The 230,686-nt window shown below is 43.2% G+C and carries 207 protein-coding genes, 1 tRNA gene, 1 rRNA gene and 12 pseudogenes (2 of these 221 cut by a window edge); 114 read left to right on the top strand and 107 right to left on the bottom strand.

Translation table 11 applies throughout. From position 1 onward, the window contains the following. A protein-coding gene (locus A4V03_RS04975; RefSeq protein ID WP_065538166.1) for a single-stranded DNA-binding protein crosses the window boundary here: on the top strand, nt 1-185 show its 3' end. It extends 196 nt beyond the left edge of the window; the window shows 185 of its 381 coding nt (coding positions 197-381); the start codon falls outside the window, past its left edge; it ends in the stop codon at nt 183-185. Between the two features lie 94 nt (nt 186-279). Here A4V03_RS04975 and A4V03_RS20640 read toward each other — a convergent pair whose 3' ends face one another. Next, nucleotides 280-447, bottom strand: coding sequence for a hypothetical protein (locus A4V03_RS20640; RefSeq protein ID WP_157447989.1), 168 nt, complete (start codon nt 445-447; stop codon nt 280-282). A gap of 145 nt (nt 448-592) precedes the next feature. Here A4V03_RS20640 and A4V03_RS04980 point away from each other — a divergent pair, with 145 nt between their 5' ends. The 8 genes and pseudogenes from A4V03_RS04980 to A4V03_RS21280 all read left to right on the top strand — a co-directional run. Further along, nucleotides 593-835, top strand: a complete 243-nt coding sequence (locus tag A4V03_RS04980) for a DUF6926 domain-containing protein (protein ID WP_004319494.1) — start codon at nt 593-595, stop codon at nt 833-835. A gap of 10 nt (nt 836-845) precedes the next feature. After that, complete coding sequence (locus tag A4V03_RS04985; RefSeq protein WP_004319491.1) at nt 846-1,148, top strand: hypothetical protein; 303 nt, start codon at nt 846-848, stop codon at nt 1,146-1,148. Continuing rightward, nucleotides 1,126-1,392 carry a DUF7688 family protein gene (locus A4V03_RS04990; RefSeq protein ID WP_227225014.1) on the top strand — a complete coding sequence of 89 codons (267 nt, stop codon included), beginning with the start codon at nt 1,126-1,128 and terminating at the stop codon, nt 1,390-1,392. The genes A4V03_RS04985 and A4V03_RS04990 overlap by 23 nt, the downstream gene beginning before the upstream one ends. A 303-nt stretch (nt 1,393-1,695) precedes the next feature. Beyond that, on the top strand, nt 1,696-2,157 hold the full coding sequence (locus A4V03_RS04995; protein ID WP_081354200.1) for an SLOG family protein: 462 nt from the start codon (nt 1,696-1,698) through the stop codon (nt 2,155-2,157). 445 nt (nt 2,158-2,602) lie between these two features. Continuing rightward, nucleotides 2,603-5,719 (top strand): N-6 DNA methylase, encoded by a 3,117-nt coding sequence (locus A4V03_RS05000; protein WP_084081197.1) that lies wholly within the window; start codon nt 2,603-2,605, stop codon nt 5,717-5,719. 56 nt (nt 5,720-5,775) lie between these two features. Further along, nucleotides 5,776-6,987: a tyrosine-type recombinase/integrase gene (locus tag A4V03_RS05005; protein WP_008640397.1), complete on the top strand. Its 1,212-nt coding sequence runs from the start codon at nt 5,776-5,778 to the stop codon at nt 6,985-6,987. Then, complete coding sequence (locus A4V03_RS05010; RefSeq protein ID WP_008640396.1) at nt 6,984-7,940, top strand: tyrosine-type recombinase/integrase; 957 nt, start codon at nt 6,984-6,986, stop codon at nt 7,938-7,940. Before A4V03_RS05005 ends, A4V03_RS05010 begins: the two co-directional genes overlap by 4 nt. Next, nucleotides 7,924-8,139, top strand: a pseudogene (locus tag A4V03_RS21280) (tyrosine-type recombinase/integrase); the annotation flags it as partial. The gene A4V03_RS05010 and the pseudogene A4V03_RS21280, both read left to right, overlap by 17 nt. Nucleotides 8,140-8,153: 14 nt before the next feature. Here the strand turns inward: A4V03_RS21280 and A4V03_RS05020 are convergent. Further along, nucleotides 8,154-9,131 (bottom strand): IS982 family transposase, encoded by a 978-nt coding sequence (locus A4V03_RS05020; RefSeq protein WP_065538169.1) that lies wholly within the window; start codon nt 9,129-9,131, stop codon nt 8,154-8,156. 34 nt (nt 9,132-9,165) lie between these two features. Here A4V03_RS05020 and A4V03_RS05025 point away from each other — a divergent pair. The 8 genes and pseudogenes from A4V03_RS05025 to A4V03_RS05055 form a co-directional block, all read left to right on the top strand. Beyond that, nucleotides 9,166-9,972 (top strand): annotated as a pseudogene (locus A4V03_RS05025) (tyrosine-type recombinase/integrase); the annotation flags it as partial. A 391-nt stretch (nt 9,973-10,363) separates the two neighbouring features. After that, complete coding sequence (locus A4V03_RS05030) at nt 10,364-12,403, top strand: phosphotransferase (RefSeq protein WP_065538039.1); 2,040 nt, start codon at nt 10,364-10,366, stop codon at nt 12,401-12,403. Beyond that, nucleotides 12,384-12,677: a hypothetical protein gene (locus tag A4V03_RS05035; RefSeq protein WP_008640392.1), complete on the top strand. Its 294-nt coding sequence runs from the start codon at nt 12,384-12,386 to the stop codon at nt 12,675-12,677. Before A4V03_RS05030 ends, A4V03_RS05035 begins: the two co-directional genes overlap by 20 nt. A 266-nt stretch (nt 12,678-12,943) precedes the next feature. Beyond that, nucleotides 12,944-13,954 (top strand): annotated as a pseudogene (locus A4V03_RS05040) (DNA methylase); the annotation flags it as partial. A gap of 487 nt (nt 13,955-14,441) precedes the next feature. Then, a complete protein-coding gene (locus A4V03_RS21440; protein ID WP_255202460.1) occupies nt 14,442-14,567 on the top strand; it encodes a hypothetical protein in 126 nt (41 codons plus the stop codon). 45 nt (nt 14,568-14,612) lie between these two features. Then, on the top strand, nt 14,613-16,298 hold the full coding sequence (ltrA, locus tag A4V03_RS05045) for a group II intron reverse transcriptase/maturase (RefSeq protein ID WP_065540272.1): 1,686 nt from the start codon (nt 14,613-14,615) through the stop codon (nt 16,296-16,298). Between the two features lie 103 nt (nt 16,299-16,401). Next, nucleotides 16,402-17,367 (top strand): annotated as a pseudogene (locus A4V03_RS05050) (DNA methylase); the annotation flags it as partial. A gap of 760 nt (nt 17,368-18,127) precedes the next feature. Continuing rightward, nucleotides 18,128-19,849, top strand: coding sequence for a ParB/RepB/Spo0J family partition protein (locus tag A4V03_RS05055; RefSeq protein WP_065538171.1), 1,722 nt, complete (start codon nt 18,128-18,130; stop codon nt 19,847-19,849). Between the two features lie 126 nt (nt 19,850-19,975). Here A4V03_RS05055 and A4V03_RS20645 read toward each other — a convergent pair whose 3' ends face one another. Together A4V03_RS20645 and A4V03_RS05065 are read right to left on the bottom strand one after the other, a co-directional pair. After that, a complete protein-coding gene (locus tag A4V03_RS20645; protein WP_034523143.1) occupies nt 19,976-20,320 on the bottom strand; it encodes a hypothetical protein in 345 nt (114 codons plus the stop codon). Nucleotides 20,321-20,505: 185 nt separating this feature from the next. Continuing rightward, complete coding sequence (locus A4V03_RS05065) at nt 20,506-20,763, bottom strand: hypothetical protein (RefSeq protein ID WP_065538172.1); 258 nt, start codon at nt 20,761-20,763, stop codon at nt 20,506-20,508. Between the two features lie 16 nt (nt 20,764-20,779). Here A4V03_RS05065 and A4V03_RS05070 point away from each other — a divergent pair, with 16 nt between their 5' ends. The 3 genes from A4V03_RS05070 to A4V03_RS05080 are packed head-to-tail and all read left to right on the top strand — an operon-like array spanning nt 20,780 to nt 21,622. Beyond that, nucleotides 20,780-21,064, top strand: coding sequence for a hypothetical protein (locus tag A4V03_RS05070; RefSeq protein ID WP_004319482.1), 285 nt, complete (start codon nt 20,780-20,782; stop codon nt 21,062-21,064). A gap of 13 nt (nt 21,065-21,077) precedes the next feature. Next, the gene (locus A4V03_RS05075; protein WP_005836232.1) at nt 21,078-21,320 is read left to right on the top strand and encodes a hypothetical protein; all 243 of its coding nucleotides are present in this window, start codon (nt 21,078-21,080) and stop codon (nt 21,318-21,320) included. Beyond that, complete coding sequence (locus A4V03_RS05080; protein ID WP_005836231.1) at nt 21,317-21,622, top strand: hypothetical protein; 306 nt, start codon at nt 21,317-21,319, stop codon at nt 21,620-21,622. Before A4V03_RS05075 ends, A4V03_RS05080 begins: the two co-directional genes overlap by 4 nt. Nucleotides 21,623-21,716: 94 nt before the next feature. Here A4V03_RS05080 and A4V03_RS05085 read toward each other — a convergent pair whose 3' ends face one another. Then, the gene (locus A4V03_RS05085; protein ID WP_065538173.1) at nt 21,717-22,304 is read right to left on the bottom strand and encodes a recombinase family protein; all 588 of its coding nucleotides are present in this window, start codon (nt 22,302-22,304) and stop codon (nt 21,717-21,719) included. Between the two features lie 367 nt (nt 22,305-22,671). Here A4V03_RS05085 and A4V03_RS05090 point away from each other — a divergent pair, with 367 nt between their 5' ends. The 8 genes from A4V03_RS05090 to A4V03_RS21285 all read left to right on the top strand — a co-directional run bounded on the left by A4V03_RS05090 (nt 22,672) and on the right by A4V03_RS21285 (nt 29,278). Further along, nucleotides 22,672-23,787, top strand: coding sequence for a hypothetical protein (locus tag A4V03_RS05090; RefSeq protein ID WP_065538174.1), 1,116 nt, complete (start codon nt 22,672-22,674; stop codon nt 23,785-23,787). A gap of 16 nt (nt 23,788-23,803) precedes the next feature. After that, on the top strand, nt 23,804-24,250 hold the full coding sequence (locus A4V03_RS05095; protein ID WP_005836226.1) for a hypothetical protein: 447 nt from the start codon (nt 23,804-23,806) through the stop codon (nt 24,248-24,250). Then, a complete protein-coding gene (locus A4V03_RS05100) occupies nt 24,251-24,601 on the top strand; it encodes a hypothetical protein (RefSeq protein WP_004319471.1) in 351 nt (116 codons plus the stop codon). A gap of 13 nt (nt 24,602-24,614) precedes the next feature. Further along, a complete protein-coding gene (locus tag A4V03_RS05105; protein WP_005836224.1) occupies nt 24,615-25,130 on the top strand; it encodes a hypothetical protein in 516 nt (171 codons plus the stop codon). A gap of 55 nt (nt 25,131-25,185) precedes the next feature. Further along, nucleotides 25,186-26,010 carry a hypothetical protein gene (locus tag A4V03_RS05110; protein WP_065538175.1) on the top strand — a complete coding sequence of 275 codons (825 nt, stop codon included), beginning with the start codon at nt 25,186-25,188 and terminating at the stop codon, nt 26,008-26,010. Between the two features lie 225 nt (nt 26,011-26,235). Continuing rightward, nucleotides 26,236-27,696, top strand: coding sequence for a MobV family relaxase (gene mobV / locus A4V03_RS05115; RefSeq protein ID WP_065538176.1), 1,461 nt, complete (start codon nt 26,236-26,238; stop codon nt 27,694-27,696). A gap of 149 nt (nt 27,697-27,845) precedes the next feature. Further along, nucleotides 27,846-28,784, top strand: coding sequence for a hypothetical protein (locus tag A4V03_RS05120; RefSeq protein ID WP_236588658.1), 939 nt, complete (start codon nt 27,846-27,848; stop codon nt 28,782-28,784). A 17-nt stretch (nt 28,785-28,801) separates the two neighbouring features. Then, nucleotides 28,802-29,278: an OmpA family protein gene (locus A4V03_RS21285; RefSeq protein ID WP_236588657.1), complete on the top strand. Its 477-nt coding sequence runs from the start codon at nt 28,802-28,804 to the stop codon at nt 29,276-29,278. A gap of 82 nt (nt 29,279-29,360) precedes the next feature. Here the strand turns inward: A4V03_RS21285 and A4V03_RS05125 are convergent, their stop codons facing one another. Together A4V03_RS05125 and A4V03_RS05130 are read right to left on the bottom strand one after the other, a co-directional pair. Next, complete coding sequence (locus A4V03_RS05125; protein WP_065538177.1) at nt 29,361-30,380, bottom strand: nucleotidyl transferase AbiEii/AbiGii toxin family protein; 1,020 nt, start codon at nt 30,378-30,380, stop codon at nt 29,361-29,363. Further along, nucleotides 30,358-31,002, bottom strand: coding sequence for a DUF6088 family protein (locus A4V03_RS05130; protein WP_084081115.1), 645 nt, complete (start codon nt 31,000-31,002; stop codon nt 30,358-30,360). Before A4V03_RS05130 ends, A4V03_RS05125 begins: the two co-directional genes overlap by 23 nt. Nucleotides 31,003-31,364: 362 nt before the next feature. On the opposite strand from A4V03_RS05130, the gene A4V03_RS05135 reads away from it, so the two are divergent. From A4V03_RS05135 to A4V03_RS05160, 6 genes are all read left to right on the top strand, one after another. After that, nucleotides 31,365-31,889: a hypothetical protein gene (locus tag A4V03_RS05135; RefSeq protein WP_065538178.1), complete on the top strand. Its 525-nt coding sequence runs from the start codon at nt 31,365-31,367 to the stop codon at nt 31,887-31,889. Between the two features lie 34 nt (nt 31,890-31,923). Continuing rightward, complete coding sequence (locus A4V03_RS05140) at nt 31,924-32,274, top strand: hypothetical protein (protein ID WP_065538179.1); 351 nt, start codon at nt 31,924-31,926, stop codon at nt 32,272-32,274. 23 nt (nt 32,275-32,297) lie between these two features. Continuing rightward, nucleotides 32,298-33,275 carry an IS982 family transposase gene (locus A4V03_RS05145; protein ID WP_065538169.1) on the top strand — a complete coding sequence of 326 codons (978 nt, stop codon included), beginning with the start codon at nt 32,298-32,300 and terminating at the stop codon, nt 33,273-33,275. A 153-nt stretch (nt 33,276-33,428) separates the two neighbouring features. Beyond that, nucleotides 33,429-33,540 (top strand): 5S ribosomal RNA (gene rrf / locus A4V03_RS05150). Between the two features lie 651 nt (nt 33,541-34,191). Continuing rightward, nucleotides 34,192-34,569, top strand: coding sequence for a hypothetical protein (locus A4V03_RS05155; RefSeq protein WP_084081116.1), 378 nt, complete (start codon nt 34,192-34,194; stop codon nt 34,567-34,569). A 23-nt stretch (nt 34,570-34,592) separates the two neighbouring features. Then, on the top strand, nt 34,593-35,054 hold the full coding sequence (locus A4V03_RS05160; RefSeq protein ID WP_065538180.1) for a hypothetical protein: 462 nt from the start codon (nt 34,593-34,595) through the stop codon (nt 35,052-35,054). A 48-nt stretch (nt 35,055-35,102) separates the two neighbouring features. Here A4V03_RS05160 and A4V03_RS05165 read toward each other — a convergent pair whose 3' ends face one another. The 17 genes from A4V03_RS05165 to A4V03_RS05245 are packed head-to-tail and all read right to left on the bottom strand — an operon-like array spanning nt 35,103 to nt 53,813. Then, nucleotides 35,103-36,878, bottom strand: a complete 1,776-nt coding sequence (locus A4V03_RS05165; RefSeq protein ID WP_065538181.1) for an ArdC family protein — start codon at nt 36,876-36,878, stop codon at nt 35,103-35,105. 2 nt (nt 36,879-36,880) lie between these two features. Then, a complete protein-coding gene (locus A4V03_RS05170) occupies nt 36,881-37,498 on the bottom strand; it encodes a hypothetical protein (protein ID WP_065538182.1) in 618 nt (205 codons plus the stop codon). Nucleotides 37,499-37,544: 46 nt separating this feature from the next. Further along, nucleotides 37,545-39,056, bottom strand: coding sequence for a glucosaminidase domain-containing protein (locus A4V03_RS05175; RefSeq protein WP_065538183.1), 1,512 nt, complete (start codon nt 39,054-39,056; stop codon nt 37,545-37,547). Nucleotides 39,057-39,093: 37 nt separating this feature from the next. Next, nucleotides 39,094-41,715 carry a MutS N-terminal domain-containing protein gene (locus A4V03_RS05180; RefSeq protein ID WP_065540296.1) on the bottom strand — a complete coding sequence of 874 codons (2,622 nt, stop codon included), beginning with the start codon at nt 41,713-41,715 and terminating at the stop codon, nt 39,094-39,096. A gap of 20 nt (nt 41,716-41,735) precedes the next feature. Beyond that, on the bottom strand, nt 41,736-43,523 hold the full coding sequence (locus A4V03_RS05185; protein ID WP_065538184.1) for a hypothetical protein: 1,788 nt from the start codon (nt 43,521-43,523) through the stop codon (nt 41,736-41,738). Beyond that, on the bottom strand, nt 43,520-43,816 hold the full coding sequence (locus A4V03_RS05190) for a hypothetical protein (protein WP_065538185.1): 297 nt from the start codon (nt 43,814-43,816) through the stop codon (nt 43,520-43,522). Before A4V03_RS05190 ends, A4V03_RS05185 begins: the two co-directional genes overlap by 4 nt. Before the next feature lie 11 nt (nt 43,817-43,827). Beyond that, complete coding sequence (locus A4V03_RS05195; RefSeq protein ID WP_065538186.1) at nt 43,828-44,655, bottom strand: M23 family metallopeptidase; 828 nt, start codon at nt 44,653-44,655, stop codon at nt 43,828-43,830. A 24-nt stretch (nt 44,656-44,679) separates the two neighbouring features. After that, nucleotides 44,680-45,930, bottom strand: coding sequence for a DNA (cytosine-5-)-methyltransferase (dcm, locus tag A4V03_RS05200; protein ID WP_065538187.1), 1,251 nt, complete (start codon nt 45,928-45,930; stop codon nt 44,680-44,682). Beyond that, nucleotides 45,927-46,862: a radical SAM protein gene (locus A4V03_RS05205; RefSeq protein WP_065538188.1), complete on the bottom strand. Its 936-nt coding sequence runs from the start codon at nt 46,860-46,862 to the stop codon at nt 45,927-45,929. The genes dcm and A4V03_RS05205 overlap by 4 nt, the downstream gene beginning before the upstream one ends. A 58-nt stretch (nt 46,863-46,920) precedes the next feature. After that, nucleotides 46,921-47,562 (bottom strand): hypothetical protein, encoded by a 642-nt coding sequence (locus tag A4V03_RS05210; protein ID WP_065538189.1) that lies wholly within the window; start codon nt 47,560-47,562, stop codon nt 46,921-46,923. Between the two features lie 35 nt (nt 47,563-47,597). Next, nucleotides 47,598-48,284: a hypothetical protein gene (locus A4V03_RS05215; RefSeq protein ID WP_065538190.1), complete on the bottom strand. Its 687-nt coding sequence runs from the start codon at nt 48,282-48,284 to the stop codon at nt 47,598-47,600. Nucleotides 48,285-48,300: 16 nt separating this feature from the next. Then, the gene (locus A4V03_RS05220) at nt 48,301-48,993 is read right to left on the bottom strand and encodes a hypothetical protein (RefSeq protein ID WP_065540298.1); all 693 of its coding nucleotides are present in this window, start codon (nt 48,991-48,993) and stop codon (nt 48,301-48,303) included. After that, nucleotides 48,974-49,459, bottom strand: coding sequence for a PH domain-containing protein (locus A4V03_RS05225; RefSeq protein ID WP_065540297.1), 486 nt, complete (start codon nt 49,457-49,459; stop codon nt 48,974-48,976). The genes A4V03_RS05220 and A4V03_RS05225 overlap by 20 nt, the downstream gene beginning before the upstream one ends. 14 nt (nt 49,460-49,473) lie before the next feature. Further along, nucleotides 49,474-51,159 (bottom strand): toprim domain-containing protein, encoded by a 1,686-nt coding sequence (locus A4V03_RS05230; RefSeq protein WP_065538191.1) that lies wholly within the window; start codon nt 51,157-51,159, stop codon nt 49,474-49,476. A gap of 41 nt (nt 51,160-51,200) precedes the next feature. After that, nucleotides 51,201-52,775, bottom strand: a complete 1,575-nt coding sequence (locus tag A4V03_RS05235; protein ID WP_065538192.1) for a hypothetical protein — start codon at nt 52,773-52,775, stop codon at nt 51,201-51,203. A gap of 30 nt (nt 52,776-52,805) precedes the next feature. After that, nucleotides 52,806-53,036: a hypothetical protein gene (locus tag A4V03_RS05240; RefSeq protein ID WP_065538193.1), complete on the bottom strand. Its 231-nt coding sequence runs from the start codon at nt 53,034-53,036 to the stop codon at nt 52,806-52,808. 21 nt (nt 53,037-53,057) lie between these two features. Next, nucleotides 53,058-53,813 (bottom strand): DUF4099 domain-containing protein, encoded by a 756-nt coding sequence (locus A4V03_RS05245; RefSeq protein WP_065538194.1) that lies wholly within the window; start codon nt 53,811-53,813, stop codon nt 53,058-53,060. A gap of 280 nt (nt 53,814-54,093) precedes the next feature. Here A4V03_RS05245 and A4V03_RS05250 point away from each other — a divergent pair, with 280 nt between their 5' ends. Then, a complete protein-coding gene (locus A4V03_RS05250) occupies nt 54,094-54,735 on the top strand; it encodes a M23 family metallopeptidase (RefSeq protein WP_065538195.1) in 642 nt (213 codons plus the stop codon). A gap of 95 nt (nt 54,736-54,830) precedes the next feature. On the opposite strand, the gene A4V03_RS05255 is transcribed toward A4V03_RS05250, so the two are convergent. Together A4V03_RS05255 and A4V03_RS05260 are read right to left on the bottom strand one after the other, a co-directional pair. Beyond that, complete coding sequence (locus A4V03_RS05255; protein ID WP_065538196.1) at nt 54,831-55,463, bottom strand: HNH endonuclease family protein; 633 nt, start codon at nt 55,461-55,463, stop codon at nt 54,831-54,833. After that, nucleotides 55,450-56,769, bottom strand: coding sequence for an AAA family ATPase (locus A4V03_RS05260; RefSeq protein ID WP_065538197.1), 1,320 nt, complete (start codon nt 56,767-56,769; stop codon nt 55,450-55,452). The genes A4V03_RS05255 and A4V03_RS05260 overlap by 14 nt, the downstream gene beginning before the upstream one ends. A 259-nt stretch (nt 56,770-57,028) precedes the next feature. Between A4V03_RS05260 and A4V03_RS05265 the strand changes: the two genes are divergently transcribed. Further along, a complete protein-coding gene (locus A4V03_RS05265; RefSeq protein ID WP_065538198.1) occupies nt 57,029-57,217 on the top strand; it encodes a hypothetical protein in 189 nt (62 codons plus the stop codon). A gap of 160 nt (nt 57,218-57,377) precedes the next feature. Here the strand turns inward: A4V03_RS05265 and istB (A4V03_RS05270) are convergent, their stop codons facing one another. From istB (A4V03_RS05270) to A4V03_RS05385, 24 genes are all read right to left on the bottom strand, one after another. Continuing rightward, nucleotides 57,378-58,151 carry an IS21-like element helper ATPase IstB gene (istB, locus tag A4V03_RS05270; protein ID WP_065538199.1) on the bottom strand — a complete coding sequence of 258 codons (774 nt, stop codon included), beginning with the start codon at nt 58,149-58,151 and terminating at the stop codon, nt 57,378-57,380. After that, a complete protein-coding gene (gene istA, locus A4V03_RS05275; RefSeq protein ID WP_065538200.1) occupies nt 58,141-59,706 on the bottom strand; it encodes an IS21 family transposase in 1,566 nt (521 codons plus the stop codon). Before istA (A4V03_RS05275) ends, istB (A4V03_RS05270) begins: the two co-directional genes overlap by 11 nt. A gap of 148 nt (nt 59,707-59,854) precedes the next feature. Next, nucleotides 59,855-60,016 carry an immunity 17 family protein gene (locus A4V03_RS21445; protein WP_317045373.1) on the bottom strand — a complete coding sequence of 54 codons (162 nt, stop codon included), beginning with the start codon at nt 60,014-60,016 and terminating at the stop codon, nt 59,855-59,857. Between the two features lie 212 nt (nt 60,017-60,228). Next, entirely contained in the window at nt 60,229-61,587 is a 1,359-nt protein-coding gene (locus tag A4V03_RS05285; protein ID WP_008667781.1) for a transposase, read from the bottom strand. A 359-nt stretch (nt 61,588-61,946) separates the two neighbouring features. Beyond that, a complete protein-coding gene (locus A4V03_RS05290) occupies nt 61,947-62,441 on the bottom strand; it encodes an SMI1/KNR4 family protein (RefSeq protein ID WP_028728885.1) in 495 nt (164 codons plus the stop codon). A 32-nt stretch (nt 62,442-62,473) separates the two neighbouring features. Further along, nucleotides 62,474-63,424, bottom strand: a complete 951-nt coding sequence (locus A4V03_RS05295) for a hypothetical protein (RefSeq protein WP_032532248.1) — start codon at nt 63,422-63,424, stop codon at nt 62,474-62,476. 64 nt (nt 63,425-63,488) lie between these two features. Continuing rightward, nucleotides 63,489-63,794, bottom strand: a complete 306-nt coding sequence (locus A4V03_RS05300; RefSeq protein ID WP_236588656.1) for a hypothetical protein — start codon at nt 63,792-63,794, stop codon at nt 63,489-63,491. A 42-nt stretch (nt 63,795-63,836) separates the two neighbouring features. Further along, the gene (locus A4V03_RS05305; RefSeq protein WP_007558978.1) at nt 63,837-64,349 is read right to left on the bottom strand and encodes an ankyrin repeat domain-containing protein; all 513 of its coding nucleotides are present in this window, start codon (nt 64,347-64,349) and stop codon (nt 63,837-63,839) included. Nucleotides 64,350-64,407: 58 nt separating this feature from the next. Next, nucleotides 64,408-65,028, bottom strand: coding sequence for a hypothetical protein (locus tag A4V03_RS05310; RefSeq protein ID WP_065538201.1), 621 nt, complete (start codon nt 65,026-65,028; stop codon nt 64,408-64,410). A 73-nt stretch (nt 65,029-65,101) separates the two neighbouring features. Continuing rightward, nucleotides 65,102-65,719: a DUF6630 family protein gene (locus A4V03_RS05315; RefSeq protein ID WP_065538202.1), complete on the bottom strand. Its 618-nt coding sequence runs from the start codon at nt 65,717-65,719 to the stop codon at nt 65,102-65,104. A gap of 79 nt (nt 65,720-65,798) precedes the next feature. Further along, nucleotides 65,799-67,559 (bottom strand): IS66 family transposase, encoded by a 1,761-nt coding sequence (gene tnpC, locus A4V03_RS05320; RefSeq protein WP_065538203.1) that lies wholly within the window; start codon nt 67,557-67,559, stop codon nt 65,799-65,801. A gap of 87 nt (nt 67,560-67,646) precedes the next feature. Continuing rightward, the gene (gene tnpB, locus A4V03_RS05325; protein ID WP_065538204.1) at nt 67,647-67,991 is read right to left on the bottom strand and encodes an IS66 family insertion sequence element accessory protein TnpB; all 345 of its coding nucleotides are present in this window, start codon (nt 67,989-67,991) and stop codon (nt 67,647-67,649) included. Between the two features lies 1 nt (nt 67,992). Beyond that, entirely contained in the window at nt 67,993-68,361 is a 369-nt protein-coding gene (locus A4V03_RS05330) for a hypothetical protein (protein WP_065538205.1), read from the bottom strand. Nucleotides 68,362-68,536: 175 nt separating this feature from the next. Continuing rightward, nucleotides 68,537-69,256 (bottom strand): leucine-rich repeat domain-containing protein, encoded by a 720-nt coding sequence (locus A4V03_RS05335; RefSeq protein WP_065538206.1) that lies wholly within the window; start codon nt 69,254-69,256, stop codon nt 68,537-68,539. Between the two features lie 78 nt (nt 69,257-69,334). After that, nucleotides 69,335-69,661, bottom strand: a complete 327-nt coding sequence (locus A4V03_RS05340; RefSeq protein ID WP_065540300.1) for a hypothetical protein — start codon at nt 69,659-69,661, stop codon at nt 69,335-69,337. Between the two features lie 78 nt (nt 69,662-69,739). Then, on the bottom strand, nt 69,740-70,270 hold the full coding sequence (locus A4V03_RS05345; RefSeq protein ID WP_004295476.1) for an SMI1/KNR4 family protein: 531 nt from the start codon (nt 70,268-70,270) through the stop codon (nt 69,740-69,742). Between the two features lie 90 nt (nt 70,271-70,360). Next, nucleotides 70,361-70,789, bottom strand: a complete 429-nt coding sequence (locus A4V03_RS05350) for a hypothetical protein (protein WP_065538207.1) — start codon at nt 70,787-70,789, stop codon at nt 70,361-70,363. 91 nt (nt 70,790-70,880) lie between these two features. After that, nucleotides 70,881-71,285 (bottom strand): SMI1/KNR4 family protein, encoded by a 405-nt coding sequence (locus tag A4V03_RS05355; RefSeq protein ID WP_065538208.1) that lies wholly within the window; start codon nt 71,283-71,285, stop codon nt 70,881-70,883. 62 nt (nt 71,286-71,347) lie between these two features. Beyond that, the gene (locus tag A4V03_RS05360; RefSeq protein ID WP_141243568.1) at nt 71,348-71,872 is read right to left on the bottom strand and encodes a hypothetical protein; all 525 of its coding nucleotides are present in this window, start codon (nt 71,870-71,872) and stop codon (nt 71,348-71,350) included. A gap of 64 nt (nt 71,873-71,936) precedes the next feature. Beyond that, a complete protein-coding gene (locus tag A4V03_RS05365; RefSeq protein ID WP_065538210.1) occupies nt 71,937-72,239 on the bottom strand; it encodes a DUF6966 domain-containing protein in 303 nt (100 codons plus the stop codon). A gap of 79 nt (nt 72,240-72,318) precedes the next feature. Further along, a complete protein-coding gene (locus A4V03_RS05370; protein WP_065538211.1) occupies nt 72,319-72,723 on the bottom strand; it encodes a hypothetical protein in 405 nt (134 codons plus the stop codon). Between the two features lie 81 nt (nt 72,724-72,804). Continuing rightward, nucleotides 72,805-73,935, bottom strand: coding sequence for a tyrosine-type recombinase/integrase (locus A4V03_RS05375; protein ID WP_201442223.1), 1,131 nt, complete (start codon nt 73,933-73,935; stop codon nt 72,805-72,807). Nucleotides 73,936-74,191: 256 nt separating this feature from the next. Continuing rightward, complete coding sequence (locus tag A4V03_RS05380) at nt 74,192-74,725, bottom strand: hypothetical protein (protein WP_005842515.1); 534 nt, start codon at nt 74,723-74,725, stop codon at nt 74,192-74,194. Between the two features lie 4 nt (nt 74,726-74,729). After that, nucleotides 74,730-75,425, bottom strand: a complete 696-nt coding sequence (locus A4V03_RS05385; protein WP_005842513.1) for a DUF3800 domain-containing protein — start codon at nt 75,423-75,425, stop codon at nt 74,730-74,732. Between the two features lie 186 nt (nt 75,426-75,611). Here A4V03_RS05385 and A4V03_RS05390 point away from each other — a divergent pair, with 186 nt between their 5' ends. From A4V03_RS05390 to A4V03_RS05440, 11 genes and pseudogenes are all read left to right on the top strand, one after another. Next, entirely contained in the window at nt 75,612-77,132 is a 1,521-nt protein-coding gene (locus tag A4V03_RS05390; protein ID WP_065538212.1) for a DUF4099 domain-containing protein, read from the top strand. Between the two features lie 286 nt (nt 77,133-77,418). After that, nucleotides 77,419-78,648, top strand: coding sequence for a site-specific integrase (locus A4V03_RS05395; protein ID WP_065538213.1), 1,230 nt, complete (start codon nt 77,419-77,421; stop codon nt 78,646-78,648). Further along, a complete protein-coding gene (locus A4V03_RS05400; protein ID WP_065538214.1) occupies nt 78,641-79,648 on the top strand; it encodes a tyrosine-type recombinase/integrase in 1,008 nt (335 codons plus the stop codon). The genes A4V03_RS05395 and A4V03_RS05400 overlap by 8 nt, the downstream gene beginning before the upstream one ends. A 4-nt stretch (nt 79,649-79,652) precedes the next feature. Next, nucleotides 79,653-80,678 (top strand): site-specific integrase, encoded by a 1,026-nt coding sequence (locus A4V03_RS05405; RefSeq protein WP_065538215.1) that lies wholly within the window; start codon nt 79,653-79,655, stop codon nt 80,676-80,678. A gap of 104 nt (nt 80,679-80,782) precedes the next feature. Continuing rightward, nucleotides 80,783-82,864, top strand: a pseudogene (locus tag A4V03_RS05410) (type IA DNA topoisomerase); the annotation flags it as partial. Continuing rightward, on the top strand, nt 82,861-83,337 hold the full coding sequence (locus tag A4V03_RS05415) for a hypothetical protein (protein WP_065538216.1): 477 nt from the start codon (nt 82,861-82,863) through the stop codon (nt 83,335-83,337). The pseudogene A4V03_RS05410 and the gene A4V03_RS05415, both read left to right, overlap by 4 nt. Before the next feature lie 232 nt (nt 83,338-83,569). Next, nucleotides 83,570-84,619, top strand: a complete 1,050-nt coding sequence (locus A4V03_RS05420) for a type II toxin-antitoxin system RnlA family toxin (protein WP_004327332.1) — start codon at nt 83,570-83,572, stop codon at nt 84,617-84,619. Between the two features lie 4 nt (nt 84,620-84,623). Then, nucleotides 84,624-85,010 carry a type II toxin-antitoxin system RnlB family antitoxin gene (locus A4V03_RS05425; protein WP_004327330.1) on the top strand — a complete coding sequence of 129 codons (387 nt, stop codon included), beginning with the start codon at nt 84,624-84,626 and terminating at the stop codon, nt 85,008-85,010. Nucleotides 85,011-85,251: 241 nt separating this feature from the next. After that, a complete protein-coding gene (locus A4V03_RS05430; RefSeq protein ID WP_158213962.1) occupies nt 85,252-85,590 on the top strand; it encodes a HipA N-terminal domain-containing protein in 339 nt (112 codons plus the stop codon). A gap of 425 nt (nt 85,591-86,015) precedes the next feature. Further along, the gene (locus tag A4V03_RS05435) at nt 86,016-86,624 is read left to right on the top strand and encodes a master DNA invertase Mpi family serine-type recombinase (protein ID WP_065538218.1); all 609 of its coding nucleotides are present in this window, start codon (nt 86,016-86,018) and stop codon (nt 86,622-86,624) included. Between the two features lie 107 nt (nt 86,625-86,731). Then, nucleotides 86,732-87,550, top strand: coding sequence for a TaqI-like C-terminal specificity domain-containing protein (locus tag A4V03_RS05440; RefSeq protein WP_236588654.1), 819 nt, complete (start codon nt 86,732-86,734; stop codon nt 87,548-87,550). 1 nt (nt 87,551) lies between these two features. Here A4V03_RS05440 and A4V03_RS05445 read toward each other — a convergent pair whose 3' ends face one another. Beyond that, the gene (locus tag A4V03_RS05445) at nt 87,552-91,364 is read right to left on the bottom strand and encodes a type IIG restriction enzyme/methyltransferase (protein WP_065538220.1); all 3,813 of its coding nucleotides are present in this window, start codon (nt 91,362-91,364) and stop codon (nt 87,552-87,554) included. 165 nt (nt 91,365-91,529) lie between these two features. Here A4V03_RS05445 and A4V03_RS05450 point away from each other — a divergent pair, with 165 nt between their 5' ends. After that, a complete protein-coding gene (locus A4V03_RS05450; protein ID WP_065538221.1) occupies nt 91,530-92,732 on the top strand; it encodes an IS110 family RNA-guided transposase in 1,203 nt (400 codons plus the stop codon). A 389-nt stretch (nt 92,733-93,121) separates the two neighbouring features. On the opposite strand, the gene A4V03_RS05455 is transcribed toward A4V03_RS05450, so the two are convergent. The 4 genes from A4V03_RS05455 to A4V03_RS05470 all read right to left on the bottom strand — a co-directional run bounded on the left by A4V03_RS05455 (nt 93,122) and on the right by A4V03_RS05470 (nt 95,450). After that, nucleotides 93,122-93,517: a hypothetical protein gene (locus tag A4V03_RS05455; RefSeq protein ID WP_065538222.1), complete on the bottom strand. Its 396-nt coding sequence runs from the start codon at nt 93,515-93,517 to the stop codon at nt 93,122-93,124. A 33-nt stretch (nt 93,518-93,550) separates the two neighbouring features. After that, nucleotides 93,551-94,507 carry a relaxase/mobilization nuclease domain-containing protein gene (locus tag A4V03_RS05460; protein WP_065538223.1) on the bottom strand — a complete coding sequence of 319 codons (957 nt, stop codon included), beginning with the start codon at nt 94,505-94,507 and terminating at the stop codon, nt 93,551-93,553. Further along, on the bottom strand, nt 94,497-94,805 hold the full coding sequence (locus tag A4V03_RS05465; protein WP_065538224.1) for a MobC family plasmid mobilization relaxosome protein: 309 nt from the start codon (nt 94,803-94,805) through the stop codon (nt 94,497-94,499). Before A4V03_RS05465 ends, A4V03_RS05460 begins: the two co-directional genes overlap by 11 nt. A 159-nt stretch (nt 94,806-94,964) precedes the next feature. After that, a complete protein-coding gene (locus tag A4V03_RS05470; RefSeq protein WP_065538225.1) occupies nt 94,965-95,450 on the bottom strand; it encodes a toprim domain-containing protein in 486 nt (161 codons plus the stop codon). A gap of 132 nt (nt 95,451-95,582) precedes the next feature. Between A4V03_RS05470 and istA (A4V03_RS05475) the strand changes: the two genes are divergently transcribed. Next, nucleotides 95,583-97,148 carry an IS21 family transposase gene (gene istA, locus A4V03_RS05475; RefSeq protein WP_065538200.1) on the top strand — a complete coding sequence of 522 codons (1,566 nt, stop codon included), beginning with the start codon at nt 95,583-95,585 and terminating at the stop codon, nt 97,146-97,148. Beyond that, entirely contained in the window at nt 97,138-97,911 is a 774-nt protein-coding gene (gene istB / locus A4V03_RS05480) for an IS21-like element helper ATPase IstB (protein ID WP_065538226.1), read from the top strand. The genes istA (A4V03_RS05475) and istB (A4V03_RS05480) overlap by 11 nt, the downstream gene beginning before the upstream one ends. Nucleotides 97,912-98,172: 261 nt before the next feature. On the opposite strand, the gene A4V03_RS05485 is transcribed toward istB (A4V03_RS05480), so the two are convergent. From A4V03_RS05485 to A4V03_RS05495, 4 genes and pseudogenes are all read right to left on the bottom strand, one after another. Then, the gene (locus A4V03_RS05485; protein ID WP_065538227.1) at nt 98,173-99,828 is read right to left on the bottom strand and encodes an IS1182 family transposase; all 1,656 of its coding nucleotides are present in this window, start codon (nt 99,826-99,828) and stop codon (nt 98,173-98,175) included. Nucleotides 99,829-100,475: 647 nt separating this feature from the next. Further along, entirely contained in the window at nt 100,476-101,684 is a 1,209-nt protein-coding gene (locus tag A4V03_RS05490; RefSeq protein ID WP_065540302.1) for an L-serine ammonia-lyase, read from the bottom strand. A 19-nt stretch (nt 101,685-101,703) separates the two neighbouring features. After that, nucleotides 101,704-101,814, bottom strand: a pseudogene (locus A4V03_RS20650) (CorA family divalent cation transporter); the annotation flags it as partial. Nucleotides 101,815-101,839: 25 nt separating this feature from the next. Further along, nucleotides 101,840-104,341, bottom strand: coding sequence for an endonuclease MutS2 (locus A4V03_RS05495; protein ID WP_065538228.1), 2,502 nt, complete (start codon nt 104,339-104,341; stop codon nt 101,840-101,842). A 133-nt stretch (nt 104,342-104,474) separates the two neighbouring features. Here A4V03_RS05495 and A4V03_RS05500 point away from each other — a divergent pair. Next, nucleotides 104,475-104,559: transfer RNA gene (locus tag A4V03_RS05500), tRNA-Ser, on the top strand. Between the two features lie 200 nt (nt 104,560-104,759). Here A4V03_RS05500 and A4V03_RS05505 read toward each other — a convergent pair. The 8 genes from A4V03_RS05505 to A4V03_RS05545 form a co-directional block, all read right to left on the bottom strand. Then, nucleotides 104,760-105,899, bottom strand: coding sequence for a DNA alkylation repair protein (locus tag A4V03_RS05505; RefSeq protein WP_065538229.1), 1,140 nt, complete (start codon nt 105,897-105,899; stop codon nt 104,760-104,762). A gap of 414 nt (nt 105,900-106,313) precedes the next feature. Next, nucleotides 106,314-107,717 carry a GumC domain-containing protein gene (locus A4V03_RS05515; RefSeq protein WP_065538230.1) on the bottom strand — a complete coding sequence of 468 codons (1,404 nt, stop codon included), beginning with the start codon at nt 107,715-107,717 and terminating at the stop codon, nt 106,314-106,316. Between the two features lie 210 nt (nt 107,718-107,927). Beyond that, on the bottom strand, nt 107,928-108,884 hold the full coding sequence (locus tag A4V03_RS05520) for a toprim domain-containing protein (protein ID WP_065538231.1): 957 nt from the start codon (nt 108,882-108,884) through the stop codon (nt 107,928-107,930). Between the two features lie 212 nt (nt 108,885-109,096). Continuing rightward, nucleotides 109,097-110,173, bottom strand: a complete 1,077-nt coding sequence (locus tag A4V03_RS05525) for an AAA family ATPase (RefSeq protein ID WP_065540303.1) — start codon at nt 110,171-110,173, stop codon at nt 109,097-109,099. Between the two features lie 14 nt (nt 110,174-110,187). Next, the gene (locus A4V03_RS05530; protein WP_071807639.1) at nt 110,188-110,496 is read right to left on the bottom strand and encodes a DUF3853 family protein; all 309 of its coding nucleotides are present in this window, start codon (nt 110,494-110,496) and stop codon (nt 110,188-110,190) included. A 223-nt stretch (nt 110,497-110,719) separates the two neighbouring features. After that, nucleotides 110,720-111,745 (bottom strand): hypothetical protein, encoded by a 1,026-nt coding sequence (locus A4V03_RS05535; RefSeq protein ID WP_065538232.1) that lies wholly within the window; start codon nt 111,743-111,745, stop codon nt 110,720-110,722. Nucleotides 111,746-111,756: 11 nt separating this feature from the next. Beyond that, the gene (locus tag A4V03_RS05540) at nt 111,757-113,046 is read right to left on the bottom strand and encodes a PDDEXK nuclease domain-containing protein (RefSeq protein WP_065538233.1); all 1,290 of its coding nucleotides are present in this window, start codon (nt 113,044-113,046) and stop codon (nt 111,757-111,759) included. A gap of 65 nt (nt 113,047-113,111) precedes the next feature. Then, the gene (locus A4V03_RS05545) at nt 113,112-114,395 is read right to left on the bottom strand and encodes a site-specific integrase (protein WP_065540305.1); all 1,284 of its coding nucleotides are present in this window, start codon (nt 114,393-114,395) and stop codon (nt 113,112-113,114) included. 443 nt (nt 114,396-114,838) lie between these two features. On the opposite strand from A4V03_RS05545, the gene A4V03_RS05550 reads away from it, so the two are divergent. The 5 genes from A4V03_RS05550 to A4V03_RS05580 all read left to right on the top strand — a co-directional run bounded on the left by A4V03_RS05550 (nt 114,839) and on the right by A4V03_RS05580 (nt 118,349). Continuing rightward, entirely contained in the window at nt 114,839-116,074 is a 1,236-nt protein-coding gene (locus A4V03_RS05550; protein WP_065538234.1) for a site-specific integrase, read from the top strand. Between the two features lie 84 nt (nt 116,075-116,158). Then, a complete protein-coding gene (locus A4V03_RS05555) occupies nt 116,159-116,689 on the top strand; it encodes an ORF6N domain-containing protein (RefSeq protein ID WP_065538235.1) in 531 nt (176 codons plus the stop codon). Nucleotides 116,690-117,324: 635 nt separating this feature from the next. Next, nucleotides 117,325-117,858 (top strand): antirestriction protein ArdA, encoded by a 534-nt coding sequence (locus tag A4V03_RS05570; protein ID WP_065538236.1) that lies wholly within the window; start codon nt 117,325-117,327, stop codon nt 117,856-117,858. 55 nt (nt 117,859-117,913) lie between these two features. Further along, nucleotides 117,914-118,126 carry a hypothetical protein gene (locus A4V03_RS05575; RefSeq protein WP_065538237.1) on the top strand — a complete coding sequence of 71 codons (213 nt, stop codon included), beginning with the start codon at nt 117,914-117,916 and terminating at the stop codon, nt 118,124-118,126. Between the two features lie 19 nt (nt 118,127-118,145). Next, entirely contained in the window at nt 118,146-118,349 is a 204-nt protein-coding gene (locus tag A4V03_RS05580; RefSeq protein WP_065538238.1) for a DUF3873 domain-containing protein, read from the top strand. 182 nt (nt 118,350-118,531) lie between these two features. Here the strand turns inward: A4V03_RS05580 and istB (A4V03_RS05585) are convergent, their stop codons facing one another. After that, complete coding sequence (gene istB / locus A4V03_RS05585) at nt 118,532-119,305, bottom strand: IS21-like element helper ATPase IstB (RefSeq protein WP_065538199.1); 774 nt, start codon at nt 119,303-119,305, stop codon at nt 118,532-118,534. After that, a complete protein-coding gene (istA, locus tag A4V03_RS05590) occupies nt 119,295-120,860 on the bottom strand; it encodes an IS21 family transposase (protein WP_065538200.1) in 1,566 nt (521 codons plus the stop codon). The genes istB (A4V03_RS05585) and istA (A4V03_RS05590) overlap by 11 nt, the downstream gene beginning before the upstream one ends. A 126-nt stretch (nt 120,861-120,986) precedes the next feature. Between istA (A4V03_RS05590) and A4V03_RS05595 the strand changes: the two are divergent. The 3 genes and pseudogenes from A4V03_RS05595 to A4V03_RS05605 form a co-directional block, all read left to right on the top strand. Then, nucleotides 120,987-121,703: pseudogene (locus tag A4V03_RS05595) on the top strand (YWFCY domain-containing protein); the annotation flags it as partial. Between the two features lie 630 nt (nt 121,704-122,333). Beyond that, entirely contained in the window at nt 122,334-123,998 is a 1,665-nt protein-coding gene (gene ltrA / locus A4V03_RS05600; protein WP_065540306.1) for a group II intron reverse transcriptase/maturase, read from the top strand. A gap of 104 nt (nt 123,999-124,102) precedes the next feature. Continuing rightward, nucleotides 124,103-125,407 (top strand): annotated as a pseudogene (locus A4V03_RS05605) (TraM recognition domain-containing protein); the annotation flags it as partial. A 45-nt stretch (nt 125,408-125,452) separates the two neighbouring features. Here the strand turns inward: A4V03_RS05605 and A4V03_RS05610 are convergent. Beyond that, nucleotides 125,453-126,469: a nucleotidyl transferase AbiEii/AbiGii toxin family protein gene (locus A4V03_RS05610; protein ID WP_065538240.1), complete on the bottom strand. Its 1,017-nt coding sequence runs from the start codon at nt 126,467-126,469 to the stop codon at nt 125,453-125,455. 9 nt (nt 126,470-126,478) lie between these two features. Then, entirely contained in the window at nt 126,479-127,180 is a 702-nt protein-coding gene (locus A4V03_RS05615; protein ID WP_011202384.1) for a DUF6088 family protein, read from the bottom strand. Nucleotides 127,181-127,725: 545 nt separating this feature from the next. On the opposite strand from A4V03_RS05615, the gene A4V03_RS05620 reads away from it, so the two are divergent. The 3 genes from A4V03_RS05620 to tnpC (A4V03_RS05630) all read left to right on the top strand — a co-directional run bounded on the left by A4V03_RS05620 (nt 127,726) and on the right by tnpC (A4V03_RS05630) (nt 130,288). Continuing rightward, the gene (locus A4V03_RS05620) at nt 127,726-128,094 is read left to right on the top strand and encodes a hypothetical protein (RefSeq protein ID WP_065538241.1); all 369 of its coding nucleotides are present in this window, start codon (nt 127,726-127,728) and stop codon (nt 128,092-128,094) included. 1 nt (nt 128,095) lies between these two features. Then, the gene (gene tnpB / locus A4V03_RS05625) at nt 128,096-128,440 is read left to right on the top strand and encodes an IS66 family insertion sequence element accessory protein TnpB (protein ID WP_065538242.1); all 345 of its coding nucleotides are present in this window, start codon (nt 128,096-128,098) and stop codon (nt 128,438-128,440) included. 87 nt (nt 128,441-128,527) lie between these two features. Then, complete coding sequence (gene tnpC / locus A4V03_RS05630) at nt 128,528-130,288, top strand: IS66 family transposase (RefSeq protein WP_065538243.1); 1,761 nt, start codon at nt 128,528-128,530, stop codon at nt 130,286-130,288. Between the two features lie 341 nt (nt 130,289-130,629). On the opposite strand, the gene A4V03_RS05640 is transcribed toward tnpC (A4V03_RS05630), so the two are convergent. From A4V03_RS05640 to A4V03_RS05650, 3 genes are all read right to left on the bottom strand, one after another. After that, nucleotides 130,630-130,830, bottom strand: a complete 201-nt coding sequence (locus tag A4V03_RS05640; protein WP_007478170.1) for a hypothetical protein — start codon at nt 130,828-130,830, stop codon at nt 130,630-130,632. 34 nt (nt 130,831-130,864) lie between these two features. Continuing rightward, nucleotides 130,865-131,275 (bottom strand): hypothetical protein, encoded by a 411-nt coding sequence (locus tag A4V03_RS05645; RefSeq protein ID WP_004309979.1) that lies wholly within the window; start codon nt 131,273-131,275, stop codon nt 130,865-130,867. 155 nt (nt 131,276-131,430) lie between these two features. After that, nucleotides 131,431-132,057 carry a Crp/Fnr family transcriptional regulator gene (locus A4V03_RS05650; RefSeq protein ID WP_004309980.1) on the bottom strand — a complete coding sequence of 209 codons (627 nt, stop codon included), beginning with the start codon at nt 132,055-132,057 and terminating at the stop codon, nt 131,431-131,433. Nucleotides 132,058-132,607: 550 nt separating this feature from the next. Between A4V03_RS05650 and istA (A4V03_RS05665) the strand changes: the two genes are divergently transcribed. Together istA (A4V03_RS05665) and istB (A4V03_RS05670) are read left to right on the top strand one after the other, a co-directional pair. Continuing rightward, the gene (gene istA / locus A4V03_RS05665; RefSeq protein ID WP_065538200.1) at nt 132,608-134,173 is read left to right on the top strand and encodes an IS21 family transposase; all 1,566 of its coding nucleotides are present in this window, start codon (nt 132,608-132,610) and stop codon (nt 134,171-134,173) included. Further along, on the top strand, nt 134,163-134,936 hold the full coding sequence (gene istB / locus A4V03_RS05670; RefSeq protein WP_065538199.1) for an IS21-like element helper ATPase IstB: 774 nt from the start codon (nt 134,163-134,165) through the stop codon (nt 134,934-134,936). Before istA (A4V03_RS05665) ends, istB (A4V03_RS05670) begins: the two co-directional genes overlap by 11 nt. A gap of 189 nt (nt 134,937-135,125) precedes the next feature. Here istB (A4V03_RS05670) and tnpB (A4V03_RS05675) read toward each other — a convergent pair whose 3' ends face one another. The 5 genes from tnpB (A4V03_RS05675) to A4V03_RS05695 all read right to left on the bottom strand — a co-directional run bounded on the left by tnpB (A4V03_RS05675) (nt 135,126) and on the right by A4V03_RS05695 (nt 138,890). After that, a complete protein-coding gene (tnpB, locus tag A4V03_RS05675; protein WP_236588653.1) occupies nt 135,126-135,533 on the bottom strand; it encodes an IS66 family insertion sequence element accessory protein TnpB in 408 nt (135 codons plus the stop codon). Then, nucleotides 135,481-135,858, bottom strand: coding sequence for a hypothetical protein (locus A4V03_RS05680; RefSeq protein ID WP_236588652.1), 378 nt, complete (start codon nt 135,856-135,858; stop codon nt 135,481-135,483). Before A4V03_RS05680 ends, tnpB (A4V03_RS05675) begins: the two co-directional genes overlap by 53 nt. Before the next feature lie 309 nt (nt 135,859-136,167). Next, nucleotides 136,168-137,415: an HNH endonuclease gene (locus A4V03_RS05685; RefSeq protein WP_065538245.1), complete on the bottom strand. Its 1,248-nt coding sequence runs from the start codon at nt 137,413-137,415 to the stop codon at nt 136,168-136,170. Nucleotides 137,416-137,485: 70 nt separating this feature from the next. Then, a complete protein-coding gene (locus A4V03_RS05690; protein ID WP_065538246.1) occupies nt 137,486-137,875 on the bottom strand; it encodes a hypothetical protein in 390 nt (129 codons plus the stop codon). A 223-nt stretch (nt 137,876-138,098) separates the two neighbouring features. Beyond that, nucleotides 138,099-138,890: a DUF6261 family protein gene (locus A4V03_RS05695; RefSeq protein WP_065540307.1), complete on the bottom strand. Its 792-nt coding sequence runs from the start codon at nt 138,888-138,890 to the stop codon at nt 138,099-138,101. Between the two features lie 884 nt (nt 138,891-139,774). Between A4V03_RS05695 and rlmF the strand changes: the two genes are divergently transcribed. Together rlmF and A4V03_RS20975 are read left to right on the top strand one after the other, a co-directional pair. Continuing rightward, nucleotides 139,775-140,710 carry a 23S rRNA (adenine(1618)-N(6))-methyltransferase RlmF gene (rlmF, locus tag A4V03_RS05705; protein ID WP_065538248.1) on the top strand — a complete coding sequence of 312 codons (936 nt, stop codon included), beginning with the start codon at nt 139,775-139,777 and terminating at the stop codon, nt 140,708-140,710. A 241-nt stretch (nt 140,711-140,951) separates the two neighbouring features. Continuing rightward, complete coding sequence (locus A4V03_RS20975; RefSeq protein ID WP_167371337.1) at nt 140,952-141,098, top strand: DUF488 family protein; 147 nt, start codon at nt 140,952-140,954, stop codon at nt 141,096-141,098. A gap of 327 nt (nt 141,099-141,425) precedes the next feature. Here the strand turns inward: A4V03_RS20975 and A4V03_RS05710 are convergent, their stop codons facing one another. Next, on the bottom strand, nt 141,426-142,628 hold the full coding sequence (locus tag A4V03_RS05710) for an IS110 family RNA-guided transposase (RefSeq protein WP_065538249.1): 1,203 nt from the start codon (nt 142,626-142,628) through the stop codon (nt 141,426-141,428). A gap of 162 nt (nt 142,629-142,790) precedes the next feature. Between A4V03_RS05710 and A4V03_RS05715 the strand changes: the two genes are divergently transcribed. The 6 genes from A4V03_RS05715 to A4V03_RS05740 all read left to right on the top strand — a co-directional run bounded on the left by A4V03_RS05715 (nt 142,791) and on the right by A4V03_RS05740 (nt 150,005). Beyond that, nucleotides 142,791-144,023 carry a Cof-type HAD-IIB family hydrolase gene (locus tag A4V03_RS05715; protein WP_065538250.1) on the top strand — a complete coding sequence of 411 codons (1,233 nt, stop codon included), beginning with the start codon at nt 142,791-142,793 and terminating at the stop codon, nt 144,021-144,023. Further along, a complete protein-coding gene (locus A4V03_RS05720; protein WP_065538251.1) occupies nt 144,020-145,135 on the top strand; it encodes an isochorismate synthase in 1,116 nt (371 codons plus the stop codon). Before A4V03_RS05715 ends, A4V03_RS05720 begins: the two co-directional genes overlap by 4 nt. 19 nt (nt 145,136-145,154) lie before the next feature. After that, a complete protein-coding gene (gene menD, locus A4V03_RS05725) occupies nt 145,155-146,822 on the top strand; it encodes a 2-succinyl-5-enolpyruvyl-6-hydroxy-3-cyclohexene-1-carboxylic-acid synthase (protein WP_065538252.1) in 1,668 nt (555 codons plus the stop codon). A 3-nt stretch (nt 146,823-146,825) separates the two neighbouring features. Then, entirely contained in the window at nt 146,826-147,650 is an 825-nt protein-coding gene (menB, locus tag A4V03_RS05730; protein ID WP_024986206.1) for a 1,4-dihydroxy-2-naphthoyl-CoA synthase, read from the top strand. Between the two features lie 186 nt (nt 147,651-147,836). Beyond that, complete coding sequence (locus tag A4V03_RS05735) at nt 147,837-148,862, top strand: o-succinylbenzoate synthase (RefSeq protein ID WP_065538253.1); 1,026 nt, start codon at nt 147,837-147,839, stop codon at nt 148,860-148,862. A gap of 21 nt (nt 148,863-148,883) precedes the next feature. Next, nucleotides 148,884-150,005, top strand: coding sequence for an AMP-binding protein (locus A4V03_RS05740; protein ID WP_065538254.1), 1,122 nt, complete (start codon nt 148,884-148,886; stop codon nt 150,003-150,005). 145 nt (nt 150,006-150,150) lie between these two features. Here the strand turns inward: A4V03_RS05740 and uxuA are convergent, their stop codons facing one another. Continuing rightward, nucleotides 150,151-151,338, bottom strand: coding sequence for a mannonate dehydratase (gene uxuA, locus A4V03_RS05745; protein ID WP_089280747.1), 1,188 nt, complete (start codon nt 151,336-151,338; stop codon nt 150,151-150,153). Between the two features lie 29 nt (nt 151,339-151,367). Further along, the gene (locus tag A4V03_RS05750) at nt 151,368-152,183 is read right to left on the bottom strand and encodes an SDR family oxidoreductase (RefSeq protein ID WP_065538255.1); all 816 of its coding nucleotides are present in this window, start codon (nt 152,181-152,183) and stop codon (nt 151,368-151,370) included. 120 nt (nt 152,184-152,303) lie between these two features. Here A4V03_RS05750 and A4V03_RS05755 point away from each other — a divergent pair, with 120 nt between their 5' ends. From A4V03_RS05755 to A4V03_RS05800, 10 genes and pseudogenes are all read left to right on the top strand, one after another. Further along, nucleotides 152,304-153,185 carry an AraC family transcriptional regulator gene (locus A4V03_RS05755; protein ID WP_065538256.1) on the top strand — a complete coding sequence of 294 codons (882 nt, stop codon included), beginning with the start codon at nt 152,304-152,306 and terminating at the stop codon, nt 153,183-153,185. Between the two features lie 71 nt (nt 153,186-153,256). After that, complete coding sequence (locus A4V03_RS05760; RefSeq protein WP_065538257.1) at nt 153,257-155,206, top strand: glycoside hydrolase family 97 protein; 1,950 nt, start codon at nt 153,257-153,259, stop codon at nt 155,204-155,206. Between the two features lie 83 nt (nt 155,207-155,289). Next, entirely contained in the window at nt 155,290-156,900 is a 1,611-nt protein-coding gene (locus tag A4V03_RS05765) for a hypothetical protein (RefSeq protein ID WP_065540309.1), read from the top strand. Nucleotides 156,901-157,196: 296 nt separating this feature from the next. Beyond that, nucleotides 157,197-158,051, top strand: a pseudogene (locus A4V03_RS05770) (alpha/beta fold hydrolase); the annotation flags it as partial. Nucleotides 158,052-158,091: 40 nt separating this feature from the next. After that, nucleotides 158,092-158,451, top strand: coding sequence for a DUF4979 domain-containing protein (locus A4V03_RS05775; RefSeq protein ID WP_065538258.1), 360 nt, complete (start codon nt 158,092-158,094; stop codon nt 158,449-158,451). Nucleotides 158,452-158,456: 5 nt separating this feature from the next. Continuing rightward, entirely contained in the window at nt 158,457-159,302 is an 846-nt protein-coding gene (locus A4V03_RS05780) for a hypothetical protein (RefSeq protein ID WP_065538259.1), read from the top strand. A 506-nt stretch (nt 159,303-159,808) separates the two neighbouring features. Beyond that, nucleotides 159,809-161,263, top strand: a pseudogene (locus tag A4V03_RS05785) (glycoside hydrolase family 43 protein); the annotation flags it as partial. 107 nt (nt 161,264-161,370) lie between these two features. After that, nucleotides 161,371-162,276, top strand: a complete 906-nt coding sequence (locus A4V03_RS05790; RefSeq protein ID WP_065538260.1) for an IS982 family transposase — start codon at nt 161,371-161,373, stop codon at nt 162,274-162,276. Nucleotides 162,277-162,295: 19 nt separating this feature from the next. Beyond that, nucleotides 162,296-162,496 (top strand): annotated as a pseudogene (locus A4V03_RS05795) (beta-xylosidase family glycoside hydrolase); the annotation flags it as partial. A gap of 88 nt (nt 162,497-162,584) precedes the next feature. Then, the gene (locus tag A4V03_RS05800) at nt 162,585-163,805 is read left to right on the top strand and encodes a glycoside hydrolase family 88 protein (RefSeq protein WP_065538262.1); all 1,221 of its coding nucleotides are present in this window, start codon (nt 162,585-162,587) and stop codon (nt 163,803-163,805) included. 242 nt (nt 163,806-164,047) lie between these two features. Here A4V03_RS05800 and A4V03_RS05805 read toward each other — a convergent pair whose 3' ends face one another. The 3 genes from A4V03_RS05805 to A4V03_RS05815 form a co-directional block, all read right to left on the bottom strand. Next, nucleotides 164,048-164,521 (bottom strand): copper resistance protein NlpE N-terminal domain-containing protein, encoded by a 474-nt coding sequence (locus A4V03_RS05805; RefSeq protein WP_065538263.1) that lies wholly within the window; start codon nt 164,519-164,521, stop codon nt 164,048-164,050. Between the two features lie 57 nt (nt 164,522-164,578). Further along, nucleotides 164,579-165,871, bottom strand: coding sequence for a hemolysin family protein (locus A4V03_RS05810; RefSeq protein WP_065538264.1), 1,293 nt, complete (start codon nt 165,869-165,871; stop codon nt 164,579-164,581). Between the two features lie 773 nt (nt 165,872-166,644). Continuing rightward, on the bottom strand, nt 166,645-167,430 hold the full coding sequence (locus A4V03_RS05815) for a M48 family metallopeptidase (protein WP_065538265.1): 786 nt from the start codon (nt 167,428-167,430) through the stop codon (nt 166,645-166,647). Between the two features lie 342 nt (nt 167,431-167,772). On the opposite strand from A4V03_RS05815, the gene A4V03_RS05820 reads away from it, so the two are divergent. Together A4V03_RS05820 and A4V03_RS05825 are read left to right on the top strand one after the other, a co-directional pair. Then, nucleotides 167,773-168,207, top strand: a complete 435-nt coding sequence (locus A4V03_RS05820; RefSeq protein WP_065538266.1) for a putative signal transducing protein — start codon at nt 167,773-167,775, stop codon at nt 168,205-168,207. A 26-nt stretch (nt 168,208-168,233) separates the two neighbouring features. Beyond that, nucleotides 168,234-169,052 carry an alpha/beta hydrolase gene (locus tag A4V03_RS05825; protein WP_065538267.1) on the top strand — a complete coding sequence of 273 codons (819 nt, stop codon included), beginning with the start codon at nt 168,234-168,236 and terminating at the stop codon, nt 169,050-169,052. Nucleotides 169,053-169,442: 390 nt separating this feature from the next. Here the strand turns inward: A4V03_RS05825 and A4V03_RS05830 are convergent, their stop codons facing one another. Then, on the bottom strand, nt 169,443-170,891 hold the full coding sequence (locus A4V03_RS05830) for a S41 family peptidase (protein WP_065538268.1): 1,449 nt from the start codon (nt 170,889-170,891) through the stop codon (nt 169,443-169,445). 181 nt (nt 170,892-171,072) lie between these two features. Between A4V03_RS05830 and mnmA the strand changes: the two genes are divergently transcribed. The 3 genes from mnmA (at nt 171,073) to A4V03_RS05845 (ending at nt 172,814) form a co-directional block, all read left to right on the top strand. After that, nucleotides 171,073-172,140, top strand: a complete 1,068-nt coding sequence (gene mnmA / locus A4V03_RS05835; protein ID WP_065538269.1) for a tRNA 2-thiouridine(34) synthase MnmA — start codon at nt 171,073-171,075, stop codon at nt 172,138-172,140. An 88-nt stretch (nt 172,141-172,228) separates the two neighbouring features. Then, nucleotides 172,229-172,483 carry a hypothetical protein gene (locus A4V03_RS05840; protein ID WP_004316007.1) on the top strand — a complete coding sequence of 85 codons (255 nt, stop codon included), beginning with the start codon at nt 172,229-172,231 and terminating at the stop codon, nt 172,481-172,483. Then, nucleotides 172,473-172,814: a type II toxin-antitoxin system RelE/ParE family toxin gene (locus A4V03_RS05845; protein WP_008643242.1), complete on the top strand. Its 342-nt coding sequence runs from the start codon at nt 172,473-172,475 to the stop codon at nt 172,812-172,814. Before A4V03_RS05840 ends, A4V03_RS05845 begins: the two co-directional genes overlap by 11 nt. 70 nt (nt 172,815-172,884) lie before the next feature. Here the strand turns inward: A4V03_RS05845 and A4V03_RS05850 are convergent, their stop codons facing one another. From A4V03_RS05850 to A4V03_RS05880, 7 genes and pseudogenes are all read right to left on the bottom strand, one after another. Further along, on the bottom strand, nt 172,885-173,544 hold the full coding sequence (locus tag A4V03_RS05850; protein ID WP_065538270.1) for a LuxR C-terminal-related transcriptional regulator: 660 nt from the start codon (nt 173,542-173,544) through the stop codon (nt 172,885-172,887). An 88-nt stretch (nt 173,545-173,632) separates the two neighbouring features. Continuing rightward, complete coding sequence (locus A4V03_RS05855) at nt 173,633-174,223, bottom strand: DUF4251 domain-containing protein (protein WP_065538271.1); 591 nt, start codon at nt 174,221-174,223, stop codon at nt 173,633-173,635. A gap of 67 nt (nt 174,224-174,290) precedes the next feature. Continuing rightward, a pseudogene (locus tag A4V03_RS05860) lies at nt 174,291-174,488 on the bottom strand (Na+/H+ antiporter NhaC family protein); the annotation flags it as partial. Nucleotides 174,489-174,560: 72 nt separating this feature from the next. Then, nucleotides 174,561-174,995: a hypothetical protein gene (locus A4V03_RS05865; RefSeq protein WP_065538273.1), complete on the bottom strand. Its 435-nt coding sequence runs from the start codon at nt 174,993-174,995 to the stop codon at nt 174,561-174,563. Between the two features lie 45 nt (nt 174,996-175,040). Then, nucleotides 175,041-176,216 carry an MFS transporter gene (locus A4V03_RS05870; protein WP_065538274.1) on the bottom strand — a complete coding sequence of 392 codons (1,176 nt, stop codon included), beginning with the start codon at nt 176,214-176,216 and terminating at the stop codon, nt 175,041-175,043. Between the two features lie 26 nt (nt 176,217-176,242). Continuing rightward, nucleotides 176,243-178,687, bottom strand: a complete 2,445-nt coding sequence (gene pbpC, locus A4V03_RS05875) for a penicillin-binding protein 1C (protein ID WP_065538275.1) — start codon at nt 178,685-178,687, stop codon at nt 176,243-176,245. 140 nt (nt 178,688-178,827) lie between these two features. Continuing rightward, nucleotides 178,828-184,458, bottom strand: coding sequence for an alpha-2-macroglobulin family protein (locus A4V03_RS05880; protein WP_065538276.1), 5,631 nt, complete (start codon nt 184,456-184,458; stop codon nt 178,828-178,830). 99 nt (nt 184,459-184,557) lie between these two features. Here A4V03_RS05880 and A4V03_RS05885 point away from each other — a divergent pair, with 99 nt between their 5' ends. Continuing rightward, on the top strand, nt 184,558-184,959 hold the full coding sequence (locus A4V03_RS05885; RefSeq protein WP_065538277.1) for an FKBP-type peptidyl-prolyl cis-trans isomerase: 402 nt from the start codon (nt 184,558-184,560) through the stop codon (nt 184,957-184,959). A 135-nt stretch (nt 184,960-185,094) separates the two neighbouring features. Here the strand turns inward: A4V03_RS05885 and A4V03_RS05890 are convergent, their stop codons facing one another. From A4V03_RS05890 to A4V03_RS05905, 4 genes are all read right to left on the bottom strand, one after another. Beyond that, nucleotides 185,095-185,433, bottom strand: a complete 339-nt coding sequence (locus tag A4V03_RS05890; RefSeq protein WP_004315993.1) for a HepT-like ribonuclease domain-containing protein — start codon at nt 185,431-185,433, stop codon at nt 185,095-185,097. Further along, the gene (locus A4V03_RS05895) at nt 185,426-185,725 is read right to left on the bottom strand and encodes a nucleotidyltransferase family protein (RefSeq protein WP_065538278.1); all 300 of its coding nucleotides are present in this window, start codon (nt 185,723-185,725) and stop codon (nt 185,426-185,428) included. The genes A4V03_RS05890 and A4V03_RS05895 overlap by 8 nt, the downstream gene beginning before the upstream one ends. 306 nt (nt 185,726-186,031) lie before the next feature. Beyond that, nucleotides 186,032-187,042: a GGGtGRT protein gene (locus tag A4V03_RS05900; RefSeq protein ID WP_004315991.1), complete on the bottom strand. Its 1,011-nt coding sequence runs from the start codon at nt 187,040-187,042 to the stop codon at nt 186,032-186,034. A 19-nt stretch (nt 187,043-187,061) separates the two neighbouring features. After that, nucleotides 187,062-187,763 (bottom strand): iron-sulfur cluster assembly scaffold protein, encoded by a 702-nt coding sequence (locus A4V03_RS05905; protein WP_007759112.1) that lies wholly within the window; start codon nt 187,761-187,763, stop codon nt 187,062-187,064. A gap of 936 nt (nt 187,764-188,699) precedes the next feature. Here A4V03_RS05905 and A4V03_RS05910 point away from each other — a divergent pair. The 5 genes from A4V03_RS05910 to metH all read left to right on the top strand — a co-directional run bounded on the left by A4V03_RS05910 (nt 188,700) and on the right by metH (nt 193,857). Continuing rightward, a complete protein-coding gene (locus A4V03_RS05910; RefSeq protein WP_065538279.1) occupies nt 188,700-189,200 on the top strand; it encodes a DMP19 family protein in 501 nt (166 codons plus the stop codon). 82 nt (nt 189,201-189,282) lie between these two features. Beyond that, on the top strand, nt 189,283-190,056 hold the full coding sequence (locus A4V03_RS05915) for a hypothetical protein (RefSeq protein WP_065540311.1): 774 nt from the start codon (nt 189,283-189,285) through the stop codon (nt 190,054-190,056). A gap of 32 nt (nt 190,057-190,088) precedes the next feature. After that, the gene (locus tag A4V03_RS05920) at nt 190,089-190,634 is read left to right on the top strand and encodes a Yip1 family protein (RefSeq protein WP_065540312.1); all 546 of its coding nucleotides are present in this window, start codon (nt 190,089-190,091) and stop codon (nt 190,632-190,634) included. Between the two features lie 9 nt (nt 190,635-190,643). Further along, nucleotides 190,644-191,096, top strand: a complete 453-nt coding sequence (gene smpB, locus A4V03_RS05925; protein ID WP_065538280.1) for an SsrA-binding protein — start codon at nt 190,644-190,646, stop codon at nt 191,094-191,096. 13 nt (nt 191,097-191,109) lie between these two features. Beyond that, nucleotides 191,110-193,857 carry a methionine synthase gene (gene metH / locus A4V03_RS05930; protein WP_065538281.1) on the top strand — a complete coding sequence of 916 codons (2,748 nt, stop codon included), beginning with the start codon at nt 191,110-191,112 and terminating at the stop codon, nt 193,855-193,857. Between the two features lie 124 nt (nt 193,858-193,981). Here metH and A4V03_RS05935 read toward each other — a convergent pair whose 3' ends face one another. Together A4V03_RS05935 and udk are read right to left on the bottom strand one after the other, a co-directional pair. Continuing rightward, nucleotides 193,982-195,373: an MltF family protein gene (locus tag A4V03_RS05935; RefSeq protein ID WP_065540313.1), complete on the bottom strand. Its 1,392-nt coding sequence runs from the start codon at nt 195,371-195,373 to the stop codon at nt 193,982-193,984. A 44-nt stretch (nt 195,374-195,417) separates the two neighbouring features. After that, entirely contained in the window at nt 195,418-196,029 is a 612-nt protein-coding gene (gene udk / locus A4V03_RS05940; protein WP_065538282.1) for a uridine kinase, read from the bottom strand. 108 nt (nt 196,030-196,137) lie between these two features. Between udk and A4V03_RS05945 the strand changes: the two genes are divergently transcribed. Further along, complete coding sequence (locus A4V03_RS05945; protein WP_065538283.1) at nt 196,138-196,437, top strand: Dabb family protein; 300 nt, start codon at nt 196,138-196,140, stop codon at nt 196,435-196,437. Between the two features lie 13 nt (nt 196,438-196,450). Beyond that, entirely contained in the window at nt 196,451-198,532 is a 2,082-nt protein-coding gene (locus A4V03_RS05950) for a protein-disulfide reductase DsbD family protein (RefSeq protein WP_065540314.1), read from the top strand. A gap of 121 nt (nt 198,533-198,653) precedes the next feature. Here A4V03_RS05950 and tnpC (A4V03_RS05955) read toward each other — a convergent pair whose 3' ends face one another. The 3 genes from tnpC (A4V03_RS05955) to A4V03_RS20665 all read right to left on the bottom strand — a co-directional run bounded on the left by tnpC (A4V03_RS05955) (nt 198,654) and on the right by A4V03_RS20665 (nt 201,246). Continuing rightward, nucleotides 198,654-200,255 (bottom strand): IS66 family transposase, encoded by a 1,602-nt coding sequence (gene tnpC / locus A4V03_RS05955; protein WP_084081121.1) that lies wholly within the window; start codon nt 200,253-200,255, stop codon nt 198,654-198,656. 78 nt (nt 200,256-200,333) lie between these two features. Further along, entirely contained in the window at nt 200,334-200,690 is a 357-nt protein-coding gene (tnpB, locus tag A4V03_RS05960) for an IS66 family insertion sequence element accessory protein TnpB (RefSeq protein ID WP_065538284.1), read from the bottom strand. Further along, the gene (locus A4V03_RS20665) at nt 200,677-201,246 is read right to left on the bottom strand and encodes a hypothetical protein (RefSeq protein WP_065538285.1); all 570 of its coding nucleotides are present in this window, start codon (nt 201,244-201,246) and stop codon (nt 200,677-200,679) included. Before A4V03_RS20665 ends, tnpB (A4V03_RS05960) begins: the two co-directional genes overlap by 14 nt. 167 nt (nt 201,247-201,413) lie before the next feature. Here A4V03_RS20665 and A4V03_RS05965 point away from each other — a divergent pair, with 167 nt between their 5' ends. The 9 genes from A4V03_RS05965 (at nt 201,414) to A4V03_RS06005 (ending at nt 214,385) form a co-directional block, all read left to right on the top strand. Then, on the top strand, nt 201,414-202,016 hold the full coding sequence (locus A4V03_RS05965; RefSeq protein WP_065538286.1) for an RNA polymerase sigma-70 factor: 603 nt from the start codon (nt 201,414-201,416) through the stop codon (nt 202,014-202,016). An 86-nt stretch (nt 202,017-202,102) separates the two neighbouring features. Then, complete coding sequence (locus A4V03_RS05970) at nt 202,103-203,092, top strand: FecR family protein (protein ID WP_065538287.1); 990 nt, start codon at nt 202,103-202,105, stop codon at nt 203,090-203,092. Between the two features lie 206 nt (nt 203,093-203,298). After that, a complete protein-coding gene (locus A4V03_RS05975; protein ID WP_065538288.1) occupies nt 203,299-206,742 on the top strand; it encodes a TonB-dependent receptor in 3,444 nt (1,147 codons plus the stop codon). Between the two features lie 23 nt (nt 206,743-206,765). After that, on the top strand, nt 206,766-208,157 hold the full coding sequence (locus tag A4V03_RS05980; protein WP_065538289.1) for a RagB/SusD family nutrient uptake outer membrane protein: 1,392 nt from the start codon (nt 206,766-206,768) through the stop codon (nt 208,155-208,157). Nucleotides 208,158-208,184: 27 nt separating this feature from the next. Continuing rightward, complete coding sequence (locus A4V03_RS05985; protein WP_065538290.1) at nt 208,185-210,149, top strand: outer membrane protein assembly factor BamB family protein; 1,965 nt, start codon at nt 208,185-208,187, stop codon at nt 210,147-210,149. 6 nt (nt 210,150-210,155) lie between these two features. After that, nucleotides 210,156-211,037, top strand: a complete 882-nt coding sequence (locus A4V03_RS05990; RefSeq protein WP_065538291.1) for a sugar phosphate isomerase/epimerase family protein — start codon at nt 210,156-210,158, stop codon at nt 211,035-211,037. Nucleotide 211,038: 1 nt separating this feature from the next. Then, nucleotides 211,039-212,097, top strand: coding sequence for an MBL fold metallo-hydrolase (locus tag A4V03_RS05995; protein WP_065538292.1), 1,059 nt, complete (start codon nt 211,039-211,041; stop codon nt 212,095-212,097). A gap of 20 nt (nt 212,098-212,117) precedes the next feature. Next, nucleotides 212,118-213,017, top strand: coding sequence for a glycerophosphodiester phosphodiesterase family protein (locus tag A4V03_RS06000; protein WP_065538293.1), 900 nt, complete (start codon nt 212,118-212,120; stop codon nt 213,015-213,017). A 12-nt stretch (nt 213,018-213,029) separates the two neighbouring features. Next, nucleotides 213,030-214,385 carry an MFS transporter gene (locus A4V03_RS06005; protein WP_065538294.1) on the top strand — a complete coding sequence of 452 codons (1,356 nt, stop codon included), beginning with the start codon at nt 213,030-213,032 and terminating at the stop codon, nt 214,383-214,385. 131 nt (nt 214,386-214,516) lie between these two features. On the opposite strand, the gene A4V03_RS06010 is transcribed toward A4V03_RS06005, so the two are convergent. Further along, on the bottom strand, nt 214,517-216,082 hold the full coding sequence (locus A4V03_RS06010; RefSeq protein ID WP_065538295.1) for an ATP-binding protein: 1,566 nt from the start codon (nt 216,080-216,082) through the stop codon (nt 214,517-214,519). A gap of 154 nt (nt 216,083-216,236) precedes the next feature. On the opposite strand from A4V03_RS06010, the gene A4V03_RS06015 reads away from it, so the two are divergent. The 7 genes from A4V03_RS06015 (at nt 216,237) to A4V03_RS06045 (ending at nt 224,436) form a co-directional block, all read left to right on the top strand. After that, nucleotides 216,237-216,890, top strand: a complete 654-nt coding sequence (locus A4V03_RS06015; protein WP_065538296.1) for a DUF2490 domain-containing protein — start codon at nt 216,237-216,239, stop codon at nt 216,888-216,890. A gap of 323 nt (nt 216,891-217,213) precedes the next feature. Next, a complete protein-coding gene (locus A4V03_RS06020) occupies nt 217,214-219,115 on the top strand; it encodes a fimbrillin family protein (protein WP_065538297.1) in 1,902 nt (633 codons plus the stop codon). Between the two features lie 312 nt (nt 219,116-219,427). Further along, the gene (gene hisG / locus A4V03_RS06025) at nt 219,428-220,279 is read left to right on the top strand and encodes an ATP phosphoribosyltransferase (protein WP_065538298.1); all 852 of its coding nucleotides are present in this window, start codon (nt 219,428-219,430) and stop codon (nt 220,277-220,279) included. 92 nt (nt 220,280-220,371) lie between these two features. After that, nucleotides 220,372-221,661, top strand: a complete 1,290-nt coding sequence (gene hisD / locus A4V03_RS06030) for a histidinol dehydrogenase (RefSeq protein ID WP_065538299.1) — start codon at nt 220,372-220,374, stop codon at nt 221,659-221,661. After that, nucleotides 221,621-222,718 carry a histidinol-phosphate transaminase gene (gene hisC, locus A4V03_RS06035; protein ID WP_065540316.1) on the top strand — a complete coding sequence of 366 codons (1,098 nt, stop codon included), beginning with the start codon at nt 221,621-221,623 and terminating at the stop codon, nt 222,716-222,718. The genes hisD and hisC overlap by 41 nt, the downstream gene beginning before the upstream one ends. Nucleotides 222,719-222,721: 3 nt before the next feature. Next, nucleotides 222,722-223,846: a bifunctional histidinol-phosphatase/imidazoleglycerol-phosphate dehydratase HisB gene (gene hisB / locus A4V03_RS06040; RefSeq protein WP_065538300.1), complete on the top strand. Its 1,125-nt coding sequence runs from the start codon at nt 222,722-222,724 to the stop codon at nt 223,844-223,846. Nucleotides 223,847-223,872: 26 nt separating this feature from the next. Continuing rightward, a complete protein-coding gene (locus tag A4V03_RS06045; protein WP_065538301.1) occupies nt 223,873-224,436 on the top strand; it encodes a dual specificity protein phosphatase family protein in 564 nt (187 codons plus the stop codon). Nucleotides 224,437-224,616: 180 nt separating this feature from the next. Here A4V03_RS06045 and A4V03_RS06050 read toward each other — a convergent pair whose 3' ends face one another. Beyond that, nucleotides 224,617-226,542 carry an NAD(+) synthase gene (locus A4V03_RS06050; RefSeq protein WP_065538302.1) on the bottom strand — a complete coding sequence of 642 codons (1,926 nt, stop codon included), beginning with the start codon at nt 226,540-226,542 and terminating at the stop codon, nt 224,617-224,619. A 229-nt stretch (nt 226,543-226,771) separates the two neighbouring features. On the opposite strand from A4V03_RS06050, the gene A4V03_RS06055 reads away from it, so the two are divergent. The 3 genes from A4V03_RS06055 to A4V03_RS06065 all read left to right on the top strand — a co-directional run bounded on the left by A4V03_RS06055 (nt 226,772) and on the right by A4V03_RS06065 (nt 228,512). After that, nucleotides 226,772-227,200, top strand: coding sequence for a Fur family transcriptional regulator (locus tag A4V03_RS06055; RefSeq protein WP_065540317.1), 429 nt, complete (start codon nt 226,772-226,774; stop codon nt 227,198-227,200). A gap of 22 nt (nt 227,201-227,222) precedes the next feature. Then, a complete protein-coding gene (locus A4V03_RS06060; RefSeq protein ID WP_065538303.1) occupies nt 227,223-227,783 on the top strand; it encodes an NADH peroxidase in 561 nt (186 codons plus the stop codon). A gap of 93 nt (nt 227,784-227,876) precedes the next feature. Next, complete coding sequence (locus A4V03_RS06065; protein ID WP_065538304.1) at nt 227,877-228,512, top strand: SagB/ThcOx family dehydrogenase; 636 nt, start codon at nt 227,877-227,879, stop codon at nt 228,510-228,512. 145 nt (nt 228,513-228,657) lie between these two features. On the opposite strand, the gene A4V03_RS06070 is transcribed toward A4V03_RS06065, so the two are convergent. The 3 genes from A4V03_RS06070 to A4V03_RS06080 form a co-directional block, all read right to left on the bottom strand. After that, nucleotides 228,658-229,122, bottom strand: a complete 465-nt coding sequence (locus A4V03_RS06070; RefSeq protein ID WP_049703088.1) for a thioredoxin family protein — start codon at nt 229,120-229,122, stop codon at nt 228,658-228,660. Nucleotides 229,123-229,139: 17 nt separating this feature from the next. After that, nucleotides 229,140-229,439, bottom strand: a complete 300-nt coding sequence (gene trxA, locus A4V03_RS06075; RefSeq protein ID WP_065538305.1) for a thioredoxin — start codon at nt 229,437-229,439, stop codon at nt 229,140-229,142. Nucleotides 229,440-229,768: 329 nt separating this feature from the next. Next, nucleotides 229,769-230,686, bottom strand: the 3' end of a protein-coding gene (locus A4V03_RS06080) for a S46 family peptidase (RefSeq protein ID WP_065538306.1). Its footprint extends 1,242 nt past the window's final position; the window shows 918 of its 2,160 coding nt (coding positions 1,243-2,160); the start codon falls outside the window, past its right edge; its stop codon occupies nt 229,769-229,771.

Genomic DNA, 230,686 nt, shown 5'->3' on the forward strand with positions numbered 1-230,686 from the left:
TGTTGAAGAAAGGCAAAAACATTACAGTCAAGGGATTTTTCAAACCCGACGAATGGACTGACCAGCAAGGTGTCAAACATAACCGTATCATCATGGCAGTCACCGACTTCTATGAGCCGGTGGAGAAAGAAGAAGAAAAAGCTCCTGTCGCTTCAAAAAAGAAGAAAGTCAAGAAAGCTGCTTAACAGCAGTTTCTCCTTTCAAAAACGGCTTCGGCCGTTTATTTATGTTCAACAGATGCATTTACGCATACTCTCTTTTTTTAACCAATCCTCCCTGTTATATCATATTGATTCCCATTGTACCACTATAAAGAAGCATATTGCTCTTTTGGCTCGCAAGCCGGCACATCACTTTTCGTGCGGCGAAATTAGAATGAAGCCCGGAAATAGCAAGCCACACGTTGCTCGTATGATGAAAATAGACTATTGCATAGTTGATTTTCATATCCGGGCTTGCCTTATTCCATCAATGGCTTCATTCAGGGGATGCCTTAAAAAGTCTGATATGCCGACCTGCGGAACTGAAAAGTAACGTAGGGAAAACAAGTCAGGCATTGAGAAAATAATAGTATTAACTTAAAAAAAGCTATATGGAACGAAGTATCGAAAGAGTACCCACATGGGCATTGCCTTACATGGCTAACGGAGACGCCACAGGACTGAAAGACAAAGAGATTAAAATGATTGACAATCTATTGCGTAATCGGTGTATCGAACTGGTATGCCCCATTGCAGACAGCGTGCAAGGCGGTATGCCACCTTATTATACCAAAGACCCACTATTCGGCAAGGCAACCGAAGTGGAAGATTGTATCGTTTTTTATAATATCTAATTGAGACGCTATGAATGTGACATTTGAAAATCTTATTAACGTATGGGATGCACAAATTCCCAACTTATTGGTTGAACTGGTAAACCATGCTGTATTTGCAACAGACAAAGCTGGTTTTCAAGCTGTTGTTACAAAATTGTCTGAAACCACGGATTTTGACAAGTTCTTTGCTTATGGATACGGCAGACAACATTTTTGGCTGAAGCAACGCCTTGCCTCAGACCCTTCCAAATACATGGATGAACGGTTATTGATAGTAGATTTTTGTAGGTACAACCCAAAGAATGAAGATGATGAAGGTAATATCGAATAGAAATCCTCCAAAGGAAAGTTGCATCGAGGAAATAAGGCAAGGTCAAAAAATGATTCTTTGGTCTGACGACAACATATCTATCTCTATGATATTTAATAATCTGACCGGACAAAACTTTAAAGCGGATGAATACAAAGCCTATATCCGTAACATTGCTTTTGGAAAAATGGGATTTGTGCCAGGCACGATTGAACTTTATAAAGGAGGTATATTGATAGCAAGCGGCATAATTCCAGCTTTATAACCAGTCAATAATTAAAATAAAATATATGGTAACAGCAAGAACATTAAAAGGAGCGCAAGTATATGTAACATTTTATCTTGATTGTGAGGAAAATGTAGGTGGCTATTATTGCCAAGTATATACCGATGAAAATTGTATATGAGAAATAGACAATTTCATGGTTCATGTGAAAGATATTGTAGATAAAAAAGACCCGTATGCTGCGGCAGAAGAACTGGTAAGAGAATATATAGAATCAATCAAAGAGTATTAAAATTACCTATTGAGTGTACAATGAAACAAACCAATTCACATAATCAGGTAATGGCAGTGGCACTTACCGGCCACCGTTTCATACCCTACGACAAAGTACCTTCGCTTCGGCAAGCATTAAGGACAGTGATATTGGAACATTACAATCGAGGCATCCGCATATTTTACTGTGGCATGGCGATGGGCTTCGACCTGCTTGCCGCAGAAACAGCCTTATCCATGAAAGAAGTATATTCCGACATTACATTGGTTGCCGCCGTACCTTATTGTGGGCAATGCGAGAAGTTTACACCTTATAATAAGGAACGCTATCGTAACGCTCTTACCAAAGCGGACGAAGTTGTAATACTTAATGAGAGCTATGTCGACGGCTGTTTTTTGCAGAGGAATGACTATATGCTGTCATGTTCCGCTTGCTTGATAGCCTATTTTGATGGAGTACCCAAAGGAGGTACATACTATACCTTCAAGAGAGCCAGGCAGCGAGGTATGTCGATTGTCAATCTGTTTTAATCAATGAAAGGTTTTGTGTATGATTGCACAGAGCCTTTTTCTTTTGGTCAGCACTGCGCTCTAATTACCTGTCATAACCTATTCCCTTTTTTACCATCCGCTCCAAGAACGGCTTCCCTTCCACTTTTACCCGAAATGGCTCCTTTTATAAACTTTCCCTATCCTCTAATAACGTGACAATCAAGATTGCCTTCTTGAGCGTGATTCCACCTAGCCCGGATTTATTTTTCCGCAAAGGTAACGTCCGGTGTCAAGACTTGTCAAATCCGGCTGTGCCGTGGATGTCTTCACGAAATCTTCCTCTCACAAGTTCGAGCGTATTTCCTTCGTCAGATTTGCCCGTATTGCCCCGTCACCTTTTCGGGGCAGAAAAATAATTCCCGGCAGGTTGCAACAACCAGCCCGAAGAAAGGGAAATATTAAACAAAAGGTTAAATATACACGTATGAGTTACAACAAGTTAAAAGCATTAGAGGGCAATATCGAAGCGATAAGCACAGCCCTTGCCATTCACGAGGAACGCAGAAATGCGACCACCGCAGAGCGTGAGACATTATCCAAGTTTACAGGCTGCGGAGGTATCAAGGAAGTATTGAGTATCGGAACGAACACCCCCATACCCGACACCATGCAGGAAGCCGTTAAACGCTTGCTCTCCGTCCTGTCAAAAGCGGCAAAAGGGAATGAAACACTTTACAGGCAACTCCTGCAAAGTCTGAAATCGTCCGTATTGACAGCTTTTTATACCCCGACATTCCTTATTCAAGCTGTAGCCAAGCAAATCAAAGACACTTTCACGGCAAACGACCTTAAAATGGGCACATTCTTAGAACCGTCCGCCAGTATCGGCGGTTTCCTACCAGTCGGAGATATGGCTACACATCGGACGGCTTTTGAGAAAGACCTGCTTACCGGACTTGTATTGTCCGCCCTGCATCCCGACACACAGGTATTCATCGAAGGATTTGAAACGATTGACAGCCAAGAGACGGAACACAACCGCTTTGACGTAATCGCTTCCAACATACCGTTTGGCGACTTCCGTGTGTTCGACAATACTTTTAGCAAAAAAGGCGGCATCTATGCACAGGCTTCCAAGACCATCCATAACTATTTCTTCGTGAAAGCCGTTGAGAAACTGAACGAGGGCGGCATATTGGCTTTCGTCACATCAAGAGGTATCGCTGACACACAAGGCAACCAATTCGTGCGTGACTATCTTGTACACCGTTGCAATCTGATTACGGCATTACGTTTGCCTGATAGCCTGTTCATGCAGACAAGCGGCATTGAAGTAGGCAGCGACCTGTTGATATTCCAAAAGAGCGGCCGTAAGGTAACGCTTACAGACCGTGAAAAGCTGTTCATGGAAACAACCCGAGAAATCATACCAGGTAGTGACCAATATACCGGACATGCCAATAAATTGTTTACTTTACCAAAAACCGCCTTGTTTACAGAAAGTCGCATACAAACCAACCAATATGGGGAATATGTGCGCAAATACCGCTGGCAGGGAGAGGAAGCCGATTTGCAACAAACCCTTTCCTCCATGCTGAAAGCCGACTTTGAGCGTTTTTTCAGAAAGAACCTGTTTGCCACACCAAACAAAGGCATTGGCGGTATACAAATGTCACTTTTTGATTGCTTTAATACCAACAAGGCGGCACAACCCAACGGGGAAAAACGCACGTACACAGGCACGTTGCACAAGTGGATGAAAAACGGCACGTTGGTACTCTTTGAAAACCAACTTGGCACACTCCGCTACAAACAGGCAAACTGTTTTTCCGACATGACCGTTACATTCGTACCTTTAAAAGTCTCCCGGATAAACATAGAGCGTGCCAACGATTATTTTCCTATCCGTGAAGCCTACTTTGAACTGACAACTAAAGAAAGCGAGGAACTGGCCGAATATCCGAAGCTAAGGGAACAACTCAACAAACACTATGATACTTATGTGCGCAAGTGGGGCTTTTTCCACCACAACGACAACAAGGAGTTTTTCTCTTGGGATAGTCTGGGCATGGAAGTATTCACGATTGAAATGCAACTCGGAAAGGACATCTGTAAAGCCGACATCATGCACGAGCCTGTTGCATTCAAGAAAATAGATACTTCCATTCAACTGACACCGGTAGAAGCATTGGCAAGCAGCCTTAACTATTACGGTTCGGTCAATATGAACTATCTTGTACAGACAACCGGACAGACCGAAACAGAACTGACAGAAGCCCTTGCCGGTGAGATATTCTACAATCCTTTGACGGATTGTTGGGAGAACAAAGGCAAATTCCTTGCAGGTAATGTCGTGGAGAAGTGCAAGGAGATATGTACCGTTCTTGCCGACCTGACAGGCAACGCTCAAAAATGGGCGGCTACATCTGTCGAGGCTTTGGGAGATGCGACCCCCGAACTTATTCCGTATGAAGAACTTGACTTTAATATGGGTGAGCGTTGGATTCCGGCAAGTATTTACGCTTCCTTTGCCAAAAACCTGTTCGGGGTAAACACAACGGTGATGTATTTTGATGTGAACGACACCTATATTGTCTCTTTGCAAGGCCATTCTCCCATTGCCTATAATGTCTATTCGATTGGAAGCTATAACGGGGAAGCCCTGTTCGTCCACGCCCTGCACGATACGGTTCCGGAAATCACCAAAGAGATAATGCGCAACGGTGAAAGTATCCGTGTACCCGATGAAGAAGCCATACAAGCGGCATCCACGAAGATACAGGAGATACGCCGCAAGTTCAACGAATGGTTGGATTACCAACCTATCGCCGTGCGTGATGAATTGGTACGCCTGTATAACGAACGCTTTAATTGCTACGTCCGTCCTCATTATGACGGTTCGGCACAGACATTCCCCAACCTCTCTTTTGAGCAGTTTCCATACGACGACCTCTATCCCTCACAAAAGGATGCAATCTGGATGATTAAGCAGAATGGCGGTGGCGTATGCTGGCACGAAGTTGGTGCAGGCAAAACAATGGTAATGTGTGTGGCGGCTTATGAAATGAAGCGTTTGGGCATGATACAGAAGCCGCTCATTATCGGCTTGAAAGCCAACGTACACGAGATTGCGGACTGTTTCCGCAAGGCATATCCGACCGCAAAACTTCTCTATCCGGGGAAAGAGGACTTCACACCTGCCAACCGACAGGAATTGTTCTCTAAGATCAAGAACAACAACTGGGATTGCATCATTCTCACGCACGACCAGTTTTCCAAGATACCGCAATCCGAGCAGACCATGCTGGAGATATGCGAGCAGGAACTTCAAGACGTGGAACGCTCTTTGGAAGTGTTGGAGGAAAGTGGTATGGCTGATAACAACAAAAGGTTACAGAAAGGTTTGGAGAAACGGCAGAAGAACCTCAATGCCAACTTGGAAGCCTTAAAAGAGAAACTTGGTGAGAAAAAGGATGATTGCGTTGATTTTCATGCTATGGGCATCGACCACATCTTCATTGACGAATCGCATTATCAGAACTTTTATAAGTTTCCTGTTAAATTACTTAATTATTTAGTAATCATTTATTTTGCACAGTAGATAGTTCTGATTATATTACGTCTATAATTGTAATAACTTTCAAACAAAATGCGATTATGGACATATTTAATCTAAATGAAAAAGTCAATGGTCTTGTTTCTTATTTGCAAGACACCGGTTATTCAGCCATGTACATAGACTATGTGAAGAAAATGGCTGAGTGGCTATCAGGAAATGCTAACCATTACAAATGGCAGAGTCTCACCGACGTTGAACCGACACTAAAAGTATTGTGGTCCAACAAGTATACTTATAGGAACAAGGTACGCCTGTTACGTGTAATCTGCCAATATATCGAGAATGGATTATTACCCGATGGTCGTAAACACTATAGTAAACCGCACCACTACGAGTTGCTCTGCGCAGAATACAAGGATGTAACAGACATGGCTTTCAACACGGTAGGTAGATGTTGCAAATTTTCAACGAATGTGAAGTATGCACTATCTTCGTTCTTCTTCCGGCTACAGGAAATGGGAGTGTACTCATTAGAGTCAATAACAGGAAATGCGGTATTGGAAGTATTTTCCAAAGACGGAAAACCGAATATGGGCCATTCGCTCAAATATTCGGTGGAATATGGACTGAAAGCCTGTTTGCCCCACTATGGCAAATCCGTTGAACGTATAATCGCATATCTGCCGGCTATACCCAACATGCGGAAGAATATTCAATACCTTACGGATCAAGAGCTTACTGCTATCAGGCATACTTTAGAATACGATGGCACAATATCCCTACAGGACAAAGCCATCATAACCTTGGCCATGTACACGGGATTGCGTGGGTGTGATATCTCTGCACTCACGCTTAACAGTTTCGATTGGGAACACGACCTGATAAAAATCACTCAGGTAAAGACCGGACAGCCACTGACATTGCCACTCCGTGCCGTGGTAGGAAACGCTGTATTTGATTACCTGCTCAAAGAACGTCCCCGAAGTTCGGAACCATATGTTTTTCTCACAGTACACGTGCCATACAGAAGGCTTCATACAAGCAATCTCGATGCCATATGCTCAAAAGTCATGTGCAAAGCAGGAATAAGACAAGGTAAAAATGAGAGAAAAAGTCTGCACCTATTCCGCCATAATGTGGCGACGACTCTGTTGCAAGGCGGTGTGCAGCAACCTGTCATAAGTGCCACCCTCGGTCATGCGTCCCCAGATTCTCTTGACCGTTACCTTAGTGCGGAATTCAAGAGGCTGAAGGAATGTTCATTGAGTATAGAACACTTTCCCATAGGAAAGGGGGTGTTTGACGTATGAAGACAATTTCATTCCTATCCAAAGCTATAGAAGGATATGTAAAATACCGCAAGGCTTCCGGGCGTTACAGTTATAGCTATATCAAGAACATAATACAGTTCGACCATTTTTGCGTAAGGGAATATCCAGAGCAAACCGAACTTACCCAAGAAATCGTTGACAGGTGGTGTAGGCAACGTCCGACTGAATGCACAAACTCTTGCGTGTCACGTGTCTATCCTGTTTCGGACTTCATCAAGTACATGAAAAAGCGTGGAATGACGAAAATTGACTTGCCGCAAGTGCCAAGGTCTGTACCGAGAACTTATACGCCGCATCCTTTTACACACGATGAATTGAAACGCTTCTTTGACGCTTGCGACAACATAAAGCCAAGGCGTGGCAGACTCGCGGCTATCCAGCGCATGACACTGCCGGTGTTCTTCCGCTTACTGTATAGTTCAGGAATAAGGACAACCGAGGCCGTCCTGCTGGAACGCGATGACGTAAACCTTGAAAACGGCGTGGTATCCATCAAGCGCGGCAAAGGGTATGACCAACATTATGTAGTCCTCCATGACACAATGTTGCCCCTGATGCGTATTTATGACGGAAAAATAGATGGGCTGACTCCGAACCGCAGGGTGTTTTTCCCGACACCGGATGACAAGCCGCACCCTCCTGTATGGGTAACGTACCACTTCAGGGTGCTGTGGCAAAGCTGCAATTCATCCCACGCGATCCCATACGAACTGAGGCACAACTACGCCATAGAGAACATAAACAGCTGGACGCACCAAGGATTTGCAGTACACGACAAGTTATTAGCTCTAAGCAAGAGCATGGGACACAGACAAATGGAAAGCACATTGGCTTACTATTCTTTGACCCCTGCGATTTCTGATATAATAGCATATGCCGATAGCGAAATAGAACAATCATTAATATTAGAGACAGATGAAAAAGAAGATTAACTTACAAGCAATACAGATTGCTAGTTATTTACATGAGTGGCTTGAGTACTATGTGCCCTCAATAAAAGCTTGTAGCCCTCACACGAAAAGAAACTATAAAATTTCAGTGACACTCTATGCTGAGTTTCTTAAGAAAGTGAAAGGCATTTTACCGGAAACATTGAATGCAGAGTGCTTCTGTAGGAAATATATCATGGAAACCTGTTGGTTGAATTAAATTAGAGAATATTTTATCCGCCCAATCGGATGATGATTAACGAAATTGACATATTGCATGAACGTCATTGCTGCTATTTTGCCTGCTATGCGGGTGAAAAGACCGCAGGATTGTTTTGCATAGTTTCGTATCATCATAAGATTGTCGTTGAGCTGGGAAAATATCGTTTCGATACGTTTACGGAATCTCTTGTATGCCCATGTAGGCGGATGCCAGTTTTTCTGATTCAGCCGATATGGAACTTCAAGAGTGATATTTGCTGCCTCAAAGAGATTCTTCTGAATCTCAGCACAGAGATAGCCCTTGTCTCCAAGCATCATGCAATCATGATATTCCCAGCGTACGTCCTTGAGAAAATGAAGGTCATGAACACTTGCGGCAGTCATGTCAAAGGAATGGATAACACCAAGTATTCCGCAGACAACATGGAGCTTATAGCCATAATAATGCAAGCCTTGCGAAGCGCAGTATCCCCAGTCGGGAGCAGCATCGGGATTGTCTTGTCCCATGGTGCATCGTTTGGCCCGTGCGTTCCGGCATACCTTTACTGGTTTAGAATCAATGCAGAATACATCTTCGGGGCCATCAATAGCTCTGGCTACATCCTTGCGGATTTCTTCTGCAAGTCGGGCCGTGAGCTTGCGTCGGGCATTGAATTGTCTGCGACTGATCAGGTTAGGCAAATCCTCCTTACACTCATGGTGCAGACGATAAAAAAGAAGATTCTCGCTGTCGAAGCCGAAGGACTCGGCGGTTATCCCGAGAGCAATGACTTCAAGGTCGGAAAACTTGGGAACAACACCGCACCTGGGTACGTTTCCATGTTCATTAACTCGATTTCCGGCAAAATCCTTGCAGATTCCGAGGATTCTGACGAAATTTGCTATGAAGTTGCGCATAAGCAGTGCAATAGTAGTTAACGGTGTGGTTACCACTAATTTAATAATAATCCGCAAATTGTGCAACTTTTTCATTTGTAAATATTTAGAATTTTAATTCAACCAACGGGTCATGGAATGGATTATTTGGATGAAAAGCGATAGGAATTGTACCCTTGCAACATGCAATGTAAGGTTGTCAGCCTTACGTGCCTTCTTGAAATATGTAGCGGACAGAGATATGACTTATATGGCCGTATTTCTACAAGCTGAGAACATTCCCAATGAGAAAACGCCTAAAAGAAAAGTTATTGGCTTAAGCAAAAAGGCTGTTAAAGCCATATTGTCTGTCCCAAATCAAAGAACGGCAACAGGTTTTCGTGATTTCACATTGATGCTACTTTTGTACTCTACAGCTATACGTGTTAATGAACTCCTTACATTGAAGATTAGTAATATCGTCATGGATTGTACTAAACCTCACATGATTGTCATAGGAAAAGGGAGAAAGAAACGCCCACTTCCTCTTTTGTCTCAACCAGTGCAATGTTTAAAGAGATACCTCAAGAAATACCATCCGAAATATAATGATATGGATGCACTAATCTTTTATTCAAAAAGCAAAGGAGTATATGCTCCTATGTCTGCCGAAAATGTGAACAAAATGCTGAAAAAATATGCCTTAATAGCTCATGAAACTTGTGAAGATGTACCATTGAACTTACATGCCCATCAATTCAGGCATGCCAAGGCTTCACATTGGCTTGAAAATGGAATGAACATAGCTCAAATTTCATATTTGCTTGGACATGAGTGTATCCAAACCACAATGGCGTATCTTGATATAACTACAGAACAAGAAGAGAAAGCTTTGGAAACGCTTGAAAACGAGAGTCAAAAGAATATGGCAAAGAAATGGAAAAATAATAAAACATGAGGCCTAAAATATTCTCAACATAAGTTTGACGAATTGAAAGTAAAGCTGTGTGTCAATATACAAAAGTTTATTGATACACAGCCACTTTGTATGTAAAAATAGCAATATACAGTTATACTCCCAGTTGGTAATAAAGGTGTCAAAGTTAAAGTGTTTGGAATTATTTATCTGCAAATGCTTTTTTGTTATATCATCTCAAAATACAAATATGTGTTGCTTGTACTTTTCTAATTAGAAGTGTTTTTAATTCTATTTTATCGTGTTTTTTTGCCATCACTATATCAAAATCTTTATAAAATCATCTGTTATACAGGATAATTTGGTAATTTTGGAATCAGATTTCCATTTGTTCTTTGAGCATTTGAAAATATATTTAACAAATTAGAAATATATGAAAAGATGTGATTTACATATTCATACAGTGCCATCTGTATCAGATAGGATGTTTACTTATGATAAAGACGTTTTGTTGGATTATGTTGCAAAAACAAAATTGGATGTAATTGCTATCACAAATCACAACTTGTTTGACTACGCACAATATCAAGAAATCAAGGATGCATTGACGCAAATAGTTGTTTTACCCGGTATTGAAGTAGATTTGGAGAATGGGCATATTCTTGTCATAGCGAATAACGATGACGGGACGCTGTTTGATTTTAATTCAAAATGTGAAGAAGTAAAAAATCTAATCAAAACTAAGGATGATGATATTTCTTATGATACATTCATTAGAATATTTGGAGATTTGAGTAAATATTTACTTATACCACATTATGAAAAAGAACCAAAACTTCATAAAGATACCATCGAGAAATTGGGAAGAAACATAATAGCAGGTGAAGTGTCGAGCGTCAAGAAATTTATTTATATGGAGAAGGAGGATACAGAACTTACGCCTGTCTATTTCAGTGACTTTAGAATAGAAAAAGGTGTTACGCCAGATAAGTATCCTGTCAGCCATACATTTTTTGATGTTGATCAGGTGAATGTCAATACACTGAAACTCTGTCTAATGGATAAGACAAAGGTTACTTTGACCTCAGAAAAAGGAATTAAACTTTTTCAGATATTCCCGAATGGACAGATGTTATCAACGGGGCTTAATATTATGTTTGGGAAACGTTCTACAGGGAAAACTCATACCTTGAATGCCATTGCTAGCCGTTTTGAAGGAAAGGCCAAATACATTAAACAATTTGAACTGCTCAATACTAGTAGGAGTGATTCTGAACAGTTTGAAAATGATTTGAAGGTAAGACAAGAAAATTCTGCAGAGGATTACTTGCGCGAGTTTAGCGTTATAGTAACAGATGTATTGAAAACTTGTTCAGCCGATGAGGATGAGATGAAATTGCAGAAGTACCTTGAAGCGGTTATGTCTTCAGCACAGCAAAGCGATGTTAACGATGTTTTCTCAAAGTCAAAACTGTTTAATGAAAGCGATTTCAAAGAACTAAGTTTTGATGAGATTAAAAAACTTATCAATGCAACACTGACTTTATTAGAATCACAGCTTTACAAATCGCTTGTCAATAAGCATTTGCCCGAAGCCTCACTGAAGTCACTCTTAAAAGAATTGATAGAACAATGTCGGAAGGATAACGTTGCCAACTTGTATTTCAAAGAAGTTAATAACATAATCAAGATGGTAAAGGAGTCGCTACAATTGAAATCTGCAGCACCTCGTATTCCCAATATAGACTTATACCAATACTTCATCAATAAGAAAAAGCGTGAAATTTTTGCCCAAGTAGCTATAGCGATAAAGAAAAGCAGAACTATTAGCACGGAAAAGGCCGGACATTTTACAATCAGTGTGTCCGCACGCCCATTTGTGAATGCTACAGATTTGAAAACTGTCGGATTAAAACAGGTGTCACTTACTAACGCTTTTGCAAAGTATGGGAACCCTATTCAGTATTTAGATGAATTAAAGGCGGCAGGCGTTGAGAGTAATCGTATTTATAAGTTGTTTGCAGCCATAGATTACAGAATACTTAATTCTTCAGGCTTGCCTGTATCCGGTGGGGAACGTTCGGAGTTTAACTTCTTGCAGAAAATTAAAGATGCTATTCTATGTGACATTCTCATTATTGATGAACCAGAGTCTTCGTTTGATAATCTCTTTTTGAAGAACGAGGTAAATAAGTTTATTAAGGAAATGGCAGAGAATATGCCAGTGATTATTTCTACGCATAATAATACAATAGGAGGTTCTATAAAGCCAGATTACATTCTTTATACGGAAAAAAAGATAGAGGCAGATGGAGTTCATTTCAACATTTATAGCGGCTACCCAACAGCCCAAACCCTAAGGGATGTTAAAGGAAATACCATTGAGAATTACGAAATCACGTTGAACAGTTTAGAAGCTGGTGAACAAGCTTATTCAGAAAGGAAAGATATTTATGAAACACTTAAAAATTGAAGATCGGAAAGCCTATTTTACAAGAGGCGAAAACTGGATGGTTGTAACCGATATGACCAAGGAAGATTTATTAAATCTTGCTCATGCGGCTATAGAAGAAGAGGATTTTGAAACAGATGTATATGATGAAACATTGCTTCCAAATCCGGCACACAGGATTATTTATCAGCAGATTAATGGCCAATTGATGGAATTACATAATAGAAGGGCGGCTTTTCAAGAGGAAGTGAGAAATATATATAAAGACGCATATAATAAGTATTGTATAGAATAATCTTTGTATTTCAATAGTACAAAGTCAAGATAAATTTCACTTACTACATCTTTTTAGATGTTTATAATTCATTAAATTCGTATTATTTTAAGATTATATGGCACTATGCTTGTAAGCATGGTGCTTCTTTTTCTTACAAAACTATCCATAAACTATCCATAAATAATCCAAACTAAATCAGACTAAAATCTATAAATATCAGCCAATTATCTCATAAAATAGGAAAACTTAAAAAATTCTGATAATGGCTCAAATCCAAAATTTCGGATTTGTGCCACTATTTTAAAAATCTGATGTTCCAGACACGCCACACAAGGGTTGCCGGGATTGGTAATACACAAGGCTCGCAACGTGCCATGAACCTGCTTGTCGCCATTCGTGACATACAGCAACGGACGGGCAAGGATTTGGGTGCCACGTTCCTTTCCGGCACGGTGGTGGTAAATGCGCTGACCGAATTGTATGTGTTGTTCAAATACTTGCGGCCGAAAGAGTTGTCACGCCAATGTATAAGTTGCTTTGACGCTTGGGCGGCTATTTTCACGAAAAAGACAACCGACTATGAGTTGAACATCACCGGCTCAATCAAGCGCAAAGAGCGTTTCCGCACGTATATCAAGATTCCTGAACTGGCGACCTTCCTGCGTGAGATAACCGATTATCGCACGGCTGAAATGATAAACCTTGACGTGCCGCAGAAGAATGTACGTTTTCTCTCCGACAAGCCTACCATTGCCCAAGAGGAAATGATTGGACGTCTGGTGTCGTTCGCCGGTAGCGGTAATTGGGATGATTTGGGGCTTGACATTCCGCAGCCCGACAATCTGGATATGGCTAAAATGCTGGTGGCTACCAATGTGGCACGGAAAATGGCTTTGGATATGCGCCTGTTGGGTGATAAGTTCTCTGACGATCCGGATAACAAGGCTTCTCGGTGTGCGGCCACTATCTACGACTATTATGTACGTTCCAAATCTAACAAAGGTACGCAGTTCGTGTTCAGTGACTTAAGCACGTACAAGTCTAATGAGTGGAACATCTACCAGGACATCAAAGATAAGTTAGTGACAATGGGTATTCCGGCAAATGAGATACGGTTTATACAGACTGCCAAGACCGAACAGGAACGTAAGAAACTGTTTACCGACATGAACAACGGCACTGTCCGGGTATTGTTCGGCTCTACTTCCATGTTGGGTACAGGTGTCAATGCGCAGCAGCGAGCCGTGGCGGTGCATCATTTGGAGGTACCCTGGGTGCGACATGAAGTCGCATAGATAATTGTTGGAATGATACTTACGGGTATCAGCTTTAACCCGCTGTTCCGTCAGCGGTAGCCTACCACCGATGCACCTTAATAGTTGTATTAAGCGGTTGGGACAAAGTACACTTTCGCAAGACAAGACAGAACCGTGAGGGGAAGTCAAGTACGGTTAGTATCATACCGTAGAGTGGCGAGGCTGGATAGTATGGTTAGCGCAAGCGAACTGTTAGTAAACTTCGTAATGTCACGAAAGAGTGTAAGATACTGGTACACTCTACCCAAAAGGGAAGCGGTCGGTTAATCCTTTCCATGGTAGGATTACACGGATATAAGCACCGCCGGAGGATGAGACAGAACCTAACCTATCCGTTAGTTATCTATGTGGAACATGGTAAGCCTGTATATCTCCTGCCATGTAAAAATGGCAGGTAAGCTGACAGCAATGAAAGCCGAATGGTGTGCAGGTATAAGATAACAGAAAAAGCGAATGCCGTTCTGTAATGGAACGGATACGGATTGAACCGACATCACGGGCTGATGTAGGCGACATCATCCGACACGAAAGTGGGCAGACTTCTGTGGCGACACTCGGTAGGCAAAACAAACCGAATGTTGCCAAATGGTGATTCTTTACAATAGACTTTTAGAACTTTTTTAAAGTAGGAATGCAAATGAACGATAAAATCAAAGAAAAACTCCTCGACCAATCGTGTGCACCGACTGATAACTTGCAAACGAATTGGGACAGGATAGACTGGACCAAAGCGGAGCAGGCTGTTAAGAAGCTTCAAGCTCGCATTGTAAAGGCTCAGAAGGAAGGCAGAACGGGCAAGCTTCAAGCCTTGCAGTGGACGCTGACCCACTCTTTTTACGCAAAAGCCTTAGCCGTAAAGAGAGTTACTTCTAACGGAGGTGGTAGCACCCCCGGGGTGGACATGGAAACATGGGAGAAACCCGAAGCAAAAACACAAGCGATAAGTGAGCTCAAACGCAGAGGCTACCTGCCGAAGCCATTGAGAAGAGTCCACATCAAAAAGAGTAATGGCAAACTGCGACCGTTGGGAATACCGACAATGAAAGACAGAGCCATGCAAGCACTTTACCTCATGGCATTGGAACCAGTGTCGGAAACAACAGCCGACACACGTTCGTACGGTTTCCGCAAGGAACGTCGCTGTATGGATGCGGTACAGCAATGTCATAACATTCTCCGGAAAGGCTATTCTCCCGAATGGATTTTGGAGGGTGACATAAAGGGGTGCTTCGACCATATCAGCCATGAATGGTTGCTTGCCAACATCCCTATGGACAAAGCAATACTCCGAAAATGGTTGAAATGCGGCTATATCTTCAACAAACAGATGTTCCCGACAGAGGAGGGAACGCCACAAGGTGGCATTATCTCTCCCACGCTTGCCAATATGACATTGGACGGATTGCAGAAAGTCCTTGCAGAGAAATATAAACGAGTTAGAATAAAAGGCAAGTTATATTCGCCAATGGTGAATCTTGTCCGCTATGCTGATGACTTTATAATTACCTGCGAGAACCGTGAAACACTTGAAAAAGAAATCAAGCCATTGGTAGCCGACTTTATGTCTGAAAGAGGTTTGACCTTATCCGAAGAAAAGACGGTGATAACCAACATTCGTGACGGTTTCGATTTCCTCGGTTTCAATATTCGCAAATACGGCAATGAAATATTGACAAAGCCGACCAAGAAAGCCGAAAAACGCTTTATGGAAAATATCCGTAAGGTTACAAAAGGTCATAAGGGTTGCAAGCAGGAATCATTAATCAGAATGTTGAATGCTAAAATCCGAGGATGGGGAGCATATTATCAGCATGGGGCGACACGTGATTCTTTTCACAGAATCGACCATCAGATATTTCTCGCCTTGTGGCAATGGGCTAAACGCCGTCATTCCAAGAAAGGAAAACGGTGGATAAAAGACCGTTATTGGCACAATATCCGAGGGAACAGCTGGACTTTTGCGGCTAAGTTCAAGAAATCAAACGGCAAGGAAGACCAACTCACTTTGCTGAAACTGGCATCTTCGTTTCCTTTCCTGCAATATACGCAGATAAAAGGGGATATGAATCCGTTTGACGCAGACTGCCGCCTGTACTTCAATAAAAGAATGAAGTCAAAGATGCTTGTGACACTGAAAGGACGTAAGTCCCTGCTTTACCTATGGGAAAAGCAAGGGCGGAAATGTCCGATATGTGGTGAACCGATTGACACGTATAAGGCATGGAACGTAATGCCAACCGTCCAAGACGGACGGAAATGCAATCTGTTGGTTCATGATGAATGCTTCAAATTATCCCGTAAATCCAATGGAAACAAGAAGTAGTGTGAGCCGGTCTCTGCACACGAACAGAGACTTAGAAAAGCTTGAGCCGTATGAGGGGAAACCCTCATGTACGGTTCTGAGGGGGGAAGAGGGCAGTAATGCCCTTGACCTACCCGATCGTCCGGCTGATTTGGAACAGCGCAATGGCCGTGCCGTCCGCAAAGGCAATACCGTGAAGTTTTGGGGTGGCAATGTCGTGGATATTATCATTTACGGCACGGAGAAAACGCTGGATGCCTACAAATTCAACCTGTTACGGAACAAGCAGCTATTTATCAATCAGATAAATAACGGCACAATAGCCGTGCGCAGGATTGACGAGGACAGCATGGACGAGAATACAGGCATGAACTTCGCCGAGTTCGTTGCAGTCCTTTCGGGCAATATGGATTTGTTGAACAAGGCAAAACTCGACAACCGGATTATGCAGTTGGAGAAAGAACAGGCCATTTTCAACAAGGAACGCTACCGTGCCGAGCGCAAGATTGCTAAAAACGAGCAGGATATAGAGGTAACCATGCAGGCCAAGCAACGGATGTCCGAAGATTGGGCATACTATAATGGGTATCAAGGTGAACGGAAAACCTTGCTTCTGAACCTGCAACAAGCCACAGCGGAAGAAACCGGACGTGAGTTGCACAAGATAGCCAAAAGTTACAGGAGCGAAGCTATCGGCACCGTTGGCAGCTACATCGGTCTGAACCTGTCCGTCCGCAGCGAATACCACTATACCGGTGTTTTTGAGCGTAACATCTTCTTGGTAGAGGGTAAGAGCGGCTTGAAATACAAATGTGGTTTGTCCGGCGCATTGCCATTGGGCTTTGCCGATTCCGCAGCCTATCCGCAAGCCACCCTTGACAAGTTGCCGGAACTGATAAGACGCCAACAGGAAAAGATTGACCAATTGGCAAATGAAATTCCGATCTTGAAGCAGATTGTCAGCCGCAGGTGGAACAAGACCGCTGAACTGGACGCATTAAAACAGGAGTGCAAGGAGTTGCAACAGAAGATTGATAACTCTTTGAAAGAGTTGGAGCAACAACCGGTTGTGGCAGCAATCGCAGCTTAATTCATACAGTATATTTTTAACCATCCCCTTTGATTTGTCGTGAGACAAGGCAAGGGGATTCCTTTCTATGATGCGCCTACGTGCCACATCATAAGTCACCGTCTCCCTTTTATAATTGCTCAATGAGTAATACCTCATGGCAACCATACCTTTTATAATAAGCATGGCTTACTCCGGTTTCCCCACCCGGATTTTCCAGAGGTATAAGGCTTGTCCTCTCCCTGAGTTTTCACTTCGCTCAGACACGGGGAGAGGCAGGACAAACGGCGGCACATTCCGGTACTCCATGCAGGGACTTCGACAATCGTCGAGTTGTCTCTGCATGGAGTTCGGGAAAAAGCCGCTTTTTGTTTGTCCGGCAAGCCCTGATTATTCTACCCACCCAAGCCGGAGACCTTTATAGGTTCTATCCCTCCTTTTATACCATTCTCCACATACCTATTTATATACAGAGACTTCACAATCCTTTTCTACCCATCCTTTCCCTTAAGCTTTTTTCCAGTCACTTTTTAAGCCGGCACCGATTGGGTTTTCCTAATGCAAAGGTCTGCTATCGCACTTGATGCCGCCAGCTTGAAATGAATTTCTTGCAAATTCTTCCTCCTTCGGAGCGTAATTGGCAAGAAAAGCCGCCGCATGAAGCTATACCGATAGCTGTGTGTGGCATTGTAAAACTCCAAAACGGTTTCGACAAAAAGAAACCGATGAAAGGGAAAAAACAAATATTCACATAATTCAAACTTTTAAAATTACAAAGATTATGACAACAGCTAATCAATCAGCAGCAGAAAGAAACATCACGTTAGTGTCAGTGGCAAACATTCAGCCGAGTAACTACAACCCTCGCAAGCGTTTCGATGAAACAGGTCTGGACGAACTTGCGGAAAGCATCAAGCAACAAGGCGTATTGCAACCTATCACCGTGCGCCCTATTGCAGACACAGACCGTTACGAAATTGTCTTTGGCGAACGCAGATATCGTGCTTCCGTTATTGCTGGTTTGGAAGAAGTTCCGGCTATCATATCCGAACTTTCGGACGAAGAAGCACAGGAAATGGCGGTCACAGAGAACTTGCAGCGTAAAGACGTTACTCCTACGGAAGAAGCCAATGCTTATAAGCAATTCATTGATAGTGGGAAGCATACGGTAGAAACCTTGTCTGTCTTATTTGGCAAAAGCGAGAACTATATCCGTACCCGATTGAATTTCTCCACCCTCATTCCCGAACTTGCTGAATTGCTGGATGCAGATGTTATCACCATTAGTGTGGCTTCTGAGATATGCCGATATGGGGAAGATGTGCAACGTGAGGTGTACGAGAAATATCTCAAAGAAGGCATCCAGCACTATTCCAGTTGGAGAGGCCGAAAAGCCAAAGAGATAGCAGAGCTTATCGAACAGAAATTCACCATAGACTTGGAGCGTTACTGCTTCGACAAAACCGAATGTGCTTCTTGCCGACATAACACCAACAACCTTTTGCTGTTCAATGACGGTGGTTGTGGACAATGCTCTAACCGCACTTGCCTTGCAGAAATGAATGCAGCCTTTTTGAAAGAGAAAGCCATTCAGATTGCGCAACAACAGCCCGATATAATCCTTTGCCGTGACCCATATTGCACTAATGAAACCACGGTTGAACGTCTCATCGCTTCGGGCTATGACGTTGAAACAATAAATAGCTGTATAGCTTTTCCTAAAAATCCGATAGAACCACAAATCAAAGATTACGATAACTCCGAAGATTATGAGGATGCACTGAAGGAGCACGAGGAAGAACAAGCTGATTACATGGAGATATGCAATGAAATCAGCCAGCGATGCGAAGCCGGGGAGATTGCCCTTTATGCCAAGATTGGTCAGGCTGACATCACACTCTGTTATGTGGAAAAGACCGCAGCTCAAATAGCAGAAAGTGACAAGGCTACACAAACAATAGCTGTACAAATAGCCGAATTGGAGAAAAAAGACAAGCGTAACAAGGAAATCGCCACTGAAAACACAGTAGATGATGTAAAAAGGGTGATAAAGGAAATTGATACAACGGAAACGAAATTTGGTGCTGATGAAGATAGGATGATGTATTTCTTCTTGTTGTCCTCTCTCCGTAAGGAAAATTATGCAGCCATCGGCATTGACAAAGAATGTGACTATCTGAAAGATGAAGATAAGATAAACGTCATAGCCAATCTTACGGCAAAAGCAAAAGCCATTATCCGCAGGGATTTCTTGATTGCTAATTTTAAAGATGCCTTTAGGAACAATGGCACGGCTGCACTTTTGTTTGACTTTGCAAAAAAACACATGCCCGAAGAGTTGGCAAACATTACAAACAAGTACAATAAAGTGTATGAAAACCGCCATAAACGCATTGAAGAAAAGAAAGTCGCTTTGTTGGAGCAGACAAAAGAAACCGAACAACCTCAATCTGAAGAAGTTCTTCAACCCACAGAAGAACAGCAACCCGAAGTGGCAGCCTAAATAAGTAGCAAGGGTGGAGCAATCCACCCACTACTTACTTTCTTTAATTCAAACATATGAAATGACAACAATAAAAAATAATGAGTTGATAGTCCAACTCAAAGCTGATAATCCCGACTGGTTTGATTAGCAAATGTGAATATGCAATGTCGGGGGTAGTGAGCCATAAAGGTTTGCTCCCCCGGCTTTCCTATTTACAAGGCTATAAGCCCACTCCCTTTTTAGGACAATCCCAAAGGAATTGCCCGTCATCCTTTTATACCATTTACCAGTCTCCTTTTTTATCGCTTGCTTCCCCACCCATATCAGCGGAATGTCTGTACCACAACCATCCTTTCCATACAAGATACGGGGAGGCAATGCCGGACAAACAGGGTCTTGACTTTGTGCTGTTCCATGCCGGAGCTTCGGCAAACCGAAACGACACGGTATTCCACGGCATAAGCCAAGCCCCTTCCATTCATCCGCCATTGCTTTTTCTCCCTATCGTCTCTTTCCTTTCCAGACAGGTTGTGGTAAGGGCAAACAGTGACACTTCCTATTTTTCCCTGTACCTTCGGTAGAGTCCAAAAAAGGAAAAGTCACTACATAGTTTGCCCGGCAGCCCCTTGTCCGACCCACCCGGAAGCAGTTTGCTTTCCTGTTATACCGACCCATTATCCTTTTATATCCAGATTCGATATTTCCACTCCAATCTGTCCGCACCGTTCAGATTTTGGCTGCAAAGGTCTATCATCGTGTCTTAATAGTCCGGCCTGAAATGTATTTCTTGCAAATTCTTCCTTGCCATGCAAGCGTAATTGGCAAGAAAGACCGTACCTATAAGCCCGGCCGATGATTGGAAACCGCAGCATAAATTCCGAACCGGCAGGACAGAAAGAAGCCGAAGACAGGGAAAGATATGTGTAATCCATTAAAACAGAAAAGACAATGGAAAAAATTCCGAACATCCAAGCAACCAAGGAGTACCAATTTGCAAAAGAAGTAGAGAATATGTTGAATAATTATAGTTTCAACCATTCCGTATTTGCTGCTTCCATCCCATTCATGCACCCGACCATCCAACAACTGCTGTACCGATTAATCCGGAAATGCCTAAAGGTCATGGCTGACGAAGAACGCCGATACGATGACCGTAACAGGGCTTCGCACGAAGAGGCTAAAGCAATTATAGAGTTTTTAGCAGAGAACGAACGATATATACCTCACATCTAACTGGTTTACAAAAATGAAAACGAACACCATCTACATACTTTATACATTAGTTGATTGCGGTGAAAGCGTTTCCGACTGCCATACGCTTTACAGCACTTTGGAGAAAGCCAAAGCCGCAATGGAAGTTGAAATTCAAGAGTGCATGAAAAACTTCCGCCATGGAGAGGTCAAGCATGACTTTGAAAGGCTTTATGAGTTTATGAATGAAGACGGACAAGGCTTCACGGTGGGAATAGATGAACAGATACCGCAATGAAAAAGAGATATAATTTCATAAGCAGATTGATAAACAAAATTACCCTTAACAGTCAGTCAAACAATGACTCGTTTTCCTATTATGGGCATTGGGTGGAATTGCAAAGCGGAACGGTCGATTATATGTCCGTGACCATTTACAATACGTCAGACCGTTATTCGGGAACATTGGTGGAATTTCAATTTGATTTCTGGACGATGGAGCTTTGCTTTGATGCCGTATCGTGCGATGAAGTCTATGATACTGTTGTAAAAGCATTCAAGGGTGTTTATTATAACAGACGTATTCGGGTCATTGAATAAAAGTCGTACTACGAAATGGCAGCATGGATGGGGGAGATAAATCCCATCCATGCTGTATCATTGTACCTTGGCCCCCTTTTAATTACATAAAGGCTTATCCTTTTTTACGCCCTCTGTTCAATGTTATCCCGGCTTCTTTCAGCACCCGGAACACGGAACTCCGGCTCCTGAAGCCACTGGCTTTCCATATCTCATTGATAAGGTGTCCGCTTTTATACATATTCACCACGAACTCTTTCCGCTCGATGCGGTTGTAATCCACCGGGGACAATGTTCTCATGCGGCTTTTCACTTTGCGGACTGCATCGGAGGACTTGCGGATATCAAATGCTTCTTTGGGCAGCAATGCCACGACATTGAGTATATCCGACATCTGTGTCTCCGGAAAAAGCTCGTTGCCGGAATCTATGCAGTCATGGATTGAAATAAGACGGATTTCCTTCAGACGGCAATATTCAAGGAGATACGAAAGCTGCCGTGTCTCACGGAGAACGTGGCTCAACTTGGGAACGACCAGTTCATCCCCCTTGTTTAGTCGGTCAAGTAATTTGTTCCATTCCGTACGCAACTCATAATCCTGCTGTTCTTCCATAATCTCGTTACAGCCGAATCGCTTCATCCACTCTTTATCCGTGTTCGCCCTATACCCGGCATAATTCATTACATATCCTACCTTTGCCATATTTATTTGTTCCTAATTTATTCAAGTACAAAGGTATAACAAATACCTCACAAAGCCGCATAAATGGCAACTCGGACAACCTTTTTTATCATTTCACATCGAGGTTCCATAGCGTGTCAGACAGATTGTTTGCCATGTTGCCACTCCTTTTTGAAAGTATTTCCAGTTATTCTTCCCCTCTTTTATCGGATAGCTTGAAAAATGTTTTTTGTGCTATTTGTTATCCGTTGGTTGATTTACACAAAGTTGCAAAAAACAGACTTGGAGTATAATTCCATAAGCTTTTGTAAACTTGTATTTTACATACTTCTTATATGGATATTACACCTTATTTTTGCTTCTTGAAATCATAAAACTAAAGTCCGATATGAAATTGTATTTAGTGACAAAAACATTGTCAGTACGACAGACACGGAGACAATCATCTTGTTTCTATCCGGGCATTGGTCGCCTGTTATTCAAAGGTGACCGTCCTCTTTTACACACGACATGGGTGGCTTTGTTGGCCATAATCTTGTTGGCTTCTTGCAACCGTTCTTCGGAACATGGCTTCCATTCTTCCGAAGAAGCTTTCGATGCCTATGCAGATTTTTTACAGACGGTAAAAAATACGGAAAATATAACCACCGGCCGGCTTGTGGAACTGGCACGGAAATGGTATGCGTTGGATGATTCCGTGGCAAGTTGTATTATCCGTGACAGCATGAAAGCCCATGCACCGGCCAGACAGGAAATCATCCATGATTCCCTACGTTTTTATATGGGCAGGCTGATTGACAAACGGCAGTGGGCTTTTACGGATTACCTCACAATCATAGAGTCACTGAATAGAGTGGAAGTCGATACGTTTTCCCTGCCATTGGTAGCTTCCGCACACCGTTTTTATGCCGGTCTGGACAGTGTTCCAACTTACGGCACGAACGCTGAACAGACCGTAGCCCTGTATCAGAAGATGCTTGAGCGGACATTGAAAGACGGCTTCCGGTCCAAAGCAGACATTATCACCTTTTTGCAGGAGGAAGATATGGCATTCCGTTCTTTCTTGAAGTATCTTCCTGTGTATGGGGATATTCCACTGGGCGACATCATGGTTCAGACCGGAAAAGTGATACGGCATATCACAGACCTTTCCATGAAGGAGCAGCCTCTATTCCACAAGGAAGAACTGGTTATCCTCCTGACAGTACGCAACAACCGCCGTTTGCTGCAAAATGCCCTCGTTTGTCTGGACGAGATATGGCGTGACAGGTACATAGCCGACAGTAACCGTTCAACGGCATATCTCTGGATGTTGGTTCAACCGTGGATTTCCTTCGATGAACTCTCCTATACGCTGTTGTCCGAGAGGCAGACCGATGCACTTCACAGGTTGGCCAAAGAGACTTCCAAAGCAACCAGGAAGTTGAAGCACTCCGGCTTCCCGCTGGAGGTGGACGAGTTGCCTGCACTTCTTATCAAGGCATACATCACGAATATCAACTAATATCAAAGAATATATCATGCAGAAAGAACAAATAGACCGGTTCGTCACGCTGGCAGGTCTGGAAATGCCGGCACTGATTTCTCCGGGAAAATTTCAAGGAGCGGAGATTTATGAGGACAGTGCCGTGCTGACCTTCCTCTTGCCAAAGGTGTATCCGTTGGAAGAACTGATTGACGAATTGGAGGATCAAATGGAACTCATATTGCTTTATCACTACCTGCCATCCACGTCCACGGATTTCGGCCAGAAATGTTGTGCCTATTCCAATCCACGTTTCGGCCGGATGTATAAGCTCAATGCCACGGCAAACGGAAACATTGAATGTGATACCCTGTATGTGACCCTCTATGATTCTCTGGAGATAATGGGCTGCGAACTTCGGGAAGAACTGTTGAAGGTCATCAAGAACGGCCATATGCTGTTTGCGCGGAGTGAGGAAGAACTGTTAAGAGATTTTGTCTGAATGAAAGAGAGTATTTATAGAAAACTGGTATCCGTTATCCATGATTACAGGACATGGATTGATGTGCTGGATGCAGACAGGGAAAGCACGTTCTCCGTCCAGAAGGGTGGAGAGTTGCATCCGGTGCATTGCCGTGTCCTGTACTTGGTGGCGAAAGTCCCGAACAGCGTCTATCCCAAAGGCCATGTATTGAGCATACCGGAATACAAATTGGATAGTGCCGTGCGTTCATTGAAACGCAATCCCGATTTCAAGTCACGCTACCAATCGGAAGCATTGCTATATACTGATGTGGAAGATATTGTCCGTATCGCTTCCAATCATTTCATCAAACTCGAATTAGAACCCTAAGACATAGATAACCATGATTGTAAAATCCCTTTATTTGCTTTTTCTACTCACGTTTTTAGTGCTTCCTTTCTTTTATCACAGGAAGAAGTCCAAACCGTCCATGACCAAGTTCTACCTGCGTATGGCATTCAGCCATAACTTCCGCAAGTGTTACAGGCTGGTATTGCTTTCAGCTTTGCTCATGTTCCATTTCTACCACCTCTCTTTGTTCAAGTTGCCATTGGAACTGGCTCCCTCATCCGTGGTATGCCTGTTGCTGTTCTCCCATCGAATTTCAGAACGGGTATTCCGCTTTTTGCAGCAGGAACGGACACTTCTCGGAGTGGCGGTATTCTCTGTTGTCTGCCTGTTTGCTCCTCATTTCCTGCCGCTTGGCGTTACCATTGGCGCACTGATTTTCGGGGCGGCGTTTTACCCCTCATTGTCGGTTTGCCGCATGGTAAAGAAGCCCTTTTTAAGACAATCGTTTTTAGAGAATCCCGAAAGTATCATTCCGCACTATCGAAACTGGGGGTATAGGAAGAAATGATAATGTTTTCCCTGCTTTTATTACCGTTCGAAGACTATATAATCATCATAAATTCATGAAGAAGGAATACATCAATTACAGAATAATTGCGGACAAGGAACTGCTTGAGTTCCTCCGTTCGGATGAAGAAGAAAGATTCTCCAAAATGGATGCCCTCTGTGACTTACTTGACAAGGCATCCGGTGAAAGCCGTGACAGCCTGACCTATTTCGGAACGACCGTCACCTTGCGGAAAGGGCAATTCGTCACGACCGTCAGCAACCTTGCCCGGCAATGGAAATGGCACCGTGCCACGACACGCAGTTTCCTCGATGCGTTGGAGAACTTCGGCATGGCGAGGATAGACGCACACAAGAAGTTTTTCCTGATAACAATGAATTACACGTTGCCGGAAACGGAAGGCTTACAGCCCCGTATGATGTCACCGGAGGAAGAACGCATCAACAAGTGGATATGTGGCTACCTGTGCCTGGAGGAAATGGCTGAATCGGCTGTACAGTTCATCACAACCACCGAACATGTTCTATCCATGCCGGTGACAGATAGCGGAGCTGGCATCGGGGAACGCTTGCATAAGCTGTTCGCCCATATAATCCTGCAAAGGACGAACCTGTTTCCGCCCAATCCGACGCTTTCCGCCACGCTGGAGAGAGTGTACAGCGAGGTTTGCCACAGGGATGTGGCGATATGCCTTCAACTGCTCGCATCGGCAGGTCTGAACCTGATTGGCGTACAATGCCCGAAAGTTCCGGAATATTTATTAGCCTTGATACCAGACAAGGCTCCAGAAGACCTCCGCCAGCTTTGGGAATACTACGCTCCCTATTTTGAGGGAATCAATCAAGAGAAGGCTGGGAAAACACCCCAAACCAACCAATAGAACCCTGCTTGCTGCCTCTCCTTTTAGTCTCATCGGGTATGCCCTTATTTCCACTTGCGGAAGCGTAGCCATCATGCGAGGTCTTGACCTCCAGTTTTACGTCGGGCTTGCCCGTCCGGAAGGAAGTGCTTCCAGCACGTAGCCTAATACGCACTTTGCCCCGGACGGGCAAAATGCAGAGACCGCAAAGGCGGCAGCAAGCTGTAAAAATAGCATATAGAACACATGGCGAACAACATCAAACAAGTTATGGACATCAGGCCCGGAAAGGGCATGACCACCGGTCAAAGCGACGAGCATCAGCGCAACTGGACGGAAAGAGGTTGGGAATGGGCATCGAAGCACGGCAACTATGACCGCACCCGTGAACGGCTTAACTTTGAAGTCATCAAAGGAGGTAAGGTTGTTCCGGTGGATAAGTCCAAATCCATACCGGATCGCATGGCGGAAACCTTGCGTGAGCGTAGTATCAAAGACCCCAACGCTGGGCTTACCGAACCGAAGTTCCGTACTGTGGCGAATATCATCTTTGGAGGCTCCAGGGAGAGGATGCACGAGATAGCCTTTGGCGGCCAGAAAGTAAACCTCACGCATGGAGCCGATAACTCACATATCCGGCGCAACAAGGATATAGAACTTTGGGCGCAGGACGTGTACAGGTTTGCGTGTGACAAATGGGGGGAGGATAATGTCATAGGCTTCTATGTACACCTTGACGAACTCAACCCACACGTGCATTGCACCGTGATACCGGTAGATGAACGGAATAAGATTTCGTTCAACAAGATTTTCGGAGGAAATATCTATGACTTCAAGGAGCGTCTGTTCGCACTCCATGACGAGTTTGCCAAAGTCAATGAGAAGTGGGGATTGAACCGTGGCGACAGCGTGAGCGTGACCGGTGCCAAGCACCGAACCACGGAAGAATACAGGCGTGCGTTGAGCCGTGAATGCACCACACTGGAGGAACAGATTGAGAATAACCGTGGGTTACTTCGTCAGCTCCATTCCGACATCCGTCTGGCAGAGAAAAGAGTGAAAGGATTATCCACCATGATTGCCAACCAGGAACAACGGAAAATGGAATTGGAGGAAGAAATCGAAACAATAGCCGCCGATTTAAGGACGGGCAAAGGGGATTCCGAAGAACTCCAAAAGCGTATTGTCAAACTCGACTATGAACTTCAGAAAATACTTGAAAGCCTGTCCGATAAACGGGAGAAACTGACGGAAGCCGACCGCAAATTGTCAGAGTTGAAAATGCTGGAGACCGAGTCGAAAGACAAGGCGGAGAGCTACAGGGAGGAAATAAGACTGGCCACTTGTAATCTGGAGAACCAAGTCAGGTACCGACTGTCGGAAGCTATGATAGGTGACATCATCCGGGAGTTCAGAACCCACTTCCAAAGTTTGGGGAAGGAGGCTCAAAACGTATTCGATGATTCTTTGATTAAGGGCATGGCCGAACGTGGCGAGGATATTTTCAAGTGCGCCATTTACCTTTTTGCCAATTATGTCGATTTGGCCACTACCTTTGCCGAAGGACATGGCGGTGGGGGAGGAGGAAGTGACCTGTCTTGGGGAAGGAATGAGGACGAGGACGACCGGGCATGGGCAAGACGTTGTTTGCAGAGGGCGCACCGGATGATGAAGCCGGCCGGTGGCAAGAGTGTCCGTAAAAAATAACAGGAATACTTTCCATGAAGTCTGATTGACAGTCTGATTGGAAGACGTAAAAAAGAATACTTGTTAAAGACGGCGTGATAGGCTTCCATACGTCTAGGCATAGACCAGCCACGCTGTTTCTTTGCATCACAAACCAAATTTTAGATAGAATGAAGAGAATATTTTTGCTTATGTTGCCAATGGCATTTTCAATGAACGTACAGGCTTACCATGTGGATATAGCCGATACGGTGTGCGTCCGTCACAGGGAGTATTTCAAGGAGAGGTGGGAAACGGTACAGCCCGCTTACCTGACCGATGTCGTTTCCGTTTCCACATGGAAAGACAACTGGTTTCTGAGTGTTTCCGGCGGTACTTCAGCTTTCTTGGGTTCGCCATTAGGTTGTGAAGATTTATTTGGCAGGATGAAGCCCATACTGGCTGTTGCGGCAGGAAAATGGTTCACGCCAGCGATAGGCGGGCGCTTATCCTATCAAGGTTTCCGATTCAAGGATTCACGGTTGGAAACACAATCATATCAATTCTGCCATGCGGATTTGCTTTGGAATGTATTGGCAGGCTTGGATAGGGGCAATACACCGTGCCGTTGGAGTCTCATCCCTTATACGGGAGCCGGTATCATCCACCACAAGGGGAGCGGCCACCATCCGTTTGCTCTTTCCTACGGCATACAGGGCAGATACCGTCTTACAGACCGTTTCCACTTGCTTGCGGAACTGGGTGGTGCCACGACTTTCAAGGATTTCGACAGCTATGGTGTCTCCAATCAATTCGGGGATAATTTAGTGGGATTGACCGCAGGTATTTCATTCACGATTGGCAAGACCGGGTGGCGAAAAGTGATAGACCCTGTTCCTCATATAAGGCAGAATGAGGAACTGGCTGTTCATACCTTGTGCCTGGCAGGGAAGAACCGGGAATTGCAGAAAAGCAATGCCATGAACCTGGCCATTATCGCCGAGTTGAAGAAGATTCTGGAGTTAGAAGGTCTGTTAGACCGATATGCTGATAAACTGTCCGGACTTTCCGGTAATGCAGAAAGCGAAACTACTTCTTCCGGCATCCGAGAAACAATTACAGCGGATTAAATTCGCTTCGTGCAAGGTTGAATCAATCCCCCTTGACGGAGGTAGGCGACTCTACAGCTTCCGCTCATTCGGTAGCGCATACCAATAGGCAAGCAGTTTCACAAAGACAGCATACATATCATTGGGATAGTGATGCCTCACAGTCTGTTTCCGACAGCCTGTATGTCGGGGCACCCATCTATTTCTTCTTTATCCTGAACACTGATAGGCTGACCGATACCTCGCAACTAATCAACCTTGACGGAATAGCCCGGATCGCCAACAAGCATGGGCTGCATATCCGGGTTTCTGGAGCAGCGGACAACGCTACGGGTAATGAAACGCTCAACAAATCATTGGGGCTTTACCGTGCCGAGTACATCAAGGTGCAGCTTATCAAACGTGCCGTGCCGGACAGCCATATTGAGATTGTCTCAGAAGGTGGTATTGATGATTACTCACCCAATGAGGCAAACAGGAACGCTTGCGTGAGATTGCTTGCTCCTCAAAATTAAGGATTACTTTTTGTTCATAATAATAAACTTACATTGTGTGATAGCCGGTCAGCCTGTGAGGGTCAGCCGGCTAATTTCAATTTTATTCCATTCCCCGTATTCTTGCCAATAACTCCTCTATTCGATTCATCAACTCGCCGAATGAAAGTTTTACTTCATTGTAATAAAGGAAATGCTCTGTCAGCGCATTGTAATCGTTCTCCCAATCCGGCTTGACTTCCTCAGACGGGATAAAATTTACCGTGGCAGGAGCATGGGTAGTGTAATCCACAAAGCTCATCCGGTTAAATATGCTGCGATGTTTGACTATCTCATCATACAAGTTTTTATCTGCCAGTGCATCTTTCCCGAATGAAGTATCCATTATCTTTTCCAAGTCATAAAGGTGGCGTGACATACGGTAACTTCTCGGCTTCTCCTTTTGAAATTCCTCATGCAGCAGGAATATCTTCTCCAGAAAAGTCCTTGTAGGTATCACGGTATTGAAATTGACCGAAACATCTTCCGCTTCCGGTATGGCTTCAGATATGAAGGAACGAATCGTCTTTTCTTCGACCGGTTCATCCATCGACAAGCAACTGATTTCAATCTTTACTCTCGGAAGAAGATATTCAGATGTCTCATCAATGACGGACTTGTAATTGACATAAATGACAGAAGGATGTGTGTCTGCTCTCAATTCGTACTGCTCTCCGCCTTTGTTCTTGCTTGTTTCCGGCTCTACAGTAAAGTCGGAAACGCCCAATGCAGATAAGGCTTTTGCCAGTTCTTCAGGTAATTCACGCACGATGTAGTGCCGTGCCATTCTTCTTGCTTTGGCCAACTGCGTATTGGATGTACCGGATATGGCAAACCGTCCTTCACGTCTTAATGCTACATCAATATCCTCACTGAATCGTTCGATTAACGACCACCCTTTAGAAAGGGAAGTTCCGCCCTTAAAGGAAGCCAAATGAGCATATTGTGTTTGGGATAATGCTTTCAGCACCATTACCACCCACCAGTCTTTTTCTACGGCAAGTCTGGGTAAGCCCTTCTCTGCGCTGGTTATATCAAGAATTTGTAAGCGTTCTTCCAAATTATATTGTTGCCAATGTTTCATTTTGTATATTGGTTATTATGGGTTTAACGAGGTTTTGAATCCACTGGGGAACCAGAAGAATATCTTTTAGAAAGGTATCTTTGTCCTGCGCATTGGATAAATACTGATACAGAGCCGAAAGTTCCCTTTCTCCTATATTTTCAGTTTCCAAGTCTTTAAGGGCTTGTACGACCAATGGAATGGTAGTGCCTTCATAAGCAAAGTTACGGGGAGCCGCATGGCGAAACTTAATCGCACGTTTTCCTATCTTTATGGTTCTTGATGACCCTGTTGTAAGGTAGGACACCACCATCGGTATTTGTGTCGATAGCCCCAATATATTGGCAGCCGTACTACCGGTAGGCATGATTTCCACACGATCCCTTTGCGCAATCTCTTTGGCGATTTTTTCTAAAGGTGGTGGCACTTCCCCAAATCTCGACTGCATAGGCTTGACATAAATCCCGTGCGCTACATGAGATACAAGCCCAAGTAAACGAGCCTGTTGCAGAACCTTCCTGACGGTTTCCATAGAACCGAGTTCCACAAAATCGTTTATGAAGAAAATACTATGTTCCGGACTTTCTTCAATGCGCCTTAAAATGGCGGATTTTATGCTTGGTGTTTTTTTTATTAACATCATTTAATACCGAATTATTTCAAATTTTTCGGTGCAAAAATACGAAGAATATCCGAAATTCATTCGATTTTACCCCCAATTATATCTTCCTAACCTCCCTTTTCTCCCATAATCCACCATTCCCACCTACCAAGCCTTCCTTTTTACTCTGCAAAGTTACGGCTCGCAAAATCCGTCAAGTACCGCTCTGCTATTTGAATATTTTAATAGACTCCCCAAGCCTGGCATCAAAATCCCCAAATTCCTTGCCTTTGTTTTGCCAGACAAGCCGTTAGGGGATTGCACGTAAAAATAGCCCCTTGGTAGAGATGAAAATTCTCTAATGAAAGGGAAAGTACATAACCAACAATTTAAACAGTAAGACAATGGAAAAGAAAATGATTTGGAGCAGTGAAATGATTTATGATGATGAAGCACGTGCAAACTATCTGGAAGATATGCGTGCGAATACGGAAGATGAAGATTATCAACTCACGGACGAGGAATGGGTAGAAGAAGTGTATATCGGTCTGTCCGATGAAAGAATCAACCTTGATAAAAAGATAGAAGGTGTTATCATCGCTTTTGCCGATTTAGGGCTGTGGCAAGGCAGAAGAAATGCCTTTCAGATTTTTGGTGATAATATCGCCAATATACTCCATACCCAATGTGAGGATGCCGAATGGTACGGCGATACCTATAACATACGTGGAACGCTGCACCACCACGACGGCACCAACTATGTGCTTTACCGCATAGCCAAAGACGAGGAAACAGCCGAACGGATAGCAGCCAAGATTTACAACGGTGAGATAGATGAGAAAGGTTTCCGCAAACTGACACGTTCCTTATATCCCGATGTGGCAAAAGTCTATGGTTGGAAAATTGCAGGACAAAAGAGCGTGGCTTAACTTACAATATTCTCAAATTTCTAAAATTACTAGTATGGCAGATTGGCGTTTCGATAAGTATCTGTTTGAAGGTAATAAAAAAGCAGTAACAAAAGCCTTCCAAGCATTGGATAGTCCTCTAAAGACCGACCGCAGTCAATGGAAAGATGCAAATTTTTTACGAGGAAGTCCGGATTGGTTAGGTTATATCATAATAGAGCTTTTGCGTAATAGTCTGGATGATTTTCTGTGTCGAGGAACATTCCGATTGACAAGTGATAACATTTTTCAAATGAAACCTGGTATTTGTGGCTTTAAAGTTGAAGCTGATAGCACTTGGACTCCCAGTGTTTCATTATTCCAAGCCATTGCTGAATCATTTGGTATTACTCTACCCGTTGGTTGAATTAAAATTCTAAATATTTACAAATGAAAAAGTTGCACAATTTGCGGATTATTATTAAATTAGTGGTAACCACACCGTTAACTACTATTGCACTGCTTATGCGCAACTTCATAGCAAATTTCGTCAGAATCCTCGGAATCTGCAAGGATTTTGCCGGAAATCGAGTTAATGAACATGGAAACGTACCCAGGTGCGGTGTTGTTCCCAAGTTTTCCGACCTTGAAGTCATTGCTCTCGGGATAACCGCCGAGTCCTTCGGCTTCGACAGCGAGAATCTTCTTTTTTATCGTCTGCACCATGAGTGTAAGGAGGATTTGCCTAACCTGATCAGTCGCAGACAATTCAATGCCCGACGCAAGCTCACGGCCCGACTTGCAGAAGAAATCCGCAAGGATGTAGCCAGAGCTATTGATGGCCCCGAAGATGTATTCTGCATTGATTCTAAACCAGTAAAGGTATGCCGGAACGCACGGGCCAAACGATGCACCATGGGACAAGACAATCCCGATGCTGCTCCCGACTGGGGATACTGCGCTTCGCAAGGCTTGCATTATTATGGCTATAAGCTCCATGTTGTCTGCGGAATACTTGGTGTTATCCATTCCTTTGACATGACTGCCGCAAGTGTTCATGACCTTCATTTTCTCAAGGACGTACGCTGGGAATATCATGATTGCATGATGCTTGGAGACAAGGGCTATCTCTGTGCTGAGATTCAGAAGAATCTCTTTGAGGCAGCAAATATCACTCTTGAAGTTCCATATCGGCTGAATCAGAAAAACTGGCATCCGCCTACATGGGCATACAAGAGATTCCGTAAACGTATCGAAACGATATTTTCCCAGCTCAACGACAATCTTATGATGATACGAAACTATGCAAAACAATCCTGCGGTCTTTTCACCCGCATAGCAGGCAAAATAGCAGCAATGACGTTCATGCAATATGTCAATTTCGTTAATCATCATCCGATTGGGCGGATAAAATATTCTCTAATTTAATTCAACCAACAGGTATTACTCTCTATTATCATAGTATAGGAGAGTGGGATGATGAAATCATTTTTACCAATGATGAGGACGGGCTCGTTTTCCCTGAATTGAAATTTGCACAATAAACTAGTGAAAATTCAAATAAACCACCTATATTTGTCTTGTGGTATTTATAAAGCAAAGGAAACACCTCTTCCCATTCCGAACAGAGAAGTTAAGCTTTGCATTGCCAATGGTACTGTTATTATAATGGGAGAGTAGGTTAATACCTTGCATGAATGGGATATATGGCAAAAGAAAACGTTCCTAACTATTAATATCTTAATTAAGTATGATACATTATATGTATTAGATTAAGACTACCCAAAAAGAGTAGTCCTAGTCAATTGAGAAAAAACACTTTTTTGAGTTTAAGATAAGTATTAGAGAGTTTATCACATTCTTGGTAAAACCTCTAATAAACTATTTTAGATAACTAATCTTTTTCAGGGAGGGTACGAGATACCCTCCCTGTTTTCATTTTTATTATATTATTTCCCCTTTCACATTGTAAAACCTCTTATTCCATTAGAATCGAAAGTAATCTACCACTAGCAGGCGTTATCGTTATCTAGTAACGATAATTACCTCCTCTATTTTAGTTCAATTCCACCTCCCTTTTATACCATAATCTACCATTCTTCCCTCCCAAGCCCTCTTTTTTTACTCTGCAAAGTTACGGCTCGCAAAATCCGTCAAGTACCGCTTCGCTATTTGAAGATTTTGACAGGCTCTCCAAGCTCGGCATCAAAATCTCCAAATTCCTTGCCTTTATTTTGACTAACAAGCCGTTTGAGATTGCACGTAAAAATAGAACTCTTGGCAGTAAGAGCCGAAAGGCTTTGAAGTAAGGGAAAAAACTCAATAATAACTATAAAAACAGATTATGATGAAAAAGTATGAAATGCAGATTAACAAAGACAAGTTGGTGAGTAGCAAAACCGCTTTGGCAATGCACGAACTTCGAATCTATATTCCCAGCTTATTTTGGTACGACAAATTGGGAGGTTTGCACACAGAAAAAAACGGCTGTTATTCTCCTTATTATATGTGTGGTTGCCCGACCTTGTTGGAGTGCCTTCAGTATTTGAGCAAAGAAAGAACTATTGATTTCAAGCCGAGAAAACAGGAACGTGGTTATAAAATGGTCGCCCAAAGAGGAAAACATATCTTCTATAACTCAAAGAAAGAGGACAAGTTTTTTGCAACATTGGAAGAAGCCTTAGAAGTGGCGGCACAAAAATGTTTGGATGATTTATATTGATTTTCACTAAATATTTATATACAATGAGCAAGTACGATTTTATCAAGAACGGTAATACCCTTTATTGGAACGACCCAAACAACGGTGAATCTTCAGGAGCTTACAAAGTGATTTCCGTTCCCGAAGAAATTGACGAGGACAGCATTATCCTGATTGCCTCCGACCATTCGGAAGCCGAAGTTTTCCCTTCCAAGTTATCACCCTTTGGCATGGTTATGAGCCACAAAGAAGATTTCTTGCGTTGGAAAGCCCGGTGTGAAGCGGAAGGTACGATTTTCTACGACCGCCTTTCCGAAGCCACCTACACAGACCGGGAATTGTCAGTCGGCGATAGGGTGATTTTCACCAACGACTACGGAGTGGTATTCGGCCCCCACGAAGTGTTGGCTTTTGGAAAGCCTGTCAATGGCAGATGTGTATATACCGACAGCGAAGCCTATTGGTTTGCCGACCGCCCGGAGCAATTAACGCTCGTAGAAGAATAAAAAGAACGTGCAAGGAATGTGTCCCATACACTCCTTGCACTCAATATCTTATCTTCCCCTGCGATAAGGCACATACTCATCCTCCTGTTCCCTTTCCTCATGCGCCACTTCCTGCGTATTGCCGTCATTGTCCGCATCCATAAGGTCTATTTGCGGATTCACCCTTTCTTCGGCATCACCCCGGTACTGGTATTCGGGACAGGCTTTAAGGGTGGTCAGCACATCTTGCAAGTTGCTGTCAAGGTCTTGGTTATGGTTGTAGGCAAAGCTGTGCTGAACCGCCAGTCCTGCATTGGTAGCCGTGCCGACCGTAAGGCAATCTTTCTCACGGTTATACTCCAGATACAGAATATCCCCACTGGCCATTTCAAAGATTGGCGAACGGGGCAGCCTATCAAATTGCTCTGCCACCATATCCCTGGCCACCTCTTTTATTGTTTCCCCTGCAATATCCACGCCATACTGTTTGATATGGTCACGGATTTCCTGTTCCGTGAACTTCAGCATCACCTCGTAGGTACCGCCTACGCTTCCGTTATAGACAACGGCAAAGTCTTTATCTTCAATCAGCAGGTCATCTCCCTTGTTTTGCAAGGGGGACAGATAAGTGTACTTCTCATTGATGCCGTTGCCATCGTAATACTCCCTGCCGAGTGCCAACAAGCCCTCGTAGTCGCCTTTTTCTTTAAGTTCATCGAATTGCCCGGTATCATCCGAAAACTGGAGATAAGCCACGGAACTGTAAAACATCCGTTCTTTTGCCTCAATCTTCTCAGCCACCGCATCAATCCGTTGTGCAATCATCGACGAAGCCTTTTTTACATCAAACAATGTGGTTTTCAGAAACTCCGGGGATTCCTTCAATACATCCAGCCAGGAACCGAGATACTGTGCGCTATCCTCCTTGATTGTCTTGGTAATACCATACTGCGAGGCTACCAAAGCACTGCCCAATTCAGCCACCAGTTCCTCACGGGCATACTCTTTGCTTCCGAAAGCGGCTGGCTTGATACGGTCTAAGCGTCCTTCAGCCCCCGTACTGTGCGTCATTTCATGCAGCAGCGTCCCGTAAAACGATTCCCCGTTGATAAACTGGCTCTTTTCCGGCAGCACAATCGCATCTTTGGCAATGCTGTAATAAGCACTATCCTGATGTTCCAAAGAAATCGGACACACCCACAGTTTTTTTTCAATCATCTCATCCAATGGGGCAAACGCCATTTTTTCATCGTCCAGGGAGGCCGGGCGTTTTAAGTTGTTCCGTTCACATAGCTTCTCATATAGTTCCGGACGTGCTTCTCGGAGGTTGGTTTGTGCCACATTGAATACATTATGTACGTTCAGCTTGGGATATACCGAATACTTTTTCTGTTCTTCCGGCGACAGTTTCCGGTAGTCCTCCATCTTGATTTTCTCTTTCGTCTCCTTATCCACCACGGTAAACGTGGTAATGAATACCGGAAACGATTTTTCCCCCTTCAGGACAGACACCTGCGGAAGTCTCTCCCCATTGGCATCCGTCAATGGCTTATGATTCCCCTGTCTGTCCGTTGAATAGTTCAGTCCCGACACGCGCTGAAAGGTACAGAACACCGGTAGCTTGTAGCTGTTTTCCTCGCAAAGCAACATGAGCATCAGCGCATTCATCCCGTTATATTCTCGTCCGGACAGGTTCTTCGGCCATGCCATAAAGTTCTCGGTAAACCACGGTTTCTTCCAGTCTCCCTTGATAGACGATATTTTCTTTATCATCAGTTCCGTAAACCGTTCAAGCGCACGTTCCTCTGCACTTGGTCCATCCGGATTATATCTTTTTCCTGCCATGCTCAAAATTCAGTTTCATTCGTTACAGCCGGTTTCACCCATTCCCTCATTTCCTCCACCCGGCAGGAGAGGTTGATTTTATCCAGATACACCGACAGCTCCAACATTCCTTTGGCACAGATACGTGCTTTAGGCTGGAGCCAACTCTCTTTTTCAGCGGAGAAACGGATAAAGCGCACCCACGTGAAAACAAAGTTTTCCTCATGCTTCTTTGTACTGAATGCGGAGAACACCGAGTAGGCATTACCCCTCTTATCCCTCTTTTCCTCTACCTGTTTGCCCACCGTACCCCGGAACTCGATACTGCCTTCAATCACATCACGTTCGTTTTGTGGGTGGAAATCCACGCTCTCGGCATAGAAATTGAGGTACAGGTTTTCTTCACGCTTGCGGAAGGTCAGCACCCCCTTCAGCTCAATACGCTGTCCGGCCACATAAAGAGGTAGTTCTGCAGCCGTTCCGTCCTTCGACACGAACACCTCCACTTGCTTGCTGCTGCCTGCTTTGGCAAGAATGGTCGTTTTTACGGCAAAGCCGATGTAGGATTTCCCCTCTTTGTTGGTACGCATGGAAGCCGTGCGGCTCACAATACCGTTCATTGTCACATTACATTTAATCATAAATCACACTTTTAACTGTTACACAACTATTTCGTTTCTATATTCACTATCGTATCTGCAAACTGTCCGACTGCCCGCGTTGTTCCATTCCCTGCTCATAGCTCTTGGTCGCACGTTCAGCCACGAGTATATGGTTCACCGCCGTACCGATTCGTTGCCGCTTGCCCTCATCCGGCATCGCCGTGTCATTCAATATCAGCGACAGTCGGTTCATCTCAGTTGCAGTCAGTTCATGCGAATAGCTGCCGGTACCGTCTTTGGCGTGCAGCATAGGTCTTGCACTGCCTTGTATCACCAGTTCACAGGATTCCAGCGAGGGGGCGAGTGGCGACAAATCAATGCGTTTTTCCAATGCTGCTTGGGTCGCAGCCGCCATTTGCTGCTCCTGCTCCTTGCCGTCAATCTGTACGGCAAGAGACATCAGCGAAGTAAACATCCCCATCACCAACTCCATAATCGGGTCGTTGCCGTTTAGTTGAATACCGCTATCCTCCGAGGATAGCAGCTTTTTCATCCAGTCTTCCGGAGAAGTGGCAGGACCAATTGCCGGAGCCTCGTTCCCTTGCGTGCGGAATTTCGCCAACAGGTCTTTGCCGTCCGACAACAGTTGGAGTCCGATGTTCCCTTTCTGCGCTATCTCGGCAAGGTAAGCCGCAGGATTCACTTCACGCAGGGTTCCGTCCGCATGGATTTTTTTTACCTCCAGATGCAGATGTTCGCCGGTTGTCCGTGTACCGGTGTTGCCCGACACGCCAAGCTGTAACCCGGCATTCACCGTGTCACCTGTTTTTACGCCTACCGCCTCCAGATGATGATAGCTTACCTGCACCTTGCTGTTGTCTGCACGTTCGTACTCCACCGTGACAGAGCGGCCGCCCGGCGTGTTGGCATTCAGATTGACCGCCACTACCTTTCCTTTATCCTCCGTGGCAAGCACGGCTTCCCGGTTTGTCTGGATATCGATTCCTTTGTGTATTTGCTGTTTGTCCGGGTTTATCGGGTCTCCACGCATTCCGAAAGGGGAAGTTACCAACAGGAACTCATTTCTTTTCACCGGGAAGGAATAATGCGCTGTGACTGCTTCGCCTTGCGCAAGTCCGGTTTCCATCACCATACGGTCGTACCTGTCAAGTCCGTTCGCTTCGATAATCCGTTGCAGATTGGCGGCATAGTTCCCTCCGGTGGCGTATCCGGCACGTTCCAGACCTTGCGCCCAGCCCTTGTCGTCAGCTGCCAGTTTGAAACAGCCCGCATACCGCTTGTTCTCCTTTAGGAATCGGGAATGATGCTCGTATGAATCACCCGCCGAAGCATAGCTGCAAAATTTCTCGTCGGGTTTGTCATCGGTGTACAGTCCGTATCGACCGCCACCCTCTATCCACGCCACAGTCGCCTTGATGCCGAAATGGTTGTTCTCTTTCATTGCTAGCTGGCTTTGTCCGTTGGAGCTTTCCAAAATACCTTGCGCCAACGTCACCGATGCCGGAATGCCGTACTTGTGCATCTGCTCCATCGCAAACCCGGCGTATCGCTCTGCATATTCTTGATTCTTACTCATTATTATATAGGTATATGTTTCTCTTATGCGTTACACATTACATCCGTCGTGTCGGACGCTGTTCATTCTCAATGGGGGTGTCCAATGCGGACACCGGCACACGGGGCAGTTTATCGCATATTCCTACTCTCATTCCCGACCGTACCAGTTTGGGCAGGTGCTTGTCCAAATCCGAATTAGGAAAAGAAACCGCATGAATCCCCCCGTCACGTTCCGACACACTAATTCCAAGCACGTTTGCCACCCTGTCCGCATCCTCCTTATAAGATTCATAGCGGTCATGGTCACGGAAGAGAAGCACGGCATCCTTGTACTTATCTTTCAATTCCTCAAATATCTTCCAATCCGTCAGTTCTTTCCCTTCATTCTTCATCTCCGAAGTTTCCCTCCGGTTTTCCGCTAGCTTCGCTTCTTGCGCCTGTTTCAGCACATCTGCAAACAGCGTAGCCGCCAGCTTTGTCTTATACCCGGCCATATCCTCCGCAATCCAGAGCCGTTGCCATTGTTGCCTCGATACCTCACGGGCTTCTATTTTTCCCATTCCCTTGATTTGCGGCACACAAAGGAACTTGTCATCTTTGGCCCGGAAGATATTTGCACGTTGGATAAGCGACAAGTCCACGTCCGCAGGTGCCGTGCCGAACAAGTCTTGCCTCAGTTTGGGGCGGTCGGTGCCGAGCGCATAGTATTTTTGCGCCAGTTCCATGCGTACTTCCTGTGCCGATTTCTGTTCATTCTGTTTCACGGCAGAGAAGAAACGGTTCAAGTCCTCCTTGTCGGGATAGATGCTGAATGCTTCCCCTTCTGTGGGTCTCAGGTAGAGTGCCCAGCGGTTGTTGTCGTCACGCAACATCTGTATGTGTTCAAACTGTACGTGGGTGGCCTTATCCACCGCTTCCTCCACATCAAGCGTCGCTTGCACCTGCAACTCCTTGTTGTTCAGCTTGGCGGTAAACACCTCCTTGTCCTTGAAGTAGCTGTCATCGGGGCGGTATCCCAGCAGGCCGTCTTTATTGAAGAAGCGCACATAGCTTGCTCCCTGCTTCATCAGCGCACCGGCTATCTGTTGTTTGGAAAATCCGGGCAGGTTGTGGGCTACGAGCCTTGCCTGTTGTTCCGACCGTTCCTGCGCAGGCATTACCTCATCGGGAGTCAGGTAAAACGGACGTCTGTCCGTAGCGGACAGTATCACGTGGCCCCCTGTGGTGGCACCGGCAGGCAGCACTACGTCCACAATCCCGGTCTGCCTGGCACGCACCACCACCATTTCTTTGGTGGAGCGGTCAGGCACGCTTTTCAGTTCGTCCGCTATCCGGTAACTTCCTTTTGTGTTCCATTCGGCAGGCAGGTATTCTCGGCACGCCGTAGCTATCTTCGTACCATAGGTGAGTGCCTCTGTATAGGCTATCTCCACCACGTCGGTATCCTCATCCGTCACCATCGACAAGGCTTCGTTCTTCTTCTGCTCGTAATAGCCCAGGTCGAATTTCTCCAAAAATGCATTCCGGGCTTCGGGAGAAGGAAAATTACGGCTGTCTATCGCCATTCCTCCGGTGCGGAGAATATCTACCAGTATGGCACTCTCACGGGCGTCCACCTGCGGCCCTTGCCGTTCCTGCATTTCCGAGGTCTGGCGTTGCGTGCGCAGCGTGGCATATTCCACCTTCTCGCCCTGTTCCGCTCTGCGGATAACCCCCAGTGCATTGTTCACATCGCTCTCTATGGCCTCTATATAGTGTGGGTTCTCTTGCAATTCTCGTGTCCAGTGTTCCACCAAAGGTAGGCTGTCGTCCGCTAACCGGGCGGGCAGTCCGAGTTCCATCATCTTTACGCCGGAGACCAGTTCTGCCACCAGCCGCTCATAGTGCACGGCATCTTCCGAAGGGGCTTTGCCGCCTTTCATCACCATACCTTCACGGGCAAGCCGTTGGGCGTGACCGGTGGAGCTCGCCACTTGGCGCATCAACTCCTGCACATAATCTTCGTAGTGTTCAAACTGTTTCGGTTCGGGCATATAGACGGCATCTTTGGCAGTATCGAAGTGTGCCATACCTGCGGCATTCTTGCGCACAGGTATCAGATGTGTCCTGATTTGTGCCACAAATTGGTTCACCGTGCTTCGCAGTTGCCGTTCCTCACTTTTCAGATATCCTCGGTCAGCACGGCTTCCGAAGCGTTGCTGCAAATCCCGGTATTTTTCCGCATCCGTCATCGGCAAGGTGGTCTGGTCAATATTGAACAGAATAATGATTTCCCGTTGGCGCACTCCCTTGTAGAGCTTCTGCTGTTCTTCGGGTAAGGCTTGGTATGCCTCACGGGACAGCGTATCTTCCGAATTGTGTCGGTTTACATACTGATCCCATTTGTACCAGTTGAACGGCACGCCGTGTTCCTGTTGCAATATCGCTTCTCCACGCTGCTTCGCATCGGAGAACATTGTATATAGCCCGGTTGTGTAGCCGCTTTGGTCGGTATGCATACCCAGCACAAGGGCATTGAACGGGCTGACCGTAATGCCTTTCGGATAGAACTTCGGTAGGTTTCTTCCTGCCGCATTCAGCCAGTATCCGGTACTGGCAACCGCACCGTTCAGTGCGTTTACCAGGAGTGCCGCCTGTTGGTGGGCGGCAGATTGTTCACGTGGACTTTTTTCTTTCATATCGCTCTGCATTTAAGTGGTTATTTGAGTACAATGCTGCGTTCTCGGCCCTCATCCCGTTCCGCTTCGGCAATCCGGTAGTTCTGCTGTGCCATCCGGTGCATTTCATCGTGTTTGGCAAGCACGGCGTTGGCGAGTGTACTCAGGGGAAGTGCACCACTACGATGGGCATCTGCCACATTATCGGTCAGTTGGATGCTGCACGGCACTTTGTCAATCACCGCAATCAGGCTGTTCCCTTGCAACACCGGGTTGGCAATGCGTGGATTAAGCGTCTCATTGGCATATACCTTATAGGGTTTTGCCGCCTGGTTTCCCTGCCGTTCAAGGGCTTCATGTCCGGCCTTGTTCAACAGGTTCGCGCCGCCCATGCCTATCAGTATCATCTTCAGCATCGGGTTCCGCACATACATTCCGGCCAATATGGAAGCGATGGGCAACAGGTTGTTTTGCGGAAGCAGCGATTTCGACTTGCCGGTAAACAGCCCGAAAAGGATGTTGGGCAGCATGGAAACGACATAGCCCAGGTTTTGGCCGATGTTGCCCAGACCCTCCAGCCCGAAAGTGCTGAACAAGTTGCCCCAACCGTTTTCATAGTCCTTTCCTTGCGTGTCGTTGGTTTCCGTATGGTGTCCCGTCACCGTATCATCCTGCTGTACAGTCGTTTCTTCTTCCACAAGCCCCTCCGCAGCTTCGGCACGTGCCTTGCGTTCCTTTTCCTCCTGCATCATCATCAGGTATTCTTCTTCCTGGCCGGATGCCACCACCATGGGCACATCCTCGTATTCGGGTTTGCGCTCATTGGAAGGAGGCTCGTATGCCGGGAATGGCCACCCCTGCGGAACCTGCGCCTCGGCTTCCATAAGTTCCACCCAAAGCGGCTTTTCGGTCAGTATGCCCATCCTTTTATCCAACTGTTCGTTAAGCGACAAGATGTAAGGGTTCTCATACGATTTTATCTCCTTGCTTTGTGTGCGGAAGTCGGCAAATACATTGCGCTCGCTGCCGAACACGCTGCGGCTGATACAATCTTCCACCGTCATGGCCGGAGCATCCTTCGTTCCGTCCATGAATTTTCCCACCGCATAACTTACCGCTTCCATGCCGCCCAGCTTGACAAGGCTTCCCCAAGAAGAAGTACCGCCCATCGTCACAGTATCCATACCGATACCCACCGCCATGCCCAATGCTTGCTCCGCACCGCTTGGGCGATAGGCCGCTTCGCCACGCCGTTCTATTTCCTGTTGCAGGGGCGACTTCACCATGCCTTGCGCCAATCCTAACAGGCTGCCTTCCGCACCTTTCCGCAAGACATACTCCACGGATGATTTGGGCATCTGTTCGGCCACCATCCGGTCAATCATCATTTGTTCCACCCGGTAGTCCACGTAGGCAAAGGCGAGGTCTCCGCCTAACTCTTTGGAAAGTTCCTCATACCGTTCCCGGCTGATTTCCGCTACAAGGGCGTTGCGCCACTCACCGGCAAGCAGGCTCAGGTCTTGTCCGGTCTCCGGGGTGGAGTCTATCCGTTCCCGGCACATCGTCACATAATCCTCTGTTGTCTTGCTGTTCCATTCGCCGGTCTGTCGGAGGTATAATAAAGAGTCGTCCGGTATTCCGTTTGCTCCGTTGGCAAGGGAGCGAAGCGTACCGGCTACACTGGATTGGTATGTACCGATTTCCTCCACTTGTTTTTGCGCAAGGTAGGCTTTGGCCTCCTTCATTATGGGGGCCAGCCGGGTATTGAAATATTTTTGCAGGCAATATTCTATTTCTGCAAAACGCTGGGTCTGTCGGGGGGTGCTCATGTCAGGTTCATTTGTTGCAATAGTTGTTCTTTGGTCTGTTCAATGGCGTGATGGTACACTTCCATTTGTTGGGGGAAGTATTCTTCCAGCATCGTGTCTTTGTCAATTTGGTCTTGAATGAACCTTACCGCCACCTGCCGGCTGATTTCCACGGACGCTTCGCCTTCCTCCCGGTTGTTGAACCATGCTTTCGTCCACCAGCGCATTCCGGCCTTGTCGGGATATACCGTCACCAGCCGGGGTATGTCGAAACTCTGCACGTCTATCTCCAAATCGGCAAGCGGGTCCACCACGCCGCAAGTCGCTACGGCTTGGTCTGCCGTTTTTTTTTATCATTTTCATTCAGTGTGGAGAGAAAGAGGTTATGACGCAGGGCAAGGTAGCTCAAGAAGTCACCGATAAGCAGATTTTGCACTTTGGCGGCTATCGGCATCGAGCGGCCGCCTATCCCCAACGGGTTGGCGAGCGAGGGTATCGTTTCATAGAAATAGTTCTTCACAGCGGACAGTGAGAAGATATTCCGCAGCGATTGTTCCGTATGCTCCGGCACGCGGTAGCCGCCGTTGCCTACTTCCAGCAGGTACTCCGGATAGAAGCGCAGCATCAGTTCTTCGATTTCCTCCCGGTCATCGTCATACGCTGTCGGAATATCCATTTCCATGGTCGCCAGTTCCGGCGTACCCGGATGTCCTTGCTGCCGCATCGTCAGCAGGTTGCCGTATAGCATGGCAAGGAACTCCATCGGATTGATTTCCTCCCCGTCATACTTTACCCCGATATGCAGCAGGTCTCCACTGATACCCACCACGCTACCGGCTCTTACCCGTGTACCGAAGGCGGCAAGCGCGTTGGCAAGATGGGCATAGGTCACTTCATACTTGCCATAGCGTATCACTTGATACAGTCCGTGCGTGGGTGTGCTGCCGATACCCGATACCACACCGTCCGCTACGGCGGCAAGGATGTAGCGGTGTGTGGCGAAATCCACACCGTGATGAAAAAAATCCTCCTGTGTCACCGGGTGGTTCTGCTTTCCATAGCCCAATGTCATGTTCACTTCTCCGTTTCTCTCTTCAAACGGCATACAATAGCCGCTTTTTGATACCAGGTTCATTTCTTGCGTATAGTTCATTTTTCGTTCCTTTCAAGCCTGTTGTCAGGCGATGTTTATATTGATTTCATTTCTTAAAAAGCTGAATATGTGCGCAATCACTTCCACTGTCCAACCGTTCCCCAGCATACGGTACTGTTGCGTGTCGCTGCACTTCCAGACGTACCAGTCTGGAATGGTTTGCAGTCGTGCGCACTCCGTGGGTGTCAGGCGGCGGATGCGTCCGCACGACATACATATTTCTCCGAAGGGAAGTGAATTTCCGGTATAAGTGTCTGTTTTCCCCTTTCCGTCAAGTCTGCATCCGTCCAGACTGGCCCATATCAGGTTGTCTTTCTGTACGCTCGTCAGGCAGTTTGTCTTGCCGTCAGTCCGGGGTTCAAGTTGTTGGATATTTTTTCGGGGTTCGGTGATTTTTCCCTTTTCGTATGCCTTGCGTATCTGTTTGCCGTACTCTGTCCTTCGGGGAGCAAGACAGGTCTCACGGCCACGCATGGCCATGCAGACATAGTTCGTGGTAAGGTTTCCTTTGGCTTGTGCGGTAGTCATCAGGCAGTGGCTTTTGTCGTTGTTGCCCAGCACGTTCATTCCGGTGTTCCGCTTCTCTCCATGCCTTTTCAGCCAGCCCAGCATTTTTTCGCTCAGGTAGTATTTCTTATCTACTTCATCCTCCACGATGTTGCGGAGGTATATTTCCCGGTCTTTGGGCTGTGGAATGTCGGAGTGCAGTTCACCGAACAGTCCGATATTCTTTGTCCGTATGTTCGTCCAATAGATACGGGTACGATTCTGTGCCGACACCAAAGCGGAGTTGATATGCACCCCGAAAATCCCGATGGCCTCACTCAGCACGCGTTCCCATTTTTTGCCCATTTCCACATTTTCTAATAGGAACAGCACATCAGGATTATACTTGCGAATATCTGTCAGGATGCGCATATATTCCCAAAACAGGTATGATTCCCCTTCAAACAGGAAGCCTTCATGCTTCAATTCCAGGTAATGCTCCAACGTATGGATTTCCCTCTTGTCTATGGTGGACATACCGGCACGTTTACCGGCAAAGGAAAACGACTGGCAGGGACTTCCGCCTATCAGCAGGTCTATCGAATCTAGTTGGCGCACGTCTATTTGTGTGACATCACCGAGCTGTATCGTGTCCGGAAAATTCAGTTGGGTTTGCCGGATAGCGTGTTTGTCGATTTCGGAAGCATAATACTTTTCCGATTGGATGCCAAGCCGTTTCAAGGCAATCTGTCCGCAGCTCATTCCGTCAAATAGACTCAACACTTTCATGCCGTCTCTGTTTTTGAGTTGAAATATGCGCCGCACTTGAAGCCCTTTCTTGGCGTGAAATCCTCGAATTCGCAGCTTAGGAATATCCATTTCTTATCGGCCCAGCCTGCCAGGTCCTTCTGCCATTGAGGTATGCTTTGGTGGGGATTATGCAAATCCCGGTATGGCTGGCAGTAGGGCAAGAAGCGTTTCCCTTTACGTTTCCAATGGTTCACACGGGAAAATGATTCTTCAAAATCATCGAGCAGGATGCAGTAAAAGAAGTATTCCCCCTTGTAGCCGTATTTATCTATCAAGGTAGTAGCACGCTCGCACTCCGCTATCTGCGCTTGCGTGTCGCAACCGAAGCGGATATATTTCAGCCATTTCACCTGCGCAAGCCGCCTTGCAATTTCGTCCGTCACTAACCGGGCGTCAAGCCCTTGGTTGAAATCCACACGCAACCCCATCCGGATAATCTTTTCAATCTGTTCCAGCCCATAGTTTGAAGCCAACACATTGTTATCCATGAGGGTGATACGGTTTCGTCCGTCCACCGCAATCTCCGCTATATCCATGTAAGGCGTGATTCTCCCTTCTTTCTGAGGCACCACACACCATTTGCACCGGTTCGGGCAACCTCTTGTCAGAAAGCCGTAAGCCACTCTTTTGTCTATCTCATACAGGCTGTAGTCCGGCACAGCCCTGTCTATCTCCGGTGGCAGCACCTTTCCTATGTCATAGCCGGTTCCCCCTCGTTCCGCTTCATCGGCATTCAGGAAGTAAGCGTAATCCGGAGTAAAGGTGAACACTTTCGCCAGATACACCTTATCGTATCGGTTGAGCGGATTGTACCACTCCACACGATCGCCCTGTGCCTTGTGGTAGCTGCTTATCTTCATCAGCGCAAGGTTAGGGTAACGGCTGTCTACTGCCAATAATCCGATATTCATTGTCTTTTGTCTTTTTTGTGTTTGTCTGGAATCATAAATTTCAGAACTAAATTTTTCATTATCTCCGCATTCCTCCCGACCGTTCCTGTTCCTCACTCACCACAGATGCCAATGGTTGCGCCACTTTGGAGTTATTGCCAATCAGCATCATGCCCAACAACGCACCGGCGATTTTCCCCAACCACCCGAAGCGGCCGAATATCAGCATGGCAGAGGCCAACAGCCCGAAGATGCCCAATCCCGACACGTTCCCCTTGCCGAGATTGCCGAAGAAGTTTCCCAGCATATCCATCCCGTTGCCGCCGGTCATGTTCCGCAGGAAGGTGCTCACGCCGTTCAACGTCTCGTTGGCCGATGACACGGACTGTTCCACTCCCTCCATACTTTTGGCAGTCTTGTTTGCCACGTCCGCTATTTTATCCGCAGCGTTCCCGGCAAGTTCCAGCCCTTTGTCCACCGTTTCTTCTCCCACAAGCACCTCCGCAGCCGCCCGTACTACCGGCTTGTCGTTCACAAGATTCTCCCAAGCGAGATACCCCATGCCGCCGCCCACTACCGCCGCTTTCGCACCGTGCCCCAAGCCGATAAGCGTGCGCCGGGGATGCACGAGTGCGTCCCCAATATTGCGTGCCGTGGCTTGTGTTGCCGGATGTCCGGCTACCTTTTTACCTATTCCCAAGATTGTTGCCCATTTTCCCATTGTCGTGTCCGATTATGTTATTCATTTTATAGTCGTTATCTGTTTCCGTTCCGTTTCCACCGCCGCATGGCAGCCTGCACGATTTCAGCCTTGTTTGCCGGTTTCGGACGGCTTCCTTCGTCAATCCCGGCCCACACATCGGCAAACGAGGTGTATTTTACGGCGAGTGCCAGATGCTTCAGCTTCTTGTTCATCCGTTTCAGCTTGGGGCGTATGGCGAATACAATCTCTATACGCTGCTTTTCCGTCATTTTCGTGTCGCTCATGCACACCTGCCGGATATCGTTCACGATTTCCACGCTTCCCAATATCAGGTCACGATATATTTGGTTTCTCCGGGGTGTCAGTGCCACGGCAAAAGCCCCATCAGCGTATTGCCTCAGTTGTTTCGACAAGTCTCCCATGTTGTCCGACAGCCGTCCTATCTCATGGTAGAAGCCATAAATCTGTGCGGCATAGCACACAATATCCCGGAACGAATCAAGGTAGTCGTTGAATTTCCGTTGCAGGTCGGTCATGCCTTCCACTTCCTCCCGTATCCAGAGATGTCCGGTTGTCTGCATCAGCATCGCCCTCTCTTGACTTTTCAGTTCCTTTTCTGCCTTGTTGGTGTAGCCCAGTATCATTCCGGCCAGTGTCGGGTCTGTCTGTGCCTGTATCTTTGCCGTTCCCACAAACAGCAGCAGGATAAGCCAGGTGTAGTATGTAAGCAACCTTTTCATAATCCCTTCTCTTGCATCAATGCCTCGCCGCCCTTGCAGCCCGTCTCCACCGGTCTAGGGCAAGGTGCGCTATCTCGCTGTTGTTTCGGTCAATCATCCCGGCGGTGATGTTGTTCCACACGTCCGTCATCGTATGGTAACGTATGCTCAGGCACAGGCGGTTGAGCTTTTTATTGAACGCTCCCAGCTTATCTGCCAACGCCCACATCGTTTCACTCCGTTCCGCACCGGTCAGCATATTTTGCGGTCCTCCGGCAGCTACGGCATTCCGTAGCAGCGTATAGACTGTCACCAGCTCCGTGGCGGTCTCGATATACAGGTTGTTCATCGACGACGTGGCGAGGATACCCTGTGGGTTTTCGCCCGCCGCCTTGCGCAACCTTCCCAATGAAATGAAGATGCGCACGCCTTCCTCATACAGAGTGGTGGCGGCTTTCAGCGAGGAGGCGTACCCGCTGGCCGTTTGCAGGTAGCCGCTATATTTCCGTTCCCACTCGTGGATTTTGTTGAACTCGGCGGCAATGGTGTTCTGCAAGGCGGCCGTGCGGAGTTGTCCGTCCGTCTGGTTCTCTATCTCGCCGTTGATGGCCTCATTGCCCTCTGCCAGTGCCATCCACTCCAAAGGGTTGGTCTGTACAAATTGCGCACGGGTATGCGATGCCCACAGAAGGCTCACGAAAAGCAGCAGGCTAACGGTTCGTAATCTCATATATCCTTTTTTGTTGTTTGGCATTTTCCACTCGTTCACGGATATGCCCGACAAGATCCATCCGATATTCCACGCCGCATATATCCAGTTTGGGAGTCATGCGGTCTCCCGAATACACGCTCACCGTTTTCAGCCCGGACAGTTGTTGCAGGAAGCTGCGGTGTTCCCTGAAATCTACCACACGGTACAGCTCCATGTAGTCACAGCTTCGTGTGAACACGCCATGCCGGTAGATTATCTGTTCGCTGCTGATAAGGTATTCGGTACGGCGCAGGTAGATGAATCGGTACAGCAGGCAAAGGCTGCACAGTACGGAAGCTCCTGACAGCATACCGCTATTGACAAAGTTCTCCATCCCGGCACAGCCATACCCGGCAAGGCAAAGCAGAAGCAGGGGCAGTTCATCAATGACGAATTGCATGGAGTGCGGTCGGATGACAAGGGTTCCGTAGTGGGTGGTCTGCATAGGTTTCATGGGGATTATCGGTGAAAACTGGATTGGTATTCTTCTCTCATGCCCGAAAGGGAGTTGGTTATATCCGTTTCCAACCGGGCAAGTTCTTCCTGTATCTCATACATCTCCTGAAAGCCTTTATCCGGCATTCCTTTGTCATTGACTTCAAAAGACTGCACGACTTTCTCCGCCCGCTCAATCCGTTTGCGTACAGCTTCATGGTCTGCTTCATCATACAGGCCGGTACGGATATGTTCGGGATTGATTTCGGGCAAATCGGACAAGGCGCGATTCAGGGTAGCCTTGCCACTGATTTCCCAATCATCAGGTTTCTTTTCTTCCGTTTCCATCCGTTTGTCAAGCAATTGGTCGTTCCAGTCCTTGTAACCTTCCGCCGCAGGCTCATAGATGATACGTCTCATGGCAGGTGTGCCGGGCTGGGATAGTATCTGTAGAGCTTCCGAGATAGCGTGCAGATCGTTTTTCATTTCCTCCAATTCCTCCTTGCTTGTCGAACCGTCAGTACGGCTGATTTCATAATTATCCCTACGATTCATATACATCTCCTGCAAATATCCGTCGCCCATTTTCATGTATTTGAGAACCGCATCTTCCAAATCGGGGCTCAGGGCATATATGCCCAAACTCGCTGTCACTTTCTTGAAGTCAAACGGTTCCAGTGCTATTTCATGACGTTGATACCCCTTACTACAATCTTGCACGATTAGTTTCTCGGCTTTCGACAGATAACTGGAGAACTCCCTTCCGGCATGAACCAGCGCAAAATTAATAGCGAATACCTGTCCGGCACGGTCACGGTCAAAACAAAGGTGGTGGACGGCATCCAGTGTTTCCGCTATCATTCCCTTAAATTGTTGTTGGCTCGGCGCCCCTCCGGTGGAGACAAACACCGAATCCTCCATATTCAGTTTGCCTGCGTTCAACTGGCAGAAAGCCATCGCGTCGAGCGCACTCTCAAACCAGTACATGTTTCTCACCTCTGTCAAAGCCAAGTGTTCCGGATTGCCTATCCATATTCCTTGCGTGGTGTTACTTCCGGCAGCCATACCCTTATATGCCATTTTTCCCTCTTGGTTCGGGCGGCTTCGTTCCTCCAATCCTACTTTCTCATCCGGCTTGCCCGGTAAGGTCAAAGGAAACGAGAGGTTGGTATATCGCTTGCCGTCCGTCCGTTGCTTCGTGGTCAGGAAGATGTCGTTGGCAAACAGCCGTTGGGTGGCGAGGTCGATCCCACGGTTCTTGAAGTAAGGATAGAATTTCTTCTGGCTCTCCCAGTTGCCCAAGTCAAAGCCTTGCCATTCGTAATCGTTGGCATTGAAGGGCTTGTTTTGCTTCTCCGGATTCAAGACACGGGTATTCCGTTCCGTTATGGGTTGGTTCAGCAGGCGGTTGCACACAAGGTTCACCAGCCTGTCCTTCGACATCCCCGGCGTGTATTCCGCGAAGAAATGCGGATGCTCCTTGATAAAGGATATGATGTTGTAGTTCCGTTGTTCAGGCGGCTGGAAGCAGCACATACCGTTTCGGGTGACAATGAACTTGTCACCCCGAATACGGCGGCCGTTGCTGTCCAGGCGCACGTAAGAGGGATATCGGATGCCGTCCTTGCGGTTCAGGTGGTACCCGGCATCTTGCAACACCTCTTGGATGTTGATGCGTTGCTTGAAATTTTCGTAGGTAAGTTCCGACATATATAATAAAGGTGTGTTTGTGTTGTGTTCTTTTTACAGGTTTACATTCCGTGGCGCATCTCGTGGCGGATATGCTCATTCGCCGCCGCCTCGAAGTTACGTGCGGCCACATCCATAGGCGTATCCACCCCGGGTTTGAAATAGGGGAGTGGCGTAGGCCCATGGTGATGATGCTCGGTGAATACCACCGGTCTTGAATGACAGTGGTGGTCATGTCCCAGCTCTGCAGCCACGGTTACGCCGGCAAGCAGGGCAGCCCCGATTTTCGCCCCCAACGGTGTCTGGTCTCTCGACTTCATATCCACTTCGCCGAACACTTTGGAGAACAGTTTCATGCGGTGGTAGTCGTCAATGGCCATAAACTTGTCGTATTGCTTCTGTGTAATCTCGTGGCTCACCCGTTCGCCGTCGATGATGGCGGTCATCTTGTATGTTCCCTCTTGTCCGGACGGTTCCACACGGATATCATCTACTGTCACCTCTCTGCCATGCCTTCCTTCGCGGTACCAACCTTTATCGGGACGGATTGCTGCAAGGTCATTGCCGTTCATCATCACGCCCTCCCTCGGCAAATCTTCTCTTAGTCCTTGTTCCGCTTTCGCCTGTTGCAGTCCGATTGAGTGTTGCCGGTTCAAGTCCTCCAGCACTTCCGGATGTAAGGGCAAGTTCACTGTTTCCCTGCCATTCAGCATTTCCAATGTTACTTTGCCGTCATAATCATCTTGGATTACCCCGTTGATGATTTCCAGCCGTTTCTCTACCGTGGCTTCTTCCAATGTGTTGGCGGTCAGTGCGGCAAGTTCCTCCGCTGTCAGGTCATATTGCAGGTCTGCCTCCACCGTGGCCGACTGCACGGTCAGCGTTTGTGTTTCGCTATCCACGATAATACCGTGGCTTGCTAAGCACTCCTGCCATTTCTCGTTGGTGAAATACACCGTCGAGGCTACCAGTTCCTTGTAGGGCTTGGCTGGTTCGTTGCTTCTCTGTCGGGTTTTTACAGGTGTCACCACGGTTTGCAACTCCTTCAGCACATCCTTCTCCGTTACCAGGGCGGTGGTGTGTCCTTTGTAATAGAAGCCGTAGCCGCCCGATTGTAGTTCCCCCGGCTTCATGCGTCCGTCCGGACGGTTCGGCACGATAGGCGCACCGGGATAGTAGAGGTTTCCGCCGATGCGCCGCAGGTGGAAGCCCCCTTGTTGCCGGGGTGTCCAGCCGAGAAAGCCGTGGCAGATTGGATGAAAAGGACGCATGGGCATTCCCACACGTCCGTATTCCCCGGTGCCGATACGGTAGCCGTGCAGCCCCATGGCAACCCGTCCGTTGGCGTTCCGGGCGTGTACGAAGTCTTTCGGCAGGTCGAAGTCGGCGGCCACGATGCTCGCAAAGGTATTGTAACACCGTTTGTTGGCAGAGTTCGTGCCCCAGTCGGTCAGCGCACGCAGTTGCTTTTCGCTGATAGGATAGGTCAGCAAGGGCGAATCATGCCCCTGCACAATCAAGGCAAACCCCTCGCTGCTTCCTGACAGGTATCCACGCATACCGTTACGCATTAGCAGGTCTTGCATTTCCGGTGGTAAGTCCAGCGGTCGGGGATTGGTATTCTTTCGGATTGACATATTGTATTCTCTTATTTTAATGGTTCAAAATCAAGCGTCTCCGTTCGCTATCGCTTCCTCCAGTTCCTTTTGCTTCATTTGCAGGAATCTTTCGGCGGTTCCGTCATTCATCGGCAGTTCACGCAGGCGGCAATACTGCTCATACTCCTGCTTCCATGCCTTTGAGTGATGGGTCACATACCCCAGCCACCCGAACACGCCGCTCTGCACTTTCTCCACAAGCGTTTCTTCCGGATAAAACCTCTCTAATTCATCATTCATAATCCCAAATTCATAATTGAGTTAATTCTTCATTCTTAATTTGTTCGTCCCGTTCTTCTTCATTTCCTCCCACATTTCTTCACTGTACTCCTTTTCCTCCACATAGTCCCAATTGCCCCGTTCGTCCATCATCCAACAGCCGAAGCACCCGAAGTTGTATTTTTTCAGCCCCTTCTTGCTCTGTTCACGCCACTGGCGTTCATCCCCGATACCGATGCGGATGCCGGTAGGGTCATGCAAGTCAATGCCGAGTGTCAGCATATTGCCTTCATCAACCAGTGTCAAAGGCTCACCGTTCTGCAGGCAGTTCAGTTCGGCGTTGCTCAGTTCAAAATAATCGCAGAAGTATTGCAGGTTGCGTCCGATGACGGGTGTCGGCACGGAAAGAATCTGTCCGGTGCCTTCGTCTATCTGGTGGAAGGCTTGCACCTGTCTGCCGTCCGCATCGGTCAGGGTGTCTATCACCGCTTTCCCGGCTTCCAGCTTTTGGCGGTTTGCCTCGCTAAATTGCTCCAATCGGCTTTGGGCAAGCACCGGATAAAACAGGATGTCCGCTTCCCTTGTTTCGGTTCTGACCAATGCGAAGCGTGTGCGCCCTTGTATGATATTCCCTCCTTCATCCGTGATATGGATAGGCAGCACTGGCGAACGGTAGCCGTCACATACCTGTTGCAACACCGATTGCGGCAAGTCGCCAATCATTTCACGGGTCAGTCCGAATTTTTCGAGGATGCTGTAAGGTATTTCTTCCTCTTTGAATTTGTGTTGATAGTTCATAATCCTTTGGGTATAAGTTCACTTTTGGGGGCAAAATAAATTCATCGTCTGCGCCTGCACCGGGCGGAAACGATAAATCGTTCCGTTTTTGAAGTTATTTATGGAAACACGGAAAAATCAGACTGTCAATCATACTCCATACAGAAAATTCAACCCATTTCCGGCGTGTGTCGGTTGTAAGTATGATTACCGGGTATGATGGCTTATACAAGGTTAAAGTTCAGTGCTTTTCCTCCGTTATATATCAAGTAGTCGAAGTTCTCTCCCTACTTTTGCCCGTATGAAAGTGATTCTTATATTATCCATGCTGTCGGTGTGTCTGTCCGCTAAAGCGCAGTTCCACACCGTAGCTAGGCATCAGCCTGTCTGTCGCATAGACACAAAAAAAGCCCTTTCCCCTGTAGGAAAGGTTTCCAATCCAAATAAGGAATCTGTCTCTACGGCAGGGAAATCCACAGCCCATGAGCATAGCGAGTGGGTACGGCGATACATGAGCGTGTCCTATCCGTTGAAGCGCATTACTGTCACTTCGCCTTACGGTTACCGTACCGACCCTTTCAGCAAGAAGCGCAGCCGGCACAACGGAATCGATCTGCGTGCCAAAGGCGAAGAAGCCTACGCCATGCTGTCAGGCGTGGTGGGCAGGGTGGGGCAGGACAAACGTTCGGGCAAGTTCGTCACCCTCCGTCACGGCGGTTACACCGTCAGCTATTGCCACCTTTCCCAAGTATTGGTTCGGCAAGGGACTTCCGTCATGCCCGGCGAGGTGATTGCCATTACCGGCAACACGGGACGCAGTACCGGCCCTCATTTGCATCTTACCTGCAAATATAAGAATCATTGTGTCGACCCGGATATTCTTTTGCAGTTCATCCGTGAAACGAAGAATGAAGCGGTAACACAATTGGGTGTTTTGGAGTGATTTTTTTATATTGTACTTTTGGGGGAAGCAGCTCTTAAGTGAAGCAATTATATTATCTATCAGTTAAATCCTAACGAAGACAATTCGTCCCTGTCTTATACAGGGACTTGGCCAAGTTTTTTCTTCAAATACCAGACGACAATTCCATTGTAGGGTTTATACTTGCCGTCACGGTCTTTCGTATTCCAGTGGTTTAATAGGTTCCTTATTTGGGTCGCTTTCCAATGCCTTTTTTTTTGCAGTTGCTGAATCACCCCTTTCAAAGTGGACTTGCGGTTGTTCTTCAACAAAGAATGGTTTAGATTGAGAATTTCATTTATTTCTGTATCATACTGTTCTATTCCACACTTTATTGTCCCGTCCTTAGTGCTATATGATAGTGTGTCAATGAAAGATTGGTCAAACAAGTTGAAAGAAACATCATTGTTCCCTTTTGATTTGTCACAGTGGAATTTGCAGTCGATTGCACCGGGACAGCAAATCACCATGTTTCGGTAATCAAGTTTGCGGTCCTCATGCTTCTCCCTGCAAAGTATATGGTCGATTCGGGTTGTTTCATTACTATTAGCGTCCTTGGCAGGAATCCGCCGCATGCAATATGCGCATATATAACCTTGTTCTTTTAATAGGGAAGAACGTAATTCGGGTTTAGATTGGTAAACCGCTCCAGGAGTCTGGCGATAAGCAGTCCATTCCTTAGGTTCCGCATTCTTATCAATTTTCCTCATCGTCCTCTACAATAGAAAAATCCAACATAGCCTCGGCTTCGGCCAGCTCTGGCAACTTGTCTCCAAAACGTGCTTGCATCTCTCGTAAGAACGTACGGGCTTCTTCCGAACCGGAATCTATTAAATCGAACAGTTTGCCCAACAGGTTGTCTACCTCTTGTGCTCTTGGAGTTTGATTCAATATCACATCGGTTATTGTGGATGCATCCATGCCGTATGTCTGTCTTTCCTGGATATGATAGTTCTCATTCTCATAGTTCAATTGATAAACAATATTATCAGCATTATTTTCAATACTGGTCATTACCATTGGAGCATGAGTTGTCACTATGAACTGAATCATAGGAAAAGCATTATGCAATCCTTGCAACACCCTTGCCTGAAGAGTAGGATGCAAGTGCATATCTATCTCATCAATCAATACTGTGCCTTTTGTCAGTAATGCAGATTCGGCACCGTATAGACGGCCGTTGAGCAAGGCGCAGCGAAAGGCGATATCCGTAACGATATTCACCAGACGTCTGTAGCCGTCTGACAAGTGGTCGGCATCTACTTCGCGTCCATCGGAGAATACATAATATACTTTCCCCTGATTGTGCCGGATGTGCATATCCTGAATGATACCGCATCCCTTGTTATTGGTTCCCAAAGCATTGGCAATGGCTGTTCGTACCGTCTCTATTTCGTGCAGGTTCTTTTGTCCTTCTTGCAATATCAGCAGTCGTTTCAACCAATAGCGGAAGAAGCCGTCTCCATTCAGACACTCATAGTAACCAAAGGAGGTTTTCTGTGCATATTCCTTGAATTTGCTCGCATTGATATTCCGGTTGGCATGGATATCTTCTGTTGAGAAGCTGCACCACACAGGCAATGCTTCATTGCTACTTATTATTGTTTTGGCGTAATTGCGGTAATTCTCGATACCACCGATTAAGGCACGGTTGTTCTTTTTGCTGTTTTTCTGGATGATATATTCTTCTTCTTTCTGTCCGGGAATGAAATCCCCGTCTGCCATTGCAGTTGCCGCATATTGATTGGAATCAGGAACAAAGTAAATCTTCACCGGCTGTTCCGGTTGGATGTTTCCATTGATTATCTGTACGGTAAAATCGTCATCTCCCGGACTGGTCCAACGCGTATTTTCATCACTGTATCCTGCAAAAAAGGAACTCAATACATACTGGCAAGCTTTTAAAACGGTTGTTTTTCCACTTGCATTATCACCGATAAGCAAATTTATTCCGGATTTGAAGTCAATGCTCAAATCCGTGTAGCATCTAAAATGTTCCAGTCGTATCTGTTTCATACTATTTATATATGGTTTCCTTTGATTTCTTATGGCAAAAATAATCATTTCTAAAAACAATATCTAAAAAATGCTCGTTAATCTTACACAATCTACAGTTCAATGGCAATATCCCCGTATTCTTTCTCTATTTGAGACAATAAACTGAAAGCTATATTTTTTTTTATCTTTTTCTTGCAAAATACACGCTAATCATTTGTCAGTATGGACTTTGTTTGTTACCTTTACATTCTAATCAACCACTTAAATACTAAAATGTATGGACACTCTGATTATACTCTTGGTAGGCTATGTAATACTCAAAAGCATTTTCTCTGGTGGGGATGACTACGATAAAAAGCCCAAACATCGCAAAAGAAGAAAGAAATCATCCTTTTGGGATGATACCCCTACGTATTCCGATTACGATACATGGAACCGCTCGCATGGAGATAAGAACAGGCTGTAAAATAGTTAAAAATGAATTTCTTTGTCCGAATGGAAAATTTAAAGTCGATTGACCCACTATTATACTCTAAATTGACCCATCAAAAAAAATATTAGCTTTAAATAAAGAAAAATGCATTTTAACCCGGGTCATTTTCAATTATAATAATCTACAATATATACTATTTCTTTTTAGCATTAATCTTTCTTACAGAATCCCCGGTAAGTTCAATCTTGTGTGCTGTATGTACAATTCTGTCCAGGATTGCGTCAGCTACTGTAGGATCACCAATTGCATCATACCGGCTTTCGACAGGAAGTTGTGATGTTATTATGATTGATTTTAATCCGTGTCTGTCTTCTATTATTTCCATAAGGATTGACCTTTCCCTGGCATCCAGTCCTATAAGAAACAGATCGTCAAGAATCAGCAGTTGACACTTTTCTATTTTTTTCATCTCAGATTCTATAGTGCCCTTGTTTTTGGCAATTTTAAGCTGTCCCATAAGCTTTGACGCATTTGAATACAAAGTCTTTATTCCATTCTTACATGCCTCATATCCTATGGCTGAAGCTATATAGCTTTTACCTGTACCGGAGCTTCCCGTGATGAAAACATTCTGTCCGTCTCTTATAAAATCAAGAGATGCAAGTCTCTCAAGCTGGTTACGGTCAAGGTTACGTTTTATGGTATAGTCTATTTTTTCCATATATGCCTTATATCTGAAGTTTGCAGACTTTATCAGTCTCTCAATGCTTACATTGCGTCTGTAATCATATTCGCTTTCAAGAAGCCATTTAAGAAACTCATCGTTTGTCATACCATCAGAGGATGTGGTCCTGCAGTCATTTCTATATGTTTCAAGCATACCGTAAAAACGTAACTTGGAGAGTAGTTCCATTATTCTGTCCATATTTTTTCCGACAGTTCTGCTTGTTTTATTATTACTTGTCATTTTTATCCATGTTTTTAGAGTTAAAATAATCCTTGCCTCTGAGATTTCTGTGTTTGGGGGTAAGTTCTGGAGCCTGTCCCTCCATCTGTACATGATACTTCTCATCTTCCCTGTTTACCAGAATACTTTCAAGTTCGTTGTATCCGAACATACCGAATTCCATTGCCACCTGACATGAAAGAACCACCCTGTCATGTCCGAAACGCTCCACAAGACTTAATATGCCATCGGCTGAACGTACGGCCTGGACCGGATATTTCTTGGCAACGGCCACACGCTTTATGTACTCTTCCAATACCGGATCAATTCCACATGCCTTGCGGTATATATCATCCATTCTGATTCTGTATTCATGTGGCACTCCCGAAAGTTTGTGGGACGGTTTTTCTGAATAAGTGAAAGGTGTATCATCCTTTCGATGTGTCGTTATGTGTCTGAACTTATGATATATCTCCACTGTGTCCCCATCATACAGTAATTCTACAGTATCGCCGATATACTCTTTAGGAACACTGTAATAGTGATTGTTAAGCGATACATAACTGTTTCTCATGACAGTTGCCGTTTTCCGGCTTTTTGATATAAATTTTGTTGCCGGCAATGTATGCAGCCTGTCTTTCTCGACTTCGAGGAAACGTTCCCGACGGCTGTAGTTGCGATTGTACATCTTTCGGCTGTTCAACGCATCCGTATGCTTCATTATTTCTATGTTCAAGGCTTCAAGATCATTGAATTTCAATCCCGTCATCTTTGAATACACCTCCCTGTAGAGCAGTCTTACAGCATTCTCAACCAGAGCTTTGTCTTTAGGCTTTCGTACTCTTGCCGGGAAGACAACACATCCATAATGGTCTGCAAATGCAGCAAAGTCGTCATTGATTACAGGTTCAACACCTCCAGGCTTTGTTACGGCTGATCTCAGGTTGTCTGGAACTATGGCATTGGGGACACCTCCAAAATAATGGAAAGCATTTTCACATGCCTGGATAAGGTGTTCTTTCTTTTGTGATGGTACAGCCTCGTAATAGGTAATCTGGCTGCATGGAAGTATGGCGGCAAATACTTCTACGGGAACCTTATTGCCTGTTCTTTCGTATGAGAGATAAAGTTTGTCACCGGCAAAATCCACATACATCTGATCACCGGCTATATGATCTATGCGTCCAACAGGAATCTTTACTTCCCTTTCTCGTCTGATATACAAACAAAAAGAACAGTAGCTGTAACCTTGTGGACGATTTTTAAGATATTCCTCATACAAGGACCTTCTTGTTGTCCCACGGACCTTAAGTCGTTTCATGTAATCAGGTATACGTTCTTGAAGATACTTATACTCTGCAGATCCAGACGATTCTTTGTCAGTCTCCGTACCGAAAAGCTCATGCAGATGCTGCTCGTCCATTTTCAACAGACGCTCAAGTTCTATACCCATATCTTCGTATATACGGATATAACGTTTGACTGTATTACGTGAAACAAGGAGAGAAGAACTGATACCGCGGATACTCATTCCTGACTGATAACACCGCAGTATGTGCTTGATTCTTATTTTCATTCTTTAAAATTTTATTCGGTTAATAATACCGGGTTAAAATGCTTTGTAAAGTACGAAAACAAGACTGAAATATGGTAATTATATAGGGGCAATTTTTATTATAATCACAGCGGATCAGTTTCGGTTATAAAGGTGGGTCAGAAGACTTTTATAATAGTGGGTCAATCGACTTTAAATTTTCCAGACAGATAGTTATAAATACCCCTAACCAAAAACGGAAAGTAGTAGGACCTAATTCTTCGAGTAACTTGTTCCATCCATAAGAACCGTTCCCCTTATACGTCCACTTCCAATTGAATATAAGCCCGATGAGTCAAATTGACAATAAAAATATACCAATTAGGGATATTCAGTAAATGTCTCTAAAAAATAAGATGGCATATGAAGATGATAGGGCATGACCATTTCATATGCCATTCTTATTGTCATTTTTCCGTGCTTTCTCACATACTTCTATCCGACAGGACATGACGTTCCGGAAGAAGTCTGATGACCTCTTCTGATTCTGTGAGTAAAATCATCTCATGCTGCTTTAGCTGTTTTGTTTCTGATTTTTTCTATCATCAGTATGGCATTTGCCGTATGTATTCCAAAGAAAATCCACAGTATTTCCGTCTTCCTGTTTCTGGCCTTTATCCTTGAGAGCGAGTAATGTTGCTTTTGAGTGCCGAAGCTTCCTTCAAGCCGTGTTGCCCTTTCTTTTGAGAGTTCGCTTCTAAGCACCTTCCTCAAAGGCTCATCTTTGGCCGCCCTTCCCTTGCGCACAAAGGATGTGGATATCCCATATTTTGTACAGAACTTTCTGTTGGCATTATTGGCATATATGGAATCGGCAGCCACACATCTTACCCTTACATTCATAAGCTTCTGCTGCATACGGATACAGTCCTTCAAGCGTATACCCTCATTGAATGCCTTGAACGAGAGGTGTTCGATGAACGATATGCCGTCTATCTGTATATTATTGACCTTTGCACCGAACTCGACGGACTTGGTTTCCTTGCCTCTGACGATGGGACGTACATAATGACGGTCAATGCTGACGATGCGGTCACTGACTTTCCGCCCTTCAAACATTTCCTTTTCTTGTACAAGCACCTTTCTGATGATGGAAAGACGCTTATGGTAATCCTGGGTATATCGGAGTAAAGCACCGTACTCGCTATGGATCCCATCCCTTTGACTGAGGAGCTTTTCAAGAAGCTTGATCATACGGCGCTTAAGCATTCTTGTCCTTGAAGCTCTCCTCTTTCTTTTCTTGCAGTAGGACAGATAGGATTCCGCCACATTCCTGTATTTGTTGCGCGGACGCCTTATGCCCAGCTCCCTGCAATGCCGGCATATATGCCTGTAGAGCCATTCGAGGCTTTCCCAAAGGAGTTTCATGTCCGTAGGAAAACGCATGTGGCTTTCATAGCATGTGGCATCGGTCATGCAGACGTGAAGGTTATCAAGATAAGGTTTCCAGTGTGAAGCCAGGAGCTCCTGGAAAGAATCAATGTCAAGGCGGGATGCTATCTCATTACGGATGGCACTGACTATCTTGAAGTTGGTTATGGGAAGGGACGGGGGAATCATAATTCCACAGAAAATCTGGTAGTGTATGTTCCCGTTCAGATGTTCCACCAGTTGCCTGTCGGAGAATCCGGTGTATGCCTTCAGGACCATAAGGGCGATCTTTGCGGAAGGACTGAATCTGTTCCTGCGTCCCAGGCGCCGGTCCGACAGGCCGGCGGCTTTTGCCATACATTCAAACGGAAAGACCGAATGAAGCTTGCCAAGCTCACTCTCATTAAAACTCTTGCGGTATTTTTCCAGAATATCAAATTCTGTAAAACCCAAAGTAGGGTGAATTTCTGAAATATTCACTATCTTTGCCATATCTTATTAGTTTGGATATTTCCCCCGTTTTGGCCGTCAAACCTTATTTTCGGGGGAATACCTAAAGATACAAAAAAGCCAACTAATTCGCAATACTTTGTGTATGAATTAGTTGGCTGATTTTGTAATATTTAATGAATGTCCCCAATTAAATGACCTACTTTAGGATTTGATTGAATATATTGGGCTAAATCTGATAGTAGCCCTTCAAAATTCTGATATATGTTGTTCAGCCATTCCATTTACTTATAATATTATATTTACACAGAAATACTTATGGGATTCTTTAGATGCAGTTACCGTTTTTTTTATTAGCTGACAATCAATCTTTCAGAGAGATTTATCTGCTTGTTATAAACCTATTTGAAATTTGTCAGTATATCATTCTTTTTATTGGAAGACAACATTTCTAATAAATGATTAAAGCTATCGCAAACAAATTCTGCCGAATCTTCAAATTCAGGTTCAACTCCATAATAGATTTTACCGTAATTTTCCGGAGATAAATCTATGCACAAATATTGGTATCCATCTTTTACTGACATAAGAATAGGAATATGGCTATCCCAAAACAGGCGTATCATATCACAGGATTCCTTATCATCTGCCAACGCCTCAAGTCCCATCAGCTCAAATTCATTCCAACGGAATCCGCTATCGCTTTCTCCGTTAAAGTCCTCTATGGAATTAAACCAAACATTATCACTTTCATTCGTGATTGTCTGAAACCGTTGTAAAAACTCCTGATAGTCCGCAGGAAGTTCGGAATACCGATTTTGTAAATCAGAGCTTAACTCTTTTCTTTCCAATCGTTCTGTAACGACGAATCCTATATTTTTCAGTGCTTCAATCATATTTTATTTTACGAATTTATAATGTTCTGTGGCTAACCAATCTTGTTTAGGGAGTTGAACCATTTGTTAATAGCATCCAATCTGTTATTCTGTTTAATGGTATCTTCATTTCTACATAATTTGATTTGCCGAATAACGGAGTTCTGCATAATTGAATCGGATTTGAAAAGCAGTTCTAAAACGGCTTCATAACATTTGGAATATCTGGACAATTCATCCAATATATTTGCGTCTTTTAGAATATACAGGTTGAAATTGTACACAAATGACTTGTAACTGAAAATCTCCGACTGTAATGCTGCTGTATCAAGACAAGTATAAAACAATTCCTTATCGTGCTGATATAGCCACATATAATCAGATGGGTTCAGGTTGTAGTGCAATAAAGTTTCCGAACGGACAAATGGAAGCCCCGTATTTGAGCCTACCAGATAACGGTATGTCTCATTGACTATTGACTCAACTATTTCAATGGATTCTGATTGTTTGTCCGATTCCCGTATTTCTGTAAATGTATCGGCAATAAGAACTTCCACATCCTGCGATTTGTAATATATACCGTTTTTTTGCCAGCGGAATCTACGGATATATTCTTCAGAAGTCGGACAACAGAATAGTAAAGTGTTTAACAATCGGTTCAGATATATTCGCTTATCTGGAATATGACAACGGTGTAACCCTATTATGGAGCCATAAGCGTATAGCTTTCCAAACTCGTTTTCCTCCGAATTTGAATTTTTAGGCATGTAATACAACCGCACGATATTGTCAATGAAATAATACATATCAAGATATTTCAATGTATCAGCCGATTCTCCATATTTGTTAAGTAAATGCCGCTCCAGTTTCTTGCCATACCATAAGTAGCCATCGGGATTTATTTGAAACAACTGATGAAACTTAGGTCTTGATAATGAAAAGTTCTTGTTTCTACTTTTCATTCGTTCCAGTAAGGCGACAATAATTCTATTCGTTATATCCATAGCTGTAATATTTATTGGCTAACCGACCTTTCAGGGGAGATTAATCCGTATGTTATTTGCTTTTTTAGTCTCCTACGAGGAATAAAGTTGTTTCTTTTGGGGTTACAGACTTAAATTTCTCGTATAATTCTTTTAATTGGTTATATTCTTTATCATAACAAAATTGCCGCTCCTTATTTCCCATCATAATTTGGATATTATCGCAGATGAAATTTATATGGTCAATATAAAGCATCGTATCGCCATACGGATCAATATATGGCAATACTCCTTCGGGTAAATTATTCATTACCTGTAATTCTTGTTCAGTAATACCGAACAAGGGGTGCTCCAATTTGTGCCTGTCAGTTATGAAATATACTTGTATCATATTATCATTTATGCGAATAATGTCCGGCAGCGTGCCACTTGTTCAGTCGGTTTGCTGTTTGTTATCGTTGTTAAAGAATCTTCTTACATCATAATTTGCGATAGTTCTTGCCAATGATTTAGGAGATACTCCATTGTTGTTCTCTATATCGGGATTAGCTCCATTTTTCAAAAGGTGTTCGATAAAAAAGCCATCTCCCTTGTATTGCATAACAGCTTCCCATAAAGGAGTATTACCATTTGCATTTTGCATATCTATATCTGCATTATGATTCAGGAGTAATTCAAAAATACCTTTCAACTGATATTGAACAGAAAGATATAATGCAGTGCGTCCGTCTTTCCTTTTTTCATTTATATCCAACCCTTTTTTTACAAATTCGGGTATAATTACACCTGCGGGATGTACGATACTCTTGTAATTCATTATATAGTAATGAAGTAGATTACTCCCATATTTATCTTTACTATTTATGTCATAATCTATTAGAGCTTGTATAAACCTGTTTGAGTCATCACTCAATAATTCAAGTTTCATATCTTCTATTGTTCTCATTTCTTTGATTCTAATGTTTGGTGGCTAACCGACCTTTAAGGGGAGGTTAAGCCGCTTGTTAGCAACTTCTTTTCGTTTTATAGATTATTTCAGAATATCCATTTGGAAATGATTTGGTAATACTTTCTAAAGCCCCATCGTCTTGATATTGGAATATATGAATTAAATCATTACCACTATTACCCTCAATATCATATTGTTTGACTTCAATATGTGTCAAAGCATTTTCTTTATAGATATAATTCTCTTCACGGCAACCATACCTACCACATAACTGTGACCGTTTCAGCTTTCCGCCCTCAAAAAAGTAATGGCATACATTCATCAAATGTTTACCATTATCGTATAAAATACTTTTCACAAGATTGTCTGTATAATACAGGAAGGTGTGATAAAACTGATTTTCAATAGAACAACCAACCTTAACTTCTACGATTTGATTTTGATTATTAAATCCATAGATACAAAGATTTTTGGTGCTTTTTACTGTATCAGGACGCTTTACAGTTTTTCCTTGTCTGAAACCATTACGCTGATAGGAATATGGGGTAAGCTCATAAAACTCGCCCTTATACAACTCAGTCCTGACAACATCGCTTTCTATTTGTTGTCTTATGATTTCAAAGTCATTTTTCAATGCTTCAAATTCAGTTCTTAAAGTCTCTTCAATCATTTCCATTTATTTTGGGTTGCTAATGTTCAGCGAATAATCGACCTTTTTGGAGATTAATTCGTTTATTATCAACCAGCTATTAATAGTATTTTTCTATTTTCACCATTTCATTTCCATTATCATCCCAAAATAATGTTCCGCAATCACTACAACTTTTTCCTGCCAGATCTTTTTCGTCTATGTCTGTGTCTAACCCAAAAAATTGTACATTGCCACATTTCGGACAATTTGCGACATAAAGCGGAGTTTTATTTTGAAAAGAAACTAATTTGAACTTCCAGAAAGTTGATTTTATTTTCGTTAATCTATCAGCATCCGTTTTAGGTGCGACAAATATGTAATATGTATCATTACCCATATCCAACAAAACAACTCTCAAACCATTTGATTTAAGATGTTTGTCAAAGTATTCAAGTGCAAAAGGCACGAAATCACCTCTTTTAGGTGTATCTATATCTTTATCAAATTGCTGACATACTTCATTGCTTGATATATCTAACTGCCTACCCAATAGAGAAACAGTTCTTTGATTAAAGAAATTGAATAAATAATTATCTCCTTCTTCTCCGCTCCAATCCACAACTAAAGCATATTCTTTACGAATTAGCTCTTCGAGGAGAGCATCGTCCTCCTTGATTTTCTTTATATCCATATCTGCAAGTTCTTTCTCTGAAAGAATCTTAGCGAGCGTAATCATTCTATTTTCCGCCACGACAATTTTATCGGCTGTTTTTCAGCCGATAAAATAAAAATGCCCGCAAGAAAATATTTTTGTTTTAACATTCCGGTTTATAAAAACATGGTAGAAGAGTCTTCTTGTCGCAGTCCTTACCATGAAGAATACATTCGAACAGGTGCTTCAGGTAATCCTGAGGGTCTATGCCATTAAGCTTGCAGCTTTCTATCAGAGAGAAGATGAATGCCGAGTTTTCTGCCGCATCCTCACTGCCTATGTTCATACAGTTCTTGAGCAACAGCTTTACCGGTTTCATCCTTTGTTCACAGAGGTTGTTCGATATTTCCGCTGCACCGTCCTTGAGGATATTTCTCAGGGACTTCCACTGGTTTAACGTATAATTGACAGCCTTTCTCATCAGTTCGTTAGCCATAATCTTCGCATCCTGCATCATCATGACCACCTTATGATGGATACTTTCAAGGATCGGTCCTGTAAGCTGCCGTCTTTTCCCCTTTATCTGCTCACCGCTGAGCTTCATGGTGCGGAACAGCTCTTCATTCATGAACATATCGCCGATGGAGTCTATTATCTCCATCGCTGTCCTGTCCGAAGGCAAGGCGTCAACCCACAACCTTCTGCAGTGCGTCCAGCATCCTATATGCAGCACCTTTGAGTCTTCTCCATCAAACATTCTGTAAACCGTATATCCGTCAGTGGACAGGGTCCCCATAAAATGTTCCAGGAACGACTTCGCCACATCGGATGACCTGCTGCCGTTGTTATAGTGATAATAGACCATCTTCATATGCTTTGCAAAGAATGCCCATAAGTACTTTCTCCTGTAAGCCTTGCCTTCCTTTGTTTCGATGCCTACAAGTTCGGTCGTCTCATCAACCATAAGATATTCAGCCTGCTGTACAAACCCCTTGAATACCTCTCCGATAAAACCCTTGAGTTTGGCGATTCCGTTATGGATATAGCTGTTCAGTGTGGTATTGCTTATGTGGATGCCCTCTCTGGCAAGCAGTCTTATCTGCCTGTTCTCCGGCATGCTGAAGTCATATTTCAGACAGAGCAGACGGGCAAGCAGTTCAGGAGAGAAGATGCCTCCAAGGTCTTTCAGCGGATGTTCCATCGTGTTCGCGAAAGTGCCGTCCGCAAGCTTCACCCTTGCCACCTTGTAGACATGCTCCACGTTATGAGCCCTTACATGTTCTATGACCCTGTATTCCCACACATCAGGCATACCGTTGCGGTTCATGAACCGTCCTCCTTCGGGAAGCGTGTAATACTCGTCCACTTCATGTACTACCACTTTGTCAACTTTCAATTTGGTTTTCACGGCACGTGGTGCAGTTTCCTTTCTTCTTGAAGGTTGGCTGTCCTGTGCAGGTGTGCTACCAGAAGTGGTACTGCTGCCGGTTTCGTTACCGTCAGCCTTATCGTTGTCATCATCCTTTCTGTCAGAACCGTCATATTCGGACTTATGCAGTGCAGACTTGTCAAGGTTACGGTTGTTCAGCAGTTTTCTTTGCTCGGATGTACGGCCGAAACGGTGTTTCCTGCTGTCCTCAAGCTGAAGCCTGAGATTGGATATCTCGTTTGCCAGCATCCGGTTCACCTCGTCTTTCGCTTCAAGCTGCTTTCTCATAAGCTCCATTTCTTTTCGATAGTTCTCGACTGTTACGGATAATTCATTGATTGTATCAACCAGAGCCTTGGAGTTCTCCTTATTGGATTCTTCAATGGCCTTAAGCCTCGCAATCAGTTCGTTTACCTGTTTGCGAAGCCCTGCCTTTTCCTCATTCGCCAGACCCAACTGGCAGCAAAGTAACTCGTATGCCCTTTCATCAATCATGATATAAAGGTACGAAAAACCAGGCAGTTACGCAAACTTTTTATCGTTTATTTTTATATTATTTTACTGATAGTCAATATGTTAATATTAATCTTTTGAACTAACGTACATCTTGTCAACTACAATACTTTCCGTAAGATAGGCCATGTCTGACCATTGTATCCGGTAGCATTTGGAGACCTCATCAAATACCGGTTTCTTGAACTTTCCCATGACAGGACGTTTCTCGTAAAGCACATAAAAACCGCGTTCGTAATGAAGTATCTTCACAACCTTCCGGTTACGGGACATGAACATATATACATTGGATGCATCGCTCGGGTCAAGTGACATCTCTTCCCTTATACTCTCACACAGACGGAAAATGCCTTTCCGCAAATCCACATTACCGTTGAACAGATAATAGTTCAGGTTAGCACTCAGTCCAAGCATATCATCCTATCATTTTATTAAGCAACAAGCTCAAATCAAGAACTGTGGTGTTTCTCAGAAACAGTGTGGCACCTGATGTCAATTGCAACTTAACCCATCTTATAGGAGGCTCACCTTCAAGCTGTTTCACTTCCATTTTCACGGTTGGACTGTTGCAGGGATTGCCGGTTATCTGCACCTTGGCTACCTTGGGCTGTTCCACCCGGACTGTCTTGCCTAACTTCTCACTCCACAGCTGGTGGCGCTGCCAGTTCATGAACTTGTCGTAATTCACTCCATAATCCGCACAGAACTCGCGAAGGTCTTTGGTTTCGCAGCACAGCTGATAGAGGTCGTACACCTCCTGGTAGTTTACTTTTTCTTTTGCCATAATCTTTGTTAGTAATTGGTTATGGCGCAAAGATATGCTGGGTTGCGATGCGTGTCAAGGCGGAAAATAGAATGGTTACTTAGCGAGCATTACTTTGTAATTCATATAGTCTTTTTTCCGTTGATAATGTTTGGCAGCGTTCCGCTTTAAGCGGTAGTGCTGTTTGTTAGCTACTTTACCAATTTAGCAAAGGCAACATTTCCTTAAGTTTTTCTTCATTTCCTTTTTTCAGAAATCTTGGTAAGATAGATAAATGCTTTAGCTTTTTAAGGGGAAATAGTGATGAAATATCATAATTCCGATTCTCAACTGTTACACAAAAATGTAAATATTCAAGTTCAAGTAAACGGGAAAGCGGCTCCATGCTTTTAACGGGCTTACCGACTCCGCACATTCCTCCATTAGGTAAAAACAATTCTTGCAAACTTCTCAATTCGGCTATCGGAGATAAATCATAAAGATGATTAAGGTCGGCTATATAAAGAGTCTTCAAATCAGAAAGTCCTTTCAGAAATTCAATATTATCTACTCGTTTTATGTTGGCAAGTACAAGGATCTGCAATGATTTTAATGTAGATAGTTCCGGGAACTCATCTTGTTTATTACAGCTGATCTCCAAGTATTTCAAATTGGGCAATGAAGACAAAACATCAATGCGTTCTTCGTCAATATCACCCAATTTTATTGCCTCAATTTCATCATTATTCCTTAGAGCGTTCCAATTACTGTAAGATAGTTTGGTTCTCTTTAATGGTGTAGGTAAGGACAAAATTTTAGTACCCTTTGGAACTTGGGATAAATCCCAATATCCCCACACCTCTCCTTCCAATACCCCTAAATGCGCATATGGAGGCGAAGGACATTTTTTATCTGATAGATAATTACTCCAATTCATATTTTTCTTTTTATTACAAGTAGCTAATGTCTGGCGGCTAACCGACCTTTCAGGGGAGGTTTATCCGTGTGTTACCAATTATTCATGCACAAACATATCTATATCATCAATGGCATCTCCAATTCTGTCATTGATGAAAGGATTATCTTTTTGTTGATTAAACACTTCAAAGATTCTCTCTTTTTCTATTTTTCCGTGTATTCGAGCCAAATGTCCGATACACGTAACTGCTAATCCACATATATTCTTTTCTCTATTACTGTTGATAATATCAATGCAAACGTTCTGAATCCATTTCCAGTCATCACAGTTAAATGTTATTTTCAATAAAAGTTTGCAACAAAAATCTATATCTTCATCACACAGCAATATTTCTCGAATACTATTGTATATGTCTTGTGTCATTATATTCATTTATTGGTAATGTTCGGCGGATAATCGACCATTTAGGGAGATTCTTCCGCTTGTTATGTGCCTTACTTACTATTCCTCATATTTCTCAGCATTTTCAAGCCCTCGTATAAAATCCTCAAAATTTTCTGCTAATGTAGTTATTTTGAAATCTGATTCTTGATCGATATGCACAACTTTTGGTTCTCCGAATGGACCACATTCTCGATAATCCAAGAAAATCATATCATGCCCAGCACTCGGACAGTCACAAATAGCCACACCTATTTCCGGATATCCCCATTCATCAATCATAAACTGACTGCCAATTTCTCCACATAGTGAATAGTCCTTTTCCCTACCTATACCGTAAATGCCAGTTATAGCAATATGGTCTTCAGCCCAATTTGTGGGTGAATCAGTAGGGAAGCATGTATTGAAAGGGATGCCTCCATTATGCTGCTTCATCAGCCATATATAGGAAGCTGGCAACTTGTATCCTAATTCTTTCTCTACATCAGCTATCAATTCATCAGTTGGGGCATCACTGATATACTCTTTGCGGGCATAGTAATTATCATCCCAAAAGTTTGTAAAATCAAAACCTTCAAATTCTTGTTTCATATTCTCATTTTCTTTTTTTGTGGCACATAACTAATGGCTTGTGGATAACTGACCGTTAGGGCAGTTTATTCGTTTGTTAGCAATATCTTATTATAATTCAAAATACCATTCCAAAAAAGAATTGAAGTCTTTCCATTGTGGCGATAACTTTCCATTCTGAAAATTGATTAGTTTTTCTCCCAATGCAATTTCGAGAACTTCTCCCGTATTACGGTTATAGAAAAAACCGTCTTCACCTTCAAAGCTATCAAGAGGTAAGTATTCGGAAGGGATGCCTAATACTGCTTGCCTTTCTATACCATAACTTAAATCATTAGAGTAAATTTTAAACCAACATACATTATAGATTTCGCCACATTGTCCTCGAAATGTTATTTCGGTAGTATTTAGATTAAACAGTGCAAAATCACTATTCAAATCAATCCCTAAATCTATCAAAGCCTTTTTATATGCTTTATCTTCTTTTTCTGAATATATACCTTGTTTATTCAAATAGTCTATCACTTTATTACTTAGCATGATTTGATGGTATTTTATTTGTTTTACTTTATTGCTAATGTCCAGCAGATAAACTGCCTTCAATGTTTCATCTGTTTGTTAGCAACCGCTTTTACCATTCAGGAAAATTATCTTCGATATACTGTTCTAACGATGGAGCTATGATTTCTATTTCGGCATCACTATCATGATAGTATATTTCGACCTCTCCTTTAGGATTTATCATTATGGGATTGCCTGAACCATCATCTGATATCACATAAGTATCTGTAACTTCAGGATGAACTTCTCTGAATGATTTAGTTTCATCGACCACATTTTCATTGCCGTCTAAAGAATTAATCATCATTCCAGCGTATGCTTTGCCGAAATTCTTGACAAAATCTATATAGTCAGGACTAAATTTCACTCCTAACTCTTGTTCAGCGCATACCACCTGTTCATCAGATGCAGGTGTACCCATCATATCATGTGCAGAGAGAAATCTTCTCAATCGTTCTATAAGTTCCTTTTTCATATTTATTCCTCGGTTGCTAATGTCTGGCAGCGTTCCGCTTTAAGCGGTAGTGCTGTTTGTTACTAACGTTTACACATCGAATAGAGATTCATTTTATCTTTGAGCATCTGTTCCGGTTCTTCATATCCTTGCAATTTATAATATTCAAGTAAAATATCCGAATGTTCAGTCAGTAAATAATAATCTACTAAATGATTTGCAACTTCAAGATAATCATGCGTTTTGCAACGTTGCTTATACTCGTCCTCTGACATTCCAAGCTCTTGTAATATATAATCTTGCTCCGATTCATCTATAATAATTTCAGTATTTTCAGTTTCCAATAAATCCTGTTTACAAAAAACTTCAAAACTATACAATGAAAGATAAGTATATAAATCTTTTATTGATATTTCTTGAAAGTTGCACTTACAGAGCAAAGTATTACATTCGGAGATATAATTTTCAAGGTAATCAATTCGTGCTTCCTCCCAAGAGTCATTTTCTTTATAAAAATGAAGCTGTGGCAACTCTTGTTGAATTGTTTGCCATAGTTCCTTCATTTCCTTACTTTGAAGTAGCCTTTCAATTTCTATTCGATTTACCATATATCTTTCAGCGTTAGTAATGTCCGGCGGATAATCGACCTTTTAAGGGAGATTTATCCGTTTGTTACTGACTTTTCTCTGAATTATTAAGTTCAACAAAAGATTGTGCCATTCTATTGTATAATCTATCACGTAGCTGGTCTAATTTATTGTTTTCATCAATACAAAAGATACCATTTCTCATTAAAACCAAATCTGTAAATGACCCCATTCCACCAAATAGACTTTTAATTTTTCTTAGCCAATCCTTTTGAGGAGAAACATTGTCTGCATACAATCTTTTGAGAGTAGTTGTCCAATTATATTCACCCACAATTTCTAATAATTCTATTATTTCTAAAAGGATTTTTCTTATTTCTTTTTCCATATTTCCTTTTTATTTCTTAAGTCAGTAATGGGATGCAGATAGCAACCCGTTGAGGTTGCTTATCTGCATGTTAGTTGCCTTATTCCATTAAATTGCCATCAGGCAAAATAATACCGTCATCACCGCTCACATCGTAGAAGCCGACACCATGTTTCTGTGCCAGGTCTTTCATCTTTTCGTAGGCTTCATCCGCTACAGACCAAGAAAAAGCAGCATAAATTATATGATGTCCTATACTGTAATCGGTCAGATGTGCTTCTGCATCTTCATCATCCAGATCATCATCTGGGGCGTCTGGTCCATTCATGTTTGGAAATGTTTTAATCATTTCTTCATACCAATTTCGTAAAGCCGGTGATGTGACGGCAGGATTGTCGTAACCATGTTCTTCCGCCCATTCAGTTTCCTTGTCATACCATACAAGGAACTCCTTACGCTTTTGTGGAGCTTTTGTCCGCTCGAAAACCATTAAATCGTAACTCATAATTTATTTTTCTTATGTTTCTATTATTTTGTTATATTGGCAACTAACATGTAATTATCAGCGGTTTTCGCTGTTATTTTCTTATTTAACTATCTCATTATCACTTTCAAGAATATCATCCAATGGAGTGCGGATGCTGCTCTTGAAAGTGTCGGCTATATGCACATACATTTCCGTCGTTTTCAGTTGGTTGTGCCCCAACAGCTCTTTTACGATTTTCAAGTCCGTGCCCTGCTCGATCAGATGCGTGACGAACGAGTGCCGCAACAGGTGGGGGTACACCCGCTTGGTGATTCCGGCTTCCTTCGCCGCCTCTTTCAGCTTCTTCGACACGATGCTCTCCGTGAACGGTTCGCCCTTGTACCGCTCGAACAGCCATTCCTGCGGCTTGTACAGCTTGGTGTACTCGCTCAGCTTCCTGACAAGGGGCTTCGACAGCAGCGTGTAGCGGTCTTTCCTCCCTTTGCCCTGCCGTACCCGTATCAGCGAACGGCTCACGTTGATGTCGTGAGGTTTCAAGTCCAGCAGCTCGCTGATTCTCAACCCGGCGGAGTAGAGCAGCGAGAACATGCAGAACAGCCGGATGTCCGGACCGGTTGCGTCAAGGATGGATTTTATCTCCTCCTTGCTCAGCACGTCGGGCAGCGTCCGTTCCCGTTTGGCTCGCTTTACCTCGTAACATTTCCGTTCCAATCCCAGCACCTTCTCGAAATAAAACTTGATCGAGTTGATGCGCAGGTTCTGTTGGCACGACGAGATCCCCCGTGTGTCAATCAGGTGTACGATGTAGGCGTTGATTTCTTCCGGTCGGATGTAGCGGAGATTTCTTCCCGCAAAGTATTGCTGGAACTCCTTGAAGTAAGTGGTGTACGCACGGACGGTATGCTCGCTGTACCGCAGTTGCCGCAGCGTCTCGGCATAGCCGGGCGGGATGGCGGGGCTGGTTTTCCCGCTCTTCTTGGGCTGGGTGTTTTTCAGGGCGGAGTAGTCAATAAACGCCGTTTCCACATGGCGGTCGAAAAAACCGGACAGGTCGAACCCTTCTTCCGGCAGGTAGGCTCTGTCCTCCTCGAACCGCACACCCTTCTCTTTCGACAGCGACAGCCGGATGGCATCGTCCTCGTCGAACTCCACTTCCACGTATTTCTGCCCGTCACGGATGGCAGGTGAAAGTTTTATTCTCGGTTTGCTCTGATAGACTTTCATACGCATCTCATGGGTGGCAACGACAAAGCGTGTTTCCCGTTACCGGATTTTCAATCAGGCACGGCATGACCGCACCTGTATTTAGGTTCCAAATATAACGAAAACAACGAATTATCACCGCTTCCCGGAGGAAAAAAATACGTGCCGGACATGATTTTTTTGCATTTTTCGTTTTTTATTCCTACCTTTGCAGTGCCCATCTACAATTAGAAGGGGTTTCGAGGCTCGTTTTGGCAAGATCCAATTCGGAGCCTTGCGTTTTTTATAGCACTTCCTCCAACTTCTTTTTCAGCATTTTTTTCATCTTCTTTTCGCCACCCGGCATATTCAGGTAATAGGCGGTCAACAGATAATACCCGTAAGGGCTTCGCTGTGGTTCGAGGACGATCACATATTTTTCCGCTGTGTCATACACGTATGTCCGGTAGATGTTCTTACGGTGTTTCATATCCCTTTCCTCACAACTGAATATCTCCAGTACATGGGAAGTCCTTTCCTCGATATGGTGGCGAATCCAATGCAGACGGCGGGAACGGTCTGGCTCGAAGACTCTTTTCTTCGTCGCAGCGCCTTCCGCTTCCTTGTCATCAGTTGTCGTTAGGTGCATGAACTCCCGCTGCATATCTATCTCTCCATCCGATTTGATGGGATAGACACGCTTTTCCCGAAACTTGAACGCTTCGTTGTCTTCGATGTCCCGGCGATACACCCTATATAATGAAGCCTTGCGCTCCTTGTCTCCCAAATGCAGGATTTCCAGCAGCTCCGGATATTTCTTTAACAAGTTGAATGGCATAGGTTTACTTTTGCAGGTTGATAAAGAAAAGGTTGAACTTCTTGTTTTTCAGAGGAGTGGTACATAATAACGAAAGATTTGTCTGTCTCTTTATCTTCTCGACAATCAGGCGTTTTGCCCGTACCTTTCCCTCAATGGTTCCCCGCTGGATGCGTAAATGGTAGTTTATCGCTCCCATAAGAATGTCTGCCAACTGGATAAAATGTACCTGATGCGACTTGACAAAATTGAAGTCCCGTATAGCCGAATTGTATTTCAATATCTCCGCCAGCTTATGCAGTTTCCGTTGGCTGCACGTGTCCTTGATGTCGAAATAGACATTATAGGTGCTGTCCATGTCCATTTGATGATGCAATAGCTGGTAATACATCCGAAAATAAAAATCATTGTAGCTGTATTCTGCCCGTGTGTTGTCTATCTCCGATTTATCCACGATGACCGCCCTAAATTTCATGTTGGTCATAAAGAAATAATCCACTATTTCGTTATAAAGGGCAAAGGTCTTGTCCGAGATGTTCGTCCATTTCAATTCCCCCTCATATCCGTGCTTTTGCTTGATTTCCCGTATCTGCTTTTTGGCGAGAGCCATTTCGTTGTACGGTATGCTTACATAACCGTATATCATGTAAGGCTGTCCGTCATTTTCCAGATGCGTACTCTCGTCGCAATATATGTTATAGGTTTTGTGGCTGCACTCCATTATATTATTTGTTTAATTATCAATACGCAAAGATAGTGAAAAATTCTTGTGCGACAAACCTGCGAACCGGACGACAAGTGCGGACAGCCCGCCCCGGACTTGCAGGTTTCCCGTCTGCTTCCCTCTATATTTACGCCCGGTTTCGTTTGAGAACCAATAGTATTCACCATTTAAATTTTTCAGATTATGGACGAACGACCGGACAGCAGCCAACAGTTGATGGACATCCTGCTCGTCATGGACGAGAAAGGCACGCTCCGAGCCGTCAGCGGAGTAAAGGACGGCGAGTTACAGACCAAGAACCCCTTGGAGGACAACAACGACCTCCTGCGGGTGGATCGCCACGGCGATATGTTTTCAAATTTCTTTTCCAACCTCTGGAGCCAGTTGAAAGACCCGACCCGCTTCCATTTCTTCCGTGTGCCGGAAGAGGAGGTGCAGCGGGTAGCCGCCGATTTCCGGCAGAGGGAGAGCCAGTCCGTCAAAACGGGCGAGCCGCTCGTTGCGCAGTACGAGGTGCAGCCGCCTGTGCAGGCACAGCAGCAAAACCAAGCCGGGCAGCAGCAACAGCCCGAAGGTGCGCCGCAGCAGTCCGCCGGGCAGACCGAACAGAACCCGCAGTACAAGTATCGTCCGGAGGACATCGACTGGAACAGCCTCGCCGCACTCGGCGTGCAGCGGGAGCAGATCGAGGGCAACGGGATGCTTGATCAGATGCTACGGGGCTTCCAGACCGACAAGACCGTCCGGGTGCATTTCCACTTCGACGGCATCTCGCACAGCAACGACAGCCAGCTCTCGCTCAAGCCCGGCACGGACGGCAGGCTGACCGTGTGCAGCCACGGCATCCTCGACCCGGAGAAGATGCAGAAGCAGTTCTTCGGCTACGACATCACCGACTCCGACAAGCAGGTGCTCCGGCAGACGGGCAACATGGGACACCCGGCGACCGTCACCAACCGGGCGGGCGAGCAGGTCGAAGCCCTTGTCAGCCGCAACCTCAAGACCAACGAGCTGGTCGCCTTCCCGCTCTCCAAGGTCAATATCCCGGCGGAGAAGAACGGGCATACCTTCACCCCGAACGAGATAGCCCGGCTCAAACAGGGCGAGGCGGTGGTCTGCCGGTTCCTTTCCAGAGCCAAGGAGGGGGAGCAGCCCAAGATCTATCCGGCTCCCGTGCAATTCAGCGCAGCCAAGATGCAGCTCGAATTTCTCTTCGGCGACCGGGGTAGGCTGGCGATGGATGCGTACAAGGCGAACCTGAAACAGACCGCCAATCAGGAGGTGCCGAAGACTTTCCGCAAGCAGGAGCTTACCGAGAAGTCTCGCCTCGAACTCGAAGCCGGGGGAACGGTCAAGGTCTCCGGTCTGGTGGACAAGAAAGGAAAAGCCTACCAAGGCTACATCACATGGAAGCCCGGCGAGAAGCCCGCCTTCATGTTCCCCAAGGACTACAATGCGGCGCTCGAAGAGGGGCGTGTCAAGCCCGCCGTGGAGAACGAGGTGCAGGTGGCCATCAATTCCGAGGGCAAGACCGTCGAGACGACCCGCAACCTGAAAGAAGCCCTGCAATCCGCACAGCAGCGACCCACCGGGGAGCAGAAACAGCAGCAGGAGCGCAGGCAGGAGCAGAAAGAGGACCGGAAACAGGCACAGAAGCAGGAGCAGCCCGACAAGCCTAAGCGCAGCCGGGGTGTCCGCCGCTGATTTCCCCCGCCATTCTGTAAATGAATTACCGGTTATCCCGTCCGATCGGCGGGATAACTTTTGTCAAATCGTTAAACTTTAAAGAAATATGATTACAGCAGTCATCGCTGAGAAGTTATCATAACTTGTGATAACTTCTCTTATCACAAGTAAATTGTTATCCAAAGCTATAGGCTAATACATCAAATAACTGACAGATAATCAATCAAACTCGTGATAATAATGTTCTGATAATAATATGCTATATTGTGGAGAGAGTAATGTTGCTCCCTCCAAATATAGTATTATGGACAATAAAAATCATTTTGAATCCAAAGTTTCGGATTTTTTAGAAGCGTTGCGTAAAGCCGGATATTCAGAATCGACTATCCGACAGTATAAAAAGACCTGTCGTCTTTTTATCGTTTACATGGATATAAACTACATACAAGACTGTAATGTAGAATCCATCAATTTGTTTTTAAAGACTATGCCACAAGAAAAAACGCGGTTGATACATGGAACCAATTATCGATTGCTGCTATTCGTTAATTATCTTACGGATAGAACTATCCAAAAACCAGTTGTGAGATACGTTATACGCAAATTCTCAGGAGAAATAGGAGGCATTATGACAAAATACCTTCATCTCTTGGAAGAACAAAGACTATCTCCTAAAACGATAGATGGCTACGAACATGTATTTAGCTATTTTCTCAGGCATTTGTCTTTGAGGAATGTATTCCGTATCTCAGATATAGGTGAGGATGATGTGCTAACTTTTATATCTTCCAGCCAAAACAGTAAACAAAGAGTATTGGCAACGATGCGTGTATTTTGTCGTTACCTGTACGAACAAAAGCTTATCAATAAGAATATTGATTATGTGATAGGAAGAAACCGTTATGTTGTAAAAGAAAAACTACCGTCAACATACACTTGTGAAGAAGTCTTGCAAATAGAATCTTCGGTAAATCAATCCACTCCTGTAGGAAAACGAGATTACGCCATGCTCCTATTAGCGACACGGTTAGGACTACGTTCCTCCGATATTGCTGGATTACAATTCAGTAATTTAGATTGGGATAGAAACATTATCCGCCTGATACAGTACAAGACTAAGCGTGAAATAGAATTGCCGCTATTAAAGGATGTGGGGGAAGCTATTATAAATTATGTAAAATATGGCAGACCAAGTTCTTCTTCCAAACAGATATTCCTATCCTCTTTAGCCCCATATAATCCTGTGAATGGGGCGGTAGTTTCTTTGTCGGTCAGAAAGATTATCTGCCATTCAAGAATAGATACAAGGGATAGAAAAAAAGGCCCTCACGCAATGAGACATACTTTAGCCAGCCAGCTATTGCGTAATGGCGTATCACTGCCCGTCATTTCTGAAACATTGGGACACAAAACTACGCAAACGACAATGGGCTATCTTCGGATAGACATTGATGGTTTGATGAAATGTGTCCTTGAAGTTCCGGATGTCCCATCCGATTTCTACACACAGAAAGGAGGTTTGTTCTATGTCTGAACAATTCATATATCAAAGCGTGTTCGCTCCTTATTTTAAGGATTTTCTTGCGATGAAAGAGAGTCAAGTTTCCGACATTGGACGGATAAAGTGGATGCTCTTGGAGTTTGACAAGTTCTTCGTTAATAGCAACATCAGGGATGTGTTCATAACTAAAAGCATGATTGATGCATGGAAGTGCACCCGCATACATGACAAAAAGAAAACCCTCTATGACAAGGTGTCCATGTTCCGGCAGTTTTGCCTATACTTATGCCACATAGGAAAAGAATGCTATATACCCAAGTTACCAAAGAAGGAATATTCGGATTTTACTCCTTATGTGTTTACTCGTGGACAGATACAGGATATATTTGAAACCTGTGACAAGCAAAGGATGTATAGTCATAATATATATTGTAATCTTTTTGCATTACCTACTTTATATAGAATCTTATATGCTACAGGGATTAGAATCGGAGAAGCCATATCCATTAGGAATCGGGATGTTGATTTGAGAAGGAATTGCATCATTGTTCGGAAGACAAAGAACAAGATGGAAAGGCTTATTCCTTTAAGTGGCTCCCTGTCCAAGGTTCTACAACAGTATTTGGAATATCGCAATAAGATGCCCTTGCCAGATGTTGATGCCCCGGACAAGTTCCTGTTAATATCTCCATCAGGACGACCGTTATCTTCTTGCACTGTCTTGGGCGGTTTTAAGAAAGTGTTGGAAAAATGCAATATACCCTGTTCGAGCAACCGTTCCGGAGGAGCCTGCATACATAGTCTCAGACATACTTTTGCCGTCCATTCCCTTGCAAAGATGGTGCAAGAAGGAATGGACATATATTGTGCGCTTCCCCTTTTGTCGGTCTTCTTGGGGCATAAGACGTTGAAAGGGACTGAAACCTACGTGCGCCTGACACAAGACATGTTTCCCGATATTCTATTGAAACAAACTACCATAACACGGTTTGTATATCCTGAAATGAACGTAATAACAGATTCAAACATATAGGCTTATGAGAACAACAGATTCTGCAAAGCATTTAACGTCCTTTTTCACAGAGTACCTTATCGGAGAAAAGGGCGTAAGCCCTAATACCATACGGTCATACAGCGAATCATTTAGCTTGCTGTTAAACTTTCTGGACGAACAGGTAAACATAAAGGCTGATAATCTTAGATTGGAACATATTACCAGAAAAATGGTTTTAAACTTCCTTGATTGGTTACAAGACACGAAAAAATCGAGTAACGCGACAAGAAATCAAAGATTGGCGGCATTACGTTCTTTTTGTACGTATATGCAATATGAGGATGTAAAGCATCTGGAACAATGGCAAGAGATATTATCCATCAAGGTAAAAACACATGAAAAAAGAAGTGTCAATTATCTCAGCATAGATGGTATTAGGCTTTTATTGGCACAAATACCAATCAACACGAAAAAAGGACGGCGGGATTTAGCTTTGATATCCCTACTCTATGATAGTGGAGCCAGAGTACAAGAATTAATAGACTTGACACCCGCATCTTTGAAATTGGAAAAGCCTTGTCATGTCACCTTATTTGGTAAAGGACGCAAAAAAAGAATTGTCCCTTTACAAGACGAACAAGTGAATTTACTACGCAGTTATATGGAAGAAAATCGTTTAGACCTGTCCGGTTTTAATCAAAGACCTCTTTTCTTTAACAGTTGTGGCAGAAAGCTGACAAACTCTGGCATATCTTATATCTTGAACAATTATATTAATCACGCCCGAATACAAAATCCGGAACTTATACCGGAAAAAATAAGCCCGCATACTTTACGGCACAGTAAAGCTATGCACTTGTTACAAGCTGGTGTAAATTTGGTCTATATTCGTGATATTTTAGGACATGTATCTATACAAACTACTGAAATATATGCTCGGGCTGATTCTAAACAAAAAAGAGAGGCTTTGGAATCAGCTTATGTTAATATGATACCAAACGATATAACAGAACGTTCATGGGAAAAAGACCAAGAACTTAAGATATGGCTAAGGAATCTATCTAAATGAAGATGATTATTATCCAAAGCTGTAATATAAAGTAATGTATTTAATTAGCTGATATACAGACTAACAAAAAATAAGAGCTTTGGATAATAATTTACTTATGATAAGAAAAGCCTTCCGTAGCGAAGGATATAGCAAACGTGTTGAATGTCCGGGAGCGGCACGATGGCTACCTCTCAGGTAACGGCTACCTCGTTACCTGGGCGTTCGGCCATCTCGTCCAGCTCGCCATGCCCGAAGCATACGGCTATGCGGGCTTCCGGCGTGAGAACCTGCCCATTCTGCCGCAGGAGTTCAAGTACATCCCCCGCCAGATACGGGAGGACAAGGAATACAAGCCCGATCCCGGCGTGCTCAAACAGTTGAAGGTCATCAAAGAGGTTTTCGACCGTTCCGACCGTATCGTCGTGGCGACCGATGCCGGGCGTGAGGGCGAAGCCATTCATCGGTACATCTACAATTACCTTGGCTGCTGCAAGCCCTGCCTGCGCCTCTGGATCTCCTCGCTGACCGACCGTGCCATCCGGGAAGGGCTGAACAACCTCAAGCCCGGCAGCGACTACGATAACCTCTACCGTGCCGCCGAAGCCCGTGCCATCGCCGACTGGGAGATTGGGCTGAACGCCACCCAAGCTCTCAGCATCGCCGCCGGGCAGGGCATCTACTCCCTCGGAAGGGTGCAGACGCCCACCTTGATGATGATCTGCTCCCGTTATCTGGAGAACAGGGATTTCACCCCGCAGACCTATTACCGGCTGAAGGTCACGGCGGAAAAGGACGGCACGCCCTTCGCCGCCATCTCCGAATTGCGTTACGAAACCCTTCCGGCGGCAAACGCCGCCCTCGCCGCTGTTACCACAACGGGAACGGTGGAGGTTGCCGACGTGCAGCGCAGGGAGGTGAGCCAAGAGCCTCCCTTGCTCTACGACCTGACCGCCTTGCAGAAAGAGGCGAACGGCAGGTACGGCTTCTCGGCAGACAAGACCCTCTCCGTCGCCCAGTCGCTTTACGAGAAGAAGCTGCTGAGCTACCCCCGTACCGGCTCCCGCTATCTCTCGGACGATGTGTTCGACGAGATACCCGACCGCATCGCCCTGCTGGAGCGGTACCCGGCTCTCGCCGCCCATGCCGCCGCCCTAAAAGGGGCTTCGCTCAACCGCCGCAGCGTGGATGCGGGGAAAGTTACCGACCACCATGCGCTCATCATCACCGAGTGTCTGCCCGGCGAGCTGTCCGCCGACGAGCGCACGGTGTACGACATGGTAGCTGCCCGCCTGCTCGAAGCCTTCTCCGCCCGTTGCCTCAAGGACGTTACCACCGTCTCTTTCACGGCGGGGAACAGCGTGTTCACCGCCAAGGGGACGGTCGTCAGGTCTGCCGGATGGCGTGCCGTGCGGGACGAGCGGGACGAGGACGACGAGGGTACAGCCGCTTTGCCGCCCTTGCAGCCCGGCGAGGCTTTCCCCCTGCAATCGGCGGAGTGTGTGGAGAAACAGACCAAGCCCCGTCCCCTGCACACCGAGAGCAGCCTGCTTTCGGCGATGGAGCATTGCGGCAGGGAGTTGCAGGACAACGAGCTGCGGGACAGCCTGAAAGGAAACGGTATCGGCACGCCCGCCACCCGTGCCTCCATCATCGAGACCCTCTTTGCCCGTAACTACGTGCGCCGGGAGAAGAAGAGCCTCGTGCCGACCGACAAGGGGCTTGCCGTGTATCAGATAGTGAAGGACAAGCGCATCGCCGATGTCGAGATGACCGGGCAGTGGGAGACCGCCCTCGCCAAGATCGAGAGCGGGGAGATGAATCCCGACACCTTCCGCAAGGGCATCGAGATCTATGCCGCCCAGATTACCGAAGAACTCCTGCAAGTGCAGGTATCGGTGGCGGACGGCGGACATATCCCGTGCCCCAAGTGCCGTTCCGGTCGCATCCTCCTTTACCCGAAGGTCGCCAAGTGCAGCAACGTCGATTGTGGGCTTACCGTCTTCCGTGGCAAGGGGGAGAAGCAACTCACCGACAGCCAGATTACCGACCTTGTAACCAAAGGCAAAACATCCCTTATCAAAGGCTTCAGGAGCAGGGAGGGCAAGCCCTTCGATGCGTACCTCACCTTCGACAAGGACTTCCGCACCGTGTACGGGTTCCCGCCCCGCACGGACAAGCCCAAAGGAAAGGAGCGCAGGCGATGAACGGCATCGGTTGGATCACCGTGGCGGAAGCCGCCCGGCTCTGCGGCACGGACGAGCTGCGCATCACCCTCTGGATGAACGGCAACCACATCGCCTACGCCCGTTTCGACGGCATCCTGATGATCGACGGCGCATCCATTGCCGCCCTGTTCAGCCGCAACCGGGTCGCCACCATCTACGAGGACGTGGCACAGCAGCGGGGCAAGCCCGGCAGACCGGGCAGGCTCCGCCGCCTGCTCGACACCCCGCTTGATGCCTTCGGCTTGTCGCAGCGCATTGTCCGGGCGTGCCGGGAACTGGGCGTCTTCACCGTGGAGCACCTGCTCGTCCACCTCCGCCGCTTCCGCTTCTCCCGCCTGTACTGTGTCCGCAACTTCGGCAGCGGATCGGCAGCCGAGACCCTCCGGCGGCTCCGGCAGGACGGCTTGACAGACGACGGCAGCCCACGGGATTTCAAGGTCTTGTACCCGTAATCCCGGCAATATTCACTATCTTTGTCAGCCGATTATATAAGAAGGCGGATTTGTCTTTCCCATAACCGACTGGCAAATACTCGAAAGGATTTCGAACCTATTCTGTTCATAATATGAAGCGTTCCATTTCCCTTTAAACAGCCTTTTTACAGCTCAAAAAGGGTTAAATGCTTGAATTTGTGGACATATATTCGAAAAATATTGTATTTTTGTACCCGAAAATAGGACAACAATGGCTAAAAAGCACTCATTATCTGTTGAAAACATAGATCAGGTTGCTATTGATTTTATAGCGACAAAACCTTCATATTCAATCAAAATAACAGATTGCCAAGAAGGTAAATTAAAAAAAATAGCAATAACTCATAATAAGGAAACAGGTATCTTAAACTGTTTTATTAATGGCGGGCAAGTTTCTTACAGTACGCAAGGAAAAGCACATTTAAAAGGAATATGTGAAGAATGTTGGAACGTTATCCTTCAAAATACTTCAATTCCTTGCCCTGATAAGAAAAGCTTTACGGCAAAAGGAATAAGTGAAGAAGATTTTGATGCTTTTATAGATGTATTATCGGAAAGTGATGAAATCGAAATAACTACGGTCAATACAGATAACAATCCTGCTATCAGGAACCAATATCATTTAAAGGGGAAATATGATGCCAAGGTATCTATTATTTTTTATAATAATGGGACTTTATTTTTACAGGGAGCTGTAACAGCTTTTTATATTGAGCTTATTACAGAAATAATGGAGACAATATCTTCTGTTCCAACCGAAGTAATGGAAGACTTCTTGGCTATTCAACCTTTAGTTGGATGTGTGATAGAAAAAGATTTGAATAAGCATTTCACGAAAACTGAAAACATTGAAGGAAGTATTCTTGAAGATTTTCTGAAAACATCTATTGCTCTTGCTAACTCCGGTGTTGTGGTTGATGATTACGGGTGTTATACATTCGGTATAATGAAGGCTTTGGATGGCTTGATTAGCAAAAGACTCTTGGAAGACGCACCGGATTTTAAAGATTATGGTACATATTTTGAGAGAGGTAAAGACGGAAACTACCATTTTTTGGAGAATGTGGGAACTTACAATGGTAATCCCTCGTTAAAAAGAGCATTGGAAAAAGCGTATGACTTTTATAACAAGAATCGGCATACAACTTTCCATATTGATCGCAGGAACTTAGAAACAAGCAGAACCTTATATTATGATGAAGCGGTAAACATAATAAAGGACGGACTTGTTATTATAAATGACTTATGTACTAATTGGTAAAGAAATGAAGACAAAAGATTATCAAATAATCTCTTTAGGAGAACGAAGTTTTTTAGTAGTAGTTCTGTCATTGGAAATGACGGATTACTATTGGACTGCTCTCCAATCAGAATTGGCAAAATATAATGTTGCCGATGCTGAAGTTTATTTTGATTTTCTATACCGTAACGGATTAAAAAATAGATTTTTCAAAACTAAGCTCATGGGAGTTAGTCTATTGAATAATTCTTTGAGAAAATGTAAAGCTACACAAGAGTGTATTAGTGCTTCTGATAAATTCTTTACTTTGCATAAGGATGTGATTGAACATAGCGTATTATCGTCTATTCAAAAAACATTCTTTAGAAAGAAATTAGACAGAACTAATATTCTTCCGACAAATGTACTTTAACATTATAAAGGAATCAATATATTAGAACAAAAGGTGCATCAATGATGCACCTTTTGTTTATACTTCAAATTTAGGCAACGGTATTACCTAAATTTAATATTCTTTTGTCTTTCAAAGAATTTACCTTATCTTTGCACCAATAGAACCCGCCAAGCCTCTTGATAATGCTCAAATAGGCGGGTCGTTTTTTATTCTGCTTTAGAATACCACTATAATGAAATTATAATAAATGAATAGAACGATGAAAAAACAGGCTATTCATTCGGGCAAAGGGCAGGCTGACTTCATCTTGACATTGAACAAACTGGAGGTCGGTACGTTGTTGTATGCCGATAATGTTTGGTTTTTCTCTTACTCGGAAGAGTTCAAGAGGCAGAGAGACATCCTGCCGTTGGTAAATTTCCCGACGGTAGATAAAGAATACTCATCCAGCGAGTTGTGGCCCTTCTTTGTTTCCCGCATACCGAGCCGTGCACAACTCCAAGCTCCCAAAGGTACAGAAAGGCAGGATTTGGTTTCTCTGCTTAAAAACTACGGTCGTAAGACGATAGCGAACCCGTATCAACTCATTCCGGCTTAGAACGATAACATACTTACCCCGCTTCCCGTCCGTTCAGCGTACTTTGGGTAAATCTCTTATAAGAGTGCGGCAACCGATTGTCGTACTCTTGTTATATATTCCCGTTGTCATTCCAAGAATTTTATGTAATTCTGGAATAGTTTTCTTTTCGCCTTATTATAAAGGCTTTGGGAGGAATGCCCGATTTTGAGGTAACGAGTTGGCAACCGTGCTTATTGCTGCGCTCTGCTGTGAGTTGCTATCAAGTCAGTCGTTCTATGCGCAAATATATGAATAAAAATCAAATTGTATTATATAAAAATGGAAATTGAAGGTTAGTCAAAGACGAAACGGCAAAAAATTAAATGTAAAATCAACGCACTCTTAGGTTTATCATGAAAAACTATCCATATTATATATCTATAAACATTTATAATTAGATATATATGATATACGGATACATTAGAGTAAGCAGTGACAAGCAGACGGTAGAAAACCAACGTTTTGAAATCAATAATTTCTGCGACAATCAAAACATGAAAATTGATGGTTGGATTGAGGAAACCATTAGTGGAACAAAAGCCTACAACAAACGGGAACTTGGAAAGTTGCTCAACAAAGTACAGAAAGATGATTTGATTATCTGTGCTGAATTGTCCAGATTGGGCCGTAATCTCTTTATGATAATGGAAATTCTGAATATTTGCATGGGCAAGGAATGTAGGGTTTGGACTATCAAGGACAACTATCGGTTGGGGGAGGACATTCAAAGTAAGGTGTTGGCTTTTGCTTTTGGACTGTCAGCTGAAATTGAGCGTAACCTTATTAGCCAACGAACCAAAGAAGCTTTGGCACGAAAAAAAACAGAGGGGGTGGTATTGGGACGTCCTAAAGGGAAAAAGAGTGCTCCAGAGAAGTACAAGCTCCACGATAAGAAAATTCTCATACAAGAACTATTGAAAGCAGAAGTTTCACAGCGCAAAATCGCTAAAATTTGTAAAGTGGATAGAAATACGCTCGCCCGATTTATCAAGACTTTTATGGTAGAAACATAAGGAGCGATTTTGTGCAGCAAGAGTGTGTGGTGTGCGACTTCGTTTCCTCAGATTCGTGGGTGATACTCTCGCCTATTGAGCAGAGTATCAAACGGAAAATTGATGCTGTGGGAACTCCATTGAAGGACTGGAACATTCAAATCAACTACGGTATTAAGACAGGATTCAATGACGCATTTATCATCAACACTAAAAAGCGTGATGAGATATTGGCGAATTGTCAGACAGAAGATGAGCGTCAAAAAACGGCTGAACTTATACGACCGATTCTCCGTGGCAGGGATATCAAAAGATATGAATATGAGTGGGCGGACTTGTGGATTATAGCCACATTTCCTTCGCGGCATTATGATATAGAAAGTTATCCTGCGGTGAAAAATTATCTTCTGTCAATTGGCATAGAGCGTTTGGAACAAACAGGAGAAACTCATATTGTTAATGGCAAAAAAATAAAAGCCCGAAAGAAAACCTGTAACGAGTGGTTTGAAACACAAGATAGCATCAGTTATTGGGAGGATTTTTCTAAGCCAAAAATTGTGTGGGGAGAAATATCTGATAAATCAAAATTTGCTTTCGACTTTTTAGGGGAATATATACCAGAAGCAACTTCTTTTTACATGAAAGGCGAATGCATTGAATACCTTTTGTCTGCTTTAAATTCGTCTGTGTCTGAATGGTTGTTTTCTAAAGTAGGAACAACTACAGGAGTGGGGACAATTAGATGGAAAAAGTATACCATAGAACAGCTTATTGTTGCTAAGCTATCTACTGAACAACTAAATACTCATCTTGCTGCTTTCAATGATTTGAAAGTAGGCAAGATGAGTATTACGGATTTTGAATGTTTTAGCAATAAGTTGATGTATGATATTTATAAGCTTACCTCAGATGAAATTCAATATATTGAAAACCAGCAAACTTTCTAATCTAAATAGACTTTCGGAGTGAAGAAACAAATGAATGTAGAAAATTAGTTTCTTCACTCGTGAATCCATATACCATTGAAACCAAACTCTCTATTTTAGAGTCAATGAATGGTAGATTGATATTTTTATTTGTTATACGTTTTGCAAGTTCAGCTAATTCAACAAGTTCTATTTTGTTTGCATCATAAAGAGGTATAGGGAAAGTCGCTATATTTTGACCTCCAACTTGAACATCTCCAACGCCAGTTTTATTCATATTAGTCACATAGCTATACCATGTTATAGCTTGTGAATTCAGTACAGCCAACAGATAATCCAAATGATTGCCTGTCATAATATAACACGCATTGTTCATTACATAATTGTTGGTATCATATGCAAAAGCCATTTGGTTCCCGATTATTTTCCATACAATTTTTGGCTTAGAAAAATCCTCCATATATGCGCAGTTTCGTAGGTTATATGGCGTATCACCTCGGTCAGACCGTTTCTCTATTTGTGAGAATCCCTTATACATCTTACCGCTATAGGCTATACCTCCATTATCCAACCATTCTTTAATTGCAGGATAATCATTTATATTTACAGGCTTTATTCCCTTATTTTTCAATCCATTATGTGTATTAATAAGCCAAAGACCAGCCCAATCATATCCGTAACGTTTCACATCGCGTCCTCTCAAAATCGGTCGTATAAGTTCAGCCGTTTTTTGACGCTCATCTTCTGTCTGACAATTCGCCAATATCTCATCACGCTTTTCGGTAGAAATGATAAACGCATCGTTATACCCAGTAAGGACTCCTCGATAAATGTTTATATTCCAATCTTTGAGTGGTGTACCAATAGACTCAATCTTACGCCTGATACTTTGCTCGATTGGCGACAATATTACCCAACTGTCACTACCGGAGAAATCGCAAATGGTATGCTCTTGCTGCACAAAATCGCTCAAATTATTCAATCCATTCGCATCTTGTACCAAACAAGCTTGTGTGTTAAAAATATTTGCTGCTTTTTGAGATAAAAGAATATTTGCTTCTACCGTTATTGCATCGAATATTTTTATACCTGCAAAATCTATCAACATAATAGGATTCGTTTGGCTTGCAAAGTAATCTCGTAAGGCTTCACCGTATCCTGCACGCATCCATTTATTAGACGTGATATAGCAAAGATAACCATTAGGACTAAGTAGATTCATACCCAACTCATAGAAGAGACAGTAAATATCACCAGTACGTGCATAAGTTACGTAACCCATGCGTTCCAATACATCGGCACTCTTACCCATAGATTGTAACTGAATGTAAGGTGGATTGCCAATGATACAGTCAAATCCCAAGAAGTTACCTTCGGCATCGAGTACTTCTGGAAATTCTATACGCCATTCGAATGCGCCAAGGTAAATTTTGTTGGAACGTATCTCCTCAAATATATTTTCTAAAGTTGCAACCTCTTTCTTTAAGTCGGCAATGCGCTTGTCTAACGCTTTCTTTTCCTTTTTTGTCGGTTCAAACAGTTGAGGTGCTTGTAAGGTTGCCAACTCAGAGCGGCGTTTGTTCAATCTAACCAATCGTGCATCCCTGCGGCTAATCTCTGTTCTCAGTTTCGACTTGATTTCAGTGATAAGCGTTTCCAAATCCTGCTTTTCGCTTTTACTTTGGGCATTTTTATATTTAGCTACAGCCTCCTTATATTGGCTGATGCTAATACCAGACTCTCGCAGTACGGTCTGAATACTGTCAGTCAAAGCGAATCGGTGAAGCAAAGAATTTCCACACTTGATATTAATGTCGATATTTGGCAAGGTCTCCAAATAGGTATAGTTACTTTCAGCCGTATAATAAGCATTCTTCAACAATTCAATCCACAGCCGTAGACGGCAGATTTTCACAGAGTTGGGATTAATATCAACGCCAAACAAACAGTTCTCAATGATTTGACGCTTCTCCTTGAAAAGGGTTTCCTGCATGCGGCGACTTTCCGCATTGAGTGTGTTGTAAGCAAATAAGTTGCCTTCGGCATCGGTCACAATCAGCTCATCATTTTCAATGGCAAGTTGATAGTCAGCTTTGCGGATACGCTTACCGGTAGCATCTACCAAAATACCCAATTCGTATTTCAAGAGTATCAGTTCATTGAGAGCAGACACAAGAAAGTGCCCCGAACCAACAGCAGGGTCACATAGGTGTAAATTGTTAATCAGTTCATTGGCTTCGGCTATATTGTCGATACGGTTGTATAAGTCTGTACGGGTGGCACAATTCCAGCCATAGCAATCATTAAACTTTTGCAGTACGGTCTTGGTGATTGCTTCGCGGCACATAAACATAGTGATAAAGCCTGGTGTGAATACTGAACCATCTTTGTGGCCGTTTATTTTTTCGAATATGAGACCTAAAACAGAGGCATTGATGAGTGTTTTAGCCTCTTCTTGCACTTCTTCACTGCCTTCGCTCGCAAAGTTATAAGCATCAAGAAAAGCAAACAAGTATTGCAGGGTAGGCAATGCGCTGACTTGCAGATTACGTTTGGGGTTCCGCAATACGCTACTTGTCAAGACGGGAAGTTCCGTACGCTGTGAAAGGCTGTTTATCTTGATTGTTTTACTTTCCAAATCTGTCACCTCGAAAAGAGAACTGTTGAGATAGGGAACGTAAGCAAAATCACGCATAATGGACTGTGTGCGGTGGCTCATGTCACGTGCAAGCACTTGGAAAAAAAGTGTGTTGAGGTCATCATAGTCATGAATCTTGGCTGTTGAAAGAAATTTATAGATAACATCTCCATTGTGGTATTTCAACATCTGAGCCTCCAACAGTTTCAAGAAAAGGATGCGATTCATCCAAGTGATGCACAGTTCCATTGCAACATTAAATAACCGTTCCTCATAATCGTTCCCATACAGACTACCATTTACGTGGCGCAAACAATCCTCTGCATCCAGTTGGTTAATAGTATTCTCCAGTAATGAAGCCTCGTCACGCCGTTCCACAGCTTTGCGTACAATCACGGTCTTGTTATTCTCTTTGCGTTCCTCAATACCAATAATGTGTAGCAGCTCAGTGTAGAATCCACGGTTGAGCGAATTGCTGTCGTTCTGGAACGATAGCTTCAAAAGGTGTGTGTCGCTGAATATCTTATAAAGTTCGATAAGTTTACGTGAAGTACTGCCGTCTGTTTTATCAAGCAGGTGTCGATAGTCCTGTAAGTTGAAGTAAGTGTATTCAAGGCTGTCTTTCACCTCCTCAATATAGGTTGTTGCAATTTCAGTATAGAAGAAGTCGGTTTTACTACTGGTCTTGCGCCCATCCACAAAATCTTGAAACTCACGATGTAGTTGTCTGTTAAGATAGAATTTGCGTTCAAACTCATGGGCGTCAAAAATAAAGAATTCATGAATATTAGTAGCGATGAGATATTTAATATCGTTGTTCTTCTTACTGACACGTTCTTTGAGATAGTATAGCAATAATTCCTGCAAAGCTTTACGATTGAGATTGTCATTAGAAATCATCTCACTTTTGTTGGTGGTGCTCTTTACCTCAATCAATAACCCAATATTGGACTTGGTAGTTTTATCCAACCGGATAGCCAAATCAATATCTTCTTCGGGAGCCATGTAGTATGTCTTGTAGAACGTTTCGCTTAGGAAATTACGTAAATGTTCTTTCTGCGTTTCTTCTCTTTGCCCATCCACTACATTGTCTCTCAATGTGCGAAGGGCATTTTTGAATAGGTCAAAATCTGTTGTTTCAATCGCAACCTGTCTATATGCTTTGTTCAGAACTTGATTCGGTTTGAGTAGTCCCATAATGCTTGGTAAATGAGTTAATAAAATACAAAATTATATAGAAAAATCGATTTTTTCTACACCGGCACAATAAAAACCGAGGCCAACCCTCAAACTCTGCTTCATACTTCGTTTAATTGTTACGAATGTCCTATATTTAAGGAGTGTAACTAAAAAATCTCAAATATGGACAAAGACAGAATCGTGGCCGGCCTTGATGTCCACAAAGATACAATTTATCTCTGTGTGATGGATAATACCGAGGCCGTTATTTTTGCAAAAGTTTATGGTACATTGACTCCTGATTTAGAACTTGTGTGTTCCGAGATGGTTTCTCATGGGGTGACAGAGGCAGCCATGGAAAGCACTTCAACCTATTGGGTCCCTGTGTGGAATGCCTTGTGCGAGAGCATGTCTCTCAAATTGGTAAATCCTTATTTTATAAAGCAGCTTCCCGGTCGCAAGAGTGATGTGAAGGATGCCCAATGGATAGCGGAATGCTTGTTGAAGAATCTGATTCGTGGAAGTTTTGTGCCGGATAAGACAGTGCAGGACATGCGCAAGTATAACCGTCGCATCTTCGACCTGAATGAAGACCTGACGTATAACAGCAATAAACAGGACGCTGCTTTACAGCGATGTGGCTTCCGGTTAAGTAACTATGTCTCCCGAGTCAATGGAAAAAGCTATCAGAAGTGCGTCCGTGCAATAATAACCGGGATAACCGACCCTGAGGAGCTGGTGAAACTCATTCATGGAAAAACTCTACGGAAATACGGACGTAACATCATAAAGGATGCCGTAACGGGTGACTTTCACCAGGCAGACATCTGTTTGTTAAAGCAATACGCAGAGCTTATAGGGGTAATCGAGCGACAAATCGAAGAATGCAGGAATGCTCTCATTTCCATGTGCCAGGAACACTTCCCGAAACAATTCAAACGTCTACAGAGCATCCCCGGTGTTAAAGAACGCGCCGCTTCGGCTATAATTGCGGAGACTGGGGCTGACATGAAACCGTTTGAAAAAGCAACAAACCTTGTGGGATGGTGTGGATTGAAACCACGCAATGATATAAGCAACAATAAAGTCAAAAGCAACAGGACGACGCATGGGAACCGATTCCTGCGTCAGATATTGATTGAAATATCCTGGGTCGCATCAAGAACCCGAAACTGCTTTTTCTCAAACTTCAGCTACGTGCAATGCACCCAACGCCATAAGAACAAGATGAAGATACAAGTAGCCATCGCCCGAAAGTTATTGGTCGCAGTATGGCACATGCTGACAAAAGACGAGGATTTTATAGATGTTTACCTCAAGCGGCTTGAAAAGCAGGCGGAATGGCAAAATGATCTTCAAGCATTAGAATCGTTATTGGTCGGATAGACCTTTCCGATATACCTCTATCGACAACATAATTACCTTTGTGCTGCCACATGAGCGCGTTTACAAAATTATTGTATCCATAGAGGGATTGGACACCGGCGTAGTCCTTTTAGGCTGAAGAGGAAAGTAACAAACTTTACTAGTTCAGACGACAAAATACTTGTTGTCTTAGACGTTTTGTGGGAAAATTTACGGACTATAAGTATAATTAATTAGATACAAGTAAGTTACATGCGAATATAAGAGCGGGAGATTTTTCTTTTTAGAGGAAAGGTAGTCTAAAAACTTGATAATAAAGAATGAACGTATTGGTTTAACGAAAGTTTGTTCTACCGCCAACCATTATCAACATATAATGGCAGGCAGTAGATTTGACATGACTCTGCCTATTATATTGTAATGTCAGTCAAAGCAATCACATGATTATCTTCCTTAGCGCTTCTCATTTGTAGTAGCATCAGTACCTCATTCAATCTCTGGTTGTTTTCTATGCCTATATGCTTGTACCCATATCGTGGAGCATATTCCTTGAAGAACCGCACAAGTTCCTGCAATTCCTCTTCCTGCCTCTTGGCGAAATTGCAATGCACAAGGATGATGCACCAATCGGGGAAACCGCCTACGCCATTGCTATACTCCCAAAAACGAATGTAGAGCTTTACGGGCTTGATGTTTACACCTATGCAACAGCCGTTCATTGTCGGTGTTACATGTAGGCTGTTTCTGTAACCGAACCTCTCGCAAATATAGAGGTCGAAATCCAATAAGAAATCTTTCTGTACCATTGTCGTTAATCTTTTGAATTGATAAGTAAATCGTTATAATCTCATGCCACGCTTGCGCTTAGCTTTCTTCTTCTTTCTCAGTATCTCAGCCATCTCTCGGTCGGCTTCCGCATCGGTGGCATTGTAAGACGAGCCGTTGATACTGAACAAGCCTAAGCCACCACCAAAGCTATCTTCGGAACGATTTTGCAGTACGGTCTGTACCGTTTTCTCTCTTGGCTGCCGGATAGCTGTTTGCCTATTGTTGAAATCATCTTCAAAGGCATTCCGTTCCAATTGGTAGTCGATGTTCATGTAACTGAACTCCCGACTGACCTTTGAGCCGGAAAAGGATATACCACCATACTCGAACTTCACGCCTTGTATCTCCCTTGTTGTCCGGCTTACCTTGAATTTCAGTTCTATGTCCCTATGGGAAAGTGCATCTTTCAACTCTTCCCAATTTCGAGCATTGAGCAGCTCCTCTTTCAGTGCTTTGTAAACCTCATGCTTCGCCTTGTCGTAGGGGCGCAAGCGTTCCTCTTTAATATTTTCCTTGCCGTTAGCGAAGTGCAGCCTGTATTTGGCTGTAAGCATCTTGCAGACATTCTCGTTGCGGTAGAAGTCGTTCTTGTCGCTGATGGTCTTGCCGTCATTGTCCACACGATTGAAAACGATATGGCAGTGCGGATGTTCTCGGTCAGTGTGTCGGGCTATGATATACTGCGTATCAGTAATACCCATCTTCGTCATGTAATCATGGGCTATCTGCAACATGAGTGCATCGTCATAGTGTAGCCGTTCACCATCTTCGGGCGAGAAATTGAGCGAAGTATGCCCGACCGTGTTCTTCACCTTGGCATTGAGCAACGTCTGCAACTCGAACAGTTCCGCCATCTGTTCGGGCGTTCCCTCTACGCCTACCGCTTCCAGCAACTTGGATTTGTCCTCTCTCAGCACATAGCACACGCAACCGCTGAACGATGTGCCTTTCGTCTGCTTACCTATCATCTTTCAGTCGGGTTATGAGTTGCGACACTTCCTTTGCTACGTCCTCGCATTTTTCGGCTACGGCAAAGAATCCGTAGGTGTTCGCCTGTCTCGCCAACTGGTTGAGGTTGGTACTTTCTCCAATCAACTGCCGGATGACGACAAGGTGTTCTTTGTTGATTCGTTCCCGTACCGTTCCGTTCATGATGAGCGAACGGATGGTTTCGCTCTTACTCTGTTTGCTCCGTCTGCACAATGCACCCAGCCAACCGAGTTCATCGTCTGTCAGGCGCAAAGTGACTATGTTGTTTTTCTTCATCTGTTCTATCTGCTTTTTTAGTGAATAATCCGGTTGATGTAATCTGAAAAGTCCGTGACCATCGGGAGCCGTCCCCCTCCTCTTTTTGAGGGGCAAGTGGTCGGGGAATGTAATACACCGACATTAACTTGCTAACCTAAAAAAGATGTGTTTCCCGGCTTACAAGTGGAATCCTTTCTTCTTCGGTTTCGGTCGGACAGAAACCTCGCTTGCTTTATTCTCCACCGCTCTTTTGCCACATAGGAAATCGTTCAAATCCTTGTACCCTGCGTAGTGGATGGAAGCATCCCAAACCCGATAGGAAAATACCCGTTGCAATTCCAAACATGCCTTATTTCCTGCTTGGTCATTGTCGAAAAAACAATGGATACGTTCATAGTCCGATAACCCGTTCATTGCCTTGCCAAGATTGGAAACGGAGTTGAGAACCATGTAATCCTGTCCTTTCAAGTTAGGGGATTGCGGATTCTTCCGTTTTCGGATAGTTAGGAAAGAAAGATAATCCATGAAGCCCTCGAACAGGTAACATGAATCTTTCCGTTCGCCATGATGCTGTATATGGCTGACATCTTTCGGAGATATGCAGCCCTTGAATGGAAAATTTAAAGTCGATTGACCCACTATTATAAAAGTCTTCTGACCCACCTTTATAACCGAAACTGATCCGCTGTGATTATAATAAAAATTGCCCCTATATAATTACCATATTTCAGTCTTGTTTTCGTACTTTACAAAGCATTTTAACCCGGTATTATTAACCGAATAAAATTTTAAAGAATGAAAATAAGAATCAAGCACATACTGCGGTGTTATCAGTCAGGAATGAGTATCCGCGGTATCAGTTCTTCTCTCCTTGTTTCACGTAATACAGTCAAACGTTATATCCGTATATACGAAGATATGGGTATAGAACTTGAGCGTCTGTTGAAAATGGACGAGCAGCATCTGCATGAGCTTTTCGGTACGGAGACTGACAAAGAATCGTCTGGATCTGCAGAGTATAAGTATCTTCAAGAACGTATACCTGATTACATGAAACGACTTAAGGTCCGTGGGACAACAAGAAGGTCCTTGTATGAGGAATATCTTAAAAATCGTCCACAAGGTTACAGCTACTGTTCTTTTTGTTTGTATATCAGACGAGAAAGGGAAGTAAAGATTCCTGTTGGACGCATAGATCATATAGCCGGTGATCAGATGTATGTGGATTTTGCCGGTGACAAACTTTATCTCTCATACGAAAGAACAGGCAATAAGGTTCCCGTAGAAGTATTTGCCGCCATACTTCCATGCAGCCAGATTACCTATTACGAGGCTGTACCATCACAAAAGAAAGAACACCTTATCCAGGCATGTGAAAATGCTTTCCATTATTTTGGAGGTGTCCCCAATGCCATAGTTCCAGACAACCTGAGATCAGCCGTAACAAAGCCTGGAGGTGTTGAACCTGTAATCAATGACGACTTTGCTGCATTTGCAGACCATTATGGATGTGTTGTCTTCCCGGCAAGAGTACGAAAGCCTAAAGACAAAGCTCTGGTTGAGAATGCTGTAAGACTGCTCTACAGGGAGGTGTATTCAAAGATGACGGGATTGAAATTCAATGATCTTGAAGCCTTGAACATAGAAATAATGAAGCATACGGATGCGTTGAACAGCCGAAAGATGTACAATCGCAACTACAGCCGTCGGGAACGTTTCCTCGAAGTCGAGAAAGACAGGCTGCATACATTGCCGGCAACAAAATTTATATCAAAAAGCCGGAAAACGGCAACTGTCATGAGAAACAGTTATGTATCGCTTAACAATCACTATTACAGTGTTCCTAAAGAGTATATCGGCGATACTGTAGAATTACTGTATGATGGGGACACAGTGGAGATATATCATAAGTTCAGACACATAACGACACATCGAAAGGATGATACACCTTTCACTTATTCAGAAAAACCGTCCCACAAACTTTCGGGAGTGCCACATGAATACAGAATCAGAATGGATGATATATACCGCAAGGCATGTGGAATTGATCCGGTATTGGAAGAGTACATAAAGCGTGTGGCCGTTGCCAAGAAATATCCGGTCCAGGCCGTACGTTCAGCCGATGGCATATTAAGTCTTGTGGAGCGTTTCGGACATGACAGGGTGGTTCTTTCATGTCAGGTGGCAATGGAATTCGGTATGTTCGGATACAACGAACTTGAAAGTATTCTGGTAAACAGGGAAGATGAGAAGTATCATGTACAGATGGAGGGACAGGCTCCAGAACTTACCCCCAAACACAGAAATCTCAGAGGCAAGGATTATTTTAACTCTAAAAACATGGATAAAAATGACAAGTAATAATAAAACAAGCAGAACTGTCGGAAAAAATATGGACAGAATAATGGAACTACTCTCCAAGTTACGTTTTTACGGTATGCTTGAAACATATAGAAATGACTGCAGGACCACATCCTCTGATGGTATGACAAACGATGAGTTTCTTAAATGGCTTCTTGAAAGCGAATATGATTACAGACGCAATGTAAGCATTGAGAGACTGATAAAGTCTGCAAACTTCAGATATAAGGCATATATGGAAAAAATAGACTATACCATAAAACGTAACCTTGACCGTAACCAGCTTGAGAGACTTGCATCTCTTGATTTTATAAGAGACGGACAGAATGTTTTCATCACGGGAAGCTCCGGTACAGGTAAAAGCTATATAGCTTCAGCCATAGGATATGAGGCATGTAAGAATGGAATAAAGACTTTGTATTCAAATGCGTCAAAGCTTATGGGACAGCTTAAAATTGCCAAAAACAAGGGCACTATAGAATCTGAGATGAAAAAAATAGAAAAGTGTCAACTGCTGATTCTTGACGATCTGTTTCTTATAGGACTGGATACCAGGGAAAGGTCAATCCTTATGGAAATAATAGAAGACAGACACGGATTAAAATCAATCATAATAACATCACAACTTCCTGTCGAAAGCCGGTATGATGCAATTGGTGATCCTACAGTAGCTGACGCAATCCTGGACAGAATTGTACATACAGCACACAAGATTGAACTTACCGGGGATTCTGTAAGAAAGATTAATGCTAAAAAGAAATAGTATATATTGTAGATTATTATAATTGAAAATGACCCGGGTTAAAATGCATTTTTCTTTATTTAAATCTAATATTTTTTTGATGGGTCAATTTAGAGTATAATAGTGGGTCAATCGACTTTAAATTTTCCACATTTACAACAACTTAAAAGGTTTTCGGTGCAAGCCGCAAAACAGCTCTGTGTGGCTGGTGCAAGGAGGTGTGTCGTAATGCACGATACACCTTCTTTTTTATTCATTACTATACAACTCGGTTCATTTTCTTTAAGCTGCGATATTTTGAGGATTTCTTTGATTTATGTGTTCGCAACATCTAAATATAGCTACTGTAAACTCATAAAACCGTCTAATCAGCCAATCCATACCTTCTTTAGCCATTTTTGCACACATCTTTTTTATATTGAAGGCAACGGCAAAGAAGGCAAAGTCCATGAAGACCTTATCCTTTCCAAAATGGCGGAAACGTTTGTAATTCATATTGTTTTTCATTTGTCCGAACACGGCTTCCGGTTCTATGCATCTCTGTCCTCTGTGTTTCAGTCCTTCCTTGGAACATAGCAACTCTTTAGCTTTCTGCCTGTATTTTCTGAGCCTGTGATTCAGTTCTATCGTCCTGTTTCCTTTTGCTTTAAAACATCGGCATCTTAGCGGACAGCCTTCACATCTGACGGCTCTGTATCTGGCATTCTCGCTGACATATCCGGATGCGGTTTTCACATGTCCGGTCCCTATTCTTTGCATCTTCTGTCCCATGGGGCAAATGCAAAAGTCATGTTCTTCATTGTAGTAGAAGTTTTCCGCCTTGAACGGGTCCGGTTTGAACCTCGACCGCTGTTCCATGTGGAAGTAGTTGTACTTGACGTAGGCTTCCATACCGTTTTCTGACATGAAGCGGTAATTCTCCTCAGAACCGTAGCCGGAATCGGCCACCACCGTATGGGCCAACCTGTCATATCTGCCTGAGAAGGATTGCAGGAAAGGTATCATGGTCAGTGTATCCGTAGGGTTCGGGAAGAGTGCAAAATCGGTAATGAACTGGTTCTCGGTGCCGATCTGGAGGTTGTAACCGGGCTTTGTCTGGCCGTTACGCATGGCATCCTCCTTCATTCTCATGAAAGTAGCGTCCTTGTCCGTTTTGGAATAGGAGTTCCTGTCCTGCAGCGTGTCCAGATGGTTGTCGTATTCCTGCAGCGTGTCCCTGTGCTCCTCCAGTTCCTTCAGCTGTTTGCGTTTCTTTTTCAACGCAGTCTTTTCCTCTTTCGTGGAGGGTTCAGGAACCTGTTCAAGGGCTTGACGCAATTCTCCCGCCATTTCAGTCAGCATGGCCGGAGTGAATTCTATTTCCTCATTGCTTTCCGATGAGTTCTCCTGGGCGATGACATCGTCTGTCTGTTCCAACAGGACATGTATCTTCTTCATCAGGCGTTCACGGTTCCGCTCAACCGTTTTTCGCCAGACGAAAGTATACTTGTTGGCTTTGGACTCAATCTTGGTCCCGTCAATATATTCCACATTCAGGCTGATGAAGCCTTTGGAAGAGAGAAGGAGTACGGTTTGGGTAAATACTTCGTTGATTTCCTTCTTCACCCGGTTGCGGAAACGGTTGATGGTAATGAAATCCGGTTTCTCATATCCGGCAAGCCAGATATAATGGATGTCACGGTGAAGGAGCTTTTCAATTTTCCGGCAGGAATAGACGTTGTTCATATAGGCATATAGAATGACCTTGAGCATCATCCTGGGATGGTAAGGGCTGCGGCCGCATTCCTTATACAACTTCCTGAAACTTTCAAGATTCAGGCTATCAACCAGAGCGTTAACCATGCGCACCGGATCATTCTCTGCAATATCCTCGTCAATTCTTTGAGGAAAAAGAACTGTTTGGTTGGGATTGTAAGGACGAAAATGTATCTTTGTCATAGTATAAATTGTATGCTTAAAGATACAAATTCTTTAGGTAATAACAAAGCCCCAGCTTGTGAAAGTAGGGGCTTTGTGCATAAAAAAAGAAGGTGCGCATTTTGACACACCTTCTTGCACCACAGAAATACACACTGAAAATCAATACTTTACACTTCGAGTAAAACCACTGGTGCAACCTCGTTTCTTGCACCGCCTCCTGCTTTTATGCTTTTCCTGTAATCCGGTAATCCCGAAAAATAAAAAATCCCCCGAAACATTTCCCTTTTTCGGTCAAAATCCCTATATTTGCATCAGTTCCAAGAGCAAAGCGAAGCAATGCAGCGAAACCCGCACAGCTACCAAATCGCTACCGGCTACCGAACTTTCTACTCTTTAAGTCTTATCTACCAACCGATTACAAAAAAACGATTGTTTTTTTTGAAAAAAACTTTCTTTTTTCTTGAGATAATGGATGAAAAATGAGGTGCAGACAGATTCTTAATGAAAAGAAGAAAGTATTTTTGCAGAAAATGGAATGATGATGTATATCAATTGTCTCTTTTAAACAAGTAAAAAAGGAATGTCTCTTCCCTGGTTTAAGGAAGAGAATAGGAGAGGGGAATAATTGTTTTGTGTGCGATATAAATGCCGGGCAAGATGTATGATTACATTTGCTTGTAATCCTTGGCCAATCCTCCTTCACTTGTTTCTTTATAGAGTGACGGTAGGTCATGTCCGGTCTGTTGCATCACTTGCACTACTTTATCGAAAGAGACACGGTGCATGCCATCGGTGAAAGCTGAATAAAGATTAGCATCCAGCGCACGTGCGGCGGCGTATGCATTTCGTTCGATGCAGGGAATTTGTACCAATCCGCATACCGGGTCGCATGTCATTCCCAAATGGTGTTCCAAGCCCATTTCTGCTGCATACTCAATTTGTGCAGGACTGCCCCCGAACAATTGATTGGCGGCAGCCGAAGCCATTGCGCAGGCAACGCCTACTTCTCCCTGACAACCTACTTCTGCTCCGGAAATGGATGCGTTGAATTTGACGATATTGCCAAACAGGCCGGCAGTGGCTAACGCACGTAAAATGCGCATATCGCTAAAGTCACGGCTTTTTTGAAGATGATAAAGTACGGCAGGCATGACTCCGCAGGAACCACAAGTAGGAGCGGTTACTATTTTACCACCGGAAGCATTTTCTTCACTTACGGCTAAAGCATAAGAGAAGACGAGTCCTCTGGATTGCAGGGATTGTTTGTATCCGGTAGCACGTATGTAATAAGTGGAAGCTTTCCGCCGGAGATTTAGTGGTCCGGGTAGTACGCCTTCTGCTTCGAGTCCACGGTGGATGGCATCTTTCATGGTAGTCCATACTTCAGCCAGGTAGTCCCATATATCTTCTTCTTCACATTCTTTTACATATTCCCAATAACTTTTTCCGGTATCTTCACACCATTGGAGTATTTCGGTCATGTTTTCCATACCATATACATCGGGGCTTTCGATGGTTGGATTGTTATTATTTTCTGCCAGTGCACCACCGCCGATGCTATAAACAGTCCAATTCTCCTGCACTTTATTGTTGCTATCCAGAGCTGCGAATGTCATTCCGTTCGGATGAAACGGTAGAAAGACTTTGGGCTGCCACACAATTTCTACCGGGGCAATGGGTTGCAAGGTGTCTATGATGGCCACATCCGTCATGTGGCCTTTGCCTGTAGCAGCTAAACTACCGTAAAGGGTTACTTTAAAAGATGCAGCATCCGGATGACGCTCCAGAAACATTTCGGCAGCTTTACGTGGTCCCATAGTGTGGCTACTGGAAGGTCCTGTGCCTATTCTGTATAGCTCTTTAATCGATTTCATGACTGATGATGTGTTTTTGTTAATACCATTTCTTTTTTCTGAAGTACAAATATACAATAATACCGATAATTGCCATTACAATCCAAGCAAATAAATACCCGTATTGCCATTCGAGCTCGGGCATCCATTTGTTCTTTGGACGTTTTGTTTACAGGTTAGTCCAAATCGACTACTGTGATTCCGGCACCGCCAAACTGCACATGTTCGTCGGCATAGTGATTCACTCCCGGTACGGTGGCCAGATACTGGCGGATTAGTGTACGAAGTATTCCCGTTCCTGTGCCGTGAAGGATACGTACACGGTTCATGCCGACTAATATGGCGTCATCAATAAAATAGGTGACTGCTTGCAGAGCTTCGTCTCCGCGCATTCCGCGTACGTCAATGTCTTGTTTGAAGCTAAGCTTCTTTTCGTACATCTGATCGTGTGTCTGGCTACTGACAAAGGTGCTTTTGGCGATTCCTTCCGTCTTGGGTGCGTTATTGGTACGTTCCAGACGGTCTGTTTTTACGGTCGTTTTTATACTTCCAAAAGCAACGGTCGCATTTTTACCATTGATTTCCATCACTTGGCCGACACTTGTCTGTCCTTTGATTTTTACATTATCACCTACTGCAATCGGCACTATTTTAGGAGCACTTGACGGGGAAGAGGCTGCGGCTTTCGGTTCGTTTTTCTTATTTTTCTTCCGTTCTTGTTTCTCCTTTAATTTCTCCATTTTCCGCGCAATCTTCTCTTCATGCTCTTTAGAAGCCAGCGCATCTAAAGAAGTACGGAAGTCTGTCAGCTCCTGACGTGCTTGGCGTGTCTTTTCCTTTTCAGCTTGTGCTTCCTTGATGGTGCGTATTGTATTTTCAATGCGTGCATTGGATTCCTGGAGCATCCGTTCCGCTTCTTCTTTTGCTTGCCGGATGATCTCTTTCCTTGATTTCTGTAACTCTTCCATTTCCGTTTGGTAGCGGGCAATGGTTTCTTCCATGTGCTTTTCCCGTTGACGGATAGTTTGACGTTTTCCTTCCCAGTAACGCTTGTCGCGCACGATGTCCTGAAGGTATTTGTCGGCATTGATATATTCGCTTCCTACGATTTCCGAAGCATCTGCAATGACATCTTCCGGCAATCCGATTTTTCGTGCGATTTCTACGGCAAACGAACTTCCGGGATTTCCGATTTGTAGTTGGAAAAGTGCTTGCATGAGATGGCGGTCGTAAAGCATGGCTCCGTTCACTACTCCTTCATGATCTTCGGCAAAATGTTTCAGATTCTGGTAGTGGGTGGTGATGACTCCGAAGGTTCTTTTCTGGTTGAAACGTTTCAGGACGGCTTCGGCAATAGCACCTCCAATTTGCGGTTCCGTACCTCCACCGAACTCGTCAATCAGGATAAGGCTCCGTTTGTTGCAACTTTTCATCATGATTTTCATATTGGTCAGGTGAGAAGAGTAGGTACTCAAATCGTCTTCAATAGATTGCTCATCACCAATATCGATAAAGATGCTGCTGAATATACCGGTGTGACTGCGTTCGTGCAAGGGAATGAGCATACCGCATTGCAACATATATTGCAGTAAACCGACTGTTTTGAGGCAGACGGACTTACCTCCGGCATTCGGACCGGATATAATAAGAATACGTTGTTTTTGATTCAGTTCTATATCCAGCGGTACGACTTTCTTTCCGTGTTTGGCAAGTGAAAGTTGTAATAAAGGATGCACAGCCATTGTCCAGTCCAGTAGTTGCTCATTCTCTACAGCGGGCTTCAGGCTATTGGTCTGTATGGCGAAATAGCTTTTCGCACGGATAAAATCTATTTCTGCCAGAAATTCGTATGATTGAAGAATTTCCGGGATAGACGGACGGAGCACGTTTGAAAACTCGGTAAGGATGCGAATAATTTCGCGTCGTTCGTCGCCTTCGAGTTCGCGAATACGGTTGTTGGCTTCTACGACTTCCGCCGGTTCTATAAACACGGTTTTTCCGCTAGCGGATTCGTCGTGTACAATACCTTTGATTTTTCGCTTGAGTCCGGGGGCGACGGGGATTACCAAACGTCCGTCACGCATGGTGGGAGCTACGTCTTTATCTACGTATCCTTCGGATTGTGCGTTGCGCAAGATGCTGTTTAACGAGCGGGAAATATTTCCCATCGTACTGGCAAGCTCGCGACGTATACGGGCTAATTCGGTGGAAGCATTATCCTTGATTTTTCCATATTTGTTAAGGATGCCGTCTATTTTTCCTATCAGTTGTGGGAAAACGGCTATATCTCCTGCCAATCGTTTCAGGCTGGGGTAGGGGGTGTCGTTCTCTTCTTCATCTTCATTTCGATGGAGAAAGCGTACAATGTCACGGATGGTTTCTAACGAACGGCGCAGGTCGAATAGTTCTTGCTCGTCCAGATACATTCCTTCTATCCGCACTCGCTTTAGCGAAGGGCGGACATCAAAGAAAAATTGATCGGGAAATCCATCTTCTTCCTGAATGATGCGAACAAACTCTGTTACCTGGTTTAATTTTTCCTCTACTTCTTCATATTGCTCAGAAAAGTTCATGTCTGTGACTCTTTCTTCGCCTAAAGTGCTGAGACACTTATCTTTTAGTAACTGCCTGATTTGATCGAATCCTATCTTTTGCTCAAAATTTTGAGGGTATATCATATCTTTGTTCTTACTAATGGACTGCAAAAATACGATTATTTTGCGAAAAAATTATCAGAATGTTTGCAGATTTAAAAATGATTCGTATCTTTGCACCGCTTTCAACGGAAAGCACTTCTGATAAAGGAGTTTTGGAGAGGTGGCAGAGTGGTCGATTGCGGCGGTCTTGAAAACCGTTGTACTGCGAGGTACCCGGGGTTCGAATCCCTGTCTCTCCGCAATAAACGCTGAAAATCAGCAAATTGCAAAGCAAACACCCAATTTTACACCCAAGAATGTAAAATTGGGTGTTTTTGTATTCTTTAAGATTGATAGTATGGGAAGGTAAGTGGAAAACCTCCCTTTTAACGTGCAAACCACTTGTTTTTTCTTGGATATAACGGGGAATTTACGGATTAATCTCAACTATTAAAAACTGTCATTCAACAAGTTCAAATTCACATTTTCCCGATTCACATCCATTGAATATAACAGCAATCTGATGAATGCCGGGATAAAAAGTTCTTGTCGTTATGGGGCGAAACGAATGTTTCCTATTGACTTCCGTAATGGAGTTTCCTTTGTATTCCTTCTCACTGATTTTATAGACTTTCCTCGTCATCTCTCCATTCATTTTCCGATAATAGATTCCGTATTCCAATCTTATTGTCCGTTTTTCCGTATTATAATTGTTTAGATTAAAACAAAATTCAACAGAATCACCCATTTTTATTCTTTTTGTAAGAATCTTAAAGTCACCTATGCTGATATTGTCATTCAAACTCAGTCCAAACAGGTTCAATATCTCGTGATTCCCCTGCTTAAGCAATGTTCGGCATCCATGCTTGATAACCCAATCAATATTCTCTGATTGCCCTTTCCATTTTTTAGCCAAAGCAATTACGATTTGTGGATTATCCTTTGAAATATCGTTCAGGTTATTGGCAACACTCAACCTTACAAACCTGGATGGATCGTTTTTCAGATTTTCCATAATCGGAATGATGGGAGCTGGATTTTCTTTTAATTTAGGCAATGACATCGCCCACGGCAGACGAGGTCTGCACCCTTCCGATGCAAGCCTCCTTACCCCCCAGTGCGGATGTTTTGACCAAGCCAACATCTGTTTCATCATTTCATCTTGATATTTCACAATAAAGGCATGGGTCACAAATTCGCAAGTCGTGAATTGCGTAATTCGCTCAATGGCTTTCACTGATGTCTCATAGTCCTCTATTCCATATCGCTCCACATAATGGTCCAAAATAACCCCATATTCTAATGTCAGCAAATTGAAATTTTTATCGTCTATCTTTGAAAAATCGAGCAGTCTAACTTTTACACAGTCTAATAATTTAAAGATTTTCGCAACAGCTTCTTTATACTCGGTTGGCATAAACTTGTGCAGAACAGTAGTTATGTGTGCAATCCGCTGCTTATAACCTCTGTTCTCCCATTCTTCATCCATAACTAAAGTTACAAACTTGTCTACACTCATGTTCTGGAGAACAAGAGACAAGTCGTTGACAAACCTTCCAAAGAATGGCTTATCAAACATATTTTTAAAAGATTCTGCCATTACTTTTATCTTACTACTATACCATTTTCGATGTTGATTTCAATTTCATAGTCCTTTATATCCTTGATTCCGATGCCGCTATGAGTTCTTTATCTGCTTCGATATTCTTCATCTACAAAATAATACAATGCTCCATAGCACGATGGAGCGATTTATAAATGCAGAAGCACAAACTACTGATGCAACACTCGAAGTCGAAAGTCGTAGGAAACCTTGTGTACAGATGTAGAGGTAGCAGCCCATGCTGTATGCGTGAGAACCACTATGCAATCCCAGTACACTGGTGAATTTCCTACGTTCTCGACTTACAAGAGAGCATAACGCTTCTTATTTTCTTATTTCTTGGAAAGAGTTGCCCCTATCCGAATGCAAAATTAGTTATTTTATTGATGTTTTGGATTATATAGAGCGGAATTATAGCTTGAATCCTCTATTTTTTCTTGGCTCTTCCGCTGACTGTCGTAAACTTTGCCGTAATTTATTCCACTGTTCTTTGAACCATTCGTCTATCGACTGCTTGTTTATGGTCAGTATCAGTTTGCTATCATCGGTTGGATTCTTTTCCACCTTGAAAATATCATTCTTGATGTCAAACTTCCGTCTGTGTTCTTCGGAATAAATCCTGCCATTGCACCTGATAGCCTCTTTCTTGGTCAGGAGGCTCTCTATCATTTCTTTGGTGAAGCCGATGGCAGCACACAATTTTTCCATTCTCAACATCTCCCTGAGCATCGGAAACCACTTGAAAGCCTTTTCAAGCAAGGTATTCAGCCGTGATATTTCCTTGTCTTTGGCTTCAAGTTCCTGATTGTGTATTCCTTGAAGATTGCGTATCTGCTTGCCGTGCTGTTCCTGCATACGTTGCATTTGGGCTTTCAAGTCATCAATGCCCTTGTCCCGTTTGGCAATTTCCTGACGCAATTCGTCATTGGATTGCTCCAGTTTCTTCATTTTCCCGCTGCCGAAAAGAGAACCCACTCCGCTTGCTATGACAGTGGCAGCATCGGTAGCCACGCTTTTGAGCTTGTCCGTGCGTATCTCCGATTTTACCTGTCTGAGTTCCTGTTCTGCAAGGTTTACCTGCTGTTCCTTATGCCGCTTTATGGCTTCTATGCGTTGCAGTTCGGCTTTCTGTTTCTCAATGATGAAATCGTTTCGTTCCAAATGTTCTTTGCCAGTAACATTTTTTGATTGCCCACGTTCCATCATTAGAATGTCTGATGCCAAAGTCTGCATTGCTGCCATATCCTCGTCATTGAGTTTGCGGCTCTTTCCTGTATCGTGGTTCATCCAGTCAAAAACAATATGGGCATGATAATTCGGCTTGAACCATTTTCCACCCACTTGGAAACTCTCCTTGTCTTCTGTGTCAGGCTTTCCACCCAGCCAATGCCCCTCATCCTTATGCAGGAATATTTGGAGTGGCGTGATGCCCCAGCGTCTTTGGCACTCCTCGCCAAATTTATGCACATCTGCCAGTGTGGTGTCAGGTCTGATGAGCAATACTCCCTCACGTATGGGGGAACATCCTGCCACCTTGATTATTTTACCATTCTTTCCTTTGCGTTCCCGCTCTTTTTCCTGCATGGCACGTCCGGTCTTTTCCTTGACCATCCGTTTGATATTGTCGTAGTGCGTTTGCAGTTCGAGAGTGCCGAAGTTCGGGTTTATCCATTGTTCGTTGTCGGCAGAAAGTTCGGACACAACATAGATTTTGGACATCCCGATGTTTCGTATATACTCGGCAGTCCTTCGGTTATGCGCCTCACTCGATGCGATGTTGCAAGGCTTTATGTGTATGCTTGATTTTGTTGCCATAGCTTCTTTTTTTTGTTTACATTAGATTACTTTGTCCGCTTCCGTAACGGGGTTCTTAGGGGTAACCCATAAGCGGAGATTGCAAAGAGAGGGTCACTCTTTGCTCGGGGTTCTCAGGGGTGAAACGCCCTGAGTGGGTCATTAGGGCAAAGTCCTAATCCCCTCGGGAGAGCCCACAACTACGAAAGCGGAGCGTGTAGTTATAGTGGGCTATAACCGAAAGCCGTTCTTCTTTTTCGGTGGCTGGGTGTGCGTCTCTTTTACGGATTGGATTTGCCCTTTTCTTTCAGCCTGTTTCTGTAGGTATTCGTTCAAGTCCTTGCATTCGCTGTAGGTCTGCGAAGCGTCACGGATGTATAAATCCCTGCCGTATTCCATACGGATTTGCCGGAGTGCTTCCATCCCTGCACGGTCATTGTCAAAGAAACAATGGATGCGCTCGTAGCTACCCAAAGGATAGAGAGCCTTGCTTACATTCGATACGGAGTTCAGCACAATGTAGTCCTGTCCGTCCAACTCCGGATAATTCGGGCAGCTCTCCTGTCTCAATGTCAGAAAGGAGAGGTAGTCCATGAATCCCTCGAACACATAACACGTTTCCCTCGCTTTTCCCGACTGTCTGATATGGGAGATTTCCTTAGGGGCTATACAGCCTTTGAAATAGCGGTTGCGAATCTCATAGCCGCCCGATACATTAGGAAAGGCAATGGCGAAATACCGCCTGCCGTTGTTGGTGAAATGAGCTTCTCTGCATTCTCTTTTTGCCAGTTCCGTATTTATTCCCCTTTCCTGCAAATAGGAGAGCAGGGCAGGAGAAGAGAGCGGTACAATCTCCAGTTGCTGGAAACTTGGCTCGGAAAATGATTGCTTGCCAAAAGAGAAAGACACTGGGCGGATGTGTGGTGTCTGTTCCTCAATTTTCTGTAAGATGTAGGAAATGCAGGTGGAACAATAAAGCTCCTGTGCCAGTTCGATGATGCCGCCACCTTTGCCGAGTGCAAAATCATACCATTGGTTACGTTCTGTATTCACTTTGAACGAGGCTTCCGTTTCTTCCCTTAGCGGTGATTTATACCATAGGTTGATACCCTGTTGTTTGACGGGAGAATATCCCAAACTGTGAAGATAATCTGCTATCCTGATTTGCTTGGTTGTCTGTATATCCATAAAATGATTGTTTTAGTAGTTGGTGAATTGATTTATTTTTCTTTTCGCCCGTACCATTTTAAGAAGTACGGTCTATATAACCACTTCACTAAATTGTCGTATATATAGAGTACGGCAATAAAGTGAAGCGGTTTATCCATTCCTTGCATCACTTCGCTTTATCCTTAATATATAGACCCACAGAATAAAGTGAAGCGATTACAAGCAACAGGCTAATAGTGGAAGTCGGGCATGAATGTGTATTTTCTGCCGTTCTCCTGCACTATCATCCGCTTGTTGCGAAGCATGGTGATGAGCGGTACCGCCTTTTGATGGTTCAGCTTTACACCTATTGACGTATAGCTTTTGATTAAGGCATCTTCCAGCTCCTTGTAGCCATATTCCTCTTTCAGTCCGAAAACCGCTTCCAGTGCGATGCGGTGCTGTTGTTCGGTGATGTGCCTGTAAGGGTCGAACTTTTCTTCCTCGGGTCTTCCCGGTTTCCTGCTTTCTGTTTTGTAACCCTCTATGAGTTCGGGCAAGGCACTGTCGTTGATGCGAAAGGCAAAAGGCTCGAAATCCATTGCCCGGATGTGCATGGCTGAAACACTGCTTATATCCCCGTTACTCTTGTCCTTTTCCACCAGCAATACGGTTTCCGCCTTATTGTTTAACTCCGTGCCGATATGCCCTCTCGCATTCTCATCCCCTTTGTTCTGATGCAGTATCGTATGGATATGTATCTGCCTGTCGTCCGTCCACTGCATCAGTTTGGATATGATGCGTGTGGATTCGCCGGAACTGTTGATATCATATACCATGTCACGGATACCATCTATGATTACAAGACCAATGTCGGGCGTATTATAGATAGCCTGTTCGACAATCTTTATACGCTGCTCAGGTGTGTATTTTCTCAAGGCGAGAAACTCAAGGTTCTCATTATCCCTGTCATCAGGCAAGCCTGCCATCCGTAAAATACGTTTCATGACTTTCAGACAATGATAAGGACTTTGCTCCGTATCAACATAAAGCACTTTCCGCTTCCCGTCGGAGAGTTCCGCTACATACCGCAACACTGTGCCATTCTTCAATGCGGCGGCTACGATAGCCGAAACATTGAATGTCTTTTTACTTTTGGCTTTGCCGATGGATGCACTGAAATTGCCCAATGTCCCAATGACAGAACCATGCACTTTGAGGATTTCAGGTGCTTTCTCATAACTTTTCGACAGACTCAAACGTGAGGCTTGCCAAAGGATTACGGCTTCTTCTGCCGATATGTCCTTAAACTCTTTCATATAGTCCATAGCCATTCCTCCCGTTATTTCCGTCCTCCGGTTTTCTTTCCTGCCAGTTCAAGGGCAAGCTCCACATCCACGATAATCTTGCGTCCTATCTGGGTGATGGCTTTGTCAATCTTTCCGCTTTTCTTGATGCGGTTGGCGGTTGGCAGGCTGCACCCAAATAGTTTGGCTATGCCCAGTATTCCGTACACATACTTTCTTTCTGTGTCCGTAACGGGTCGTGGTTGCACTTCCACTTGATGGGAAGCGTGTTTGCTCAGGAATATGAACTCTTCGCCTGTCATCTGCCAGACGGGTTTTAATAATAACTCTTGAAGATTTGTCATCGTTCAATCTATTTAGCCGTTAAACAATCAGCCCTGCGCACTGGCTGTTATCTCTGTTCTCGAACGATGCAAAATTAGGTAGGGGCGTGAGTGGTAAGGATGTGGTTGGTGTAAATGGAATATCCTGTTATTTCTCTGAATATCAGATAATAAAAATACCACTCAAAAATTAATTTGAGTGGTAAAAGTGGTAATTTCGTAAAATGTCAGGACATATTACGGATTATCGGAATATTGCGTCCATTTCTTTGGCGAACTTCTGGTTACTGTCACTTGGAAAATCCGACACCGGTTCCTTGTACTTTGACTTGTAGTAGTTCTCGTCAATATCCAACTGTTTCAGGATTGTATTCTTCCATTTATCCCTGTCTTGTTTGGGCAGTCTTTCACTCATCAGGAATATCAGGTAACACACCCGTATCTTTTCCCTTGCCTTGATTTTTAATCCCTTTTCACAGGAGGATAGGTTCATGTTGGCATAGAAGTCGTGTGTTGTAATATCTTCAAACTGTTCCCCCACACAGACTTTATGAATAAGCGAAAGTAATTCTGCATCGAAATATTCGGGTTGCTCCTTTGGCGCATCCTGCTGTTTCTCTTGCTTGCTCGTTTCATCCGGCTTGTCTTTTGCTACGGGAATATATTTTGCTAATATTTCCATAAAATGGAAACTCAATTTATAAATATCTCCGCAACAGTTCTCAATATATTGGAGAGATTCCTTTCTTGCCTGCCTTTCCAATTCATAAAGCCTGTCCAGTTCTTCTTTTTCCTTCTCATATTCAGCCTTGCAGCGTTCATACTCCTTTTCGGCTTGCTTTTCTTCTGCTGCCGTATGTACCCTGTAGCCAATGGAATCATACCTGTTGTATGCTTCATTCAAAGGCTTGCTTAATTTTTGTGTAACCTCCAATTGTGCCTTTATATCAGCGTCATATCTGCCTGCGAAGTTGTAGCATACACGAGAAATTACCTCGTTATCAAACAATGGATGTTTTTCGTAAATCAGTATGTTTTTCTCTATTTCGGTTCTCAGGCTGTTGAGAACTAGAGTATATTGTTCCTTCGGTTTGTCAAGCACCAGTTCAAGGATGGCGGCTTCGAAAGCTTTTGTGTCATTGTATTGCTTGTAGAAGTCCGTGATGAATTTCTGCCTGTCAAAAGAGAAAGTATGGCTGATTATAAAGTCGCTGTATATCCGGTTGAGTTCACCATATTTGGGAATCATAATCTGTATTTCTCCTGCCATATACGCTTAGTTTACGGGTTCTTATCTTTATCAAGAAAGGAAGTCAGTTCTTCCTCCACTTCCTCTATACTTGGCAGAGCCGATTTTAAGTTTTCAGGTATAGCCTTGCTCAACTGGTAATCGCTGATGCCTATCGGCTGGTCGTAGCCTGTCAATGCGTATTGCGCTACAACTTCGTCTTTCCCCTTGCACAGCAACAACCCGATAGTCTTGTTGTCATGCTCTCCCCTCAGTTTATCATCCACTACATTGATGTAGAAGTTCAGTTGTCCCGCATACTCCGGTTTGAATGGGGTAGCCTTTAATTCTACTACAATGTATGCGTGTAAGGGAATGGAATACAGAATCAAGTCTGCATAGAAATCGCTGTTACCAATTTGAAAATGCTTCTGTCGGGCAACGAAAGCAAAGCCATTTCCCATTTCCAGCAAGTAACGTGTGACGTGCTTAACCAGTTGTTCTTCTATGTCCCTTTCGTCCGCCTTTTCCTTAGTTCCAGCCAAGTCAAAGATGTATGGGTCTTTTAGAAGGTAATTGGCAAGGTCGCTTTGCGGTGCAGGAAGCGTGGCTGTGAAATTGTTAATCTTGTTGTTGCTGATTTGTCTGCTATACAGATTGGTTTCAATTTGTATTTTAAGAACATTGCTGCTCCAGCCCATTTCCACGGACTGTTTCATGTACCAATAGCTTACACCCAATGGAAGCGAACTGTTAAGCATAATCACATGGCTTGCCCAATTGGTTCTTGCAACAGGTGATGCCATAAATATGTTTTCTATATCCTTAATTTCCATACGGTAAATGTCGGATACGGTTTTGGCAACATTATGAATTTGTGCAAGAGGTTCTTGCGTGATTATAATTTCTTTGTTATCAACGGATTGAATTTGCGCAAGAGGCTCTTGCGTAAATTGCACATCGTTTAAGTAGCGTACTTCGTCTGCAATTTTTTCCACGCTTGGAGCTATCAGCTTTGCGTCCGTTTCAATGAAATTCTGTAATGTCCTTAAAGGATACGCCTTTGCAAACTGACACATATAGGTAAGGTTGCGTTCCGAATAGCCTTTCTTTTCAGGGAAATTCAGCCGGATAGCCTTTGCCAACTGTTTGATGGTTTTGCTTCCCCATCCGTGCAGTTGCTGATGATAGAGAATATAGTTGCCCATTTTCCAGTAGTGGAACAACATTTGCGCATTGGCTGCGGTAATCAGCCGTACTTGCGCCTGTTGTATTTCTGAACCGACAGCATTTATAAATGCGTCAAAGTTCGTCTTTTCTATGTTATGTCCGTTGTTGTTCATCTTATGATATTTTCAGAATACAAATATACTTCAATGGTGGTAATCCATGAAACTAATTGATACTTTTATAGTTGATTAAACTTGTTCATGGCGTTTGCCCTGATGTCATCCGCTATGTCAATATAGGGTTTCATGGCTTTGTAATCACTGTGTCCAGTCCATTTCATAACCACCGGTGCCGGAATTCCGAGTGCCAACGCATTACAGATGAAAGTCTTTCTTCCGGCATGGGTACTTAACAATGCGTATTTGGGTGTGACTTCATCTATGCGCTCATTTCCCTTGTAGTAGGTTTCCCGTACAGGCTCGTTGATTTCCGCCAGTTCACCCAGTTCTTTCAGATAATCGTTCATCTTCTGATTACTGATGACGGGCAATGCCATGTGGTTCTCGAAATGAACATCCTTGTATTTTTCAAGAATGGCTTTGCTGTGGTCGTTCAGTTCGATTATCAGGCTATCCGCAGTCTTGACTGTGGTGACTTCAATGTGGTCGGGCTTAATATCACTTCTTTTCAAGTTACGGACATCCGAATATCGTAAGCTCGTGAAGCAACAGAACAGAAAGACATCCCTGACACGTTCCAAATACTGCTTGTCATGCGGTATTTGATAATCTTTCAGCTTGTTCAGTTCATCCCATGTCAGGAATATTACCTTTTTAGGGGTTGTTTTCAATTTGGGCTTGAATGCGTCGTATGCAATGTTCTGATGATGCCCTTTTTTGAAGCTCCAACGCAGGAACCATTTGAGAAATCCCATTTGTTTACCGATGGTGCTGTTTCTCATGTCCTTTTTGTCACGCAAGAAATTGACATACTCATTTAGCCCGAATTCGTTGAAGTATTCAAAGGTTACATCCTCCTTGAACTCTTTGAGGTGATTTCTTACCGCTGCAAATTTCTCGTATGTGGATGCCGTCCAATTATTCTGGTTGCCACACTCTTTTACAAACTCATCAAACACTTCCCAAAAACTAATCTGTGCTTCTTCCTGTTGTTCTTCACTGCTGTCTTTCATCCGCAGATTGAACGCATCCTTTAGCTGTTGGGTGGTGGGTATGGTTTCCTGCACCTCAAACTCCTTGAACACGTTTTGCATTTCGGCATAGTATTTCAGCAAGTCTGCATTGATTTCGGATGCGCTTTGTTTCAGCTTGTTGGTGCATCCGTTCTTTACCCGTTGTTTGTCGGCATCCCATTTGGCTACGTCAATCCGGTAGCCTGTTGTAAACTCGATGCGTTGGCTTGCGTATATGACACGCATACGGATAGGCACGTTCTCTACGATTGGCACACCGTTCTTCTTCCGGCTCTCCAATGCAAAAATGATGTTACGTTTGATATTCATAATTGGGTGCGTTTGAAATTCTACACCCAAATATACACCCAAAAATTGAAATAGCAAAAGGCATTTAGAAAGATTTAGATTTACTTTGCATTGTATATAATATATGATTATCAGTGATTTGCAATTTTATGATATTTTCTGAAAGCATAGGTTCTGGAGCCTCTCTCTCCGCTGAACAAACCGGACAATACCGGACAGTAAGCAGACAAGTCCCACAAATTCAATGATTTGTGGGACTTTTTTATCCCCTTGTGTCTGCCTTAAAGTACACCTTTTCGCCCCTAAAAGACAAAGTTCGTAACCTAACTCGTACCCCCGACAAACAAAAACGGAAAGGGGGTACAGATTGTCCGAAATTGGCGAAGTCCTGTCGCTATTTGGCTTGCCTGCATAGAACTCATTTTTAGAGAATTACAATAGTTTTGCAACTTAAAAAGTGAGTTATGAAATCGACATTCAACATTTGCTTTTACGCAAAGAAAGACAAGCAGAAAGCCAACGGTGCGTACCCCCTTTTCGCCCGTATTACAGTGGACGGCGTGGCGAGCCGTTTTAACACTAAACTGGACGTGCTGCCCTCTATTTGGGACGGTAAAATGGGCAAGGCTACCGGACGTACTTCGGAAGCCAGCCGCATAAACCGTATGCTGGATGATATAAACGCATCACTGAATACCATTTACCACGAAATGCAGCGGCGTGACAACTACGTGACCGCCGAGAAAGTGAAGAACGAGTTTTTAGGTCATAGTGAGAGCCACGAAACAATCCTTACCCTGTTCCAAAAGCACAATGACGATGTAAAGCAGTTGGTCGGCATATCCAAGACGATAGCGACCTACCGTAAGTATGAAGTCACCCGCCGCCACCTTGCCGAGTTCATTCAAAGCAAGTACAACGTATCGGACATATCCATTAAGGAGATTACCCCGATGTTCATTACCGATTTTGAGTTATACTTGCGTACCGCCTGCAAGTGCGGTTACAACACCACCGCCAAGTTCATGCAGTTCTTCAAGCGCATTATCATCATTGCCCGCAACAACGGCATACTGGTGAACGACCCGTTCGCCAATTATAAAATCCGGCTGGAAAAAGTGGACAGAGGTTATCTGACAGAGGACGAGATAACAATCATCCTTAAAAAGAAAATGGTTTCCGAACGGCTGGAACACGTCAGGGACTTGTTCATCTTTGCCTGCTTCACCGGGCTTGCCTATATAGATGTAGCCGGGCTTACGCAAGATAATATCCGCAAATCCTTTGACGGCAACCTTTGGATAATGACAAAGCGGCAAAAGACGAATACGGACGTTAATGTTCCCCTGTTGGATATTCCCAAGATGATTTTGAAGAAGTACAAGGGCAAGTTACCGAATGGCAAGATACTTCCCATAATCAGCAATCAGAAGCTAAATGCCTACTTGAAAGAGATTGCCGATGTATGCGGAATTAAAAAGAACCTGACATTCCACCTTGCCCGTCACACGTTCGCAACGACTACCACACTATCAAAGGGCGTACCCATTGAAACGGTTTCCAAGATGCTGGGACACACCAATATCGAAACGACACAAATTTATGCCCGCATCACTAACAGCAAGATAGGCAGCGATATGCAGGGGCTTGACAAGAAGTTTGTCGGCATCGAGAAAATTTACAAGGAAGTCGCCATGTAATCTTGATTATTGGGAACTGGTCACAATTTGTGACCAGTCCTCACTATTATTCCAACATTACTTAATTCCCTAAAATATACGATTATGGATTTACAGATTATCCAAAACAAGATTTTTGAAGTCAGAGGTTGCCGGGTGATGCTCGATTATCATTTGGCAGAACTCTACCAAGTGGAAACACGAGCCTTGAAGCAGGCGGTCAAGCGCAATATCGAGCGTTTTCCAAGTGATTTTATGTTTGTTCTCACCCAAGAGGAAGCTAACTTGCTGTTATCCATAGGGGTGTCACAAAATGTGATACCCCCAGCTTACAACTTCGGCGTTGCTATGCCTATGGCTTTCACCGAACAGGGCGTAGCCATGCTTTCTTCGGTTCTCCGCTCCAAAGTAGCCATAGAAGTAAACATTTCAATCATGCGGGCTTTTGTCCTCATGCGCCAAATGGCAATCGATTACGAGGAACTGTTAAAGCGCATCGAGGAACTGGAGGTAAGCACCGATGCGCAGTTCAACGAACTGTACCAAGCCCTTACCCAGCTTTTGAGCCAGTCGAAACAACAGAAAGAACGCCGTCCGGTAGGTTTCGTTACCTATAACCGTGACAAAAACGAATAGGTAACGATTTCGGTAACGAAATTCCGCCTAACAAACTATATCCCAGTATTGTACATTCTTCCACCTTGCGGGCAGTCCACCGACTACCCGCATTTTTTATATCCTTTTCCAACTGGCACATTCCCCGAAACGCCAGCCGTGCGTGGCATGGCTGACTGTATTTCGTGAAAAGAGCCGTTGGAAACCCGCACAAGCGTACCGCAAGATGAACTTGCCATACCCTTGCCTTTCCCGCCCGCATGGAGTGTTCCCTAAAGGATGAAAGGGAACAAGCACTTTTCCCCTGTTTCCCTATCTGTAAATCTTCCTCATTATGCAGTCCCCCAGCCGGGACAGTCGTTTTTATCATTTCAATAGGCAAAGGTAGTTACGTGTTCTTCACGATTTTGCAAGGTCGAGCCGTTCCGGTTTGGCGAAAAAATCTTCCCTGCCTTGCGAGGTATTTTTTGTCCAAAACCTTGCAAACTCTAAACACTACCCTTTTGAGCCTATGTGAAACGAAAACGACCGACCCGACCGGAAGACGCATAAAAAAAAAGTCGGATTTACGGGAAACAGGAAAAAAGTTCAGTGAAACTTCAACTCCCTCACCTCTCGAATCCGCATAAAATCAAAAACTTAAAAATTATAGCAATATGGAAGCAAAGGTATTATCGGAAGCAAAAGTTTATGTAGGTACTTACGGCAAGTATAACAACGGTTCATTGTCCGGCGCATGGCTCGACCTTTCGGATTATTCGGACAAGGAAGAGTTTTACGAAGCCTGCCGGGAACTTCACAAGGACGAGGAAGATGCGGAATATATGTTTCAGGACTGGGAGAACGTGCCGGAGGGCTTAATCGGCGAAAGCTGGATTTCTGAAAATTTCTTTTCCCTGCGTGATGCGGTGGAGGATTTGGGCGACACCGAGCAGGAAGCCTTTTTCGTGTGGTGCAACTACAAGAGCCACGATTTGAGCGAAGAAGATGCGGACGATTTGATAAAAGCCTTTCAAGACGAGTATATAGGACAATATGACGATGAAGAAACCTTTGCCACGCAAATAGTCGCCGAGTGCTACGAACTGCCCGACTTCGCCGAAACATACTTTGATTACCAAAGGTTTGCCCGTGACCTGTTTATGTGCGATTACTGGTTTGATGACGGTTTTGTGTTCCGTGCGGCATAATCAAATACCAATCCGGGCGGGGTGTCAAAGCCCTGCCCGCTAAAACAACCAAGCTATGAAACGGAAAAGCATTTATAAAATCCTTTGGCGGGTGTTGCTGCTCTGCCTTGCATGGCGGTTCACCAGTGTAGCCGGAACAGGCACGGCGATAACGGCGTATATCGTATTTCGTGCCGCCTGTTTCCTGCTCCGTGTCTGCCTTTCAGCCGTTTATGCGCTGGGCGTGGCTCTGCTTTTCCTGTCGTTGCTTTTCTTACTGATATTATAACCATAAAAAATAGAACATCATGCAGTCACTTAACAAAAACGGGGTAAGCATTACCCAAACACCGGGAGAAGAAAAATACGTCAAATGCTGTTTAGCGGCTTTCAGGGGACAGATTTATTTTCAATATGACTACCGCCACACGGACGGCGAACTTTTCAGCACGGTAGCCAAAACGCTGGACGAGTGCCGCCGCAGGCGTGACGAGTGGATAGCGAAGAAATAACAGAGTAATAAGTAAATTTTAGGGATATGAAAACGACAGAAGTAAACAAAGAGTGGAAAATTTAAAGTCGATTGACCCACTATTATACTCTAAATTGACCCATCAAAAAAATATTAGATTTAAATAAAGAAAAATGCATTTTAACCCGGGTCATTTTCAATTATAATAATCTACAATATATACTATTTCTTTTTAGCATTAATCTTTCTTACAGAATCCCCGGTAAGTTCAATCTTGTGTGCTGTATGTACAATTCTGTCCAGGATTGCGTCAGCTACTGTAGGATCACCAATTGCATCATACCGGCTTTCGACAGGAAGTTGTGATGTTATTATGATTGATTTTAATCCGTGTCTGTCTTCTATTATTTCCATAAGGATTGACCTTTCCCTGGCATCCAGTCCTATAAGAAACAGATCGTCAAGAATCAGCAGTTGACACTTTTCTATTTTTTTCATCTCAGATTCTATAGTGCCCTTGTTTTTGGCAATTTTAAGCTGTCCCATAAGCTTTGACGCATTTGAATACAAAGTCTTTATTCCATTCTTACATGCCTCATATCCTATGGCTGAAGCTATATAGCTTTTACCTGTACCGGAGCTTCCCGTGATGAAAACATTCTGTCCGTCTCTTATAAAATCAAGAGATGCAAGTCTCTCAAGCTGGTTACGGTCAAGGTTACGTTTTATGGTATAGTCTATTTTTTCCATATATGCCTTATATCTGAAGTTTGCAGACTTTATCAGTCTCTCAATGCTTACATTGCGTCTGTAATCATATTCGCTTTCAAGAAGCCATTTAAGAAACTCATCGTTTGTCATACCATCAGAGGATGTGGTCCTGCAGTCATTTCTATATGTTTCAAGCATACCGTAAAAACGTAACTTGGAGAGTAGTTCCATTATTCTGTCCATATTTTTTCCGACAGTTCTGCTTGTTTTATTATTACTTGTCATTTTTATCCATGTTTTTAGAGTTAAAATAATCCTTGCCTCTGAGATTTCTGTGTTTGGGGGTAAGTTCTGGAGCCTGTCCCTCCATCTGTACATGATACTTCTCATCTTCCCTGTTTACCAGAATACTTTCAAGTTCGTTGTATCCGAACATACCGAATTCCATTGCCACCTGACATGAAAGAACCACCCTGTCATGTCCGAAACGCTCCACAAGACTTAATATGCCATCGGCTGAACGTACGGCCTGGACCGGATATTTCTTGGCAACGGCCACACGCTTTATGTACTCTTCCAATACCGGATCAATTCCACATGCCTTGCGGTATATATCATCCATTCTGATTCTGTATTCATGTGGCACTCCCGAAAGTTTGTGGGACGGTTTTTCTGAATAAGTGAAAGGTGTATCATCCTTTCGATGTGTCGTTATGTGTCTGAACTTATGATATATCTCCACTGTGTCCCCATCATACAGTAATTCTACAGTATCGCCGATATACTCTTTAGGAACACTGTAATAGTGATTGTTAAGCGATACATAACTGTTTCTCATGACAGTTGCCGTTTTCCGGCTTTTTGATATAAATTTTGTTGCCGGCAATGTATGCAGCCTGTCTTTCTCGACTTCGAGGAAACGTTCCCGACGGCTGTAGTTGCGATTGTACATCTTTCGGCTGTTCAACGCATCCGTATGCTTCATTATTTCTATGTTCAAGGCTTCAAGATCATTGAATTTCAATCCCGTCATCTTTGAATACACCTCCCTGTAGAGCAGTCTTACAGCATTCTCAACCAGAGCTTTGTCTTTAGGCTTTCGTACTCTTGCCGGGAAGACAACACATCCATAATGGTCTGCAAATGCAGCAAAGTCGTCATTGATTACAGGTTCAACACCTCCAGGCTTTGTTACGGCTGATCTCAGGTTGTCTGGAACTATGGCATTGGGGACACCTCCAAAATAATGGAAAGCATTTTCACATGCCTGGATAAGGTGTTCTTTCTTTTGTGATGGTACAGCCTCGTAATAGGTAATCTGGCTGCATGGAAGTATGGCGGCAAATACTTCTACGGGAACCTTATTGCCTGTTCTTTCGTATGAGAGATAAAGTTTGTCACCGGCAAAATCCACATACATCTGATCACCGGCTATATGATCTATGCGTCCAACAGGAATCTTTACTTCCCTTTCTCGTCTGATATACAAACAAAAAGAACAGTAGCTGTAACCTTGTGGACGATTTTTAAGATATTCCTCATACAAGGACCTTCTTGTTGTCCCACGGACCTTAAGTCGTTTCATGTAATCAGGTATACGTTCTTGAAGATACTTATACTCTGCAGATCCAGACGATTCTTTGTCAGTCTCCGTACCGAAAAGCTCATGCAGATGCTGCTCGTCCATTTTCAACAGACGCTCAAGTTCTATACCCATATCTTCGTATATACGGATATAACGTTTGACTGTATTACGTGAAACAAGGAGAGAAGAACTGATACCGCGGATACTCATTCCTGACTGATAACACCGCAGTATGTGCTTGATTCTTATTTTCATTCTTTAAAATTTTATTCGGTTAATAATACCGGGTTAAAATGCTTTGTAAAGTACGAAAACAAGACTGAAATATGGTAATTATATAGGGGCAATTTTTATTATAATCACAGCGGATCAGTTTCGGTTATAAAGGTGGGTCAGAAGACTTTTATAATAGTGGGTCAATCGACTTTAAATTTTCCATTCAGCATTATATTCGTGGGAATAAACGTGTACTGGTTCTGTTACTCCACCCTGAAAGAATGGGGAGTGACCTTTGAAGTGATAGACAAGATACTGTGGAACTTCCAGCGCACCACCGGGCTGTTCTCGTCCGTCCTTTGGACGAAACTTTTTGCGGTGGTGTTCCTCGCCCTGTCGTGCATCGGCACTAAGGGCGTGAAAGAGGAAAAGATAACGTGGACGAAGATACATTGCAGCCTTGCGGCGGGTGTCGTGTTGTTTTTCCTGAACTGGTGGTTGCTGGAACTTCCGCTGCCACACACGGCGGATGCCGTGTTTTATATCGCCACGCTGTCGGCGGGCTATATCTGTATGCTCATGGCGGGTACATGGATGTCCCGGCTGTTGAAGAACAACCTTATGGAAGATGTCTTTAATACCGAGAACGAAAGTTTCCAGCAGGAAACAAGGCTTATCGAGAACGAGTATTCCGTAAATCTGCCTACCCGGTTCTACTATAAGAAGAAATGGAATAACGGCTGGATAAATGTCGTGAACCCGTTCCGTGCCAGCCTTGTACTGGGAACACCGGGCAGCGGCAAGTCGTATGCGGTGGTAAACGGTTACATAAAACAGCAAATCGAGAAAGGTTTTGCGCTCTACCTGTATGATTATAAGTTTGTGTGACGTGGAAAGTTACGCCAGTAGCTGTCTGTCAATCGTTCATCGATAGAGCAGACCTATTGTTTCACCAATAGTAGCCTACGAGCAGGTGCGCTTGTACAAGGGTATCAAGCTGCTCGGACAAGGTAGCCCTCCCGAAAGGGTAAGAATGAACCGTGAGGGAAATTCAAAGGTCGCAAGCATTATGCGGTTGGGGAGCTTGGCTCGGAAGGTATGGTCAACGTAAGTGAATTGCTAATAAACGTCGTTAAGTCGAACAAGCCTACTAATGCTATCAGGCTTGAACCAAAAGGTAAAATGGCTGGTTGTCCCTGTGAATTTTGGGGGTACGTGAACAATAGAGCCATCGGCGAAGAGGCAAGACCTAACCCATTCCCGGTACTGGTGTAAAACACGGTAAGCCCATATATCTCCCGTAAGGGTAGGAGAACCGCAAGGTAATCTGACGGATATGTGGGTAAAGGAGAACCGGAGAAAGCGAATGCCATCCCGTAATCGGGTGGATAGGGATTGAGCCGAAACCATGAATTGTTTTTGACAACATTATCCTACGTGAAAGCGGGCAGACTTCCGGTATGGTGACGTTTTACAAGATAACTTTTAGAACTTATGAAAGAAGAAAAGCAAATGTACGAAAACAAAAAATCGTGTGCGTCTTCTGACTGCAATGGTCGGACTTGGGAAAGCATAGACTGGAACAAGTGCGAGCAGGCAGTCAATAAGCTGCAAGCGCGTATTGTAAAAGCTCAGAAAGCAGGTAAGTTCGGCAAGGTAAAAGCCTTGCAATGGACACTTACCCACTCGTTTTATGCCAAAGCATTGGCGGTCAAGCGAGTTACTTCCAATAATGGAAAGAAGACTTCAGGGGTTGATAAAATTCTTTGGTCAACTCCGCAATCGAAGTTCAAAGCCATTGTGACATTAAGAAGAAGAGGCTACAAGCCCCAACCGTTAAAAAGAGTAAATATCAAGAAAAGTAACGGCAAACTTCGCCCGTTGGGAATACCGACAATGAAAGACAGAGCCATGCAAGCACTTTATCTGATGGCATTGGAACCAGTGTCTGAAACTACAGCAGACAACTATTCCTTTGGTTTCAGGAAAGACCGCAGCACGGCAGACGCTATGGCTCGATGCCATTCGCTTCTGTCCAAGAAAACATCCGCCCAATGGATATTGGAGGGAGATATTAAAGGTTGTTTCGACCATATAAGCCATGAATGGTTGATGAAGAATATCCCTATGGATAAATCCATATTACAAAAATGGCTAAAATGTGGGTACGTATATAACAGAGAACTTTTCCCGACAGAAGAAGGTACACCGCAAGGAGGTATCATATCACCGACAATTGCCAATATGACGCTTGACGGTTTACAGAACCTATTGGAAACCCATTTCCCGTGGGAACGGGTATCAGGAAAATCAGGATGGTACTGCCCGAAAGTCAGATTGGTGCGTTATGCAGACGACTTCATTATAACAGGTGATACTAAAGAAATATTGGAACATAGTGTAAAACCTTTGGTAGCTGATTTCCTCGCAGAAAGAGGACTGACACTGTCAGAAGAGAAAACTAAGATTACACATATAACGGATGGTTTCGATTTTCTTGGTTTCAATGTACGGAAATTTGGAGATACCCTGCTGACACAACCCTCTAAAGATAGGACAAAACGAATGTTGAGCAAAGTCAAAGATGAAATCAAACGATTCCGTGGCGATGCTCAACATGAGCTGATTATGCGATTGAACCCGATACTTAACGGATGGGCAAACTATTACAAACATAGTGCAGCCTCAAATGTCTTTCGTAAGACAGATTATCAAATCTATAAGAAGTTATGGCGGTGGGCACTCCGCAGGCATGGTAACAAATGCAAAGGGTGGGTTAAGAACCGCTATTTCCATAGAATTGATGGTCGTGACTGGGTATTTGCAGTTAAAAGGAAGAACGAAAAGCATGAGGAATATTTTATTCCAATCACTATTCTGTTCAATACGAAGATTGAAAGATACCCCCAACTGAAATGTGATGTCAATCCTTTTGACCCTGAATGGAAGCAATACCTTGAAAAAAGGAGAACTGCCAAAATGAAAATGAGTTTGAAAGGTAAGAGGTCACTTATCTCAATGTGGGAAAGACAAAATCGAAACTGCGTGTTATGCGGACAGCCGATAACAGCAGAAACCTCATGGCACACCATGAGCCAGCAGAAGAATGGCAGAAACCACCTCTGTTTAGTTCATGATGGTTGTTATCAAAGTGTTACACATAAAAAGAAGAAGTAAGTATGAGCGTATTTCTATTTGAAAAGGAATATTGTTTGCTTGAGCCGTGTGAGGGGAAACTTTCACGCACGGTTCTTAGGGGGGAAAGCACCCGTAAGGGTGCTGACCTACCCGACCCCGACCTTTCAGAAATCGCTTACAATCACCTGCTTACACACTTGGACGGCTACAAGGTAAAGCCTAAGTTTTACGTTATCAACTTTGACGACCCCCGCAAGAGCCACCGATGCAACCCTATAAACGCCAGCTTCATGTCGGACATTGCGGATGCTTATGAAGCGAGCTACACGATTATGCTTAACCTTAACCGCAGTTGGATAAGCAAGCAGGGCGACTTCTTCGTGGAAAGCCCGATTATCCTTTTGGCGGCTATAATTTGGTATCTCCGTATCTATCAAGGCGGTAAGTATTGCACGTTCCCCCATGCCATTGAACTGTTGAACAAGAAATATGCCGATGTATTCACCATTTTGCGCAGCTATCCCGAACTGGAAAACTACCTTTCCCCGTTCGTGGACGCATGGGAAAGTTCGGCAGTTGAACAGTTGCAGGGGCAGATAGCCAGTGCGAAAATCCCGCTTTCAAGGATGATTTCACCCGCCCTTTACTGGGTAATGACGGGCGATGATTTTTCACTCGACATCAACAACCCGAAAGAGCCTAAAATCTTGGTTGTCGGCAACAATCCTGACCGCCAAAATATCTACTCGGCAGCACTGGGCTTATATAATTCCCGTATCGTGAAGCTGATAAACAAGAAAGGTCAGCTTAAAAGTTCGGTGATAATAGATGAATTACCGACCATATATTTTCGTGGGCTTGATAATTTGATTGCCACTGCCCGAAGCAACAAGGTTGCGGTTCTATTGGGCTTTCAGGATTACAGCCAGCTTACCCGTGACTACGGGGACAAGGAAAGCAAAGTAATCCAAAACACTGTGGGCAACGTGTTCAGCGGTCAGGTAGTCGGTGAAACGGCAAAAATCCTATCGGAGCGTTTCGGAAAGGTATTGCAGAAACGGCAGAGCATGACAATCAACCAGCGGGAGAAGTCCACCTCGATAAGCACTCAAATGGACAGCCTGATACCTGCCAGCAAAATATCCAACCTCACGCAAGGTATGTTCGTGGGTGCTGTGGCGGACAACTTCGATGAACGGATAGAGCAGAAGATTTTCCACTGTGAAATCGTGGTGGACAATGAAAAGGTGAAGCGGGAAACCGCCCGTTACGTGAAGTTGCCGCAGATTATCGACTTCACCGACAAGGACGGCAACGACCGGATGCAGGAGGAGATACAAGCCAACTATGACCGCATCCGGCAGGAAGTCCGGCAGATTGTCGAGGACGAGATAACCCGGATTAAGAACGACCCGGAGCTATGCCATTTGATAAAAGAGGAAGAATAGCTGTATATAATATAATGTATGGAGTGAAGAACAGCCGATGTAGCTTTACGGTTGTTCTTCATTCTGTTTTTTTGTGCGGTAGGCTTCAAAACGCACTAATATTTCGTGCAGGTTCTTCAATGTTTCCACAGCCGTGCCTATCGGCGGCATATTGCTTTTGTCAAAGGTCAGTTTCTTCAAATCGGTAGTGTACGCCGTAGCCACTTCGGGTAACGCCATGACCGCTTCGGCATCCTTGAATATCGGAGCATCAGCCAGCGACAAGTGCGAACGGGAGTTTTTGTTTAGCCCGTCCTCTATCGTCACCCGGTACATGGCATCCAAGAAATCTTCCGAATGTAGGTAATCGTTATATCCCTGATTGTGGTAGAGTGCCGACAAGTCGTAAACGTCACGGATATGCTTTGCCAGCAGTGCGGCTGCATCCTCATTGTAAGACAGCTTTACCAGCCTTGAAACCTTGTCGCAGATAGTCTTTCGGGGATTGATGCACTGCGTTTCAAAACTTCCCAGCCCGTAGGTGCTTATCAGTTCCTCTTGCCCGATGCTTTCAAGAAAGGCGGTCACAATCGGTTTGATAACCCGCTTGTCCGCCGGGTAGAACATCAGTTTTTTGTCCGGCAGGTCACAGGATTTTATCTCTACTTCCAAATGCTCTTTTAGTCCCACACCCTGAAATACATTGTCATACGAGAAATACAGTTTGCGGTAATTACCGCCCGTTTCCGACAAATCTTCCTTGTATATGTCACTGTTAAGTTCGGCTATGTATTTGGAAAGTTTCTTGTTCAATGTCTTTTCAGCCTGCTTGGACGCACCTTTGTCACCCGTGAACACGAACAAGTCCAAATCTTCCGAGAAGCGTTCTATCAGCCCGTAGGCTTTGGAAAGTGAAGTCCCGCCTTTGAAGTAGGTCTTATCCGCATATTCGGACATGGAAATATCCCGCAGTATCTTCGATACCCAGTAATCCTTTTCCACGTGCGACTGCTCGTAGCCGAAATGTTCAGCCGCCAGTGCGATGATTTCCTTGAACGCTTCCTTGTCCGAATGTAAATTCATATTTCTGTCCTATGCCGTTTTATAATCCAAGTTGAACCGTGTCGTGGGAAGAATGGTCTTTGCCATTTCTGTTTGCAATACGGTTTGTCTGATGTCGCCCAGTATGTCCGCCACCACCTTTCTGACACGTGGCGGGTAACTTTTCGCCAAAGATACGATTTTTTCCAGTTCCGGCAGGCTGTACCCGTTGAAATATTGGCTCTTGACCCGGTTGTAGATGTCCTGCCCGGTTGTTCCGGGTATGCGCTTCATGTCCTTTATCGCATCGAGCAGCCGCAAGTACGGGACAAGGCTTTCATCCGGGTAGTCCATGCAGTAGGCTTTCACGCACTCTATATCCAAGTTCTTGAAACGGAAACGGCGAACCGGGTTAGGAGTGGCTATCGTTATGGTTGTGGCAACCTGTTCGGTCAGCCCCATTTTGTTATAGATGTAAGCCCCCGTGATATAGCCGTTCAGTTTTTCAGTCAGGTAGCGGAACTGTTCATCCTGATAGACTGGCAGCTTTCCCAGCCCCAGCACTGATTTCTTGGGACGGTAGTACGCCCCCTTTTCAACCCGTACCAGTACCCCTTTGCGGCTCTGTTCGGAGAGCAGCACCGCAACATTGGCGGTCTTTTCCGTTTCAAACGATAAATCCCGGAACGTGAATATACGCCCGGTATCTATCCGTTCAATCTGCCCAAGTATCTCTTTTCTGAATGAAGCCATATTTATGTCCTTTGTTTCTATATGCAAAGATAGTATATTATGTAATCACCTGCAAAAACATAACAAAGATTTTGCCGAAGATGTTTTCTTTTTGTCGTGTCACCTGATAATAGGAGAATAACGGAAACTCAATCAAAGGCTTGCCATACGCTTCATAAACGCTTCACAAATGGCTCACAAGTATAATGCGATTTTTGTAAAACTGTTGATTATAAGCCGAAAACAATATATACAAATGGCTCACAAATGGCTCGTTTAAAGCAAGCGATTAACTTCGGTCTGTACCCGTTTTAAATCTCCAACCAACAGTTGGAGATTTACCGTACCCGGATAATTTCAAGCTCCGCAGGACAAATTCGGGCATCCCTTGCCCCCGTTTTTAGTCGCTATCTGTAGACTGGACTATTATTATACCATTCAATAATCAAATCATTATCGTTATTATGGACATTTAAAGTGAAAAAGAGTAACCATTCTATTTTCCGCCTTGACACGCATCGCAACCCAGCATATCTTTGCGCCATAACCAATTACTAACAAAGATTATGGCAAAAGAAAAAGTAAACTACCAAGAGGTGTACGACCTCTATCAGCTGTGCTGCGAAACCAAAGACCTTCGCGAGTTCTGTGCGGATTATGGAGTGAATTACGACAAGTTCATGAACTGGCAGCGCCACCAGCTATGGAGTGAGAAGTTAGGCAAGACAGTTCAGGTTGATCACCCCAAGGTTGCCAAAGTCCAGATAACCGGCAATCCCTGCAACAGTCCAACCGTGAAAATGGAAGTGAGACAGCCCGAAGGTGAAGCTCCGATAAGATGGGTAAAATTACAATTGGCATCAGGCGCAACGCTGTTCCTGAGAAACACCACAGTTCTTGATTTGAGCTTGTTGCTTAATAAAATGATAGGATGACATGCTGGGACTGAGTGCTAACCTGAACTATTACCTGTTCAACGGTAATGTTGATCTGCGGAAAGGTATTTTCCGATTATGTGAGAGTATAAGGGAAGAGATGTCACTTGACCCGAGCGATGCCTCCAACGTCTATATGTTCATGTCCCGTAACCGGAAGGTTGTGAAGATACTTCATTATGAACGCGGTTTTTATGTGCTTTACGAGAAACGTCCTGTCATGGGAAAGTTCAAGAAACCGGTATTTGATGAGGTCTCCAAATGCTACCGGATACAATGGTCAGACATGGTCTATCTTACGGAAAGTATTGTAGTTGACAAGATGTACGTTAGTTCAAAAGATTAATATTAATATATTGATTATCAGTAAAATGATATAAAAATAAACGATAAAAAGTTTGCGTAACTGCCTGATTTTTCGTACCTTTATATCATGATTGATGAAAGGGCATACGAGTTACTTTGCTGCCAGTTGGGTCTGGCGAATGAGGAAAAGGCAGGGCTTCGCAAACAGGTAAACGAACTGATTGCGAGGTTTAAGGCCATTGAAGAATCCAATAAGGAGAACTCCAAGGCTCTGGTTGATACAATCAATGAATTATCCGTAACAGTCGAGAACTATCGAAAAGAAATGGAGCTTATGAGAAAGCAGCTTGAAGCGAAAGACGAGGTGAACAGGATGCTGGCAAACGAGATTTCCAATCTCAGGCTTCAGCTTGAGGACAACAGGAAACACCGTTTCGGCCGTACATCCGAGCAAAGAAAACTGCTGAACAACCGTAACCTTGACAAGTCTGCACTGCATAAGTCCGAATATGACGGTTCTGACAGAAAGGATGATGACAACGATAAGGCTGACGGTAACGAAACCGGCAGCAGTACCACTTCTGGTAGCACACCTGCACAGGACAGCCAACCTTCAAGAAGAAAGGAAACTGCACCACGTGCCGTGAAAACCAAATTGAAAGTTGACAAAGTAGTAGTACATGAAGTGGACGAGTATTACACGCTTCCCGAAGGAGGACGGTTCATGAACCGCAACGGTATGCCTGATGTGTGGGAATACAGGGTCATAGAACATGTAAGGGCTCATAACGTGGAGCATGTCTACAAGGTGGCAAGGGTGAAGCTTGCGGACGGCACTTTCGCGAACACGATGGAACATCCGCTGAAAGACCTTGGAGGCATCTTCTCTCCTGAACTGCTTGCCCGTCTGCTCTGTCTGAAATACGACTTCAGCATGCCGGAGAACAGGCAGATAAGACTGCTTGCCAGAGAGGGCATCCACATAAGCAATACCACACTGAACAGCTATATCCATAACGGAATCGCCAAACTCAAGGGTTTTATCGGAGAGGTATTCAAGGGGTTTGTACAGCAGGCTGAATATCTTATGGTTGATGAGACGACCGAACTTGTAGGCGTCGAAACAAAGGAAGGCAAGGCTTACAGGAGAAAGTACTTATGGGCATTCTTTGCAAAGCATATGAAGATGGTCTATTACCACTATAACAACGGCAGCAGGTCATCCGATGCGACGAAGTCGTTCCTGGAACATTTTATGGGGACCCTTTCCACTGACGGATATACGGTTTACAGAATGTTTGATGGAGAAGACTCAAAGGTGCTTCATATAGGATGCTGGACGCACTGCAGAAGGTTGTGGGTTGACGCCTTGCCTTCGGACAGGACAGCGATGGAGATAATAGACTCCATCGGCGATATGTTCATGAATGAAGATCTGTTCCGCACCATGAAGCTCAGCGGTGAGCAGATAAAGGGGAAAAGACGGAAGCTTACAGGACCGATCCTTGAAAGTATCCATCATAAGGTGGTCATGATGATGCAGGATGCGAAGATTATGGCTAACGAACTGATGAGAAAGGCTGTCAATTATACGTTAAACCAGTGGAAGTCCCTGAGAAATATCCTCAAGGACGGTGCAGCGGAAATATCGAACAACCTCTGTGAACAAAGGATGAAACCGGTAAAGCTGTTGCTCAAGAACTGTATGAACATAGGCAGTGAGGATGCGGCAGAAAACTCGGCATTCATCTTCTCTCTGATAGAAAGCTGTAAGCTTAATGGCATAGACCCTCAGGATTACCTGAAGCACCTGTTCGAATGTATTCTTCATGGTAAGGACTGCGACAAGAAGACTCTTCTACCATGTTTTTATAAACCGGAATGTTAAAACAAAAATATTTTCTTGCGGGCATTTTTATTTTATCGGCTGAAAAACAGCCGATAAAATTGTCGTGGCGGAAAATAGAATGATTACTGAAAAAGATATTCCTATAATGATTAAAGCAATAGATGCAAATATGTATCTATATCTTTTTGTAGAAAACATTGCTCCTATACAAGAGATAGATACAGCAAATTGCATACATTTTAAACTTAACTCTGTAGTCTTAAATATACACATAGACAAAAAAGATAATGCCAAAACAAATAGTATAGCATTCAATATATATTTCAGTTTCATATTCCTTTGATTTACATTGACCTTATTAGCAGTAGCATATAAATTGCTCATCCTAACCCAATAACCAATCCTATACAAAAGAACAAGGTGAATCTCTTTTCCTTGTGTTTCAGCCCATAGACCAGCCCGATAATAGCACATAAAGGAATATTAGATGAATCTGCATTTTTTCCTTTATTTACAAGGTATTTATGACTTTCTTTGCTCAATTTGCAAATCTCACGGTTCTCATTGTTCTGTTGTAGCATACATTTATGCAACTTAATGTTTCCATGATTCAGTTTAATCTATTTTCTCTAATTCAATTGTAGCTACTTTCTCTTTATCTGGACTAATTTCATTCTGTATAATGGTTATATGTTTTTGGGTATAGCTTTTGATAATCCAAGGGGCTCCACCCAAATATAAAGCATTGCTATTAAATGTGATATATTTCCCTTCTATTGTATAAGTAATATCAATTTCATCGTAACCTTCCCAATTTACTTTCCCTTTCCGAGTATCTACAAATTGCATACCGACCCCCATATTTTGTACTGTCCAAGCCTCACAATGCCCTGTTCCACGCCATGAAGTCTGATAAAGTGCTTCGGGGGTTAATTCATTTGTCTGTTCATTATCATCGTCGCAGCTTATAAAGCTGAATGTACAGAGGAATAGCATAAGTATTCCAAGAATTTCTTTTGTTTTCATATTCTTTTTTTTAATCTCTTGTTTAACTCATTCAATCTTTATTTTGTCTCTTCGTTGAACCAACCAAAGATAAGACAAAGATAAAAAGAAGAATTCTTTGGCAGATTAAGATACTCTTGGAATATTGTTATGAATGTAAATTTCTAAACCTATGTTTATTTTTTGTTGTCAAAACTTTGCTTGCGTCTGATTCGGCTCATGTGTATGGGTGTAATTTTAAGGTAGGATGCTATTTCTTTTAGTGATACCATTTGAAGGATTGCAGGGCATTTTTTTAAAAGTTGGAGGTAACGCTCTTCCGGTGTGAATCTGAATAAATCTAAATAACGTGAATATGATTGGAAAAACATCTGTTCGGCTGCGATACGGGCTATCCGTTGGTTTTCATTATTTTCCTTGAATTTTTGCTGTAAGAATGTAGAAGAACAGATGTAAATCTCGCACGGGATTATCGCCTGTATATTCAATTCTGATTTCATGCCATATAAGCAAGTGGGATAATCGGCTATAAATTCATTTGGAAAGGAAAAACCGACATTATACGGCTTGTTTTCTGTCCGGTTGGTGCAACTGTATTTGACTACGCCTGATAAGATAAACCCGAAGAAAGAACAGGCATCACCTTCATGGAGAATAAACTCATTCTTTTTATAATGTCGTAACTCTCCATGTTTCAGACACAACTCCTTGAAGAAGTCTATGTCTATGTTACTCATATATGAATTGAATTCGGCTATCATTTGTATATAAGAGAAATGTATAAAAAATATCTGAATTTCCATGTTTGGAGTTTAGTCTGTTTTTTGTCTATATATCCAAACCGTACTAAACTTTTTTCTGTTGACTGCAAGATATAAGTACTGGCGAAAAGAGTAAGAATAAAAGGTATTTCTTTTTGACAGTATTACTTTTAATAATTTGAGGAGGAAATAATACTCTAAGTAAAGGCTTATTCTACCGTCCGAGAGCTTATTTTGCTCCAGCTTGGGGTTTTCTTTCGTTTTATTTTCTAACATTGCCATTGTTTAGAGGTTTTATCTCGATTTAGGTGCCGTAACCGGGTAATTACACTAAATAGTTGATTTTCTTTTGTTTTCTGCGGATGCAAAGGTACAAAAGAAAATGATATTTCAAAGTGTACTGAATAACTGGAAAATTTAAAGTCGATTGACCCACTATTATAAAAGTCTTCTGACCCACCTTTATAACCGAAACTGATCCGCTGTGATTATAATAAAAATTGCCCCTATATAATTACCATATTTCAGTCTTGTTTTCGTACTTTACAAAGCATTTTAACCCGGTATTATTAACCGAATAAAATTTTAAAGAATGAAAATAAGAATCAAGCACATACTGCGGTGTTATCAGTCAGGAATGAGTATCCGCGGTATCAGTTCTTCTCTCCTTGTTTCACGTAATACAGTCAAACGTTATATCCGTATATACGAAGATATGGGTATAGAACTTGAGCGTCTGTTGAAAATGGACGAGCAGCATCTGCATGAGCTTTTCGGTACGGAGACTGACAAAGAATCGTCTGGATCTGCAGAGTATAAGTATCTTCAAGAACGTATACCTGATTACATGAAACGACTTAAGGTCCGTGGGACAACAAGAAGGTCCTTGTATGAGGAATATCTTAAAAATCGTCCACAAGGTTACAGCTACTGTTCTTTTTGTTTGTATATCAGACGAGAAAGGGAAGTAAAGATTCCTGTTGGACGCATAGATCATATAGCCGGTGATCAGATGTATGTGGATTTTGCCGGTGACAAACTTTATCTCTCATACGAAAGAACAGGCAATAAGGTTCCCGTAGAAGTATTTGCCGCCATACTTCCATGCAGCCAGATTACCTATTACGAGGCTGTACCATCACAAAAGAAAGAACACCTTATCCAGGCATGTGAAAATGCTTTCCATTATTTTGGAGGTGTCCCCAATGCCATAGTTCCAGACAACCTGAGATCAGCCGTAACAAAGCCTGGAGGTGTTGAACCTGTAATCAATGACGACTTTGCTGCATTTGCAGACCATTATGGATGTGTTGTCTTCCCGGCAAGAGTACGAAAGCCTAAAGACAAAGCTCTGGTTGAGAATGCTGTAAGACTGCTCTACAGGGAGGTGTATTCAAAGATGACGGGATTGAAATTCAATGATCTTGAAGCCTTGAACATAGAAATAATGAAGCATACGGATGCGTTGAACAGCCGAAAGATGTACAATCGCAACTACAGCCGTCGGGAACGTTTCCTCGAAGTCGAGAAAGACAGGCTGCATACATTGCCGGCAACAAAATTTATATCAAAAAGCCGGAAAACGGCAACTGTCATGAGAAACAGTTATGTATCGCTTAACAATCACTATTACAGTGTTCCTAAAGAGTATATCGGCGATACTGTAGAATTACTGTATGATGGGGACACAGTGGAGATATATCATAAGTTCAGACACATAACGACACATCGAAAGGATGATACACCTTTCACTTATTCAGAAAAACCGTCCCACAAACTTTCGGGAGTGCCACATGAATACAGAATCAGAATGGATGATATATACCGCAAGGCATGTGGAATTGATCCGGTATTGGAAGAGTACATAAAGCGTGTGGCCGTTGCCAAGAAATATCCGGTCCAGGCCGTACGTTCAGCCGATGGCATATTAAGTCTTGTGGAGCGTTTCGGACATGACAGGGTGGTTCTTTCATGTCAGGTGGCAATGGAATTCGGTATGTTCGGATACAACGAACTTGAAAGTATTCTGGTAAACAGGGAAGATGAGAAGTATCATGTACAGATGGAGGGACAGGCTCCAGAACTTACCCCCAAACACAGAAATCTCAGAGGCAAGGATTATTTTAACTCTAAAAACATGGATAAAAATGACAAGTAATAATAAAACAAGCAGAACTGTCGGAAAAAATATGGACAGAATAATGGAACTACTCTCCAAGTTACGTTTTTACGGTATGCTTGAAACATATAGAAATGACTGCAGGACCACATCCTCTGATGGTATGACAAACGATGAGTTTCTTAAATGGCTTCTTGAAAGCGAATATGATTACAGACGCAATGTAAGCATTGAGAGACTGATAAAGTCTGCAAACTTCAGATATAAGGCATATATGGAAAAAATAGACTATACCATAAAACGTAACCTTGACCGTAACCAGCTTGAGAGACTTGCATCTCTTGATTTTATAAGAGACGGACAGAATGTTTTCATCACGGGAAGCTCCGGTACAGGTAAAAGCTATATAGCTTCAGCCATAGGATATGAGGCATGTAAGAATGGAATAAAGACTTTGTATTCAAATGCGTCAAAGCTTATGGGACAGCTTAAAATTGCCAAAAACAAGGGCACTATAGAATCTGAGATGAAAAAAATAGAAAAGTGTCAACTGCTGATTCTTGACGATCTGTTTCTTATAGGACTGGATGCCAGGGAAAGGTCAATCCTTATGGAAATAATAGAAGACAGACACGGATTAAAATCAATCATAATAACATCACAACTTCCTGTCGAAAGCCGGTATGATGCAATTGGTGATCCTACAGTAGCTGACGCAATCCTGGACAGAATTGTACATACAGCACACAAGATTGAACTTACCGGGGATTCTGTAAGAAAGATTAATGCTAAAAAGAAATAGTATATATTGTAGATTATTATAATTGAAAATGACCCGGGTTAAAATGCATTTTTCTTTATTTAAATCTAATATTTTTTTGATGGGTCAATTTAGAGTATAATAGTGGGTCAATCGACTTTAAATTTTCCAACAATGTAAATATACTAAAATCCAATGACATACAAAAGCAAACAGAGTAAAAAATGGGTACTATTTTCGAAGTTTCTTCAGGTTTTCAAGTCTCGTGCGACGGGAGTCGCGGTCTTCCATGATACCCTCCACAATCATGACAAGTTCCCGCCATTCTATATTTGTACAGACCTCATTGTCATTGGCAGAATCAGGTTTTCCTAAGGTTCCTGCTTCCAGAAGTTTGGAGTACAGCACCATGCCGCCCGGCTCCCAATGCAGGAGCTTTATACGGTCACGGGCACGGTTTATGAAGATATACACATTGCCGTTGCAGGGGTCCTGACCCATGGCGTCTGTGACGATACCGCTGAGGGTATGGAAGCTTTTGCGCATATCAGTCGGGCGGTTATACAACAGATAGCGCATACTGTCATTAAGGCTGAACATGGTTGCAGGACTGGATGATTGAAAACAGTTCCTTTTCATTTAGCTCACCGCAAATGCGTATGGCACTACCGGCCGGGGTACGTATTTCTATCTCTTTCAATCCGCTTGGCGTAGCCGGTGTGCTTTTCTGTTTCCGTCCGGTTGTACCGGCAAATGAAGGAACAGGAACAAAAGATCCGCTGTGCGGAAGCTCGATAAACTCACCTTGAGCCGTTTTACCAGATGATTGCTCGGCGGCATAACGGGATTTGCTGTCATAAAACCGCCATATGGGGATATTGAGTTCCTCTAATCTTGACTTATAAGTCACTTTGTGCTCTTTGCAGTAGTTCATTATCTCTACTACTTCTTCTCGTGTCATCATAACTTTGCTTTTTGGACGTAAAGTTAATGACGGAAGTTTAAGGAAAAAATACGTGGTTTACCGAATGCTTACTTGTCATCAGCTAATCACTCCACTTCTATTTGAAGCAAGATGTAGAAGATAGCACGTTACAAATCCATTACCTATTGCCATAAAATGGATTTATAAATCTCTGAAAGATAGAGATATACTACTAAGCAAAAGCATCGTTACTAAATCGTTACCTATTTCCGGCGCATGGCTCGACCTTTCGGACTATTCAAAGCCCCCCTTTCCCTATTTAAAAGTGTTATAGGAGAGACCATACCTTTAAATTTTGATGAACTCATTCACTTTAGTGATCTCCTTTACCATTAGCAGCTTCCCTTCAGGCATACAGAGATAATGATATCCAAAAGGAATTATGTATGTAGCAGATATTTTACCTGACGTATGGTTCTCGTCTTTTATTAATTTCAACTTTTCAAGAGCCAGCAACAATATACTTTCTGTGCAGACGGGATTGCCTTTGCAATCATATAAAATATTATCATGGTCTTTGGTGCAAGCAAAGCTAATGCCTTCTTTGCTTATTTGCGCATCAAGATAAGCCTGGCCTTCATCATTCAGCTTGAACATTGTGAATTCACAATAACTTGTGACTTTTATCAAATCTGTCGGACTATAAAAATCGCATTTATGGCTTGCAAAATCATTAATTGCTAACAAAACAAGACCGTCTTCTCCATAGCTACTATCCGACATTCTTATCATTTGGCAAAACTTATCGAATAGTTTAACTATACAATATAACTTTTCATGCAAATTTGCTAACAATAGAATGTGACGATCTGTATTCGAGTTGTCAATAATCGACTCCAAAATATTCAAATTGGCATTAGTCATTCCATCGCCTTCGAAAAACGCTTCATCGAGTCTGTCAGGGTTGCCGTCACGCAAGATGCTTGCATATATTTTTGCAATAGGGTCATCCGTATATCCTTTAATCTTATCTGCGGCAAATTCGTATGCAATCTTCAAAAGGCCTATTTTATAGCTTTTTATATCGATAGCGAATTGCATCCTCACTTCAGGACGATCAATTTTTACAACTTGATAATCGGCGACAATTTGTACCTTCGTTTCATCAATATTATGTCTTTTCAGTATTTTAGTTCTGATTTTTGGTACAGTCTTTTCATCTTTGGCATCAACTTGTATCTTAAAAGATTTACCATCGTCTGAAACTTCCGGAGAAGTTGGTATAAACCTGACTGATATTTTACCGTCATCATCCTGCTCTACCCTTACTTTTTCTCCAGTCGACAGGCTTCCTTCGCCTATAAGAGGGTTAGGAATATGACCTTTATAGCCCTTAAGGCTTTTTTCATGACGAGCAGCCTTGATAAGCCAATGGTTTAGAAGCAACTTGTCAACATGGTCACCGAGTTTTGAATTACAATTCTTGCAAACATTATAAATATGATAATATCCACCAATGGCTTCTGGTATTACATGTTCATCTGATAATTCTTGGTTATCTCGATGGCAAATTATACAATATCCTTTCTTGCACATATCCTTTTCAATTTAATAGTTTCAAGGTACAACTATAAAAAACATGATTCGGGCAAAATCACGAATCGCATCATCGGCGGGTTGCTGATGCGTCATAACCGGGGAGGGCTGTATTGTCCAATTCTTTGGCGTATTTGTCCACGCTTGTCAGCAAGGAGAGCCAAATGCATTTATACACCAGAGCCTGTCTGCCTTCGATGATTACATTGAACGCCTCAAATTCGAGGAATGAATCCGGTTCTACGTAATTGGCATGATCTGTTCCTGTTCTATCCCAATGTGGCCAGAAGTCGTAGGAGATTAATTTCCCTGATTGAAAAGGCAAGTTTGGGGCATCGAAACAAGAGGTTCTGAAAATAGGCCAAAAGACATTGTCGGGCAATAACATCAGATTCTCGAAGGCAGCAGATGTTTTTTTATCCTCGTTTGTCTCTTTTTTGTAATATTTGCTGTGTAACATAAGCATTTAATGTGAGTCGTGGCAAAAGTAGGAATTTTAAGAGGAACGGCAAAAGAAAGATTTTTCTATTGTCCATGACTGCCTGTCGCATAGGGCTGGATTTTATGCGGGAAAATTGCAAATAAGGACAGGAAATGCTTGATGTGCTTTTGTTCGGTTGGGAGAATGCAGATTCAAATCGTGCATTTCATTGCCTGGTTTGAATCTGCAAAATGGAGTTTTATCAAAGTGCCGGGTCGGGTGCTTCTCCGTTATCGGAACCGCCTGTGTTTCCTCCGGTATTTCCGCTGTCATTTCCGCCCGTGGTGCAGGCGGCTGTGGCTTTCTGACCGAGCACTTCACGTTTGTAATGAACGATTTCCGCATTCACGTAGTCGATGAACGGCACGTAATCGGTTTCTCCCTCCACGAGCGCGAGGGCGTTCACCATTTTTACCAGCATACGGTAAGCATCGTCCGATGCCTTGCGTGAGGTTTTCAACGCGCCCACCGTGATGCCCGCTTTCTCGTCGGTGCGGCTTGCGGTGAGCGTGCGGACACGTTCGTTCGCCGCTTTCAGGTTGGTGACGAACGGGGTGAGCGAGAGGGTTTCCACTTCCGGCTTGTATTTTCCTTCCAGATCGGTGATGAGGTTCAGCAGGAGTCCCGTCTCGCGGTCGAGCTGCATTTTGGGGTCGATGGCGTAGTCCTTGATGTGCTGGTTGAGCACTTTGGCGGCTTGCGCAATGGCTTCGACGGGGAGGTTGAGGAAGCCTGCAACCGCTTTCTTGTAACCGCTGTAAAGGGCGTCGCGCTCGGCGTCCGCCTTGGCGATGTCGTCGGTCAGCAGGCTTTTCTGCGAGATTTTCAGGTCTTTGTCCTCCTGTGCCACGGCGGCTTTCAGTGCGGCTACTTGTGCGGCGGCTTTGGTTTTCACTTTCGAGTCGGCTTCGGCACGCGTCAGGATGTTGCTCACGTAGAGGAAGTGTGCGCCGTTGTTCATGCGCTCCAGACTGATGGTTGAGATTTCTTTCATGTTTCTCTCGATTTTTGATGATGAATATTGGCGGAAACGGCGTGCAGGGCACTGCCACGGATAAGGGAGGGACCGGATACGGCGTTTCCACGTTGTTTTCTCTCTGAAACAAGCTGGAGACGCTGCTTTTAGCATATTTCCGTATGGAAAGAAACAGGAAACAATGTTTCTGGCGTATTTCGGAAGCGAATATAGGTATAATCTTTTGATTCTTGACGTTTCCGGAGGGGAATTATGCAGGAGTGGGCGTTTTTTCTTTGGCGGAGGGGGGAATGGGGCTGGAAACGGGGTTTGCTGTCTGTTTTTTCTGTGGGCGAAGGGAAAAATGTATTATTATACACGTGGTTGTATCGGAAATTCGCTATTTTTGCAGGCGGATTGAGGAAATCAGTCCGAAGATATATTGCTCAATAGCTTCACAATCACCACTGCAAGTAAAAGAGGAACAACTAATATTGGGACTGCACCTATACAGGCGCAGGCATCCCATGTTTAGTTGTGGTTTGTGGTGAACCGTGAAGCGTATGGTGATTGTCTGCGCTTTTTTGTAACTAATAATGATGAAATATGAAAATGTAACTGTATGTATCTTTCAAATCAATAACTCCGGACTATTTCATTTCAGATAAATATAAAGTCAAAGTCAAGGTTATCAACAGTAAGGGAAAATCAATTTATAGGGAAATAGGTTTATTACCCTCCCTCTCCGCTTTTAAGCATTGAATATCAATGTGCTATAGAATAAGCATCCTAATTAAGGTTTCAGAAAATGACCTTATGGGATGCTTTTTTATTTTATGATATTTTTTTGTGATTTGATTCCCAATTTAGTGTATTAACAGAGAAAATTTGCAGACAAGAAAATTCTCTGTATCTTTGCCGACATGGCAAAAAAAGGCGAGTTACATATAAGAAATAAGCACAATGGGCAATACGATTTTCCGTTGTTGATAGAAAATTATCCTCCACTTAAGAGATTCGTATCACTTAATCCTCTGGGTGTACAAACTATAAATTTTTTTAATCCGCAAGCAGTAAAAGCTTTAAATAAAGCATTATTAATCAGTTATTATGGCATTCGTTATTGGGATATACCGAAACAATACTTGTGTCCACCCATTCCCGGAAGAGCAGATTATATTCATTATATTGCCGATCTTATTCAGCCGGATAGGGTAGCGAACGATTTGCAGACAGAGGAGGAAGATGCGAACGAACAGAAAACGAAATGCAGATGTCTGGATGTTGGGGTAGGTGCAAATTGTATTTATCCGATTATAGGACACACAGAATATGGATGGACATTTGTTGGTAGTGATATTGATCCGGTCTCGATTGAGAATGCACGGAAGATAGTGACTTGCAACCCGGTATTGGCACATAAGATTGACTTGCGGCTTCAAAAAGACAGTCAGAAGATTTTTGATGGAATTATCATGCCTGACGAGTATTTTGATGTTACGATCTGTAACCCTCCGTTTCATAGCTCGAAGGAAGAAGCGGAAGACGGAACCTTGCGCAAATTGAGTAGTCTGAAGGGGACGAAGGTGAAAAAAGTACAATTAAATTTTGGCGGGAGTGCGAATGAACTTTGGTGTGAGGGTGGAGAAATCCGTTTTATACTGAATATGATCTCTGAGAGCCAGAAATATCAGAAGAATTGTGGATGGTTCACCAGCTTGGTTTCAAAAGAAAAGAATCTCGAAAAGCTATGTGCTAAATTGAAGTCTGTGAATGTATCGGAGTATAAGATTATCAGAATGCAGCAGGGAACTAAAAGCAGCAGAATACTAGCCTGGAGATTTTCTAATAACTCATAACAATGAGTACTTATCGAACTGTTGTTTTTAAACCTATTAATATAATATTATGAAAACAAATATCAGAAACTAAGAATGGGATAAGAAGATAGCCAATGTTTCTTATTTTAATTTTGCGAAATTAAGATGCACCTTGCACTTTTTGTGGAAAATACATTATGAACTTTTTAATGAATGGATTTCGCTAAACAATTTTCGCATTTTCCGGTTTATCTATTTATAATTAACTATTAATAGAACAATGATACAGGTTAGGAGAAAGCGGGTTTACGAAGATTTTTTAGAAACAGATGACTATCGGGTACTGGCAGATAAATTATGGTCACGTCCCGTGTATAATCATGCCCGTATCCTTCGCGATTATCTGGAAATGCGTTTGAAAGAGTGAAATTAAAGTAATTTTTATCTGTTTACGCTTTCTGTCGTTCACTCAATTTCCTACCTTTCCTCTAAAAAGAAAAATCCCCCGCTCTTATATTCGTATGTAACTTACTTGTATCTAATTAATTATACTTATAGTTCGTAAATTTTCCCACAAAACGCCTAAGACGACAAGTATTTTGTCGTCTGAACTAGTAAAGTTTGTTACTTTCCTCTTCAGCCTAAAAGGACTACGCCGGTGTCCAATCCCTCTATGGATACAATAATTTTGTAAACGCGCTCATGTGGCAGCACAAAGGTAATTATGTTGTCGATAGAGGTATATCGGAAAGGTCTATCCGACCAATAACGATTCTAATGCTTGAATATCATTTTGCCATTCCGCCTGCTTTTCAAGCCGCTTGAGGTAAACATCTATAAAATCCTCGTCTTTTGTCAGCATGTGCCATACTGCGACCAATAACTTTCGGGCGATGGCTACTTGTATCTTCATCTTGTTCTTATGGCGTTGGGTGCATTGCACGTAGCTGAAGTTTGAGAAAAAGCAGTTTCGGGTTCTTGATGCGACCCAGGATATTTCAATCAATATCTGACGCAGGAATCGGTTCCCATGCGTCGTCCTGTTGCTTTTGACTTTATTGTTGCTTATATCATTGCGTGGTTTCAATCCACACCATCCCGCAAGGTTTGTTGCTTTTTCAAACGGTTTCATGTCAGCCCCGGTCTCCGCAATTATAGCCGAAGCGGCGCGTTCTTTAACACCGGGGATACTCTGTAGACGTTTGAATTGTTTCGGGAAGTGTTCCTGGCACATGGCAATGAGGGCATTCCTGCATTCTTCGATTTGTCGCTCGATTACCCCTATAAGCTCTGCGTATTGCTTTAACAAACAGATGTCTGCCTGGTGAAAGTCACCCGTTACGGCATCCTTTATGATGTTGCGTCCGTATTTCCGTAGAGTTTTTCCATGAATGAGTTTCACCAGCTCCTCAGGGTCTGTTATCCCGGTTATTATTGCACGGACGCACTTCTGATAGCTTTTTCCATTGACTCGGGAGACATAGTTACTTAACCGGAAGCCACATCGCTGTAAAGCAGCGTCCTGTTTATTGCTGTTATACGTCAGGTCTTCATTCAGGTCGAAGATGCGACGGTTATACTTGCGCATGTCCTGCACTGTCTTATCCGGCACAAAACTTCCACGAATCAGATTCTTCAACAAGCATTCCGCTATCCATTGGGCATCCTTCACATCACTCTTGCGACCGGGAAGCTGCTTTATAAAATAAGGATTTACCAATTTGAGAGACATGCTCTCGCACAAGGCATTCCACACAGGAACCCAATAGGTTGAAGTGCTTTCCATGGCTGCCTCTGTCACCCCATGAGAAACCATCTCGGAACACATAAGTTCTAAATCAGGAGTCAATGTACCATAAACTTTTACAAAAATAACGGCCTCTGTATTATCCATCACACAGAGATAAATTGTATCTTTGTGGACATCAAGGCCGGCCACGATTCTGTCTTTGTCCATATTTGAGATTTTTTAGTTACACTCCTTAAATATAGGACATTCGTAACAATTAAACGAAGTATGAAGCAGAGTTTCAGGGTTGGCCTCGGTTTTTATTGTGCCGGTGTAGAAAAAATCGATTTTTCTATATAATTTTGTAATCTAAATCAAAATCGTGTAATCATGAAGTATAAATTATTGGTTCTTGATGTAGACGGAACACTCCTTAATGATGCGAAAGAAATTAGTAAGCGTACATTAGCTGCCTTATTGAAGGTTCAGCAAATGGGAGTACGTATTGTGCTGGCATCCGGCAGACCTACTTATGGTCTGATGCCGCTTGCCAAGATGCTCGAACTTGGAAACTATGGAGGTTTTATCCTTTCCTATAATGGCTGTCAGATTATCAATGCACAAAACGGAGAAATTCTGTTTGAACGTCGGATTAATCCCGAAATGTTGCCGTATCTGGAAAAGAAAGCCCGTAAAAACGGTTTTGCCTTATTCACTTATCATGATGATACGATCATAACGGATTCTCCTGAAAATGAACATATCCAAAATGAAGCCCGGTTGAATAACCTGCAAATAATCAAAGAAGAAGAATTTTCTACTGCCGTTGATTTTGCTCCTTGTAAGTGTATGCTGGTGAGCGATGACGAAGAAGCATTGCTTGGTTTGGAAGATCACTGGAAGAGACGGCTGAACGGAGCGTTGGGCGTATTCCGTTCGGAGCCATATTTCCTGGAAGTAGTTCCTTGCGGCATTGACAAAGCCAATTCTTTGGGTGCTTTGCTGGAGGCGCTGGATGTGAAGCGTGAAGAAGTGATTGCTGTAGGCGATGGTGTGTGTGACGTAACAATGATTCAATTGGCGGGATTGGGCGTAGCTATGGGGCATTCACAAGACTCGGTGAAAGCTTGTGCCGACTATGTGACTGCTTCGAATGAAGAAGACGGAGTGGCTGTTGCGGTGGAGAAAGCTATTATAGCCGAAGTGCGTGCAGCCGAAATTCCCCTTGACCAACTGAATGCGCAGGCACGCCACGCATTAATGGGAAACTTGGGAATTCAATATACATACGCCGACGAAGACCGTGTGGAAGCAACGATGCCGGTAGACCATCGTACCCGTCAACCTTTTGGCATATTGCATGGTGGAGCTACTCTTGCGTTGGCGGAAACAGTTGCCGGGCTCGGTTCGATGATTCTTTGCCAGCCGGACGAGATTGTAGTAGGAATGCAAGTCAGCGGAAACCACATATCTTCTGCACATGAAGGAGATACTGTGCGTGCAGTAGGAACCGTTGTACATAAAGGACGTTCCTCCCATGTATGGAATGTAGACGTGTTTACTTCAACAAACAAACTGGTGTCTTCCATACGGGTAGTCAACAGTGTGATGAAAAAGAGATGATCGACGAAGAAATAAGTAACTTGACAACTATTGATGCATTTATTCAGCGGAAGCAGCCGTTTGCTGTTTACCGTATTCCCGGAGAGAAAGTTCCCCGTCTGTTGACGCAGGCGGAAGGAGCGGTCCGCTTGATATACGATTTGAAAGAACTGAACGGACAGAGAGGATTTGTAATCGCTCCGTTTCAGGTGAGTGAGTCATGTCCGGTTGTGTTGATCCAACCCGATCAGTGGGGGCAGCCTTTATCGGTGGATGATGATACGGAAGAAGACCGGAAGGTGGCATTGCGCCTGCAAGGACAAGAATCGTTTCTGACTTCTTCTACGGAAGAATATGCGGCATGCTTTCATACCTTTATAAATGCGTTACGTGACAGGACGTTTGATAAACTGGTGCTTTCCCGTCATCTTACAGTGGATAAAGTAGCGGATTTTTCTCCTTTGTCCATCTTTCGGGCAGCTTGTAAACGTTATATTCATTCGTATATATATTTATGTTATACTCCGCAGACGGGCATCTGGCTGGGAAGCACTCCCGAAATTATTTTATCAGGTGAGGAAGACGAATGGCATACGGTTGCGCTAGCCGGAACGCAGCCTTTGCAAGATGGCAGACTGCCGCAAGTATGGGATGAAAAGAACCGGAAAGAGCAAGATTATGTTGCTTCTTATATCCGTCGGCAGCTTCTTTCACTGGATATCCATGCTACGGAAAACGGACCATATCCTGCTTATGCCGGTGCTTTGTCACATTTAAAAACTGATTTCCGGTTTGCTTTGAAAGATAATAAAGGTTTGGGAGACCTTCTGAAAGTTTTGCATCCGACACCTGCCGTATGCGGCTTGCCGAAGGAAGAAGCCTATCAGTTTATTTTGCAGAATGAAGGCTACGACCGCCGCTATTACTCCGGTTTTATCGGATGGCTCGATCCGGAAGGGCGAACAGACATCTATGTAAACCTGCGCTGTATGCATATCGAAGATAAGCAACTCACTCTTTATGCCGGCGGTGGATTATTGGCCTCTTCGGAACTGAATGACGAATGGCTGGAAACGGAGAAAAAGTTGCAAACCATCAAACGGCTGATTGCAGTGCCTCCTTTAAAATCATAAACTACTAATAATTATCATCATGTATACAGACAAGAAGAACATACTCCAGTTGGTTGCGTTGCTCGAGGCGCATGGGATTACTAAGGTTGTGTTGTGTCCGGGTAGTCGTAATACGCCCATAGTACATACTTTGTCTAACCATCCGAATTTTACCTGCTATCCGGTGACGGATGAACGGAGTGCCGGCTATTTCGCTATCGGTCTTGCGTTGAATGGTGGTAAGCCTGCTGCTGTCTGTTGCACTTCCGGTACTGCATTATTAAACCTTCACCCGGCTGTGGCAGAAGCATTTTATCAAAATGTTCCTCTGGTCATTATTTCCGCGGATCGTCCCGCTGCCTGGATCGGGCAGATGGATGGACAGACAGTACCACAACCAGGCGTATTTCAGACATTGGTTAAGAAGTCGGTAAACCTTCCGGAGATTCATACGGAAGAAGATGAATGGTATTGCAATCGTCTGGTGAATGAGGCTTTGCTGGAAACGAACCATCATGGAAAAGGACCGGTACATATCAATGTCCCTATTTCTGAACCGTTGTTCCAGTTTACGGTCGATTCACTTCCTGAAGTGCGTGTCATTACCCGTTATCAGGGGTTGAACGTCTACGATCGTGATTATAACGATTTGGTCGACCGGATGAGTAAATACCAGAAGCGTATGATTATCATCGGTCAGATGAATCTTATCTATCTGTTTGAAAAAAGATATATCAAGTTATTATATAAACATTTTGCTTGGTTGACGGAACATATCGGCAACCAGACAGTTCCCGGTATTCCGGTAAAGAACTTTGATGCGGCGCTTTATGCCATGCCCGAAGAGAAGGTTGCCCAGATGGTGCCGGAGTTGTTGATTACTTATGGAGGACATGTCGTTTCCAAACGATTGAAGAAATTTCTCCGTCAGCATCCGCCTAAAGAGCATTGGCACGTATCGCCGGATGGTGAGGTGGTCGATTTGTACGGCTCATTGACTACAGTGATCGAAATGGACCCGTTCGAGTTTCTGGAGAAGATAGCCAGTTTGCTGGACAATCGGACTCCCGAATATCCCCGTGTGTGGGAAAACTATTGTAAGACCATCCCCGAACCGGAATTTGCCTATTCGGAAATGTCTGCCGTCGGCGCATTATTGAAATCCTTACCGGAGTCATGTGCGTTGCATCTGGCAAACAGTTCGGTGGTGCGTTATGCGCAATTATACTCCATTCCTTCTACGATTGAAGTTTGTTGCAACCGGGGGACAAACGGTATTGAAGGCTCGCTATCTACGGCTGTCGGTTATGCGGCAGCTTCCGACAAACTGAACTTTATAGCTATCGGAGATTTGAGCTTTTTCTATGATATGAATGCATTGTGGAATGTCAATGTTCGCTCCAATCTGCGTATTCTTCTGTTAAATAATGGAGGAGGAGAGATTTTCCATACCTTGCCGGGATTGGATATGTCGGGTACCTCACATAAATTTATTGCGGCAGTCCATAAAACATCCGCCAAAGGTTGGGCAGAGGAACGTGGATTCCTCTATCTGCAAGCACAAAATGACGAAGAACTGGCTGAAGCGATGAAAACTTTCACTCAACTGGAAGTTATGGAGCAGCCTGTGCTCTTGGAGGTGTTTACCAACAAAAACAAGGATGCGCGCATGTTGAAGAATTATTATCATCAATTAAAACAAAAATAGATTATGTCAACACAAAGAGAGTGGACAACCATCAGAGAATACGACGATATTCTTTTTGATTATTATAATGGAATTGCCCGTATCACGATCAACCGTGAGCGCTATCGGAATGCGTTTACTCCGACAACTACTGCTGAAATGAGTGACGCATTGCGCATCTGCCGTGAAGAAGCGGATATTGATGTGATTGTAATTACCGGAGCCGGTGATAAGGCATTCTGTTCCGGTGGCGACCAGAATGTGAAAGGACGTGGCGGATATATCGGAAAAGACGGTGTGCCTCGTCTTAGCGTATTGGATGTGCAAAAGCAGATTCGCAGCATTCCGAAACCGGTGATTGCTGCCGTGAACGGTTTTGCCATTGGTGGAGGACATGTGCTTCATGTGGTATGTGATTTGTCCATTGCGTCGGAAAATGCTATTTTCGGTCAGACGGGTCCTCGTGTAGGTAGCTTTGATGCCGGGTTCGGTGCGTCTTATCTGGCACGTGTAGTGGGGCAGAAGAAAGCGCGCGAAATCTGGTTCCTCTGCCGGAAGTATAATGCACAAGAAGCATTGGACATGGGATTAGTGAATAAAGTAGTTCCCTTGGAGCAGTTGGAGGATGAATATGTGCAGTGGGCGGAAGAAATGATGCAGCTTAGTCCGTTGGCTTTACGCATGATTAAAGCAGGATTGAATGCCGAACTGGACGGTCAGGCAGGTATTCAGGAATTGGCTGGCGATGCAACGTTGCTCTATTACCTGACTGATGAAGCACAGGAAGGCAAGAATGCGTTCTTGGAGAAACGTAAACCGAACTTCAAACAATATCCGAAATTTCCCTAAGATCGGTTTTGCTACAGAGTACCACAGAGAGTACCACAGAGTTTGCTTTTCCTGCGTTTAAGCCCGATTTTCTGCAAAGCAAGACTGTGTGGAGGAGAGAACGGTAAGAGAACTGCAAGAGATATAACTTATTAAAACTTCGTGAGGCTCTGTGTTATTCTGTGGTGAATTGAAAAATTATTCACGATGAATTGTAAAATAGAAATCATTCCCCGATTGCTCCATTTCAAGCAACCTGCCGGGACTTCTAGGGGAACATATACTACGCGTAAAGTTTGGTATCTTCATTTTACCTCTCCCGACTTCCCCGGCAGAGTGGGAATAGGAGAGTGTGCACCTTTGCCCGCTTTAAGTTGTGACGATCTTCCTGATTACGAAGATATATTAGTGAAAGTCTGCCGGAAAGTAGAGAGGGAACAAGGCAGATTGGATATGGATGGCTTGTGTGATTATCCTTCAATTTTATTTGGTCTAGAAACGGCTATCCGGCATTTCTTTGCAGGAAACTGGGCTTTATGTGATACAGCTTTCTCGCGTGGAGAAGTTGGCATTCCGATTAACGGTCTTATCTGGATGGGAGATTTTCAGAACATGTTATCCCAGATTGAGAAAAAGATGGAAGCCGGATTTCGTTGTATCAAGTTAAAGATAGGCGCCATCCATTTCGAAGAAGAACTGACATTGTTGCGCCATATTCGGACACATTTCTCTTCTAAAGAAATAGAGTTGCGTGTAGATGCAAATGGTGCCTTTTCGCCAGCGGAGGCAATGGAAAAACTGAAGCGTTTGTCAGAGCTTGATTTACATTCCATCGAACAGCCGATCCGTGCCGGACAATGGGAGGAAATGGCCCGTCTTGTTTCCGACTCTCCATTACCGATCGCTTTGGATGAAGAATTGATAGGATACAATACATTGGAAAGAAGACAGGAACTGCTTTCAACCATCCGTCCGCAATATATCGTTATTAAACCTTCTCTTCACGGAGGAATCTGCGGAGGAGACGAATGGATTACCGAAGCTGAAAAACAACATATCGGCTGGTGGATAACTTCCGCTTTGGAATCAAACATTGGGCTGAATGCCATTGCCCAGTGGTGTGCAACATTCAGCAATCCGTTGCCACAAGGACTGGGAACAGGATTGCTCTTTACGGACAACGTGGAAGTTCCTCTTGAAATAAGAAAAGATTGTTTGTGGTTTTGTAAATGATAGTATTTAAAGGATATTCCGATGATATTTGATCGAAAACAACAGCGCTTGCTACTGGAAGGAAAAGAATATTCTTTGGAAGATATAAGGCGATTGATAGCGGGAGGAGCAGAGGCTCATTCTCCTGCTAGTTGGGATTTATATCTTTTCCTGAATGAATGGTTTAACGATTCTCCTGTCATTACTGTTCATACATCAGGCTCTACGGGTACACCTAAAGAACTGATCGTCCGTAAAGACCAAATGATGCAAAGTGCGCGTCTGACTTGCGAATTTTTGAATTTGGAGAAAGGTCAGTCAGCGTTATTATGTATGAATCTTCGTTATATCGGTGCGATGATGGTGGTCGTGCGTTCGTTGGTTGCAGGCTTGAATTTGATTGTACGTCCTGCTTCCGGTCATCCTTTAGCGGATATAGAAGAGCCTTTGAGATTTGTGGCAATGGTTCCCCTGCAAGTGTATAATACGTTGCAAGCTCCCGAAGAGAAAGAACGACTGAAGCAGACTGATATTTTGATTATAGGAGGCGGAGCGATTGATGAGGCTTTAGAGGCGGAGATCAAAACTCTTCCGACTGCCGCCTATTCTACTTATGGTATGACTGAAACTTTATCTCATATTGCTCTTCGTCGCCTGAACGGACCATCGGCTTCGTCGCATTATCATCCGTTTTCTTCGGTAAAACTATCTTTATCCGTAGAAGATACATTGGTTATTGATGCTCCTCTTGTCTGCGACCAGATTTTGCGGACCAATGATATTGCACGTATTTATTCCGATGGAAGCTTTATGATTCTGGGTAGGGAAGACAATGTGATAAATAGTGGGGGAATTAAAATTCAGGCGGAGGAGATGGAAAAACTGCTTCGTCCTTTTATTTCTGTTCCATTTGTTATCACTTCAGTTCCTGACCAGCGTTTAGGACAGGCTGTAACTTTATTATTGGAAGGTGAGCGGGACACTGAAAAGATCGGAAATAAGCTGCACGAACTATTGGAACCTTATTATCGTCCCAAGTACATATTGACGACAGATTGTATTCCGCAAGCAGGGAACGGTAAAGTGAATCGTGCGGAATGCCGTATTCTAGCCAAACAAATATTGACGACGTTTTACCCTCACATGTTCAAATCATTAAGCTAACGTAAGTTCGATATAACTTTGTCCGCATGTTTTCCCCCTTCCCGAAGGAGGAGAACTGGAATAGTACAAGCTTATATCGAACTGACATTAAGCTATAATCAAATAGGCTAACGGTAGTGTGCTTTTGCAGAATAAGCAAACTTAATCATAAGAGTCCATAGAGTTGTTTCTCATCATCCACCACAGCCATCATCCCTTCTACTTGTGCCAGAGCCAGCATACGTCCATGGAAAGAATAACCGGGATTGTAGCCTTTATCCTCATCTCCGAGCATCATCCGTCCATGATCTACGCGCATGGGAAGTCCCGGATTCTCCTTCTCGAAAATACGGATGAGATCAATCAGGTGTCCTCTTCCTGATAGATGAGAACTTTCAATGAAGTTTCCACCCGGCATGGCCTCTGTACTGCGTAGATGAACGAAATGGGTTCTTCCTGCAAACTTCTTCGCCAATTCACGAGTATCATTATGTGCGCCTGCACTAAGAGAACCAGCACAGAAAGTCAGCCCATTATGCGGATTGTCTACGGCATTCAGGAACCATTCAATATCACTTTCATTCGTGACGATGCGTGGTAAACCTAGAACTTGGAATGGCGGGTCATCGGGATGTACACACATATTGACGCCATATTCTTCGCATACAGGCATGATTGCAGACAAGAAATAACGCATATTTTCTCGTAAAGCATCCCGGTCTATGTCTTTATATAAACCTAACAGACGTTTGAATATAGCAACTGGGTTTTTATCTCCTTCTTTGATATTACCGTTCACAAATCCTTGTGTCTTGACGATAATGGTGTCAATCAAATCGTCCTTTTCGGTCTCTGTAATCACTTTGTCCAGTTCGGCAACTTTATGCAGTTCTTCTTCTGTATAGTCTTTTTCAGCTCCTTCACGTTCCAGTATTTTGATGTCGAAGTAAGCGAAACGAATACGGTCGTAGTAAAGCGAACTGGTACCATCCGGCCAAGGGTAGTGTAAATCCGTACGTATCCAGTCGATTACCGGCATGAAGTTGTAACAGACTGTTTTCACTCCGCATTTACCCAGGTTGGCAAGGCTTACTTTATAATTTTCAATCAACTGTTCACGTTCCGTACCTGCATACTTGATTGCCTCACAAACCGGAAGGCTTTCCACGACCGACCAGCGCAACCCATACGATTCAATATACGATTTTAAATCGTTGATGGCTTCTACTGTCCAAATCTCTCCGTTCGGTACCTCGTGTAATGCAGTGACGATTCCTTCAACACCTATCTGACGGAGCATTGGCAAGGTGATTTTATCTTTCTTGCCGAACCATCTCCATGTTTTTTCCATCATAACGTTTGAATAAATTAAAAGATTAAATATTAAACGCCGCTGAATGCGCTGAAACCACCGTCGATAGGCAGCATCGCTCCGGTTATGAAACTGGCGGCTTCACTACACAGAAATTGCACCGCACCATTCAATTCTTTAATGTCACCAAAACGTTTCATCGGAGTTTTAGCCAATACTTTCTTGCTTCTATCCGTCAGTGAGCCGTCCGGATTGATAAGTACGCGGCGGTTTTGGTCGCCGATGAAGAAGCCCGGAGCAATGGCATTAACACGAATACCGTCACCATATTTCAGTGCCATTTCGCTGGCAAGCCATTGAGTGAAGTTGGCTACGGCAGTTTTGGCAGCCGAATATCCCGGTACACGGGTGATAGCGCTGTATGCGGCCATTGATGATACATTAATGATGCATCCTTTGCCTTGTTTAGCCATAACCTTGCCAAATATCATGGATGGATAAACTGTTCCGTTCATATTCAGATTGGTGACTTTCTCCCAGCAGGAGATATCCATGTCATAAAAATGTTGTTCCGGTTCAAGAGTGGCTCCCGGCATATTGCCACCGGCAATATTCAGCAGAATATCAATCCGTCCCCATTTGGCTACGATTTCTTCGGCTACTTTTTCCAAGCTAGAGATGTCAAGGACATTGCCGATGATACCGATTACATCGTCACCATATTGTTTGAGTTCAGCTACACGGTTGTCCAGTTGCTCCTGACGAATGTCAATAGCTACTACTTTTGCTCCCTGCTGTACAAAGTGTTGGGCGATATTTCCACCCAGTACACCACCTGCTCCGGTAATAACAGCGACTTTACTGGCAATACTAAATAATTCGTTCATGGTTCTATCAAATGTTTTTATGAATGGATGCAAAAATAGCGGGTTTTTACACACACTATGATGCGTATCTTTGCAAGATATTTACCTATCTTTGCAAAAGTAGTTTAGAAAGGAGAATTTATGAAGAAGATAATGAACGAGAAGTTGGCTATTACGACTTCCAATCCCGTCCGTGCCCGTTTTTATGAATATCCGCGTTTCACTTACCCGTGGCATTTCCACAGTGAGTATGAAATTATCTATGTGGAGAAAGGAGAGGGGGATTGTCTCGTAGGCGACAGCATTATTCCTTATTTGGAAGGAGATTTGATTCTTTTCGGTTCTGAACTGCCTCATAGCATGCAGAGTCCGCCGGATAGCGGGGAAGAAGCTGATGACGGAGAAAAAACCGAACTGAAAGTAAAAGGCGTGAATATCCAGTTCGAGAAAGACTTCATGCATTATTCCATCTCTCAATATTCCCAGTTTATTCCCATCTGGAATCTGTTGGAAGATGCTTGCAGGGGAATTAAATTCACCGTTTCCCGTTCGGGAAAAGTCATCAAGCTATTAAAACAGATACCTTCTGCCAAAGGAGCAGAACAAATCATCCTGTTACTTTCACTTCTGCAAATAATGGCTACCAATGATAACAGGAAATATCTGACTACTTCTCATTATATCCCGTCCCCTTCCATTATGCGTAACGAAAGAATGGAAAAGGTGATTGCCTATCTTAACAAACATTATATCGAGTCTGTCGGTCTGGATGAGATTGCTTCTTATACAGCCATGAATCCTACCGCCTTCTGCCGTTATTTCAAGGAAAACACAGGAAAGACATTCAAAGAATATGTACTTGATATGCGTATCGGGTATGCCTGTAAACTGTTGAATAGTAGTGTGATGAATATATCACAAATCAGTGCGACGTGCGGATTTGAATCTCCTGTGCATTTCAACCGTATCTTTAAACGGGTGACGGGGATGACACCTACTATTTATAGGGAGCAGATGGAATAATCTCTCCGGTGAATAATTTGTTTGAGTATAATTTCCTTCTTGTTCGTATCTAATAGGAAAGAAGAATAAACATGAACGTAAATAGAATGAAGAAAAGAATTTTGCTTTTATTGCTGGTGATACCGGCATTGTTGAAAGCGCAGGATGTAATGACAGGAACCCGCCAGGAGCTGACCTCTCCCGACGGAGCATATCGTTTTACCTTCTATCAGCGTGCGGTGGGAGAGGATAATGTGCAAATGTATTACACCTTGACTTACAAGAACCGTCCGGTAATTGAAGAAAGTAAATTGGGTGTCTTGATTGAAAATCAGTTGTTCGAGTCGGCACTGGGTATTCCGAATGACACTTGTCATTTCTGGTGTGAGAATCTGAAGTTGACGGGAACAGAGCGACGGAAAGCGGATGAAACATGGAAACCTGTATATGGGGAACGTGCCGAGATTCGTGACTGTTATAATGAGATGACCCTGAAATTCAAGAAAGGCGAAGGAGACGGAGCACAGGAAGGTGGCTATGATAAGCGCAAGAATTATTTTATGAATATCATAGTGCGTGCCTATGATGAAGGAGTCGCTTTCCGTTATCATTTTCCGGAAACAACCAACGGACTTTTCCTGCATATCATAGGCGAGCAAACCAGTTTCACAATGCCTCAAGGAACAATGGCTTATTATGAGCGTTGGGCACAAGGGCCTTATGCACTTCGTCCGTTGGAAGGATGGGGAAAAGAGGAGAGTGAACGTCCGTTGACCTTGAAACTGCCTGATGGATTATCAGTAGCCTTATTGGAAGCGGAAATGGTGGATTATGTCCGTGGCAAATTCCGTTTGTCGGCAGAGAAACCTTCCACTTTGGAGACAAGCCTGTATAGCAGTGTCGATATTATTTCTTCTTACAGCACTCCGTGGCGTGTCATCATGGTCGGCGAACGTCCGGTCGATTTGATTAACAACAATGATATTGTCTTGAATCTGAATCCGGCTTGCAAACTGGCTGATACTTCTTGGATTAAACCGGGGAAAGTATTCCGTTCGGGCGACCTGAAACAGGATAGGGTGAAAGCGGCCATTGACTTCGCGGCAGAGCGTGGCATCCGGTATGTGCACATGGATGCAGGCTGGTACGGGCCGGAAATGAAAGTGAGTTCGGATGCCACTACTGTTTCTCCGGATAAAGACCTTGATATACCTGCTTTGTGCCAGTATGCCGAATCGAAGGGAATCGGACTTATGGTATACGTCAATCAGCGTGCATTGGTGCAGCAATTGGATACTTTATTACCTTTATATAAGAAGTGGGGATTGAAAGGTATCAAGTTCGGTTTTGTGCAGATTGGTAATCAGCGATGGAGCACCTGGCTGCATGATGCAGTCCGTAAATGTGGAGAATACGGCCTGATGGTAGATATTCATGATGAGTATCGTCCGACAGGTTTCAGCCGTACCTATCCCAACCTGATGACACAGGAAGGTATCCGTGGAAACGAAGAGATGCCGGATGCTACACATAACACGGTTCTTCCGTATACACGTTTCCTGGCAGGCGCTGCGGATTATACACTGTGTTATTTTAATGGCAGAGTGAAGAATACGAAAGCGCATCAGTTGGCAATGGCAGCAGTGTATTACAGTCCATTGCAGTTTATGTTCTGGTATGACCGACCGGAATTTTATAAAGGAGAAGAAGAACTGGAGTTTTGGAAAGCCATTCCGAGCGTATGGGATGATAGCCGCGCGCTTGACGGAGAAATTGGAGAATACATCGTTCAGGCCCGTTGCTCAGGAAATGACTGGTTTGTAGGAGCGATGACCAATACAGAAGCCCGTACTATCGTATTGACTACGGATTTCCTGGAACCGGGAAAGAAATATCTGCTTCATCTCTATGAAGATGACGACAAATTGAACACACGGACGAAAGTACGCAGTACTCATAAGAAAATAAAGGCAGGCGACAAACTTACTCTGAAGCTAAAAGCAAGTGGCGGAGCTGCGTTGCATTTTACTCCGCTGAAGTAGGCAGGTATATGTTTCTTTTTAGGCACGGATAACGCTGATTACACTGCTCCATATTATATAAAACAATGATAAATGAATTAAACATGAGCCTACTTCGATTTTTGGTGTTTGGAATAATGTCTGTTATTCTATTGCCCTGCAATATGGCAGCGGAATGGCAGTGGTCTGTGAAAATGCCAGGTATTGTTTCCAACGAGACGAATGACCATCCGCAGGCTTTTTTATGGATACCGTCTGATTGTATCCAGGTAAAAGGGGTTATGATAGGTACTCATAATATGACGGAAGAAACTCTGTTTGAGAACGCCTTGTTTCGGGAGAGAATGTCTGAAATAGGTCTGGCACTGATATGGATAACTCCGGGGTGGGATCAGAAATGGGACATAACTGCCGGAAGCCAGAAGGCATTTGAACAAATGCTGGATGACTTTGCTTCTGTCAGCGGATATAACGAATTGAAATATGCTCCGATTGTTCCGTTCGGACATTCGGCAATGGCTACCTACCCGTGGAACTTCGCCGCCTGGAATCCCGACCGCACATTAGCCATTATCTCTTTGCATGGAGATGCGCCACGCACTAACCTTACCGGATATGGTCGTGACAATATGGAGTGGGGGAAACGTACGATTGACGGCATCCCTGGATTGATGATTGAAGGCGAATACGAATGGTGGGAAGACCGTGTAAATCCGGCTTTGGCATTCCGTATGATGTACCCTGGAAGTTGCGTCTCTTTCCTTTGCGACACAGGGCGCGGGCATTTCGATATAGCCGACCGCACCGTCGGTTATATTGCGTTGTTCTTAAAGAAAGCACTGGAATATCGTATGCCCGCAACGTATGATTTGAATAAGCCTGTGGAATTGAAGAAGCTGAATCCGCAGAATGGCTGGCTTGCCGAAAGGTGGCATCCGAATCAGAAGAAACGTGCAAAGGCTGCTCCTTATAAAGAATATAAAGGAGACTCGCACGATGCATTCTGGTACTTCGATAAGGAAATGGCTGAAATGACGGAAGAACGCTATCGCCGGGAAAGAGGGAAGAAACCACAATACTTGGGTTTTGTACAAAAGGGACAATTACTCACATACAATCCCAAATCCCATGTGAAAGTTGCCGCCCGCTTCCTGCCGGAAAAAGACGGATTGACTTTTCATCTGAAAGCCGTATATACGGACAGCTTGCATACTGCAATTTCTGACGAACATTCGCTCACTTCTCCTGAAATAACCCGCATCTGTGGCCCGGTTCAGAAAGTGAACGACACAACCTTTACTGTCCGTTTCTACCGTATGGGAATGTACAATCAGCGTCGTACGGGAGATATTTGCCTTCTAGCCGGTAATGACGGTGACAAGCACTATAAAAGCACAGCTCAGGAACTTAGTTTCCGGATTCCCTATCGCAATACGGAAGGTAAACGCCAGCATATTCTTTTTCCGGGTCTTGACGATGTGAAGAAAGGCACGGAAACTATCTCTTTACATGCAACTTCCGATTGCGGGCTACCCGTATATTACTATGTAAAAGAAGGGCCGGCAGAAATAGAGGGAAACAAGTTGGTATTTACTCGAATTCCCCCACGCAGTAAGTTCCCGTTGAAAGTGACTGTGGTGGTATGGCAATATGGCTTTGCTGGGAAAGTGCAGACTGCCGAACCGGTAGAACGGAGTTTTTTCATTTATCCATGAAATGGTATATTGGGATTTACAGTCGAAATAGAAGATTTTAAGAACGAATTGCACGAATTATGCGGTTTTATAATTATAATTGCATCAAACAACAGCGTAGTTCGTGTAATTGGTGTTTAATACGAAGTTAATAGATAATGAACATGAAGGGAAGATTATTAATCGTAATTTTTATAAGTATCTGTTTTATTGCAGGTTCCTGCAATGTATCATCCGTACAAGGGAGTCGTTATAACTTCTCTTCATTAGATTCTGTTATTCAAGGCTGGGTGAGTAAAGAGTACTATCCAGGTGCTTCTATCTCAGAGATTGTAAAGGGACATCCGTTGGTTGTGAAACAAGGCCGCGTTGAAGTGGGCAACGGTTCTCTATACTATGAAGAAGCCGGTTGGGGTGAACCTGTCATCTTTGTACACGGTCATTCGCTCGACCATCGTATGTGGGATGAACAATTTCCTGTGTTTGCGAAAAAGTATCGTGTCATTCGTTATGATTTGAGAGGATATGGCATTTCGTCTTCACAAACGGAAGACTATCAATTCACACATGCTGAAGATTTAGTTACTTTGATGGATTCTTTGCACATCAAGAAAGCGCATATCGTAGGACTTTCTTTGGGTGGGTTTATTACTGCTGATATGTTGGCGTACTTCCCTGACCGGATGTTATCTGCTTTTTTAGCCAGTGGGAACATTCGGAAATCGAAAGGCCCAAGTGAACCGATGACTCCGGAAGAAGCAAGAGTACGTGATAAGGAGATTGCTGCTTTGAAAGAGAAAGGGGTAGATGTGATGAAGAAAGAGTGGTTTGAAGGATTGATGAAATCCGGTGGAAGTCAGCGTGAACGGATGCGTGAGTCTCTATGGCAAATGATCGATGAGTGGGATGCGTGGCAACCTTTGCACAAAGAAGTACGGGTGGTAGCTGGTTTGGATGCCATTGAGAAATTGAAAAAGAATCATCCCGATGTACCTGCTTTAATTGTTGAAGGTCATTCTTCTGGCAACCGATTCTCAAAAGAACCTCCCATTTTACAATATCTTCCCAATGGAAAACTGAAAGTAATTGACGATTGCGGACACATGCTGAATATGGAACGCCCGGAAGAATTTAATGCGGCATTGGAAGAATTTTTGAAAAACGTTCAATAAAGAATAATATTTTGCCATTAAGATAGGATTTAAATCTCAATTGATTCCAGGAAAGAACAAACCCAATGGTTGTATTAAATTAGAGATTTTTGATGATGGCATTAAGAAAATCGGTCCTGAATATTTTGGAACAGGCGGAGATGCTAATAATAGATATGAGATTCTGGGTGCAAGTGAGATTTCGACTACAGAGCCAAATGTCTTATATTACGACTTACAGTCAAGATATAAAACTGTGACTCCTACAGATTGGAATCAGGTATTTGATTTAGTGCAATGTAAGTTTGTAATTGCCGATTTCCCGGAAACTGCTCAGACTTATGATCTTTATTGGATTCGTTCTTTCAAATCCATAGAGGAACTTCAAGCTTTTGTAAACAGTGAAAACAATAACAAATAACTATCATGAATAAGATGAAATTATATACAATAATAGGAACAGGGCTTTTTGCCCTGACTTCTATCATGCTTTTCGCATGCAGTGAGATAGAAGACGGCTCTAATGATATGAGCAGTTGGCCGGAAGTAAAAGATTATGTTACGACCTTGGAGCATCCTTGCATGCTCCATACGGAAACGGATTTTGAGTTCGTAAAAGGAAAGGTACAATCCGGTGCACAGCCTTGGAAGAACGCATTCGACCATTTAACTCGTGGTGGAAACAACTTGTCGCAATCTGCCTATAAGGCATCTCCTGTGAAATTGTTGGCGCGTCTCGACCAGAATAACTGGGCGGGTAAATATCCTAATGACTGGAATAATTACACGAAATTGATGAAAGATGCCGCTGCCGCCTATCAATTGGCTCTGGCAAAGAATGTGGGTGAAGACCTTTTCATATTCGATGACGGACGTGCGTTGGCTATGTGTGAGTATGTGGCTAAATACAATATCGGTGGTGCTGAAACCGGTAGCTCAAGCGCTAGTTGGAAGATGACTGATTTTAGATATACGGATAATGACTTGCCTTATACTACCTATACTAATTGTAGCGGTAGCTGGGATACTATCTCGGCACAGGAAAGAAGAGAAGGAAAAGATTCCCGTGGTGAGGTGCGTCCTGCATGGGAATTAGTGAACCGTCTGGCACAAGATTATGGAAAATCTAGTATCTATGCCAAGATGTGGGTGGATAAGATGCGTGAGAACGCTAGTCGCGGAAATTCAGATGGCGGAACCGGTGATTACGGACCTAATAGCGGTGGCTATGACCAATTAGGATTCGGTACATTGATGTTTGCCAAGGAATAAATAATAAAAAGATTCCGTACCGGATGAAGTATAAACGGGGAGAGTGTACAAAGCAAAATCTCCCCGTTTTTTATTTCAGGGCTATCAATTATATCTTACGTCAATGAATACGACGGACTTGAAGAGAGAAAACTAATAAATTAAAAGATTAATAGAAAAAATAGATTATAAAGTTTGATGAAGTAACCATGCAAAGATAACCATTTGTTTTCTATAGAAGACGATTTTAAGGAGAAATCGTCTTCTATAAAAAACGCTTTTGCAAAAAGTGAACCCATGTGGTATAATATTTCTGTAATAATTCGGATAAAAAGAAAAAAGTTGCAAGGGGATTAGGTATTTACCTAATCCCCTTCGTATATATAAGTAAATAGGTCAGTAAACAGATTGTTTGAAATCAGTGATTGGATTCAGTTTTAAAAGTGCTTAGTTTTTATATAAGGTAGAAAGAACCTGTTTTTAGGAATAACGAATCTAGTTTTGAATGAAATTGATTAGTAAGGTATATGCGTAAAAAGATTCTGTTTTTAGCAGGAATGATAGCTTGCAGTTCATTGGCAGGCTCACAAGAAATTTCAAAGACCTGGGTGGCTGATAAGGGAAACGGTACTTATCAGAACCCGGTTCTTCATGCTGATTATTCCGACCCGGATGTATGTGCAGCCGGAGAAGATTTCTATATGACGGCATCCAGTTTCAATTGTATCCCGGGTATTCCTATTCTTCACTCCAAAGATTTGGTGAATTGGTCGCTGGTGAACTATGCGTTGCCGGTGCAGGAACCGAAAGAATTTTTCGATAAGGCACAGCACGGCAAGGGCGTATGGGCGCCTTCTATCCGTTTTCATAACGGGGAGTTTTATATCTATTGGGGTGACCCGGATTATGGAATCTATATGATTAAAGCCAAAGATCCGAAAGGAAAATGGAGCAAGCCTGTATTGGTGAAAGCTGGGAAAGGAATGATTGATGCAACTCCTTTGTGGGACGAAGACGGAAAAGTATATCTGATACATGCTTATGCCGGAAGCCGTAGTGGGGTGAACAGTATCCTCGTCATTTGCGAACTGAATGCGGAAGGAACAGAAGTTACTTCCGATCCGGTGATGGTGTTCGACGGAAATGATGGAAAGAATCATACCGTAGAAGGACCGAAGCTTTATAAACGCAACGGATACTATTATATTTTTGCTCCGGCAGGAGGAGTGGCAACCGGTTGGCAATTGGTACTTCGCTCAAAGAACATCTATGGCCCTTACGAATCGAAAATCGTGATGGCACAAGGAAAGACAACGATAAACGGACCTCATCAGGGAGGCTGGGTAGACACCAATACAGGAGAATCCTGGTTCGTCCATTTTCAAGATAAAGGCGCTTACGGACGTGTGATTCACTTGAATCCGATGACGTGGATAAATGACTGGCCTGTAATCGGAGTGGACAAGGATAAAGATGGTTGCGGTGAACCTGTAACGACTTATAAGAAACCGAATGTGGGAAAGACCTATCCGGTAGCTACTCCGCCGGAGAGTGACGAATTCAATACCCGGCATTTGGGATTACAATGGCAATGGCATGCCAATAAAAAAGACACTTACGGGTTTACTACCGATTGGGGATTTATCCGTCTGTATGCAGGCAGCCTTTCGAAAGAGTTTGTGAACTTTTGGGAAGTTCCTAATCTGTTGATGCAAAAGTTTCCGGCTGAAGAATTTACAGCTACGACCAAGCTGACATTTACTGCCAAGCAGGATGGAGAACAAGCCGGAATCATTGTGATGGGATGGGATTACAGTTATCTTTCTATCCGCAAGGCGGGAGATAAGTTTATTTTGCAACAGGCAATTTGCAAGGATGCGGAACAGCAGAACCCTGAACAGATAAAAGAATTGGCAAATATTCCGGTAAAATATTTGAAGATGCCGGGAGTAGCAGATAATGAATGGCAAACAGTTTATTTAACGTGAGTTCGAAATAAGAATAAATATATTTCGCTGATAATTAGAAACATATCGATAAAAATATTAAATTTATAGTGCTGAATTATAACATTTAAACGATTACCACTATGTTTCCAGAGTCTAAAGTTACAGAGATTTATTGTATGGTCGATGATTTTTGCAAGGAATTTACATTACAACAGGAAAAATACATGATTGAGGATAAGAAGACCAAGCACCGCAACAAACCCAACCGTATGAGTGATGCTGAGATTATGGTTATTCTAATCCTGTTTCACTCCGGTGGTTTCCGTTGTTTCAAGCATTACTACAAGGAATATGTTTGTAAACATCTGAAACACCTTTTTCCGCGTCAGGTTTCCTATAACCGTTTTGTGGAGTTGGAGAAGGAAGTATTGCTTCCCATGACCATCTTCATCAAAAAGGTACTGCTGGGAACCTGCACCGGCATCAGTTTTGTCGACTCCACTCCTTTACGTGTCTGTCGTAATCAAAGAATCCTTATTCATAAAACATTTGAGGGACTTGCCGAGCGTGGAAAATGTTCAATGGGATGGTTCTTCGGATTCAAGCTGCATCTGATAATCAATGACAAGGGTGAGATTCTCAATTTTATGTTCACGTCCGGAAACGTGGATGATCGTGAACCGTTGAAGCAGGGTAAGTTTCTGGAGAACATAAAAGGAAAGCTATGTGCAGACAAGGGGTATATCGGTCAGGCTCTGTTTGAGAACCTCTTCCTTAATGGTATACAACTTGTCACTAAAGTTAAAAACAATATGAAGAATTCACTGATGAGTATTACCGACAAGATTCTGCTCAGAAAAAGAGCCTTGATTGAAACAGTCAATGACGAATTGAAGAACATTGCACAGATAGAACACTCCAGACATCGTTCATTCAATAATTTTGTAGCCAATTCTTTGTCGGCTATAGCAGCATACTGCTTTTTTGAAAAGAAGCCCGCCATTGACATAAACTTTGTCAATGACGGACAACTTACTATCTTTTGATCTTATATCGAACTCACGTTATTTACAGGTAAAGGTTCGGAAAGGAGCCGTTTGTACGTTTGCTTATAGTCTGGACGGGAAGAAATATACGACAGTGGGAGAGTCTTTCACAGCCCGTCAAGGCAAGTGGATTGGAGCTAAAGTAGGAGTGTTTTGCGTAACTCCGAATGAGGGAAATCGTGGATGGGCGGATGTAGACTGGTTCCGGGTGACTAAGTAAGCTGATGGGATGACTAAGTTACTGAATGCTCAAGTGAATGACAAAGAGAAATAAAGATTAAGAATTAACTCGAAGATATCAGATTAAGATGAAAAAGATTGTAGTAGGTTTGGCTGTGATGTTAGGTTTCTGTATGTGCACTCACAAGCCTTCCGGTATATTGGATGTGAATAAGGCATTGGACTATTGTGCAGAGCAGACACAACGTACGCTTGCGGAACTGAAAACAGACTCCGGCATCGACTATACAATGATGCCACGTAATATCATGGCGGACGAACAACACTGGAATTGCCGGAAAGCGACGAAGGAAGAATGGTGTGCCGGTTTCTGGCCCGGAGTATTGTGGTATGATTACGAATATACGAAAGATAAACAGATTCAGGAAGAAGCGGAGAAGTTCACGAATTCACTGGAATTCCTTTCCAAGACTCCGGCTTTCGACCATGACTTGGGCTTCCTCGTGTTCTGTAGCTACGGAAACGGTTATCGCCTGACCAAGAATCCGGCTTACAAACAAGTGATTCTTGATACAGCCGATACGTTGGCTACTCTGTTCAATCCCATCGTAGGAACCATCCTTTCATGGCCTCGTGAAGTGGAACCTCGCAACTGGCCGCACAATACCATCATGGATAACATGATCAACCTCGAAATGCTTTTCTGGGCAGCGAAGAATGGTGGAAATCCTTATTTATATGATATTGCCGTTTCTCATGCCGATAAAACGATGAAATGCCAGTTCCGTCCCGACTATACATCTTACCATGTAGCGGTATACGACACTATTACAGGTGACCTGATAAAAGGAGTAACGCACCAAGGTTATGCTGACAGCACCATGTGGGCGCGTGGTCAGGCATGGGCAATCTATGGATATACTGTAGTCTATCGGGAGACGAAAGATCCTAAGTATCTTGATTTCGCGCAGAAAGTGACAGATGTCTATCTCGAACGCCTGCCGGAAGATAAAGTTCCTTATTGGGATTTCAGTGCCCCGGGAATACCGGATGCTCCGCGTGATGCTTCTGCTGCCGCAGTGGTGGCTTCTGCTTTGCTTGAATTATCCACTTACCTCCCGAATGGAACCGGAAAACGTTATAAAGATGCAGCTATTGAAATACTGACAAGCCTGAACTCTGACAGTTACCAGAGTGGCAAAAGCAAACCGTCATTCCTGCTGCATAGCGTAGGACATTGGCCGGCTCATTCAGAAATAGATGCTTCTATTATTTATGCAGATTATTATTATATCGAAGCTTTGCTGAGGCTGAAACGTTTGCAAGAAGGACACGAGGTATTGGGATAACAAGTATTACCGGGCTTATGAATACGGTCATATATCATTCTCCTCCTTCAGGAAGGAGGAGTACCCGTAGGGGGAGGTGGTAGGTGAATACATAAGTCTATTATCTACAATAAGATAGAAAGAACCTCGTTTATCCTACCACCCCGTCCTTCGGACACCCCTCCTTCGGGAAGGAGGGGAGTTAGAGTTACTAACGACTTTTTAGACAGCCTCTTTTTTACTGGTTAAGGTTAGGTTTATTATTATTTTACCTTGATGATGTCATAATTCAAATTGCTGACAGCTTCTTGCAAGCTATCGTTCACCAAACGAAGAGTGGTGTCATTGATAATCACGAAATACATCGGAGCTTCACCATTCTTCGGAGATAACTTAACTGCTGTCATCGGTTTGTTGTTCACTACCTTCTGTACAGTCTCTTGTTTTCCTTTCGAGGTGAAAATCTTGTTTTGTCCTTGACCTTCAGCATCGAGGTAAGTCATATCTAGTGTGTACACTGTATCTGCATTGTCAGTTGCAGCATTCAAGGTTAGTACATAGTCAATCCCCGGACCATCGGCAGCAGGGAGAGTACCGGTATAGACTTCAGTCAACCGGGTAGTCGGAGTCATAGTAATAGCTATACTGTCTGCTTGTGCCTCTACGGTTTTGTTTGCTTTTGATTGGCATGATGCCAAAGCAGCTACGACTGCTGCTAACATAATTACTTTTTTCATTTTTAAGTGCTTTAAGTTAATATAATTATAGTGAGCTATTGCTCGTTTTTTGCTATCCTATTCCTGTTCCTCGTCCCGTTTGATGACCAGTAGTTTGTCTACTCGTCCGCGGTCCATATCCACCACTTCGAATTGCAGATTTTGGTAGGTGAAGATGTCTCCTGCTTTCGGGATGCGACTGACTAGGAACATGGCCAATCCACCCAGAGTGGTGAAGTCTTCCGATTCCAGATCTTCGTAGGATAGGATACCCATTTCCTCCATGAAGTCGTCGATATTCATTGAAGCTTCCACCAGCATTGAACCATCCTGCCTTGTGACGATTTCTTCTTCTTCCATTTCATCCTCTTCAAGGATGTCTCCGAAGATACTTTCGGTCAGGTCGTGCAGTGTGATAATGCCTTCTGTGCTGCCATACTCGTTAACAACAACTCCGAACTTGTTTTTGTTCTTCTTAAATAGCTCTAAAACTTTATTTGCATATAAACTTTCCGGAATGAAGAGAGGAGGACGTGCAATTTCGCGTAAGTTAAACACCTTTTTATTGCCTACCATCAGGATAATGTCCTTTACGGAAACCACACCGATTATCTCGTCTTTCCGTTCGTCTACCAATAGATATTTACTGTAATGTTCTTCTTCAATAATCTTCATTACCTTTTCCTGTGTATCATCGGGATGAAGGATAATGAGATCTCTACGGTGTGTCATCAGTTCGTTGGCGCGTTTATCAGAGAAGCGGAATACATCACGTATCATTTCCGTTTCCTCTTTGTCAATCACACCTTGTTCCGAACTTTGGTGCAAGATCATTTTGATTTCCTCCTGCGTCATGGGGCGTTCTTCGCTTTTCAGACCGATAAGTTGGTTCAGCAACCGGGTAGAGACGCTTAGCAACCATACAAAAGGATAAGAAACCTTCGTCAGCAGAATCATGACCGGGCTGAACAAAGTGGCGTACCGCTCCGGATTACTAAGAGCAATGGATTTAGGAACCAGCTCTCCGATAATCAGAGAAAGATAGGTGATGATTGCTACGGTAGTAATCATTGCCAGGTTGCGTGCGTATGCTTCTGCGCCCGGAATGAGAGAAAAGAAAGGAATGAGATCGTCGGCAATGGCCACACCACCATACGCACCCGATACGATACCGATCAGTGTGATACCAATCTGAATGGTAGACAAGAACTTTTCCGGTTCTTCCAATTGTTTTAAAACTCCACGGGCTGATTTGTTACCTTTTGCGATAAGTGTTTCAAGACGTGCTTTGCTGGATGATACCAGCGCAATTTCATACATGGCAAAAATGCCATTCAGTACGAGTAAGAAAACGATAATAAGAAATTCCATAAATGGATTAAAATGATTATTGCTTCGAAATTATATAAATAAGAATACTCTCTTTATATATTAACGATAATTGGGTAAAATTGTTTGCTTCGCTATGTCGGTATTTTACAGAACGGAGGAGAATAGGCGGATAAATTAAGAGCCTGTTTAAATTTTCCTGAGATTATGTTAGATAGGCTTTACCGACCTGTTTCTATTCGTCACATAGTCTCCGTCATGCTCCTCACAATAACAGAAAATATACTCGAAAGCAACTCTCAAAACTGTGTCGGGCAAAACTCGGAGCAGGCTCTTAATAACCCACTTTTCATTCATTAATAGAAAAGTTCTCTTTCATTAATTGTAAACTTCTTATTATCAGCATGTAAACTTATTTTTTTGTTAACCGTAATCTATAAACGCAAGCTTCGTTTATAAAAACAAAGGCTTTGATTATAAAAACGAAGCTTGCAATTATATAATCAAAGCTTGCGTTTATAGTTTGCATCGAATGAAAAGAAAGTTTCCTTCCTGTCCGAAGGAACTTTATACTTAATGGGCGGGAAGTTTTCTATTAATAGCCAAGAGCGCAACTGTTAACACCCCTTCCGCCAACTACAGACGGACGCGACAAGAAGAGCCGGGGTAAGTTAAAATATCAGCTATAATATTATGACTGAAGAGAATTTAAACAGGCTCTAAGGCATTTGAATATAGGTTGTATTGATAAATATTCAGGCACGGAATTATACAAAATCCCGTGCCTGATAGTAGTCATACGAAAGTATCGTTTATTATTTCTTGGCGTAGCTGTCTGCTTTGGCTTTTGTACGTTCGATACGTTTTTGAGTGTCCGGATGTGAAGAGAACATTCTTTGTGCATAGGATGCTTTAGGAGCATCTTTTGCAAGTTCGGCCAGTTTAGTCAAGGCATTTGCCATTGCATACGGGTCGATACCGTTTTTTACACAGAATTCAACACCGTAGTCATCGGCTGCATTTTCCTGCTTTTGTGAGAATTGTGCACCGGCAAGAGCTTCTGCCATGGCTCCCAGTTCGGAGTCTGTCAGTTTGGCCACTTTGTCGTTGGCTACACCTGCCGCGTTTTTCACTGCTGATCGCAGGTAGGCATTTTTCATAGCGTCTTTGGAATCGGTGTGAACCACGTGACCGATTTCATGACCTACCACTGCCATTACTTCTTCGTCCGTCATAACATCCATCAGACCGGCACAGATACGTACACTACCGTCACCGCAGGCAAAGGCATTTACGTCTATCACTTCATATACACCGAAGTTCAGTTTCAGTCCGTCCACTTCTTTGATGTGTCCCGTAAGTCTCTCTAACCGTTTGCCATATTCGGTATCAGGTTTTGTCAATGGATTATGGGTATCCATCCATGCCATATATTCCTTACTCATATTGGCAATGTCCGCATCAGATAACGTAACGGCTGATACCACATCTTTACCTGCTTGTAAAGCTTTTCCTAAATTAATCTTCTTGCCGAATTGTGCAGAAGCTGTCATTCCCATGCCTAACAATATGAAGGCAATCATTACAATTTTTCTTTTCATATTCTTTTCTGGTTTGATGTTTTATGTATAACGTTAATGAATTCTAATGGCTGACGACTGTTTTTCTCAATCGCCGTTCCTTTTATTTGATGTACAGGCTGTGTCTGTAACAGGGAAAGCAGAATGTTAGAAAATAATAGCAACGTCAACAGTTTTTTCATGTGATTGCAAATTGTCACCGCAAAAGTACAAATAAAGTATTAAATAGTGATACCTTCCGTGAATAAAAATAGAAGCACTTCTGATTTGGTTCGTTTTACCTATTGATAAAGTTGGTCGGATTTTGTTTCACATTTCATTTTTATATCTTATTTTTGTGGGACATATTAAACCAGATTCCTTATGAAGACTGTAAAATTGATAACCTGTAATGATGCGATGAAGGCACATATTCTTCAGGGCGCATTGGAGAATGAAGGCATTGAATCTATTCTGCACAATGAGAATTTCTCGACTTTGTATAAAAGTTACGTGAGTAGTATAGCGGGGGTAGATATATTGGTGGCAGAAGAAGACTACGAAAATGCTGTCCAAGTGTTGAAGGATAACGACAGTTGGCCGGAAGAGTTGACGCTTTGTCCGTACTGCGGTTCATCGGACATCCGGTTGGTCTTGAAAAAAGGAAAGCGCTGGCGTGCCATGGGGGCTGCTATCATTTCTGCATTGATGGTCATTCCCCCGGGAGACAACCATTGGAACTATACCTGTAAACAGTGTCATAAAACCTTTGAAATGCCGGTTTCTAAATTTAATCCTACTGCAGAGATAGAGGAATAACTATGTCTAAATTATTATAATACACAATGAAAAAGAAAAAACTTCTATTAATTGCTCTTCTTTTAATTGGGGTAGCTTCGTCATTTGCTGCCAAAGTAGATACCTTATTAATAAAAAGCCCTTCCATGAATAAGGACGTAAAAGTGATCGTTGTTACGCCGGATGCTGCATTAGGAAAGAAAGCGGTGGCTTGTCCTACTATTTATCTGTTGCACGGTTATGGTGGAAATGCTAAAACATGGATTGGCATTAAACCGAATCTTCCCCAAATTGCGGACGAAAAAGGAATCATATTCGTTTGTCCGGACGGAAAGAATAGCTGGTACTGGGATAGTCCGGTCAACCCGTCTTTCCGCTATGAAACTTTTATTTCATCGGAACTGGTGAAGTATATCGACAAACATTACAAGACCATTGCCGACCGCAAGGGACGTGCCATCACCGGATTAAGTATGGGTGGACACGGAGCGATGTGGAATGCAATTCGTCATAAAGATACATTTGGCGCTGGTGGAAGTACGAGTGGAGGGATGGATATTCGTCCGTTCCCGAAAAACTGGGACATGGCTAAACAGTTGGGAGAATATGAATCGAATAAGGAGGTGTGGGATAATCACACCGTTATCAACCTGATTGATAAGATAGAGAATGGCGATTTGGCTATCATTGTCGATTGTGGAGAAGGCGATTTCTTCCTGAATGTGAACAAGGATTTGCATAACCGCCTGTTGGAAAGAAAGATTGATCATGATTTTATTACCCGCCCGGGAGCGCATAATGGACAGTATTGGAATAACTCCATTGATTATCAGATTCTGTTCTTTGATAAGTTTTTCAAGAAATAAAACTAGGAATACTTGACTTTGGCTTTTCAATGTTGTATCTTTGTACAGAATCATAAAATAGATTGAGATTAAACTACGATAAAAGGAGGGAGCGGAAGCTTTCTCCTTTTTTGTTGTATTCTTGGAAGTCGTGAGTTTTATCCCGGCTTATAAGAGGGATGAGACTAGGGATTAACGTGTTTTATACCGCAGCTTTATAAAAATTAGACGGCGTGTTACGACTCATTAAACGCCGCGTTAGGAAACGTTAGCGCCTTTGTTAGGTAAAATAAGCACCTTTGTTTCGGAATAAACAAAGGTGAGGTATGAAAAATGCCTTTATAGGTTAAGAATCTATAATTCTGCTCTTGACAGAAATAGAATGATTGAGGCTACATAACTCATTCTTTCTTATTTTAATCGTAATCCGTTACTATTAAAACGTCTGCTTGCCGGACTTATTACGCTTTTCTCTATCTTGAATTGCGTTTTGGTCGTCTCTTCTGTTTCCTCGTCCTTTGGTGGATAAGTTCCGTCAATAACACCGATGGCTACTTTTAACATTCTTTCGTTAGGATCACCGAATGGCAGAAACTCACTGTAATTAGTAACTCCACCAATAGTCGTTTCACTGATTTTAAGATCTGTTGCAGGGGAGATAGCTCCTCCGGCATCGTAGTTTGAATCATAAACAGTGCAGACTACCGGATTGATTGACCACAGAAATTCTTCATTAATGAATTGTTCTGTTGCTACATTTTGTCCTTTGGTAACACCACCGATAGTTACAACAGGATAGCTGTCTTTCAGTGAAAGACTCCTGATTAACATTTCCGGTGCTCCGGCTGTTGTATTGCTTGTGATGGCAAGCAGGGCGGGCAGGTCTAAATTAACACCACTTTTTAGTATCTCACTATCAAAGTTGATGGCAGCATCCTTGTCCCTGTTTTTATCGTTATATTCCAGATAGGCCATCGGCTTATTTAATCGTACTTCTGAGGTCAGGATTGTACCTAATAACTGAACGCAATCCAATGAACCACCGGAGTTGTAACGTAGGTCAAGTATAACATATTTCACGCCTGCTGTCTTGAACTCTTGTGAGATTTGTCGCAGTTCGTTATTATACTTGTCTGGATCACTGTTGGTTCCGGCAGTGAAGCTATTGTACATCAGATACCCTACTTTGATATCTCTATTGTTTTCTTTTACCGTAAGTATTTTGGTCTTATGTATCGGATTGTCCTCAACGGATTGTGCGGCAGGTAGTTTTAATGTTATATCATTAGGTACTACCTTGTATACAAATTCTTCTTCTCCTTCTTCTTCCCCTTCTTCCGGTTCAACAGGAACTTCTTTCCATACTCCCATCACCAAATCCCGGGCTTTGGTTCCCTGTAGCAATTGAGTCTCATATTTCTTGCTGATGTAAGAAGTATCGACTTTCATAATCCAGGCTCCACGTTCCAGTCCGGCTACTTCTGCTGGTGAACCGGGAATGACGTAAGTAATTAATGCATTGTAGGCAGTATCAATGTCCGGGTTGCGAACCAGTGAATAGTCGAATCCATAAGTAGGCAGCGGAGTCTCTATCACAGAATCCACAAACGAATAACTGTCGCTTTTCGATTTCACTTTAGACAAGAACGAGGCAGGATCCAAAAACAGATTCACATCATCGTAGGAGGGTAGATCTTGATACCACAGATAGTTCTGTTGCATAATGTCCAGCATCCATGTATCCAGTGCAGTTTGATGGGCATACTCTGGCCAGCGGTCGACGCCACAGGAGAAGAAACCACTGATAGATACGAGGATCAGGGCAGGTATGAGGATTATCTTTCTTAATTTCGTCATCATAAAAGGCTTTTTTACTGTGCAAATGTAGGAAATACTTTGCTTATCTACCACATTTATGGTATAAAAATGCCTTCAATGTGTGATTGGGTGTTAGAGAATCTTGCCTTATCTTTGTGACATTAAAGTTTTCGATAGATATTAGCTAAAATATAGAAAGTTATTAATAGATGGATTATTATTCATGGAGATAGCTGCATTATTATCAGGAGGTGTCGACAGTGCGGTTGTTGTACATCTCCTTTGTGAGCAAGGATATAAGCCTACTCTTTTTTACATTAAGATAGGTATGGACGGAGCGGAATATATGGACTGTTCGGCAGAGGAGGATATTGAATTATCTACTGCTACAGCACGTAAATATGGTTTGTCTTTGGAAGTGGTAGACCTGCATCAGGAGTATTGGGAGAATGTAGCAGCGTATGCCATTGATAAAGTCCGGCAGGGGTTGACACCGAATCCGGACGTGATGTGTAATAAGCTTATCAAATTCGGCTGCTTTGAACGGCGTGTCGGGAAAGATTTTGATTTTACAGCAACCGGTCATTACGCTACCATCTTGCAGCGTAATGGTAAAACTTGGCTGGGCACGGCAAAAGATCCCGTGAAAGATCAGACAGACTTTCTTGCCCAGATTGATTATCTGCAAGTTTCCAAACTCATGTTTCCCATTGGAGGGTTGATGAAGCAGGAAGTACGTGAGATTGCAAACCGTGCCGGATTACCTAGTGCCAAAAGGAAAGACAGTCAGGGGATTTGTTTTCTTGGAAAGATAAACTACAATGATTTCGTTCGTCGTTTTTTAGGAGAAAAGGAAGGGGCGATTGTTGAATTGGAAACCGGAAAGAAAGTGGGTACGCATCGGGGCTATTGGTTCCACACAATTGGTCAGCGGAAAGGGCTCGGATTGAGTGGTGGTCCCTGGTTTGTAGTCAAGAAGGATATTGAGGAAAATACCATCTACGTATCTCGTGGATATGGCGTAGAGACGCAATATGGTAATGAGTTCCGGATGCATGATTTCCATTTCATTACTGATAATCCCTGGAAAGATCAGGAGAAGGAGATAGACATTACTTTTAAGATTCGTCATACTCCCGGATTTACAAAAGGAAAACTGATACAGGAAGGGGAAAAGCAGTTTCACATCTTGTCGTCCGAAAAGTTGCAAGGCATTGCTCCGGGACAGTTTGGGGTGATTTATGATGAAGAAGCAAAAGTTTGTGTGGGGAGCGGTGAAATCATCCGTTAAATAGTTTATTTTGATTGGTGAAGATTGGATAATCAGGAGATTTTTCACTACTTTTGTTTCGTAGAATATAAATAAAGGAGGATTGCTTATGACAACGATGGAATTGAAAAGTCTGAAAATGGACTTGGTGGAGGAACTCCTGAGTTTGAATGACAAAGAGATGCTCAATCGAGTGAAGAACTATTTGAAACGACTGAAAAAAATGGAAGCTGAAAAAGAAGAGGAAGAAATCACGAAAGAAGAAGTTCTAGCAGGGATTGACGCCGGACTGAAAGAAGTAAAACTTTCAATGGAAGGTAAGTTGGAGGTAAAGACTGCAAGAGAGTTCATTAATGAATTATGAAATTATAGTTAAGCCGACATTTCAGCGGGAGGCTAAAAGGCTGGCGAAACACTATTCCTCTTTTAAGGAGGATTTTGTTTCATTGATTGATGATTTAGAACAGAATCCTTTGCTAGGGACGGACTTGGGACATGGGCTGCGCAAAGTTCGTATGAAAATTACTTCAAAAGGAAAAGGCAAAAGTGGAGGAGCAAGGGTTATAACATTTACGTTAGTTGTTTCTCAACAAGATGCAGTTTTGAATCTTCTCTATATTTATGATAAAGCAGATAGAGCGTCTATATCGGAAAAGGAAATAGAACAACTTCTGAAACAGAATGGATTGAAATAGAATAGAGAAAGGTACTGTTCACTAATTTGTGTTAATAGGATGTGTAGGGTAATTCTGATAAGGCAGCCCCTCAGATGTAATATTCCGCTAAATCCACAATCCCAGCCCTCATCGCATATTTAGTAGCTTCATGTACATTATTTACTCCCAATTTACGAAAGATATTCTTACGATGACTGTTTATCGTATGGAAACTAAGATTTTTCTCTGCTGCAATCTCTTTCGTCGTTTTCCCCAATGCAATTTCTTTTAGGATATTCTTCTCCGTTTGTGTCAGCAGATGGTCGTCTATGCTTGAGGCAGCCAGCGGAGAAGAAGCGCCTGAAAGCAGCAGATTGCTGACATGATTGCAAATATACCGTTGTTTGCGGGTGGCACATTGAATGGCAGTCATGATTTCTTCTTTCGAGTTATCTTTCATTACCACCCCGAAAGCCATACTGCTGAACAGTACCTGGCGGAGAAAGTTCAGGCTAAGTTCGTCAGAGAATAGAATCCAGTCGGCTTCCTTGAATCTTTCCTGTAAGACAATCAATTCATCCGTCCCGGCAAAATTGAACAAGGTATAATCCAATACAATCACTGCTTGCGGATGCAATCGTAGCTGCTGAATCAATTCAGCCTTGTTATCAGCTTCTAAAAGGAGGGTCACTTCCTTTTGTTTACTTAGCAGGAACATCATTCCCGCCTTGCTGATATCCTGATTGTCTGCGATGATAAATTCTCTCATAAGCAACGATGAATAAAAAGATTCCGCTACAAATGTACGCTTTTTGCGTGATTTGTAGCGGAGTTATGATAAGATTCTTGTATCCAGATTACCAGGAACGTCCTTTGAAGATATTTGACTGGTCAAGCGGAATGATATTGCCGTTCAATGTCAGGTTATTGTTGCTGAAGTTCGGGCTGATACTAACCGAAGCAGTATTGTTTCCGCTGCTCATATTGATAAATACTTGAGCGGAGATACCGATACCTTGAACGTTGAATGAGCAGTTCACATTTCCTTTTTTGTCGATATTCATCTTCATATCTGAAGAATTACCATCTACTGTAACACCACCGATTCCGTTAGGACCCGGGTAAGGAGTGTTGAAAGCTGTCTGTACGGTAGCTCTGTTGCCGTTCATCAAGACGAAATTGGTGTTTGAAGTAACAAAAGCACTCATACCATTGCGGAAGACAACCTGATTGGCTTCCAATACAAATTGCTTGTTCTTCAAAGCCTGTACAGCTTGTTGATAGGCTGCCATGTCCTGCACCTCTTCTTCGGCACGGAGTTTCGCTCTCTCTGCATCTCTTTGAGCTTTTCTTTCTGCGCGGCGTGCTGCTGCGTTACTTTCTTGTGCATACATCATTGTGCTTGCACTTACTAATACTAATGCTACTAATGCAATAAACTTTTTCATAACTTTTTTTTGTTTAGGTTTAATACGTTGTTCGTTTATTGCAAAAACAATGTGTATGCCAGATTGTTCACGAACGTCTTGTAATTTTATGTCCGATGGCTGCCACTGTGATACTCATTAAGGGGCTGATAATGTTGAAAAAACAGTATGGAAGATACACAAGCGTGGGTACACTCAAGATAGTGGCTTGTGTCATTCCGCAACTATTCCACGGAATCAATACAGATGTAACGGTTACTGCATCTTCCGTTGTACGGCTTAAAATCTTTTGCTTCAAAACATCAGGTAATAAAAATTATTAGATGTTTATATTTGATTGGAATATGTAGGAGACGACTCAACGGGCAAGAGTCTTGCGTCTGATCCACCAGTAACGAATGAAAAGCACTCCTGTCAGGATGAGAGCGATGGATAATCCGGTATAGAAAACAGAAATGAATGTATCGGGCAGGAGGTGGAAGCTACGGATGGTGATTCCCAGGGAAATCATGAATATCATTGTAATCCAGCTTTTCACATCGAAAAAGGAGAACGGACAATTCCGGCGTTCTTTTTTTTGTTCGATTCGCTGGGTATGTTTATAATAGAGTCTTCTGAAAACCAATACGAAAAATAATAAGAAAACCACCGTGGCTTCTCCTATTTTGAACATCCAATCTTGGGAAGTGTTTAGCCAAGTCACAATTCCTATTCGCAGAATATTGGCACCGGCTATAATCCAGACGGCACCGGCTGTGATAAGTAAGATTTGTCTGTTAACTCCGTATTTCATTGGCGTTTTATTGTAATAAACGGTTTGACCGTTCGTTTTGTTGACTCATTTCTTGTAGAAAATCGTAATTAATAAAGAAATCCCGGTTAAAACGACTCCGATACTGATAACTCCGTGCCAGCCATACAGTTGCCAAAAGCTGCCTGCCAGAAATGTTCCCATAGAACCACCGATAAAGTAAGTAGTCATGAACACAGTATTAATACGGTTCGAAGCACGCGGATTCAGTTCGAAGATACTTGTCTGGTTACTTAGCTGAATACATTGCATTCCTATGTCAATGATGATGATACCGGCGATGATCCCGACAAAGGTGTTTTCACCGACGAAGAACAACAACCAGGCAAAGAGAATCAAGCCGCAGCCGATAAAGTTGAAGCGGCGTACGCCTACCCGTTTTACGTATCTTCCTACAAAAGAAGCAGTCAGTGCCCCGGCCACGCCGCAAAGCCCCAGCATACCAATTACGTCGCTGTTGGCGAAGAACGGAGCTTGTCCCATTTTAAAAGCCAGACAGGACCACATGGCAAGGAGGGAACCGAAATTCAGTGCTGCCCGGATCGAGTAAATGCGTAGTTGCGGATATTCTTTCACTAAGGCTAACAGAGATTTCATCAGGTCGCTATATTTTCCCTGGAAGTTGGTCTGAATATCGGGAAGGACTTTTAATACAACAATCGCGCAGATAAACATCATGCCTGCAGCAATGTGATACATTTCCCGCCAGCCAATCAGTTCACCGATAAATCCACTGACAACACGTGAAGCCAGAATACCGGTCAATAGTCCTGATAAAACAATACCTACGTTTCTGCCTTTATGTTCCGGACGGGAAAACTGTGCGGCTATGGGAATGAATATCTGTGGAATCATGGAACAGACTCCAGTGAGGAAGGAAGCGATGAGTATCAGATGGAAGCTGTGTGTCAGGGCAATCGTCAAGAGGGAGAAGATCAGGACGGTGAAATTGACAAGGATGATTTTCTTTCGTTGATATAAGTCGCCTAAGGGGGTGATGAACAACAGTCCTGCCGCATAGCCTATTTGCGTGACCATGGCAATCAGGTTAGTTCTGAACTCTGATATGCCAAGTTCATGGCGTATCATATTTAATAGAGGTTGGATATAATAGATGTTGGCTACCGAGACACCTGCCACAATAGCAAGTGTCCAGAGGATGGATGCCGGTAGTCCTCCGTTTTCTTTTAATGGCTGTTTCATGCGGCAAAGATAATAAAATAAGATGTTTATTCGATGAAGACAGTAGTGGAAACTGTGTTGCCTTCTCCGTCTACTGCCGTCAGGGAATGTTTGCCGGGAGCTGGTTGCAGGGAAATTTTGTGGAAATCCTGCGTCTGTGTCTGATAAGTGTCGTCAATATGCCAGAAGATAGTCGCATTGGGATTGCTGTGTGCCAGTTCGACCGTGAGAAACCCTTTACTGCCGTCCAATTGTTTGGGCAACTTGATATGGGCGTTCATCGGAGGGTAGATGAACTGCATGGATTGGAAAGAATCTTCTCCACAGCCGGCTTTGAAAGGTGGCAGTGGTTTGTATTCCGGATGGTGCTGCTTATAGTACCATTCCCATACAGGTGGCAGGGCAAACCATGATTTCTGAATGGTAGGTTCGGTATTTGCACAGTTTTCATAGATGCGGTGGCTTTCGTCAGCGGATAGCGTGACGAGATGATGGTAAGGACAAGCCTCCGTCCGTAATCCGGCAGGAAGAATCAATACAGTATCTGTTTCTTCACAGAAACGTCCTTTCAGATGACCGGACTGGCGGCATATTTCTGCATCAACGAAAACGCCTGTGGGACGTTCGAACCAGGGTGAAGAAGGGAGATAACTGAATATATCGAATAATACAGGACCGGCAGTTTGTGCACCGACCAATCCGGGCTTTCCTTCTCCGGTTGCATTGCCTACCCATACGCCTACTGCATAGCGCGGAGTCACCCCCACTGCCCATGCATCACGGAATCCGTAGCTGGTTCCGGTTTTCCATGCGATAGTTTGCATGGATGGAATTGATTTCCAGTCAATCTCTTCGGGGCGGTTGACTTCTGTTAAGGCGGAGAGGGTGAGCCAGGCTGCTCCTGCTTTAGCCGAAGTGGTTTCTTCCGAATCCTCTTTTACGGAGATAGGACTGGAGTTACTTTGTTTTCGTTTTTCCTGCTTGTTATGATTGCTTTTATGATTACGGCTTGTTTGCTTCGTATCATTGTTTATTGGCTCTGTATTTTCTGTTTCCAGTAGTATCTGTGCTTCCTTTCCTTGAGATACGGTCGGGGAGGGGCTATTGCTGGAAAGCCTTCGTCCCATTTGCGCATAGGCATTCGTTACATCCCATAATGTTGCTTCTGCCCCTCCTAAAATCAGTGACAAACCATAATGAGAAGCCGCCCGATTGATAGTTTTGAATCCCATCTGTTGCAACAAATGGTGAAACTTGGGTACTCCATATCTTTGTAACATGGTTACAGCCGGGATATTCAACGAACGGGCAAGGGCTTCGGAAGCGGGGACTGCTCCTTCAAACTGCATACTAAAGTTTTGAGGAGTAAATCCATTGATATTAACCGGTACATCCGGCAACAGCATTTTCGGCAATAAACTTCCTTCCTGTAGCATGGCATTGTAGAGAAAAGGTTTTAAAATACTGCCTGTGCTTCTGGGAGCTTGGATCACATCTACCTGGCTTCCTTCTTGTTTACGGTTGAAATGTACATTTCCGCAGTATGCTACTACTTGATTGGTGGGAATGTCGATAACCAGAATTGCCAGATTGCGGATATCACTTCGATTAAACTCGTTGCTCCACCGTTCTGCCAAACTCTCTATGTGGCTTTGTATTCCTCTGTCTATGGTTGAACGGGTATATAGCCCGTTTCTTTCCTGATAGAAACGGCTGACTAGGTGGGGAGCTATTTGAGGAAGCGGATGCGGCTCGTCGGGTAACGGTTCGCTGACAGCTAATTCGTAGGTGGACGCGTCGATAATCTCTTCTTCAAGAAGTTGCTTTAATAGACGGTTGCGTTTGGAAAGCAGTGTCTTCCGTCCTTTGGATAGATGAATCATGGCGGGGGCATTGGGCAGGACAGCCAGCACAGCTGATTCCGCCCATGATAAATCTTCGGCAGAATGACCGAAGTAACGCCAGGCAGCAGCATCCAATCCTACAACATTTCCTCCGAATGGCGCATGAGAGACATACATGGATAAGATTTCCTCTTTAGAAGCCCGAAATTCCAGACGGGTAGCCCATATCATTTCAACGACTTTCTCTCCGAGAGTTCTGGGCTTGTTCCGGGCGAGACGAATGGTTTGCATGGTAAGGGTACTTCCTCCGCTTACGACACGTTTGTTCTTTAAATTTTGATAGAGTGCCCTTCCGGTAGCTAACGGATTAACTCCCCAGTGGTGATAAAAGTGTTTGTCTTCAAAGGTAATGAGGCATTGCTTGATTTTTTCGGGTGTTGTCTTTCGGGGAGGAAACCGCCATTGACCGTCCGAGGCGATGCGTGCTCCCAATAATTCTTCATTTCGATCAGTCACAACGGTAGAGTAGGGTACATGAAACAGTTGCCGGGGAAGGCAAAAGATGTATCCTATTATCAAAAGAGTAATGCTTATAGTCATTACTTTCTTAGTGACAGATAATCGTTTGAAGAATTTTATAGGATTCATTTAAATATTAAAAGTTAAGAGCCATATCTTTGTGACAAATGATTAAGTAAGAAATAATAAGGTACGAAATAATTAGGCACGGATTACGCGGTTTAAGTGAACGAGTAGAACCGTGAAATCCGTATAATCCGTGCCAAATATTATCGACTGACAGTGGTTCTTCCTGCTTTGCTTCGTGCCTGTACGTTTACATCATACATCGCTTCACATTGAACGGCAGGGAGAATAAAGTTACCAGCATAGGTTGCTTGTAACCTGACAGTGAATACCTTTGTCTCACCGCGGCGCAGATTGAAATAGGTCAATACCCTGTCATCACGTATATCCTGATAGCTGTACTTGCTGACTGATTGACCGGAGCCGTTGGCTGCTGCGTTTTCCGTTTCGGGAGCAATCATTCTTTCATTGTATATTTCCCAACCGGATGGTATGATATGCGTCAGTGCCAGATTAGTGTAATCGGAAGTACCGCTGATATTGGATATCGAGGTGATAGCCATAAAGTCAGTTCCCTGTATGATGTCATTGACAGAGAGCGGTGTACCGTTTAGGTTAGCATATCTTATATCCATGCGGAGGTTATCGCTGATAGCCGATAACGTATCGTTTAATAACTGCGTACGTGTGATAAGGTCTACGCTAAGCGCTCCCTTTCCTTGATTCTTCACAGAAACAGTGCCGGATTTTGGAGTGGTAGCGATCTCTTTTTCAAACACAGCTTTGGCTGATTTTACAGCCGGTTGCTGTTTATCGTTCCATGACCACACAAAATCCAGTGTGCCTGACAGCTTTTCTGCCAGACGTCCCATTGCCATCAGAGCAAAAGCGGTAGATTGTGTACTGAACCAATCCTCTTGTGACAGATTCTTAGAAACGACTTTCGCTTGTTGTAAAGCATCCCGTTCCCGGTTCATCAGGATGAGTGTTTCCAAAATCATTGCTTCGTCACGATCGGAAGAACCGTAAATCTGATTCATGGAAGAGTAGGGGTTCACCGTTGTTTCCACATTATACACAAGTTCTTCAGCCGGTTTCATCTTTCCGGTCAGTGCGTATGCGGCTGCCAGCCTCCATTTGGCTTGAATAGATAATCCGGTCTGTTCTTTCATTCGGTTCATAGCTCCATATTCCGGTACTCCTGCCAATGCAAGGGTATATAAACGGAAGGCTTGTTGCAATTCCGACTGCCATTGCTGCCAACCGCTTGCTTCCTGTGGCATACGCCAGTTTTGTGCGGCTGCACGTTGGAAGCGCTTCCACTTGTTCAGTACATTCGCATGAACGGCATATCCTTTTTCCTGTGCAAGCGTCAGGAACATTCCTGCATAAGAACTGATCCATTCGTCGGCAACAGCATTGCCCGGCCAATATACAAATCCGCCGTTGGGGAGCTGACGACCATAAATCTGCCGGATAGCTTCCTGTACATTCGTCTTTATCTTTTCGGCTTCCGTCTTATCTATCGTCTTGAATTGAGCGACAAACAGAAGAGGCAGAGCTTTGGAAGTCAACTGCTCTGTGCAATGGTGCTGATAATTGTATAAGAAGTCGAACCGACGGCTGATATCTACCGAAGGTATGCGGGATACTTCCAGCTTGATCTGATTATTTGCGGAAGAACTGCTTAGGTTGTATGACAATTCTTTGCTTTGTCCGGCTTCTATCCATTGACTGTTGCGTAGAGTGACTATCGGATTCGGATTGCGTACGTCTATTTCAATGGTTTCTTTGGTTTGTTGTCCGCCGCCATTTGCTGTCAGGTGGATCGTAGCCTTTCCGGTTTTGCTGCCTGTTTTTAAGGTAAAGAAGACAAGTTGGTCTCCCGGTTGGGTGAATTTGAGCGATTGTTGGTTAGCTCCTACAATCTGTACTCCTCCACCGGATGCCTGAAGGGATACGGTTACATTCTTCACTTGATTCTCCATCGCAAAGATATTGACCGGAACGGTAATTTCTTCCTGAATACTAAGCACGCAGGGCAAAGTAGACAACATCATCAATGGAGTTCGTACGAAGGCAGTCTTTTCCGCATTACCATAAGCACCATCCTGTCCGGCAACCACCATGGCACGTACCGAACCCACATACATCGGAAGTTTCAATGTATGCGTCTGGCTCTTTCCTTTTCCCAAATAGAAAGGACCTATGAACTTGACTACCGGTTTAAAACGGTTTGCTTTAGCATCGGCAGGTTTCAACGTAGCGTCTCCACCTGTGCTGAAAAGCGAACTGTAGCTTCCGGAAGAAGCTCCTAATACATTATCATACATATCCCATGTCCGGATGCCAAGCGCTTCGCGTGAATAGAAATCATTCCATGGGTCCGGGGTCTTGAAGTTGGTGAGATCCAATAAACCGTCGTCTACGATCGCTAATGTATAAGTCATCGGTTTACCGCTCTTTTCGCTGACGGTTACGTTGAAGTTGGTTTCCGGGCGTAACACTTCCGGCATCTGTATCTGTGGTTGCAATACTGTCTGACTGTTAGTGACAAATACCGGAACAACGCCGTACATACGGATAGGCAGGTCGTTGACTGTTTGCGCGTGAGGCTGTAACAGACTGATATGCAAATATACGTTCGGAGTCATCTCCGGTGTAATCTTGAATGTATATTTCGTATCTCCCCCGTTGGAGACTTCTATCCATTCCTGACGCAAAACTGTCGAACCGTTTTCAATGGATACCAGTGCACGTCCTCCCGCTGCCGCAGGAATGATGGCTGTGGCTGTTTCTCCAATTTCGTATGAATCTTTGTTCAGAGAGAAAGCAAGCATCTTGATACCGCTGGGATCTGTTTTGCTCGAACGTCCGCGCCATTCCGGCCAGTCTATATAAACGGTTCCTCCGGTGGCATGTCCGCTCTCTTTGTCTTTTACGTAAACCAGGTAGCGTCCCCATGACGGATAATCGACGCGGAACTTGAAGGATGCTTTTCCGCCTCTTGTCTGTAAGTTGCCGCTGGCAACAGGTGTGATGGAACTGTTGTTGATGTAAGTGCCAAAAGATTCACCGCTGTTCTCCCACCACCAGCTCCAGCCGATGCGGTATATTTTGTATTCCAGATTAGTACGGTTCACTAACTGTCCCTGCGTGTTTACAGTCACAATATCGAATACATGATCTTTGTCCGTTTCAATATATTTGCCTTTCGGTTGGTTCAAGTTGATACCGACGTAAGATGTAAATGGCGAGAACGGGATTGTTTGGGTATAGATGCTGGCATCTCCTCCTGGTTCGAATACACGGGTGGTGAAAGTTGCATTCAACATACCCGGTGCTTCTGTTGCGGTCGGAACTTTCAGTGTGACGCTGGCTTTTCCTTCTGCATCTAGTGTACCGTCAAATATATCTGTTTTGATAGTTGTGAAATCCGTAGCCGGATTATTGAAGATATATTGTCCGTAATTCTTAAACTGTGTATTCACTTTAGATAAAGACATTTCTATTTTAGCTTTCAAGCTGGAGGCAGTGGCTCCTGTCAGCCAGGTTGAAGTGAGTGGGGCGTAGACGTCTTTGTCCGCAGCTTGAAGAACCTTCGGTAATGCCAAGTTTATTTTCAAGCGGTTGGGCTTTATGGTTTCGATGCGCAATCCTTTGTGGAAGGTGGTTCCACCTACCTTAATATATGCATTCCAGAGTCCGGTCGGATCTGTTGCCTGTGTCGGAATGTCGAATGTATAGAATCCGTTTATTCCTTGCGTTGAAATCATTTTGGTGTAGAACTGTCCTCTCGGATTGTATATCTCCAGTGCTACGGGATGCTTGTCGGGGATTCTCTTTTCGCGATCCTCCAATATAAAGGAAATGTGCAATGTGTCTCCCGGTCGCCATACTCCTCTTTCGCCATATATGAATCCTTTCAATCCCTTTTGAATATCCTTTCCTCCCACGTCGAATCTGCTGACGGACTGCTCTTCACCGTCTACGACACGTACGTATGCCTTTTGCTTTTCCGATTCTGCCACGATAATGAAAGGTACACCCTTCGGAGTGATTTCAACGAACCCATCTCCGTTAGTTTCTCCCTTACCTATGGGTTGTAATTGGAAGTTATATGCTGTTACTTGTGCTTTTTCTATCGGTTTGGTGTCCAATATATTGCTTACGGCAATCCATAGTTTGTTCAGTGAGTTTCGTTTTACAATCATTCCCAGATTGGAAGCAAACACATTACATGCAGCAATTCGGTCTGAATTCATATAATAAGATGGATGACAAGGATTGTCGCGTTCCGTCCATCGGTACACGCTCCAGTCCATTGTTCCCCCGTTGTAATAATAGTAAGCTTCGGGCGTATTCCAGATGGCTTCATCTTCTTCGGACAAGACATTTCCACTTACTTTGGTCAACCCATCGGATGTGTTGCTGTCGGCGAATTTCATATCCTGATTCTCGTTTCCTCCACAAGGATAAGCAGAATATTCCTGACGGAATGAAAGTATGACACGGTATATGGCACCCGGCTCCTGGTGAATCAACCCGGCAAGGTCTATTGAATAATCTCCCCAATGATGAATGTCTTTGGAAGCATCTTTGGCAAGCCATAATGTTTTCTTATAAACCAGCCTTCCTGAGCGGCGTAGTTCATTGGCTGAGGCGAGCGAATTGGTTTGCATGAACATCAATACATTATTCTCGAAGATACGGATCACACTCAAATCCACAGCATACAGATTGACAGCCCTGAAAGGAATAATCAGATTTTTCGAATCGGGCAGGATGGCGGCGGAGGTAGACATCTCTACTTGTGGTTTCAGACTAACTTCACTGAACGAGATCGTATGTGAAGTTCCCAGCGCTTTACCTTGACTGTCTTTGACTCCTTCATGGATATTCAGTGTCAGTTTATTCTGCGTGTTTGCTTCGAAATAGATGAAGACTCTGTTCTCGTTGATTTGGAAGATAGATGAAGAGACTTCCGGGATTTCAATCAGTCCTTTTAAATCCTGGGTAGTGGATAAAGGAGCGGAGAAAACAATCTCAATTCCGTTTTCCGGTTGTTCAATGCGTTCGGCAGACATAAAACGGAAGCAATCCTTGGCGGGTATCAGCACTTCTTCGCTTTGTTTGCGGTCGATGCCGGCTGGGTTACCATTGGCTGTAATGGTCAATGGGTAATCATCAGCTTCTCTGGGTATTTGTCTGATGTTGAACTGATACCGGGTAAGGTTGTCTGTCGCGGTGACTTCTACCGGATAACTCTTCTTGCCATCGCTGGCAGTCAGCATCTTTTCCACTTCCTCTTTTTTCACTACATCGCTGAAGCGTATTTCTCCTTTAATATTTATTTCATCCGGTTGGGTAGCTGTAATTGGTAACGACTCCAACTGCAAAGTGAAGTTACGTTCCTGCACACGGAATGAGAAGTTGAACTCTTTTAGTTTTTTGTCCACTTCGATGAAGTCTCCAAGCCGGAAAGTTCCTTCGTAGAGCGTTCCCGGTTTCAATGTTCCTTCTTCCGGCACAAACTCAATGGTGTTGTTGCTTACCCAGTATGCTTTTCCTTTTAATGAAGGGGAAAAGCTGAACGGATTGTTTTTTAACTCACTGTTCAGATCTACCATGGGCTGGTCATGGGTCAACTCTATGCGTATGGTGGAATTCTGTGAAATGACTCCTCCCGTATACGCATTTACGTATGGTGCATAATCGGCGGAAGGAATAATGTCTTTTTGAGTATGTGTGCATGAATATAGGCACACAGTCATCATGATAAGTAAGCATAGTCCGGTAGCACTGATGCTACGTGTAGTCTTTGTTAGTCTCATAGCGAAGAGTTTTTTATAATTCAACAAACAAAGATACAGCTTTTATGCTAAATCCTTTGTTATTCTGATTATTTTTGCAAGTTCTTAATCAATTTATTTATGGGAAAAAAGAAAGAATACAAAGAGGCTAATCGGCGATTTCTGAAAAATCTGTTTTTTCAGGAGGATGTTTTCGCGTTACCGTGTGGAATCTATTACAAAGTTTTGAAGACTGGCGAAGGTACGATCTCTCCGAGTGTGCGGAGTATTGTTACCGTGCATTACAAAGGAAGTCTGATTGACGGGCGGGTATTTGATAATTCTTATGAGCGTACCTGTCCGGATGCTTTGCGGCTTAGTGATGTAATAGAAGGTTGGCAGGTAGCACTTCAGAAAATGCACGTTGGGGATAAATGGATCATCTATATACCTTATGCAATGGGTTACGGTATTAAATCTTTTGATTCTATTCCTGCTTACTCGACATTGATATTCGAAGTGGAACTACTGGCTGTCGCATAGGGATGGATGCTGAGGCGTAATAAAATAGTAATAGTAAAATGATATAGCATCCTATTTCATAATTCTGTTCTGATTGTGATTGCAGGACCTAATGCGACTACTTGTAAGAAAACGGTCGCGAATAAGTCACAAACCTTATATATTTAGTAATGCTGTTACTTCATTTTTTAGTTTTGGTAAATGATTAATAACCATACTCCAAAGTATATCTACAGATAGACTATCATAGCCATGTATGATATAATTCCTGGCATCTACTATTTTACGAGAATTGGTTATAGCTATATCTTTATCAACTTTTAGTATTCTATTCATAGCTTCACCAATAATTTCTATGTTTCTTTCAACGGCTCGTCTAAGGCATAGGTTACTATAGAAGTCATCATAAACTTTAGGAGCATTGCCAAAGAAACTTTCTACTTCTTCAATGGCAGTTAGAATATCTTGCAAGTGTTTCTTTATTAATTCATCCATAGATTAAAGTTTTAGTTGCATCCACATTCTTCTTCAAATATGGATTCTTAATAGTCTGTTCTTCCAGTAAGTCTACTTTTCTACCAAACAAATTTTCTAAAGCATATTTGAAATCAAAGAAATTATCAAAATAATCGCTTACTTCTGCCTTATTAAAATCGACAACTAAATCAACATCGCTGTTGTCGTTAAAACGACTCGTAAGAACAGAACCAAAGACAAATAATTTATGTACCTTATGTTTTTTGCATAGGTCAATTATCTTTTGGCTATTATTTTCAATCAGCTTCATAGGTGTATCTCCTTTCAATGCAAAGATAATTAATAACTCTTACTTTAACAAGGTATCATTAGGGATAGTTGTATTAATACTCTACTTTTTTGCATTGGACTAATAAATACTTTCTTTTTTAGTTTAAAGTAGTATCTATGTCCATCTTAGTAAAGTGAAATTAGTATTAGGTAGGAATGCAAAACTAAACTATATTAGAAAGGTAGGAGAGAGGTAAATCAGCAGTTCAACCTATGAACATACTGAAAATAAAAATCCCCATAACCTTGTCAGTTACAGGGATTTACTATATGGAAATTGCTTAAATTACTTGCTCAAAGCCTGAGCTACGTCTACAGCACAAGCCACAGTACAACCTACCATCGGGTTGTTACCAATTCCCAGGAATCCCATCATTTCTACGTGAGCAGGAACTGATGAAGAACCAGCGAACTGAGCGTCAGAGTGCATACGACCCATAGTATCTGTCATACCGTATGAAGCAGGACCGGCAGCCATGTTATCCGGGTGAAGAGTACGGCCTGTACCACCACCTGAAGCTACAGAGAAATATGGTTTACCAGCAAGAACACGTTCTTTCTTGTAAGTACCTGCAACTGGATGTTGGAAACGAGTCGGGTTAGTAGAGTTACCTGTGATAGATACGTCTACACCTTCTTTCCACATAATAGCTACACCTTCGCGAACGTCGTCAGCACCATAACATTTTACTTTAGCACGAGGACCGTCAGAGTAAGCGATTTCGCGAACAACTTTCAGTTCACCGGTAAAGTAATCGAATTGAGTCTGAACGTATGTAAAGCCGTTGATACGAGAGATGATCTGAGCAGCGTCTTTTCCAAGACCGTTCAAGATACAACGCAACGGTTCTTTACGTACTTTGTCTGCTTTAGCAGCGATTTTGATAGCACCTTCAGCAGCAGCGAAAGATTCGTGACCTGCCAAGAAAGCGAAACATTTAGTTTCTTCGCGCAGCAACATAGCAGCAAGGTTACCATGGCCGATACCAACCTTACGGTCGTCAGCTACAGAACCCGGGATGCAGAATGCTTGCAGACCGATACCGATAGCTTCGGCAGCTTCAGCAGCGTTTGTGCAACCTTTTTTAATAGCAATGGCAGTACCTACAACATAAGCCCATTTTGCATTTTCAAAACAGATAGGCTGAGTTTCTTCACACGTTTTATAAGGATCAAGTCCATGAGCTTCACAGATAGCGTTAGCTTCTTCGATATCTTTGATGCCGTTAGCGTTCAAAGCAGCGATAATCTGTTTGATACGACGGTCTTGGCTTTCGAATTTTACTTCTCTAATCATTGTTTCTTTCCTCCTTATATTATTCGTGACGTGGATCAATAGATTTAACTGCTCCCTGTTCTGCTGTTACGCGTCCGTAAGTACCTGTAACTTTCTTCAAAGCTTCGTTAGCATCAGTACCCTTTTTGATTTCGTCCATGAACTTACCCATGTGTACGAATTCGTATCCGCAGATTTCGTCGTTCTTGTCCAAGAAGATTTGTTTGATATAACCTTCTGCCATTTCAAGGTAACGAGGACCTTTAGCCAAAGTACCATAAAGAGTACCTACCTGGCTACGCAGACCTTTACCCAAGTCTTCCAAACCTGCACCGATGATCAAACCACCTTCAGAGAAAGCTGATTGAGTACGTCCGTATACGATTTGCAAGAAAAGTTCGCGCATTGCAGTGTTGATAGCATCGCAAACAAGGTCAGTGTTCAATGCTTCAAGGATAGTTTTTCCCGGAAGGATTTCGGCAGCCATAGCAGCAGAGTGAGTCATACCGGAACATCCGATAGTTTCAACCAAAGCTTCCTGGATAATACCTTCTTTAACGTTCAGTGTCAGTTTACAAGCACCTTGTTGAGGAGCGCACCAACCGATACCGTGTGTCAAACCAGAAATGTCAACGATTTCTTTAGATTTTACCCATTTGCCTTCTTCGGGTATGGGAGCCGGTCCGTGGTTAGGACCCTTCTTTACAACACACATGTGTTCCACTTCGTGTGAATAAGTCATAATTAGCTCTTTTTTTAGTGATATAATTAAAAATACGTAGTTACGATTCTCTAAATCGCCCACAAAGGTAGTCGATTTATTTGTTTCTGCAAATCGCCTTTTATTACTTTTTTGTGAAAAGAGACAAATCTGTTTACGTTTTTTCTCCGTTTGTAAAGTCGGGATTGCATTTGTGAAAGATTGAATAGGCAAGAAAGTAATAACGGAAGCAAGTATAGATATGCTGCCTACCGTATATCGTTACATAAAAAAGACGCTCTCTACTTGCAAACGATTTTTCATTTTCATTTCTCATATTCTCATGGTTTTTTGATAAATATAAGATTATCAGGCGAATGTCTTATGAGAAATACTTCCTGAAAACGGCATTTCTCATAAAACATTTCCTGTTTTAGCTCAAAACAGACCTTATTCTCATAGTGTTTCAAGGTATTTCTCATAGTGTAGTGTGCCGGAAGACGGCATTGCATCATATAGAATCATGTATTCCTTTTGTTTGTTTCCATATACAGTGTATTAGTCCCACATATTGTGGGAAAAGATTCCCTACTACTTGGGAAAGTATTCCCTAGTACTTGGGAAAAAATTCCCTCATTTTGTGGGAACAAATTCCCATAATATGCGGGAATGTTTTCCCACAATATGTGGGACAATCGAAATCAATAGGTATTCTGTAAGCAATAAGCCATTGTTTTATCTAAATAGTAGGGCTTTATTTCCTGATGAGAATAAGGTCTGTTTGGCGCTAAAATAGGAGAAAACTTATGAGAAATACCATTTTAAAAAGTATATAAGGATTTTTACTGCAACCACAAGCATAAACAATGTTTCTTAAATGAAAAGCCGTGGTTAATTGAAAGTTTAACAAACTATTGTATGTGGTTATTTAAAATAATCCTGTATATTTGCGAAGACATTATATAAGTATATAAGATTATGATCGAAGTTGTAGAATCAGCCTTGCAAAAGGCTGCGGGTGAAGGAATGGATGAATTTATCCAGGCGTTTACAGATAAATATAAAGAGGTGATCGGTGGCGAACTGACTGCGGAGACGATGCCTTTGTTGACGGGAGAACAACATTCTTTGCTAGCTTATCAGATTTTTCGTGATGAGATGATGGTTGGCGGGTTCTGCCAATTGATTCAGAATGGCTATGGCGGTTATATATTTGATAACCCGTTTGCGAGAGTGATGCGTTTGTGGGGAGCGGAAGAGTTTTCGAAATTAGTTTATAAGGCTAAGAAAATCTTCGATGCCAACCGGAAAGACTTGGAAAAGGAACGGACGGATGATGAATTTATGGCTATGTACGAGCAATATGAAGCTTTTGATGAATTGGAAGAAGCCTATTTAGAGATGGAAGAACAAGTCACAGCATTGATTGCAAGCTACGTAGATGATCATTTGGAACTTTTTGCAAAAATAATAAAGTAACGGATGCAGTATTTTTTAAGTATCCGCATTTATTAATTGTGAATTAGAATTTATATCTTTGCAAAATCTAAAAAATATGTTTATGAAACAAGTGAGATCTTTCTTGGTGGCTTTGATGGCTGTAGTGATGGGTATGTCAGTAACTTCTTGTTTGAAAGGAGATGATAACCACATTTTTACAATGACTGTTCCTGTTAAGTATAATTTTGGATCATTTCTGATGGGGGATGCAACTACGAAGTTGGTTCCTACTACAGAATTGGGCTTTTTGGATGGAAATATGTATATGATTTCATGCCAATATGACCAATCACAGGTGACGGCAAATAGTACTAGTATACCAGTTACTTTGCTATCTACTCCGCTTTGTATTGACCCTAAAAGTAATGAAGGTTTAACTACAACAAAAGCGGAACCTACTAATCCTCTTTATTCATTGGATAAGCAACAGTCAAGTTTAGTTTATTATGATAAAAATACGATTGTTTTGACAATGCCATATTGGGTGAAAGTTACAAACTCTAGCGTTGAAGATTCAGAAGTAAAGAAACATTCATTTGTTCTTTCCTATGATCCTGACATAAAAGCTACTGATACTAAACTAAAATTATATATTAGTCACGTTGTTGATGATGCAGAAGGTGAGACTGTTACTCGTTCTAAATTTACATATGCTTATAGGGCTTATTCAATTGGAGCTGCTCTTGCTACATTTAAGGAGAAAACAGGCGAATTACCGAAATATTTGGAACTAACAGCTGAAATCAATGATTCAAAAGATGAATTAGTTGATAAGGATGGGAAGGAAACTTCAGTTGAACGTTCGGTTGAATATCAATACGCATTTACAGAATAACATTGAACTACAAAGAACTATTTAATATAGCAATGAAATTGATTTCCTCTCCGGCTAAGGCCTGGGAGGAAATTTCTATGGAAGAGGATAGACGAAAAGTATACATGGCTTTTGTCTATCCTATGATTGGTTTATGCGGTCTGTCCGTATTCATCGGTTCGTTATTGACGAATGGATGGGGAGGTCCGCAAAGTTTCCAGATAGCTATGACCAACTGTTGCGCTGTAGCTGTAGCCCTGTTCGGTGGCTACTTCTTGGCAGCTTATGCCATTAATGAAATGGGGACAAGGATGTTTGGTCTGTATAGCGATATGCCGTTAACGCAACAATTTGCAGGATATGCATTGGTTGTGCCTTTTCTGCTTCAAATCGTAACCGGACTATTACCTGATTTTAGAATTATTGCTTGGTTGCTGCAGTTCTATATCGTCTATATAGTATGGGAAGGAGCTCCTATACTGATGAGAGTAGAAGAAAAACAACGATTGAAATACACCCTTTTGTCGTCTGTATTGTTGATACTATGTCCGACGGTGATTCAAATAGTGTTTAACAAACTGACGGCTATACTTAATTAATGTGTGAAGATGAAACAACCCTCTGTAAATATAAAGAATAAACGGGCTACGTTTGATTATGAGTTGATAGATACCTACACAGCAGGTATCGTATTGACCGGTACGGAAATAAAATCCATTCGTTTGGGAAAAGCCAGTCTGGTAGATACGTTTTGCTATTTTACGAAAGGCGAATTGTGGGTGAAGAATATGCACATCGCCGAATATTTCTATGGATCGTACAATAACCATACGGCACGTAGAGAGAGGAAGTTGTTGCTTAATAAAAAAGAATTGGAGAAACTTCAACGGGAGATGAGAAATCCCGGCTTTACGATTGTTCCTGTACGCTTGTTTATCAATGAAAAAGGTTTGGCGAAACTGGTAGTCGCTTTGGCGAAAGGTAAGAAAGAATATGATAAACGAGAATCTATAAAGGAGAAAGACGACCGTAGAGATATGGCAAGAATGTTCAAACGATGACATGATAGGATAAATGAAAAAGACAATTTCTCAAGTCGTATCCGAGCGCATCCTTATTCTGGATGGGGCAATGGGTACAATGATTCAACAATACAACCTCAAGGAAGAAGATTTTCGTGGTGAACGGTTTGCGCATATCCCCGGACAGTTGAAAGGGAATAACGACTTATTGTGCCTCACACGTCCCGACGTGATTCAGGATATTCACCGTAAATACCTGGAAGCAGGTGCGGATATCATCGAAACCAATACATTCAGTTCGACTACAGTTTCTATGGCTGATTATCACGTAGAAGAATACGTGCGTGAGATGAATCTGGCAGCCGTAAAACTAGCCCGTAACCTTGCCGACGAGTACACTGCAAAGAATCCCGATAAACCGCGTTTTGTAGCCGGTTCTGTAGGTCCGACCAATAAAACCTGCTCTATGAGCCCGGACGTGAACAATCCGGCTTATCGTGCTTTGAGTTACGATGAACTGGCTGCATCCTATCAGCAACAGATGGAAGCAATGCTTGAAGGTGGCGTAGACGCCATTCTGATCGAAACAATCTTTGATACCCTGAATGCTAAAGCTGCTATTTTTGCAGCCGAACAGGCAATGAAAGCAACAGGTGTCGAAGTCCCTGTCATGTTATCTGTAACAGTGTCCGATATTGGTGGACGAACATTGTCTGGCCAGACATTGGACGCATTTCTTGCTTCCGTGCAGCATGCCAATATCTTTTCTGTCGGTTTAAACTGTTCTTTCGGAGCCCGCCAATTGAAACCATTTCTGGAACAACTGGCAGCTCGTGCACCTTATTATATTAGTGCTTATCCGAATGCCGGATTACCGAATAGCCTGGGTAAGTATGACCAGACACCTGCTGATATGGCTCACGAAGTGAGAGAATATATCGAAGAAGGACTAATCAATATCATTGGCGGCTGTTGTGGAACGACGGATGCCTATATTGCCGAATATCCCGCCCTCGTGAAAGGTGCTAAACCTCACGTCCCTGCTCTTGTATCGGATTGTATGTGGCTTTCCGGGCTTGAACTGTTGGAAGTCAAACCGGAAATTAACTTTGTAAATGTCGGCGAACGTTGCAACGTAGCCGGTTCTCGTAAGTTTCTTCGTCTGATAAACGAAAAGAAATATGATGAAGCTCTCTCCATCGCCCGTCAACAAGTGGAAGACGGTGCCTTGGTGATTGACGTCAATATGGATGACGGACTGTTGGATGCAAAGGAGGAGATGACTACTTTCCTGAATCTTATCATGTCCGAACCGGAAATAGCCCGTGTTCCGGTAATGATTGACTCTTCCAAATGGGAAGTGATTGAAGCCGGCCTGAAATGTCTGCAAGGAAAGTCAATCGTTAACTCCATTTCTTTGAAAGAAGGCGAGGAAGTTTTCCTCGAACATGCCCGTATCATCCGCCAATATGGAGCGGCTGCCGTCGTAATGGCTTTCGATGAGAAAGGTCAGGCAGATACAGCCGCCCGTAAAATAGAAGTTTGCGAACGGGCTTACCGTCTTTTGGTAGATAAAGTAGGTTTTAATCCTCATGATATTATTTTTGACCCCAATGTACTTGCCGTAGCCACAGGGATCGAAGAACATAATAACTATGCCGTAGATTTCATTGAAGCTACCGCATGGATCAAAAAGAACCTTCCGGGTGCTCATATTAGCGGAGGAGTCAGTAACCTTTCTTTCTCTTTCCGTGGCAATAATTATATCCGTGAGGCGATGCACGCTGTATTCCTTTATCATGCCATTCAGCAAGGAATGGACATGGGGATTGTGAATCCGGGTACTTCCGTGTTATATAGTGATATCCCGACCGATGTATTGGAAAAGATAGAAGACGTCGTTTTGAATCGTCGTCCGGACGCAGCGGAACGTCTGATAGAATTGGCGGAATCGCTGAAAGCAACTATGAGCGGAACTGCCGGACAACCAGCCGCCAAACAAGATGCGTGGAGAGAAGAATCCGTTCAGGAACGCTTGAAATATGCCTTGATGAAAGGAATCGGAGATTTCCTTGAACAGGATTTGGCAGAAGCATTGTCGCTTTATGATAAAGCAGTCGATGTGATTGAAGGTCCGTTGATGGATGGAATGAATTATGTAGGCGAGTTGTTTGGTGCCGGTAAAATGTTCCTTCCCCAGGTTGTGAAGACTGCCCGTACGATGAAAAAAGCCGTAGCTATCCTGCAGCCGATTATCGAATCGGAAAAAGTGGAAGGAAGCGCCGCGGCTGGAAAAGTGTTGCTGGCAACTGTAAAGGGCGATGTGCACGATATTGGAAAAAATATTGTAGCGGTAGTGATGGCTTGCAATGGTTATGATATTGTAGACTTGGGAGTGATGGTGCCGGCGGAAACCATTGTGCAGCGTGCTATTGAAGAAAAAGTGGATATGATCGGATTGAGTGGTCTGATTACTCCCTCTTTGGAAGAAATGGCGCATGTGGCTTTGGAACTCGAAAAAGCAGGACTGGATATTCCTCTTCTGATTGGTGGGGCTACTACATCGAAAATGCATACGGCATTGAAGATTGCTCCTGTCTATCACGCTCCGGTGGTACATCTGAAAGATGCTTCCCAGAATGCAAGTGTTGCTTCCAAATTATTGAATCCACAGCTGAAAGCCGAATTGGTGAACGAACTGAATAGCGAATATGAGGCGCTTCGTGAAAAAAGCGGTCTGCTGAAACGTGAAACGGTTTCATTGGAAGAGGCGCAGAAAAATAGGTTGAATCTGTTTTAAACATTATTAAAATAAAAAAGATACATTGTAATCAGTATTAGTAAGCCAAAGGTCTTGTCTATTCAATAATTTTCTTGCATTTGTGACACTAATTGAAATCTGATACGCAAATGTTTGGAATAGACTACTCTTTTATTTTCTTCTTATAGGATTCGTAACGCGACAGGATATCACGGACGAAATTGTAAGTCTCAATACCACGGAAATACCCGTTTTTACAGATAGGGTCGGTAAAGTATTCTTCGTTGCTTTTGAGCAGGATGAAGTTTTCTACATTGTCTTTCCATACCCGTTTGTTCTTTCCGTATTTTTCGGCTAGTGCCATGGCATCGTATATATGTCCTAAGCCGGCATTATAAGATGCAAGGATGAAGTTAAGCCGTTCCTGTTTGTCGGGAATCATACTGAAGCTGCGGTCGGTAGCAGCGATATATTTGGTAGCCGCTTTCACACTTTCCTCCGGATTCTGCTCTTTGCCGGGAGGTACTCCCATTGCCCGGGCGGTGGCAGGCATTAACTGCATCAGTCCTTTAGCGCCGGCCCAGGAAACCGCGGTGGTATCGAAATTAGATTCAGTATAGGCTAGTGACGCCAGCATGCGCCAATCCCATCCGATATCTTTGGAATACTTTCTGAATAAATCATCATAATGAGATATTTTCCCTTCTTTCAATGAAAGGATAGGAGAGTGGGGCATCATTTTACTATTCTCAAAATAACGTTTCATACTGGCAGTGTAGGCAGGAGAGGTCATATTTTCCTGATGCCATATAGTAGCGGCGGCTGCCAGTTCGGGACTGTCTTTTCGTACTGCCCACGAAGACCGTTGATCGAAACTGATAGACAGATCGATATTTAAATTAGGATAATAGGTCTTATTTAATTTTGCCAAGTCGTTGTCGGCTACTGTATACGGAATTTTTCCTTGCGCCACTTGCGTTATCAAGTCCTCGATGGTAGTACTGTCATTGGTAACTTCGTGAATCCGGATGCCGCCTCCTAATTCGCTGTTCAGATTGACGAGGCGGTCGTAATATTTCCCCGGCTTTACGTATATATCTTTTCCTATCAGTTCGGTTACGTCTTTTAATGGCTTCAGTTTTCCTCTTCCTTGCTGAACAATCACTTGATGGGTGATGACATCTTCACCACAATAAAGCAGACTGTCTTTCCACTCTTTGGTGATAGGCAGATTATAGGCAATCATATCTCCTTCGCCTGCCAGCAGTTTTTGAATCATCTCGTCAACGCTGTTGGCAACTGCAATCCTAAGCTTTAATCCCAGGCTTTTGGCAAACTGCTCGCTAAGTTCATACTGGAATCCCATTTCCTGTCCGCGGTAAATGAAATAGGAAGTAGAGCTGTACAATGTCAATACAACGAGTTCGCCACTATCTTTTATTTGTGGAAGATCGCGTGTGGATTCGTCCGTTGTATTATGTTGCTTGTTCCGGCATCCGAACATACAACAGAACAATACGAGGAATAAAGGGATAATCAGTGTCTTGGCATTCATACCTGACATTTTGCTTTTAACTCTCAACTCTCCGTTCTCCACTCTCAACTCTTCAAGTGTTTCTTGATGTACATAGTCAGTATATCAATAGCTACCTTATTACTGCCGCCTTCCGGTACAATAAGGTCGGCATATCGTTTGCACGGTTCGATAAATTGCAGGTGCATAGGCTTTAAAACTCGTGTATAGCGTTCCATTACAGCTTCGGCAGTACGTCCGCGCTCAATAACATCTCTTTGGATAACACGTATCAGGCGTTCGTCTGGATCGGCATCTACAAAAATTTTAAGGTCCATCATATTGCGCAACTTTTTATCACATAAGGCAAGGATTCCTTCAATGATAATCACTTCACGAGGTTCGATATGAATCGTTTCGGGCTGGCGCGTACAGGTGAGATAAGAATAAGTAGGCTGTTCGATGCTATTTCCTTCTTTCAGCATCATGACATGTTTGGATAGTAGGCTCCATTCAAAGGCATCGGGATGGTCAAAATTGATATTCTGGCGTTCTTCAACCGGGACATGGCTACTGTCTTTGTAGTATGAATCCTGTGGTAAGAGTACTACTTCTCCTGCGGGGAGACTTTCTATAATTTTCCGTACGACGGTGGTCTTTCCGGAGCCTGTTCCGCCTGCTATTCCTATAATTAACATCTCTTTAAATGTATATTTGAATTAAATAGAGTATTTTTGCATTACTATTAATGCGATGATTGCATTAACAAGACAAATATAGAAACAATTCATTAAAATAACAACGTAATGGTAAAACACATTGTATTATTTAAGTTAAAAGACGAAGTTCCTGCTGAAGAGAAACTGGTAGTCATGACTAAATTCAAGGAAGCGATAGAAGCTCTTCCTGCTAAAATTTCTGTTATTCGCAAAGTGGAAGTCGGATTGAATATGAATCCCGGTGAAACATGGAATATTGCGCTTTACAGTGAGTTTGATACACTAGAAGATGTGAAATTCTATGCAACACATCCCGACCATGTAGCTGCTGGTAAGATTCTGGCTGATACGAAAGAAAGCCGTGCATGCGTAGACTATGAATTATAAACCCCAAAATAAGATGAGAAAAATAATTTCTTTCCTGCTTTTAAGCCTTGTTGTATATGCATTGCAAGCGCAAATCAAAGATCCGGTAAAGTTTAAAACAGAATTGACACCTCTCTCCGATACGGAGGCAGAGGTGGTGTTTACGGCTACCATTGATAAAGGTTGGCATGTTTATTCTACCGACCTGGGAGATGGCGGTCCTATTGCTGCAACATTTAATGTGGATAATAAATCGGGCGTCGAGCTTGTCGGTAAACTGAAGCCTGTGGGCAAAGAAGTATCTACTTTCGATAAATTATTCGAAATGAAGGTACGCTATTTCGAGAATACGGCAAAGTTTGTGCAGAAAGTAAAATTGACGGGTGGAGCTTACGCGATAGAAGGTTATCTGGAATACGGAGCTTGTGATGACGAGAGTTGTCTGCCTCCTACTGAAGTACCATTCAAGTTTTCGGGAGTAGCGAAAGCCGGAAATGCTGCTGCAACGAAAACAGAACAACCGAAAACAGAACAACCGGAGCAAAAAGTAGTGGATAAGGCAGAGAAGAAAGAAGAGGCAACTCTTGTTGCTTCGAAAGACTCATCTGTTATGGTGGAGTTGGTGCCTGCAACTACAACGGAAGCAGCCACGGATATTCAGCCGGCAGTTGCCTCCAGTGAACTTTGGAAACCAGTTATCAGTGATCTGCAAGCATTAGGCGAGGAGCACAGTCAGAAAGATATGTCTTGGATATATATATTCATAACTGGGTTCCTTGGAGGATTAGTGGCTTTGTTTACTCCTTGTGTGTGGCCGATTATCCCAATGACAGTCAGCTTTTTCCTGAAACGCAGTAAAGACAAAAAGAAAGGAATTCGTGATGCGTGGACGTATGGTGCATCTATCGTCGTGATTTATGTGGCATTAGGTTTGGCTATCACGTTGATTTTCGGTGCCAGTGCATTAAATGCTTTATCGACTAATGCTATTTTTAACATTCTCTTCTTCCTGATGCTGGTGATTTTTGCCGCTTCATTCTTTGGAGCGTTTGAAATCAGACTACCCTCGAAGTGGGGAAACGCAGTAGATAGCAAAGCAGAATCTACGACCGGATTACTAAGTATTTTCCTGATGGCTTTCACGCTTTCCTTGGTATCTTTCTCTTGTACAGGTCCGATTATCGGATTTCTGCTGGTACAGGTATCTACCACAGGAAGTGTGGTTGCTCCGGCAATCGGTATGTTGGGATTTGCCATTGCTTTGGCATTGCCATTTACGCTTTTCGCCTTGTTCCCGTCTTGGCTGAAATCTATGCCGAAGTCCGGTGGATGGATGAATGTAATTAAAGTAACGCTGGGCTTCCTTGAATTGGCGTTTGCGCTTAAATTCTTGTCGGTAGCTGACTTGGCTTACGGTTGGAGATTGCTTGACCGCGAAACATTTCTGGCTCTGTGGATTGTAATCTTTGCTTTGCTTGGATTCTATCTGTTGGGTAAGATCAAATTTCCGCATGATGACGATGATAATAAGGTGGGAGTCACCCGCTTCTTTATGGCATTAATCTCTTTAGCGTTTGCCGTATATATGGTTCCCGGTTTGTGGGGAGCACCATTGAAGGCCGTATCTGCATTTGCTCCACCTATACAGACGCAAGACTTCAATTTGTATAAGAACGAGGTACATGCGAAATTCGATGATTATGATTTAGGTATGGAATATGCCCGTCTGAACGGAAAACCTGTTATGCTCGATTTTACCGGATATGGTTGCGTAAACTGTCGTAAGATGGAAACAGCGGTATGGATTGATCCGAAAGTGAGTGATTTGATTAATAACGATTATGTACTGATTACTCTCTATGTGGATAATAAGACTCTGTTGACTGAACCCGTAAAGATAATCGAGAACGGTACGGAACGTACTTTGCGTACTGTCGGCGATAAATGGAGCTATCTGCAACGTGTGAAATTCGGAGCCAACGCCCAGCCTTTCTATGTATTGCTGGACAATCAGGGTAAACCATTGAATAAGTCGTATGCTTATAACAAAGATATTCCTAAATATATCGATTTTTTGCAAACCGGATTGGAGAATTATAAGAAAAGGAAAAATTAAAATCCACGATAAGACACTGTCTTGAATGATAAATGAAATAAAAGCGGTCTCATCTTTTCGGGTACAACCGTCCGCGATAGCAGGTAAGCCATAAAAAGAAAGCCGTCCGGATTTTGGGCGGCTATTTTTGTGAGGGTTTCCAGCGGTCGGGAAGCAGGTCGCGGTATTTTTCGATCGGGGTGTTTGGCGGCCATGCGGCACATCGGTCGATGATGTCACAGAAGTAGTCGAAGACGTTGACTCCGCACTGATGGCAGGTGATGGCCAGCGAGTGGTACAGGGCGGCGGCTTCGGCTCCGGAGTGGGAGCCGATTGTCAGTCGGCGACGGGTCAGGGATATGTAGCGGTTGATTCGCTCGACTTTGTTGTTGTCAAGTCTGTAGGTGGGTGAGGCGAAGATGCGTGGTATCACGTCCCATTGTTTAAGCGCATGTTCGGTGGCGGCAAGCAGCGGGTCGTCGGGTGGCACGCCGATGCGATTTTTGACCGCTGTCAGTCTCATGCGGATTTTCTCGAGCATCACTTTGGAGTATCGTTGTCTCCACTCAAGGTGCTTTTCCGCCGTCCATCCGTCTTTGCCTATGCGGTGCTGATGCTCGAAGTGGTAAAGGAGTCCGAAGAGCTTTGCTATTTCCTGCGCCTGCGGATTGTCTTTCAGGTCGAGGAACTTCCGCTTTATATGCTGCAGGCATGGCAAGCGTTTTATCCCGCTCATCTCACCGATTCCGATATGCCGGTATCCCGAGTAACAATCGCATTGGAACGCTCCGTTGAAGCCTTTGATATGCTGCTTGAAGACTTCGGCAGAGCGGGAACCGTCATCATAGAAGAAGTATACAAGCCCGGTTGTCATGCCGACGAACACCCAGATGTAGCCCTTTTTGATCTTCCTGCCCGAGGGAGTGGCCACCTGCAGCCGCACTTTCTGATAGGTCTCGTCACCACAGATATAATTGTCTTCGACAACTGCCGGCCCGAGAGCCTTGTACAGATTCTCCAGATGAACCCTTACCTTGCTGATCAGTTTTTGTGCCGTGCCTTTGTCAAGGTCGAAGCCGTGGGCACGGAAGTATTCGACTGCATTTTCAAGTGGCATGCAGTGGAGATAGCGTAGCTCGGCGAGTCCGGCAATGAAGGAGGATGTATACTGCGAGTTCAGCAGCGGCGTGGCGGGAGCAGAGCCTTTGTATATTTTCTCGTCCTGCACATATTTGCGTACCTTGTAGATTATTTTCTTGAAGCGCATCGGCTCCATGACGTAGCGCACGACATCGCACTCGCCGATAAACGTCGCCGCCTCGGGATTGAAGTCGGGGCTGTCCGGCTCCACCACAACCGTCTCTACCTCGCACTCGGGATGGGTCTTTCTCCTGGCTCCATTGTTGGTGCGTTTCTTCTGTGGCCTCTGTTCCGGAGTTTCTGATACGGCAGGAGCCGGCATCGGTTTTGTCTGGCGCTCTGACGGCGAGCCCTGCAGACGCTGCACGGCCTGACGAGCAGCTTTTTCTTTGCTTAGTTCCGCGCCTTTCCCTTTTACAGCATCCTCCAACGAGGCTATCTGTTTGCGCAGCTCATCTACTGTTGCCACCAGTCTGTCGTTGGTTGACTGGAGTTTTTCATTGGATAAAGTAAGAGAGCTGACAGAGGACAACGCCTCGTCAAGTTGTCCTTGAAGATACTCGATCTGACGTTGCAAAAACTCTATCAACTCGTTCTTTTTCATGGTGTAAAGTTACAAAAAATATCTGACATTTGCAACTTTCTACACCATTTATTTATTTGATTAACAAATTATTAAGCCTTATTTTACAGCCATTCTGAAGCGATTCTCGACCGTCACCTTCACAGGCGTGAGCCCCCTCATCAGCATATAGAAATCGTCCCATTGGAGCCTGCGCACGCCGTCATCGCCCTTTTTAAGTACCTCCCGGAAACGACCTTGCGACAGTCTTTTTGTGTACATCAAAAATCCGTCACCATCCCATTTCAGAGCCTTCATGGACTTGCGGTCTTTGGAGAAAAACACATACACATCGCCCGATGCCGGAGAGTGCCCCTTCCACGACCACACCATCTGGGTCAGACCGCGTATGCCGTAACGCATCGACACCGGCTGCTGGCATACCCATAGCCGTAACCCCTGCTCAAGACCCCACATGACCGACCTCCTTTCCCATCTTTCTGACGAACTTTGCAATGACAGCAACATCAGTATCAGCTGGAAAGCTGACCGCCACATGACCGTCGACCTTTACTGTTATCACATTGCCCGTGTCAGCCGGAAGAAAACCGGCCTCCTCAAAGATGACATCCTCGAAAGGCACCTCCTCAGACTTATTGTTACCCGTGCCTGTCGGTCCTGTATATCCGGGCAATCCGGCCACACGTAAATGCTTCCGATACAAATAAGAATGCAACTGACCGTATGTTACACCAAAACTCCTGCAATAAGAAGATAAGGTCCCGGGCTGTCTGCCTTGTGCGCATAATTGCTTGAACCGCTCATAAATTTCCCCGTAAAGGCGACTATTTACGCAACAATATCCCGGCAAGGTCTTTATATCCTGAAACTCGCTCTTGAGCAATTGCCGCATCTGACTCTGATCTACACCGTTGGCTATGCAATAGGCTCGGAACGAAGACGGCTGTCTTCCTTCGGCACACAGTTGCTTGAATGACAAGAAAACCTGCCTGTAAAGTTCAACTTTTCCCATAAATCAATTTTTAGGGCAAAGTTAGAAACTTTACAGGCAGGCTTCAATACGCTATCGCGGACGGTTGTACCTTTTCGGTGAGATCGCTTTTATTTTTTTATTTCAGAAAAAATACATACGTTTGTAATATCATAACAATACGCTTTGTGCCCAAAAATAAAGAAAATATGTACGCAACAGACCCTCTTGTAAATGAACGGGAATTGGTTCTCCGTCTGATAGACGGAGATGAAGAGGCCTTTTGCGAACTTTATGCTGCTTACAAGAATCGTTTGCTCTACTTCGCCCTGAAGTTCGTCAAGTCGCGTGAATTTGCTGAAGATATTTTCCAGGATGCATTTACGGTAGTCTGGCAAACTCGTCGTTTCATCAATCCTGAAGCCTCTTTTTCTTCCTACCTTTATACCATCGTACGTAATCGTATTCTGAATCAGTTGCGCGACATGGCTAATGAAGATCAGCTGAAAGAACAGATTCTTTCTCAAGCGATCGATTCAACAAACGAGACCAATAACCATATTTTGCTCAATGATTTGAAAGAGATTGTTGCCCGTGCATTGGAACAATTGACACCCCGCCAACGGGAAGTGTTCAAAATGAGCCGTGAACTACAGATGTCTCACAAAGAAATAGCCGAAGCGTTGGGTGTTTCTGTTCATACGGTGCAGGAACATATTTCTGTTTCTCTGAAGGTGATTCGTTCTTATCTGACTAAATATTCAAGTACATCAGCTGATATACTTCTGATTCTATTTTGCTTGAATTTATAATAAATGTTAATCACACCCTAGCTCTTTCTTCCTTTTGTGTATTACTTATACAAAAGGAAGGAAATTAATATCCTTATTTTGAATGTATGATGAAAGATACTAAAACAGAAAAAGATAAATTGCATCGTTACCTGGATGACCTTTATACCAGGGAAGAGGCTTCACAACTTTTGCAAAGCATAAAAGAGGCAGAGAACCAAGATTTATTGGATGAACTGGCAGCAGAGGTTTGGGAAGAATCCGGGAACTTGCAACCTGCTACTGATTTGGAACGGGAAAAATATAAGAGAGAGGCACGTCAGTTATTGAAACGTATTGAACACAAAAAACGTACCTGGTTCCGTCGGGCGTCTGTGGTGGCGGTTAGTACGGCGGCTGTCATAGCCATTATAATAGGGAGTGTCAACTTTTTCCGGTATATGAATGAACAGCAGGTCACGCTTGCTGAAGTCACCACTTCTTTTGGTGAAAAAAGACAAGTGACTTTGCCGGATGGAACTCTTTTGGTATTGAATTCTTGTTCTCAAGTGCGTTATCCGGAACGTTTTGTGGGAGATAGCCGTGAAATAGAACTTGAAGGTGAGGGATATTTCCGTGTTGCCCGTAATGAAAAGATGCCATTTATTGTAAAGACGAAGCGACTGGATGTTCAGGTATTGGGTACTCGTTTTGATGTCAAGTCCTATTCAACGGATGAGATTGTATCTGTGAGTGTGGAGAGTGGTAAAGTGCAGGTTGATTTACCGGAAGCAATGATGAGGCTGACTGCCAAAGAGCAAGTGCTTATCAATACGGTTTCCGGTGAATATAGTAAGAAAACAGAAGATAGGGGAGTGGCTGTCTGGATGAAAGGAGGTTTACGTTTCTACAGTACACCGATTCGGGATGTGGCAAAAGAACTGGAGCGTGTATATAATTGCCGGATTACTTTTGCTTCCGGTCAGGATTTTAACAACTTGATTACCGGTGAGCACGATAATAAGAGTCTGGAGTCCGTACTTAAATCCATCGAATTTATCAGTGGTGATATCAAATATAAAAAAGAAGGCATTGATGTCCTTCTTTATAAAAAATGAGATGAAGAAAAGATAATGTTTAATTTAAAAGAATAATAGATGAAAACAGCCCCTTCATGAACCTCCCTAAAATGATAGAAGCACTCCAAAGGAATGCTCCTATCCGCAATCCGGACGGATATTCATAAGCTTCGACCCAAATGAATAACGTATCGCGCATTGCTCGTTTTTAATAACTTTAGTCAATTACTAAAACGCACAAATTTATGAATAATCTTCTTATTTGTAAAGGGATAAGTAAAAATAGCTGTTCGTTTTTAGCTTTTTTACTATTCGCCTTCATTTTAATTGTTCCGGCTGCTGCTCAAACATTAAAAGAGCATGATATAACGCTTCGCGTGCAAAATGAGCCGGTAGAAAGTGTTTTCAATAAAATCAGCAAACAGACTAATTTTAAATTTCTCTATGACCAGGAAACAGTGAACAAAGCTCCGAGAGTTTCTTTCGATATTAAAAATGCTTCATTAAAACAGATTCTGGGCGAAATAACCACCCAGGCCAAACTTTATTTCAATAGGACCGATCATACAATTGCTGTCAGCAAACAGCCGCTTAAAAAGGAAGAAACAGCTCAACGTACACGCACTATTCAGGGAATTGTTGCGGATGATAAAGGAGAACCGGTGATTGGTGCCAGTATTCAGATTAAAGGAGAAGGCAGTGGTACCATTACCGATATCGATGGACGTTATTCAATCATGAATGTACCGGAATCTGCTACACTGACAATTTCTTATATCGGCTATAAAACGGTGAATATCTCTGCAAAAGATAAGAATACGGCAAAAATCACGTTGGTGGAAGATAGTAAGATGATCGATGAAGTAGTCGTGGTAGGCTATGGTGTTCAGAGAAAAAGAGATGTTTCTACTTCTATTTCTTCCGTGAAAGCTGAACAAATAGCAGAAGTTTCCGCTTCCGATTTTCGTCAGGCGTTGGCGGGAAAAATGCCGGGAGTACAGGTGACGCAACCTAGTGGTGATCCGGAAGGAAGCGTAAGTATCCGTGTTCGTGGTATCAGCACAGTGAATGCAGGTAGTGATCCTCTCTATATTATCGACGGTGTACCAGTGGAACGTGGATTTGCCAATCTGAATAATAATGATATTGAATCTGTAGAAGTCTTGAAAGATGCTTCTTCGGCAGCTATTTATGGTAGCCGCGGATCGAATGGTGTAATTATTATCACGACCAAACAGGGGCAGTCGGAGAAAATGAAAGTGCAGTATGATGGATATTATGGTATCCAGAGTGTTTCGAAGAAACTTCCAATGATGAATGCATATCAGTTTGCCGAATTTGCAAAAGATGGGCATGACAACGCCTATCTGGATGCCAATCCCGGTGGATTACCGGACGATCCGAATGGAATGCGTCCCAACTCATGGGAACGTATCCCCACTGAACTCTTTCCTTATCTGAATGGTGACAAAGGACTGACCGATACGGACTGGCAAGACGCTATATTCCGTACTGCTGCTACTACCAGCCACAATGTATCTATTTCCGGCAGAGGAAAAACAGTCGGTTATTTTATTTCAGCTAACTATTATGATAAAGAAGGTATTATCATTAATTCCGATTTTAAGAAATACAGTATGCGTATGAATTTGGACGGGAAATATAAAAGGCTGAAATTCGGTCTGAATTTTTCTCCTTCTTATTCTACTTCCAACCGGGTAGATGCTTCCGGGTCCAATGGTATTGTGCAATCAGCCTTGATGATGCCTCCGGTATGGCCGGTGTATAATGCGGATGGAAGTTATAACTATCAGGGAAACGGATATTGGAGAATTGGAAATGACTATCAGCACAATGCCGTATTAAATCCGGTAGCCATGGCAAATCTCCAATCGGATGTTGTAGACCGTATGGCTATTGTTGGAAAATTCTTTGCGGAATTGGAGTTATATAAAGGGCTTACCTATAACATCTCTTTTGGTGGTGATTATTATGGTTCGCATAACGATCAATACCGTTCATCGGAACTTCCGTTATTGGGACATAAATATTATGATGTGAAGTCGAATCCTACTGCATATAGTTCATCCGGTTTTTATTTTAACTGGTTGATTGAGAATAAAATCAATTATAATACGACCATCAAGGATGCTCATTCTATCAATGTTGTTTTAGTGCAATCGGCTCAAAAAGAAACATATAAAAGGGATAATGTGACGGCTACCGATTTCCCGAATGATTACATACAAACAATTTCCGGTGGTACAGTGACGAAAGGTGCGTCTGATAAAACACAGTGGACAATTGCTTCTTATCTGGCACGTGTACAGTATAGCTATAAAGGTAAGTATATGGCTTCAGCAGCCATTCGTGCAGACGGTTCTTCTCGTTTCGGAAAAAACAACCGTTGGGGATATTTCCCTTCTGCTTCTTTTGCATGGAGAATAAGTGGAGAAGACTTTTTCACGAAAGCAAAATTCCTGTCATTTGTTGATGACTTGAAACTTAGAGCCAGTTATGGAGTTACCGGTAATTTTCAGATTGGTAATTATGACCACCTGTCTCTGATGGCTTCCGATAACTATATACTCGGTACAGGCAATGGGCAGTTGGTGAATGGATATAAACCTAGTACCATAAAGAATGAGGATTTGAGTTGGGAAAAGAATGCGATGGTGAATGTGGGTCTTGATTTACAAATGTTCAAAGGATTGTTGGGACTGACTGTGGATTATTACAATACCAACACTTCTAATATGTTGTTGAACGTACCTGTTCCTCATCTGACCGGATATAGCACTGCATTGATGAATATTGGTAAAGTGAACAACAGGGGATGGGAAATAGCATTGACCTCACAGAAGAATATAACGAAAGATTTCGGTTATTCATTCAATGCCAATTATGCTACGAATACAAACGAAGTAAAAGCGCTCGGTCCGGGTAATGCTCCTATCATATCTACCGGTAGCGTAGATCATGCATATTACATAACGAAAGTTGGTGAACCTATTGGCTGTTATTATCTGTTGGTGCAGGATGGTATTTTCTCCAATGAAGAAGAATTAAAGAGATATCCTCATTTCAGCAATACCAAGCCCGGAGATTTCCGGTTTGTGGATGTAGATGGAGACGGTGTGATGGACTTGGATAAAGACCGTACGATAGTAGGTAACTATATGCCTGATTTCACCTATGGATTTGGTGGAAAAGTATGGTTTAAGGGATTTGATCTTGATTTCAATTTCCAGGGAGTGTATGGTAATGAGATTTTGAACTTGAATCGCCGATACATTGATAATCTGGAAGGTAATACCAATGGTACTACCATCGCCTTGAATCGTTGGAAGAGTCCGGAAGATCCGGGAAACGGTCAGGTGAATCGTGCCAATCGTAAATCAAAAGGTTATAATGGACGTACGTCAACCTGGCATTTGGAAGATGGCTCTTATCTGCGGTTGCAGAATGTGACACTGGGATATACTTTGCCGAAGAATCTGACCCAGCGCTTTTTTGTAGAAAAGTTGAGAGTATATGTTTCCGGACAAAATCTCTGGACTTCAACTAATTATAGCGGATACAATCCGGAAGTGAATGCCCGGCCGTCTAATTCTCTTTCACCGGGTGAAGACTATGGTACTTATCCATTGGCTAAAACATTCTTATTCGGATTGAATATAACTCTTTAATCATCCTTTAAAATACACGTTGTATGAAAAAATATAAACTAATACTATTCTTGTCAACTGCTTTTCTATCAGTTGCCTGCACAGATAGTTTCTTCGATTTGGAACCAAGTAGCAGTGTGCCTACCGATAAGGTATATAAGACAGCAGACGATTTTAATGTAGCTGTGATGGGATGTTACTCTAAATTGCAGACACAGGTTTCCTATTTTACGGAGTGTTGCGAATATCGGAGTGATAATTTGACATTGAGCGCACCTACTGCCGGAACGCAGGACCGTTATGATATCGATCAGTTTGCAGATAAAGCTTCTAATGGAATCCTGGAAAATGCTTGGGCGAATTTTAATAATGGAGTCTATCGTTGTAATCTTATATTAGATAGGATTGATGAAGCCAACTTTGACGCTACTCTGAAAAAACAATATAAAGGAGAAGCCCTTTTCATTCGTGCACTTACCTATTTTAATATGTACCGTCTGTGGGGAGGAATACCGATGACTAATAAGGTGGTAACAGTGGCCGAGGCTCTGAAAATCGGACGTAGTTCAGACCAGCAGGTTTATGATTTCCTTGTCGGTGATTTGAATCAGGTTATTAATGAAAGTATGTTGCCGTCTTCTTATACAAGTACCGATATGGGACGAGTGACTTCCGGTGCTGCAATGGCACTGCTCGGCAAGATTTACCTCACTTTCCATAAATGGACGGAAGCTCGAAATGTGTTATCTCAATTGATAGGTAAGTATTCTCTGATGACTACTCCGGACCGGGTTTTTGATGTAAATAATAAAATGAATGATGAGATCATTTTTGCTGTTCGCTTTAATAAGGATGTGGAAGGAGAAGGGCATGGATACTGGTTCTCTATTATTAACCTGACCGACGATACCAATCAGACAAAGGCACTGAAAGAATGTTATAAAGACGGGGATAAGCGGAAAGATTTGATTACTTATGTAAAGGTGGAAGATAAGGTTTGTGTCATGAATAAATTTAAAGATGTCAAGAGCGCGACTTATAACACTGTTGGTAATGACCAGATTATTCTCCGTTATGCCGATGTATTGTTGATGTACGCAGAAGCTTTGAATGAAATTAGCTATAGTAATTTGCAGAATTCAGAAGCCTTGGTTGCTTTGAATGCTGTACATACCCGTGCCGGATTGTCTCCGATTTTGATTACAGAATTACCCGACCAGGATAGTTTCCGTAATGCGATTATGCTGGAACGTCAACAGGAATTTCCTTATGAGGGACAGCGTTGGTTCGATTTGGTACGTATGGGAGGTGCTAAGGAAGCTATGAAAGCGGAAGGACATATTATTCAGGATTACCAATTCCTGTATCCTATTCCCAAAACGGAATTGGAAAGAATAAACAACACAGAATTGTTGTGGCAGAATACGGGATACTAATAGGGTTAAACTAAAAGAATTCAGACAATGAAAAAAATAATATATAGTTTGTTGTTTATTCTCACAGTAGTTTTTACTGCTTGTGAAGAAGAACTGCCAAAAGCGAATTTCGATTTGTATGAACTGAAGTCACTTACGGCAACAGCCGGAGATATGAATGTGACTCTTGCTTGGGAGACATACGAAAATGCCCGGCCTAATGAATATTTGATTCTTTGGACTTCCGGATCGTCAGATGCGGAAGGAGGTGAGATGACTGTGGATGCAAAAACAATGACTGCCACAATCAATAATCTGGTGAATGACGTTGCTTATACTTTTTCTGTACAGCCTCGTTATACAGGAGGATTGGCTAGTAAAACGACCGCTGCCTGTACGCCGAAGAATGCGAGATACCCGATTTCTGATCTGACGGCAGCAGCCGGCAATGAAAGAGTGCGTTTGAGATGGAAAAAACCTGCTAGTGAACGTTTTACCCGTTATCAGGTTACTGTTCATCCGGGCAATCAGATTATCAATCTGGATGATACTTCATTGGAAGAATACATTGTTGACGGGTTGACTAACGATCAGGAATATACGTTCAACGTAGTTTGTGTTTATCCTACGGGCAATTCTATTCCAGTGGAGACTTCAGCTACTCCGGGATTGATCTATCCTATTCTTGCCAATACGGAACTGGTCGTGTGGGAACCTTGCGCCTTTGCTTATAACGATATGTATTTTATGGCAGGTGAAGTAAAATCGGTAAGCTGGGATTTTGGTGATGGTACGACATCAGGAGAAAACAATCCTGTACATGCATTTGCTACTACCGGAACTTATACAGTAGCTGTCACGGTGACTTATGTAAATAACACAACCGAGTCGGGTAGTCTGGCTGTTACAGTCGGCAATTATAAATGGAATTCTGTCGATTTGAACTTTGGCGGACTTACCGGATATGTAAAGACTTCCAATCCGGTGTTCTCTCCGGATGGAAAAACAATGTACATCCCAACATCTACTCCTGCAGGGCATTTATTTGCTATTGATGTAGTGAGCGGTGAATTCAAATGGGTGTTTGCTATCAGTCAGATAACGTATGGTGGAGGTGCGTTAGTGGCTTCTGATGGTACCATATATCAGTGTGTAAGAAATGCTACTATTAATAATGTATATGCTATCAATCCGAATGGAACCCAAAAGTGGGCGGTTAAATTGGATGCTGCGGTAGGTGCTTTTCCTGCATTGTCTGTCGATGGTGTTCTTTACTGTCTTACTAATAAGAGTACGTTGTATGCCCTCGATGCATCCAGTGGCATTATAAAATGGCAACAATCCCTTGACGGAGCAACAGGTAGTGCGGTAGCTATTGATAAAGCCGGAAATGTTTATGCGGGTACAAGTGCTGCTATTTATGCTTTTAAACCGAATAAGGATCAGATATGGAAATTGGAAGAAGTAAATGTGACAGAACAGGCTACGTTTGCTTTGAAAGATCAGGTGCTTTATGCAACGTTAAAAGGAGGCGGACTTGTTGCTGTCGATATGACAAATGGGACAAAGAAATGGACGTATCCGACTACGAAAGGGGATGCCTATTTCCCGATTGTAGATAAAAATGGTAATATCTACTTTACGGAGAAAAATTCACAGACGGTTCATGCGGTGAATTTTAGCGGATCTAAAATTTGGGAGAAAAAAGTAGGCAACAATTTGAATTACAGTGGAGGTGCCTTGAGCACGGATGGTATTCTTTATATAGGTACTCAATCGAATAACAAAGTGTTGGGACTTGATATCACTAATGGAAACATCGTTTTTGAAGAGACTGTAGGGCAACAAGTCATGGCAGCTGTTACTATTGGTCCGGACAAACGGCTTTATTGCGGAACGATCGGATCTGGTAATATCGGTGCTGTCAAAGCATTTGATATCAATAAGACTTTGGAGACAGACTCCTGGAGTATTCGTGGTGGTGATATTCAAGGTACAAACCGTCAAAAGTAAGCGATAATGAGAGTTTCTGTTTTTATCTTATTTATAGCGATGACAATAGGGGTATATGCACAGAAATATAAAGTAGGTACTACTACGGCTTTGTGGAAAGTACCTGCTTCCACAGACTTTTCTCAAGCTCGGTCTGTGGGGCTAGAGTATGTGGAAGTTGCATTTAACCAGTGTTATAGAGGCGTTCCGGCAAATGAGGTCATTCCTCGTGTTCGGGATATGAAAGCAAAAATTGATAGTGCCGGTATCAAAGTCTGGTCTATACATCTTCCTTTTTCCCGCACGCTGGATATATCGGTTCTCGATGAAAAGAAAAGGAAAGAAAATGTAGATTTTATGGCGGAGATGATTGAACAGTGTGCTCAATTTCAACCGAAATGTTTAGTTCTGCATCCAAGTTCCGAACCGATTGACGACAGTATTCGGGCACAAAGAATAGCCAATGCTTCCAGGTCTATCGCTTATCTGAAGAAGTATGCGGATCAGATAGGAGCACAGTTATGTATAGAGAATCTTCCGCGGACTTGTCTGGGAAATACTCCTGAAGAACTTTGGGAGATTATCAAAGATATTCCTGGTGTGAAGGTTTGTTTTGATACCAATCATTATACAAAAGGAACGACGGAACATTTTGTAGAAACCATTGGTGAACGTATTGGCACCATACATGCTTCGGATTTTGATTTTGTCAACGAGTGCCACTGGCTTCCTACGCAAGGCGATATTAAGTGGGGAAAGTTAATGCACGCACTCGAAGGAGTCGGTTATGAAGGAGTTTTCATGTATGAAGCGACTAAAGATCATGAAAACCATGATACACGTCCAACACCGGAACGGGTTGTTGAAACTTTCAATAAAATAATTAATGATTATAAAACACTGAAATAAGATGGATATAATAAGAAAAATTCAATATTTACTGTTTTGCCTTTTGGCAATAGGCTTTGTTGCTTGCGATGATGATGACAACAACAGTACCGAAATAGGGCATGAAGGAATCCTTACGCAATTGGCAGAGGAAGTGGATGCTACAGCACAGCAGTTGTGGAATTCTTCTCCTTTGATTGTCAATGCTGGACGTACCGCTACTTTGACCAAAATTCAGGAGTATGCGGATAAATGTAAAAATGATTATTTCATCAGTTATTTGAATGGCTTCGACCAAGCAAGTACGAATATGGAAAAGTGTGATCCTATTATCTATTTTTATCGGAGCGCATTTGACCGCGTAATGGATGGAGTTAAGAATTCAAAGGTGGAAAATGGTACAGTAGAGATTTGGTTGCTCTATAATATGGGATATGTGGTCAAGACTCCCTCAGGATGTTTTGCTATCGATATTTCTCATCGTTGGGCAAAAGAACTGGCACCTTATATTGATTTTCTCTGCGTCACTCATAAGCATTCCGATCATTATAACAATGATCTTATTCAGGCTATGTTTGATTTAGGCAAACCGGTATTGTCTAACTACCTGAAAGATACGACATATCCTTATACCGCAAAAGGAGATAAAGATTATGAAATAGGAAAATTCAAGATTAAAACCTGTATCACCGATCACAACAATTCCGGGTTATCTAATTTTGTGACTGTATTTTCGATTGATTGTGGTGAAGATACCGGTAACTTCGTCTTTATGCATGTAGGAGACTCCAACTATAAACCGGAACAATATACGAATCTGGCTTCTTATGTGAATGTATTGATACCACGTTACGCTCCCAATGCACTGATTGAAAATAATATTCTGGGCTCGGGTGCAGGGCAGGTAGAACCGGATTATGTCTTGTTATCGCACATTTTGGAGCTTGCTCATGCAGGTGTTGACGAATCGAGATGGTCATTGGAACTGGCACTCGAACGGGCTTCGAAGATTAACTGTGAACAGACTTATGTACCAATGTGGGGAGAAAAAATGGTCTGGAAAAACAATAAACTGAATTAAAATTCTTAATGTTTGCACTTATGAAACGGATATGTAACTTCATACTTCTTCTATGTTTGGTACAACTGGCTGTTGCCCAAAATAGAATAGCAGAAATCAAAGAAAACTTGTTAGGAGATCATCCTGATAAAATACTGGTTGTATCACATCGGGCTGACTGGCGTAATGCTCCGGAAAACTCATTGCAAGGTATACAGAATTGCATTGATATGGGAGTCGATATGGTAGAGATCGATTTGAAAAGAACCAAAGACGGACATTTGGTAGTGATGCACGATAAAACAATCAATCGCACCATGAACGGGAAAGGACTGGTAGAAGATTATACATTAGCGGAATTGAAAGCAATGCGTCTTAAAAATGGGGTCGCTTGTAAAACAAGACATCAGATTCCTACATTGGAGGAAGTCATGTTACTTTGCAAAGGTAAGATAATGGTAAATATTGATAAGGGCTATGATTATTTCCAGGAGGCTTATGCCGTACTCGAGAAGACAGGAACAGTCGACCAGTGTGTTATCAAAGCCGGGCTTCCTTATGAACAAGTGAAAGCTGAAAACGGTGCTGTGTTGGATAAAGTAATTTTTATGCCTATTGTACAGTTGCACAAAGAAGGAGCCGAAGCTATTATTGACAGTTATCAGACTCACATGAAGCCTGTTGCTTATGAATTAGTATTCGATAATGATAATCCGGAGGTTCTTAACCTGATAAAGAAAGTGCGTGATACAGGTTCTAACTTGTTTATCAATTCTCTTTGGCCTGAACTATGTGGCGGTCATGATGATGACCGTGCGGTGGAACTCCATCAACCGGAAGAAAGCTGGGGATGGATCATTAATCAGGGAGCGAAATTAATTCAAACCGACCGCCCTGCTCTGTTACTGGAGTATCTGCGCAAAAAGAAACTTCACAACTAACTGTATTTCTTCATGTTGAAACAGCTTATAAACTTTTACAAGGTCTCTTCACCGGGACCTTGTAACGGGGAGGCTTTGTCCTCCTCCGATGAACATCGTCTGAAGTATCTGAAGTGGTCTACCTTCCTTTCGGCAACCTTTGGCTACGGTATGTATTACGTTTGCCGTCTTAGTCTGAATGTCGTAAAGAAGCCCATCGTAGAGGAAGGAATCTTCTCTGAAACGGAACTGGGAATAATCGGCTCCGTATTATTCTTCACTTACGCCCTCGGAAAGTTCACGAATGGTTTCCTTGCCGACCGTAGCAATATCAATCGCTTCATGACTACCGGTTTATTGGTTACGGCATTAGTGAACTTATGTCTCGGCTTTACCAACTCTTTTATTCTGTTTGCTGTCCTTTGGGGGATTAGTGGATGGTTTCAGTCTATGGGGGCGGCCTCCTGTGTGGTTGGCCTTTCTCGTTGGTTCACGGACAAAGAACGGGGTTCCTATTACGGATTTTGGTCTGCCAGCCATAACATCGGTGAAGCGTTAACCTTTCTGATAATTGCGTCTATTGTCAGTGTCTTGGGTTGGCGTTACGGCTTCTTCGGAGCCGGTATTGTCGGTTTGCTTGGAGCTTTAATCGTGTGGAAGTTCTTTCATGACACTCCCGAGAGTCAGGGTTTCCCTCCAGTGAATGTTCCCAAACAGAAAAAAGAGATGAGTGCAACAGAAACGGCGGATTTCAATAAAGCACAGCGCCAGGTGTTGATGATGCCTGCCATTTGGATTCTTGCCCTTTCGAGTGCTTTTATGTATATCAGTCGTTATGCGATAAACAGCTGGGGCGTCTTTTACTTGGAAGCTCAAAAAGGGTATTCTACCCTGGATGCCAGTTTTATCATTTCTATCTGTCCGGTTTGTGGTATCATCGGTACGATGTTTTCCGGAGTGATTTCGGATAAATTGTTTGGTGGTCGTCGCAATGTTCCTGCCTTAATCTTCGGATTGATGAATGTATTTGCACTTTGCCTTTTCCTGTTGGTTCCGGGCGTACATTTTTGGATAGATGTATTGGCTATGATTCTTTTTGGTTTAGGAATCGGAGTACTAATTTGCTTTTTGGGTGGTTTGATGGCTGTCGATATTGCTCCTCGCAATGCATCGGGAGCTGCATTGGGAGTTGTTGGCATTGCCAGTTATATTGGTGCCGGATTGCAGGATGTGATGAGCGGTATACTGATAGAAGGCCAAAAAACGGTTCAGAACGGAGTGGATGTTTATGACTTCACTTATATTAATTGGTTTTGGATAGGGTCGGCTCTGCTGTCAGTACTTTTTGCGTTATTGGTCTGGGATGCAAAATCAAAAGAGACAGATTAGTTCCAAGTATATTAGGTTAGATTGCAAAACTTGTTTGTAAAAGAGTATAACAAGTGTTTGTTTTCAAAGGTATTGGATTTAATTTCGGGAAGTTCGTTGTTACGATTCTTCCCGAAATGTTTTTATCATATTTACTTCGTATCTGCTAGCCAACGATTGATATTGCGGGTTTCCGCGCTGAATTCCACACCGATCTTCACTATTTCCCGATGGTCTTTCTGATAAGGAATCAGGTAACCTTTTTCATTAATCTGTTTTATTGCTTCTTCTGCGGTTCCATTTAGTTTGAACTCAAATACATAGACATATTTGGGCGTTTTGACCACAGCATCGGCACGTCCGCGGGCACTGCGTACTTCTGCTTCTGTGAATTGTCCCATTAGTTTAAATACAAGATAGAAAATAACCTGATAGTGCCGTTCGGTCTGGTCATTCAGTTCATACGGAATATCAGCAAAGAAAGCCTCCAAACGGGTGAGGAAAGATTCATAATCACCTGTGCGTAATTCCTGAACGAATTTTCCGATATAAAATCCTTGATCGTTGTTCTTCATTGGAGTGTAAAACGGAACAAGAAAGTTAATGAATCCGTAGCGCACTTCATCATTCGGAAAATCAAGCCGATAGTTCTGAAACTCTCTGTCGTAATCCTTAATAGTCAGATATCCACTTTGATAAATCAGCGGTATAGGATTATTGGCATCCATTCTGTATTCTACAAAAGAAGAAGCAGGTGCTTCTATGCCATTTAATAAAGTACGGAGATCATATTCACTTTTTTGTAGTAGTTCAACCAAGAATGTTGGCGTACCGGTTTGGAACCAATAGCTGCCCAACTCCAATTTGCTGAAAGCATTCAATACGCTAAACGGATTGAATACCCCTGAGCCATCCGGGTGAAAATGATAACCGTCATAGTTACGTTTCATTGCTGTGACTACTTCTTCTGGAGTTTGATGATTCTTACGACCGAAAATTTCAATCTCGGGTTTAAAAGTACTCTCCAATTCTTCTTGGGTAATACCGCAAAGTGTGGCATAAGAATAGTCTAAACTAATGTCATTCAACTGATTCAGATCACTGAATACGCTGACTTGAGAGAACTTCGTAACTCCGGTCAGGAAAACAAAACGGAGATATGCGTCGGCACTTTTCAGCACTCCATAAAAGGCTTTTAATGTCTGACGATAGTCCTCGAATAATTTCGGACGAGTAATAGCCTGCAAAAGTGGTTTGTCATATTCGTCCACTAATACGACGACGTTTTTTCCTGTTTTCAGAAAAGCTTGCTCGATCACATAGCTAAAACGTTCTTCAGGACTACGGTCTTTTTTCTCATCACCATAAATAGCTTCCCATTTTTCTAAATATTGGTTTAGCATTGCAATTAAATCCGCTGCTGTCTCATATTTTTTTGCATTCAGATCAAGGTGTAAAACTGGATACTGTTCCCATTTCGTCTCTAGTTGTTCAATGGCTAATCCATTAAATAGCTCTTTTTTCCCTTGGAAATAAGCATCGAATGTCGAAATTAATAAACTTTTACCAAAGCGGCGTGGTCTGCTTAGAAAATATGGCTTTCCCAAATTGGCCATACGCCATATAAGCGCGGTTTTATCTACATAAAGATAATTCTCCTTCCGTATTCCTTCGAATGTCTGTATTCCAATAGGAAGTTTACGCATTAAGTTGTCCATATCCGATGGTTTTAGAGTTTCTTACGCAAAGATACAATATGCAAATGAGAATTTAGGCAGAATACAAACATTATCTTTTCAGAATAAATTCAGTTTTACGCCTTTCATTTGCCGGAGATAATTTATTATCTTTGTAACTTTAACCCGATAATCAATGAGTAGAATAATATTAAATACTAAGATTTGGCTGTTTGTGTTGTTGTTTGGAATGTCGTTTTCCGCGTGGGCACAAAGTGATGATTTCAATACATGGACTAAATTCAAGGTAAATCATAAGATAGATTCCTGTTTCTCGGTTTCAGGCGATTTAGAGTTCCGTATGAAAGATGATGTAAGTCGGTTGGATCGTTGGGGATTGACTGCGGGCGGAAGTTATCGTCCTTATTCTTTTTTGAATTTTGGGGTAGGATATGAGGCTCATCTTTTGAATTTGGGTGATTCAGACTGGAAGTTGAGACATCGCTATCATATATCTGCCACTGCCAACTTTCGTTATCAATGGTTGAAAGTGTCTTTGCGGGAGAGGTTTCAGCAGACTTTTGACCGTGGTGATTCTGAAACTCGTCTACGTTCTCGTTTGAAGTTATCCTATGCTCCTACAAAAGGAATCGTTTCTCCTTATTTTTCTGTTGAAATTTATCAAAGTCTGGATGATACCTCTTTTTGGAGAGCAGACCGTATGCGCTATCGTCCCGGAGTGGAGATTGCTTTAGCCAAACGTTGGTCATTGGATGCATTTTATTGTTATCAATATGCATCTTCGCAAGGCAGACACATTGCCGGAATAGAAGTGGGGTATTCTTTCTGAAATAAATGACGGATAGTAAATAATAACTAATGCTAATATAATAATGTGGAGTTCAGAATGTCTTGTATTTGTATGTGATATGTAAATGATTGATTATTTGTTCTTTATATAAAAGATTGTTTTTTTTAAAGGAAAATATTTCTTTTCTTAACTATAATCTGTACTTTCGCTCTCACATTTCAAACTGTAATGTGGAAATTTAAGATTTTACAGTTGCAACAAACGTGTTGTATGGTTTTTCATAACCGAAAGTGAAAACTTCCTCTTATGGCATTCTTTCTGCCTAATCTAGAATTTCTTTTTTTAACTAATAGAAAAACAAAATGAAAACATGTCATAATCTATCTGTCGGAGTAGGTTCGTTTATTTTCTGTTGTATTGTGTTTACAGCTTGTGTAAACCATATTTCGGAGGAAGGGAAAGACGTCAATAATGGAGATATTCCATTAAAGTTTGTTGCTGATATTCATGAGATTATGAACACCCGTGTAGTAAATAATAGTTTTGAGGAAGGAGATGAAGTGGGGTTATTTGCACTTGCAGGAACTGCTACAATGCAAGAAGAACGTTATGCAGATAATCTTCATTTTGTGCGTTCATCTACTGGTGAGTTTGTATCTGATGAATCGGTTTACTATCCGGATGATGGAATTACATTGAATTTAATCAGTTATTATCCATATCAGAAGAGTGGAGTAGCAATGGGGGAAAGTTCCATGCAAGTGACCGTTGCAACAACTCAAGATAAACCGGATGATTATTCTCATTCTGATTTTCTAGTTGCTTCCAAAAAGGAAGTATTAGCCAGTAAAGACGCAGTTGCTTTGACTTACACTCACCAGTTTTTTCGTATGAAAATAGTCCTTGTCCCTGGAGAGGGAGAGAATATAGAAGAAATACTGTCTGTGAAACCTACACTTTCGGTGAGTGGCTTTTATACTAAGGCTATTTATGATTTTCAGAAGAAAACATTCTCTGCCTATTCTGAAGAGAAAGATATAACTCCTGCAGGAGAATGGGAAATAAAAGACGGTCGACTAGTAGGAAAAGAGCTTATTTTGATTCCCCAAGAGACGACAGTTGGATACCAATACATAACATTGGAAGCTGCAGGCAAACTATATACCAGTTTATTACCACTTACTTTCCAATTGGAAAGTGGAAAACAGAGAGAATTGGAAATAACATTTGTATCGGCTGAAGATATATTGATGAGTGAAATGAATGGAGAAATCGGAGATTGGGAGGGGACTGAAGTGGATCATACCGAATCAGTTATTCTTCATAAATACATAGATGTTTCGGAACTGACTTTTGAAAAATCGAATGTGTACAAAGTGATGCATTCAGGAAAACAAGTAGCCGAAATATGTAAAGAGTATCTTGTAACTCCGGATTTTTCTTCTCAAGCGATTGTTGCTTATCCGATGAAAGAAGACGACAGCGTTAATTTATCTCAAGGGATTGTGGCACAGTTGCTGGGAAAATCAGGAAAAGTGAATGGTGGAAGTGTATCGTGGAATATGGAAGATCACTCATTAACCTATGTGAATGGCACTTTATTGGCTCGCAATAATGTTTATGTGCTGGCAGACGGGACGATCTCCTTATCGGTTGCGATGGCCGATGATGCATTATCTGTTCTAGCATTGGAAGATGTCGTTCGTGACGTACGTGGAGGAGTCATCCATAATTATCCGCTAGTGAAGATCGGAACTCAATACTGGATGAGGAATAATTTGGAGGCATCTTTATATGTAGATGGCAGTTCTATTGCTAGATTAGATACGGTGTCTGCGAATACTGCTGGATATTTGCTGTCTGATACGGGATATTATTTTTATACTGCTAATGTAGCACTTTCTGCTAACATCTTACCAACTCATTGGAGTATACCGGATTGGGAAGACTGGAACATTTTAAAAGATTACTTGAAGGGAGAGGCTTCTTTGTTGAAGTCAGGAAATTGGGTACCCTTAAAGCCGGGAGAACAAGTGCAACCTGCAACTAATTTATCAGGTTTTAATGCTGTTCCCGTGGGAATGTGCGTAGGAGCTTTTCAAGCAGATTATGAGAAAAAACATCTTGCATATTGGACGTTGGACAATACAAATACTGCTATCAACACGAAAGTTTTCTACATGAAAAGTGATACAAATATTATAGAAGAATCTAATGCCGGTGTTGATACAAAAGCTTTTGCTATTCGTTGCATACGAAAGTAAATCGGTGAAAAGGGATTGTCTTTTTCGAAATGTGATGTAGAACCGGAAGAAATATAACCTTTAATTTGAAATGAAAACTCAAGTTTTTGTGATAAATGTTTGGTGGTTTCAAACAAATACTTTACTTTTGTCGCAGTTAATAGAAGAAATATGAAATATACAACTACACATCATCATCATTTTCCTAACGAATAATCGGTGGGCATGGATGATATTGTGTATGACTATATAAATGATAACTAAGGCTTGCCGAATACGGTAAGCCTTTTTTTATTTCGCAGCGCATATTATAATTAAAAATTAAATAAAGTCATGTTAAGAATCGCAGTACAAGCCAAAGGACGTCTCTTTGAAGAGACTATGGCGCTTTTAGGAGAGTCAGATATTAAGTTGAGCACTACCAAACGTACCTTATTGGTGCAATCTTCCAATTTCCCTATTGAAGTTCTATTCCTTCGTGATGATGATATCCCGCAGACAGTGGCTACTGGTGTAGCAGACTTGGGAATTGTTGGCGAAAACGAATTTATAGAAAAAGAAGAAGATGCGGAAATCATCAAACGTTTGGGATTCAGTAGGTGTCGTCTTTCATTGGCTATGCCGAAAGATCTTGAATATCCTGGTTTGTCATGGTTTAACGGTAAGAAGATTGCTACTTCCTATCCGGTTATTCTTCGTAACTTCCTGAAGAAAAATGGTGTAAATGCTGAAATTCATGTGATTACCGGTTCTGTAGAAGTGTCTCCGGGAATTGGGTTGGCTGATGCTATTTTCGATATTGTAAGCTCCGGTTCTACGTTGGTGAGTAACCGATTGAAAGAAGTAGAAGTCGTAATGAAGTCGGAAGCATTGTTGATTGGTAACAAGAATATGAGCGACGAGAAAAAAGAAGTGCTCGAAGAACTACTGTTCCGCATGAATGCAGTAAAAACAGCCGAAGATAAAAAATATGTATTGATGAATGCTCCGAAAGATAAACTGGAAGAAATCATAGCTGTATTGCCGGGTATGAAGAGTCCTACGGTGATGCCGTTGGCACAGGAAGGCTGGTGCTCTGTCCATACAGTACTTGATGAAAAACGTTTTTGGGAAATCATTGGAAAACTGAAAGGACTGGGAGCAGAAGGTATTTTAGTGCTGCCGATTGAAAAGATGATTGTATAAATATATATAGGCATAGATTTCACGGGTTACACAGATAATCTAGTCGCTAATCCCAGATGTCGTGTAATTCGTGCCTAAATAAGATATAAACTATGAAATTGATTAAATATCCCTCAAAAGAGCAGTGGACTGAACTTTTGGAACGTCCGGCACTGAATACGGAAAGCTTGTTCGATACAGTTCGTGCTATTATAAATAAGGTAAGAGCAGAAGGTGACAAAGCGGTATTAGAGTATGAAGCTGCTTTTGATAAAGTCACTTTGTCCGCGCTTGCTGTGACTCCTGAAGAGATACAAGTTGCCGGAAGATTGGTAAGCGATGAATTGAAAGCAGCCATTTCCTTGGCAAAACAGAATATTGAAACCTTTCACGCTTCCCAACGTTTTGTCGGAAAGAAGGTGGAAACAATGAACGGTGTGACTTGCTGGCAAAAATCAGTGGGAATAGAAAAAGTGGGATTGTATATTCCGGGTGGAACAGCACCACTTTTCTCAACAGTGTTGATGCTGGCTGTTCCGGCTAAAATTGCAGGATGCAAGGAAATCGTACTTTGTACACCTCCCGATAAGAATGGAAACATTCATTCCGCTATTCTTTTTGCTGCGCAACTGGCAGGTGTCAGCAAAATATTCAAGGCAGGTGGTGTGCAAGCTATTGCCTCTATGGCCTATGGAACGGAGAGTGTCCCTAAAGTATATAAGATATTTGGTCCGGGTAATCAATATGTGACAGCTGCCAAACAGTTGGTAAGCCTGCGTGATGTAGCTATTGATATGCCCGCCGGTCCTTCAGAAGTGGAAGTGTTGGCTGACGTCTCTGCTAATCCGGCTTTTGTTGCGGCGGATCTCTTGTCACAAGCAGAACACGGAATAGATAGTCAGGCTATATTGATTACCACTTCCGAGAAACTTCAAACAGAAGTAATGGCAGAAGTAGACCGTCAATTAGCCGAATTGCCTCGTCGTGAAATAGCTGCCAAATCATTGGAGAATAGTAAATTGATATTAGTAAAGAATATGGATGAAGCATTGGAACTGACTAATGCGTACGCGCCGGAACATTTAATTATAGAAACGGAAAACTACATGGAAGTAGCGGAACATGTAGTAAATGCCGGTTCTGTCTTCCTTGGTTCGTTAACTCCCGAGAGTGCCGGAGACTATGCTTCCGGAACGAACCACACTTTGCCAACCAATGGTTATGCCAAAGCCTATAGCGGTGTCAGTCTGGATAGTTTTATCCGCAAGATTACGTTCCAGGAAATTCTTCCGGCAGGAATAAAGGCTATTGGTCCTACTATTGAAGAGATGGCGGCTAACGAACATTTGGATGCGCATAAAAATGCGGTCACAGTTCGTCTCAAAGCAATTCAAAATTCATAACTTAAAATTTAAAGAAGTGAAAACATTACAAGAATTAACCCGGCCGAATATCTGGAAATTAAAGCCATACTCTTCGGCACGTGATGAATATAAAGGAGTCACCGCTTCTGTTTTTCTGGATGCAAACGAAAATCCGTACAATACGCCTCACAACCGTTATCCGGACCCTATGCAGTGTGAACTGAAAACATTGTTGTCGAAAATCAAGAAAGTATCTCCCGAACATATTTTTCTCGGAAACGGCAGTGATGAAGCCATCGACTTGGTCTTTCGTGCTTTCTGCGAACCGGGTAAAGATAATGTAGTAGCTATCGATCCTACTTATGGAATGTATCAGGTCTGTGCTGATGTGAACGATGTGGAATATCGGAAAGTATTGTTGGATGATGACTTCCAGTTCTCTGCTGACAAATTGCTGGCAGCTACCGATGAGCATACCAAACTTATTTTCCTTTGTTCTCCTAATAATCCGACGGGAAATGATCTGCTTCGTTCCGAAATAGAAAAGATTCTTTGCCAGTTTGAAGGATTGGTAATGCTGGATGAGGCTTACAATGATTTTTCTAAAGCTCCGTCTTTCCTCGAAGAGTTGGATAAATATCCTAATCTAGTCGTATTCCAGACATTCTCCAAAGCTTGGGGATGTGCTGCTATCCGTTTGGGAATGGCTTTTGCTTCCAAAGAGATTATTGATATTCTCAATAAAATCAAATATCCTTATAATGTCAACCAGTTGACTCAACAGCAAGCCATCGCCATGTTGCATAAACATGATGAGATAGAACGTTGGGTGAAAACTCTGAAGGAAGAACGTGACCATCTGGAAGCGGAATTTGAAAAGCTTCCATGTGCCATTAAACTGTTTCCGTCTGATGCGAATTTCTTTTTGGTAAAAGTGACGGATGCCGTGAAAATCTACAATTATTTGGTAGGTGAAGGAATTATTGTGCGTAACCGCCATAACATTTCACTTTGTTGCAACTGTTTGCGTGTGACTGTCGGTACCCGTGTAGAGAATAATACACTATTAGCCACCCTTAAAAAATATCCGGGATAATTTATGAAGAAGAAAGTATTATTTATAGATAGAGATGGTACGTTGGTGATAGAGCCTCCTGTAGATTACCAACTCGACTCATTGGAGAAGCTAGAATTCTATCCGAAAGTATTCCGTAATTTAGGTTTTATCCGCAGCAAACTCGATTTTGAATTTGTGATGGTCACCAATCAGGATGGATTGGGTACATCTTCTTTCCCGGAAGAAACGTTTTGGCCTGCCCATAATCTGATGCTTAAAACATTAGAAGGAGAGGGGATTACTTTTGATGAGATTCTGATAGACCGTAGTTTCCCAGAAGACAATGCGCCCACCCGTAAACCGCGTACCGGAATGTTGACGAAGTATCTAAATAATCAGGAATACGATCTTGCCGGAAGTTTTGTTATAGGCGACCGTCTTACGGATGTGGAACTTGCCAAGAATTTGGGTTGTCGGGCAATCTATCTGCAAAATTCACCTGAAACCCTGAAAGAAAAAGGATTGGAAGAAGTATGCGCCCTTGCAACAACTGACTGGGATCAGATAGCAGAGTTCCTTTTTGCCGGAGAACGGAAAGCGGAAGTACGTCGTACAACAAAAGAAACAGATATTGATGTGGCTTTGAACTTGGATGGAAACGGCTGTTGTAACATTTCTACCGGTCTTGGCTTTTTCGACCACATGCTTGAGCAGATTGGAAAACACTCCGGTATGGACTTGACAATTCGTGTGAAAGGAGATCTGGAGGTAGACGAACATCATACGATCGAAGACACTGCTATTGCATTAGGCGAATGTATTTACCAGGCTTTAGGCAGTAAGCGGGGAATTGAGCGTTATGGCTATGCTTTACCGATGGATGATTGTCTTTGTCAGGTTTGCCTGGACTTTGGTGGTCGTCCCTGGCTGGTTTGGGATGCCGAATTCAAGCGTGAGAAGATAGGGGAGATGCCAACGGAAATGTTCCTTCATTTCTTTAAGTCACTAAGTGATGCGGCAAAAATGAATCTGAACATCAAGGCGGAAGGACAAAATGAACATCATAAGATAGAAGGTATTTTTAAAGCCCTTGCCCGTGCCTTGAAAATGGCAATCAAAAGAGATATTTATCATTTTGAACTTCCCTCCAGCAAGGGAGTACTTTGATCTTTTTAGAATAACAATATAGACTTATGCAGAAAAGAATCCTGTTGAGCCTACTTTTGGGAGTAATCTTCTCTATTTCAATTTTTAGTCAGAATCTGAAAATAGAGAAGATTACTCTTCCTGATAGTGAATTAACCAATCTGTACAAGATAGATTCAGGTGTATATCGTTCAGAGCAACCTTCGCATGAAGACTTTAAGGCTTTGGAAAAGTATGGTATCGGCGAAGCTCTCAATCTCCGTAATAGACATAGTGATGATGATGAAGCCGCAGGAACGAATGTAAAGCTTCATCGTGTAAAGACCAAAGCTCATTCCATCAATGAAGAACAGTTGATTGAAGCATTGCGTATTATAAAGCATCGTAAAGCGCCGATTGTTATCCATTGCCATCACGGATCAGATCGCACAGGAGCTGTTTGCGCACTTTATCGAGTGGTATTTCAGAATGTTTCAAAAGAAGACGCGATTCATGAAATGACGGAAGGCGGTTTTGGCTTTCATCGTATTTATAAAAATATCATCCGGAGGATTAAAGAAGCGGATATAGAGCAGATAAGAAGAAAAGTTATGTGCACAGAGGGACTTTAGTATGTAATTTTGTGCAGATACATGTCTTGTTGAAATGTTGTATTGAAGCTATGATGAGGCGTTGTTTTTCTCAATCATTCTCACTGCTATGAGAAAAAAATCTCACTGCGATGAGAATATTTTCTCATAGTAATGAGTATTTTTTCTCATAGCAGTGAGAATATTTTGATGTTGTACTTCCTATAAATTCTCTATTTCTTTAAGCCACATGGTTGAACTGGCATCGCTCGGCATTCTCCAATCTCCTCTCGGGCTGATAGAAATGCTTCCTACTTTAGGACCGTCCGGTAAACAAGAACGCTTGAACTGTTGGTTGAAGAAACGACGGAAGAAAATGAAAAGCCATTTCTTAATGGTTTCTTCATCATACATATCTTTGAATGTAGTTTTTGCCAAATAGAATATCTTGGATGGTCGGAAACCAAAGCGTAAGAAATAATATAGGAAGAAGTCGTGCAGTTCATAAGGACCTACCAAATCTTCTGTTTTCTGTTTAATCTCTCCGTTCTCATCTGCTGGAATCAATTCCGGGCTAATAGGAGTGTCTACAATATCAAGTAAAGTAGCTTTCGAGTTTTCGTCCATACCGTTTTCCGCCACCCACTGTACTAAATATTTCACAAGTGTTTTGGGAACACTCGCATTTACCCCGTACATGGACATGTGGTCGCCGTTGTAAGTAGCCCATCCCAATGCAAGTTCCGATAAGTCCCCTGTGCCGATAACCATTCCCCAAGTCTGATTGGCCACATCCATTAGTATTTGTGTACGTTCGCGCGCTTGAGAATTTTCGTATGTAACGTCATGCACATTCACGTCATGTTCGATGTCCTTAAAATGTTGGATGCAGGCATCCTTAATGCTAATTTCACGAATTGATATACCTAATGATTTCATTAGATCGATCGCATTATGGTAGGTGCGGTCGGTCGTACCAAAACCTGGCATTGTGATTCCGAGAATACCTTTCCGGGACAATCCCAGTTTATCAAAGGTCTTCACGCAAACAAGTAATGCCAGTGTTGAGTCTAATCCGCCGGAGATACCTATTACGGCAGTTTTAGCTCCTGTATGAACAAGTCTTTGTGCCAGTCCCGCTACCTGAATGGAGAACACTTCTTCACAATGTTCGTTTAGTTCTATTCCCTGTGGTACAAAAGGATGAGAATTAAATTTCCGGGTTAAGGTTAGTTCTTTGCTGTTGACAAATTCAGTCACAATCGAAACCGCTTTTTTATCCTCTAAGTTTGCTTGATTAGCTGCAAAGGTTGTATTTATTCTGCGTTCTGCCCGGATACGTTCAACATCAATTTCGCTGATAATAAGTTGTTCTTCCATGCTGAAACGTTCGCTGCGCGCTAGAAGGCTTCCATTTTCGTAAATCAATCCGTTTCCGGCAAAGACTACGTCAGTAGTAGACTCTCCAAAGCCGCACGAAGAGAATACATATCCGGCAATACAGCGTGCAGACTGTTGGCTGATAAGCGAACAAAGATAATTGTTTTTGCCGATACCTTCGTTGTCTGCAGACATGTTGAAAATAATTTCTGCACCTTGTAGTGCCAAGGAAGAACTAGGAGGTATCGTAGACCAAAGGTCCTCGCAAATTTCGATACCAAAGGTAGTATCTGAAGTTTCAAAAAGTAGATTGGCGCCTATGGGAACGATCTGTCCACATAGCCGCACATTATTGGTTGTTAACTGGAAAGCCGAGGTAAACCAGCGTTGTTCATAGAATTCCTTATAATTCGGGAGATAAGTTTTGGCTGCAACACCTAGCACTTTTCCCTTCTGAATAACTACGGCTGCATTGATTACTGTCGAGTTGACTACTACAGGCATACCGACAATGGAAATAATATCTAATTGACGGGTGTTATTCAAAATTTGCATCAGGGCCATTTCTGCTTCTTCCAGCAAAAGTTGTTGTCCGAATAGATCACCACAGGTGTATCCGGTAATACTCATTTCCGGGAATATAATGATCTGCACTCCTTTTCCTTCGGCTACTGCAATCAAACTTTCTATCTTCTCTACATTGAATTTACAGTCTGCCACTTTTACGTGTGGCACAGCTGCAGCTACTTTCACAAATCCGTAGTTCATCTTATACCTTATTTATATATAATGGATGCAAAAATAGAAAATAGTTTTGAATAATTATCTTTTCTGTATTGAATCCTCTTAATAAGCTATTTTATATGAGTTGCGATGTTGGTGTTTGAGCAATCTATTGAAAAAACTTTGATTTTGCTTGCAAATCAAATAAAGCCTTCTTATCTTTGCATTGGATTTATAATTGTAATAGATACAACTTTGAAAAGAAAGGAAGATGATGAAACCATACGATCGATTATTAGAGCATAATATCAAGCCTTCCATGCAACGCATCGCTATCATGGAATATTTGATGGAGCATCCGATTCATCCGTCGGCTGATGATATTTATACAGCATTATCTCCTGTGATGCCGACACTTTCAAAGACAACAGTTTATAATACTTTGAAATTGTTTTCCGAACAGGGAGCGGCATTAATGCTTACGATTGACGAAAAGAATACAAACTTTGATGCGGATACTTCTGTACATTCCCATTTCCTTTGCAAACGTTGCGGACATATTTATGATTTGAAATGTCCGGAAGCGATTAAACAAATGGAAAATCAGGAAATGGATGATCATCAGGTATCGGAAGCTCATTATTATTATAAAGGTATTTGCAAGAATTGCTTAAGTAAAGATAAAGAAACACGTATTGATTAATTAATTTAAAATTGAGAAGAAAATGAAGAAATTTAGATGTACTGTATGCGGTTACGTTCATGAAGGTGACGCAGCTCCTGAGAAATGTCCGTTGTGTAAAGCTCCTGCCAGCAAATTCGTAGAAGTTGTTGAAGTAGAAGGTGGCACATTGTCTTTTGCTGACGAACACGTTATCGGTGTTGCAAAAGGTTGTGACGAAGAAATGATCAAAGACCTGAACAATCACTTCATGGGAGAATGTACTGAAGTTGGTATGTATTTGGCTATGAGCCGTCAGGCAGATCGCGAAGGTTATCCTGAAGTGGCTGAAGCTTTCAAACGTTACGCTTGGGAAGAAGCTGAACATGCTGCTAAGTTTGCAGAACTGTTGGGCGACTGCGTATGGGATACTAAAACTAACTTGCAGAAACGTAAAGATGCTGAACAAGGTGCGTGTGAAGACAAAAAACGTATCGCAACTCGTGCTAAAGCTTTGAACTTGGATGCTATCCATGACACTGTACACGAAATGTGCAAAGACGAAGCTCGTCACGGTAAAGGTTTTGAAGGATTATATAATCGTTATTTCGGTGATAAGAAATAATTAAGCCTAATAAACTCTTAAAAGGTCTGTATTCCGCAACGAATACAGACCTTTTTATTTATATTTGTCTATCAATTTTTAAATACCACAGTTATGAGAAAAGTACAACTATTGTTAATTTGTTTAATGCTTTCAGCGGCTGCCTTTGCTGCTGATAAGGTCATTAAATTGCCGAAGCCTAATTTAAACCGCACTGGTGCGGTGATGAAGGCATTGTCTGAACGACATTCAACTCGCGAATATGCTTCGAAAACATTGAGCCTAGCTGATCTGTCTGATTTGTTGTGGGCTGCTAATGGAATAAACCGTAAGGAATCCGGAATGAGAACCGCTCCGTCAGCGTTGAATAAACAGGATGTGGATGTATATGTAGTGTTGCCTGAAGGAAGTTATCTGTATGATGCTAAAAATCATCAGTTGACACTGAAAGCTGCGGGAGATTATCGTGGTGCAGTGGCAGGTGGTCAGGCGTTTGTGAAAACAGCTCCGGTATCATTAGTTTTAATCAGCGATCTTTCTCGGTTTGGTGATGCCAAAAGTCCACGCAGCCAGTTGATGGGGGCTATGGATGCCGGTATTGTTTCCCAAAATATTTCAATCTTTTGTTCTGCTGCTAACTTGGCAACAGTACCACGTGCTTCGATGGACAATGAGCAGCTAAAGAAAGTTTTGAAATTGAAAGATAGTCAGATGCCAATGATGAATCATCCTGTAGGATACTTTAAATAACAATTCGCAGGAAGACTTATAAGCCGTATAAAGAAGATTTATAAGCCTATAAAAAAGAGTGACGCTATCTCTATCGGATACCGTCACTCTTTGCTTGTTATAGCGTCACTATCCCTGACCGGATACCGTCACTATATTTTCTTCATTATTTCAAGAGAAATTCATCAATCGCTTTCTTGTAAGTTGCTTTATCAGCAGCTCCACGGAAAAGCTGTGGATCCCCTTTCATCGGAATGAACACAAACAATGGAATACTTGTAGCATTGAACAAAGCTGCCAGTTCTTTTTGTTTATCCACGTTAACTTTGTAGATGACAATTTTTCCAGCATATTCCTTTGCCAGTTCTTTCATGATAGGAGCTGTCTGACGGCAAGGTCCGCACCAATCTGCATATAAATCGATGATGGCGGGCTTGTCGCCTTTGTATTTCCACTCCTTTGATTTCTCATAATCGAAGACGTCTTTCAGAAACATATCTTTGTCCATTACGACGACTTCACCGTTACCTGTTACCTCTTTTTTACCTTGATTGGATTCCCTGCTGTCATTGAAAGCGTATACAATCACGCTTACCATAACAAGGGCTACCATTACTAATACTTTCTTCATTCGTTATCTTTATCGTTTTAACTATAATGCTTTTCAATAATCCCTTGCAGCTCGCTGCTATGGATTACGCCGGAATGTCTCCAGACAGCCTCTCCGTTTTTAAATAATATAAAGGTCGGGACAGCTTGTATGCGATATTTAGTAGCCAGGTCTTCATGCTGGTCAACATCTATCTTTGCAATACGTGCTTTATCTCCTACAATTAATTTTAGTTCTTCTAAAACTGGTTTCATAGCTTTACAGGGGCCACACCATTCTGCAAAGAAATCAACTAAAACCGGTACCGGTGACTGTATTAAATCTTCAAACTTTTCCATAATCTTTCCTTTCTTAGAGTTAAATGACAGTCATTGAAGACTGCAAATATAAATCCTATTTTATTATAATAACGAAAAAAAGTCGTTTTTGTTCATGCAATAGTAATCGTAAGATTTTTATTTCGTCACGAAGCTTGTGAGTGAGGATATGCTCTTCGTAAGATTTGTGAAATAGTAATTAACGTGAGTTCAATAGATGTCTGTACTTTTCGATTCTCCTCCTTCCCGAAGGAGGGGAAGCCATGCGGGCGAACTTATATCGAACTCACGTTAATTACGAGGAGTTTGTCTGATTAAGGATAAGTTGAAAAGAAAAATGATTCTTCTGTTTATTCCACAATAGTCAATTCATCAATAATATGAGATGCTCCCGCATATTTGTCAATAATAAATAAGGTATAGCGGATGTCGACGCAAGCGGCTCGTTGTGAGGAAGGACGGAAAGCGATGTCTCCTGTCAAACCTTCAAAATTGCGGTCGAAAGCAGTTCCTACCAATTGACCTTTGCTGTTAAATACCGGACTACCGGAATTACCTCCTGTGTTGTCGGTGTTTACAATAAAGCAGACGGGCATTTCACCGTTTTTACCATAGCGTCCATAATCCTGGGATTTATACAGCTCTTTCAATTTTTGAGGCACTACAAACTCCCAGTTATCTGGATCTTCTTTCTCCATTACACCTTTGAGGGTAGTATGAGCATCATACACAACACCGTCAGCCGGTTCATAAGGAAGTACCCGACCGTAGGTCAACCGTAAAGTTGAATTGGCATCCGGATAAATATGTATACCTTTTTCCTGTTTCATATCCATCATGCCTTTCACCCATACTTTATGAGCAGCGTCATAGTTCTGATTGGCTTCTTTCATGGCAATGGCTGTTTTCAGGATTCCGTCGGTAATAGAATGTTTGAATAATACCATCCAGTCATATCCTATTTTATACAAACTTGGTTTCTTGATAAACTTCTCAAAGTTTTTAGGATTGCCAAAAATAGAATGTTCAAAGCAAGCATCGACGAAGGCATCAATACTTCCCTTGAAGCGGGAATTGATGATTTCGAAGATATTGATTCGTTGTTCCTCCGAAATATAGTTGGCATAAGTTTTCAGCATCTCTTTGGCAACCATCCGTTCTACCTCGGGGAAGGGGACAGAAGCAAAATACTTATCAGCTTCTTGCTTTAATTTTAGCTTCGCCTCTTTTATTTGCTCCTTATCTTTTGATTTCAGAGCGGCAACCAA

Origin of the sequence: Bacteroides caecimuris (genome assembly GCF_001688725.2) — a bacterium.
GTDB classification, from domain to species: domain Bacteria; phylum Bacteroidota; class Bacteroidia; order Bacteroidales; family Bacteroidaceae; genus Bacteroides; species Bacteroides caecimuris.

Coding starts and splice junctions, on each gene's coding strand:
- A4V03_RS20640 (WP_157447989.1), bottom strand. CDS start 447: ATGAAAATCAACTATGCAATAGTCTATTTTCATCATACGAGCAACGTG.
- A4V03_RS04980 (WP_004319494.1), top strand. CDS start 593: ATGGAACGAAGTATCGAAAGAGTACCCACATGGGCATTGCCTTACATG.
- A4V03_RS04985 (WP_004319491.1), top strand. CDS start 846: ATGAATGTGACATTTGAAAATCTTATTAACGTATGGGATGCACAAATT.
- A4V03_RS04990 (WP_227225014.1), top strand. CDS start 1,126: ATGATGAAGGTAATATCGAATAGAAATCCTCCAAAGGAAAGTTGCATC.
- A4V03_RS04995 (WP_081354200.1), top strand. CDS start 1,696: ATGGCAGTGGCACTTACCGGCCACCGTTTCATACCCTACGACAAAGTA.
- A4V03_RS05000 (WP_084081197.1), top strand. CDS start 2,603: ATGAGTTACAACAAGTTAAAAGCATTAGAGGGCAATATCGAAGCGATA.
- A4V03_RS05005 (WP_008640397.1), top strand. CDS start 5,776: ATGGACATATTTAATCTAAATGAAAAAGTCAATGGTCTTGTTTCTTAT.
- A4V03_RS05010 (WP_008640396.1), top strand. CDS start 6,984: ATGAAGACAATTTCATTCCTATCCAAAGCTATAGAAGGATATGTAAAA.
- A4V03_RS05020 (WP_065538169.1), bottom strand. CDS start 9,131: ATGAAAAAGTTGCACAATTTGCGGATTATTATTAAATTAGTGGTAACC.
- A4V03_RS05030 (WP_065538039.1), top strand. CDS start 10,364: ATGAAAAGATGTGATTTACATATTCATACAGTGCCATCTGTATCAGAT.
- A4V03_RS05035 (WP_008640392.1), top strand. CDS start 12,384: ATGAAACACTTAAAAATTGAAGATCGGAAAGCCTATTTTACAAGAGGC.
- A4V03_RS21440 (WP_255202460.1), top strand. CDS start 14,442: ATGGAACGGATACGGATTGAACCGACATCACGGGCTGATGTAGGCGAC.
- ltrA (WP_065540272.1), top strand. CDS start 14,613: ATGAACGATAAAATCAAAGAAAAACTCCTCGACCAATCGTGTGCACCG.
- A4V03_RS05055 (WP_065538171.1), top strand. CDS start 18,128: ATGACAACAGCTAATCAATCAGCAGCAGAAAGAAACATCACGTTAGTG.
- A4V03_RS20645 (WP_034523143.1), bottom strand. CDS start 20,320: ATGGCGGATGAATGGAAGGGGCTTGGCTTATGCCGTGGAATACCGTGT.
- A4V03_RS05065 (WP_065538172.1), bottom strand. CDS start 20,763: ATGGATTACACATATCTTTCCCTGTCTTCGGCTTCTTTCTGTCCTGCC.
- A4V03_RS05070 (WP_004319482.1), top strand. CDS start 20,780: ATGGAAAAAATTCCGAACATCCAAGCAACCAAGGAGTACCAATTTGCA.
- A4V03_RS05075 (WP_005836232.1), top strand. CDS start 21,078: ATGAAAACGAACACCATCTACATACTTTATACATTAGTTGATTGCGGT.
- A4V03_RS05080 (WP_005836231.1), top strand. CDS start 21,317: ATGAAAAAGAGATATAATTTCATAAGCAGATTGATAAACAAAATTACC.
- A4V03_RS05085 (WP_065538173.1), bottom strand. CDS start 22,304: ATGGCAAAGGTAGGATATGTAATGAATTATGCCGGGTATAGGGCGAAC.
- A4V03_RS05090 (WP_065538174.1), top strand. CDS start 22,672: ATGAAATTGTATTTAGTGACAAAAACATTGTCAGTACGACAGACACGG.
- A4V03_RS05095 (WP_005836226.1), top strand. CDS start 23,804: ATGCAGAAAGAACAAATAGACCGGTTCGTCACGCTGGCAGGTCTGGAA.
- A4V03_RS05100 (WP_004319471.1), top strand. CDS start 24,251: ATGAAAGAGAGTATTTATAGAAAACTGGTATCCGTTATCCATGATTAC.
- A4V03_RS05105 (WP_005836224.1), top strand. CDS start 24,615: ATGATTGTAAAATCCCTTTATTTGCTTTTTCTACTCACGTTTTTAGTG.
- A4V03_RS05110 (WP_065538175.1), top strand. CDS start 25,186: ATGAAGAAGGAATACATCAATTACAGAATAATTGCGGACAAGGAACTG.
- mobV (WP_065538176.1), top strand. CDS start 26,236: ATGGCGAACAACATCAAACAAGTTATGGACATCAGGCCCGGAAAGGGC.
- A4V03_RS05120 (WP_236588658.1), top strand. CDS start 27,846: ATGAAGAGAATATTTTTGCTTATGTTGCCAATGGCATTTTCAATGAAC.
- A4V03_RS05125 (WP_065538177.1), bottom strand. CDS start 30,380: ATGAAACATTGGCAACAATATAATTTGGAAGAACGCTTACAAATTCTT.
- A4V03_RS05130 (WP_084081115.1), bottom strand. CDS start 31,002: ATGATGTTAATAAAAAAAACACCAAGCATAAAATCCGCCATTTTAAGG.
- A4V03_RS05135 (WP_065538178.1), top strand. CDS start 31,365: ATGGAAAAGAAAATGATTTGGAGCAGTGAAATGATTTATGATGATGAA.
- A4V03_RS05140 (WP_065538179.1), top strand. CDS start 31,924: ATGGCAGATTGGCGTTTCGATAAGTATCTGTTTGAAGGTAATAAAAAA.
- A4V03_RS05145 (WP_065538169.1), top strand. CDS start 32,298: ATGAAAAAGTTGCACAATTTGCGGATTATTATTAAATTAGTGGTAACC.
- A4V03_RS05155 (WP_084081116.1), top strand. CDS start 34,192: ATGATGAAAAAGTATGAAATGCAGATTAACAAAGACAAGTTGGTGAGT.
- A4V03_RS05160 (WP_065538180.1), top strand. CDS start 34,593: ATGAGCAAGTACGATTTTATCAAGAACGGTAATACCCTTTATTGGAAC.
- A4V03_RS05165 (WP_065538181.1), bottom strand. CDS start 36,878: ATGGCAGGAAAAAGATATAATCCGGATGGACCAAGTGCAGAGGAACGT.
- A4V03_RS05170 (WP_065538182.1), bottom strand. CDS start 37,498: ATGATTAAATGTAATGTGACAATGAACGGTATTGTGAGCCGCACGGCT.
- A4V03_RS05175 (WP_065538183.1), bottom strand. CDS start 39,056: ATGAGTAAGAATCAAGAATATGCAGAGCGATACGCCGGGTTTGCGATG.
- A4V03_RS05180 (WP_065540296.1), bottom strand. CDS start 41,715: ATGAAAGAAAAAAGTCCACGTGAACAATCTGCCGCCCACCAACAGGCG.
- A4V03_RS05185 (WP_065538184.1), bottom strand. CDS start 43,523: ATGAGCACCCCCCGACAGACCCAGCGTTTTGCAGAAATAGAATATTGC.
- A4V03_RS05195 (WP_065538186.1), bottom strand. CDS start 44,655: ATGAACTATACGCAAGAAATGAACCTGGTATCAAAAAGCGGCTATTGT.
- dcm (WP_065538187.1), bottom strand. CDS start 45,930: ATGAAAGTGTTGAGTCTATTTGACGGAATGAGCTGCGGACAGATTGCC.
- A4V03_RS05205 (WP_065538188.1), bottom strand. CDS start 46,862: ATGAATATCGGATTATTGGCAGTAGACAGCCGTTACCCTAACCTTGCG.
- A4V03_RS05210 (WP_065538189.1), bottom strand. CDS start 47,562: ATGGGAAAATGGGCAACAATCTTGGGAATAGGTAAAAAGGTAGCCGGA.
- A4V03_RS05215 (WP_065538190.1), bottom strand. CDS start 48,284: ATGAAAAGGTTGCTTACATACTACACCTGGCTTATCCTGCTGCTGTTT.
- A4V03_RS05220 (WP_065540298.1), bottom strand. CDS start 48,993: ATGAGATTACGAACCGTTAGCCTGCTGCTTTTCGTGAGCCTTCTGTGG.
- A4V03_RS05225 (WP_065540297.1), bottom strand. CDS start 49,459: ATGCAGACCACCCACTACGGAACCCTTGTCATCCGACCGCACTCCATG.
- A4V03_RS05230 (WP_065538191.1), bottom strand. CDS start 51,159: ATGTCGGAACTTACCTACGAAAATTTCAAGCAACGCATCAACATCCAA.
- A4V03_RS05235 (WP_065538192.1), bottom strand. CDS start 52,775: ATGTCAATCCGAAAGAATACCAATCCCCGACCGCTGGACTTACCACCG.
- A4V03_RS05240 (WP_065538193.1), bottom strand. CDS start 53,036: ATGAATGATGAATTAGAGAGGTTTTATCCGGAAGAAACGCTTGTGGAG.
- A4V03_RS05245 (WP_065538194.1), bottom strand. CDS start 53,813: ATGAACTATCAACACAAATTCAAAGAGGAAGAAATACCTTACAGCATC.
- A4V03_RS05250 (WP_065538195.1), top strand. CDS start 54,094: ATGAAAGTGATTCTTATATTATCCATGCTGTCGGTGTGTCTGTCCGCT.
- A4V03_RS05255 (WP_065538196.1), bottom strand. CDS start 55,463: ATGAGGAAAATTGATAAGAATGCGGAACCTAAGGAATGGACTGCTTAT.
- A4V03_RS05260 (WP_065538197.1), bottom strand. CDS start 56,769: ATGAAACAGATACGACTGGAACATTTTAGATGCTACACGGATTTGAGC.
- A4V03_RS05265 (WP_065538198.1), top strand. CDS start 57,029: ATGGACACTCTGATTATACTCTTGGTAGGCTATGTAATACTCAAAAGC.
- istB (WP_065538199.1), bottom strand. CDS start 58,151: ATGACAAGTAATAATAAAACAAGCAGAACTGTCGGAAAAAATATGGAC.
- istA (WP_065538200.1), bottom strand. CDS start 59,706: ATGAAAATAAGAATCAAGCACATACTGCGGTGTTATCAGTCAGGAATG.
- A4V03_RS05285 (WP_008667781.1), bottom strand. CDS start 61,587: ATGGCAAAGATAGTGAATATTTCAGAAATTCACCCTACTTTGGGTTTT.
- A4V03_RS05290 (WP_028728885.1), bottom strand. CDS start 62,441: ATGATTGAAGCACTGAAAAATATAGGATTCGTCGTTACAGAACGATTG.
- A4V03_RS05295 (WP_032532248.1), bottom strand. CDS start 63,424: ATGGATATAACGAATAGAATTATTGTCGCCTTACTGGAACGAATGAAA.
- A4V03_RS05300 (WP_236588656.1), bottom strand. CDS start 63,794: ATGATACAAGTATATTTCATAACTGACAGGCACAAATTGGAGCACCCC.
- A4V03_RS05305 (WP_007558978.1), bottom strand. CDS start 64,349: ATGAGAACAATAGAAGATATGAAACTTGAATTATTGAGTGATGACTCA.
- A4V03_RS05310 (WP_065538201.1), bottom strand. CDS start 65,028: ATGGAAATGATTGAAGAGACTTTAAGAACTGAATTTGAAGCATTGAAA.
- A4V03_RS05315 (WP_065538202.1), bottom strand. CDS start 65,719: ATGATTACGCTCGCTAAGATTCTTTCAGAGAAAGAACTTGCAGATATG.
- tnpC (WP_065538203.1), bottom strand. CDS start 67,559: ATGATTGATGAAAGGGCATACGAGTTACTTTGCTGCCAGTTGGGTCTG.
- tnpB (WP_065538204.1), bottom strand. CDS start 67,991: ATGCTTGGACTGAGTGCTAACCTGAACTATTATCTGTTCAACGGTAAT.
- A4V03_RS05330 (WP_065538205.1), bottom strand. CDS start 68,361: ATGGCAAAAGAAAAAGTAAACTACCAGGAGGTGTACGACCTCTATCAG.
- A4V03_RS05335 (WP_065538206.1), bottom strand. CDS start 69,256: ATGAATTGGAGTAATTATCTATCAGATAAAAAATGTCCTTCGCCTCCA.
- A4V03_RS05340 (WP_065540300.1), bottom strand. CDS start 69,661: ATGACACAAGACATATACAATAGTATTCGAGAAATATTGCTGTGTGAT.
- A4V03_RS05345 (WP_004295476.1), bottom strand. CDS start 70,270: ATGAAACAAGAATTTGAAGGTTTTGATTTTACAAACTTTTGGGATGAT.
- A4V03_RS05350 (WP_065538207.1), bottom strand. CDS start 70,789: ATGCTAAGTAATAAAGTGATAGACTATTTGAATAAACAAGGTATATAT.
- A4V03_RS05355 (WP_065538208.1), bottom strand. CDS start 71,285: ATGAAAAAGGAACTTATAGAACGATTGAGAAGATTTCTCTCTGCACAT.
- A4V03_RS05360 (WP_141243568.1), bottom strand. CDS start 71,872: ATGGTAAATCGAATAGAAATTGAAAGGCTACTTCAAAGTAAGGAAATG.
- A4V03_RS05365 (WP_065538210.1), bottom strand. CDS start 72,239: ATGGAAAAAGAAATAAGAAAAATCCTTTTAGAAATAATAGAATTATTA.
- A4V03_RS05370 (WP_065538211.1), bottom strand. CDS start 72,723: ATGAGTTACGATTTAATGGTTTTCGAGCGGACAAAAGCTCCACAAAAG.
- A4V03_RS05375 (WP_201442223.1), bottom strand. CDS start 73,935: ATGCGTATGAAAGTCTATCAGAGCAAACCGAGAATAAAACTTTCACCT.
- A4V03_RS05380 (WP_005842515.1), bottom strand. CDS start 74,725: ATGCCATTCAACTTGTTAAAGAAATATCCGGAGCTGCTGGAAATCCTG.
- A4V03_RS05385 (WP_005842513.1), bottom strand. CDS start 75,425: ATGGAGTGCAGCCACAAAACCTATAACATATATTGCGACGAGAGTACG.
- A4V03_RS05390 (WP_065538212.1), top strand. CDS start 75,612: ATGGACGAACGACCGGACAGCAGCCAACAGTTGATGGACATCCTGCTC.
- A4V03_RS05395 (WP_065538213.1), top strand. CDS start 77,419: ATGGACAATAAAAATCATTTTGAATCCAAAGTTTCGGATTTTTTAGAA.
- A4V03_RS05400 (WP_065538214.1), top strand. CDS start 78,641: ATGTCTGAACAATTCATATATCAAAGCGTGTTCGCTCCTTATTTTAAG.
- A4V03_RS05405 (WP_065538215.1), top strand. CDS start 79,653: ATGAGAACAACAGATTCTGCAAAGCATTTAACGTCCTTTTTCACAGAG.
- A4V03_RS05415 (WP_065538216.1), top strand. CDS start 82,861: ATGAACGGCATCGGTTGGATCACCGTGGCGGAAGCCGCCCGGCTCTGC.
- A4V03_RS05420 (WP_004327332.1), top strand. CDS start 83,570: ATGGCTAAAAAGCACTCATTATCTGTTGAAAACATAGATCAGGTTGCT.
- A4V03_RS05425 (WP_004327330.1), top strand. CDS start 84,624: ATGAAGACAAAAGATTATCAAATAATCTCTTTAGGAGAACGAAGTTTT.
- A4V03_RS05430 (WP_158213962.1), top strand. CDS start 85,252: ATGAAAAAACAGGCTATTCATTCGGGCAAAGGGCAGGCTGACTTCATC.
- A4V03_RS05435 (WP_065538218.1), top strand. CDS start 86,016: ATGATATACGGATACATTAGAGTAAGCAGTGACAAGCAGACGGTAGAA.
- A4V03_RS05445 (WP_065538220.1), bottom strand. CDS start 91,364: ATGGGACTACTCAAACCGAATCAAGTTCTGAACAAAGCATATAGACAG.
- A4V03_RS05450 (WP_065538221.1), top strand. CDS start 91,530: ATGGACAAAGACAGAATCGTGGCCGGCCTTGATGTCCACAAAGATACA.
- A4V03_RS05455 (WP_065538222.1), bottom strand. CDS start 93,517: ATGGTACAGAAAGATTTCTTATTGGATTTCGACCTCTATATTTGCGAG.
- A4V03_RS05460 (WP_065538223.1), bottom strand. CDS start 94,507: ATGATAGGTAAGCAGACGAAAGGCACATCGTTCAGCGGTTGCGTGTGC.
- A4V03_RS05465 (WP_065538224.1), bottom strand. CDS start 94,805: ATGAAGAAAAACAACATAGTCACTTTGCGCCTGACAGACGATGAACTC.
- istA (WP_065538200.1), top strand. CDS start 95,583: ATGAAAATAAGAATCAAGCACATACTGCGGTGTTATCAGTCAGGAATG.
- istB (WP_065538226.1), top strand. CDS start 97,138: ATGACAAGTAATAATAAAACAAGCAGAACTGTCGGAAAAAATATGGAC.
- A4V03_RS05485 (WP_065538227.1), bottom strand. CDS start 99,828: ATGACAAAGATACATTTTCGTCCTTACAATCCCAACCAAACAGTTCTT.
- A4V03_RS05490 (WP_065540302.1), bottom strand. CDS start 101,684: ATGAAATCGATTAAAGAGCTATACAGAATAGGCACAGGACCTTCCAGT.
- A4V03_RS05495 (WP_065538228.1), bottom strand. CDS start 104,341: ATGATATACCCTCAAAATTTTGAGCAAAAGATAGGATTCGATCAAATC.
- A4V03_RS05505 (WP_065538229.1), bottom strand. CDS start 105,899: ATGGCAGAATCTTTTAAAAATATGTTTGATAAGCCATTCTTTGGAAGG.
- A4V03_RS05515 (WP_065538230.1), bottom strand. CDS start 107,717: ATGGCAACAAAATCAAGCATACACATAAAGCCTTGCAACATCGCATCG.
- A4V03_RS05520 (WP_065538231.1), bottom strand. CDS start 108,884: ATGGATATACAGACAACCAAGCAAATCAGGATAGCAGATTATCTTCAC.
- A4V03_RS05525 (WP_065540303.1), bottom strand. CDS start 110,173: ATGGACTATATGAAAGAGTTTAAGGACATATCGGCAGAAGAAGCCGTA.
- A4V03_RS05530 (WP_071807639.1), bottom strand. CDS start 110,496: ATGACAAATCTTCAAGAGTTATTATTAAAACCCGTCTGGCAGATGACA.
- A4V03_RS05535 (WP_065538232.1), bottom strand. CDS start 111,745: ATGGCAGGAGAAATACAGATTATGATTCCCAAATATGGTGAACTCAAC.
- A4V03_RS05540 (WP_065538233.1), bottom strand. CDS start 113,046: ATGAACAACAACGGACATAACATAGAAAAGACGAACTTTGACGCATTT.
- A4V03_RS05545 (WP_065540305.1), bottom strand. CDS start 114,395: ATGAATATCAAACGTAACATCATTTTTGCATTGGAGAGCCGGAAGAAG.
- A4V03_RS05550 (WP_065538234.1), top strand. CDS start 114,839: ATGAAATCGACATTCAACATTTGCTTTTACGCAAAGAAAGACAAGCAG.
- A4V03_RS05555 (WP_065538235.1), top strand. CDS start 116,159: ATGGATTTACAGATTATCCAAAACAAGATTTTTGAAGTCAGAGGTTGC.
- A4V03_RS05570 (WP_065538236.1), top strand. CDS start 117,325: ATGGAAGCAAAGGTATTATCGGAAGCAAAAGTTTATGTAGGTACTTAC.
- A4V03_RS05575 (WP_065538237.1), top strand. CDS start 117,914: ATGAAACGGAAAAGCATTTATAAAATCCTTTGGCGGGTGTTGCTGCTC.
- A4V03_RS05580 (WP_065538238.1), top strand. CDS start 118,146: ATGCAGTCACTTAACAAAAACGGGGTAAGCATTACCCAAACACCGGGA.
- istB (WP_065538199.1), bottom strand. CDS start 119,305: ATGACAAGTAATAATAAAACAAGCAGAACTGTCGGAAAAAATATGGAC.
- istA (WP_065538200.1), bottom strand. CDS start 120,860: ATGAAAATAAGAATCAAGCACATACTGCGGTGTTATCAGTCAGGAATG.
- ltrA (WP_065540306.1), top strand. CDS start 122,334: ATGTACGAAAACAAAAAATCGTGTGCGTCTTCTGACTGCAATGGTCGG.
- A4V03_RS05610 (WP_065538240.1), bottom strand. CDS start 126,469: ATGAATTTACATTCGGACAAGGAAGCGTTCAAGGAAATCATCGCACTG.
- A4V03_RS05615 (WP_011202384.1), bottom strand. CDS start 127,180: ATGGCTTCATTCAGAAAAGAGATACTTGGGCAGATTGAACGGATAGAT.
- A4V03_RS05620 (WP_065538241.1), top strand. CDS start 127,726: ATGGCAAAAGAAAAAGTAAACTACCAAGAGGTGTACGACCTCTATCAG.
- tnpB (WP_065538242.1), top strand. CDS start 128,096: ATGCTGGGACTGAGTGCTAACCTGAACTATTACCTGTTCAACGGTAAT.
- tnpC (WP_065538243.1), top strand. CDS start 128,528: ATGATTGATGAAAGGGCATACGAGTTACTTTGCTGCCAGTTGGGTCTG.
- A4V03_RS05640 (WP_007478170.1), bottom strand. CDS start 130,830: ATGCTACAACAGAACAATGAGAACCGTGAGATTTGCAAATTGAGCAAA.
- A4V03_RS05645 (WP_004309979.1), bottom strand. CDS start 131,275: ATGAAAACAAAAGAAATTCTTGGAATACTTATGCTATTCCTCTGTACA.
- A4V03_RS05650 (WP_004309980.1), bottom strand. CDS start 132,057: ATGGAAATTCAGATATTTTTTATACATTTCTCTTATATACAAATGATA.
- istA (WP_065538200.1), top strand. CDS start 132,608: ATGAAAATAAGAATCAAGCACATACTGCGGTGTTATCAGTCAGGAATG.
- istB (WP_065538199.1), top strand. CDS start 134,163: ATGACAAGTAATAATAAAACAAGCAGAACTGTCGGAAAAAATATGGAC.
- tnpB (WP_236588653.1), bottom strand. CDS start 135,533: ATGAAAAGGAACTGTTTTCAATCATCCAGTCCTGCAACCATGTTCAGC.
- A4V03_RS05680 (WP_236588652.1), bottom strand. CDS start 135,858: ATGATGACACGAGAAGAAGTAGTAGAGATAATGAACTACTGCAAAGAG.
- A4V03_RS05685 (WP_065538245.1), bottom strand. CDS start 137,415: ATGTGCAAGAAAGGATATTGTATAATTTGCCATCGAGATAACCAAGAA.
- A4V03_RS05690 (WP_065538246.1), bottom strand. CDS start 137,875: ATGTTACACAGCAAATATTACAAAAAAGAGACAAACGAGGATAAAAAA.
- A4V03_RS05695 (WP_065540307.1), bottom strand. CDS start 138,890: ATGAAAGAAATCTCAACCATCAGTCTGGAGCGCATGAACAACGGCGCA.
- rlmF (WP_065538248.1), top strand. CDS start 139,775: ATGGCAAAAAAAGGCGAGTTACATATAAGAAATAAGCACAATGGGCAA.
- A4V03_RS20975 (WP_167371337.1), top strand. CDS start 140,952: ATGATACAGGTTAGGAGAAAGCGGGTTTACGAAGATTTTTTAGAAACA.
- A4V03_RS05710 (WP_065538249.1), bottom strand. CDS start 142,628: ATGGACAAAGACAGAATCGTGGCCGGCCTTGATGTCCACAAAGATACA.
- A4V03_RS05715 (WP_065538250.1), top strand. CDS start 142,791: ATGAAGTATAAATTATTGGTTCTTGATGTAGACGGAACACTCCTTAAT.
- A4V03_RS05720 (WP_065538251.1), top strand. CDS start 144,020: ATGATCGACGAAGAAATAAGTAACTTGACAACTATTGATGCATTTATT.
- menD (WP_065538252.1), top strand. CDS start 145,155: ATGTATACAGACAAGAAGAACATACTCCAGTTGGTTGCGTTGCTCGAG.
- menB (WP_024986206.1), top strand. CDS start 146,826: ATGTCAACACAAAGAGAGTGGACAACCATCAGAGAATACGACGATATT.
- A4V03_RS05735 (WP_065538253.1), top strand. CDS start 147,837: ATGAATTGTAAAATAGAAATCATTCCCCGATTGCTCCATTTCAAGCAA.
- A4V03_RS05740 (WP_065538254.1), top strand. CDS start 148,884: ATGATATTTGATCGAAAACAACAGCGCTTGCTACTGGAAGGAAAAGAA.
- uxuA (WP_089280747.1), bottom strand. CDS start 151,338: ATGATGGAAAAAACATGGAGATGGTTCGGCAAGAAAGATAAAATCACC.
- A4V03_RS05750 (WP_065538255.1), bottom strand. CDS start 152,183: ATGAACGAATTATTTAGTATTGCCAGTAAAGTCGCTGTTATTACCGGA.
- A4V03_RS05755 (WP_065538256.1), top strand. CDS start 152,304: ATGAAGAAGATAATGAACGAGAAGTTGGCTATTACGACTTCCAATCCC.
- A4V03_RS05760 (WP_065538257.1), top strand. CDS start 153,257: ATGAACGTAAATAGAATGAAGAAAAGAATTTTGCTTTTATTGCTGGTG.
- A4V03_RS05765 (WP_065540309.1), top strand. CDS start 155,290: ATGAGCCTACTTCGATTTTTGGTGTTTGGAATAATGTCTGTTATTCTA.
- A4V03_RS05780 (WP_065538259.1), top strand. CDS start 158,457: ATGAATAAGATGAAATTATATACAATAATAGGAACAGGGCTTTTTGCC.
- A4V03_RS05790 (WP_065538260.1), top strand. CDS start 161,371: ATGTTTCCAGAGTCTAAAGTTACAGAGATTTATTGTATGGTCGATGAT.
- A4V03_RS05800 (WP_065538262.1), top strand. CDS start 162,585: ATGAAAAAGATTGTAGTAGGTTTGGCTGTGATGTTAGGTTTCTGTATG.
- A4V03_RS05805 (WP_065538263.1), bottom strand. CDS start 164,521: ATGAAAAAAGTAATTATGTTAGCAGCAGTCGTAGCTGCTTTGGCATCA.
- A4V03_RS05810 (WP_065538264.1), bottom strand. CDS start 165,871: ATGGAATTTCTTATTATCGTTTTCTTACTCGTACTGAATGGCATTTTT.
- A4V03_RS05815 (WP_065538265.1), bottom strand. CDS start 167,430: ATGAAAAGAAAAATTGTAATGATTGCCTTCATATTGTTAGGCATGGGA.
- A4V03_RS05820 (WP_065538266.1), top strand. CDS start 167,773: ATGAAGACTGTAAAATTGATAACCTGTAATGATGCGATGAAGGCACAT.
- A4V03_RS05825 (WP_065538267.1), top strand. CDS start 168,234: ATGAAAAAGAAAAAACTTCTATTAATTGCTCTTCTTTTAATTGGGGTA.
- A4V03_RS05830 (WP_065538268.1), bottom strand. CDS start 170,891: ATGATGACGAAATTAAGAAAGATAATCCTCATACCTGCCCTGATCCTC.
- mnmA (WP_065538269.1), top strand. CDS start 171,073: ATGGAGATAGCTGCATTATTATCAGGAGGTGTCGACAGTGCGGTTGTT.
- A4V03_RS05840 (WP_004316007.1), top strand. CDS start 172,229: ATGACAACGATGGAATTGAAAAGTCTGAAAATGGACTTGGTGGAGGAA.
- A4V03_RS05845 (WP_008643242.1), top strand. CDS start 172,473: ATGAATTATGAAATTATAGTTAAGCCGACATTTCAGCGGGAGGCTAAA.
- A4V03_RS05850 (WP_065538270.1), bottom strand. CDS start 173,544: ATGAGAGAATTTATCATCGCAGACAATCAGGATATCAGCAAGGCGGGA.
- A4V03_RS05855 (WP_065538271.1), bottom strand. CDS start 174,223: ATGAAAAAGTTTATTGCATTAGTAGCATTAGTATTAGTAAGTGCAAGC.
- A4V03_RS05865 (WP_065538273.1), bottom strand. CDS start 174,995: ATGAAATACGGAGTTAACAGACAAATCTTACTTATCACAGCCGGTGCC.
- A4V03_RS05870 (WP_065538274.1), bottom strand. CDS start 176,216: ATGAAACAGCCATTAAAAGAAAACGGAGGACTACCGGCATCCATCCTC.
- pbpC (WP_065538275.1), bottom strand. CDS start 178,687: ATGAATCCTATAAAATTCTTCAAACGATTATCTGTCACTAAGAAAGTA.
- A4V03_RS05880 (WP_065538276.1), bottom strand. CDS start 184,458: ATGAGACTAACAAAGACTACACGTAGCATCAGTGCTACCGGACTATGC.
- A4V03_RS05885 (WP_065538277.1), top strand. CDS start 184,558: ATGGGAAAAAAGAAAGAATACAAAGAGGCTAATCGGCGATTTCTGAAA.
- A4V03_RS05890 (WP_004315993.1), bottom strand. CDS start 185,433: ATGGATGAATTAATAAAGAAACACTTGCAAGATATTCTAACTGCCATT.
- A4V03_RS05895 (WP_065538278.1), bottom strand. CDS start 185,725: ATGAAGCTGATTGAAAATAATAGCCAAAAGATAATTGACCTATGCAAA.
- A4V03_RS05900 (WP_004315991.1), bottom strand. CDS start 187,042: ATGATTAGAGAAGTAAAATTCGAAAGCCAAGACCGTCGTATCAAACAG.
- A4V03_RS05905 (WP_007759112.1), bottom strand. CDS start 187,763: ATGACTTATTCACACGAAGTGGAACACATGTGTGTTGTAAAGAAGGGT.
- A4V03_RS05910 (WP_065538279.1), top strand. CDS start 188,700: ATGATCGAAGTTGTAGAATCAGCCTTGCAAAAGGCTGCGGGTGAAGGA.
- A4V03_RS05915 (WP_065540311.1), top strand. CDS start 189,283: ATGAAACAAGTGAGATCTTTCTTGGTGGCTTTGATGGCTGTAGTGATG.
- A4V03_RS05920 (WP_065540312.1), top strand. CDS start 190,089: ATGAAATTGATTTCCTCTCCGGCTAAGGCCTGGGAGGAAATTTCTATG.
- smpB (WP_065538280.1), top strand. CDS start 190,644: ATGAAACAACCCTCTGTAAATATAAAGAATAAACGGGCTACGTTTGAT.
- metH (WP_065538281.1), top strand. CDS start 191,110: ATGAAAAAGACAATTTCTCAAGTCGTATCCGAGCGCATCCTTATTCTG.
- A4V03_RS05935 (WP_065540313.1), bottom strand. CDS start 195,373: ATGAATGCCAAGACACTGATTATCCCTTTATTCCTCGTATTGTTCTGT.
- udk (WP_065538282.1), bottom strand. CDS start 196,029: ATGTTAATTATAGGAATAGCAGGCGGAACAGGCTCCGGAAAGACCACC.
- A4V03_RS05945 (WP_065538283.1), top strand. CDS start 196,138: ATGGTAAAACACATTGTATTATTTAAGTTAAAAGACGAAGTTCCTGCT.
- A4V03_RS05950 (WP_065540314.1), top strand. CDS start 196,451: ATGAGAAAAATAATTTCTTTCCTGCTTTTAAGCCTTGTTGTATATGCA.
- tnpC (WP_084081121.1), bottom strand. CDS start 200,255: ATGAAAAAGAACGAGTTGATAGAGTTTTTGCAACGTCAGATCGAGTAT.
- tnpB (WP_065538284.1), bottom strand. CDS start 200,690: ATGTGGGGTCTTGAGCAGGGGTTACGGCTATGGGTATGCCAGCAGCCG.
- A4V03_RS20665 (WP_065538285.1), bottom strand. CDS start 201,246: ATGGGAAAAGTTGAACTTTACAGGCAGGTTTTCTTGTCATTCAAGCAA.
- A4V03_RS05965 (WP_065538286.1), top strand. CDS start 201,414: ATGTACGCAACAGACCCTCTTGTAAATGAACGGGAATTGGTTCTCCGT.
- A4V03_RS05970 (WP_065538287.1), top strand. CDS start 202,103: ATGATGAAAGATACTAAAACAGAAAAAGATAAATTGCATCGTTACCTG.
- A4V03_RS05975 (WP_065538288.1), top strand. CDS start 203,299: ATGAATAATCTTCTTATTTGTAAAGGGATAAGTAAAAATAGCTGTTCG.
- A4V03_RS05980 (WP_065538289.1), top strand. CDS start 206,766: ATGAAAAAATATAAACTAATACTATTCTTGTCAACTGCTTTTCTATCA.
- A4V03_RS05985 (WP_065538290.1), top strand. CDS start 208,185: ATGAAAAAAATAATATATAGTTTGTTGTTTATTCTCACAGTAGTTTTT.
- A4V03_RS05990 (WP_065538291.1), top strand. CDS start 210,156: ATGAGAGTTTCTGTTTTTATCTTATTTATAGCGATGACAATAGGGGTA.
- A4V03_RS05995 (WP_065538292.1), top strand. CDS start 211,039: ATGGATATAATAAGAAAAATTCAATATTTACTGTTTTGCCTTTTGGCA.
- A4V03_RS06000 (WP_065538293.1), top strand. CDS start 212,118: ATGAAACGGATATGTAACTTCATACTTCTTCTATGTTTGGTACAACTG.
- A4V03_RS06005 (WP_065538294.1), top strand. CDS start 213,030: ATGTTGAAACAGCTTATAAACTTTTACAAGGTCTCTTCACCGGGACCT.
- A4V03_RS06010 (WP_065538295.1), bottom strand. CDS start 216,082: ATGGACAACTTAATGCGTAAACTTCCTATTGGAATACAGACATTCGAA.
- A4V03_RS06015 (WP_065538296.1), top strand. CDS start 216,237: ATGAGTAGAATAATATTAAATACTAAGATTTGGCTGTTTGTGTTGTTG.
- A4V03_RS06020 (WP_065538297.1), top strand. CDS start 217,214: ATGAAAACATGTCATAATCTATCTGTCGGAGTAGGTTCGTTTATTTTC.
- hisG (WP_065538298.1), top strand. CDS start 219,428: ATGTTAAGAATCGCAGTACAAGCCAAAGGACGTCTCTTTGAAGAGACT.
- hisD (WP_065538299.1), top strand. CDS start 220,372: ATGAAATTGATTAAATATCCCTCAAAAGAGCAGTGGACTGAACTTTTG.
- hisC (WP_065540316.1), top strand. CDS start 221,621: ATGCGGTCACAGTTCGTCTCAAAGCAATTCAAAATTCATAACTTAAAA.
- hisB (WP_065538300.1), top strand. CDS start 222,722: ATGAAGAAGAAAGTATTATTTATAGATAGAGATGGTACGTTGGTGATA.
- A4V03_RS06045 (WP_065538301.1), top strand. CDS start 223,873: ATGCAGAAAAGAATCCTGTTGAGCCTACTTTTGGGAGTAATCTTCTCT.
- A4V03_RS06050 (WP_065538302.1), bottom strand. CDS start 226,542: ATGAACTACGGATTTGTGAAAGTAGCTGCAGCTGTGCCACACGTAAAA.
- A4V03_RS06055 (WP_065540317.1), top strand. CDS start 226,772: ATGAAACCATACGATCGATTATTAGAGCATAATATCAAGCCTTCCATG.
- A4V03_RS06060 (WP_065538303.1), top strand. CDS start 227,223: ATGAAGAAATTTAGATGTACTGTATGCGGTTACGTTCATGAAGGTGAC.
- A4V03_RS06065 (WP_065538304.1), top strand. CDS start 227,877: ATGAGAAAAGTACAACTATTGTTAATTTGTTTAATGCTTTCAGCGGCT.
- A4V03_RS06070 (WP_049703088.1), bottom strand. CDS start 229,122: ATGAAGAAAGTATTAGTAATGGTAGCCCTTGTTATGGTAAGCGTGATT.
- trxA (WP_065538305.1), bottom strand. CDS start 229,439: ATGGAAAAGTTTGAAGATTTAATACAGTCACCGGTACCGGTTTTAGTT.